The 225,807-nt window shown below is 69.0% G+C and carries 220 protein-coding genes, 10 tRNA genes and 1 other RNA gene (2 of these 231 only partly in view); 83 read left to right on the top strand and 148 right to left on the bottom strand.

The features are described from left to right. A protein-coding gene (locus tag NE358_RS07650) for a DUF349 domain-containing protein (protein ID WP_435302735.1) crosses the window boundary here: on the top strand, positions 1–1,425 show its 3' portion. Its footprint begins 228 nt before the window's first position; 1,425 of the gene's 1,653 nt are visible here — the last part of the coding sequence; the start codon falls outside the window, past its left edge; its stop codon occupies positions 1,423–1,425. A gap of 64 nt (positions 1,426–1,489) precedes the next feature. Then, positions 1,490–2,062 (top strand): hypothetical protein, encoded by a 573-nt coding sequence (locus tag NE358_RS07655; protein ID WP_141376686.1) that lies wholly within the window; start codon positions 1,490–1,492, stop codon positions 2,060–2,062. Here NE358_RS07655 and NE358_RS07660 read toward each other — a convergent pair. The 10 genes from NE358_RS07660 to pdxS form a co-directional block, all read right to left on the bottom strand. Next, positions 2,041–4,290, bottom strand: a complete 2,250-nt coding sequence (locus NE358_RS07660; protein ID WP_103209499.1) for a RelA/SpoT family protein — start codon at positions 4,288–4,290, stop codon at positions 2,041–2,043. The two genes, NE358_RS07655 and NE358_RS07660, sit on opposite strands and share 22 nt — an antisense overlap. A gap of 100 nt (positions 4,291–4,390) precedes the next feature. Next, positions 4,391–5,377: a protein translocase subunit SecF gene (secF, locus tag NE358_RS07665; protein ID WP_116239771.1), complete on the bottom strand. Its 987-nt coding sequence runs from the start codon at positions 5,375–5,377 to the stop codon at positions 4,391–4,393. After that, a complete protein-coding gene (secD, locus tag NE358_RS07670; RefSeq protein ID WP_103209494.1) occupies positions 5,377–7,086 on the bottom strand; it encodes a protein translocase subunit SecD in 1,710 nt (569 codons plus the stop codon). The genes secF and secD overlap by 1 nt, the downstream gene beginning before the upstream one ends. A gap of 48 nt (positions 7,087–7,134) precedes the next feature. After that, positions 7,135–7,578 carry a preprotein translocase subunit YajC gene (locus NE358_RS07675; protein ID WP_103209492.1) on the bottom strand — a complete coding sequence of 148 codons (444 nt, stop codon included), beginning with the start codon at positions 7,576–7,578 and terminating at the stop codon, positions 7,135–7,137. 80 nt (positions 7,579–7,658) lie between these two features. Beyond that, positions 7,659–8,705: a Holliday junction branch migration DNA helicase RuvB gene (gene ruvB / locus NE358_RS07680; protein ID WP_103209489.1), complete on the bottom strand. Its 1,047-nt coding sequence runs from the start codon at positions 8,703–8,705 to the stop codon at positions 7,659–7,661. Beyond that, positions 8,698–9,318 (bottom strand): Holliday junction branch migration protein RuvA, encoded by a 621-nt coding sequence (gene ruvA / locus NE358_RS07685; RefSeq protein ID WP_289942517.1) that lies wholly within the window; start codon positions 9,316–9,318, stop codon positions 8,698–8,700. The genes ruvB and ruvA overlap by 8 nt, the downstream gene beginning before the upstream one ends. A 9-nt stretch (positions 9,319–9,327) precedes the next feature. Beyond that, complete coding sequence (gene ruvC / locus NE358_RS07690) at positions 9,328–9,930, bottom strand: crossover junction endodeoxyribonuclease RuvC (protein ID WP_289942518.1); 603 nt, start codon at positions 9,928–9,930, stop codon at positions 9,328–9,330. 48 nt (positions 9,931–9,978) lie between these two features. Further along, positions 9,979–10,737: a YebC/PmpR family DNA-binding transcriptional regulator gene (locus NE358_RS07695; protein ID WP_103209481.1), complete on the bottom strand. Its 759-nt coding sequence runs from the start codon at positions 10,735–10,737 to the stop codon at positions 9,979–9,981. A 187-nt stretch (positions 10,738–10,924) separates the two neighbouring features. After that, complete coding sequence (gene pdxT / locus NE358_RS07700) at positions 10,925–11,536, bottom strand: pyridoxal 5'-phosphate synthase glutaminase subunit PdxT (protein WP_289942519.1); 612 nt, start codon at positions 11,534–11,536, stop codon at positions 10,925–10,927. Beyond that, positions 11,526–12,410, bottom strand: a complete 885-nt coding sequence (gene pdxS, locus NE358_RS07705; RefSeq protein WP_186316626.1) for a pyridoxal 5'-phosphate synthase lyase subunit PdxS — start codon at positions 12,408–12,410, stop codon at positions 11,526–11,528. The genes pdxT and pdxS overlap by 11 nt, the downstream gene beginning before the upstream one ends. 116 nt (positions 12,411–12,526) lie before the next feature. Between pdxS and NE358_RS07710 the strand changes: the two genes are divergently transcribed. Beyond that, positions 12,527–13,867, top strand: coding sequence for an aminotransferase class I/II-fold pyridoxal phosphate-dependent enzyme (locus tag NE358_RS07710; RefSeq protein WP_116239773.1), 1,341 nt, complete (start codon positions 12,527–12,529; stop codon positions 13,865–13,867). Continuing rightward, complete coding sequence (gene pdxY, locus NE358_RS07715; RefSeq protein WP_103209469.1) at positions 13,864–14,715, top strand: pyridoxal kinase PdxY; 852 nt, start codon at positions 13,864–13,866, stop codon at positions 14,713–14,715. The genes NE358_RS07710 and pdxY overlap by 4 nt, the downstream gene beginning before the upstream one ends. A gap of 24 nt (positions 14,716–14,739) precedes the next feature. Here pdxY and NE358_RS07720 read toward each other — a convergent pair whose 3' ends face one another. From NE358_RS07720 to thrS, 3 genes are read right to left on the bottom strand one after another with little or no spacing between them, the layout of a single operon-like run. Further along, positions 14,740–15,345, bottom strand: coding sequence for a hypothetical protein (locus NE358_RS07720; protein ID WP_116239774.1), 606 nt, complete (start codon positions 15,343–15,345; stop codon positions 14,740–14,742). Between the two features lie 56 nt (positions 15,346–15,401). Next, positions 15,402–16,025 carry an HIT family protein gene (locus tag NE358_RS07725; protein ID WP_499318495.1) on the bottom strand — a complete coding sequence of 208 codons (624 nt, stop codon included), beginning with the start codon at positions 16,023–16,025 and terminating at the stop codon, positions 15,402–15,404. After that, positions 16,022–18,007 carry a threonine--tRNA ligase gene (gene thrS / locus NE358_RS07730; protein WP_289942520.1) on the bottom strand — a complete coding sequence of 662 codons (1,986 nt, stop codon included), beginning with the start codon at positions 18,005–18,007 and terminating at the stop codon, positions 16,022–16,024. The genes NE358_RS07725 and thrS overlap by 4 nt, the downstream gene beginning before the upstream one ends. An 82-nt stretch (positions 18,008–18,089) precedes the next feature. Between thrS and NE358_RS07735 the strand changes: the two genes are divergently transcribed. Next, positions 18,090–19,241, top strand: coding sequence for an SLC13 family permease (locus NE358_RS07735; protein ID WP_103209462.1), 1,152 nt, complete (start codon positions 18,090–18,092; stop codon positions 19,239–19,241). Positions 19,242–19,245: 4 nt separating this feature from the next. Here the strand turns inward: NE358_RS07735 and NE358_RS07740 are convergent, their stop codons facing one another. From NE358_RS07740 to NE358_RS07765, 6 genes are all read right to left on the bottom strand, one after another. Further along, complete coding sequence (locus NE358_RS07740) at positions 19,246–19,638, bottom strand: TIGR03618 family F420-dependent PPOX class oxidoreductase (protein ID WP_103209460.1); 393 nt, start codon at positions 19,636–19,638, stop codon at positions 19,246–19,248. A 40-nt stretch (positions 19,639–19,678) separates the two neighbouring features. Further along, positions 19,679–20,062 carry a DUF7882 family protein gene (locus tag NE358_RS07745; protein ID WP_141376673.1) on the bottom strand — a complete coding sequence of 128 codons (384 nt, stop codon included), beginning with the start codon at positions 20,060–20,062 and terminating at the stop codon, positions 19,679–19,681. Between the two features lie 187 nt (positions 20,063–20,249). Next, on the bottom strand, positions 20,250–22,049 hold the full coding sequence (locus NE358_RS07750; RefSeq protein ID WP_289942521.1) for a PPOX class F420-dependent oxidoreductase: 1,800 nt from the start codon (positions 22,047–22,049) through the stop codon (positions 20,250–20,252). Between the two features lie 504 nt (positions 22,050–22,553). Beyond that, positions 22,554–22,628, bottom strand: a tRNA-Val gene (locus tag NE358_RS07755). Positions 22,629–22,655: 27 nt separating this feature from the next. Then, positions 22,656–22,726 (bottom strand) — tRNA-Cys (locus NE358_RS07760). A gap of 66 nt (positions 22,727–22,792) precedes the next feature. Further along, a tRNA-Gly gene (locus tag NE358_RS07765) sits at positions 22,793–22,865 on the bottom strand. Between the two features lie 152 nt (positions 22,866–23,017). Here NE358_RS07765 and NE358_RS07770 point away from each other — a divergent pair. Next, positions 23,018–23,090 (top strand) — tRNA-Val (locus tag NE358_RS07770). 371 nt (positions 23,091–23,461) lie between these two features. Here the strand turns inward: NE358_RS07770 and NE358_RS07775 are convergent. The 6 genes from NE358_RS07775 to zapE form a co-directional block, all read right to left on the bottom strand. Next, positions 23,462–24,718 (bottom strand): hypothetical protein, encoded by a 1,257-nt coding sequence (locus NE358_RS07775; RefSeq protein WP_116239777.1) that lies wholly within the window; start codon positions 24,716–24,718, stop codon positions 23,462–23,464. Continuing rightward, entirely contained in the window at positions 24,718–25,038 is a 321-nt protein-coding gene (locus NE358_RS07780; RefSeq protein WP_103209447.1) for a type VII secretion target, read from the bottom strand. Before NE358_RS07780 ends, NE358_RS07775 begins: the two co-directional genes overlap by 1 nt. After that, a complete protein-coding gene (locus tag NE358_RS07785) occupies positions 25,028–25,408 on the bottom strand; it encodes a YbaB/EbfC family nucleoid-associated protein (RefSeq protein ID WP_103209445.1) in 381 nt (126 codons plus the stop codon). Before NE358_RS07785 ends, NE358_RS07780 begins: the two co-directional genes overlap by 11 nt. A gap of 127 nt (positions 25,409–25,535) precedes the next feature. Further along, the gene (locus NE358_RS07790; protein ID WP_289942522.1) at positions 25,536–26,060 is read right to left on the bottom strand and encodes a type II toxin-antitoxin system PemK/MazF family toxin; all 525 of its coding nucleotides are present in this window, start codon (positions 26,058–26,060) and stop codon (positions 25,536–25,538) included. 73 nt (positions 26,061–26,133) lie between these two features. Beyond that, positions 26,134–27,408, bottom strand: a complete 1,275-nt coding sequence (locus NE358_RS07795; protein WP_289942523.1) for an ammonium transporter — start codon at positions 27,406–27,408, stop codon at positions 26,134–26,136. A gap of 165 nt (positions 27,409–27,573) precedes the next feature. Then, the gene (zapE, locus tag NE358_RS07800; RefSeq protein ID WP_103209440.1) at positions 27,574–28,611 is read right to left on the bottom strand and encodes a cell division protein ZapE; all 1,038 of its coding nucleotides are present in this window, start codon (positions 28,609–28,611) and stop codon (positions 27,574–27,576) included. Positions 28,612–28,729: 118 nt separating this feature from the next. Between zapE and NE358_RS07805 the strand changes: the two genes are divergently transcribed. Further along, a complete protein-coding gene (locus tag NE358_RS07805) occupies positions 28,730–29,632 on the top strand; it encodes a sulfurtransferase (RefSeq protein ID WP_289942524.1) in 903 nt (300 codons plus the stop codon). 34 nt (positions 29,633–29,666) lie between these two features. Continuing rightward, positions 29,667–30,107: a SufE family protein gene (locus NE358_RS07810; protein WP_103209434.1), complete on the top strand. Its 441-nt coding sequence runs from the start codon at positions 29,667–29,669 to the stop codon at positions 30,105–30,107. Positions 30,108–30,141: 34 nt separating this feature from the next. Here the strand turns inward: NE358_RS07810 and NE358_RS07815 are convergent, their stop codons facing one another. Further along, positions 30,142–31,347 (bottom strand): alpha/beta hydrolase family protein, encoded by a 1,206-nt coding sequence (locus tag NE358_RS07815; protein WP_103209432.1) that lies wholly within the window; start codon positions 31,345–31,347, stop codon positions 30,142–30,144. Positions 31,348–31,372: 25 nt separating this feature from the next. Between NE358_RS07815 and NE358_RS07820 the strand changes: the two genes are divergently transcribed. From NE358_RS07820 to NE358_RS07835, 4 genes are all read left to right on the top strand, one after another. Next, positions 31,373–31,963, top strand: a complete 591-nt coding sequence (locus NE358_RS07820) for a DUF3000 domain-containing protein (protein ID WP_170210645.1) — start codon at positions 31,373–31,375, stop codon at positions 31,961–31,963. Further along, a complete protein-coding gene (locus NE358_RS07825; RefSeq protein ID WP_103209427.1) occupies positions 31,956–33,152 on the top strand; it encodes a ribonuclease D in 1,197 nt (398 codons plus the stop codon). Before NE358_RS07820 ends, NE358_RS07825 begins: the two co-directional genes overlap by 8 nt. Before the next feature lie 80 nt (positions 33,153–33,232). Continuing rightward, positions 33,233–34,432 carry a thiolase family protein gene (locus NE358_RS07830; protein WP_499318501.1) on the top strand — a complete coding sequence of 400 codons (1,200 nt, stop codon included), beginning with the start codon at positions 33,233–33,235 and terminating at the stop codon, positions 34,430–34,432. Beyond that, a complete protein-coding gene (locus NE358_RS07835) occupies positions 34,429–36,567 on the top strand; it encodes a 3-hydroxyacyl-CoA dehydrogenase NAD-binding domain-containing protein (RefSeq protein ID WP_116239781.1) in 2,139 nt (712 codons plus the stop codon). Before NE358_RS07830 ends, NE358_RS07835 begins: the two co-directional genes overlap by 4 nt. Before the next feature lie 68 nt (positions 36,568–36,635). Here the strand turns inward: NE358_RS07835 and NE358_RS07840 are convergent, their stop codons facing one another. The 6 genes from NE358_RS07840 to dut all read right to left on the bottom strand — a co-directional run bounded on the left by NE358_RS07840 (position 36,636) and on the right by dut (position 43,839). Then, complete coding sequence (locus tag NE358_RS07840) at positions 36,636–36,818, bottom strand: hypothetical protein (protein WP_146035568.1); 183 nt, start codon at positions 36,816–36,818, stop codon at positions 36,636–36,638. Positions 36,819–36,899: 81 nt separating this feature from the next. After that, the gene (gene dxs, locus NE358_RS07845) at positions 36,900–38,849 is read right to left on the bottom strand and encodes a 1-deoxy-D-xylulose-5-phosphate synthase (protein WP_289942526.1); all 1,950 of its coding nucleotides are present in this window, start codon (positions 38,847–38,849) and stop codon (positions 36,900–36,902) included. 167 nt (positions 38,850–39,016) lie between these two features. Beyond that, positions 39,017–41,857, bottom strand: coding sequence for an aconitate hydratase AcnA (gene acnA, locus NE358_RS07850; RefSeq protein ID WP_103209975.1), 2,841 nt, complete (start codon positions 41,855–41,857; stop codon positions 39,017–39,019). 133 nt (positions 41,858–41,990) lie between these two features. Continuing rightward, complete coding sequence (locus NE358_RS07855; RefSeq protein WP_289942527.1) at positions 41,991–42,746, bottom strand: DUF3159 domain-containing protein; 756 nt, start codon at positions 42,744–42,746, stop codon at positions 41,991–41,993. Continuing rightward, a complete protein-coding gene (locus tag NE358_RS07860; protein WP_103209413.1) occupies positions 42,743–43,387 on the bottom strand; it encodes a DUF3710 domain-containing protein in 645 nt (214 codons plus the stop codon). The genes NE358_RS07855 and NE358_RS07860 overlap by 4 nt, the downstream gene beginning before the upstream one ends. Next, positions 43,384–43,839 (bottom strand): dUTP diphosphatase, encoded by a 456-nt coding sequence (gene dut / locus NE358_RS07865; RefSeq protein ID WP_174799663.1) that lies wholly within the window; start codon positions 43,837–43,839, stop codon positions 43,384–43,386. Before dut ends, NE358_RS07860 begins: the two co-directional genes overlap by 4 nt. Before the next feature lie 12 nt (positions 43,840–43,851). Between dut and NE358_RS07870 the strand changes: the two genes are divergently transcribed. Beyond that, positions 43,852–44,343, top strand: coding sequence for a DUF3093 domain-containing protein (locus NE358_RS07870; RefSeq protein WP_103209410.1), 492 nt, complete (start codon positions 43,852–43,854; stop codon positions 44,341–44,343). Here NE358_RS07870 and NE358_RS07875 read toward each other — a convergent pair. Then, positions 44,318–44,611, bottom strand: a complete 294-nt coding sequence (locus NE358_RS07875; protein ID WP_055837222.1) for a DUF4193 domain-containing protein — start codon at positions 44,609–44,611, stop codon at positions 44,318–44,320. The two genes, NE358_RS07870 and NE358_RS07875, sit on opposite strands and share 26 nt — an antisense overlap. A 221-nt stretch (positions 44,612–44,832) precedes the next feature. On the opposite strand from NE358_RS07875, the gene sepH reads away from it, so the two are divergent. Further along, positions 44,833–45,861, top strand: a complete 1,029-nt coding sequence (gene sepH, locus NE358_RS07880; protein ID WP_289942528.1) for a septation protein SepH — start codon at positions 44,833–44,835, stop codon at positions 45,859–45,861. A 98-nt stretch (positions 45,862–45,959) separates the two neighbouring features. Here the strand turns inward: sepH and NE358_RS07885 are convergent, their stop codons facing one another. After that, positions 45,960–47,087: an alkaline phosphatase family protein gene (locus NE358_RS07885; RefSeq protein ID WP_289942529.1), complete on the bottom strand. Its 1,128-nt coding sequence runs from the start codon at positions 47,085–47,087 to the stop codon at positions 45,960–45,962. Between the two features lie 71 nt (positions 47,088–47,158). Here NE358_RS07885 and NE358_RS07890 point away from each other — a divergent pair, with 71 nt between their 5' ends. Further along, positions 47,159–49,612 (top strand): DNA gyrase/topoisomerase IV subunit A, encoded by a 2,454-nt coding sequence (locus tag NE358_RS07890; protein ID WP_103209403.1) that lies wholly within the window; start codon positions 47,159–47,161, stop codon positions 49,610–49,612. 156 nt (positions 49,613–49,768) lie between these two features. Here the strand turns inward: NE358_RS07890 and NE358_RS07895 are convergent, their stop codons facing one another. Next, positions 49,769–51,838 carry a DNA gyrase/topoisomerase IV subunit B gene (locus NE358_RS07895; protein ID WP_499318506.1) on the bottom strand — a complete coding sequence of 690 codons (2,070 nt, stop codon included), beginning with the start codon at positions 51,836–51,838 and terminating at the stop codon, positions 49,769–49,771. 165 nt (positions 51,839–52,003) lie between these two features. On the opposite strand from NE358_RS07895, the gene NE358_RS07900 reads away from it, so the two are divergent. Then, positions 52,004–52,225 (top strand): DUF7455 domain-containing protein, encoded by a 222-nt coding sequence (locus tag NE358_RS07900; RefSeq protein WP_103209401.1) that lies wholly within the window; start codon positions 52,004–52,006, stop codon positions 52,223–52,225. 57 nt (positions 52,226–52,282) lie between these two features. On the opposite strand, the gene NE358_RS07905 is transcribed toward NE358_RS07900, so the two are convergent. Continuing rightward, positions 52,283–53,326: an alanine racemase gene (locus tag NE358_RS07905; RefSeq protein WP_289942530.1), complete on the bottom strand. Its 1,044-nt coding sequence runs from the start codon at positions 53,324–53,326 to the stop codon at positions 52,283–52,285. Next, positions 53,323–53,973 (bottom strand): alanine racemase C-terminal domain-containing protein, encoded by a 651-nt coding sequence (locus NE358_RS07910; protein WP_289942531.1) that lies wholly within the window; start codon positions 53,971–53,973, stop codon positions 53,323–53,325. Before NE358_RS07910 ends, NE358_RS07905 begins: the two co-directional genes overlap by 4 nt. A gap of 44 nt (positions 53,974–54,017) precedes the next feature. On the opposite strand from NE358_RS07910, the gene NE358_RS07915 reads away from it, so the two are divergent. Beyond that, on the top strand, positions 54,018–55,040 hold the full coding sequence (locus NE358_RS07915; RefSeq protein ID WP_103209395.1) for a sugar-transfer associated ATP-grasp domain-containing protein: 1,023 nt from the start codon (positions 54,018–54,020) through the stop codon (positions 55,038–55,040). Positions 55,041–55,271: 231 nt separating this feature from the next. On the opposite strand, the gene NE358_RS07920 is transcribed toward NE358_RS07915, so the two are convergent. From NE358_RS07920 to NE358_RS07930, 3 genes are all read right to left on the bottom strand, one after another. After that, a complete protein-coding gene (locus tag NE358_RS07920) occupies positions 55,272–55,970 on the bottom strand; it encodes a coenzyme F420-0:L-glutamate ligase (RefSeq protein ID WP_103209393.1) in 699 nt (232 codons plus the stop codon). Beyond that, the gene (locus NE358_RS07925) at positions 55,967–57,289 is read right to left on the bottom strand and encodes an RNA polymerase sigma factor (RefSeq protein WP_103209391.1); all 1,323 of its coding nucleotides are present in this window, start codon (positions 57,287–57,289) and stop codon (positions 55,967–55,969) included. Before NE358_RS07925 ends, NE358_RS07920 begins: the two co-directional genes overlap by 4 nt. Positions 57,290–57,549: 260 nt before the next feature. Continuing rightward, complete coding sequence (locus tag NE358_RS07930) at positions 57,550–58,476, bottom strand: proteasome assembly chaperone family protein (RefSeq protein WP_103209388.1); 927 nt, start codon at positions 58,474–58,476, stop codon at positions 57,550–57,552. An 84-nt stretch (positions 58,477–58,560) separates the two neighbouring features. Here NE358_RS07930 and NE358_RS07935 point away from each other — a divergent pair, with 84 nt between their 5' ends. Genes NE358_RS07935 through sucB form a run of 3 tightly spaced genes read left to right on the top strand, consistent with a single transcriptional unit; the run spans position 58,561 to position 63,172 of the window. Then, the gene (locus NE358_RS07935) at positions 58,561–60,027 is read left to right on the top strand and encodes a leucyl aminopeptidase (protein ID WP_289942532.1); all 1,467 of its coding nucleotides are present in this window, start codon (positions 58,561–58,563) and stop codon (positions 60,025–60,027) included. Further along, positions 60,024–61,397, top strand: coding sequence for a dihydrolipoyl dehydrogenase (lpdA, locus tag NE358_RS07940; protein ID WP_103209385.1), 1,374 nt, complete (start codon positions 60,024–60,026; stop codon positions 61,395–61,397). Before NE358_RS07935 ends, lpdA begins: the two co-directional genes overlap by 4 nt. Before the next feature lie 53 nt (positions 61,398–61,450). Then, complete coding sequence (gene sucB, locus NE358_RS07945; protein ID WP_289942533.1) at positions 61,451–63,172, top strand: 2-oxoglutarate dehydrogenase, E2 component, dihydrolipoamide succinyltransferase; 1,722 nt, start codon at positions 61,451–61,453, stop codon at positions 63,170–63,172. A 17-nt stretch (positions 63,173–63,189) separates the two neighbouring features. On the opposite strand, the gene NE358_RS07950 is transcribed toward sucB, so the two are convergent. Next, the gene (locus NE358_RS07950) at positions 63,190–64,197 is read right to left on the bottom strand and encodes a hypothetical protein (protein WP_103209380.1); all 1,008 of its coding nucleotides are present in this window, start codon (positions 64,195–64,197) and stop codon (positions 63,190–63,192) included. A gap of 117 nt (positions 64,198–64,314) precedes the next feature. On the opposite strand from NE358_RS07950, the gene NE358_RS07955 reads away from it, so the two are divergent. Next, positions 64,315–65,025 carry a DUF4191 domain-containing protein gene (locus NE358_RS07955; protein ID WP_103209378.1) on the top strand — a complete coding sequence of 237 codons (711 nt, stop codon included), beginning with the start codon at positions 64,315–64,317 and terminating at the stop codon, positions 65,023–65,025. Between the two features lie 56 nt (positions 65,026–65,081). Here NE358_RS07955 and NE358_RS07960 read toward each other — a convergent pair whose 3' ends face one another. Further along, positions 65,082–65,510 carry an RDD family protein gene (locus NE358_RS07960; RefSeq protein WP_258873562.1) on the bottom strand — a complete coding sequence of 143 codons (429 nt, stop codon included), beginning with the start codon at positions 65,508–65,510 and terminating at the stop codon, positions 65,082–65,084. A 133-nt stretch (positions 65,511–65,643) separates the two neighbouring features. Between NE358_RS07960 and glnA (NE358_RS07965) the strand changes: the two genes are divergently transcribed. Then, the gene (gene glnA / locus NE358_RS07965) at positions 65,644–67,068 is read left to right on the top strand and encodes a type I glutamate--ammonia ligase (protein WP_103209374.1); all 1,425 of its coding nucleotides are present in this window, start codon (positions 65,644–65,646) and stop codon (positions 67,066–67,068) included. 95 nt (positions 67,069–67,163) lie between these two features. Here the strand turns inward: glnA (NE358_RS07965) and NE358_RS07970 are convergent, their stop codons facing one another. From NE358_RS07970 to NE358_RS07980, 3 genes are read right to left on the bottom strand one after another with little or no spacing between them, the layout of a single operon-like run. After that, entirely contained in the window at positions 67,164–67,475 is a 312-nt protein-coding gene (locus NE358_RS07970) for a DUF2277 domain-containing protein (protein WP_289942534.1), read from the bottom strand. A gap of 27 nt (positions 67,476–67,502) precedes the next feature. Continuing rightward, entirely contained in the window at positions 67,503–67,838 is a 336-nt protein-coding gene (locus tag NE358_RS07975; protein ID WP_289942535.1) for a hypothetical protein, read from the bottom strand. Next, the gene (locus tag NE358_RS07980; protein ID WP_289942536.1) at positions 67,835–68,677 is read right to left on the bottom strand and encodes a GNAT family N-acetyltransferase; all 843 of its coding nucleotides are present in this window, start codon (positions 68,675–68,677) and stop codon (positions 67,835–67,837) included. The genes NE358_RS07975 and NE358_RS07980 overlap by 4 nt, the downstream gene beginning before the upstream one ends. Before the next feature lie 88 nt (positions 68,678–68,765). Here NE358_RS07980 and NE358_RS07985 point away from each other — a divergent pair, with 88 nt between their 5' ends. Continuing rightward, the gene (locus NE358_RS07985) at positions 68,766–70,466 is read left to right on the top strand and encodes a long-chain-fatty-acid--CoA ligase (protein ID WP_289942537.1); all 1,701 of its coding nucleotides are present in this window, start codon (positions 68,766–68,768) and stop codon (positions 70,464–70,466) included. Between the two features lie 46 nt (positions 70,467–70,512). Here NE358_RS07985 and NE358_RS07990 read toward each other — a convergent pair whose 3' ends face one another. From NE358_RS07990 to NE358_RS08000, 3 genes are read right to left on the bottom strand one after another with little or no spacing between them, the layout of a single operon-like run. After that, on the bottom strand, positions 70,513–73,503 hold the full coding sequence (locus NE358_RS07990) for a bifunctional [glutamine synthetase] adenylyltransferase/[glutamine synthetase]-adenylyl-L-tyrosine phosphorylase (RefSeq protein WP_289942538.1): 2,991 nt from the start codon (positions 73,501–73,503) through the stop codon (positions 70,513–70,515). Positions 73,504–73,513: 10 nt separating this feature from the next. Beyond that, positions 73,514–74,860: a type I glutamate--ammonia ligase gene (glnA, locus tag NE358_RS07995; protein WP_499318514.1), complete on the bottom strand. Its 1,347-nt coding sequence runs from the start codon at positions 74,858–74,860 to the stop codon at positions 73,514–73,516. A gap of 19 nt (positions 74,861–74,879) precedes the next feature. Continuing rightward, positions 74,880–75,083 carry an SPOR domain-containing protein gene (locus NE358_RS08000; protein WP_279367003.1) on the bottom strand — a complete coding sequence of 68 codons (204 nt, stop codon included), beginning with the start codon at positions 75,081–75,083 and terminating at the stop codon, positions 74,880–74,882. Between the two features lie 96 nt (positions 75,084–75,179). Here NE358_RS08000 and ppgK point away from each other — a divergent pair, with 96 nt between their 5' ends. Then, positions 75,180–75,965 (top strand): polyphosphate--glucose phosphotransferase, encoded by a 786-nt coding sequence (ppgK, locus tag NE358_RS08005; RefSeq protein ID WP_289942539.1) that lies wholly within the window; start codon positions 75,180–75,182, stop codon positions 75,963–75,965. Between the two features lie 3 nt (positions 75,966–75,968). Here ppgK and NE358_RS08010 read toward each other — a convergent pair whose 3' ends face one another. Next, the gene (locus tag NE358_RS08010; protein WP_116239797.1) at positions 75,969–76,259 is read right to left on the bottom strand and encodes a hypothetical protein; all 291 of its coding nucleotides are present in this window, start codon (positions 76,257–76,259) and stop codon (positions 75,969–75,971) included. 326 nt (positions 76,260–76,585) lie between these two features. Between NE358_RS08010 and NE358_RS08015 the strand changes: the two genes are divergently transcribed. The 3 genes from NE358_RS08015 (at position 76,586) to NE358_RS08025 (ending at position 78,418) form a co-directional block, all read left to right on the top strand. Further along, positions 76,586–76,840, top strand: coding sequence for a helix-turn-helix domain-containing protein (locus NE358_RS08015; protein ID WP_353853279.1), 255 nt, complete (start codon positions 76,586–76,588; stop codon positions 76,838–76,840). A gap of 544 nt (positions 76,841–77,384) precedes the next feature. After that, positions 77,385–77,744 (top strand): Cd(II)/Pb(II)-sensing metalloregulatory transcriptional regulator CmtR, encoded by a 360-nt coding sequence (gene cmtR, locus NE358_RS08020; protein WP_289942540.1) that lies wholly within the window; start codon positions 77,385–77,387, stop codon positions 77,742–77,744. Next, on the top strand, positions 77,741–78,418 hold the full coding sequence (locus NE358_RS08025) for a cation efflux transmembrane domain-containing protein (RefSeq protein ID WP_289942541.1): 678 nt from the start codon (positions 77,741–77,743) through the stop codon (positions 78,416–78,418). The genes cmtR and NE358_RS08025 overlap by 4 nt, the downstream gene beginning before the upstream one ends. A 62-nt stretch (positions 78,419–78,480) precedes the next feature. Here the strand turns inward: NE358_RS08025 and NE358_RS08030 are convergent, their stop codons facing one another. The 6 genes from NE358_RS08030 to NE358_RS08055 form a co-directional block, all read right to left on the bottom strand. Beyond that, positions 78,481–78,897, bottom strand: coding sequence for a PIN-like domain-containing protein (locus NE358_RS08030; RefSeq protein ID WP_289942542.1), 417 nt, complete (start codon positions 78,895–78,897; stop codon positions 78,481–78,483). Further along, positions 78,894–79,508 carry a DUF433 domain-containing protein gene (locus NE358_RS08035; protein ID WP_289942543.1) on the bottom strand — a complete coding sequence of 205 codons (615 nt, stop codon included), beginning with the start codon at positions 79,506–79,508 and terminating at the stop codon, positions 78,894–78,896. The genes NE358_RS08030 and NE358_RS08035 overlap by 4 nt, the downstream gene beginning before the upstream one ends. Before the next feature lie 651 nt (positions 79,509–80,159). Continuing rightward, entirely contained in the window at positions 80,160–80,345 is a 186-nt protein-coding gene (locus tag NE358_RS08040) for a hypothetical protein (RefSeq protein WP_289942544.1), read from the bottom strand. Positions 80,346–80,591: 246 nt separating this feature from the next. Then, on the bottom strand, positions 80,592–80,909 hold the full coding sequence (locus NE358_RS08045; RefSeq protein ID WP_289942545.1) for an antitoxin VbhA family protein: 318 nt from the start codon (positions 80,907–80,909) through the stop codon (positions 80,592–80,594). 84 nt (positions 80,910–80,993) lie between these two features. Next, positions 80,994–82,094 carry a hypothetical protein gene (locus NE358_RS08050; RefSeq protein WP_289942546.1) on the bottom strand — a complete coding sequence of 367 codons (1,101 nt, stop codon included), beginning with the start codon at positions 82,092–82,094 and terminating at the stop codon, positions 80,994–80,996. 83 nt (positions 82,095–82,177) lie between these two features. Next, positions 82,178–82,582, bottom strand: coding sequence for an arsenate reductase ArsC (locus tag NE358_RS08055; protein WP_289942547.1), 405 nt, complete (start codon positions 82,580–82,582; stop codon positions 82,178–82,180). A 125-nt stretch (positions 82,583–82,707) separates the two neighbouring features. Here NE358_RS08055 and NE358_RS08060 point away from each other — a divergent pair, with 125 nt between their 5' ends. Beyond that, positions 82,708–83,517 (top strand): RNA polymerase sigma factor, encoded by an 810-nt coding sequence (locus NE358_RS08060; RefSeq protein ID WP_289942548.1) that lies wholly within the window; start codon positions 82,708–82,710, stop codon positions 83,515–83,517. 620 nt (positions 83,518–84,137) lie between these two features. Here NE358_RS08060 and NE358_RS08065 read toward each other — a convergent pair. Both NE358_RS08065 and NE358_RS08070 read right to left on the bottom strand, forming a co-directional pair. Further along, a complete protein-coding gene (locus tag NE358_RS08065) occupies positions 84,138–85,523 on the bottom strand; it encodes an FAD-dependent oxidoreductase (RefSeq protein WP_289942549.1) in 1,386 nt (461 codons plus the stop codon). Between the two features lie 11 nt (positions 85,524–85,534). Next, complete coding sequence (locus NE358_RS08070; protein WP_289942551.1) at positions 85,535–86,296, bottom strand: aquaporin; 762 nt, start codon at positions 86,294–86,296, stop codon at positions 85,535–85,537. A 49-nt stretch (positions 86,297–86,345) separates the two neighbouring features. Here NE358_RS08070 and NE358_RS08075 point away from each other — a divergent pair, with 49 nt between their 5' ends. Both NE358_RS08075 and NE358_RS08080 read left to right on the top strand, forming a co-directional pair. After that, positions 86,346–87,020, top strand: a complete 675-nt coding sequence (locus NE358_RS08075) for an arsenate reductase/protein-tyrosine-phosphatase family protein (RefSeq protein ID WP_289942552.1) — start codon at positions 86,346–86,348, stop codon at positions 87,018–87,020. A 20-nt stretch (positions 87,021–87,040) separates the two neighbouring features. Continuing rightward, the gene (locus NE358_RS08080; RefSeq protein WP_289942553.1) at positions 87,041–87,439 is read left to right on the top strand and encodes an arsenate-mycothiol transferase ArsC; all 399 of its coding nucleotides are present in this window, start codon (positions 87,041–87,043) and stop codon (positions 87,437–87,439) included. 55 nt (positions 87,440–87,494) lie between these two features. Here NE358_RS08080 and NE358_RS08085 read toward each other — a convergent pair whose 3' ends face one another. Beyond that, entirely contained in the window at positions 87,495–88,814 is a 1,320-nt protein-coding gene (locus NE358_RS08085; RefSeq protein WP_289942554.1) for an NAD(P)-binding domain-containing protein, read from the bottom strand. Positions 88,815–88,903: 89 nt separating this feature from the next. On the opposite strand from NE358_RS08085, the gene NE358_RS08090 reads away from it, so the two are divergent. The 3 genes from NE358_RS08090 to NE358_RS08100 all read left to right on the top strand — a co-directional run bounded on the left by NE358_RS08090 (position 88,904) and on the right by NE358_RS08100 (position 91,104). Then, a complete protein-coding gene (locus NE358_RS08090) occupies positions 88,904–89,251 on the top strand; it encodes an ArsR/SmtB family transcription factor (protein ID WP_289942555.1) in 348 nt (115 codons plus the stop codon). Further along, on the top strand, positions 89,248–89,754 hold the full coding sequence (locus NE358_RS08095) for a GNAT family N-acetyltransferase (RefSeq protein WP_289942556.1): 507 nt from the start codon (positions 89,248–89,250) through the stop codon (positions 89,752–89,754). Before NE358_RS08090 ends, NE358_RS08095 begins: the two co-directional genes overlap by 4 nt. Before the next feature lie 978 nt (positions 89,755–90,732). Next, positions 90,733–91,104 (top strand): tyrosine-type recombinase/integrase, encoded by a 372-nt coding sequence (locus tag NE358_RS08100; RefSeq protein WP_289942557.1) that lies wholly within the window; start codon positions 90,733–90,735, stop codon positions 91,102–91,104. Positions 91,105–91,119: 15 nt separating this feature from the next. Here the strand turns inward: NE358_RS08100 and rnpB are convergent. From rnpB to NE358_RS08115, 3 genes are all read right to left on the bottom strand, one after another. Further along, positions 91,120–91,487, bottom strand: an RNA gene (gene rnpB / locus NE358_RS08105) — RNase P RNA component class A. A 37-nt stretch (positions 91,488–91,524) separates the two neighbouring features. After that, positions 91,525–93,231, bottom strand: coding sequence for a bifunctional 3'-5' exonuclease/DNA polymerase (locus NE358_RS08110; RefSeq protein ID WP_141376645.1), 1,707 nt, complete (start codon positions 93,229–93,231; stop codon positions 91,525–91,527). A gap of 12 nt (positions 93,232–93,243) precedes the next feature. Further along, entirely contained in the window at positions 93,244–93,972 is a 729-nt protein-coding gene (locus tag NE358_RS08115; RefSeq protein ID WP_289942558.1) for a zinc ribbon domain-containing protein, read from the bottom strand. A gap of 263 nt (positions 93,973–94,235) precedes the next feature. On the opposite strand from NE358_RS08115, the gene NE358_RS08120 reads away from it, so the two are divergent. Beyond that, positions 94,236–94,308 (top strand) — tRNA-Val (locus tag NE358_RS08120). A 3-nt stretch (positions 94,309–94,311) separates the two neighbouring features. Here NE358_RS08120 and NE358_RS08125 read toward each other — a convergent pair. Continuing rightward, positions 94,312–94,950, bottom strand: coding sequence for a DUF1345 domain-containing protein (locus NE358_RS08125; RefSeq protein WP_289942559.1), 639 nt, complete (start codon positions 94,948–94,950; stop codon positions 94,312–94,314). A gap of 307 nt (positions 94,951–95,257) precedes the next feature. Here NE358_RS08125 and aceE point away from each other — a divergent pair, with 307 nt between their 5' ends. From aceE to NE358_RS08155, 6 genes are all read left to right on the top strand, one after another. Beyond that, positions 95,258–97,984, top strand: coding sequence for a pyruvate dehydrogenase (acetyl-transferring), homodimeric type (gene aceE, locus NE358_RS08130; protein ID WP_141377908.1), 2,727 nt, complete (start codon positions 95,258–95,260; stop codon positions 97,982–97,984). Positions 97,985–97,988: 4 nt separating this feature from the next. Beyond that, the gene (locus tag NE358_RS08135) at positions 97,989–99,281 is read left to right on the top strand and encodes a PucR family transcriptional regulator (protein ID WP_103209341.1); all 1,293 of its coding nucleotides are present in this window, start codon (positions 97,989–97,991) and stop codon (positions 99,279–99,281) included. Between the two features lie 82 nt (positions 99,282–99,363). Continuing rightward, entirely contained in the window at positions 99,364–100,284 is a 921-nt protein-coding gene (locus NE358_RS08140) for an ACP S-malonyltransferase (protein WP_289942560.1), read from the top strand. Next, the gene (locus tag NE358_RS08145) at positions 100,281–101,285 is read left to right on the top strand and encodes a beta-ketoacyl-ACP synthase III (RefSeq protein WP_103209335.1); all 1,005 of its coding nucleotides are present in this window, start codon (positions 100,281–100,283) and stop codon (positions 101,283–101,285) included. Before NE358_RS08140 ends, NE358_RS08145 begins: the two co-directional genes overlap by 4 nt. 68 nt (positions 101,286–101,353) lie before the next feature. After that, positions 101,354–101,602 carry an acyl carrier protein gene (locus tag NE358_RS08150; RefSeq protein ID WP_022880558.1) on the top strand — a complete coding sequence of 83 codons (249 nt, stop codon included), beginning with the start codon at positions 101,354–101,356 and terminating at the stop codon, positions 101,600–101,602. A 68-nt stretch (positions 101,603–101,670) separates the two neighbouring features. Further along, positions 101,671–102,909, top strand: a complete 1,239-nt coding sequence (locus tag NE358_RS08155; protein ID WP_056231419.1) for a beta-ketoacyl-[acyl-carrier-protein] synthase family protein — start codon at positions 101,671–101,673, stop codon at positions 102,907–102,909. Positions 102,910–103,063: 154 nt separating this feature from the next. Here the strand turns inward: NE358_RS08155 and NE358_RS08160 are convergent, their stop codons facing one another. The 3 genes from NE358_RS08160 to NE358_RS08170 all read right to left on the bottom strand — a co-directional run bounded on the left by NE358_RS08160 (position 103,064) and on the right by NE358_RS08170 (position 105,206). Continuing rightward, entirely contained in the window at positions 103,064–103,567 is a 504-nt protein-coding gene (locus NE358_RS08160; RefSeq protein ID WP_289942561.1) for a DUF3145 domain-containing protein, read from the bottom strand. A 158-nt stretch (positions 103,568–103,725) separates the two neighbouring features. Next, positions 103,726–104,595, bottom strand: coding sequence for a hemagglutinin (locus tag NE358_RS08165; RefSeq protein ID WP_103209331.1), 870 nt, complete (start codon positions 104,593–104,595; stop codon positions 103,726–103,728). A 77-nt stretch (positions 104,596–104,672) separates the two neighbouring features. After that, a complete protein-coding gene (locus tag NE358_RS08170) occupies positions 104,673–105,206 on the bottom strand; it encodes a hypothetical protein (protein WP_499318527.1) in 534 nt (177 codons plus the stop codon). Positions 105,207–105,351: 145 nt separating this feature from the next. Here NE358_RS08170 and NE358_RS08175 point away from each other — a divergent pair, with 145 nt between their 5' ends. Next, positions 105,352–106,026 (top strand): response regulator transcription factor, encoded by a 675-nt coding sequence (locus tag NE358_RS08175; RefSeq protein WP_116239805.1) that lies wholly within the window; start codon positions 105,352–105,354, stop codon positions 106,024–106,026. Beyond that, a complete protein-coding gene (locus tag NE358_RS08180) occupies positions 106,023–107,450 on the top strand; it encodes a sensor histidine kinase (RefSeq protein WP_289942562.1) in 1,428 nt (475 codons plus the stop codon). Before NE358_RS08175 ends, NE358_RS08180 begins: the two co-directional genes overlap by 4 nt. A 23-nt stretch (positions 107,451–107,473) precedes the next feature. Here the strand turns inward: NE358_RS08180 and NE358_RS08185 are convergent, their stop codons facing one another. Both NE358_RS08185 and NE358_RS08190 read right to left on the bottom strand, forming a co-directional pair. Next, positions 107,474–107,815: a DUF7882 family protein gene (locus tag NE358_RS08185; RefSeq protein WP_174799694.1), complete on the bottom strand. Its 342-nt coding sequence runs from the start codon at positions 107,813–107,815 to the stop codon at positions 107,474–107,476. Between the two features lie 132 nt (positions 107,816–107,947). Further along, positions 107,948–108,565 (bottom strand): TetR/AcrR family transcriptional regulator, encoded by a 618-nt coding sequence (locus NE358_RS08190; protein ID WP_289942563.1) that lies wholly within the window; start codon positions 108,563–108,565, stop codon positions 107,948–107,950. Between the two features lie 110 nt (positions 108,566–108,675). Between NE358_RS08190 and NE358_RS08195 the strand changes: the two genes are divergently transcribed. From NE358_RS08195 to NE358_RS08225, 7 genes are all read left to right on the top strand, one after another. Beyond that, positions 108,676–109,272, top strand: coding sequence for a DUF6230 family protein (locus NE358_RS08195; protein ID WP_103209317.1), 597 nt, complete (start codon positions 108,676–108,678; stop codon positions 109,270–109,272). Positions 109,273–109,283: 11 nt separating this feature from the next. After that, entirely contained in the window at positions 109,284–109,718 is a 435-nt protein-coding gene (locus tag NE358_RS08200) for a DUF6114 domain-containing protein (RefSeq protein WP_289942565.1), read from the top strand. Then, positions 109,715–110,461, top strand: a complete 747-nt coding sequence (locus NE358_RS08205; RefSeq protein ID WP_116239808.1) for a hypothetical protein — start codon at positions 109,715–109,717, stop codon at positions 110,459–110,461. The genes NE358_RS08200 and NE358_RS08205 overlap by 4 nt, the downstream gene beginning before the upstream one ends. A gap of 170 nt (positions 110,462–110,631) precedes the next feature. Continuing rightward, positions 110,632–112,035, top strand: coding sequence for a hemolysin family protein (locus NE358_RS08210; protein WP_116239809.1), 1,404 nt, complete (start codon positions 110,632–110,634; stop codon positions 112,033–112,035). Beyond that, positions 112,032–113,054: a CNNM domain-containing protein gene (locus NE358_RS08215; protein WP_116239810.1), complete on the top strand. Its 1,023-nt coding sequence runs from the start codon at positions 112,032–112,034 to the stop codon at positions 113,052–113,054. Before NE358_RS08210 ends, NE358_RS08215 begins: the two co-directional genes overlap by 4 nt. 146 nt (positions 113,055–113,200) lie before the next feature. Continuing rightward, on the top strand, positions 113,201–114,019 hold the full coding sequence (locus NE358_RS08220; protein ID WP_289942567.1) for an SDR family oxidoreductase: 819 nt from the start codon (positions 113,201–113,203) through the stop codon (positions 114,017–114,019). A 467-nt stretch (positions 114,020–114,486) separates the two neighbouring features. Then, on the top strand, positions 114,487–114,843 hold the full coding sequence (locus NE358_RS08225; RefSeq protein ID WP_146035567.1) for a hypothetical protein: 357 nt from the start codon (positions 114,487–114,489) through the stop codon (positions 114,841–114,843). A gap of 59 nt (positions 114,844–114,902) precedes the next feature. Here the strand turns inward: NE358_RS08225 and NE358_RS08230 are convergent. Continuing rightward, positions 114,903–114,976: transfer RNA gene (locus NE358_RS08230), tRNA-Ile, on the bottom strand. A gap of 135 nt (positions 114,977–115,111) precedes the next feature. Here NE358_RS08230 and NE358_RS08235 point away from each other — a divergent pair. The 6 genes from NE358_RS08235 to NE358_RS08260 all read left to right on the top strand — a co-directional run bounded on the left by NE358_RS08235 (position 115,112) and on the right by NE358_RS08260 (position 119,089). Next, a complete protein-coding gene (locus NE358_RS08235; protein ID WP_103209307.1) occupies positions 115,112–115,402 on the top strand; it encodes a hypothetical protein in 291 nt (96 codons plus the stop codon). Further along, positions 115,399–116,988: a hypothetical protein gene (locus tag NE358_RS08240; RefSeq protein ID WP_289942568.1), complete on the top strand. Its 1,590-nt coding sequence runs from the start codon at positions 115,399–115,401 to the stop codon at positions 116,986–116,988. The genes NE358_RS08235 and NE358_RS08240 overlap by 4 nt, the downstream gene beginning before the upstream one ends. 59 nt (positions 116,989–117,047) lie before the next feature. Beyond that, positions 117,048–117,362 carry a YbaB/EbfC family nucleoid-associated protein gene (locus NE358_RS08245; protein ID WP_353853281.1) on the top strand — a complete coding sequence of 105 codons (315 nt, stop codon included), beginning with the start codon at positions 117,048–117,050 and terminating at the stop codon, positions 117,360–117,362. 286 nt (positions 117,363–117,648) lie between these two features. Beyond that, entirely contained in the window at positions 117,649–118,104 is a 456-nt protein-coding gene (locus NE358_RS08250; RefSeq protein ID WP_289942569.1) for a hypothetical protein, read from the top strand. Between the two features lie 94 nt (positions 118,105–118,198). Continuing rightward, positions 118,199–118,603 carry a hypothetical protein gene (locus tag NE358_RS08255; protein WP_289942570.1) on the top strand — a complete coding sequence of 135 codons (405 nt, stop codon included), beginning with the start codon at positions 118,199–118,201 and terminating at the stop codon, positions 118,601–118,603. 6 nt (positions 118,604–118,609) lie between these two features. Further along, positions 118,610–119,089, top strand: coding sequence for a hypothetical protein (locus NE358_RS08260; protein WP_289942571.1), 480 nt, complete (start codon positions 118,610–118,612; stop codon positions 119,087–119,089). An 83-nt stretch (positions 119,090–119,172) separates the two neighbouring features. On the opposite strand, the gene NE358_RS08265 is transcribed toward NE358_RS08260, so the two are convergent. Further along, the gene (locus tag NE358_RS08265; RefSeq protein WP_174799693.1) at positions 119,173–120,135 is read right to left on the bottom strand and encodes a DMT family transporter; all 963 of its coding nucleotides are present in this window, start codon (positions 120,133–120,135) and stop codon (positions 119,173–119,175) included. Between the two features lie 41 nt (positions 120,136–120,176). On the opposite strand from NE358_RS08265, the gene def reads away from it, so the two are divergent. Then, positions 120,177–120,743, top strand: coding sequence for a peptide deformylase (def, locus tag NE358_RS08270; protein ID WP_103209299.1), 567 nt, complete (start codon positions 120,177–120,179; stop codon positions 120,741–120,743). A gap of 24 nt (positions 120,744–120,767) precedes the next feature. Here def and NE358_RS08275 read toward each other — a convergent pair whose 3' ends face one another. From NE358_RS08275 to NE358_RS08300, 6 genes are all read right to left on the bottom strand, one after another. Next, positions 120,768–122,072, bottom strand: coding sequence for a glutathionylspermidine synthase family protein (locus NE358_RS08275; protein WP_289942572.1), 1,305 nt, complete (start codon positions 122,070–122,072; stop codon positions 120,768–120,770). Continuing rightward, positions 122,072–122,446 (bottom strand): tRNA-dihydrouridine synthase, encoded by a 375-nt coding sequence (locus NE358_RS08280; RefSeq protein ID WP_103209293.1) that lies wholly within the window; start codon positions 122,444–122,446, stop codon positions 122,072–122,074. The genes NE358_RS08275 and NE358_RS08280 overlap by 1 nt, the downstream gene beginning before the upstream one ends. Before the next feature lie 68 nt (positions 122,447–122,514). After that, complete coding sequence (locus NE358_RS08285; RefSeq protein WP_289942573.1) at positions 122,515–123,183, bottom strand: DUF4166 domain-containing protein; 669 nt, start codon at positions 123,181–123,183, stop codon at positions 122,515–122,517. Beyond that, positions 123,180–123,797, bottom strand: coding sequence for an SRPBCC family protein (locus tag NE358_RS08290; protein WP_289942574.1), 618 nt, complete (start codon positions 123,795–123,797; stop codon positions 123,180–123,182). The genes NE358_RS08285 and NE358_RS08290 overlap by 4 nt, the downstream gene beginning before the upstream one ends. A gap of 55 nt (positions 123,798–123,852) precedes the next feature. After that, complete coding sequence (glsA, locus tag NE358_RS08295; protein WP_289942575.1) at positions 123,853–124,785, bottom strand: glutaminase A; 933 nt, start codon at positions 124,783–124,785, stop codon at positions 123,853–123,855. A gap of 43 nt (positions 124,786–124,828) precedes the next feature. Continuing rightward, on the bottom strand, positions 124,829–127,165 hold the full coding sequence (locus NE358_RS08300; RefSeq protein WP_289942576.1) for an acyltransferase: 2,337 nt from the start codon (positions 127,163–127,165) through the stop codon (positions 124,829–124,831). A gap of 263 nt (positions 127,166–127,428) precedes the next feature. Here NE358_RS08300 and NE358_RS08305 point away from each other — a divergent pair, with 263 nt between their 5' ends. Further along, positions 127,429–129,027, top strand: a complete 1,599-nt coding sequence (locus NE358_RS08305; RefSeq protein WP_289942577.1) for a serine/threonine-protein kinase — start codon at positions 127,429–127,431, stop codon at positions 129,025–129,027. 16 nt (positions 129,028–129,043) lie between these two features. On the opposite strand, the gene NE358_RS08310 is transcribed toward NE358_RS08305, so the two are convergent. Further along, on the bottom strand, positions 129,044–129,454 hold the full coding sequence (locus tag NE358_RS08310) for a hypothetical protein (protein ID WP_141377868.1): 411 nt from the start codon (positions 129,452–129,454) through the stop codon (positions 129,044–129,046). Positions 129,455–129,577: 123 nt separating this feature from the next. Between NE358_RS08310 and NE358_RS08315 the strand changes: the two genes are divergently transcribed. Continuing rightward, a complete protein-coding gene (locus NE358_RS08315) occupies positions 129,578–129,727 on the top strand; it encodes a hypothetical protein (protein WP_170210697.1) in 150 nt (49 codons plus the stop codon). Positions 129,728–129,834: 107 nt separating this feature from the next. Here NE358_RS08315 and NE358_RS08320 read toward each other — a convergent pair. From NE358_RS08320 to NE358_RS08370, 11 genes are all read right to left on the bottom strand, one after another. Further along, a tRNA-Asn gene (locus NE358_RS08320) sits at positions 129,835–129,910 on the bottom strand. Positions 129,911–129,972: 62 nt separating this feature from the next. After that, a complete protein-coding gene (locus NE358_RS08325; RefSeq protein WP_116239823.1) occupies positions 129,973–130,746 on the bottom strand; it encodes an ATP-binding cassette domain-containing protein in 774 nt (257 codons plus the stop codon). Positions 130,747–130,801: 55 nt separating this feature from the next. Next, positions 130,802–132,640, bottom strand: coding sequence for a DNA primase (dnaG, locus tag NE358_RS08330; RefSeq protein ID WP_103209276.1), 1,839 nt, complete (start codon positions 132,638–132,640; stop codon positions 130,802–130,804). Then, the gene (locus NE358_RS08335; RefSeq protein WP_103209274.1) at positions 132,640–133,974 is read right to left on the bottom strand and encodes a deoxyguanosinetriphosphate triphosphohydrolase; all 1,335 of its coding nucleotides are present in this window, start codon (positions 133,972–133,974) and stop codon (positions 132,640–132,642) included. Before NE358_RS08335 ends, dnaG begins: the two co-directional genes overlap by 1 nt. After that, positions 133,964–135,130, bottom strand: a complete 1,167-nt coding sequence (gene dusB / locus NE358_RS08340) for a tRNA dihydrouridine synthase DusB (protein ID WP_103209272.1) — start codon at positions 135,128–135,130, stop codon at positions 133,964–133,966. Before dusB ends, NE358_RS08335 begins: the two co-directional genes overlap by 11 nt. A gap of 79 nt (positions 135,131–135,209) precedes the next feature. Continuing rightward, positions 135,210–135,908 carry a DsbA family oxidoreductase gene (locus NE358_RS08345; protein ID WP_499318537.1) on the bottom strand — a complete coding sequence of 233 codons (699 nt, stop codon included), beginning with the start codon at positions 135,906–135,908 and terminating at the stop codon, positions 135,210–135,212. A gap of 41 nt (positions 135,909–135,949) precedes the next feature. Then, positions 135,950–136,786 carry a citryl-CoA lyase gene (locus NE358_RS08350; RefSeq protein ID WP_289942578.1) on the bottom strand — a complete coding sequence of 279 codons (837 nt, stop codon included), beginning with the start codon at positions 136,784–136,786 and terminating at the stop codon, positions 135,950–135,952. Further along, positions 136,783–138,000, bottom strand: coding sequence for a CaiB/BaiF CoA transferase family protein (locus NE358_RS08355; RefSeq protein ID WP_289942579.1), 1,218 nt, complete (start codon positions 137,998–138,000; stop codon positions 136,783–136,785). The genes NE358_RS08350 and NE358_RS08355 overlap by 4 nt, the downstream gene beginning before the upstream one ends. Continuing rightward, positions 137,997–139,508: a tripartite tricarboxylate transporter permease gene (locus NE358_RS08360; RefSeq protein ID WP_289942580.1), complete on the bottom strand. Its 1,512-nt coding sequence runs from the start codon at positions 139,506–139,508 to the stop codon at positions 137,997–137,999. Before NE358_RS08360 ends, NE358_RS08355 begins: the two co-directional genes overlap by 4 nt. Next, the gene (locus NE358_RS08365; RefSeq protein ID WP_289942581.1) at positions 139,508–140,119 is read right to left on the bottom strand and encodes a tripartite tricarboxylate transporter TctB family protein; all 612 of its coding nucleotides are present in this window, start codon (positions 140,117–140,119) and stop codon (positions 139,508–139,510) included. Before NE358_RS08365 ends, NE358_RS08360 begins: the two co-directional genes overlap by 1 nt. After that, positions 140,116–141,102: a Bug family tripartite tricarboxylate transporter substrate binding protein gene (locus NE358_RS08370; protein ID WP_289942582.1), complete on the bottom strand. Its 987-nt coding sequence runs from the start codon at positions 141,100–141,102 to the stop codon at positions 140,116–140,118. The genes NE358_RS08365 and NE358_RS08370 overlap by 4 nt, the downstream gene beginning before the upstream one ends. A gap of 119 nt (positions 141,103–141,221) precedes the next feature. Between NE358_RS08370 and NE358_RS08375 the strand changes: the two genes are divergently transcribed. From NE358_RS08375 to NE358_RS08385, 3 genes are read left to right on the top strand one after another with little or no spacing between them, the layout of a single operon-like run. Next, positions 141,222–142,019 (top strand): IclR family transcriptional regulator, encoded by a 798-nt coding sequence (locus tag NE358_RS08375; RefSeq protein ID WP_218026361.1) that lies wholly within the window; start codon positions 141,222–141,224, stop codon positions 142,017–142,019. Positions 142,020–142,059: 40 nt separating this feature from the next. Beyond that, on the top strand, positions 142,060–142,659 hold the full coding sequence (locus NE358_RS08380) for an RraA family protein (RefSeq protein WP_103209260.1): 600 nt from the start codon (positions 142,060–142,062) through the stop codon (positions 142,657–142,659). Continuing rightward, entirely contained in the window at positions 142,652–143,575 is a 924-nt protein-coding gene (locus NE358_RS08385) for a hydroxyacid dehydrogenase (RefSeq protein ID WP_499318541.1), read from the top strand. Before NE358_RS08380 ends, NE358_RS08385 begins: the two co-directional genes overlap by 8 nt. A 3-nt stretch (positions 143,576–143,578) precedes the next feature. On the opposite strand, the gene NE358_RS08390 is transcribed toward NE358_RS08385, so the two are convergent. The 3 genes from NE358_RS08390 to NE358_RS08400 form a co-directional block, all read right to left on the bottom strand. After that, complete coding sequence (locus tag NE358_RS08390; RefSeq protein ID WP_103209258.1) at positions 143,579–144,382, bottom strand: isoprenyl transferase; 804 nt, start codon at positions 144,380–144,382, stop codon at positions 143,579–143,581. Beyond that, on the bottom strand, positions 144,379–145,107 hold the full coding sequence (gene recO / locus NE358_RS08395) for a DNA repair protein RecO (RefSeq protein ID WP_103209256.1): 729 nt from the start codon (positions 145,105–145,107) through the stop codon (positions 144,379–144,381). Before recO ends, NE358_RS08390 begins: the two co-directional genes overlap by 4 nt. A gap of 62 nt (positions 145,108–145,169) precedes the next feature. Further along, positions 145,170–145,769 carry a hypothetical protein gene (locus NE358_RS08400; RefSeq protein WP_116239828.1) on the bottom strand — a complete coding sequence of 200 codons (600 nt, stop codon included), beginning with the start codon at positions 145,767–145,769 and terminating at the stop codon, positions 145,170–145,172. Positions 145,770–146,157: 388 nt separating this feature from the next. On the opposite strand from NE358_RS08400, the gene NE358_RS08405 reads away from it, so the two are divergent. Then, complete coding sequence (locus NE358_RS08405) at positions 146,158–146,865, top strand: trimeric intracellular cation channel family protein (RefSeq protein ID WP_378713024.1); 708 nt, start codon at positions 146,158–146,160, stop codon at positions 146,863–146,865. Positions 146,866–146,877: 12 nt separating this feature from the next. Here NE358_RS08405 and NE358_RS08410 read toward each other — a convergent pair whose 3' ends face one another. Both NE358_RS08410 and NE358_RS08415 read right to left on the bottom strand, forming a co-directional pair. Continuing rightward, complete coding sequence (locus tag NE358_RS08410; protein ID WP_289942585.1) at positions 146,878–147,660, bottom strand: MOSC domain-containing protein; 783 nt, start codon at positions 147,658–147,660, stop codon at positions 146,878–146,880. 46 nt (positions 147,661–147,706) lie between these two features. Beyond that, on the bottom strand, positions 147,707–148,246 hold the full coding sequence (locus tag NE358_RS08415) for a TetR/AcrR family transcriptional regulator (protein ID WP_103209250.1): 540 nt from the start codon (positions 148,244–148,246) through the stop codon (positions 147,707–147,709). A gap of 68 nt (positions 148,247–148,314) precedes the next feature. Between NE358_RS08415 and NE358_RS08420 the strand changes: the two genes are divergently transcribed. After that, positions 148,315–149,013, top strand: a complete 699-nt coding sequence (locus NE358_RS08420; RefSeq protein ID WP_289942586.1) for an SDR family oxidoreductase — start codon at positions 148,315–148,317, stop codon at positions 149,011–149,013. 21 nt (positions 149,014–149,034) lie between these two features. On the opposite strand, the gene NE358_RS08425 is transcribed toward NE358_RS08420, so the two are convergent. From NE358_RS08425 to lepA, 15 genes are all read right to left on the bottom strand, one after another. After that, entirely contained in the window at positions 149,035–149,823 is a 789-nt protein-coding gene (locus tag NE358_RS08425) for a methyltransferase domain-containing protein (protein WP_289942587.1), read from the bottom strand. 22 nt (positions 149,824–149,845) lie between these two features. Next, a complete protein-coding gene (gene leuA / locus NE358_RS08430; protein WP_141377842.1) occupies positions 149,846–151,606 on the bottom strand; it encodes a 2-isopropylmalate synthase in 1,761 nt (586 codons plus the stop codon). 139 nt (positions 151,607–151,745) lie between these two features. Next, positions 151,746–152,345, bottom strand: coding sequence for a GNAT family N-acetyltransferase (locus NE358_RS08435; protein WP_141377840.1), 600 nt, complete (start codon positions 152,343–152,345; stop codon positions 151,746–151,748). Then, a complete protein-coding gene (locus tag NE358_RS08440) occupies positions 152,342–153,289 on the bottom strand; it encodes a quinone oxidoreductase family protein (RefSeq protein WP_141377838.1) in 948 nt (315 codons plus the stop codon). The genes NE358_RS08435 and NE358_RS08440 overlap by 4 nt, the downstream gene beginning before the upstream one ends. A 69-nt stretch (positions 153,290–153,358) precedes the next feature. After that, positions 153,359–154,252 (bottom strand): GTPase Era, encoded by an 894-nt coding sequence (gene era / locus NE358_RS08445; RefSeq protein ID WP_103209240.1) that lies wholly within the window; start codon positions 154,250–154,252, stop codon positions 153,359–153,361. After that, positions 154,249–155,559 carry a hemolysin family protein gene (locus NE358_RS08450; RefSeq protein ID WP_103209238.1) on the bottom strand — a complete coding sequence of 437 codons (1,311 nt, stop codon included), beginning with the start codon at positions 155,557–155,559 and terminating at the stop codon, positions 154,249–154,251. The genes era and NE358_RS08450 overlap by 4 nt, the downstream gene beginning before the upstream one ends. Further along, complete coding sequence (gene ybeY, locus NE358_RS08455; RefSeq protein ID WP_103209235.1) at positions 155,556–156,023, bottom strand: rRNA maturation RNase YbeY; 468 nt, start codon at positions 156,021–156,023, stop codon at positions 155,556–155,558. Before ybeY ends, NE358_RS08450 begins: the two co-directional genes overlap by 4 nt. Next, on the bottom strand, positions 156,020–157,099 hold the full coding sequence (locus NE358_RS08460) for a PhoH family protein (protein WP_103209232.1): 1,080 nt from the start codon (positions 157,097–157,099) through the stop codon (positions 156,020–156,022). Before NE358_RS08460 ends, ybeY begins: the two co-directional genes overlap by 4 nt. Then, positions 157,092–157,439, bottom strand: coding sequence for an HIT domain-containing protein (locus NE358_RS08465; protein WP_103209230.1), 348 nt, complete (start codon positions 157,437–157,439; stop codon positions 157,092–157,094). Before NE358_RS08465 ends, NE358_RS08460 begins: the two co-directional genes overlap by 8 nt. Positions 157,440–157,596: 157 nt before the next feature. Beyond that, positions 157,597–158,331, bottom strand: a complete 735-nt coding sequence (locus NE358_RS08470) for a 16S rRNA (uracil(1498)-N(3))-methyltransferase (RefSeq protein ID WP_116239836.1) — start codon at positions 158,329–158,331, stop codon at positions 157,597–157,599. Positions 158,332–158,333: 2 nt separating this feature from the next. Beyond that, a complete protein-coding gene (gene dnaJ, locus NE358_RS08475) occupies positions 158,334–159,458 on the bottom strand; it encodes a molecular chaperone DnaJ (RefSeq protein WP_289942589.1) in 1,125 nt (374 codons plus the stop codon). 62 nt (positions 159,459–159,520) lie between these two features. Next, positions 159,521–160,561, bottom strand: a complete 1,041-nt coding sequence (hrcA, locus tag NE358_RS08480) for a heat-inducible transcriptional repressor HrcA (protein ID WP_141377835.1) — start codon at positions 160,559–160,561, stop codon at positions 159,521–159,523. A gap of 84 nt (positions 160,562–160,645) precedes the next feature. After that, positions 160,646–161,863, bottom strand: coding sequence for a radical SAM family heme chaperone HemW (hemW, locus tag NE358_RS08485; protein ID WP_289942590.1), 1,218 nt, complete (start codon positions 161,861–161,863; stop codon positions 160,646–160,648). Then, positions 161,863–162,507 (bottom strand): DUF1990 domain-containing protein, encoded by a 645-nt coding sequence (locus NE358_RS08490; RefSeq protein WP_103209217.1) that lies wholly within the window; start codon positions 162,505–162,507, stop codon positions 161,863–161,865. The genes hemW and NE358_RS08490 overlap by 1 nt, the downstream gene beginning before the upstream one ends. 25 nt (positions 162,508–162,532) lie before the next feature. Next, positions 162,533–164,377, bottom strand: a complete 1,845-nt coding sequence (lepA, locus tag NE358_RS08495) for a translation elongation factor 4 (RefSeq protein WP_103209214.1) — start codon at positions 164,375–164,377, stop codon at positions 162,533–162,535. 212 nt (positions 164,378–164,589) lie between these two features. Between lepA and NE358_RS08500 the strand changes: the two genes are divergently transcribed. Both NE358_RS08500 and rpsT read left to right on the top strand, forming a co-directional pair. After that, complete coding sequence (locus NE358_RS08500) at positions 164,590–165,312, top strand: alpha/beta fold hydrolase (protein ID WP_289942592.1); 723 nt, start codon at positions 164,590–164,592, stop codon at positions 165,310–165,312. 119 nt (positions 165,313–165,431) lie between these two features. Next, positions 165,432–165,692: a 30S ribosomal protein S20 gene (gene rpsT, locus NE358_RS08505; RefSeq protein WP_056231218.1), complete on the top strand. Its 261-nt coding sequence runs from the start codon at positions 165,432–165,434 to the stop codon at positions 165,690–165,692. Positions 165,693–165,782: 90 nt separating this feature from the next. Here the strand turns inward: rpsT and NE358_RS08510 are convergent, their stop codons facing one another. After that, on the bottom strand, positions 165,783–166,232 hold the full coding sequence (locus NE358_RS08510; RefSeq protein WP_116239842.1) for a MarR family winged helix-turn-helix transcriptional regulator: 450 nt from the start codon (positions 166,230–166,232) through the stop codon (positions 165,783–165,785). 61 nt (positions 166,233–166,293) lie between these two features. Between NE358_RS08510 and NE358_RS08515 the strand changes: the two genes are divergently transcribed. Both NE358_RS08515 and NE358_RS08520 read left to right on the top strand, forming a co-directional pair. Further along, positions 166,294–166,821 (top strand): phenolic acid decarboxylase, encoded by a 528-nt coding sequence (locus NE358_RS08515; RefSeq protein ID WP_103209206.1) that lies wholly within the window; start codon positions 166,294–166,296, stop codon positions 166,819–166,821. Next, the gene (locus tag NE358_RS08520; protein WP_141377829.1) at positions 166,821–167,597 is read left to right on the top strand and encodes an alpha/beta fold hydrolase; all 777 of its coding nucleotides are present in this window, start codon (positions 166,821–166,823) and stop codon (positions 167,595–167,597) included. Before NE358_RS08515 ends, NE358_RS08520 begins: the two co-directional genes overlap by 1 nt. 48 nt (positions 167,598–167,645) lie before the next feature. Here NE358_RS08520 and holA read toward each other — a convergent pair whose 3' ends face one another. The 5 genes from holA to NE358_RS08545 all read right to left on the bottom strand — a co-directional run bounded on the left by holA (position 167,646) and on the right by NE358_RS08545 (position 177,139). Further along, entirely contained in the window at positions 167,646–168,683 is a 1,038-nt protein-coding gene (gene holA / locus NE358_RS08525; protein ID WP_141377827.1) for a DNA polymerase III subunit delta, read from the bottom strand. A 9-nt stretch (positions 168,684–168,692) separates the two neighbouring features. Continuing rightward, positions 168,693–171,047, bottom strand: a complete 2,355-nt coding sequence (locus NE358_RS08530; protein ID WP_289942594.1) for a ComEC/Rec2 family competence protein — start codon at positions 171,045–171,047, stop codon at positions 168,693–168,695. Then, a complete protein-coding gene (locus NE358_RS08535; RefSeq protein WP_353853280.1) occupies positions 171,044–171,739 on the bottom strand; it encodes a helix-hairpin-helix domain-containing protein in 696 nt (231 codons plus the stop codon). The genes NE358_RS08530 and NE358_RS08535 overlap by 4 nt, the downstream gene beginning before the upstream one ends. A gap of 1,522 nt (positions 171,740–173,261) precedes the next feature. After that, positions 173,262–175,835: a leucine--tRNA ligase gene (leuS, locus tag NE358_RS08540; RefSeq protein WP_289942595.1), complete on the bottom strand. Its 2,574-nt coding sequence runs from the start codon at positions 175,833–175,835 to the stop codon at positions 173,262–173,264. A 65-nt stretch (positions 175,836–175,900) separates the two neighbouring features. Further along, positions 175,901–177,139: an anthranilate synthase component I family protein gene (locus tag NE358_RS08545; protein WP_289942596.1), complete on the bottom strand. Its 1,239-nt coding sequence runs from the start codon at positions 177,137–177,139 to the stop codon at positions 175,901–175,903. A 42-nt stretch (positions 177,140–177,181) separates the two neighbouring features. On the opposite strand from NE358_RS08545, the gene NE358_RS08550 reads away from it, so the two are divergent. The 5 genes from NE358_RS08550 to NE358_RS08570 all read left to right on the top strand — a co-directional run bounded on the left by NE358_RS08550 (position 177,182) and on the right by NE358_RS08570 (position 180,785). Continuing rightward, on the top strand, positions 177,182–177,862 hold the full coding sequence (locus NE358_RS08550) for a DedA family protein (protein WP_103209189.1): 681 nt from the start codon (positions 177,182–177,184) through the stop codon (positions 177,860–177,862). Between the two features lie 5 nt (positions 177,863–177,867). Continuing rightward, on the top strand, positions 177,868–178,899 hold the full coding sequence (locus tag NE358_RS08555) for an App1 family protein phosphatidate phosphatase (RefSeq protein ID WP_103209186.1): 1,032 nt from the start codon (positions 177,868–177,870) through the stop codon (positions 178,897–178,899). A gap of 154 nt (positions 178,900–179,053) precedes the next feature. Next, positions 179,054–179,764 (top strand): SOS response-associated peptidase, encoded by a 711-nt coding sequence (locus NE358_RS08560; protein WP_103209184.1) that lies wholly within the window; start codon positions 179,054–179,056, stop codon positions 179,762–179,764. After that, a complete protein-coding gene (locus NE358_RS08565; protein ID WP_289942597.1) occupies positions 179,761–180,669 on the top strand; it encodes a 3-methyladenine DNA glycosylase in 909 nt (302 codons plus the stop codon). Before NE358_RS08560 ends, NE358_RS08565 begins: the two co-directional genes overlap by 4 nt. Positions 180,670–180,709: 40 nt before the next feature. Then, a tRNA-Ala gene (locus NE358_RS08570) sits at positions 180,710–180,785 on the top strand. 288 nt (positions 180,786–181,073) lie between these two features. On the opposite strand, the gene NE358_RS08575 is transcribed toward NE358_RS08570, so the two are convergent. Further along, positions 181,074–182,438, bottom strand: coding sequence for an MFS transporter (locus tag NE358_RS08575; RefSeq protein WP_116239851.1), 1,365 nt, complete (start codon positions 182,436–182,438; stop codon positions 181,074–181,076). 179 nt (positions 182,439–182,617) lie between these two features. Between NE358_RS08575 and NE358_RS08580 the strand changes: the two genes are divergently transcribed. From NE358_RS08580 to NE358_RS08590, 3 genes are read left to right on the top strand one after another with little or no spacing between them, the layout of a single operon-like run. Next, positions 182,618–183,274 carry a response regulator transcription factor gene (locus NE358_RS08580; protein ID WP_103209175.1) on the top strand — a complete coding sequence of 219 codons (657 nt, stop codon included), beginning with the start codon at positions 182,618–182,620 and terminating at the stop codon, positions 183,272–183,274. Further along, entirely contained in the window at positions 183,271–184,659 is a 1,389-nt protein-coding gene (locus tag NE358_RS08585) for a sensor histidine kinase (protein WP_289942598.1), read from the top strand. The genes NE358_RS08580 and NE358_RS08585 overlap by 4 nt, the downstream gene beginning before the upstream one ends. Continuing rightward, the gene (locus NE358_RS08590; protein WP_289942599.1) at positions 184,656–185,588 is read left to right on the top strand and encodes a TAXI family TRAP transporter solute-binding subunit; all 933 of its coding nucleotides are present in this window, start codon (positions 184,656–184,658) and stop codon (positions 185,586–185,588) included. Before NE358_RS08585 ends, NE358_RS08590 begins: the two co-directional genes overlap by 4 nt. A gap of 6 nt (positions 185,589–185,594) precedes the next feature. On the opposite strand, the gene NE358_RS08595 is transcribed toward NE358_RS08590, so the two are convergent. The 10 genes from NE358_RS08595 to rplU all read right to left on the bottom strand — a co-directional run bounded on the left by NE358_RS08595 (position 185,595) and on the right by rplU (position 193,572). Continuing rightward, entirely contained in the window at positions 185,595–186,842 is a 1,248-nt protein-coding gene (locus tag NE358_RS08595; protein ID WP_289942600.1) for an LCP family protein, read from the bottom strand. A gap of 89 nt (positions 186,843–186,931) precedes the next feature. Next, on the bottom strand, positions 186,932–187,312 hold the full coding sequence (gene rsfS / locus NE358_RS08600) for a ribosome silencing factor (protein WP_103209164.1): 381 nt from the start codon (positions 187,310–187,312) through the stop codon (positions 186,932–186,934). Further along, complete coding sequence (locus tag NE358_RS08605) at positions 187,309–188,370, bottom strand: hypothetical protein (protein WP_141377813.1); 1,062 nt, start codon at positions 188,368–188,370, stop codon at positions 187,309–187,311. The genes rsfS and NE358_RS08605 overlap by 4 nt, the downstream gene beginning before the upstream one ends. Further along, entirely contained in the window at positions 188,367–188,957 is a 591-nt protein-coding gene (nadD, locus tag NE358_RS08610; protein ID WP_499318556.1) for a nicotinate-nucleotide adenylyltransferase, read from the bottom strand. Before nadD ends, NE358_RS08605 begins: the two co-directional genes overlap by 4 nt. Before the next feature lie 16 nt (positions 188,958–188,973). Then, positions 188,974–189,198 (bottom strand): hypothetical protein, encoded by a 225-nt coding sequence (locus tag NE358_RS08615; RefSeq protein WP_103209158.1) that lies wholly within the window; start codon positions 189,196–189,198, stop codon positions 188,974–188,976. Between the two features lie 50 nt (positions 189,199–189,248). Continuing rightward, complete coding sequence (locus NE358_RS08620) at positions 189,249–190,508, bottom strand: glutamate-5-semialdehyde dehydrogenase (protein WP_289942601.1); 1,260 nt, start codon at positions 190,506–190,508, stop codon at positions 189,249–189,251. Then, the gene (gene proB / locus NE358_RS08625) at positions 190,505–191,350 is read right to left on the bottom strand and encodes a glutamate 5-kinase (RefSeq protein WP_141377810.1); all 846 of its coding nucleotides are present in this window, start codon (positions 191,348–191,350) and stop codon (positions 190,505–190,507) included. The genes NE358_RS08620 and proB overlap by 4 nt, the downstream gene beginning before the upstream one ends. Further along, the gene (obgE, locus tag NE358_RS08630; RefSeq protein ID WP_103209151.1) at positions 191,347–192,891 is read right to left on the bottom strand and encodes a GTPase ObgE; all 1,545 of its coding nucleotides are present in this window, start codon (positions 192,889–192,891) and stop codon (positions 191,347–191,349) included. The genes proB and obgE overlap by 4 nt, the downstream gene beginning before the upstream one ends. A gap of 93 nt (positions 192,892–192,984) precedes the next feature. Then, complete coding sequence (gene rpmA / locus NE358_RS08635) at positions 192,985–193,245, bottom strand: 50S ribosomal protein L27 (RefSeq protein WP_055836932.1); 261 nt, start codon at positions 193,243–193,245, stop codon at positions 192,985–192,987. Between the two features lie 18 nt (positions 193,246–193,263). Next, on the bottom strand, positions 193,264–193,572 hold the full coding sequence (gene rplU, locus NE358_RS08640; protein WP_055836929.1) for a 50S ribosomal protein L21: 309 nt from the start codon (positions 193,570–193,572) through the stop codon (positions 193,264–193,266). Between the two features lie 213 nt (positions 193,573–193,785). Between rplU and NE358_RS08645 the strand changes: the two genes are divergently transcribed. Next, positions 193,786–194,061 (top strand): DUF4031 domain-containing protein, encoded by a 276-nt coding sequence (locus NE358_RS08645; RefSeq protein ID WP_103209149.1) that lies wholly within the window; start codon positions 193,786–193,788, stop codon positions 194,059–194,061. A gap of 71 nt (positions 194,062–194,132) precedes the next feature. Here the strand turns inward: NE358_RS08645 and NE358_RS08650 are convergent, their stop codons facing one another. Beyond that, positions 194,133–196,673: an Rne/Rng family ribonuclease gene (locus NE358_RS08650; protein ID WP_289942602.1), complete on the bottom strand. Its 2,541-nt coding sequence runs from the start codon at positions 196,671–196,673 to the stop codon at positions 194,133–194,135. A gap of 319 nt (positions 196,674–196,992) precedes the next feature. Here NE358_RS08650 and NE358_RS08655 point away from each other — a divergent pair, with 319 nt between their 5' ends. Beyond that, positions 196,993–197,355, top strand: coding sequence for a hypothetical protein (locus NE358_RS08655; RefSeq protein ID WP_147301881.1), 363 nt, complete (start codon positions 196,993–196,995; stop codon positions 197,353–197,355). Between the two features lie 46 nt (positions 197,356–197,401). Then, positions 197,402–197,998 carry a vitamin K epoxide reductase family protein gene (locus NE358_RS08660; RefSeq protein ID WP_103209142.1) on the top strand — a complete coding sequence of 199 codons (597 nt, stop codon included), beginning with the start codon at positions 197,402–197,404 and terminating at the stop codon, positions 197,996–197,998. Between the two features lie 168 nt (positions 197,999–198,166). Here NE358_RS08660 and ndk read toward each other — a convergent pair whose 3' ends face one another. From ndk to NE358_RS08700, 8 genes are all read right to left on the bottom strand, one after another. Then, positions 198,167–198,583, bottom strand: a complete 417-nt coding sequence (gene ndk, locus NE358_RS08665; RefSeq protein WP_013586434.1) for a nucleoside-diphosphate kinase — start codon at positions 198,581–198,583, stop codon at positions 198,167–198,169. Between the two features lie 3 nt (positions 198,584–198,586). Then, positions 198,587–199,000 (bottom strand): DUF4233 domain-containing protein, encoded by a 414-nt coding sequence (locus tag NE358_RS08670; protein ID WP_141377801.1) that lies wholly within the window; start codon positions 198,998–199,000, stop codon positions 198,587–198,589. Further along, a complete protein-coding gene (locus tag NE358_RS08675; RefSeq protein ID WP_499317650.1) occupies positions 198,997–200,349 on the bottom strand; it encodes a bifunctional folylpolyglutamate synthase/dihydrofolate synthase in 1,353 nt (450 codons plus the stop codon). Before NE358_RS08675 ends, NE358_RS08670 begins: the two co-directional genes overlap by 4 nt. Then, entirely contained in the window at positions 200,346–203,783 is a 3,438-nt protein-coding gene (ileS, locus tag NE358_RS08680; RefSeq protein WP_289937570.1) for an isoleucine--tRNA ligase, read from the bottom strand. Before ileS ends, NE358_RS08675 begins: the two co-directional genes overlap by 4 nt. Positions 203,784–204,377: 594 nt before the next feature. After that, on the bottom strand, positions 204,378–205,925 hold the full coding sequence (locus NE358_RS08685) for a dipeptide ABC transporter ATP-binding protein (RefSeq protein ID WP_289937572.1): 1,548 nt from the start codon (positions 205,923–205,925) through the stop codon (positions 204,378–204,380). Further along, positions 205,922–206,755: an ABC transporter permease gene (locus tag NE358_RS08690; protein ID WP_289937574.1), complete on the bottom strand. Its 834-nt coding sequence runs from the start codon at positions 206,753–206,755 to the stop codon at positions 205,922–205,924. Before NE358_RS08690 ends, NE358_RS08685 begins: the two co-directional genes overlap by 4 nt. Continuing rightward, positions 206,752–207,729, bottom strand: a complete 978-nt coding sequence (locus tag NE358_RS08695; RefSeq protein ID WP_103209127.1) for an ABC transporter permease — start codon at positions 207,727–207,729, stop codon at positions 206,752–206,754. The genes NE358_RS08690 and NE358_RS08695 overlap by 4 nt, the downstream gene beginning before the upstream one ends. Before the next feature lie 28 nt (positions 207,730–207,757). Then, positions 207,758–209,371, bottom strand: a complete 1,614-nt coding sequence (locus NE358_RS08700) for an ABC transporter substrate-binding protein (RefSeq protein ID WP_289937578.1) — start codon at positions 209,369–209,371, stop codon at positions 207,758–207,760. A 258-nt stretch (positions 209,372–209,629) separates the two neighbouring features. Here NE358_RS08700 and valS point away from each other — a divergent pair, with 258 nt between their 5' ends. Both valS and NE358_RS08710 read left to right on the top strand, forming a co-directional pair. Further along, entirely contained in the window at positions 209,630–212,197 is a 2,568-nt protein-coding gene (gene valS / locus NE358_RS08705; protein ID WP_289937579.1) for a valine--tRNA ligase, read from the top strand. Then, positions 212,197–212,445: a hypothetical protein gene (locus NE358_RS08710; protein ID WP_103209121.1), complete on the top strand. Its 249-nt coding sequence runs from the start codon at positions 212,197–212,199 to the stop codon at positions 212,443–212,445. The genes valS and NE358_RS08710 overlap by 1 nt, the downstream gene beginning before the upstream one ends. A 220-nt stretch (positions 212,446–212,665) precedes the next feature. Here NE358_RS08710 and NE358_RS08715 read toward each other — a convergent pair whose 3' ends face one another. Next, positions 212,666–212,878 (bottom strand): hypothetical protein, encoded by a 213-nt coding sequence (locus NE358_RS08715; protein WP_116239864.1) that lies wholly within the window; start codon positions 212,876–212,878, stop codon positions 212,666–212,668. Further along, complete coding sequence (locus tag NE358_RS08720) at positions 212,875–213,471, bottom strand: winged helix-turn-helix domain-containing protein (RefSeq protein WP_103209115.1); 597 nt, start codon at positions 213,469–213,471, stop codon at positions 212,875–212,877. The genes NE358_RS08715 and NE358_RS08720 overlap by 4 nt, the downstream gene beginning before the upstream one ends. A gap of 80 nt (positions 213,472–213,551) precedes the next feature. Between NE358_RS08720 and NE358_RS08725 the strand changes: the two genes are divergently transcribed. Further along, entirely contained in the window at positions 213,552–215,603 is a 2,052-nt protein-coding gene (locus NE358_RS08725) for a M3 family metallopeptidase (protein WP_289937587.1), read from the top strand. A gap of 42 nt (positions 215,604–215,645) precedes the next feature. On the opposite strand, the gene NE358_RS08730 is transcribed toward NE358_RS08725, so the two are convergent. From NE358_RS08730 to NE358_RS08780, 11 genes are all read right to left on the bottom strand, one after another. Beyond that, positions 215,646–216,155 (bottom strand): GNAT family N-acetyltransferase, encoded by a 510-nt coding sequence (locus NE358_RS08730; RefSeq protein ID WP_289937589.1) that lies wholly within the window; start codon positions 216,153–216,155, stop codon positions 215,646–215,648. 22 nt (positions 216,156–216,177) lie between these two features. Continuing rightward, positions 216,178–216,669 (bottom strand): hypothetical protein, encoded by a 492-nt coding sequence (locus NE358_RS08735; protein WP_146035563.1) that lies wholly within the window; start codon positions 216,667–216,669, stop codon positions 216,178–216,180. A 74-nt stretch (positions 216,670–216,743) separates the two neighbouring features. Then, positions 216,744–217,034, bottom strand: coding sequence for a WXG100 family type VII secretion target (locus NE358_RS08740; protein ID WP_141377783.1), 291 nt, complete (start codon positions 217,032–217,034; stop codon positions 216,744–216,746). Positions 217,035–217,051: 17 nt separating this feature from the next. Further along, positions 217,052–217,555 (bottom strand): hypothetical protein, encoded by a 504-nt coding sequence (locus NE358_RS08745; protein WP_289937592.1) that lies wholly within the window; start codon positions 217,553–217,555, stop codon positions 217,052–217,054. Next, entirely contained in the window at positions 217,555–218,751 is a 1,197-nt protein-coding gene (locus NE358_RS08750) for a hypothetical protein (protein ID WP_116239869.1), read from the bottom strand. Before NE358_RS08750 ends, NE358_RS08745 begins: the two co-directional genes overlap by 1 nt. 42 nt (positions 218,752–218,793) lie before the next feature. Next, a complete protein-coding gene (gene clpX, locus NE358_RS08755) occupies positions 218,794–220,062 on the bottom strand; it encodes an ATP-dependent Clp protease ATP-binding subunit ClpX (RefSeq protein WP_116239870.1) in 1,269 nt (422 codons plus the stop codon). A 360-nt stretch (positions 220,063–220,422) separates the two neighbouring features. Continuing rightward, complete coding sequence (locus NE358_RS08760) at positions 220,423–221,085, bottom strand: ATP-dependent Clp protease proteolytic subunit (RefSeq protein ID WP_103209095.1); 663 nt, start codon at positions 221,083–221,085, stop codon at positions 220,423–220,425. Positions 221,086–221,108: 23 nt separating this feature from the next. Further along, entirely contained in the window at positions 221,109–221,696 is a 588-nt protein-coding gene (locus NE358_RS08765) for an ATP-dependent Clp protease proteolytic subunit (protein ID WP_174799692.1), read from the bottom strand. A gap of 77 nt (positions 221,697–221,773) precedes the next feature. Then, the gene (locus NE358_RS08770; RefSeq protein WP_116239872.1) at positions 221,774–222,262 is read right to left on the bottom strand and encodes a tetratricopeptide repeat protein; all 489 of its coding nucleotides are present in this window, start codon (positions 222,260–222,262) and stop codon (positions 221,774–221,776) included. Between the two features lie 249 nt (positions 222,263–222,511). Further along, positions 222,512–224,020: a trigger factor gene (tig, locus tag NE358_RS08775; protein ID WP_141377777.1), complete on the bottom strand. Its 1,509-nt coding sequence runs from the start codon at positions 224,018–224,020 to the stop codon at positions 222,512–222,514. A 73-nt stretch (positions 224,021–224,093) separates the two neighbouring features. Beyond that, positions 224,094–224,167, bottom strand: a tRNA-Pro gene (locus NE358_RS08780). A gap of 193 nt (positions 224,168–224,360) precedes the next feature. Between NE358_RS08780 and NE358_RS08785 the strand changes: the two genes are divergently transcribed. Further along, positions 224,361–224,434, top strand: a tRNA-Gly gene (locus NE358_RS08785). Between the two features lie 98 nt (positions 224,435–224,532). Here the strand turns inward: NE358_RS08785 and NE358_RS08790 are convergent. Together NE358_RS08790 and NE358_RS08795 are read right to left on the bottom strand one after the other, a co-directional pair. Then, on the bottom strand, positions 224,533–224,892 hold the full coding sequence (locus tag NE358_RS08790; protein ID WP_289937607.1) for an A1S_2505 family phage non-structural protein: 360 nt from the start codon (positions 224,890–224,892) through the stop codon (positions 224,533–224,535). A gap of 10 nt (positions 224,893–224,902) precedes the next feature. Beyond that, positions 224,903–225,481 (bottom strand): gamma carbonic anhydrase family protein, encoded by a 579-nt coding sequence (locus tag NE358_RS08795; protein ID WP_289937608.1) that lies wholly within the window; start codon positions 225,479–225,481, stop codon positions 224,903–224,905. Positions 225,482–225,630: 149 nt separating this feature from the next. On the opposite strand from NE358_RS08795, the gene NE358_RS08800 reads away from it, so the two are divergent. Then, a protein-coding gene (locus NE358_RS08800) for an alternate-type signal peptide domain-containing protein (protein WP_289937611.1) crosses the window boundary here: on the top strand, positions 225,631–225,807 show its 5' portion. The gene runs 417 nt beyond the window's last position; the window shows 177 of its 594 coding nt (coding positions 1–177); it begins with the start codon at positions 225,631–225,633; the stop codon falls past the right edge of the window.

The following is a 225,807-nucleotide window of genomic DNA, read 5'->3' on the forward strand; positions in this document are numbered from 1 at the left end:
CCGGCGCCCGTCGACGAGGCCGGCGCCGACGAGGCTTCGGACGCTGAGCCCGCGGAAGACCATGCGGCCGCCGAGGTCGAGGCCGCCGCCGACGAGGCGGAGGCGCCCGGCGCCCAGCCCGCCGTCGTGCAGCCCGTCCTCCCGCGGCCCGGCGCGCGCATTCCCGGCCCGCCTCCGGGCAAGACCGCTTCCGCCGCGCCCGCTCAGCCGTGGGGCCGCGTCGACGACGAGGGAACCGTCTCGGTCCGCGAGGGCGACGACTGGCGTGTCGTGGGCCAATACCCCGACGGCACGCCCGCCGAGGCGCTCGCCTACTACCAGAGAAAGTTCTCGGATCTCGCCAGCGAGGTCACGCTGCTGGAGACCCGCCACCGTCGCGGTGGTGCCTCGGCATCCGACCTCCGCTCGACGGCGAAGACGCTCCGCGGCAAGCTCGACGGCGCCGCCGCGGTGGGCGACCTTGCTGCCCTCATCGCTCGCGTGGACGCCCTCACCTCCGAGCTCGCCGAGGCGAGCGAGAGCGAGGCCGTCGCCGCCAAGCAGGCCACCGAAGAAGCTGTGCGCGAACGCACGGCGATCGTCGAAGAGGCCGAGGCCCTCGCCGCCCGTGATCCCCAGACGGTGCAGTGGAAGCAGATGACCGCCGACATGACGGCGCTGTTCGAGCGGTGGCAGGCCCACCAGCAGAACGGTCCCCGACTGTCGAAGTCGACGGCGCAGCAGCTGTGGCGCCGTTTCCGCGACGCCCGCGCCACGGTCGATCGTCACCGCCGCGAATTCTTCTCCTCGCTGGACGAGACCCACAAGTCCGCCCGTGAGGCGAAGACGCGTCTCGTCGAGCGCGCCGAAGCCCTCGCGCCTCGTGGCGAAGACGGCATCGGAGCGTACCGCGACCTTCTCGACGCCTGGAAGGCTTCGGGCCGCGCAGGGCGCAAGGTCGACGACGCACTCTGGGCACGCTTCAAGGCCGCCGGTGACGCGCTCTACGGTGCGCGTATCGAGCGCGAGTCGGCCGACGCTGAGGCCTCGAAAGAGAAGATCGAGCAGAAGCGTGCGCTCCTCGAGAAGGCCGCGCCGATCGTCGACGAGAAGAACCTCGCGACCGCCCGCCAGAAGCTGACCGCGATCCAGCGCGAGTGGGACGAGATCGGCCGCATCTTCCCGCGCGACAAGGAGCGCGTCCTCGACGACGAGCTGCGCAAGATCGAGCAGAGCGTGCGCACGCGCGAGGATGCCGACTGGAAGCGCAACGACCCCGAGCAGAAGGCGCGCGCGAACGACATGACGCGTCAGCTGACCGACGCGATCGACAAGCTCGAGGCCGAGCTCGCCGACGCCGAGTCGCGTGGTGACAAGCGCGCCGCGGCCCAGGCGTCGGAGGCCCTCGAAGCGCGCCGCACCTGGCTGCGCGCCCTCGGCGGCTGATCAGTTCTCCACAGGTGGACGGTTTCGGCCGTCACGGGCGACACTGCCCCGCCACACTGGCGGGATGGTGTCGCCCTTTCTGTTCTTCCCCGGCGAGCGTCTCGCTCTGAGCGAGCTCAGTGCCGCGTGCCTCGACGGGCTCCTCGTGCCGCTCGGTGAGGGGTTCATGCCCGCCGACGCGGTCGAGACGGCGTGGATGCGCGCCCGAAGCCTCGTCCCCCTGCTGGGGGCTCGATGGGCAGGGGTACGGCTCACCGCGGCATGGGTGCACGGGGGGATGCCGACCGAGCCGACGCGGCACCACCTTCAGCGGGTGGCGAAGACACGGACGCGCGCGCACCACGTGACCCGCGCGGTCTTCCACGACGTGCGCCTGCCGCCGGCCGACACGGTGTCGCTCGCCGGCATCCACTTCAGCACGCCGGGGCGAAGCCTTGCCGACCTCGCCCGCTCCCAGGACGAGCAGCAGCGCGCCGTGGCGCTCGCGTGGGCGAGGTCCGACCCGCGTACGCGGAGGGAAGCGCAGGCCTGGCTCGATCGGCATCCGACATTCCCTCACGGCAGGCGTGGGACCGCGCTCCTCGCGAGCGTGACCGCCGACGGCGACCGCGAAGCCTACGACGAGGTGACGCGGTAGACGTCGTAGACGGCGTCGATGCGGCGCACGGCGTTGAGTACGCGGTCGAGGTGCACGGTGTCGCCCATCTCGAACACGAACTTGCTGAGGGCGAGCCGATCGTTCGTGGTCGACACGGTGGCCGAGAGGATGTTGACGTGGTGCTCGCTGAGCACGCGGGTCACATCGCTCAGGAGCCCCGAGCGGTCGAGGGCCTCGACCTGGATCTGCACGAGGAAGACGCTCTTGGTCGTGGGCGCCCACTCCACGTCGATCAGACGGTCGGGTTCTTCTTTCAGCGCCTTCACGTTGGTGCAGTCGCCTCGGTGCACCGAGACGCCGCTCCCGCGCGTCACGAAGCCGACGATCTCGTCGCCCGGCACCGGCGTACAGCACTTCGCGAGCTTGACGAGGATGTCGGGGGCACCGCGCACGAGCACACCCGAATCGCCACCGCGCGGGGCGCGGCTGCGACCGACGGGGATGTCGATGGGCCCGGTGTTCGTCTCTTCGACGTTGACGAGCGCGGTGACCTTCTCGATCACCGATTGGGTGGAGACGTGACCCTCGCCGACGGCGGCGTAGAGGGCGGAGACGTCCTCGTAGTGGAAGAGCCGGGCGACCTCGGTGAACGAGTCCTGGTTCATCAGGCGCTGGAGCGGCAGGTTCTGCCGGCGCATAGCGCGGGCGATCGAATCCTTGCCCTGTTCGATGGCCTCTTCGCGGCGTTCCTTCGTGAACCACCCGCGGATCTTGTTGCGCGCACGAGTGCTCTTGACGAAGCCGAGCCAGTCCTGGCTCGGGCCGGCGTCGGGGTTCTTGGAGGTGAAGACTTCGACGACGTCGCCGCTCTGCAGCGTCGACTCGAGCGGCACCAGGCGACCGTTGACCTTGGCCCCCATTGTGCGGTGGCCGATCTCGGTGTGCACGGCGTAGGCGAAGTCGACCGGGGTGGCGCCCGTCGGAAGTCCGACCACACGACCCTTGGGCGTGAAGACGTAGACCTCTTTCGCGCCGATCTCGAAACGCAGCGAGTCGAGGAACTCCCCCGGGTCGGCGGTCTCGGCCTGCCAGTCCGAGATGTGCGCGATCCACGCCATATCGGCGTCGACGGCCTTGGCGTCGGCCTTGCCGCCCGCCATCCGCTCCTTGTACTTCCAGTGCGCGGCGACGCCGAATTCCGCCTGCTGGTGCATCTCGTGCGTGCGGATCTGGATCTCGACCGTGCGGCCGCCCGGTCCGATGACCGTGGTGTGCAGCGACTGGTAAAGGTTGAACTTCGGCGTGGCGATGTAGTCCTTGAAGCGACCCGGCAGCGGCGTCCACCGCGCGTGTATGGCACCGAGCACGGCATAGCAGTCGCGCACGGTGCCGACGAGGATCCGGATGCCGATGAGGTCGTAGATGTCGTCGAACTCGCGACCCCGCACGACCATCTTCTGATAGACGGAGTACAGCTGCTTGGGTCGGCCCATCACCCGGCCGCGGACGCGCAGCTCACGCAGGTCGGCGTCGACGGCGTCGATGACGTTCTGGACGTACTGCTCGCGCTGAGGCGTACGTTGCTTGACCAGGCTGTCGATCTCGGCGTACAGCTTGGGGTGCATCACCGCGAAGGAGAGGTCTTCGAGCTCGCTCTTGATCGCCTGGATGCCGAGGCGGTGCGCGAGCGGCGCGTAGATCTCGAGCGTCTCGGTCGCCTTCTTCGCGGCCTTGTGCGGGGGCACGAAACCCCAGGTCCGGGCGTTGTGCAGGCGGTCGGCGAGCTTGATGAGCAGGACACGGATGTCTTTCGACATCGCCACGATCATCTTGCGCACGGTTTCGGCCTGCGCGCTGTCGCCGTACTTGACCTTGTCGAGCTTGGTCACGCCGTCGACGAGCATCGCGACCTCGTCGCCGAAGTCGGCGGCGAGCTCGTCGAGGGGGTATCCCGTGTCTTCGACGGTGTCGTGCAGCAGGGCCGCCGCGATGGCCTTCGGCCCCAGCCCGAGCTCGGCGAGGATCTGCGCGACGGCCAGCGGGTGCGTGATGTAGGGCTCGCCGCTCTGACGCTTCTGCCCGTCGTGCGCCTTGTCTGCGACGGCGTAGGCCCGCTCGATGATCGCGAGGTCGCCCTTGGGATGGTGCGTGCGCACCGTGCGCAGCAGCTTGTCGACGTCGTCACGACGGGCCGCGCGCGAGAAGATACGCGGAACGAGACGTCGCAAGGAGGACGGCGGCGGCGCGGAAGAAGTGATCTCTGCCATGTCACACCCCTTCCTTACGGCCAGTCGATCAAGTCTATGCCTCGCGGCAGGGGTCCACGGCGGGGTCCGCCGGCGGAACCCGAGGGGCGGGGCCCCGGCCTCAGGCCGGGACGCCCGCCTTCTCGCGGGCTGCCACGACGCGCGCGTCGCGCTGGGCGATCGGCTTCTCCTTCTCGCGCAGCAGGGCGTACATCGGCACAGCCACGAAGAGCGTCGAGTACGCGGCGACGATCGTGCCGACGAAGATCGACAGCGAGATGTCGCTGAGCGTGCGCGCACCGAGCGGTACACCGATGAAGAGGATCGCGCCGACGGGCAGGATCGCGACGACCGTCGTGTTGATGGACCGGATCAGCGTCTGATTGGCGGCGAGGTTCACCGACTCCGAGAACGTGCGACCGGAGATCTCCCCGTCCTCCCTGGTGTTCTCCCTCACCTTGTCGAAGACGACGGTGGTGTCGTACAGGGCGTAGGAGAGGATCGTCAGGAAGCCGATGACGGCGGCCGGCGAGATCTCGAAGCCGAAGACGGCGTAGACACCGACGGTGATGACGAGCACGTCGACGAGGCCGATGATCGCGGCGACCGACATCTTCCAGGTGCGGAAATAGAGCGCCAGGATCAAGAACGTCAGCGCGAGGAAGATCGACAGTCCCCACAGCGACTGACGAGTGACGTCGTTACCCCAGGTGGGGCCGATGAACGAGTTCGTGATCTCGGAGGCCGGCACGTCGTACGCCGTGGCCAGGGCGGACGAGACCGCCTGCGTCTGATCGTTGTCCAGCTGGTCGGTCTGCACCCGAACGGACTGGTCACTGATCGTGGTGACGCGGGTGGTGGCATCCGGGACGACCGAGGTCACGGCCTGCGTGGCCAGAGCCTGGTCGAAGGTCGACGGATTGGACACCGTGAACTGCGAGCCACCGGTGAACTCGATCGAGAACTGCACGGGCCGGAAGAGCGGCACGAGGGCCGCGCCGATCACCAGGACCGCGGCGATGATGAACCACAGGCGACGACGCTGCACGAAGGGGAAAGATGTCTTTCCCGAATAGAGGTCGTTGCCGAGCTGCGACATGGAGCGCATCAGTCGTCTCCCTCCTTCGTGGAGCGGCTATCGCCGCGGCTGGCGGCCGCCAGTTCGGCCTGCTTGCGTTCGGCGATCGTCTGCCGACGCTGCGCCTCGCCGCGGGACTTCTTCACCCGACCGGCGTCGACCACGGGAGCCCGGAACTGCGCGCGACCGCGGTACACGGCGCCGAGGGCGTTGGGGTCCATCCCTGAGAGGGGGTGACCCGAGCCGAAGAACCGGGTGCGAGCGAGCAACTGCATCACGGGGTGGGTGAACAGGATGAAGATCAGGATGTCGATCGCGGTCGTGAGGCCGAGCGTGAACGCGAAGCCCTTCACCGTGGCATCCGCGAGGATGTACAGCACGACGGCCGCGAGGATGTTGATCGACTTCGAGATGTAGATCGTGCGCTTCGCGCGCGACCAGCCGTCCTCGACCGCTGCGGTGATCGACTTGCCGTCGCGCAGTTCGTCTCGTATTCGTTCGAAGTAGACGATGAACGAGTCAGCCGTGAAGCCGATGGTGACGATCAAGCCGGCCACACCCGCGAGCGAGAGGCGGAAGCCCGCTCGCCACGCGAGGATGCACAGTGCAAGGTAGGTCAGCACCGCCATCACGCCGAGCGAAGCGATGATCACGGTACCGAGCGCTCGATAGACGATGAGCGAGTAGATCGCGACGAGACCCAAGCCGATGAGACCGGCGATGAAACCGACCTGCAACTGCTGCGAACCGAGCGTCGCCGACACGGTGTCGGAGCTCACGACCTGGAAGCTCAGCGGCAGGGCACCGTACTTCAGTTGATCGGCGAGGGCCTTCGACGACTCCTGCGTGAACGATCCCGTGATGCTGGGGCGGCCGTCGACGATGATGCCGTTCATCGACGGTGCCGACAGCACGGAGCCGTCGAGCACGAACGCGAACTGGTTCAGCGGCGGCTGCGCACCGTAGAGACGCTGGCTGATCTCGGCGAATTTCTGCGTGCCCTGGTCATTGAAGACGAGGTTCACGGCCCACTGGCCGGTGTTCTGCTCCTGGCCGTTGGTGGCGTTGGAGATGTCGGTGCCGTCGAGCTCGACGGGGCCGAGGATGTACTTCTGCCCGTCGTTCGTGCCGCATGTGATCATCGGCTGATCCGCGGGCGCCTGGGCGGGGTTGCTCGGCGGGTTCGCGCAGTCGTACGCGAGGAACTGCGCCTGCAGGGCAGGGGTGATGTACGCCGGGTCGCTCGCATTGGTCGGCGAAGCCGTGGGCGTCGACGGCAGGCTCGGGTCGGGCGTCGGGTAGGGCGTCGAGACGCCGTCCTGACCCACGAACGAGGTCGCCGGCGAACCGGTGAACAGCACCGGGCGCAGCTGCAGCTGGGCCGAGCTCTGGATGCGCTGTCGCGTGGCCTCGTCGGCCTGTCCGGGGATCTGCACGACGATGTTGCGTCCACCCTCGGTGGCGACGTCGGCTTCGCCCACGCCCGAGGCATCGACGCGCTGGCGGATGATCGTGACGGCCTGTGCCAGCTGTTCGCTGTCGGGCGCGGCGCCGTCGGTGGTCTGGGCTTGCAGGATGATCTGCGTGCCGCCCTGGAGGTCGAGCGCGAGCTCGGGGGTCCAGGAACTGGCGTTATACACGTACACGCCCAGCGCGTTGATGCCGAAGAGCACGCCGGTGATGGCGAGCAATCCGGTCAAAACGCGCCAGGCGTGACGGACGGGAGTCGAGGGCGCCACGGAGTCGGCTTTCTGTGCGGCGGTGAACGGAAGGGCGGGAGGGGGCGATCAGACCGCGGGGCGGTCCTTGTCGTCGCGCTCGGCGTCGGCGGCGTGCTGGCGGGCGGCGCGCTGGTCGTCGCTGATCGAGGTGATGTCGCCGTCGGCGACACCGGCGACGTACTCGGCCTCGGTCTCCTCGGCTTCGATGTACTCGTCCTCGGTCACCGTGCCCGCGGCAGGGTCGACGATGCGGAGGATGGCCTGGCTGTGCACCTTGATGACGACACCGGGGGCGATCTCGACGTGCGCCGGCTTGTCGAGGTCTTCGCCGTCGTACTCGACAATGGTGCCGTAGAGGCCGCCCTGCAGCAGCACCTCGGCGCCGGGGACCGTCTCGCGGGCCTTCTGCTCGAGCTCGGCCTTCTGCTTCTTCATGCGACGGCGGGAGCTCAGGAACATGAAGACGAGCAGACCCGCGAACAGAATGAGCAGGAGGAAACTGGAGTCCATGGAGGCGGTGCACCTTTCAGATCAGGCGCGCCGTGCGGCACTGCCTAGCGGGGGTCGGGGAATCCCCCGCCGAGTATAGGTCATGAGCCCCGGCTGAACCGGAGCATGCCGTCGGGATGGGGCGCTCCGAGGTGGTCGTACGCCTCGGGAGTCGCCACCCGCCCGCGCGGGGTCCGACCCATGAATCCGATGCGCACGAGGTACGGCTCGACGACCGATTCGATGGTCTCCGGCTCCTCTCCGACGGCCACGGCGAGGGTGCTGAGGCCTACCGGTCCCCCACGGAAGCGGCGCACGAGGGCGTCGAGGACGGCCCGGTCGAGGCGGTCGAGGCCGATGGCATCCACGTCGTAGAGATCGAGAGCGGCGCCGACCGTCCGCACGTCGGCGTGGCCCTCGTCGGTCCCGGTCGACGGACCGTTCACCACGAGATAGTCCCGGACGCGCCGGAGCAGGCGGTTGGCGATACGGGGCGTTCCTCGCGAGCGGCGGGCGATCTCGGAGCGCGCGGTGCCCGGGAGGCCGACATCGAGCATGGATGCCGAGCGCGAGACGACCCGCTCCAGCTCTTCGGGCTCGTAGTACTCGAGGTGGGCGGTGAAGCCGAAGCGGTCGCGCAGCGGGTTCGGCAGCAGGCCCGCGCGTGTTGTGGCGCCCACGAGGGTGAAAGGAGCGAGGTCGAGGGGGATGCTGGTCGCGCCCGCGCCCTTGCCGACCATGATGTCGATGCGGAAGTCCTCCATCGCGAGGTACAACATCTCTTCCGCCGAGCGCGCCATGCGGTGGATCTCGTCGATGAAGAGCACCTCCCCCGGCGTGAGCGACGACAGCAGGGCGGCGAGGTCGCCCGCGTGCTGGATCGCGGGACCGCTCGACAGGCGGAGCGGCCGACCGCTCTCGTGCGCCACGATCATCGCGAGGGTGGTCTTGCCGAGCCCCGGAGGACCCGAGAGCAGGATGTGGTCGGGGGAACGCTGCTGGATCCGCGCTGCGTCCAGCAGCAGCTGCAGCTGGCCGCGCACCTTCTGCTGGCCGACGAACTCTGCGAGCGAGGTGGGCCGCAGGGCGCCCTCGATGGCGAGTTCGACCTCGTCGTCGGGCGTGCCGGCGTCTCGGACGTCAGCCACTCACGCTCTCCTTGCGGGCGGGGCCCAGCAGGGCGAGCGTGAGTCGGAGGAGCGCTTGGACCGAGGCGCGGTCGGCCTCGGAGGCGGTTTCGGCGACGGATGCCACGGCCTCGGCCGCCGTCCGTTCCGTCCAGCCCAGGCCCACGAGTGCCTGCGTCACCTGCACGGGAACCTGGCCGTGCGGCGAGACGGCGGCGGGAGCGGCGGCCGGGGCGACCTGCAGCTTGCCGGCGAGCTGGACGACGATGAGTTTGGCGGTCTTGGGGCCGATGCCCGAGACGCGGCGGAACGGGGCGTCGTCGTCGTCGGCCACGGCTTGGGCGATCTGCGGCACGGTGAGCGACGACAAGACGCCGAGGGCGGACTTCGGGCCGACGCCGGTGACGCTGATCAGCTGGGTGAACACGGTGAGCTCCTCGCGGGCTTCGAAGCCGTAGAGCGACAACGCGTCCTCGCGCACGATGAGGTTCGTGTGCAGGTGGACGTCGTCGCCGACATGCACCGTCCGCGCGAGTTGCGCGGTCACGGCGACGGAGAAGCCCACACCTCCCACCACGATGACCAGCGAGTCGTCGGCGACGTGAGCCGCCGTACCGTGCAGCGAGGAGATCATCCCGACAGCCTACGCGCCCGTTCGTACATGTGTTCGAGCGACACGCGTCGGCGGAGTGCGCTTCTTCTCGGCATCCCTCCAGGCCTTCTGGGCGGGTGTCAGGGCGCCGTCTCCCGAGGAGGCGGCCGCTCCCCCGCGCCAGGCGTGGCACAGCGCAATCGCGAGGGCGTCGGCCGCATCCGCGGGCTGAGGGAGGGTGTCGAGCCGTAGGACCCGGGCGACCATCGTCTGCACCTGCAGTTTGTCGGCGGAGCCGTACCCGGTGATCGCGGCTTTCACCTCGCTGGGGGTGTGGGTCGCGGCGGTCAGGCCGTGCTCGGCTGCCAGCATCAGGGCGATGCCGCTGGCCTGAGCGGTGCCCATCACCGAGTGGAGGTTGTTCTGGGCGAAGACGCGCTCGACGGCGACGACGTCCGGCTGGTGTGCGACGAGCACCTCGCGGATACCGGCGGCGATCGCCGCGAGACGCTTCTCGATCGGGTCCGTCGGCGCGGAGCGGGCGACGCCCACGTGCACGAGCGAGGCCGTGCGGTTCGGCGAGACGTCGACGACGCCGAGGCCGCAACGGGTCAGGCCGGGGTCTATGCCGAGGACGCGGAGGGGACGAGACACGGCCCCCACGCTAAGCGCAGGGGCCGTGTCGAGACGAAGGGCGCGCCCTTACTCGTCGTTCTCGAGTTCGGCCTGAACGTCGGCGCTCATGTCGAAGTTCGTGTAGACGTTCTGCACGTCGTCGCTGTCTTCGAGGGCGTCGATCAGGCGGAACACCTTGCGGGCGGTGTCGGCGTCGACCTCCACCTTGAGCGAGGGGACGAACTCGACGTCGGCGGAGTCGTACTCGATGCCGGCATCCTGCAGCGCGCTGCGCACCGACACGAGGTCGGAGGCCTCGGTGATGACACCGAAGCCTTCGCCGTGCGGCTCGACCTCTTCGGCTCCGGCCTCGAGGACCGCGAGCATGACGTCGTCTTCGGTCGTGCCCTCGGAGGGGACCACGATGACGCCCTTGCGGCTGAAGTTGTAGGCGACGCTGCCCGGGTCGGCGAGCGTGCCGCCGTTACGGCTGAGGGCGGTGCGCACCTCGGCCGCGGCGCGGTTCTTGTTGTCGGTCAGACACTCGATAAGGAAGGCCACACCGTTGGGTCCGTAGCCCTCGTACATGATCGAGGAGTACTCGACGGCCTCGCCGCCGATGCCGGCACCGCGCTTGATGGCGCGGTCGATGTTGTCTTTGGGGACCGAGGTCTTCTTGGCCTTGAGCACGGCGTCGAAGAGGGTGGGGTTGCCCTGGAGGTCGGCTCCACCGAGCTTCGCCGCGACCTCGATGTTCTTGATGAGCTTGGCCCACGACTTGGCGCGACGGGAGTCGATGACCGCCTTCTTGTGCTTGGTCGTGGCCCATTTGGAGTGTCCGGACATGCTGCAACTTTATCCTGGCTTCCACGAGGGCGTTGGCGTGCAGGCGAGCTCGGTCTCTTGCGGCCCCGCCCAGGTCCAGGAACGAGACGAACTCACCCGCTGCGCACCTGGATCACACTCCCGTCCGGCGCACCGCGACCGCGCGTCGCGATCGACGGACGCGAGCAGCTCCACCGCGGGTGCGGAGTCAGTGCGCGCGCATCCCGCGTCGGTTCGACACGTGGTCCAGGAACCGGCGATGGAACCGCGTCTCCCCCGTCGATTCGGGGTGGAACGCGGTACCCAGCAGGGCGCCCTGCTCGATCGCGACGACGCGCCCATCGGGAAGGGATGCCAGGGGCTCGGCATCCGGTCCCCACTCGACGACCGCGGGCGCACGGATGAAGACGGCGTGTACCGGCGGATCACCGAGGGCGGGGACGTCGAGGTCGGTCTCGAACGAGGCGGTCTGGCTGCCGAAGACGTTGCGGGCGACGCGCGCGTCGATGCCCCCGAAGGTCCGCTGGCCGGTGATGGCGCCGTCGATGCGGTCGGCGAGCAGGATGAGTCCCGCGCACGTGCCGTACATCGGCATGCCGTCGGCGATCGCCTCTCGGATCGGGTCGAAGAGATCGAAGGCGCGCGCGAGTTTGTCGATGACGCTCGACTCGCCGCCGGGGAGGACGAGGCCCTCCACGGCGGCGAGCTCCTCGGGTCGGCGCACCGGGTGGGCGTCGACGCCGAGGGCGGTCAGGACCGCGAGGTGCTCCCGCACGTCTCCCTGGAGTGCGAGAACGCCGACGCGGGGATTACCAGCCACGCTCGGCGAGGCGGTGCGGCGCGGGGAGGTCGGCCACGTTGATGCCGACCATCGCCTCGCCGAGTCCGCGCGAGGCCTCTGCCACGACCTTGGGGTCGTCGTGGAATGTGGTGGCCTTCACGATCGCGGCGGCGCGCTGGGCGGGGTTGCCCGACTTGAAGATGCCCGAGCCGACGAACACGCCGTCGGCGCCGAGCTGCATCATCATCGCGGCGTCGGCGGGAGTGGCCACTCCCCCGGCGGTGAACAGCACGACGGGGAGCTCGCCGGTCTCCGCGATCTCGGCGACGAGGTCGTAAGGCGCCTGCAGTTCCTTGGCCGCGACGTAGAGCTCGTCCTTGGTCTTCGCGCGCAGGGCGTTGATCTCGCTGCGGATGGTGCGGATGTGCTTGGTGGCCTCGGACACATCGCCGGTGCCGGCCTCGCCCTTGGAGCGGATCATCGCGGCTCCCTCGGTGATGCGGCGCAGCGCCTCACCGAGGTTGGTCGCGCCGCACACGAACGGCACGGTGAAGTTCCACTTGTCGATGTGGTTGACGTAGTCGGCGGGCGAGAGCACCTCGGACTCGTCGATGTAGTCGACGCCGAGCTCCTGCAGGATCTGCGCTTCGACGAAGTGGCCGATGCGGGCCTTGGCCATGACGGGGATCGAGACCGAGGCGATGATGTCGTCGATCAGGTCGGGATCGCTCATGCGGGCGACTCCGCCCTGGGCGCGGATGTCGGCGGGCACGCGCTCGAGCGCCATGACGGCGACGGCGCCGGCGTCTTCGGCGATGCGGGCCTGCTCGGCGGTGACGACGTCCATGATCACGCCGCCCTTGAGCATCTCGGCGAGACCGCGCTTGACGCGGGAGGTTCCGGTGTCGGTCATGTCCACTCCGTTCGGCGCCCGGGGGCGCGAGTTCCGCGCTTCGGGGCGCGATCATTTGGCTTAGGCCAAAACGTAGCATGGCTCAGGACATAGGCTGATCGAGACCGAGGGGGCCTATGACCATCGATATGACCGGCCGATCGGCATCCGGTATCGCCGCCGACCTGCGCGAACGCATCGAGCGGGGGGAACTCGCACCGGGCACGCTCCTGCCCTCCGTCCGGGCTGTGGCCGCCGACCTCGGCGTCAACCGCAACACGGTCGTCGCGGCCTACCGCCAGCTCGCCCAGGCGGGGCTCGTCGAAGCCCGCGGACGCAGCGGCACGCGCGTGGCCGACCGCACCGCCGTCGCACAGGAGGGCTATGCACCCGACACCGTGCTGCGCGACGTGGGCACCGGCAACCCCGACCCGACGCTGATCCCCGACCCCACGGCCGCCCTGGCGCGCTCGACTCGGCCCGTCCTCTACGGCGAGCCGGTCATCGACCCGGGCCTCGAAGCGTGGGCCCGCGGGTGGATGGCGGACCAGCTCCCCCACGACGACCTACTGATCACCGTCACGAGCGGCGCGAGCGACGCGATCGAGCGTCTGCTCGCCCAGGCCCTGCAGCGTGACGACGCCGTCGCGTTGGAAGACCCCTGCTTCTTGTCGGCTCTGCACACGGTCCGCACGGGCGGGTATCGCGCCGTTCCGGTGGCGGTGGATGCCGAGGGCATGACCGTCGACGGACTGCGCGACGCCCTGGAGGCCGGCGTTCGCGCCGTGATCTGCACGCCCCGCGCGCACAACCCCACGGGGGCGAGCCTCAGCGCCGAGCGTGCCGCAGCCCTGCGCGAGGTGCTCGCGGAGCATCCCTTCGTGCTCGTCATCGAGGACGACCACTTCTCGCTGTTGTCACGTGCGCCCCTGCACTCGGTCATCGGCCCCGCGCAGCGTCGGTGGGCGCGCATCCGCTCGATGTCGAAGTTCCTCGGACCCGACACGTGCCTCGCCGTCACGGCATCCGACCCCGACACCGCCGATGGGCTCGCCGTGCGCCTCACGCCCGGCACGACGTGGGTGAGCCACATCCTGCAGCGCATGACGCTCGCCCTGGTCACCGACGACGCCGTCCGCGCCGACATCGAGGCCGCCGCCGAGCACTACGCCGGGCGCAACGCGGCGTTCGCCGCGGCACTCACCGAACGCGGACTCCCCGTCTCCCCGGGCGACGGACTCAACCTGTGGGTGCCGCTCCCGGTCCCCGCGGCGTCGGCGCGCGAGGAACTCATGCGCCGGGGCTGGCTGGTGAGGGAGGGGGACCCGTTCTTCCTCTCCCCCGACCACGCGGGCGCGTTCCTGCGCCTGACGGTGCACGACCTCGACGACGCCTCGACCACCACCCTCGCCGACGACCTCGCCGCCGCCGCGGGCGCGCTCCGTCCCGGCATCCGAGGTGGGAGGATCGAGGCATGAAGGTTCTCTCGATCCAGTCGGCCGTGGCGTTCGGGCACGTCGGCAACTCCGCCGCCGTCTTCCCCCTCCAGCGCATCGGGGTCGAGGTTCTCCCCGTCTACACGGTCAACTTCTCGAACCACACCGGTTACGGCGCCTGGCGCGGACCTCTCATCTCCCCCGCCGATGTCGCCGACGTGCTCGCCGGCATCGAGGACCGTGGCGTGTTCCCCGAGATCGACGTGGTGCTCTCGGGCTACCAGGGCGGTGAGGGGATCGCCGACGTCATCATCGATGCCGTCGCGCGCGTCAAGAAGGCGAATCCGGATGCCGTCTACGCCTGCGACCCCGTCATGGGCAACGCGAAGTCGGGGTGTTTCGTGGCCCCTGCGATCCCCGAACTTCTCCGCGAGCGCGTCGTACCTGTCGCCGACATCCTCACGCCCAACCAGTTCGAGCTCGGGTTCCTCACCGGCACGCAGCCCGACACCATCGACTCGACCCTCGCCTCGGCCGACATCGTGCGCGAGCGCGGCCCGCGGACGATTCTCGTCACGAGCGTCGAACGCCCCGATCGTGAGCCCGACACCATCGAGATGATGGTCGTCGACGACGCCGGCGCATGGATCGTGCAGACACCGCTGATTCCGATGAAGGCCAATGGGTCGGGAGATGTGACGGCGGCGCTTTTCACCGCCCACTACCGTCGGAGCGGCGACGCGGCCGATGCCCTGGCGCGCACGGCATCCAGCGTCTTCGATCTGCTCTCGAACACCTTTGAGTCGGGCTCGCGCGAACTGCGTCTCGTCGAATCCCAGGAGGCCTACGCGAACCCTCGTCTGCAGTTCTCCGTGCGCCAGGTGCGCTGACGCGGCTCCCTCGTTCGCGACGGGTCAGCCGCCGTACACCTCTTTGTACGCCGCGACCCAGGCGTCACCGTCGGCAGGGCACATGAAGGTCGCGCCGAACACCATGACGCTCGCAATCGGCTTCTCGGCCTGCGTACGCGCGGCACCTTGCAGGTCGCTCGGGATGAGTTGGGCGAACAGCGGCGACGTCGCGACGTGCGTGTTCAGAGTCGTGGCGTCGACCCGATGACGGTTGAGGATAGCCGTTTCGCAGGCATCCCCGGCCAGGGCGAGGGCGAGGTTCTCGTCGGTGGACGTCCACGTCGAGCCCTGCTGCTCGACGTACGCCCGCTGCTCGGCGATGAACTCCTTCTGAGCCGGGGTCACGGCGACCAGGGGTGAACCGTCCATGGGGAGCTGCTGCTCTCGGAAGTACTCCTCACGTTCTGCGAAGACGTCGGATACATCGTCGGGAGCGACCGACGTCGATTCCCCGGGCGCCGGAGTCTGCGCGTCGTCGGGGACCGAGGTCGGCAGTCCCGCGGCGCCGTCGGGCCCGAGCGGGCTCGGCAGCGGGATGCAGGCGGTCGTGGCCAGGAGGACGGCGGCGAGAGTGAGAGAGAGAACCAGAGGGCGAGTCCGAGTGTTCATAGGCTCACGCTACCGAGGGCGCCGCGCACGCGGAGGGGGCTTGTGGATAACCCGGTTCACGCATCCCAGGCGTCGGCGACCGCGCGGCGCACGTCACCGAGCAGCTGCGGCAGCGCCTTCGTCTTCGCGATGATCGGGAAGAAGTTCGCGTCCGACGCCCAGCGGGGCACGATGTGCTGGTGCAGGTGGCCGTCGACGCCGGCTCCGGCGATCGCGCCCTGGTTCATGCCCAGGTTGAAGCCGTCGCAGTTCGACACCGCCCGCAGCACCCGCATGCCGCGCTGTGTGAGCGCGCCGATCTCGGCGACCTCTTCGTCGGTGGCCTGGTCGTATGTCGCGATGTGGCGGTACGGACACACCAGCAGGTGCCCGGAGTTGTACGGGAACAGGTTCAGCAGCACGTACGCGGTCTTTCCTCGCGCGACGATCAGCCCGTCCTCGTCGGACTTCTCGGGAGCTGCGCAGAACGGGCAGTTCTGCTCCATGGGCTCCCGGCCCGCCGAGATGTACGCCATGCGATGCGGCGTCCACAGGCGCTGGAACTCATCGGGCACACCCGGCAGTGTCATCGCGTCGACGAGCTCGGCGTCGGTCGTCACCGATCCGGACCCGTCCGCAGTGGGAGTCGGGCCGGTCACCGGCGACGAGCCCGCCGCGGCGGCATCCGGATCGGTGGTCACGCGAGGTCCTCGGCGGTGTTGACGAGCGTGCGGGCCGAGATCGCCCCGGTGATGCGGGCGACAGCCTCATCGACGGGGATGCCGTTGAGCTGCGTGCCGTCGCGGAAGCGGAACGAGACCGTGCCGCCCGCGCGGTCCTGCTCCCCCGCGATCAGCATGAGCGGCACCTTCTGCGTGGTGTGCGTGCGGATCTTCTTCTGCATGCGGTCGTCGCTGTGGTCGGCCTCGGCGCGGACGCCGCGGGTCTTGAGATCGGTCACGATGCCCTGAAGGTAATCGCCGTACTCCGCCGCGACCGGCACGGCCACGACCTGCACGGGCGCGAGCCACACCGGGAAGGCTCCGGCGTAGTGCTCGAGCAGGATCGCGAAAAAGCGCTCGACCGAGCCGAAGAGAGCGCGGTGGATCATGACGGGGCGGTGCTTCTCACCGTCGGGGCCGGTGTACTCGAGCTCGAAGCGCTCGGGCTGGTTGAAGTCGAGCTGAATGGTCGACATCTGCCACGTGCGGCCGATCGCGTCACGCGCCTGCACCGAGATCTTGGGGCCGTAGAACGCGGCCCCGCCCGGGTCGGGTACGAGGTCGAGTCCGGACGCCTCGGCGACCTCGCGCAGGGTCTCCGTGGCTTCGGTCCACAGCGTGTCGTCGCCGATGAACTTCGGGTTGCCGTCCTCTTTGGTCGACAGCTCGAGGTAGAAGTCGTTGAGACCGTAGTCGCGGAGGGTCTGCAGCACGAAGTCGAGGCTGTGGGTCAGCTCGCCCTTCACCTGATCGGCCGTGACGTAGATGTGCGTGTCGTCCTGGGTCATACCGCGCACGCGCGTGAGGCCCGAGAGGGTTCCGCTCTTCTCGTAGCGGTAGACCGATCCGAACTCGCTCAGACGCAGCGGCAGTTCGCGATAGCTGCGACCACGCGAGCGGAAGATCAGGTTGTGGAACGGGCAGTTCATGGGCTTGAGGTAGTACTCCTGGCCCTCGCGCGAGACGTGCCCGTCGGCGTCGACGACTTCGTCGAGCACCATCGGGGGGTACATGCCGTCGGCATACCACTGCAGGTGACCGCTCGTCATGAAAAGGTCGCCCTTGGTGATGTGAGGGGTGTTCACGACCTCGTAGCCGCTGGCGAGCAAGCGCTCACGCATGTAGCGCTCGATCTCGTAGCGGATGATTCCGCCCTTGGGGTGGAAGACCGCCAGGCCCGGGCCGATCTCGTCGGGGAACGAGAACAGGTCGAGTTCTTTGCCGAGCTTGCGGTGGTCGCGCTTGGCGGCCTCTTCGAGACGGTGCTGGTAGGCGCGCAGCTCGTCTTTCGTGGGCCACGCGGTGCCGTAGATGCGCTGCAGCTGCGGGTTCTTCTCGCTGCCGCGCCAGTAGGCGCCCGCGATGCGGGTGAGGTCCCAGCCGTTGCCGATCACCCGGGTGCCGGGAACATGGGGTCCGCGGCAGAGGTCCTTCCACGCGGTCTCGCCGTCTCGCGTGACGTTGTCGTAGATCGTCAGTTCTCCGGCGCCGACCTCGACGGACGCGCCCTCGGCGGCTTCGGCCGACCCGCCCTTGAGGCCGATCAGCTCGAGCTTGAACGGCTCGTCGGCGAGCTCGGCGCGGGCCTCGTCGTCGGTGACGACGCGACGCACGAACCGCTGGTTCTCGCGGACGATGCGCTCCATCTCCTTCCTGATGACCTTGAGGTCGTCAGGGGTGAAGGGCTCGTCGACCTGGAAGTCGTAGTAGAAACCGTCGGTGACGGGCGGACCGATGCCGAGGTTGGCCTGGGGCTTGACACGCTGCACGGCCTGGGCGAGCACGTGCGCGGTGGAGTGGCGCAGGATCGACAGACCGTCGGCGCTGTCGATCGTGACCGGCTCCACCTGGTCGTCGGCCGTCACGGTCGTGGCCAGGTCTTTCAGCTCCCCGTTGACGCGCAGAGCGACGACCGAACGGTCGGGGAAGAGGGCGAAGCCATCGGCGGGGAAATCAGTCACAGAACATCTCCTGAAGGGGTCGTTTCCAGGCTACCCGGCGGGCGTGGTCTCGACCGCACGCGACGTGCCCCATAGTGGAGCGGTGACTTTGGCCATCATCGGCGGCGTGCTCTGGGTCCTCGGGATCATCGCGCTGCTCACCGGCGTCTTCCCCGCCGACGCCGCTCTCGCCGTCGCCGACCGCGTCTGGCCCATCCTGCTGTTCGTCGTGGCGGTGACGATCGTCGCCGAGCTGGCATCCAAAGCGGGGCTCTTCGACGTCGTGGCCGCCCGCCTGGCCACGCTCGCTCGTGGCCGAACCGCGTTGCTGTGGGTGCTCGTGGTGGCGCTGGCGACGGTGGCGACGGCGTTCCTCTCGCTCGACACGACCGCGGTGCTGCTCACTCCCGTGGTGGTGTCGATGGCCGTGGCTCGTCGGCTCGATCCGCTCCCGTTCGCGTTCGTCACCGTCGTGCTCGCCAACACCGCCTCGCTGGTGCTTCCCGTGTCGAACCTCACCAACCTGCTGGCATCCGAGGCGCTCGGAGGCGGTCACGACCCCGTCGCCTTCCTCACGCTGCTGGGCCCGTCGGCGCTCATCGCCATCGCGGTGTCGGTCATCGTGCTCACGCTCGTGTTCCTGCGGCGCCTGCCCAAGACGTACCCGAATGCGGCCTCCCCCGAGATCTCGGACCGCCTCCTGCTGCGTGTCGCGGCCGTCGTGACCTTCGCCCTGCTGCCCCTGCTGGTCGTCGGACTCGAACCCTGGATGCCGGCCACAGCCGCCGCCGTCGTCCTCGTCGCCGCGTTCGCCTGGCGCGCGCCGCGGGCCCTCGGCATCCGTCTCGTGCCCTGGTCGTTGCTGGTCTTCGCGGGCGGCCTGTTCCTGGCCGTCGGGGCCCTCGAAGCCCTCGGGATCGGACGGATCACCGCGGTGCTCGCCGGTTCCGGTGACGACCTGGTGTCGCTCTGGCAGCTGGCGGGCGTCGGCGCCCTCGCGGCGAACGGCATCAACAACCTGCCCGCCTACCTCGCGCTCGAGTCGGCGGCCGGCTCCCCCGCGCGCCTCGCCGCGCTGCTGATCGGAGTGAATGCGGGGCCGATCGTGACGCCGTGGGCGTCGCTGGCGACCCTGCTGTGGCACGACCGCCTGGTCGCCGCGGGCATCGAGGTGCGGTGGAGCCGGTTCGTCCTGCTCGGTGCGGTGATCGCGCCGTTGATCCTGTTCCTCGGGGTGCTGCCGCTCGTCTGGTGAGCTTTCAGTCCTCGTACGTTCGCGACCAGGCCTTGTGGGGCTCGATGAACCACACAGCCAGTCCCGTGCGCAGGCCGTAGTCTTCGCCGGTGTACAGCCGAGAGATCCGGTCGACGTACGGCAGGGCCGCGTCGCCGTCGATCCGCTCCACGGCCACTCCCCGCACGAACGCCATCGAGTAGTTGTTGTCGGTCGCCGTGACCGAGATGGCGACGCGCGGGTCGCGCTGGAGGTTCCGGTCCTTCAGGGTGTCGACCTCGGTGAACAGCATGAGGCGTTCGCCGTCCACGCCGACCCAGAGCGGGATCGAGTGCGGAGACCCGTCGCGCATCAGTGTCGCGAGGTGCGCGACGGCGTCGGTCTCGAAGTACGGCTTGGTGGTGGTCCAGTCGCTCATACGCGATGCAACCGCCGGGGTGCCGGCATCCATTCCCTCCTCAGTCGCGGGGGGATCGGGGAGCCTGGTCGTTCGGAACCTCGCTGAAGATCATCTCTTCGCCTCGGGTGCTCTCGCGACGAACGAACTCGTCGGGCTCGGTCACGACGTAGAGTCCGCGGCCGGAGTTGGCGTTGTGCGTCAGCGCGTGCAACCACGCCGTGCTGAGCTGCGGGGTTCGGCTGCCGTGGAACTTGAACACCAGGGACACGTGCGGATGGATATAGACCGTCGTGCGTCCCCCGCCGGTGCTGATGTCGTCTTTCCACGTGAACGGGAAACTCTCACCGCGGCGGACCTTGGCCATGATGACGGCCTGCAGATGCGCGAGCAGCCGGTCTTCGAAATCGACCTTGATGTTGCCGTCGTAAATGAACTTGCCCATATCTCGCTCCCGTCACCGCCGCCTGCGGTCCGGCGCCTCTCGGCGAGAAGGGGAACGCGGGGCCCGGGGCGGCAACCGCTGTCTGTCTGCACGCTCTCGTGAAACCCCCTTGCGCGCAAACCTCCTCGCCGAGGACTGCGGTTTCGGGACATCAGTGCGCGCACAGGGGACGAGCGGATGCCGTGGATCAGGCGCTGCGCGCGATGCGGATGATGACGCGGTCACCGGGCTTGCGCTGAATCCGCCGCACGAGTGCCTCGACGCCGAGGATCGCGCGGTACTGAAAGCCGTACTTGCGCTTGAGAGCGGCGTCTGCGCGGGCGTCGTCGGCGGCGGGTCCGGCGATGCGTCCCTCGGCCTCGACCCGGATGGCATCCGGTTCCACTGTGCCCATGCGGCTGCAGGGCTGCAGGGTGACGCGGGAGTCGTTGCGCAGGCGCTTGACCTTGCCCGTCGAGCGCTCGCTCGTGACGACCAGTTCGTCTCCGTCGCGCGCGATCCAGACGGGAACGGACACGAGGGCACCGTTGCGGCGATACGTGCCGAGAGAAACGAACGGCGAGGCGGCGATCTCTCGCCATTGGGTGTCGGGGACGGTCATGCTGTCACCGTAATGCGTGGGGGTGTCCGTGGCGGTGGGTTGCGCATCGGGCCCGCCCCGGTCTCCGTACAGGTCGAGGACATCGGGAACGGATGCCATGTTCCCGATGCGTCCGTGCGCGAAGTCGCCCCAGAGGGCGCGGATGCTCCTTCCGACGGCGGCGAGCTCGTCGGCTCGTGCTCCCTCGTACGGAGGGAGGTGTGCGCCTATCGCCTCGGTACCGAACACGAACGGCACCTCGATCGCGTGGGACGCACGGTAGATGTCGTTCGCGCGCCAGCGGAAGACGTACCGCAGCACCGTCCCCCCGGCGCGGCGGTAGTCGCGGGCGAGGCGGCGGGCCGGGCGAGCGTAGACGATGGCGTTCATGGCCGTATCGAGGGCGGTCGACACGAGCGCGTACAACGTCGGGAAGGAGCGTAGGCCGTCGAGGACCGAGATGACGGGCAGGAAGAGTCGGGTCTCTTCGGCGGTCACGCCGATGAGCAGAGGGATGCCGGCAGCCCGCTCGAGCCACCGCTCGGTGAGCTGGCTCTCGGAGGGGAGCGGGTCGTGACCCGGCTGCGGCGCGAACGGCATGAGAGAGAAGCGTCCGAAGCCGCGAGAGGCCCGCATCGCGTCCGCCTGGAGGCGCGCGAGCTCGCTCACCGGAGTGGTCGGCGTCAGCCCCGCGGATGCCGCGCTCATCGCCGCCGTGAGCGCGGCGCGACCGCCCATGGTGCCCATGGGTGCGCTCTGCACGATGGCGCGCGAGAACAGACCGCGGGCCCGATCGATGGCCATGAGGTGCAGGATCGCGTCCGCTCCGGCGGACTGCCCGAATGCCGTCACACGGGCGGGGTCTCCGCCGAAGCCGGCGATGTTGCGCTGCACCCATTCGAGGGCAGCGAGCTGATCGAGCAGGCCGAGGTTCGCCGGCCGCCCCGCGCCGTCGCCGAGATAACCGAGAACGCCGAGGCGGTACGTGACCGTCACGACGATGACGCGCTGTTCGTGAGCGAGGACGGCGGGGTCGTACACCGGGAGGTCGCCCGCGCCGCTGGTGTACCCGCCCCCGTGGATCCACACCATGACGGGGAGCGGGGCGTCGCGTTCGTGTCGATCCGCCGGCACGGTGACGGAGAGGTGCTGGCAGTCTTCGCGGAGCGGGAGTCCACCCGTCTGATCGCCGAGCGCGTCGATCAGCGGTGTCGGGGCTTGGGGCGACGCCGGCGAGGGCTCGAGCGCCTCGAGGACGTCGTTCGCGGCTCTGTCCTCGAGTGCCTCCGGCCGCCCGAAGCGCTCCGCGCGCGCATAGGGGATGCCGCGCGCCCGCAGCACCGAGCCATCACGGCACCCGCGGATCGGACCTGACGGGGTGGAGAAGAGGGGGGATTCACTGGTCACGGAGGCCTCGCTTCCTGCGCCGTCGGGGACGGTGGCGAACTCCTTCGGCGGCGGCCGAGGGGCGTGTGGTCACGATACTGAGCGTCGGCCATGCGCCCGCTGTGCGTGCTGCGCCTGAAGCGCAGGCTGAGCGCAAGATCAGCGCAAGGACACCGCAAGAATCCATCGGACGTGTCCCCCAAACGGTGGACACGTCGTAGTGTCGTCTTGTCCCCGCCGCCAGGCACTCCGCAGCCCCCCTTTCTGGCGGCGGGGGCGACCACTCTCCCGGACGACTCCCCGCCTGACCGGCCCGGGAAAGCGTCGATCGGCGCAGCGCCTGATCTCCGGGCGCGTGACACCGACGTGTCCCTCAGTGAGCCGTCGCGCGACAGTCGTCCGATCGTTCTCCGCCACGAGGGTCGCCGCGGCATCCCGCCCGGCACGTGGCATTCATTCCGCCGGCCGGGTCGTGGGCTGCATCCGTAAACGACGAAACCCCCGGCGAACCGGGGGCTTCTCAGGTGGTGCGCGATACTGGGATCGAACCAGTGACCTCTTCCGTGTCAGGGAAGCGCGCTACCGCTGCGCCAATCGCGCCTATACAGGCTCTTCTATTGTGAGGCGAGGTGGCGACGGGATTCGAACCCGTGTAAACGGCTTTGCAGGCCGGTGCCTAGCCGCTCGGCCACGCCACCGTGATGTGGTTCGACCCACGTGTCGTGATGCTCCGTCGGTTTCCCAGACGGAGATCCCTCCACTCGAGCGGATGACGAGACTCGAACTCGCGACCCCAACCTTGGCAAGGTTGTGCGCTACCAACTGCGCTACATCCGCATTTCGTTCCCGGGGCTTGCCCCGAGCACTCGTAAGACATTACCCGATCTGAGCGCGCGCGCAAAACCAGGCGCGCCCCGCGCGTGTCTGCCGACACTGGTTCGAAGGACCTCTCGGTATCCGGTACGATCGATGAGTCCCGTTCGGGATGAGGGCGATTGGCGCAGTTGGTAGCGCGCTTCCTTCACACGGAAGAGGTCGTCGGTTCGAGTCCGGCATCGCCCACAGTTTCACCCCCGGTTCGCCGGGGGTTTTCTGTTTCTTCGCCGGTCTGCCTCCGGCGTCGCGTTTATCGCGCCACTTTCAGCAGTGAGTCGCCGGCGTCAGGACCGGACAAGAGCTGGTCGGCACCCCCTCGACCCCAACCCCGCACGACTGAGCTCTTCGATGCGTACGTCGTCGCCGCGGTTGCCCGCCTTCTCCCCACCCCTCCACCCGCAGCGCAACCGCCGGACCCGACACGCCGACTCGCCCCGCGACGATCCGCGCCGGCCCGAGCGGCTGTTCGATGTTCCTGCCGACCGGCGCCCTCCGTGGTAACGCCCCGGCACCCGGCCGTCGTGAGGCCGGACGCCGGGGCGTCGTCGAATCGCGGGTCAATCGTCTTCGATCACCACGCGAAGATCACGACGGCGCTGACCGAGCTTCTGTCGGCTTCCCGCCCCCGCTCCGTGCTGGGTGCCGGCGCCTGCCATCGGAGGGCGCAGACCGCCGGGCCCGGTACCCTGCGCGGACGACAGGGAGGTGGCGGCCATGGCCGCTCCCCCGGTGGTCCCGCCGATGAGCGAGCCAGTGTTTCCGCCGTGCACACCGGCGAAGGTCTTGGCATCGAGCCCGGTCAGCCCACCGAGCGAGCCGCCCGCGCCGGCGGACCCGCCGAGGGAGGCCTGGCCGACGACCGCCCCATCGGGCGTGGGGGCTCCGGAGAGCGCCCCGGAGCCGCTGAGGTGGAAGTCCGCCGAGGCGTGCTCGCCCGAGACGGTGAAGGGGCGGTAGACGACCCCGTCGGCACGCTGACCCTTGACGGTGAGGTCGTGGGCGGCGCTGTTTCCGTAGCGGGTGGCATCTGACGCGTCGACGACGGCCCCCGAATCGATACGGATGGTCTGGGCGCTGCTCTGCAGGGCTGCAGCAGTCGTGGTCGACGTGCGGTCGAAGACACCGCGGAGCTGCTGCACGAGCCCGGTGAGGGCCTTGACCGATCCGAGCACGGCCCGCAGAGGGCGAACGACCTTGTTCACCATCTCGTTGACCTTCATCACGACGCGCGCGATGGCGTATCCCATGCCGAGACCGAACGAGGCGGCGACGACTGCCATGGCCTCGATCGCGGTGGCGACGACCTTGGAGATCGCCGACTTGACGACGCCCTGCATTTTGGTCACCAGGGTGGAGGCGGAGGTGAGTCCGCTCGCCGCGGCCTCGGCCCATTCACCAGACGCGCCGAGGTGCTTCGCCGCGTCCGTGGCGAACCGCATGTACGCGGTGATGCTGCCGCCGGTCATGCCATCGAGGTCGCTCAAGCGGCGGGTGAGGTCGGCGCCTGCTTGGCGCATCGATGACCCGGCAGAGACCCACTGCGATGCGACGGAGGCGACGTTGGAGGCGCTGCCGGCGAGCTGATCGAGCCAGGTGCTGAGGGGCTTGAGGTGCTCCATGACCCACCCGAGACCACACGCGGTCAATGTGCCGATGGGATCGGTGAGCGCGGCGGCCGCATCGCCCAGGGTGTCGAGGAACGCCATTCCTCCGTCGAGCCAGTTGCCGCTCTTGACGGCCTCGGCGAGGGCGCGGCCCGACTCGATGACGCGGCTGCCGGAGAAGGTGGTGCCGGGGGCGACGACGGTACTCATCACACCCCCATCGCAGACTCGAGGGACCGGATGGTCGCGATGGTGTCGCTTTCGAACTGCTCCCATTGATCGGCGGTCTGCCGCAACTCGCCGGCGGTGCGCATGAGCAGTGACTGGTCCTCGCCGAGGAGACCGGTGGCGGCTGCCGACAACGCGAGTCCCGGCGGAACGAGGAATGCGCACAAGAGCCCGAAGGCTTCGGGAAGCAGGTTGCCGCCGCGAAGGACGGAGAGCGCCGATCCGACGTCGCCCACGAGGGAATCGACGAATGCGGCGTGCTGTCGGAGTCGATCGAAGTCGACGGCGATGTCATCGGCCATGAAGAGTCCTCTCGGGTGAGGCGGGTTCGGTGTCGCGTAGTTGCGCGACGATGGGATCGTCGGCGCCGAGGAGCTCGCTCACCGCGCGGAGCGTGCTCTCGCGGGCATCGACCTCGGCTTGACGGATGGTCGAGAGGATCTCGGCGGACAGTCGCTGGGCGCCGCGTGCCAGGGCCGCCTCGCTCAGCCGCAGATCGACGACCCGGCCGCCCGAGTCCACCTGGGCGATGACGTCGCGACCGCGGGAGCGACCGGTGCCGCGCACGGAAGCGACCGTCGCCTCGAAGACCGGCATCTGAGCGGCGCGCATCTCGGCACGACGAACGTCGGCTTCGACCTGAGCGAATGACTCTTCGGGATCCAACGGCACGGCAGAAATTTATCGACCTGGTTGTCGAGAACGAACGGTTCCCGGCAAGAAAACCCGGTAGATGAGAGGAATCTCACGTAGCTCTCACGAAGAGTTCCCCGTTCGGTGCGGCAATGAGCGCAGAGCGTCAGCCGCGCGACCAGCCGTAGCGCGCGGCGAGAGCGGCGGCGATCACGTCGAACCGCGCGCGGTCCAAGGCCGCTGCCTCCCGGCGCATCCCCGCGTCGTGGACGAGATAGAGCTGTTCGACGTCGATCCACGAGGGCCGACGCTGAGGGTCCCACTCCCCCGTCCCCAGCGACACGTACTGGCGGTCGCCGTCGTGCGGCTTACTGGTGAGTCTCACGGCGTAGGAGCGGGTGGCATCCGCTCGACCGAGGATGAGGACCGGCCGGTCCTTGCCCCGCCCGTCACGCTCCTCATACGGAACCCACGTCCAGACGATCTCGCCCCCGTCGGGGGCGTTGTCGCGTTTCGGCGCGTACGACAGGGTGAGGTGCCGCGGCGGATCGATCTCGATGGTCTCGCTCCCGCGAGGACCGGACGGACGCGCGGTCGGCGCGGCGGGAGCGGGATGACGAGCGGGCGGAGCCGTCGGCGTCGACCGGAACATGCCCAGTACGGCGGAAAGCAGACGAGAGGCGGTTCCCATTCCCCCACCCTAGGCACGACGAACGGGGCGCCACCGACGAATCGGTGACGCCCCGTTCGGGGTGAAGCGGGTGTCAGCCGCGAACGTCGGAGAGCACGTAGCCCTCTTCGCCGTGCACGACGGTGTCGATACCGGCGATCTCGTCTTCGTTCTTCACGCGGAAGCCGATGGTCTTCTCGATCGCGAAGCCGATGATGAAGGCGAGCACGAAGGAGTAGACCAGGACGGCGAGGGCGGCGATCGCCTGGACGATCAGCTGGTTGAACGAGCCGCTGTAGATGAGGCCGCTCGTGTTGGCGAAGATGCCCAGGTACAGCGTTCCGAGCAGACCACCGACGAGGTGGATGCCGACCACGTCGAGCGAGTCGTCGAAGCCGAGCTTGAACTTGAGCTCGATGGCGAGGGCGCAGACCGCGCCCGCGAGCAGGCCCAGCACGATGGCCCAGATCGGCGTCAGAGCGGCGCAGGCCGGGGTGATCGCGACGAGACCCGCGACGGCACCGGAGGCGGCGCCGACCGAGGTGGGCTTGCCGTCCTTGATCTTCTCGACGATCAGCCACGACAGGAGGGCTGCGGCGGGAGCGGCGATCGTGTTCACGAAGGCCAGGGCGGCGGTGTTGTCGGCGGCGAGCTCGGAACCGGCGTTGAAGCCGAACCAGCCGAACCACAGCAGGCCCGCACCGAGGAGGACGAACGGCGGGTTGTGAGGGACGTAGGCGCCCTTCTGGAAGCCGACGCGCTTACCGAGGACCAGAGCCAGCGCGAGGGCTGCGGCACCGGCGTTGATGTGCACGGCGGTACCGCCGGCGAAGTCGATCGCGCCGACGCCGAAGACGTCCTGCAGACCGTGGGTGATCCAGCCGCCGTAGCTGAAGGAGCCGTCTTCGGCCAGGCCGAAGTTGAAGACCCAGCTGGCGACAGGGAAGTAGACGACCGTGGCCCAGATGCCGGCGAAGATCATCCACGCGCCGAACTTGGCGCGGTCGGCGATCGCACCCGAGACGAGGGCGACGGTGATGATGGCGAAGGTGGCCTGGAAGGCGACGAAGGCGAGCGGCGGGTACGCGGCGCCCTCGGGGGTGGTGAGCACGTTGGCGAGGCCGAAGTCAGCGCCGTCGATGTGCCACGGGGCGTTTGTGACGCCGGCGTCGGTCGCGGGGAACGCGATCGCGTAGCCGTAGAGCACCCACAGGACGCCCATGAGCCCCATCGCGCCGAAGCTCATCATCATCATGCTGATGACGCTCTTGGCCTTGACGAGACCGCCGTAGAAGAACGCGAGTCCTGGCGTCATCAGCAGCACGAGGGCGGCTGCTATCAGGATGAATGCGGTGTTGCCTTGATCCATCTCGGAGGGAACCTCTCTGCAGGGACGCAGGTAAAGCGTCGGGTCCCCTCAGTGTCCACAGCCCCGGTTCCACGACCGTTCGCCCCGTGTTTCGTGGATGTTACAGCCGGGCCGCTCCGGTAAACATCGCGTTTCCTGCGCCCGCGAACCGGCGATGAACTCGCCTCAGGAGTGCGTGAGTGCGACGAGGCGCGAGACTGCGCGCAGGTATTTCTTGCGGTACCCGCCGCCCAGCATCTCGTCGCTGAACACGGTGTTGAGCGGGACGCCCGTGGCGCGGATCGGGATCTGCGCGTCGTATGCGCGATCGACGAAAGCAACCAGGCGCAGAGCCGCCGACTGGTCGTGCAGCACCTCTACCTCGCGCAGGCCGATCACGTCGACCCCGTCGATGAGGCGGATGAAGCGCGAGGGGTGCACGCGCGCGAGGTGGCCGACGAGGTCGAGGAAGGCGTCGTCGGACGCCACGGACCCGGAGGCCGCGGCATCCATCGCCTCTTGATACCCCTCGTCGGACAGGACCTTCGCTTCTCCGTCGATCGCGCGCTGACGGAAATCGGTGCCGTCGATGCGGATCGTGCGGAAACTGTCGGCCATCGACTGGATCTCGCGCAGGAAGTCCTGGGCCGCGAAGCGCCCCTCGCCCAGCGCGTTCGGCGGGGTGTTCGAGGTGGCGGCGAGCCGGGTTCCGGATGCCACCAGCTCGCCGAGCAGGCGCGTCATGACCATCGTGTCGCCCGGGTCGTCGAGCTCGAACTCGTCGATGCAGAGCAGGTCGGAGCCGCGGAACAACTCGACGGCCTTGGCGTAGCCGAGCACACCGACCAGCGCGGTGTACTCGATGAACGAGCCGAAGTATTTCCGACGAGCCGGCATGGCGTGGTAGATCGCGGCCAGCAGGTGGGTCTTGCCGACGCCGAAGCCGCCGTCGAGGTAGACCCCCGGTTTCGCCGGTGCCACCTTCTCGGCGCGGCGGAAGAAGCCGCCCTTCTTGGCCGGAGCCGCCTGCGCGCCGGCGAAGGCTTGGAGTAGCTCTTTTGCTTCCTGCTGCGAGGGGTAGGCGGCATCGGCGCGGTACGACTCGAAGGTCGCCCCATCGAACTGCGGCGGCGGAACGAGGGCGCTGACCATGTCGGCGCCCGAGACGGCGGGCTCACGCTCGGTGAGGTGGATGAGGCCGGTCGTGGCGGGGGTCGAGGTCATGGCCGTCCTGTGTCCAAGTCTTACGGGGAGGGTGCGTGCTCCATGCCGCGGATCTAGGGTCGATGGTGCGGTGTCCACCCTATGCCGCGCCATCCATCGCCTTGACCGAGGAGTACCCGTGACCGTCGAGTTCGACACCACCTCCCCCAAGTTCGCCGACTACTCCGAGCCCGGCCGGCTGGTGACGGGTGAGTGGCTGGAAGAGCGTCTCGGTCGGGAGGGCCTCGTGGTCGTGGAGTCCGACGAAGACGTCTTGCTCTACGAGACGGGCCACATCCCCGGCTCGGTGAAGGTCGACTGGCACACCGAGCTCAACGACCCCGTCGTGCGCGACTACGTCGACGGCGCGGGCTTCGCCGAATTGCTGAGCCGCAAGGGCATCTCGCGAGACGACACGGTGGTCATCTACGGCGATAAGAACAATTGGTGGGCCGCGTACGCCCTGTGGGTGTTCTCGCTGTTCGGGCATGAGGACGTACGTCTGCTCGACGGAGGCCGCGACAAGTGGATCTCCGAGGGGCGTCCGATCACCACCGATAAGACGGTCGTCGAGCCCACCGACTATCCCGTCGTCGAGCGCGACGATTCCGCGCTTCGCGCCTACAAGGACGATGTGCTCGCGCACCTCGGCAACCCGCTGATCGACGTCCGGTCCCCCGAGGAGTACTCGGGTGAGCGCACCACCGCTCCCGCGTACCCCGAAGAGGGCGCTCTCCGAGCCGGTCACATCCCGAGCGCTCAGAGCGTGCCGTGGGGCAAGGCCGTCGCCGACGACGGTGGTTTCAAGACGCGGGAGGAGCTCGACGCGATCTACCGCGACGGCGCGGGTCTGGCCGACGGTGACAAGATCGTGGCGTACTGCCGCATCGGTGAGCGCTCGAGCCACACGTGGTTCGTGCTCAAGCACCTTCTCGGCTTCGGCGACGTGCGCAACTACGACGGCTCGTGGACCGAGTGGGGCAGCGCGGTGCGCGTGCCCATCGTCGCGGGTTCGGAGCCCGGCGAGATCCCCTCGCACTGAGCCCGGTCGACGCGAGCGTGGGAGGATGACGGTGATGTCCGACAACGCCCTCCCCGCCCGCCTCGCCGAGATCCGCGACGAGTTCCTCGAGCTCGACGAGCCCGATCGCCTGCAGCTGCTGTTGGAGTACTCGCAGGAGCTGCCCGAGGTCCCGACGCAGTACGCCGATCACCCCGAGATGCGCGAGCGTGTCGTCGAGTGCCAGTCGCCGGTGTACATCATCGTCACGGTCGACGAGGCCGACCGGGTTGCCATGCACGCCACGGCCCCCGCCGAAGCGCCGACCACGCGCGGCTTCGCGAGCATTCTGTCGCAGGGTCTCACCGGTCTCACCGCCGATGAGGTGCTCGCGGTACCCGACGACTTCCCGCAGAGCATCGGCCTGACGCGCGCCGTGAGCCCGTTGCGCATCGCGGGCATGACCGGCATGCTCATGCGCGCCAAGCGCCAGGTGCGCGCGAAGCGCGACGCCTGATCCTGCCGTCTCGCCGGGATGCCGGCATCCGGAATCACTCCCGGGAGAGGCCCTGTCGGCGCACCCAGTCCCGGATCGCCGTGGTCCACCGCATCTCGTCGTAGTTCCACAGCTTGGTGTGGCGGGCGACCGTGAAGGTCTCCATCGTGACGAGGTCGGGACGCGCCCTCGCGAGCGCGTGCGAGGCGTCGGAGGGGACGAAGCCGTCGTCGTCGCTGTGCAGGATGAGCACCGGATGCCGGAGCTCGGCGGCCCGTGACACGGCGTCGAGGCGATCGAGAGGGATGGGTTCTCCGCTGCGCAGCGCGGTGGCTCCCCAGGTGGAGGCGAGCGTGCGCTCCGCCAGCGCGATCACGGGGCGCGGCAGGCGCATGGCCCGTCCCTGGAAGGTGAGCACCGTGCGCCAGTCCGCCACCGGGGAATCGAGCACGAGCCCGGCGATGACGTCGGTGTGGGGTGATTCCAGGGCGGCCTGAAGCGACAGCGCTCCGCCCATCGACCAGCCCATCAGCAGCACGTGACGCGCTCCCCGTCGGCGGGCGTAGCCGATCGCCGCGTCGACGTCGCGCCACTCCGTCGCGCCGAGGGCGTACGTCCCCGAGGGGCTGCGGGGAGCATCGCCGTCGTTGCGATACGACACCACCAGGCTCGAGATGCCGAGCGCGTGGAACACCGGAACGGCGCGAAGGGTCTCCGACCTCGTCGTTCCGCGACCGTGCACCTGCACCACCCAGACATCGGAGTCGCGCTCGGCGGGGAACTCCCACGCCGGGCAGGCGCCCACACCGGTGTCGATGTCGAGAGAGCGGAACGGGAGCAACAGGTCGTCGGGTTTGTCGAAGTACCACCCGCTGAAGGCCGCCTCGGGGGCGAGATCGCCGTCAGCGGGAACATGTGTGAGGAGCTTGCGGGTGACGGTCGTCCCGTCTTCGCCGACGATCGAGCCCAGTCGCAGATACTCCACTGATCCGACGGTGAAAAGGCCGTAACGCCCGGGCAGCGTCGTGTTCGGCGTGCGCTCGAGGGAGATGGTCTGTGCGGCCGCGTCGAGACGGACGATGCGCGTGTCGGGGCGGCGTCCGGCCGGCCGGACGACCGTTCGCGCCATGCGGAACGAGACGGCTCCCAGGGCCGTGGCGGAGGCGGCGAGGGCCACACCGAGGGCGGAGAGGGTGACCTGCAAACCGGTGGTCGTGCGCTGCGATGCGCGAGAATCCGCGGCGCGCCTGGGAGCGTTCATCGAGGCCTCACTCTAGTCTGTGGCCGTGAGTGACCAGCGCCCGGCGGAGGCCGACAGCCCCTTCGCGCGAGCCGTGGAAGAGCTGCGCGACACGGCATTCCGCGACGACCTGATCGTTCGTCAGATTCCGTCGCCGTCCGGCCTGGCCCCCTTCTCCCTGGCGCTGGCGGGAGACGTGCGGCCCGAGGAGCACGCCACCGATTCACCCTTCGGCACGGGGCGGTTCATCCTGCTGCATGACCCCGAGGAGCCGGAGCCCTGGGGAGGTGCCTGGCGCATCGTCTGCTTCGCGCAGGCCCCCCTCGAGCCGGAGATCGGCGTCGACCCGCTGCTGGCCGAAGTCGCGTGGTCGTGGCTGATCGACGCTCTGGACTCGCGCGGCGCCCAGCGCCACTCCGAATCGGGCACCGCCACCAAGACCCTCTCGACCGGCTTCGGGGCGCTGGCCTCACAGGGCGAGGGGTCGCAGATCGAACTTCGCGCGTCGTGGTCGCCGCGCGGTCCCTTCCGCCCGCACCTCGAGGCGTGGGCGGAGCTCGTGTGCATGCTCGCCGGCCTCCCCCCGGGGTCGGAGGGCGTCGCTGTTCTTGGAGCCCGGAGGCCCACGCGTGGTTGAGTACATCGTCATCGAGGACGCCGAAGGCTTCCTCGCCGCCTGCGAGACCCTGGCCGCGGGGAGCGGTCCCGCCGCGGTCGACGTCGAGCGCGCTTCGGGCTTCCGCTATTCGCAGCGCGCCTATCTCATCCAGGTCTTCCGCCGAGAAGCCGGGGTCTTCCTCTTCGATCCTTCGACGATCGAGGACTTCTCGCCCCTTCAGAACGCCATCGGCCAGGTCGAGTGGGTGTTCCACGCTGCCAGCCAGGACCTTCCGTCGCTGCGCGAGCGGGGACTCGAGCCTCCGCGCATCTTCGACACCGAGCTGGGCTCGCGTCTGCTGGGTCACGAACGCGTCGGCCTCGGCGCGGTCGTCGAACAGACTCTGGGCATCACTCTGGCCAAGGCCCACTCGGCCGCGGACTGGTCGACGCGCCCGCTGCCGGCATCCTGGCTCGAATACGCCGCCCTCGACGTCGAACACCTCATCGACGTCCGCGACGTGCTCGATGCCGAGCTGGCCGAGCAGGGCAAGACGGAGATCGCGCGTCAGGAGTTCCAGGCGGTGCTCGACCGCGAGCCCAAGCCGCCGCGCGACGACCCGTGGCGTCGACTCAGCGGCCTGCACAGCGTGCGCGGCCGCCGGTCGCTCGCCGTGGCACGGTCGCTGTGGCAGGCGCGCGAGGACTACGCCCGCGAGCAGGACGTGGCCCCGGGTCGACTCGTTCCCGATCGCGCCCTCGTCGCGGCCGTGATCGCGGATCCGGCGAGCAAGCAGGCGCTCGCGGGCGTCAAAGAGTTCAACGGTCGCGCCAGCCGTACCCAGCTGGACCGCTGGTGGAACGCGATCGTCGCCGGTCGGGAGTCGACGGACCTGCCCGCCGACCGTGTTCCCAGCGACACCCTCCCTCCGCCGCGCGCGTGGGCGGACCGCAATCCCGAGGCCGATCGTCGTCTGAAGAAGGCCCGTCCGGCCGTCGAGGCGCGAGCGGAAGAGCTGCGGATGCCGACCGAGAACCTGCTCACGCCCGAGACCCTCCGTCGGCTGGCCTGGGCTCCGCCGTCCGAGGTCACGGCTGATTCGGTCGGGACGGCTCTCGCCGAGCTCGGAGCGCGGCCCTGGCAGATTGACCAGACCTCACAGGTGATCGCCGATAGCTTTGTAGCTTCCCTCAATGCCGACGAGGACGTGTCTGCCACGGATTCGTAGGTTCGGACAACCGATTCTTCCCACCGAATCGGTCTTCCTAGGCTGGGGTCATCCCAAACTTTGGAGGCAGAGTGGCCGAGATGACGGACGTCTTCTTCGTCGACGGAATGCGCACCCCCTTCGGGCGCGCCGGCGAGAAGGGCATGTACTGGAACACCCGCGCTGATGACCTGGTGGTCAAGGCGATCATCGGGTTGATGGAGCGCAACGGCGACGTGCCGAAGGATCGGATCGACGACGTGGCGATCGCCGCGACCTCGCAGACCGGTGACCAGGGGCTGACCCTCGGACGCACCGCGGCGATCCTCGCGGGTCTGCCGATGACCGTGCCCGGCCTCGCGGTCGAGCGCATGTGCGCGGGCGCCATGACGAGCGTCACCACGATGGGCGCCTCGATCGGCGTCAGAATGTACGACCTCGCCCTCGCCGGCGGTGTCGAGCACATGGGTCGTCACCCCATCGGCGGCAACGTCGACCCCAACCCGCGCTTCGTCGCCGAGAAGCTCGTCGACCCGGGCGCGTTGAACATGGGCGTGACGGCCGAGCGCATCCACGACCGGTTCCCGCACCTCACGAAGGAACGGGCCGACCGCTTCGGCGTGGCGAGCCAGCACAAGGTGCAGGCGGCCTACGACGCCGGCAAGATCCAGCCCGACCTCGTGTCGGTCGCGATCAAGGACGCCGACGGTGCCTGGGGGCTGGCGACCGAGGACGAGGGGCGCCGCCCCGAGACCACGCTCGAGGGCCTCGCGACGCTGAAGACACCGTTCCGTCCGCACGGTCGCGTCACCGCCGGCACGTCGTCGCCCCTGACCGACGGTGCAACGATCAGCCTGCTTGCCGGAAGCGATGCCGTGAAGGAGTTCGGCCTTGCGCCGAAGATGCGCATGGTGTCGTTCGCCTTTGCCGGCGTCGAGCCCGAGATCATGGGCATCGGCCCGATCCCCTCGACCGAGAAGGCCCTCAAGAAGGCCGGACTCACGATCGACGACATCGGCCTGTTCGAGCTGAACGAGGCGTTCGCCATCCAGGTGATCTCGCTCCTCGACCACTTCGGCATCGCCGACGACGACCCGCGCGTGAACCCGTGGGGCGGCGCCATCGCCCTGGGCCACCCGCTCGCGGCATCCGGAGTGCGTCTCATGATCCAGCTGGCCGCGCAGTTCGCCGAGCGTCCCGACGTGCGCTATGGCCTCACCGCCATGTGCGTGGGCCTCGGGCAGGGTGGCTCGGTCATCTGGGAGAACCCGTTCTTCGACGGAAAGAAGAAGCGCAAGTGACCGATTACACCTCGATCGACTTCACGCCCCTCGACGCCCTCACCGCCGACGAGGTGGTGACCCACTCCCCCGTCCGCGACGTGCGCCTGCCCTCGGGCAACGTGCTCGCGCTGATCACGCTCGACAACGGGCGCGACCACACGCGGCCGAACACCCTCGGGCCCGCGACGCTCGCCGAGCTCGGGCGCACGCTCGCGACGCTGAAGGAGCGCGCCGCGAAGGGCGAGATCCACGCCGTCGCGATCACCGGCAAGCAGTACATCCTCGCTGCGGGCGCCGACCTGTCCGACGTGGCGAAGCTCCCCTCGAAAGAGGTCGCGCGCCTCATCGCGCAGCGCGGACACCAGGTGATCGGCTCGTTGTCCGACCTGGGTGTGCCCACGTTCGCGTTCGTGAACGGCCTCGCGCTCGGCGGCGGTCTCGAGATCGCGCTGAACTCGACCTACCGCACCGTCGACGCCTCCGCCGCAGCCGTGGCGCTCCCCGAGGTGTTCCTCGGCATCATTCCGGGCTGGGGCGGCGCCTACCTGCTGCCGAACCTCATCGGCATCGAGAACGCGCTCGAGGTGGTCATCTCGAACCCCCTCAAACAGAACCGCATGCTCAAGCCGAAGCAGGCCTTCGACCTCGGGATCATGGATGCCATCTTCCCGGCGGCCTCGTACCTCGAGGACTCGCTCCGCTGGGCGGACGATGTGCTCACCGGTCGGGTCCGCGTCGAGCGCAAGAACGAGCCCGGCAAGCTCGAGCGTCTGACCAAGTGGCCCATCGCGATCAAGATGGCCCGCGGCATGCTCGAGTCGAAGATCGGCACCGTGCCCCGCTCCCCCTACGTCGCTCTCGACCTGCTCGACAAGGCGAAGAGCGGCACGAAGGCCGAGGGGTTCGCCCGCGAGGACGAGGCTCTCGCCGATCTCATCACCGGCGACCAGTTCGCGGCGTCCATGTACGCCTTCGACCTCGTGCAGAAGCGCGCGAAGCGTCCGGTCGGAGCCCCCGACAAGGCCCTCGCGAAGAGAGTCACGAAGGTCGGCGTCATCGGTGCCGGTCTCATGGCCTCGCAGTTCGCGCTGCTGTTCGTGCGGAAGCTGCGCGTGCCCGTGATCATCACCGACCTCGATCAGGGTCGGGTCGACAAGGGCGTGGCATCCATTCGTGAAGAGATCGGCAAGCTGGAGGCGAAGGGTCGTCTGGACGGCGACACCGCCAATCAGTTGCGCGCCCTCGTGCACGGCACCACCGACCGGTCGGAGTTCGCGGACTGCGACTTCGTGATCGAGGCCGTGTTCGAAGAGGTGGGCGTCAAGCAAGAGGTCTTCTCCGCCATCGAGAAGATCGTCGCCGCCGACGCGATCCTTGCCACCAACACCTCGTCGCTCTCGGTCGCCGAGATCGGTTCGGTGCTGCAGAACCCCGAGCGTCTGGTGGGCTTCCACTTCTTCAACCCCGTCGCGGTCATGCCGCTCATCGAGGTCGTGAAGACGGATGCCACCTCCGACGCGGCGCTGTCGACGGCCTTCGTGGTCGCCAAGGGTCTCGGCAAGAACGCCGTGCTCACCGCCGACGCCCCCGGGTTCGTCGTGAACCGTCTGCTGGCCAAGGTCATGGGTGAAGCGGCGCGAGCGGTGTACGAGGGGACACCGATCACGGTGGTAGAGAAGGCGTTCGCGCCGCTCGGTCTTCCGATGGGACCGTTCCAGCTCATCGACCTGGTGGGATGGAAAGTCGCCGCGCACGTGCAAGACACGATGGCGCACGCCTTCCCCGACCGATTCTTCTCGTCGGAGAACTTCCACGAGCTCGCCGCCCTCCCCGAGGTCGTCGAGAAGGACAAGGGCGGTCGTGTGACCGGGTGGACCAAGGCGGCTCAGAAGGTGCTCGTCACGGGAAAGACGCCGGTGGCGCCCGAGACGATCCTCGCGCGCGTGCAGAACGGTCTCGCGCAGGAGATCCACATCATGCTCGACGAGGGCGTCGTGCCCGAGGTGCAAGACATCGACCTGTGCCTCATCCTCGGCGCCGGGTGGCCGTTCATCGACGGTGGCGCCTCGCCCTACCTCGACCGTGAGGGGGCATCCCAGCGGGCGTTCGGTGACACGTTCCATCACCCGCCCATCCGGGGCATCGGAGGCTGAGCCCTCGCGTGACGACAGCGGCGCCGTCCCTTCGGGGCGGCGCCGCCGTCGTGCCCGGAGACACCGGGTCACGAGAACAGGACGGGCGACGAGAACAGGTGGGTGTCGCTCGTTCCGGCCTGTTCCGGATCCATCCCCTGCTCTGGCGACGCGACGACCGGTGCGCCGCGGCAGGCCGGGTTGCCACGGGAACACCGGGCATGCGCCGAGAACAGGTCCCTCGCGCCCGGTTCAGCCTGTTCCTGCGGCATCCCCTGTCCTCGTGACGGGGCGCACACGACGAACGGGTCGGAATCCCCTCATCCCCGCCCGTTCTCGACCATGCCGCCGCGTCAGCGGCGCGACTTCTCCCACTCCTCGATCGTGGGGATCGAGCCGGTCGGGGTCTGGCGCGCCATGGGAACGCGGGTTCCGAGCACCTGCGCAACGACGTCGTGAGCGATCTTCGACGCGGTGAGGCCGGCGTCTTCGAGGATCTGCTCACGGGTGGCATGGTCGATGAACTCGTCGGGGATGCCGAGCTCATCGACGGCCGTGTCGACTCCGGCCTCGCGCAGCACCTGACGCACGCGCGTGCCGACGCCGCCCACGCGGATGCCGTCTTCGATGGTGATCACCAGGCGGTGCTCGCGGGCGAGCTCGATCACCGAGGGCTGCACGGGGATCGCCCAGCGCGGGTCGATCACCGTTGCGCCGATACCCTGCGCCTCGAGACGCTCGGCGACCTCGAGGGCCAGGTGCACCATCGGGCCGATACCGACCAGCAGCACATCCTCGCTCGCTCCGCGGCTCAGGACGTCGACACCGTCGTGCAGGCGCTCGACGGCCTCGACGTCGGCGTTCACCTTGCCCTTGGGGTATCGAACGACCGTGGGGGCGTCCTCGACGGCCGTGGCCTCGCGGAACTCCTCGCGCAAACGTGCGGCGTCGCGCGGAGCGGCGATCCGGATGCCGGGAACGAGCTGCAGCATCGCCAGATCCCAGATGCCGTGATGACTCGGGCCATCGGGACCGGTGACTCCCGCGCGGTCGAGCACGAAGGTCACGCCGGCCTTGTGCAGGGCGACGTCCATCATGACCTGGTCGAACGCGCGATTCATGAACGTCGCGTAGATCGCGACGACAGGATGCAGCCCGCCGAAGGCGAGACCGGCGGCGGATGCCACGGCGTGCTGCTCGGCGATGCCCACGTCGTACACGCGCTCGGGGAAGCGCTCGGCGAACTGCTGGAGACCGGTGGGGCGCAGCATCGCCGCGGTCATGGCGATGATGTCGTCGCGCTCTCCACCGACCTTCGTCAGCTCCTCGGCGAAGACGTCGGTCCACTGCAGACCACTGCCCGCGCCGATGGCCTCGCCCGTGACGGGGTCGATCTTGCCCACGGCGTGGAACTGATCGGCCTCGTCGCTCATCGCGGGGGCGTAGCCGCTGCCCTTGTCGGTGATGGCGTGCACGATGACGGGGGCACCGTACGACTTGGCGAGCTCGAGCGTCTCGATGAGCGATTCGAAGTCATGCCCGTCGATGGGACCCAGGTACTTGATGTCGAGGTTGCTGTAGAGCGCCTCGTTGTTCGTGAAGCGCGACAGGAAGCCGTGGGTGCCGCCGCGCACGCCGCGGTAGACGGCCCGCGCGGCCGGACCCAGGCGACGGAAGAGCGTGTCGGAGCCGCGGTGCAGCGTGCGGTACGCGTCGTTGGTCCGCACGCGATTGAGGTAACGCGCCATCCCGCCGATGGTCGGCGCATACGATCGCCCGTTGTCGTTCACGACGATGACGAGATTGCGCTCGTTGTCGTCGCTGATGTTGTTGAGTGCTTCCCAGGTCATCCCGCCGGTGAGTGCGCCGTCGCCGACCACGGCGATGACGTGGCGGTCGCGGCGACCGGTGCGGCTGAAAGCCCGCGAGACGCCGTCGGCCCAGCTGAGGGAGCTCGAGGCGTGCGACGACTCGACGACATCGTGCTCACTCTCGGCACGCTGCGGGTAGCCCGCCAGGCCTCCGCGGGAACGCAGGGCCGTGAAGTCCTGACGGCCGGTGAGCATCTTGTGCACGTACGACTGGTGTCCGGTATCGAAGATGATCGGGTCGGACGGGGAGTCGAAGACCTTGTGGAGAGCGATCGTCAGCTCGACGACGCCGAGGTTCGGGCCGAGGTGCCCGCCCGTGCGGGAGACCATCTCGATGAGAAATGAGCGGACTTCCGCGGCCAGCTGCCGCAGTTGGTCGGGGGTCAGCCCATCGAGGTCACGGGGACCGTGAATGCCGGGTAGGAGAGCCATCAGACTCCTCTCGTGCGATGCGCGCGGGGTCCGCGCGTACGGGTCAATTCTAGTCTCCGGAAGGTGAACCGGCCCGGCAACGGCTTGCGCAGATCGCGCCAGCGTGGTCTAGGTCGAAAGCGAAGTGCCCCGGAAGCACGGGGCTTCCGGGGCACTTCCGTCGTGGGTCAGACCAGCGAACGCAGCACGTACTGCAGGATTCCGCCGTTGCGGTAGTAGTCGGCCTCACCGGGGGTGTCGATGCGGACCACGGCGTCGAACGACACGGTCTGCTTGCCCTCGGGCGAGAACTCGCTCGGCTCGGCGGTGACCTTCACCGTCTTGGGCGTGACGCCCTCGTTGAGCTGCTCGAGGCCCTCGATCGAGACGATCTCGGTGCCGTCGAGGCCCAGCGACTTCCAGCTCTCGCCGGCCGGGAACTGCAGCGGAACGACGCCCATACCGATGAGGTTCGAACGGTGGATGCGCTCGAAGCTCTCGGTGATGACGGCCTTGACGCCCAGCAGGTTCGTGCCCTTGGCCGCCCAGTCGCGCGAGGAGCCGGAGCCGTACTCCTTGCCGCCGAAGATCACCAGCGGGGTGCCCTGATCCTGGTAGTTCTGGCTCGCGTCGAAGATGTAGGACTGCGGGCCACCCTCCTGGGTGAAGTCACGCGTGTAGCCGCCCTCGACGACCGTGCCGCCGTTGACGGCCGCGGTGAGTTCGTTCTTCAGGCGGATGTTGGCGAAGGTGCCGCGGATCATGACTTCGTGGTTACCACGGCGCGATCCGTAGGAGTTGAAGTCCTTCTGGGCGACTCCGTGCTCCATCAGGTACTGCGCGGCGGGGGTGCCCGCCTTGATGTTGCCGGCCGGGCTGATGTGGTCGGTGGTGACCGAGTCGCCGAGCGTCGCCATCACGCGAGCGCCGGTGATGTCGCGCACCGCGTCGGGCTGCATGGTCATGCCGTCGAAATAGGGAGCCTTGCGCACGTAGGTGGAGTCGGCATCCCATTCGAAGACCGGACCGGTCGGGGTGGGGAGGTTCTTCCAGCGCTCGTCGCCCTCGAACACGGTGGCGTACTGCTGGATGAACTGCTCGCGCGAGATCGACGCGTCGATGATCGTCTGCACCTGGTCGGGGGCGGGCCAGATGTCCTTGAGGAAGACGTCTTCGCCGTTCTGGTCCTTGCCGAGCGCGTCGGTCTCGAAGTCGAAGTTCATCGAACCGGCGAGGGCGTAGGCGACCACCAGCGGCGGCGAGGCCAGGTAGTTCATCTTCACGTCGGGGCTGATGCGTCCCTCGAAGTTGCGGTTTCCCGAGAGGACGGCCGTGACGGCGAGGTCGTTCTCGTTGATCGCCTCGGAGACCTCTTCGATCAGAGGGCCCGAGTTGCCGATGCAGATCGTGCAGCCGTAGCCGACCGTGTAGAAGTCGAGACCCTCGAGCGCCTTGTCGAGGCCGGACTTCTCGTAGTAGTCGGTGACGACCTTCGAGCCCGGGCCGAGCGTGGTCTTGACCCAGGGCTTGCGCTTGAGGCCCTTGTCGACGGCGTTCTTGGCGAGAAGGCCGGCCGCGATCATGACCGAGGGGTTCGAGGTGTTCGTGCACGATGTGATGGCTGCCAGAGTGACCGCGCCATTGTCGAGCAGGTACGACTGGCCCTCCGGCGTGGTGACGCGCACCGGGTTGGAGGCGTTCGCGGGGTGGCCCGACGAGACGAGCACCTCGGTCTCGGTGACGTGCTCGTGCTCTTCCCCGGGGACCGAACCGGGGTCGGACGCCGGGAACGTGCCGTCGACCTCGAGGTCGACGACGGAGTCCGAGGTCGCGCCGCCGGCGTAGTTGAGGATGTCCTTTTCGAACTGCGACTTCGCCTCGGACAGCAGGATGCGGTCCTGCGGACGCTTCGGGCCGGCGATGGAGGGGACGACCGTCGAGAGGTCGAGCTCCATGTACTCGCTGAAGACCAACTCACGGTCGGCGTCGTGCCAGAGCTTCTGCTCCTTGGCGTACGCCTCGACGAGGGCGACCGTCTGCTCGTCGCGACCGGTCAGGCGCAGGTACTCGAGCGTGACGTCGTCGATGGGGAACATCGCGGCGGTCGAGCCGAACTCGGGGCTCATGTTGCCGATGGTGGCGCGGTTGGCGAGCGGAACCGAGGCGACGCCCTCGCCGTAGAACTCGACGAACTTGCCGACGACGCCGTGCTTGCGCAGCATGTCGGTGATCGTCAGAACGACGTCGGTCGCGGTCACGCCCGCGGGGATCTCGCCCGAGAGCTTGAAGCCGACGACGCGCGGGATGAGCATCGACACGGGCTGGCCGAGCATGGCCGCCTCGGCCTCGATGCCGCCGACGCCCCAGCCGAGCACGCCGAGGCCGTTGACCATGGTGGTGTGCGAGTCGGTGCCGACGCAGGTGTCGGGGTACGCACGGAGCACACCGTCGACCGAGCGGTCGTAGATGACCTTCGCCAGGTGCTCGATGTTGACCTGGTGCACGATGCCGGTTCCCGGGGGGACGACCTTGAAATCGTCGAAGGCCGTCTGGCCCCAGCGGAGGAACTGGTACCGCTCGCCGTTGCGCTCGTACTCGATCTCGACGTTGCGCTCGAGAGCGTTCTCGCTGCCGAACAGGTCGGCGATGACCGAGTGGTCGATGACCATCTCGGCGGGCGAGAGCGGGTTGATCTTGTTGGGATCCCCGCCGAGGGCGGTGACGGCCTCGCGCATGGTGGCGAGGTCGACGATGCACGGCACACCGGTGAAGTCCTGCATGACCACGCGGGCCGGAGTGAACTGGATCTCGGTGTCGGGGTCGGCCGTGGGGACCCACGAGCCGAGCGCCTCGATCTGCTCCTTGGTGACGTTGGCGCCGTCCTCGGTGCGCAGAAGGTTCTCGAGCAGCACCTTGAGGCTGAACGGGAGCTTCTCGTGACCGGCGACCGTGTCGATGCGGAAGATCTCGTAGTCGGTGCTGCCGACCGTCAGGGTGCTCTTGGCACCGAAGCTGTCAACCGTGGACACGATCGTCTCCTTCGTCGGCGAATGCGCAGGCGTCAGCCCGCATTTCTCCATCTTCCCCGCGGGGAGAGGCCGATTCCAGGAAGGTGGACCTAACCGCTCGAGGCGACGGATTTATCTTGATGTCAAGATAATATCAGGACTCGCGACGAGGGTGGAGAGCGCGGACGACGAGCCACGTCACCGCCAGCATCGGGGCGAACAGCGGCAGGCCCATGACGATCTTGAGCGTCCCCAACGCCGTCACATCTCCCGCGAAGTACAGCGGCAGCTGCACCGCGAGGCGGGCGGCGAACAGGGCCGCCCACGCGATCGAGAGCCAGGTGTAGGCGCGGCGCTTGCGACGGTCGCCGCGCCAGCGGGTGCCCTCGCCCAGCAGATATCCCGCCGCCAGACCGATCAGCGGCCAGCCGATGAGCGCCGACACGAGAAAAGCCGTTCCGTACGCCCCGTTGGTGAAGAACCCGAGCACGAAGTTGTCCTGCCCGCGTCCCGTCACGAGCGAGAGCACGGCTGCGCCGGCGGTCGCGAGAAGTCCGCCGATCGCCGCGCTGGGGGGCGACTTCGCGATCAGACGCGCGAGCGTGAAGACGACAGCGAGCCCGACCGAGACGCCGAGACTCAACCACAGGTTCCCCTGGCGTGTCTCGGGGTCGATCGTGACCGTGAACAGCACCACGAACGCGAGAGAAGGAAGAACGGATTCCAGGATGCCGCGCACCCCGCCCATCGCCGACCACACTGCCGCGCCGGTCGAGGTGTGCTTCGCCGGGTCGAGGCCCGCGCGGCGTGCGGCGTTTCCGAGAGCCGCGCTCACGCTCTCCGCCGCGGACGGCGGATCGAGGGGGACGCGGTCGTCTTCTCGCGCCGCGCGGGTGGGGTCGTCGCTCATGCCGTTCCGGGGCTCGACGGCATCCGGAGGGGGATGAGATCACGCGGAGGCATCGGGGACGACCCGCGCACCACGACGATCGAGCGGAAAAGATCCTCGACGGCCGCGGCGGCCTCGACGTCGTTCGTCGCCGCTCCCCCGACGACGCCGCGGAGGAACCAGCGGGGCCCGTCGACACCGACGAAACGAGCGAGGCGTTTGCTCGCACCGTCCGCACCGGCGACGGGAACCTCGGCGAGCAGTTCGGGGCCGAGCGGTCCCTCGCGCTCCTCGACACGGCCGCCCTGCTGCTTGACCTGCTGGCGGATCTGGTCGCGCGTCTCTTCCCACAGACCGCTCGAACGCGGAGCGGCGAACGGCTGCACCTGCAGAGTCGAATCGGCGTAGTCGAGGCCGACGGCCACGATGCGCTTGGTCTGCTCTTCGACCTCGAGGCGGAGGTTCAGACCCTCGCGCGGGAGGATCTTGATCGCGCCCAGGTCGATGTAGGGGCGGACGGGGTTGGCTTCGGCCTCGTCGAACGGTCCCGCGGTCTCGCGGTCCGCCGGGGCGCTCTTCGTCGCCTGCGCGGCTTCGGTGCCGGGATCGACGGCCTCGGTATCGGTGTTCTCGGGCGTGGTCTGCGACTCGTCGTCGGTCATCGGGTGCTCCCTTGCAGAGTCTGGTATCCGCTCGATCCGAAGCCGCCTTGACCGCGCACGCTGTCGGGCAACTCGTCCACGGGGACGAAGCGCACGGCGGGGACGGGCATCACGATGAGCTGGGCGATGCGGTCTCCGACCGCGATGTCGTAGGGCTGGTCGAGGTCGGTGTTGAGGAGGGCGACCTTGATCTCGCCGCGGTAGCCGGCGTCGATCGTCCCGGGCGAGTTCACGATCGTGATGCCGTGCTTGGCGGCGAGACCGCTCCGCGGAACGACGAATGCGGCGTACCCCTCGGGAAGCGCGATGCGTACCCCCGTCGAGACGAGAGCGCGGCGTCCGGGCTCGAGGCGAAGCGCCTCCGCGGCGGTCAGGTCGGCTCCGGCGTCGCCGGGGTGGGCGAAGACCGGAGGCTCGGATGCGACAATGAGGACGTCCACCGTTTCGGTCACCCCACGAGGGTAATGCAGAAGAGGGGGTGCGGCATCCGCACCGCAGCCGAGTATCGAGAGCGTCTGAGCCCGTCGCTGTGGGCACTCGTCGCCGCAGCCGTGTGCGGTCCCATGGCGGCGGTCGTCTTCTCGCCGCTGGACACGACTCTGGCCCTGTTCATCGGGCTTCTCGTGTCGGTGGGGATCGTGTCGGGTCTGCTGGCGATCGCGCCCGTCATCGAGATCCGCGACGGAGAGTTGCGCGCGGGACGCGCCCACATCCCGGTCGATCTTCTGGGCGTTCCTGCCGGCGTCGTCGCCGAGGAGGCCCGCACGGCCCGAGGGAGTGGTCTCGACCACCGGGCGTGGCACGTGATCCGGGGTGGGATCGATGGTGTGGTCACGGTTCCCGTGACCGATCCAGACGACCCGACCCCGTCGTGGGTGGTGTCCACCCGCACGCCGGATCGCCTGGTGGCGGCGATCCAGCGTGCTCAGGTCAGGCTGCGCACTCCAGGCAGATGAAGCCGGGGCCGCTCTCTTCCGCGATCTGGGAACGATGCTTCACGAGGAAGCAGTTCATGCAGGTGAACTCGTCTTCCTGAGCGGGAAGCACGACGACATCGAGCTCGATGTCGGAAAGGTCGGCGCCGGGCAGTTCGAAGCCCGAGGGGTTGTCGGCATCCTCGTTGTCGATCGACCCCGACGCCTTGTCGGGCACGCGCTCCTTGAGGGCCTCGATCGACTCGCTGTCGTCCTCGGTCTTGCGCGGTGCGTCGTAATCGGTTGCCATGCGTGCAGGTCTCTACTTCCGGATTTCGTGGTGCTGTGCCCCATCGGGTGCCCGATCGGGCGGCCATAGTTTGCATGACCCGTCCTCGATAAGCAAATGCTCCGGGAGGGGCGAGCGTGTCAGGCCTGACGGGAAACTCGCGGCGCGCCCGCGATATTCCCGTCTGCGGGCGACGCGCGTGACAGCATGAACGCTGACCGCAGATCGGAGGGGTGTTTCGTATGGAACAGCTCAAAGTCATCGGAACCGAAGATGACGTCCTCGTCGTGGCGACGCAGGCGGGCGAACGTTTCGCCCTCGCGCTCGATGAGGTGCTGCGCGCCGAGGCGCGCCGTGCGCGTCGGGACCGCGAGGACGACGACCGTGCCCCGCGCCCGAGCCCCCGAGAGATCCAGGCGCACATCCGCGCAGGCATGTCTGCTCGCGAGGTGGCGGCGCTTCTGAACGCCCGTGTCGAGGACGTCGAGCGTTTCGAGGGTCCCGTCCTCGCCGAGCGCGAACACGTCGTCGCGCAGGCCCTGGCCGTGCCGGTTCTGCTGGGCGGCACCCTCGAGCACGACTCCCCCATCACCTTCGGTGCGGCCGTGCGCGCGAAGCTGACCGAAGCAGGCGCCTCCGCCGAGCGCTGGACGAGCTGGAAAGAGAGTTCGGGCTGGTCCGTCAAGCTCGAGTTCACGGCCAACGGCATCGACCATGACGCGCGCTGGAGCTTCGACCCGCGTCGCAGCGTCCTCTCGCCGCAGAACTCCGATGCCATCCAGCTCTCGCGCCAGGGATCGCTGCCCGAGGGGCTGATCCCCCGCCTGCGCGCCCTCGACAACGTTTCCAAGGACGACTCGCGCTTCGACAGCGGAGCCTTCGGCCCTCGCCGCATCGACATCGACGACGAGCCGGGCGTGGAAGCGACCGGACCCGTCGCCACCGCCGTTCAAACGGCTGCGATCAAGCGCTCGCCGGACGCCCCCGTGACGTCGGCCGAGACCGCGGACCTTCTCGAGGCACTGCGCCGCCGCCGTGGACAACGCGAGCCGCTGCCCGGCGCGTCCGAGGCCGTGGAGCCCGAGCCGCGCCCCTCGAGCCCGCCGGTCGCCCTGTTCGACGCCGTCGAGCCGGGGTACGCCGACGAGGCCGACCAGACGCAGAACGAGTCGGAGCGCCCGCCGGCCGACAACGGCCGGCGCACCAAGGGTCGTCCCTCGATGCCGTCATGGGACGAGATCGTGTTCGGCGCCCGCTCCGACGAGAGTTGACGACGGCTCGTTCGGTCCGCGGAGTCGACCGGGACCGGTCGACCGCCCTCATTCGTCCCGGGAGAACGGATGCCGGCGCGCCGGCCATCGAATCCCCCTCAGGCGAAGGCGCCCAGACGCAGGAGCGGCACCGTGCGCTCCTCGTCCGTGAGTGAGCCGTGCTGGCCCACCATGCGCTGCGGGCGCTTGTCGGCCTCGCGGTCGTCGTAGTAGGCGAAGCGTCCGCGTGCGGCAACGAGCACGTCCCCGATGCGCGGGCGCACCTCGTCGTCGACGGCGCCGAACAGCCCGGCCGCGATTGCTTCGTCGCGCGTGAGCACCCAGGCTCTCGCGGCCTCGGTCTCGCGCCACAGCGCGGCCACGGCATCCGCTCGCCCCTCGTTCGTGTAGAGGTGGAGCATGCGGGGCTCACCGCCGATGAGGGCGACACCGTCGAGCAGCGGGTCGCCCTCGCGCAGCAGCACGTGCTTGTGCGCGGGGACGTCGACCATTCCATGGTCGGCCGTGATGACGATGCCCGTGCGCGGGTCGATGGTCTCGGCGAGGCGTCGGGCGGCGGCATCCACCCGCTCCAGGGCGTCGGTCCATCGGTCGGACTCCCACCCGTCGCGGTGCCCCGCGGTGTCGAGCTCGGGTGCGTAGAGATAGGTGAGGGATCCCGGATGCCGCGCAGCCAGATCGGCGGCGAGGTCCACGCGCTCGTCGAGGTCGTCGGACGAGACGAATTCCGCCCCGCGCAGCGTCGCCTCGGTGAAGCCGGTGCCGGTGTAGCTCGGGCGCGAGACGACGAAGCTGGGCAACCCGGCCTCGGCGCGCGCGGCGAAGTGGGGCGTGCGTCGTTGCCAGGTGAGGGGGTCGAGGCCGTCGGTCTCCCAGCCGTGCAGTTGATTCGATGCCACGTCGGTGTGCGGGATGCGGGTGCGGTAGCCCACGATTCCGTGGCTGCCGGGCTCCGCGCCGGTCAGGAGACTCGTGAGGGCAGCCGCCGTGGTCGAGGGGAAGACGGTACGGGCGACGTCTTTGCGGCCCCCCGCGGTGCCGAGGAACCGCGCGTGTCCGCGTCGGGACGCCAGGTTGTGCGCTCCGAGCCCGTCCACGAGCAGCACGATCGCGCTGCGGGCCGGAGCGAACCATTCCGATTCACCCGTCAACGCGGCGATCGACTGGGTCACCACACCGGTGAGGCTCCGAGAGCGCGGCGGGTCCGCCGGTAGGCTGAAAGTCATCGGGCCCAGTCTTCCACAGGAGTCCCGATCCCCGTCGAGACGCGACGCCCGCCCGACCCGAGGCCGTATCCATGCCCGATTCCCGTTCCTCCTCGCCCGTGACCGAGCGCATCGAAGACGTCGATGTCTCGACCGAGATGCAGGGGTCGTTCCTCGAGTACGCCTACTCGGTCATCTACTCGCGTGCCCTTCCCGACGCCCGAGACGGGCTCAAGCCCGTGCAGCGCCGCATCCTCTACCAGATGGCAGAGATGGGCCTGCGTCCCGACCGCGGGCACGTCAAGAGCGCGCGCGTCGTGGGCGAGGTCATGGGAAAGCTCCACCCTCACGGCGACGCCCCGATCTACGACGCGCTCGTGCGCCTGGCGCAGTACTTCTCGCTGCGCGTTCCCCTGGTCGACGGGCACGGCAACTTCGGTTCGCTCGACGACGGTCCCGCCGCCCCTCGGTACACCGAGGCGCGTCTGGCGGCAGCGGCTCTGGCGCTCACCGAGAACCTCGACGAGGACGTCGTCGACTTCATCCCCAACTACGACGGCCAGTTCCAGCAACCCGAGGTGCTCCCGGCGGCGTTCCCCAACCTCCTCGTCAACGGGGCGACGGGCATCGCGGTCGGTATGGCCACGAACATGGCGCCTCACAACCTCATCGAGGTCGTCGCTGCCGCCATCCACCTCCTGCAGCACCCCGACGCCACGGTCGAAGAGCTCATGGAGTTCGTCCCCGGTCCCGATCTGCCCTCGGGCGGCATCATCGTCGGCCTCGACGGCATCAAGGACGCCTACACGAACGGTCGCGGCACGTTCCGCACGCGGGCGAAGGCGTCGATCGAGTCCCTCGGACCACGGCGCACCGGCATCGTGATCACAGAGCTTCCCTACCTCGTCGGCCCCGAGCGCGTGATCGAGAAGATCAAAGACGCCGTGCAGGCGAAGAAGCTCACCGGCATCGCGGACGTCACCGACCTCACCGACCGCAACAACGGTCTGCGCCTGGTCATCGGTATCAAGACCGGGTTCGATCCCAAGGCCGTGCTCGAGCAGTTGTACCGACTGACCCCGCTCGAAGACTCCTTCGGTATCAACAACGTCGCCCTGGTCGACGGGCAGCCGCAGACGCTCGGTCTGCGCGAGATGCTGCGCGTCTACATCGATCACCGCATCCGCGTCGTCACGCGACGCAGCGAGTACCGTCTCGCGCGCAAGCGCGAACGTCTGCACCTGGTCGAGGGCCTGCTCATCGCGATCCTCGACATCGACGAGGTCATCCAGGTGATCCGCTCGTCCGACGACGGGGAGCAGGCGCGCACGAAGCTCCAGGAGGTCTTCGACCTCTCGCACCCTCAGGCGGAGTACATCCTCGAACTTCGCCTGCGTCGCTTGACCAAGTTCTCGCGCATCGAGCTCGAGGCAGAGCGCGACCAGTTGAACGCCGAGATCGCTCAGCTGGTCGAACTCCTCGGCAGCGAGACGCTGCTGCGCCAGCAGGTGGCGAGAGAACTGGATGCCGCGGCAGAGGCGTACGGCACGCCGCGGCGCACCATGCTGCTCAACGGCGGTCCCGTCCAGCCGCGCTCGGCGAAGGCCGCGGCCGCGGCGGACCTGCAGATCGCGGACGCGCCGTGCCGGGTGTACCTGTCGGCCACGGGCCGCATGGTGCGCGCCGAGCTCGTCGCCGACGCTCCCGCCGGTGGCGTGGTCGCGCCCGCGCGTCGGTCGAAGCACGACGCCATCCGCTCGTCCGTCGACACGACCACCCGCGGCGACATCGCAGCGGTCACGTCGGCCGGACGCCTCGTCCGCTTCTCCCCCGTCGACCTGCCCTCGGTTCCCGCCAACTCCGTGCAGGTCGCTGCCGGTACCAAGGTCGAGCAGTACCTCGCTCTCGGGAAGGGCGAGAAGGTCGTGGCTCTCGTGCCGCTGGTCGACTCCCCCACGATCGCCCTCGGCACCGAGCAGGGGGTCGTCAAGCGCGTCGCAGCGACCGAGCTGGGTACGAAGGACGAGATCGAGATCATCTCGCTCCGCGACGGTGACCGTGTGGTCGGCGCTGCCCCCGCCGGCGACAACGCCGAGCTCGTCTTCGTCGCGAGCGACGCGCAACTGCTGCGTTTCGAGGCCTCATCCGTGCGACCGCAGGGACGATCCGCGGGAGGTATGGCCGGTATCCGTCTTTCCGACGGCGCCCGGGTGATCTCGTTCGCCGTGGTCGGTGCCTCGGCGTTCGACGCCGTCGTGGTCACGGTCGCGGGTTCGTCGGATGCACTCCCGGGCACGGACGCGGGCAGCGCGAAGGTGTCGGCGTTCACCGAGTTCCCCGCGAAGGGCCGAGCCACCGGTGGTGTGCGTGCGCAGCGTCTGCTGCGCGGCGAAGACGCGCTCGTGCTCGCCTGGGTCGGCACGGAGCCGCGCGCGGTCGGCGCCGATGGTTCGGTGCGGGCGCTGCCTGAGTCGGGCGCGAAGCGCGACGCGTCGGGCCAGCCGCTCGAGGCCGTCATCGGTGCTGTCGGCACCGTCGTCCGCTGAACCTGCTGCTCCGTCGGGGGCGGCTCGGGTGCCGTCGTGCGGAGTCCATCGGCGGCGCGCTGGGCCGGGGGCCTCGCGCGCGACGCCGCCGGGGCTCGAGTCCGTACGGCGGTACACGTCGAAGCGGACCCGGGCGGGGCGCCGGCGAAGAGGGCCTCAGACGTCGATGCGCTCGCGTGCGAGACGGTCGCTCGAGTCGATGATGAACTCACGGCGCGGGGCGACGTCGCTGCCCATGAGCAGGTCGAAGACGGATGCCGCGGCCTCCATGTCCGTCACGCGCACCCGGCGCAGCATGCGGCCGGCGCGATCCATGGTGGTGGTCGCCAGCTGGTCGGCATCCATTTCGCCGAGCCCCTTGTACCGCTGAACGGGTTCCTGCCAGCGCTTGTTGCCGCGCTTGAGCTTGGTGAGCAGCGTGTGGAGCTCCTGCTCGCTGTACGTGTAGATGGTCTCGTTCGGCTTCGTGCCCGGGTTCATGACGATCACGCGGTGCAGCGGCGGTACGGCCGCGAAGACCCGGCCCTCTTCTACGAGGGGACGCATGTACCGGAAGAACAGCGTGAGCAGCAACGTGCGAATGTGCGCGCCGTCGACGTCGGCGTCGCTCATCAGGATGATCTTGCCGTAGCGGGCGGCGTCGAGATCGAACGATCGGCCGGAGCCGGCGCCGATGACCTGGATGATCGAGGCGCACTCGGCGTTCGACAGCATGTCGCTGATCGAGGCCTTCTGCGTGTTGAGGATCTTGCCGCGGATGGGCAGGAGCGCCTGGAACTCGCTGTTTCGCGCGAGCTTGGCCGTGCCGAGAGCGGAGTCGCCCTCGACGATGAACAGTTCGGAGTCGTTGACGTCGTTCGATCGGCAGTCGACGAGCTTCGCGGGCAGTGACGACGACTCGAGGGCGTTCTTGCGACGCTGCGTCTCTTTGTGGGTGCGCGCCGAGATGCGCGCCTTCATCTCGGAGACGATCTTCTCGAGCAATTGCGCGGTCTGCGCTTTGTCGTCGCGCTTGGGAGAGGCGAAGCGGGCCGCGAGTTCTTTCTGGACGACGGATGCCACGATCTGCCGCACCGCGGGAGTTCCGAGGATCTCCTTCGTCTGGCCCTCGAACTGCGGCTCGGGCAGGCGCACGGTCATGACCGCGGTGAGACCGGCGAGCAAGTCGTCTTTCTCGATCTTGTCGTTACCGACCTTGAGTTTGCGGGCGTTCTGCTCGACCTGCGAGCGGAGCACCTTCATGAGGCCTTGCTCGAAGCCCTGCTGGTGCGTGCCGCCCTTGGGCGTGGCGATGATGTTGACGAACGAGCGGGTCGTGGTGTCGTACCCCGTGCCCCAGCGCACCGCGATGTCGACCTCGCACGCGCGTTCGACATCGGTCGGGATCATGGATCCGCCGGGCTGCAGCACGGGGACGGTCTCGGTGAAGGTGCCGGTGCCGGTGAGACGCCAGGTGTCGGTGACCGCGGCGTCGGGTGCCAGGAACTCCGCGAACTCCGAGATGCCGCCGTCGAAGCGGTAGCTCGTCTCGACGCGCTCCTCGCCCCGTTCGTCCTGCACGACGATCTCGAGACCGGGGACGAGGAACGCGGTCTGACGCACGCGCTGGACGAGCTCGTCGAGGCCGAAAGCGGCGTCTTTCGTGAAGATCTGGCGGTCGGCCCAGTAGCGGATGCGCGTTCCCGTGACACCGCGCTGAGCTTTGCCGACGACGCGCAGCTCGCTCTTGCGCTCGAACGGCGTGAATGTGGAGTCGGGGGCGTCGCCCGCGAAGATGCCGGGCTCGCCCCGGTGGAAGGACATCGCGTAGGTCTTGCCGCCGCGGTCGACCTCGACGTCGAGACGCTCGGAGAGGGCGTTGACCACCGAGGCGCCGACGCCGTGCAGGCCGCCCGACGCCGCGTACGAGCCGCCGCCGAACTTGCCGCCCGCGTGCAACTTGGTGAAGACGACCTCGACGCCGGTCAGTCCGGTGCGGGGCTCGACATCGACCGGGATGCCGCGAGCACGGTCGCGCACCTCGACACTGCCGTCGTCGTGCAGCACGATGTCGATGCGTGAGCCGTGACCGCCGAGGGCCTCGTCGACGGAGTTGTCGATGATCTCCCACAGGCAGTGCATGAGACCGCGGGAGTCGGTGGACCCGATGTACATGCCCGGGCGCTTGCGCACGGCTTCGAGGCCCTCGAGGACCTGCAGATGATGGGCGGAGTACTCGGAGGTCACGATCTCCCAGCGTAATCGGAGGCGCCGACATCGCCTGCCAGACACACAGCGAGGTCGGGTCACCGTACGCGCACAGCGAAATGTGATCAAGCCGCGGCATAGGGGAAACATCCGCGTGGTTGTATATGGAGACTCGCCCACGACCACCTGAGGAGGGCACCCGACATGACCACCACGACTGCACCCGAAGCGTCAGCCGTCCTCGATCACCGCCTGACGGCGGCCGATCGCTGCGACTCCTGCGGCGCACAGGCGTACATCGCCGCGACGGTCAATGGCAGCGAGCTGCTGTTCTGCGCGCACCACGGCCGCAAGTACGAAGAGAAGCTCCGTAGCGTCGCCACCTCGTGGCACGACGAGACGGCGCGACTCAGCGCCGCCGAATAAGACCATTCCGTCAGAACGGGCCCCGTGCACCTCGTGCGTCGGGGCCCGTTCTGCGTATCAGGCGTGCGCGCTGACGTATACGCGAGGCACGGTGGGCGAGATACGCAGGGCGATCTCTTCGCCGATCGTGTCGATGAGTTCGGCGAGGTCGGTGACTCCGAAGAGCGCACCGGGGCCGAAGAGGGCGATCTCATCGCCGGGTGCGGCGTCGGCCCACGGGGCGAGCACCGTGTCCGTCGGGCCGATGGCCTCCACGCGCCGCGGCCCCTCGGGCGTCAGCACGTCGAAGCGCCCGGCCAGGGTGCTCGGCAGCCCGTGCAGGGCGCCGATGTCGAGGTGCACGCCCGCGAGATCCACCGCCGTCACGGTGGCGGAGAGCCGGCCGATCGGTTCGATCCCCAGCTCGCCCTCGCTCGGCCCGCCGGCGGGACGGATGCCGTATGAGAACGCCCCCACGCGTACGAGATCCTCCCGGAACTCCCCGCGGGCGAAACCGGCGGCACTCGCGGCGAGGTGCGAGAAGCGCGGGTCGAGTCCCGCGGCGCGCGCCGTCTCTCGTGCGGCGAGGAAGACCGCACGAGCGTCGTCGTCGTCGGCATCCGAGGCCTCCGAGATGTGCGACCAGATCCCCTCGAAGGCGGCGTGACCGTCGGCGACCAGCGCGGAGGTCTGCGCCAGGGCGGCCTCCCACCGCTCGGGGCGGATGCCGTTGCGATGCAGGCCGGTGTCGATCTTGAGGTGCACCCGGGCCGGGTGCTCGACGGGGAGCCCCGCGAGGTCGGCGAGCAGCGCTTCGTCGCCGATGCCGAGATCGAGATCGACGGCGACGCCGGCGGCCAGGTCGTCGCGTCCGCCGATGAGCCAGACGAAGATGCGCACGTCGGGCCCGGCGATGCGGCGCACCGCGGCCCCCGTGGCCACGTCGAAGGCGCCGATCCACCGCACGCCTTCCGCGACGGCGCGCCTCACGATCGGTTCCAACCCGTGAGCGTAGGCGTCGTCCTTGACGACGAGCATGGGGGCGGCGGGGGCGACCGCTTCGCGCACGCGGGCGAGGTTGCGGGCGAGAGCGTCGAGGTCGACGCGGTACACGGCGCTCATCCGGTCACTCTCCGATCGGCACGGACGCCCACCACGGCGACGATTTCTGCGGCGCTGAGGCCTGTGGCATCCGCCCACTCCTCCACCGAGGGGTGGCCATCGGCCGGGTCGCCGAAGTAAACGACCTCGGTCCCGCGCGGCACGGTCTGACCCTCGACGTCGACGACGCAGACGTCCATCGCGACGCGCCCGACGATGCGATGCCGCCGACCGCCGATCGAGACCGTCGCCGTGTTGCCCAGCGACCGCACGACTCCCTGGGCATAGCCGCCCGTCACGAGGGCCACGGTGGTGTCGCGGGGCGCGCGGTGGGTGTAGCCGTACGAGACGCCCTCCCCGCGCAGAAGCGGCTTCGTGCCGAGGGCCCGACCGTGCAGCGACATCACGGGCCGTGCGTGGGAGCCCGGCAGACCGAACAGGACCGCGGCGTCGAGGGGTGCGGCATCCATCCCCAGATCCGAGAGCACGGATGCCACCCACTCGGCGCCGTGGCCCCACGCGTCGGCGGCGAAGACGTCGTCGGCACCGGAGCCGGTACCGGCCGCGAGGGCGAGAGGGGCGTTCCGGCGCAGGGCGGACTCGGAGATGCGGGCTACGGGCGACACTCCCCCGGCCGCGGGCAAGCGGGCAGAGAGCGTGGAGGACACCCCTTTAGACTAACGGGGTCCTCCTTCCCCGACCCCGGAGCCACATGCCTCAGCAGGGTTTCTCTCCCGTCACGCGCCTCCGCTACCTCGCCGGACGCGCCCGCCGCATCGATGTCGGATCCGTCGTCGAACGAGCCAAAGAGGCCTCCGCCCAGCACGGCAAGGCCCTGCCGCTCGTCGTCGCCGACATGCTGTACCAGGCGGGTGTGAAGAACGTCGGCTTCCAGGACTACATCGACTACGACTTCGCGATCCTCACCCCCGCCGAGCGCGCCACCTACATGACGCACCCGGTGTCGAACCAGATCTCGCAGAAGTACGACCACCCCGACTACCGCGGCCTGTTCCAGGACAAGGTCGAGTTCGACCGGACGTTCAGCGAGTTCCTGCGCCGCGAGTGGATGGTGGTGGATGCCGGCAACGCCGACGACCTGCGCGCCTTCACCGAGCGCCTCGGCACCATCGTCACGAAGGAGCCGGTCGGACAGGCCGGAACCGGCGTGCACCGCTACCACGCGGCCGACGTCGAGGACTGGGGCTCGTTCCACCGCGGACTGCTCGAGCGCGGGGAGATCCTCGTCGAAGAGGTCATCCGCCAGCACGACGACCTCGCGGCCGTCTGCCCGGGTACCGTGAACACCACGCGCGTCACGGCGTTCTTCGACGGCGAGAAGACGCACATCCTGGCGATGGCCCAGAAGTTCGGCCGGGGGGCGGTCAGCGACCAGATGACCTTCGGCGGTTTCTACACGATGCTCGACGAGAACGGCCACGCCCTCGGCGCCGGCTACGACTCGCACGGGCACGTGCACGAGCTGCATCCCGACTCGGGCGTGCGCATCGCCGACTTCCAGCTGCCGATGATCGACGAGGTCACGGCGTTCGTCGACCAGGTCGCTCGTGTCGTACCGCAGGTGCAGTACGTGGGCTGGGACATCGTCGTGGGCCCCGAGGGCCCTGTGCTCGTCGAGGGCAACTGGGGCGCCGGCGTCTACGAGAACAAACCGAGCGTCACCGGCATCCGCACCGGACACAAGCCGCGGTATCAGGCGGCCATCGGGTTCTGATCCCGGATGCCGAGAGGCCCGTCCCCCGCGGGGGGCGGGCCTCTCGGCATCCGGGGGCGTCGACGGACTCAGCTCCGTGCCTGCGGAGGGTCCTGAGTGTCTCGAAAGTTCGGGGTCGTGGCAGGGGTGCCGGGGGGACTGATGGCCTCAGCCATCGCACGGCGGCGGGAGCCGGCATCCCGATACCGAAAAGGCCCGCCCCGAGAACGGGACGGGCCTTTCACGCGGCTGTCAGCCGTGGCGCACGATGCCCAGCGGCGTGGACTCGTGCCCCTGGCCGAGCGGGTTGTCCTTGAGAATCGCGACGAGGCGCTTCTCGCCGGCCTTGTCCATCGTGGAGCCGAGGATGTTGCCGCCGAGGTCGTTGATGTCGACGACGGCGACCTGCAGGTCGCCGCCGAGCAGCGACTTCAGACGAGCGGCGACCTCGCGGGGGCGCTCCGGGCCGAGGACGACGGCCTGGTTGTACGGCGGGATCGTGCCCTTGGTGGGGCCGTCGATCGCGCGTGCCTTGTCGCCCGCGATGCGGTAGAAATCGCCCTTGCGTCCGAACGCTTTGGTCACGGCCGAGACGGCCGCGGCGAACAGGATGCGGGGCGTTCCGCACTCGCGCAGCGCCATCTCCATCGTCTCGGGCATGCCGAGGCCGATACCGTACGGCGTGCGCGTGACGTACTTCGACAGGAACAGCGCGAGCTTGCGGGGCGCGATCGTGTCGAGCTTGAACGACCGGCCCTGGGTGATCGCGACGATCTTCTCGGTGACGAACAGCAGGTCGCCCGGCTGCACGGCATCCTTCGCGTATTCGAGGATGAACGCGTCGAGGTCGTCGCCCGGCATGACGACCCGCGTGCGGATCGGGATGCGGGCGTACGACGTCCCCTCGACGGTGACGGTGAGCGCCTTGCCGGCGTTGGCCTCGCCGCTCATTCGAGGTAGTCCCGAAGCGACTGCGAACGGCTCGGGTGACGCAGCTTCGCCATGGTCTTGGACTCGATCTGACGGATGCGCTCGCGCGTCACGCCGAAGGTGTCGCCGATCTGGTCGAGCGTCTTGGGCTGACCGTCGCCGAGGCCGAAGCGCATGCGGATCACGCCCGCCTCGCGCTCGCTGAGCGAGTCGAGGAGCGACTCGAGCTGACGCTGCAGCATGGTGAAGCCCACCGCGTCGGCAGGGACGACGGCCTCGGTGTCTTCGATGAGGTCGCCGAACTCGCTGTCGCCGTCTTCACCCAGGGGCGTGTGCAGCGAGATGGGCTCGCGGCCGTACTTCTGGACCTCGATGACCTTCTCGGGGGTCATGTCGAGCTCGCGGCTGAGCTCTTCGGGCGTGGGTTCGCGACCGAGGTCCTGCAGCATCTGGCGCTGGACGCGGGCGAGCTTGTTGATGACCTCGACCATGTGCACCGGGATGCGGATGGTGCGGGCCTGGTCGGCCATGGCGCGCGTGATCGCCTGACGGATCCACCAGGTGGCGTAGGTCGAGAACTTGAAGCCCTTGGTGTAGTCGAACTTCTCGACCGCACGGATCAGGCCCAGGTTGCCCTCCTGGATGAGGTCGAGGAACTGCATGCCGCGACCGGTGTAGCGCTTGGCGAGCGAGACGACCAGGCGAAGGTTGGCGCCGAGCAGGTGGCTCTTGGCGCGCTGACCGTCACGGGCGACCCACTGCAGATCGAGACCCAGTTGGCTCGTCTTCTCGGCCGCGGTCATGTTCGACAGCTTCTCTTCGGCGAACAGACCCGCCTCGATGCGCATGGCGAGTTCGACTTCTTCGGCCGCGTTCAACAGCGGCACCTTGCCGATCTGCTTCAGGTAGTCCTTGACCGGGTCGGCGGTCGCGCCGGTGATCTGGGCGGAGTAGACGGGGACGTCGTCCTCGTCGCTCGACGAGATGACGATCGCGCCGGTGGGGAGGGCCTCGGCGGGCGCCGCCGGGGTCTCGTCCTCGTCGTCGTCGTCGGACTTCTTCGCGTCTGTCTTGGCCGCGTCGTCGGAGTCGTCGCTGTCGTCGGCGTCGTCGATCTCGACATCGCCCACTTCGACGTCTTCCTCGTCTTCTTCGAGGTCGTCGTCTTTCTTGGCCTTCGTCTTCGCCTTGGCGGGGGCCGCCTTGGCCTTGGCGGGGGCCTTCTTCGCGGGGGCCTTCTTGGCGGCCGTCGTCTTCGACGCCGTCACGGTCTCCTCGGAGTTCTCGAGTTCGGTGTCCTTCGCACTCCGGGAGCGGGTCTTGGTTGTCGTGTCTGCCACGTTTCGCCTTTCACCGGGAACGTACGCTGCACGGCCACCGGTCGTTCTCGGACACTAGTAAGACCCTTGTCAAGTCCCGAACCGAGGAGCGGGGGCTCCTGGTCCGGTTGACAACGGGTCAGGTTCTTCATTATCTCACATCCCCGGACCGGGACTTGACGTGGGCCGGGTTTATATGTGTAGACAACGTCCGCGAGGGCGGAGGCATTCCCGGATGCCGAGCCTTCGGCATCCCATCGACCTGGGCGGCGAGGCTGCGGTCAGCCGAGCTTGCCGCGGCGGTCGTCGTCGCCGGGGCGGGTGGCGAGGAAGCGCTCCAGCTCGGCGGCGAGCTCGTCGGCGCTGGGGAGGTCACCCGTGTGGATGATCGGCGTGGCCTGCGTCGAGCCGGCCATATAGGCGTCGTAGCGTTCCTCGAGGTTCTCGAGCATGCGGGTCAACTCGTCACTGCCCTCGACCTGCTCGGTGACCTTGCCGAGGAACTCGCGGTTCTCTTCGCGCAGGACCTCGCCCGCGAACACCAGGCCGGTGGCAACCGTGAGACTGTCGAGCGCCGCGAGGGTCGCCGCGGGATATTCGGTATCGCCGAGATAGTGCGGAACGAGGAGGGCGAAGCCGACGACCTTGGCTCCGGCTTCCGCGAAACGGTACTCGAGCAGGTGGCCCGCCGTGGAGGGAACCTGCGTGTGGGGGCGCCAGACCGAGTGCGCTTCGGCCAGGTCGGGGCGGGTGCCGCTCACGGTCGTTCCGATCGGACGCGTGTGAGGGACCGGCATGGGGATCGCGTGCACCCACGTGACCGACGACACCTGCAGACCCGCCGACAGCTCGAGGACGGTCTCGGCGAAGGCCTCCCACAAGAAGTCGGGCTCATAACCCGCAAGAAGAAGGAACGGTTGTCCGAGTGAGTCGTGCGCGAGCGAGAGCTCGAGGCGCGCTGGCCGGAAGTCGGTGAGGTGATCCTCGACGAACGTGATCGCGGGGCGACGTGCCCGGTAATCCAGCAGCGAATCATTGTCGAAGACGAAGAGGGCGTTGGGCTGCACGTCGTTGCGGAAGTACTCGACCAGGCGGGTCACCGCGCCACCGGCATCCGTGAACCCGGTGAGGGCGATCACGAGCGGCAGGCCCGACGGCACGGGCGGCGCCGCGGGGGCGCGGTCGTACAGCGGGGCAGAGGAACGCATACGTCCACTCTACGAGCGTGCCGGATGCGACGGCGGCGGTGCGTCCCGCTCCTAGCGAACACGCTCGAACCTAGGATGGATGCCATGCCGTTTCCCTCAGTGGCGTACACCCACGCCCCCGCTCTCGAGTCCGACGCCGATGCGATCCTGCTGATCGTCCCTACCGTTTCGGAGGGAGCACCGGATCCGGCGGGCTGGGACGGGCTCACGGCCGCCCTGTCTGCGGTCGGTTTCACGGGTGCCGCCGGATCGTTCCAGCGCGTCCACGTGCCGGGAGTCTCGACCCCCGTCGCCGTGGTCGGTGCGGGCGCCGACCCCGCCGAGGCCCAGCTGCGGGATGCCGCGGGAGCGGGCCTGCGTCAGCTGACGGGCTTCGAGCACGTCGCGGTGCAGTCGCTCGCCCCTTCCGCGTGGCGGCCGCTCGCCGAGGGCGCTGCCCTGGGCGGTTATCGCTTCGCCGACTACAAGAAGAAGGCGTCGAAAATGCGCGCCACCCGCGTGACCGTCGTCGCCGAGGATGCGCCCTCGGACGCCGACACCGCGGCGGTTTCCGCCGTCGCCGGGGCCGTCGCCCTGGTGAAAGACCTGGTCACCACCCCGGCCGAGTGGCTCGGCCCGGCCGACTTCGCTGAGGCGGCGGTCACGGCCGTCGAGGGTCTTCCCGTCGAGGTCGAGGTGCTCGACGAGGGCGCCCTCCGCGAGGGCGGCTACGGCGGCATCCTCGGCGTGGGACAGGGTTCCGACCGCCCGCCGCGCATGGTGCGTCTCGATTACTCTCCCGCTGGTGCCGAGCGTCACGTCGCTCTGGTCGGCAAGGGCATCACGTTCGACACCGGCGGGCTCTCCCTGAAGCCGCCGGCATCGATGGTCGGGATGAAGTACGACATGTGCGGGGCTGCGACGGTGCTCGCGGTTCTGAAGGCCGCTGCCGAGATGCAGCTACCCGTCCACGTCAGCGCGTGGCTCTGCATCGCCGACAACATGCCGTCGGGCCGCGCCACCCGCCCGGGTGACGTGCTGCGCACTCTCGACGGCACCACGGTCGAGGTGTTGAACACCGACGCCGAGGGTCGCCTCGTGCTCGCGGACGGTCTCGCCGCAGCGAGCCGCGAGAACCCCGACCTCATCGTCGACGTCGCGACCCTGACCGGAGCGATCACCGTCGCCCTCGGCAACCGTCACACGGGTGTCATGGGCGACGACGACGCCGTCGCCACCTACCTCGCCGCCTCGGCCCGCACCGCTGAGCTCGCGTGGCAGCTGCCGCTTCCCGACCACATGGTCGACGATCTCGACTCGCCCATCGCCGACCTGCAGAACGCCAAGATCGGTGACCCCGCCGGTGGCTCGCTGTTCGCCGGGCTCTTCCTGCGTCACTTCGTCGGCCGTGTCTCGGCGGACGCCGATGCTCCGCGCATCCCCTGGGTGCACCTCGACATCGCCGGAGTGGGCATGAACAAGTCCGCACCGTTCGGCTACACCGACAAGGGCGTGACGGGAGCAACGGTCCGCTCGCTCGTCGAGATGCTGGCCACGGACGGCGCACGGTGACCGAGTACACCGCCGACGTGGTCGTTCTCGGCGGCGGAAGCGGCGGCTACGCCGCGGCTCTCCGCCTCGCCGAGTTGGGCAAGGACGTGGTGCTCGTCGAGAAGGACAAGCTCGGCGGAACGTGCCTGCACCGCGGCTGCATCCCCACCAAAGCGCTGCTGCATGCCGGGGAGGTGGCTGACGCCGCTCGCGGTGCGTCCGACATCGGGGTACGGGTGACCTTCTCGGGAATCGATCCCGCGCGGGTGCGGTCCTATCGCGAGGGCATCGTCGCGAAGAAGTTCAAGGGTCTCGAAGGTCTGATCTCGGCTCGCGGCATCCGGGTGGTCCGCGGAGCGGGTGCACTCGAGGCCGGACCCGCGGTACGGGTCGGCGACGACGTCTACCGCGGCACCGATGTCATCCTCGCGACCGGTTCGTACAGCCGCAGCCTGCCCGATCTCGAGATCGGTGGACGCGTGCTGACGAGCGAGCAGGCCCTCGACCTCGATGTGATCCCCGAGCGGGTGGTCGTGCTCGGGGGCGGCGTCATCGGCGTCGAGTTCGCGAGCGTGTGGCGTTCATTCGGCGTGGACGTCACGATCGTCGAGGCGCTTCCGCATCTGCTGCCGGCGGAGGACGTGGCATCCAGCAAGGCTCTCGAGCGCGCTTTCCGCAAGCGCGGGATCGCCTTCCAGCTGGGTCGACGCTTCGCCTCCCTCACTCAGACCGCGGACTCCGCGACCGTGACCCTCGACGACGGGTCGGAACTCGTGGCCGACTACGTTCTGGTCGCCGTGGGTCGCGGTCCCGTGACGGCCGGCCTCGGTTACGAAGAAGCCGGTGTCGTGCTGGAGCGCGGCTTCGTCCAGACCGACGAGCGCCTGCGCACCGCGGCCGCCCACGTGTGGGCGGTCGGCGACATCGTGCCCGGCCTGCAGCTCGCGCACCGCGGATTCCAGCAGGGCATCTTCGTCGCGGAAGAGATCGCGGGGCTCTCCCCCGTCCTCGTCCCCGACGTCGACGTCCCCCGCGTCGCCTACTCCCACCCCGAGGTCGCGTCTGTCGGACTGACCGAAGCGCAGGCTGCGGATCGTTACGGATCCGATGCCGTAAAGGCGTACGAGTACAACCTGGCCGGGAACGGCCGCAGCGAGATCATCGGCACCTCGGGGATCGTCAAGATCGTCCGGCGCGTCGACGGGCCCGTCGTCGGTGCCCACCTGGTGGGCGATCGCGTCGGTGAGTTGATCTCGGAAGCTCAGCTCGCGGTGGGCTGGGAGGCCCACCCCGAGGACATCGCGCCGTTCGTCCACGCACACCCCACCCAGAGCGAGGCGCTCGGCGAGGCCTTCCTGGCCCTCGCCGGCAAGCCCCTGCACGCACTCTGACCACAACCGGTCACTAAGCTAGGTACCGCATCCGGTACGAAGGAGACATACCCATGAGCACTTCCGTCGTCCTCCCCGCTCTCGGCGAGAGCGTCACCGAGGGAACGGTCACCCGCTGGCTCAAGCAGGTCGGTGACACCGTCCAGGAGGACGAGGGTCTGCTGGAGATCTCGACCGACAAGGTCGACACCGAGATCCCCTCGCCCGTCTCGGGCGTGATCGAGGAGATCCTGGTCCAGGAAGACGAAACCGTCGAGGTCGGCGCGGTCCTCGCGAAGATCGGTGACGGCTCGGGTGCCGCGTCGTCCGACGACGCCCCCCAGGCCGCCCCGGCCGAGCAGGAGTCCGCGCCCGCGGAAGAGGCGGCTCCCGCCGAGTCCGCTCCGGTCGAGCAGGCCGCTCCCGCCGAGCAATCGGCTCCGGCCGCCGGTGGTGACTCGACCGAGGTGAAGCTTCCCGAGCTCGGTGAGAGCGTTACCGAGGGCACCGTCACCCGCTGGCTGAAGGCCGTGGGCGACGACGTCGCGGTCGACGAGCCCCTCCTCGAGATCTCGACCGACAAGGTCGACACCGAGATCCCGTCGCCGGTCGCCGGCACTCTGCAGGAGATCCTGGTGCAAGAGGACGAGACGGTCAACGTCGGTGCCGCCCTCGCGCGCATCGGCAGCGGTGCGGCCCCGGCTGCGCAGCCGGCGGAGCCCGCCCCGGCTCCCGCCGCTGAGGAGAAGTCCGCCGCTCCCGCCCCCGCTGCCGAGCAGAAGCCGGCCGAGCAGCCGGCCCCCGCCGCGGAAGAGAAGCCCGCCGCTCCCGCCGAGAAGCCGGCCGGGCAGGCCCCCGCCGCATCGTCGAACGACGACGTCACGTACGTGACGCCGCTCGTGCGCCGCCTGGCGCAGCAGCAGGGCGTCGATCTGGTCTCGGTCAAGGGCAGCGGTGTCGGCGGACGTATCCGCAAGGAAGATGTGCTCAAGGCCGCCGAGGCCGCGAAGGCGGCTCCGGCCGCGTCGTCGGCTCCCGCCGCCGCAGCTCCGGCTGCCCCCGCCCCCGTCGAGGTCTCGCCCCTGCGCGGCACCACGCAGAAGATGTCGCGTCTGCGCAAGGTCATCGCCGAGCGCGCCGTCGCATCGATGCAGGCGACCGCTCAGCTGACCACCGTCGTCGAGGTCGACGTGACGAAGCTCGCCGCCCTGCGCGATCGCATGAAGGGCGAGTTCCAGCAGAAGACGGGCGACAAGCTCTCGTTCCTGCCGTTCTTCGCCATCGCGGCCATCGAGGGCCTCAAGGCGTACCCGATCATCAACTCCACGGTCGAGGGCGACGAGATCGTGTACCCGGCTCACGAGAACGTCTCGATCGCGGTCGACACCGAGCGCGGCCTGCTGACGCCGGTGGTCAAGGACGCCGGCGACAAGAACATCGCCCAGCTCGCGCGCGAGATCGCCGACCTCGCTGCCCGCACGCGCGACAACAAGCTGAAGCCCGACGAGCTCGCCGGTGGCACCTTCACGCTGACCAACACCGGTTCGCGTGGCGCGCTGTTCGACACGCCCATCGTGTTCCTGCCCCAGTCGGCGATCCTCGGCCTCGGCGCCGTGGTGAAGAAGCCGGGGATCGTGTCGGTCGACGGTAAGGACGCCATCGCGGTGCGCTCGTACGTGTACCTCGCGCTGTCGTACGACCACCGCATCATCGACGGCGCCGACGCGGCCCGCTTCCTGGGCACCGTCAAGGCCCGTCTCGAGGCGGCGCAGTTCGAGGGCGACCTCGGGATCTGATCCCACCGAGCACCAGCTCATGATGGCTGGTCCGCGACCGTTCTGGCGGCGCGGACCAGCCATCTCTCGTTCTGCCGCACGAGAGTGACGTACTGCGTCGATCCTGCGGCGTCGACGCGTACGACGGTCACTCCCCCGAAGTCGTCGACCACCTCGATCTCCCCCGCGGCGGCATCCGCGAGGAGAGGCTCCCGCGGGAACACCGAATTCTCCTCGTAGGACGACGCGCAGGCCTCGTCGTCGCGGCATCCGGCGATGTCTGTGAAGAGCCTCCGCGCGATCTCTTCGACGTCATCGGAGAGCGGGCGTCTTTCGTCCACCGGCGGCGGGTCCGACAGCCACGGCGTGGAGGAGGTCGGTGCGGGATCCATCAGCACCTGTTCGGATGCGGTCGGCTCCGAGTTGTGCTCGGCCGGAATGAGAGAAAAACCGATGACCGCTATCACTGCGAGGCCCCCTCCGACGGTCGCGAGTCGAAGCATCCGGGACGTGCGCCAGCGCTCCCGGATGTCCTCGAGAGCGATGCGCGACGCCTCGGCCAGATCGGCGTCGACCAACTCGAGCACACGCGCCACCGCACCCTCGCGCTCGGGTGAAGGCGGTGCTGCGTCGACGGACGGGATGAGCGGGCCGAGGACGAGAGGCAGAGGTGCCGCGTGCGAGAAGAGGCGTCTTTCCACGGCATCCCAATCCCGGGGAGGGCGGGTCAGGACGCTCTCTCGTGCTCGACCGAGGATGTCGCGGGTGGGCGGGTCTGCGGCGATCTCGGCGAGGTGCGCGAGGCTCTCCGCCGTCGCGGCGACGCCGTCCGGTCCGGCCGGGTCGTCCACGGCCACGGGGCAGCCGGTCGCCGTCAGCCACCAGGTCGTTCCCTCTCGAGCGGCTGCTGCCTCGCGGCATCCGCGAAGGAGGCCGACGGCCGCGGTCACCGCCTCCCCTGCGGTGAGAGGGACGGTGCTGCGCGCGCGGCGCCGCAGGTATGCGTCGAACGGTTCGGCGAGAACGGATGCCGTTGAGCTGCTCATCCCGCGATGGTGGCGGAACCGCTCCGATCGCGTGTCGAGAAATGTCGAATGCGGGGACCACCCGACGGAACAGTCCGCTGGGGAGGAAGGTCTCGCGGCAAAGATAGAATCATCTTCATGGCCGCTCGCACCACCACGCCCGAGAAGCGTCCGGGCTTCTTCTCGCAGCTGAAAACCCTGTACACCTTCACTCAGAAGGAGTACCGGTGGCTGCCGTTCCTGCTGGCCGGCATCGTACTGCTGGGCATCGCCCTCGGCGTGCTCGTCGGCTTTCTCATCCCGCCGCTGGCGGCGTGGAGTGTCATCCTCTGGGGCGTGACGGGTCTGCTGGCCGGCATCCTGGCCTCGATGATCACCATGACCCGTCTGTCGACGACGGCCATGTACAAGAAGATCGACGGTATGCCCGGGGCGACCGGTCACGTGCTGTCGTCGTCGCTCGGCCGTAACTGGCAGGCCTCTGAGGCCCCGATCGGCGTCAACCCCCGTACGCAGGAGGCCGTGTACCGCGCGATCGGTCGCGGAGGTGTCGTTCTCATCGGTGAGGGCAACCGCAGCCGACTGACGCGTCTGGTCGGCGAGGAGCGTTCCCGCGTGACGCGCGTCGCGGCCGGCGTCCCCGTCACCGTGCTCTACGTCGGTCATGGCGACGACGAGGTGCCGATCGCCAAGCTGGCCTCGACCATCAAGGCGCTGCCCAAGAAGGTCGATCGCTCCACGATGGCCGCCGTCATCAAGCGCGTGTCGTCGGTGTCGCAGGGGCTGTCGTCGCTGCCGATCCCGAAGGGCGTCGACCCGACGAAGATGCGCTCCCCGCGTCCCCGCTGACTCCGCGACAAAGGCCCCCGCTCAGGCGGGGGCCTTTGTCATCGGTGCCGACGGGTTCAGGTGCGGACGAGAACCGTGCCGACCACCTTGTCGTGCAGACCCCGCTGGTCGGCGTCCCAGACCACGGCGGGGATGATGAGCGCGAGCAGCACGGTGCGGACGATCGGGCGCCAGACGCCCACCCAGCCTCCGGATGCCAGCTCCAACCGCATTCCCATGATCCGGTGCCCCGGGCTCCCGCCCAGGAGGGGGATGAAGAGGATCTGCACGGCGAAGAAGATGAGGTTCGTCGCGATCGGATTCGCGAACGGGACGCCCGTCACGGGGTCGGGGGCGGAGAAGAAGGCATATCCGATCAGGCCGGCGCTGGCGACGTCGATCAGCAGGGCCGCGATGCGGCGCCCCGGGCGGGCGATGGAGCCGCGACCCTCGCGGGGAAGGCCGAGCCGCTGGCCCGGATACTCGTTCTCGGCGGGGAGGCTCACGACATCCAGCGTAATCGGCGCCACGTAACATCCCCGAAACATGCGAGATATGACCGGGACACCGGTTCTGGGTAGGGTCGAGGAGGCTGGCCGAGGCCGGCATGATCCCGAATGTTCTACCTCTGGAGTCTTCATGTTCAAAGATTCGTCCGAGGTGCTGAAGTTCATCCAGGACGAGGACGTCAAGTTCCTCGACATCCGTTTCACGGATCTTCCTGGTGTGCAGCAGCACTTCAACATCCCCGCCTCGACCGTCGACGAGGAGTTCTTCACCGTCGGACAGCTGTTCGATGGCTCGTCGATCCGCGGGTTCGCGAACATCCACGAGTCGGACATGCAGCTGATCCCCGACGTGACCACGGCGTACGTCGACCAGTTCCGCGAGGCCAAGACCCTCGTCATGATCTTCGACATCTACAACCCGCGCAACGGTGAGATCTACGGCAAGGACCCGCGCCAGGTCGCCAAGAAGGCCGAGAAGTATCTCGCCTCCACCGGCATCGCCGACACCGCGTTCTTCGCCCCCGAGGCCGAGTTCTACATCTTCGACGACGTGCGTTACGAAGTGAAGCAGAACTCGAGCTTCTACTCGGTCGACTCCGAGGAAGGCGCCTGGAACACCGGTCGCGAAGAAGAGGGCGGAAACCTCGCCAACAAGACCCCGTACAAGGGCGGCTACTTCCCCGTCTCCCCCGTCGACAAGACGGCGGACCTCCGCGACGACATCACGCTCAAGCTGATCGAGGCGGGCTTCGCTCTCGAGCGCTCGCACCACGAGGTCGGCACCGGTGGTCAGCAGGAGATCAACTACCGCTTCGACACGATGCTGCACGCGGCCGACGACATCCTGAAGTTCAAGTACATCGTCAAGAACACCTGCGAGCAGTGGGGCAAGGTCGCGACCTTCATGCCCAAGCCGCTCTTCGGTGACAACGGCTCGGGCATGCACACCCACCAGTCGCTGTGGAACGACGGCAAGCCGCTGTTCTACGACGAGACCGGATACGGCGGGCTCTCCGACATCGCCCGTTGGTACATCGGTGGCCTGCTGGCGCACGCGCCGGCCGTCCTCGCCTTCACCAACCCGACCCTCAACAGCTACCACCGTCTGGTGAAGGGCTTCGAGGCGCCGGTCAACCTGGTGTACTCGGCCGGTAACCGCTCCGCTGCCATCCGCATCCCGATCACGGGCACCAACCCCAAGGCCAAGCGCATCGAGTTCCGCGCGCCCGACGCCTCGGGCAACCCGTACCTCGCGTTCGCGGCTCAGCTCATGGCCGGTATCGACGGCATCAAGAACCGCATCGAGCCGCACGAGCCCGTCGACAAGGACCTCTACGAGCTCCCCGCCGAAGAGGCCAAGAACATCCCGCAGGTTCCGAACTCGCTGCTCGACTCGCTTGAGGCTCTGCGCGCCGACCACGAGTTCCTGCTCGCCGGTGGCGTCTTCACGCAGGAGCTGATCGACACCTGGATCGAGTACAAGATCGAGAACGAGATCCAGCCGATCGCCCAGCGCCCGCACCCCTTCGAGTACGAGCTGTACTTCGGGGTCTGATCGCCCGATCATCCACGTCGACGCCCGTTCCCGCCGTTTCGCGGGGGCGGGCGTCGTCGTTCGCCGGGATATGCCAGGAGTGGCGGCATCCCGTCTCAGTCCGCGCGCGCCGCGCGCTTCTGCTCCTGGAACAGGCGAATCGCCTCGTACCGTTCGGCGGAGCGGGCCTGACGCTTCGCCGCCTCGACCTCGCGAACCTTCGGCGGCGCGCTGGTCACGAGCTCGTCGAGCAGATGCCGGACGGATGCCGCGATCTCGCCCACGGCGCGATCGAAGACGTCCGTATTCGCCCGCGACGGCGACGTCGACCCCACGATCTTGCGTACGAACTGCAGCGCTGCGTCGTGGCACTCGGCATCGGTCGCCGGGGGCGTGAAGTTGTGCAGGGGAACGATGTTGCGGCACATGCCCGACAGGCTAGGCCGATCGACCGCTCACCGCGAGGGGCGTCGCGTGCCCTCGCGCGGGACGTCGTGCCAGGTGCGGGCCAGGCGGACGGCCAGCGCGGCGCCATAGACGAGGCAGAGCGCGGCGAACGGTCCGCCGATCCAGACCATGACCCCGGCCGGGATGTGCCGCCGACCCGAGCCGAGGGCCTCTCCCCATTCGAGGGTGCCGGAGCCGAGCTCGGCGAGGATCGAGAGCACGTACCCGCCGAGCGCCGCTCCGAACACGATGGCGCCGATGACCAGGAGCAGCGCCCGCGTGCGCCCGCGCGCACGCAACTGGCGATCCAGCTCGCGCGTCCAGCGCCTCCCGGCCCGGCTCACGGGGCGGGGATCTCGACGAGGCGGAACCAGCGCCCGGTCGGGGCGAGGCGGGACAGCGCGGGGAGGAAGTGCGGGTCGCTCACGTGTCCGTCGAAATCGACGAGGGTCAGACCCCGGTGCGCGAGGCTCGCCATCGCGCGGCGGATGCATCCCTCGACGAGGTGCTCGCCGCCCGGCTGATCGCGCGTCGTCGTCTCGGCGACGATGAGCGCCGGGTCCGTATCGACGAAAGTGAGAGCCAGAGCCAGGATGCCCCCCGAGTCGTCCACCGCAACGGCGGACGCATCGGCATCGAGGTCGTCCCAGAGCCCCTCGACAAGAGCGTGTTCGAAACCGTCGCGCACCGGGCTCCAGTTCTCGTGCGTCCAGCGGTACATCGCGGCGAAGGCTGTCTCGACGTGGGACCGGGCGACTCCCGCGAGCGGTTGCACGTCGGCGTGGGGACGCAGCTCCCTCCGGAGATCGAGGGCCGCACGTGCGGGCGGCACGATCTGGATCGTGCGGGCACCGAGCGCGTCGGCGAAACGCATGGCTTCGTCGTCGACGTACCCACGGGCCATGAAGGGCAGAGCGCGTGATCGGAGGGTCGACAGATGCCCTACCAGGGCGGTGCCGATGCCACTGCGGCGCCTCTCGGGATCCACGACGACCTCGAGCCAGAAACGGTCCTCGTGCACGCGTGACAACCAGATCGCTCCCGCGGCCACGACCACGTCGCCGTCGAGAGCCGCGGCAGAGCGCGTCTCGTCGTTTCGCCAGCGGTCCCCATCGAGAGAGCGGCCGCCCCACCATGACGGCGAGTCCGCGAGGTCGTCGTCGGTCAGTGGTCGGAAGTGCACTCCCCCATCGAATCAGGTCGTCGGCTTCCCGGCATCCCCCCAGGTCAAGCGCCGCCGGGATGCCCGAGGGGCACGGGAGGATAGGACTATGCCGGAGTCTCCTTACGCGTCTCGTCCGTGGTCGTCCTCCTACGCCGAGGGTGTGCCCCTCGACATCGACGAGCCCTCGCAAACGCTTCCCGACATGCTGGCGGCATCGGTCGCCCAGTTCGGCAAGAAAACCGCGCTCGAGTTCTTCGGGGCGCCCACCACCTACCGTGAGCTCGGGGACCAGGTGTCCCGAGCCGCCGAGGGACTACGGCGCCTCGGTGTGCGGGCAGGTGACCGCGTCGCTCTCGTGCTGCCGAACTCCCCGCAGCACGTGGTCGCGTTCTACGCCGCGCTGCGACTCGGGGCGATCGTCATCGAGCACAACCCGATCTACACCCCGCGTGAGCTCCGCCACCAGTTCGAAGACCACGGAGCGCGGTTCGCGATCGTGTGGGACAAGCTGGCCGACACCGTCGCCGAGTTCCCCGCCGACCTGGCGCTCGAGAAGATCATCAGCGTCGACATCACGGCCGCGCTCCCCCTCGCCAAGCGACTGGCACTGCGTCTGCCCATCGCGAAGGCCAAGGCCGCCCGCGAACAACTCACGAGCACCCCGCGCTCGAAGCGGCCTGTCGCCTGGGAGAAGCTGCTGACGCACGGCAGGCTCTCGCGTAAGCACGCGGGTCCGGTCCTCGACGACATCGCGCTGCTGCAATACACCAGCGGCACGACCGGCACACCCAAGGGGGCCGTCCTGACGCACTCGAACCTCCGCGCGAACGCGATGCAGGGTCGCGCATGGGTGCCGGGTCTGCGCGACGGCGAGGAGACGTTCTACGGCGTACTGCCGCTGTTCCACGCCTACGGGCTCACGCTCTGCCTCACCTTCGCGATGAGTATCGGCGCGAAACTCGTGCTGTTCCCGAAGTACGACCTCGAACTGGTGGCGGCGGCGGCGAAGAAGAGCCCGCCGACATTCCTCCCGGCCGTTCCTCCCATCTACGACCAGCTTGCGCGCTCGGCAGCACGCGGCACCGTCGATCTGAGCACCGTGCGGTTCGCGATCTCGGGCGCGATGAGCCTGCCCGTCGCGACCGTCGATCGCTGGGAGGCCGCGACCGGAGGGTTGCTCGTGGAAGGCTACGGCATGACCGAGTCCTCGCCCGTGGCCCTCGGCAATCCGATCGGACCGTCGCGCCGACCCGGAACGGTGGGCGTGCCGTTCCCCAGCACCGACATCCGCGTCGTGGACCCCGACGACCCCACCGTCGACCGGCCCCAGGGCGAGGCCGGCGAGCTGTTGCTGCGTGGTCCGCAGGTCTTCCAGGGCTACTGGAACCGTCCGTCCGACACAGCGGAGACGCTGCTCGACGACGGCTGGCTGCGGACGGGCGACATCGCCACGGTCTCGCCCGACGGATTCGTCACCATCGTCGACCGACTGAAAGAGATCATCATCACCGGCGGCTTCAACGTCTCGCCGAGCGAGGTCGAAGACGTGCTCACCTCGCACCCCGACATCGCGGGAGCGGCTGTGGTCGCTCTTCCGAAGTCCAGCGGCCAAGAAGACGTCGCCGCGGCGATCGTGCTGCGCGAGGGCGTGCACGTCGAGCCCGACGCCATCCGCGACTTCTGCAAGACGCGTCTCGCGGCCTACAAGGTTCCGCGCCGTGTCGTGGTGGTCGACGATCTCCCCCGTTCGCTCATCGGCAAGGTGCAGCGCCGTGAGGTTCGCGAACGCCTGATGTCCAAAGCATGAGAGGAAGGGATGCCGCTGTCTCGCGGCATCCCTTCGCTTGCGGCCGTCAGCCGTAGAACAGCTTGTCGAAGACGCGGCGGGCGCGTCGGGTCACGCCGAAGTAGTCTTCCTCGACCTGCGTCGCGGAGCGCGGCGCATACTCCAGGATGCGGCCGATGCCGTCGAGTTTGGCGCGGTCGACGGGGAGGACGTTACTCGTCTGCCCCGAGAGCAGCGTGTTCGCGGACCGCAGGCGGCTCGCCAGGTGCCACGCGGCGGCGAGCTTGTCGGCTGCCTCGCCCTCGATGTGGCCCGCATCGACGGCGGCCTCGAGCGCTTCGAGGGTGGACGTCGTGCGCATCGCCGGGGTCGCGCGGGCATGCTGCAGCTGCAGCAATTGCACCAGCCACTCCACGTCGCTGATCGACCCCGGGCCGAGTTTGAGGTGTCGCGCAGGGTCGGCTCCCTGCGGCAGGCGCTCGTTCTCGACGCGCGCCTTGATGCGGCGGATCTCGCGCAGACCGTTCTGGTCGGCCGTGACCGGGTAACGCACCTCGTCGGCCAGTTCGAGGAACGCTCCGATGAGTTTGACGCTGCCGGCCACGCCGCGTGCGCGAAGCAGCGCCTGAGCCTCCCACGACAGCGACCATCGCCGGTAGTACTCGGCGTAGGCGTCGAGTGAGCGGGCGAGAGGTCCGCTGCGCCCCTCGGGACGCAGCTCGGCGTCGAGGTCGAGCGGTAGACGGTGGTCTTCGGAGTGCTCGCGCAGGCCCGCGACGAGCTTGAGAGCGAGTTGACTCGCCCGCTGCGGGTCGATGCCGTTGGCGCGGTAGACGTACATGACATCGGCATCGGAACCGAAACCGAGCTCCCGGCCGCCGAAGCGCCCCATCGCGATGACCGCGAAGTCGAGGTCGTCGTCTTCGGGGGGTACGACGATCCGGCGCACGGCGCGCAGAGTGGCCTGGATCGTGACCTCGGTGATGGTCGTCAGGGCGTCGGAGAGCTCCTCCAAAGACACCGTGCCGAGCACCGCGGCCATCGCGACGCGCAGCATCTCGCGGCGACGCAGGGCACGCACCGAGCGCATCGCGTCGTCGATGTTCTGCCAGCGCGTCTGAATCGCTCGGGCCTCTTCTTCGAGGGCCTTGCCGGAGCGGGGACGCAGCAGGGCATCGTCGTCGAGCCAGGCGACCGACTCGGGGATCCACTCCATGAGCTCGCCGATGTACCGCGAACCGGACAGCACGCGCGTGAGGCTCTCGGCGGCACCCGCTGAGTCGCGCAGCATCCGCAGGAACCACGGGGTGTTGCCGAGCCGCTCGCTGATGCGACGGAAGACGAGCAGTCCGTAGTCGGGATCGACGCCATCGGCGAACCATCGGATCATGATCGGCATGAGATGCCGCTGGATCGTGGCCTTGCGACTCAGCCCGCTGGTCAGCGCCGCGATGTGTCGCAGGGCGCCGGCCGGGTCGCGGAAGCCGATCGCGGCCAACCGGTCGCGCGCTTGCTCGGTCGAGAGCGTCCGTTCCTCCTCGGGAAGGGCGGCGACGGCCGAGAGCAGCGGACGGTAGAACAGGCGCACGTGGATATCGCGCACCTCGCGCTTGATGCCCTCCCACACCGCCTGGACCCCGGATGCCGAGTCCGCGAGCCGGGACGCCCGTGCGAGCACCCTCAGGTCGTCGTCCTTCTCGGGGAGGAGAGCCGTCCTGCGCAGTCCGCGGAGCTGAAGGCGGTGCTCGAGCAGCCGAAGGAGGCGGTAGTCGCGACCGAAGGCCTCGGCCTCGCTCCGACCGATGTACCCCTCGGCGACCAGGGCATCGAGCGCCTCGAGCGTGCCGCGCTGACGGATGCGCTCGTCGGTGAGACCGTGCACGAGCTGGAGGAGCTGCACGGTGAACTCGACATCGCGAATACCGCCGGGGCCGAGCTTGAGCTGCCGGTTGACCTCGGCGGCGGGGATGTGGTCGGTGACGCGCTCGCGCATGCGCTGCACGCCCTCGACGAAGTTCTCACGTGCGGCGCTGTGCCAGACGAGCGGCTGGACCGCCGCGACGTACTCGGCGCCGAGCGTCGCGTCACCCGCGATGGCGCGGGCCTTCAGCAGCGCCTGGAACTCCCAGCTCTTGGCCCACCGGGCGTAGTACTGCTCGTGGGAGGCGAGGCTGCGCACCAGGGCGCCCTGCTTGCCCTCGGGGCGCAGGTTCGGGTCGACCTCCCACAGGGGCGGCTCGATCTCGGGTCCCGAGATGCCGCGCATCGTCTGCACGGCGAGGCGCGTGCCGATGTCGATCGCGCGAGCCTCGGAGACCACCTCTTCGTCGGCGGAACCGCCGACGAAGATCACGTCGACGTCGCTGACGTAGTTCAGCTCGCGCGCACCGGTCTTGCCCATCGCGATGATCGCGAACCGGGTCGCCTCGACCTGGTCACGGGGAAAGGACCCCGGCCCCGGAGAGGAGACCCGCGCGCGAGCCACGCTCAGCGAGGCTTCGAGGGCAGCCCCCGCGAGGTCCGCCAGCGCGGAGGCCACGACGGGGATGGCCCCGGCCGGGTCGTCTTGGCCGAGGTCGTAGGCGGCTATCCGGGCCAGCAGACGGCGGTAGCGAACGCGCAAAGCGACCCAGGCGGCATCCGACGAATCCGCGGCGAAGCCCTCGACATCGCCGACGGATGCCAGAAGCTCGGCGCGCATGGAGGGCTCATCGGGCACCGTGAGCCCCGCCCCCGACAGATGAACGATCTCGTCGGGGTGACGCAGATAGAACTCGGCGAAGCCGTCGGACGCGCCGACCAGATCCCAGAGGGCACGCCACGCGCCCGCGTCCGCGGCGGTCGCGCGAACAGCGTCGCGATCACGGCGGGCGACCTGCAGGATCGACAGGAGCGCGCGGTCGGGATCCGCGACGCGCTGCGCGAGCTGCATGGCATCCGCCCGCTCGACTCCCACCGACTCCTCGAGCTCACTGAGCAGGGTGTCTGCTTCGGCGAGCCGCGAGAAGCCGGTGCGGGCGAGGGCGGTGAGCGCGGTGGAACGGTCGCCCGAGGTCATGGAACGACCGTCAGAGCGCTTCGAGGTTGCTCGCGAGCTCGAACGGCGTCACCTGGGCGCGGTACTGCTGCCACTCGCGACGCTTGTTGAGCAGCACGTACTTGAAGACCGTCTCGCCCAGCGTCTCGGCGACCAGCTCGGACTCCTCGAGGTATTCGAGGGCGTGGTCGAGGCTGGCCGGCAGCGGCGCGTAGCCGAGCGCGCGGCGCTCGGCGTCGCTGAGCGACCAGACGTTGTCCTCGGCCTCGGCCGGGAGCTCGTACTCCTGCTCGATGCCCTTGAGGCCCGCCGCGAGCATGAGCGCGTACGACAGGTAGGGGTTGGCGGCGGAGTCGAGCGCGCGGTACTCCACCCGCGTCGACTGACCCTTGTTGGGCTTGTACAGCGGCACGCGCACGAGAGCGGAGCGGTTGTTGTGGCCCCAGCAGATGAAGCTGGGCGCCTCGTCGCCGCCCCACAGGCGCTTGTACGAGTTGACGAACTGGTTGGTCACGGCCGAGATCTCGTTGGCGTGACGCAGCAGGCCCGCGATGAAGTGACGGCCCACCTTCGACAGCTGGTACTGCGCGCCCTCTTCGTAGAACGCGTTCATGTCGCCCTCGAAGAGAGACAGGTGCGTGTGCATGCCGCTGCCGGGCTGACCGCTGATCGGCTTCGGCATGAAGGTGGCGTACACGCCCTGCTCGATCGCGACCTCTTTCACGACGGTGCGGAAGGTCATGATGTTGTCGGCCGTGGTGAGGGCGTCGGCGTACCGCAGGTCGATCTCGTTCTGGCCGGGGCCGCCCTCGTGGTGGCTGAATTCGACCGAGATGCCGAGGTCTTCGAGCATGCGCACCGAGCGGCGGCGGAAGTCGTGCGCCGTGCCGCCGGGCACGTTGTCGAAGTATCCGGCCGAGTCGACCGGCTGCGGGCGACCGTCGGCACCCAGCTGAGAGGACTTCAGCAGGTAGAACTCGATCTCGGGGTGCGTGTAGAACGTGAACCCGGCGTCGGCCGCCTTGGCGAGCGTGCGCTTGAGCACGTGACGCGGGTCGGCGACGGCCGGCTGCCCGTCGGGCGTCGTGATGTCGCAGAACATGCGCGCGGTGGGGTCGATCTCACCGCGCCACGGCAGGATCTGGAAGGTCGTGGGGTCGGGGTGCGCAAGGAGGTCGGACTCGTACGACCGCGTGAGTCCCTCGATCGCGGAGCCGTCGAAGCCCAGCCCCTCGGTGAAGGCGCCCTCGACCTCGGCCGGGGCGATCGCCACCGACTTGAGCGTGCCGACCACGTCGGTGAACCAGAGGCGGACGAACTTGACGCCCCGCTCCTCGATCGTGCGCAAGACGAAATCGCGCTGCTTGTCCATCGTCATCCCTCGTTTCGGTGGGCGTTCAGCGGGTGGAGCCGGAGCCCCAGTCGTCGCGGGCGTCTTCTTCGGCCCACTGCTTCGAGCGCTCCTTCATGAGCTGCGGCGCGTTGGCCGCCTCTTCGGCGGTGTCGAAGGGGCCGGCGCGATCGACCGCGGGCGACTCGTACCCCTGCTCGACCTGGCCGGTCTCGAGGTTGTACCAGTACTTCTTGTCATCGTCGCTCACGATCGCTCCTCACGTGGATCTCGCGTCTCGGCGCGAACCGCCGGTGCTCCCCCGATCCTACTGATCCCGACCGTGCGGCTGGATAGGGTGAGGGGTATGGCAACGAATGCGTCTCGTGCGGTCGGAGTGGACATCGGCGGAACCGGCATCAAGGCCGGAATCGTCGATCTGGATGCCGGCGAGCTCGTCAGCGACCGGGTGAAGGTCGCGACGCCCGAGGGCGCAGAGCCGGCCGACGTGCTCGCGGCGGTGAAGCAGGTGCTCGAGACGCTCGAGGCTCCCGACGACCTGCCGCTGGGCGTGGCCTTCCCCGCCATCGTGAAGAACGGCCAGACCCTCTCGGCCGCCAACGTGTCGAAGTCGTGGATCGGCTTCGAGGCCGAGAAGTTCTTCGAGCACGGCCTCTCGCGTGACATCCACTTCGCCAACGACGCCGATGTCGCCGGCATCGCCGAGGTGCGCTATGGTGCGGCCAAGGGCGTCGAGGGTCTCGTCATCCTCACCACCCTCGGCACGGGCATCGGCTCCGCCATGATCTACGACGGGGTGCTCGTGCCCAACAGCGAGCTCGGCCACCTGCAGCGCGCCGGCCACAAGAAGGACGCCGAGCACTTCGCCGCGTACTCGGCGCTGGAGCGCGAGGAACTGTCGTGGGAGAAGTGGGCGAAGCGCCTGCAGTGGTACTACGACTACGTCGAGTTCCTCTTCAGCCCCGACCTCATCGTCGTCGGCGGCGGCGTGTCGAAGCACTCCGAGAACTTCTTGCCCCTGCTGAAGCTGCGCGCTCCCATCGTTCCGGCGAAGCACCGCAACAACGCCGGCATCATCGGCGCGGCCTCGCTCGCGGTCCCGGTGCCGGAAGCCCTGCCCGCGGTCAAGTAGCGCTCACGCGGCGTTCTCGATCCGTCGGACGCTGACCGCGTTGCGCCACACGACGGGCGCCCAGTGCCCGCCCGCGCAGGGCACCTCGAGCATGACGACGCGGTCGTTGCCACCCGTCGCCCAGGCGGGCTCGCGGGTCGCGGCGCGGTTCGGCCAGGTCACCCATGCCCACACCGGGCGCTTCTGCGGATACCAGTCGATCGCTCGCGCGCCCCACGTCTCGGGTTGGAGCGTGCAGGGGGCGATGGATGCCAGCACCCGGGCGACCATCTCGTCGCTGACCCCTGTACCCATGCACCGGACCCCTTCCCCGGCCGTGCTCGAGTGTAGAACAGACATCCGACACCAGACATCGGTTCGACGAGCCGATGGTCTCGCGGTCGAACTCGGCCTCGACGGCCCTCCGGCGCGCGTGCCCCTCGCGCGACATCTCTCCGGGCCAGCTCTGCGGCGACGCCGCGATCGTCCGCCGATCGTCCCGGTGTGCGAATGGGCCGGCCTGTACGCCGGGTACTGGTGTGCCAGTAGTTGGCAGCAGTGGGATCTCGTCGGGAGCAGCAGAAGAACCTGATGAGAGGCTGTTTGCTATGTTGTCGGGCGTGGGTGGCTGATGACCGCAGATGGGGGTTCTGCGGACTCTCTGCGGACCGCGCTACCTTGTCGGAGTGATTACGAAGCAGTACACATCGATTGAGGTGGCCGAGATCGCCCGTCAGCACATAGTGACCGTTCGCCTGCGCTTGGAAAACGGAGAGCTTCATGGTTCGCAGCGCCGGCCGGGTGGCCGGTGGTTGATCGCAGAGGGCTGCCTCGATGCTTACCTTCGCGGGGAGCAGTGCGAACACCGCACCGCGCCCCGGCTACGGTCGCGATAGACGATCATGCCGAATATGCGTGTCGTTGCGGTGGTGGTCCGATCCCGGGGCTGGTGGGCGGTCGAGGTTCCCGACGTGCCGGGCCTGTACACGCAGACTCGCAGGCGATCGGAGGTGCCTGCCGCAGTTCGTGAGGCCGGTCTATCGCTTGGAATACGTATCCGATCAGTCCGAGTAATCCCGGGGCCAATCAGCCCACCGTGATTTCCGCTTAATGATCTGACGCACACGCGCTCGGTTCCCGCCCTACTCGCCGCTGTCGGGCTGTAGGGCGCCCGGTAGGGCGGGCGGGACCACCACGGACTCCGCGCTCACCTCGCGAATAGGTGCTGACGGGGGCTTTTTTGAGCGTCGTGCTCGCACGCGGCCCACTGGCCCTACGCGCCCTACATCAGCTGGCAACCGGGGAGGGGGATCTTTGGGCGGTGCGCGGGTGAGGGACGGCCGAGCGCGCGAAAAAATGAAATCGAGCGGCGCGCGGCAGCCGTGCGCCCGCGTCGATCCGTCTCCACAGAAGGGTCAGCACTCGGTGTATAGTCATCGGATGCTGACTATTGCCTCCCGGCTGGACGTGATGAACCGGCTCGGTCGAGCTATGGCTGACCCGACCCGCTCTCGCATCCTCATGACCCTGCTCGATGGGCCGAGCTATCCGGCAGTCCTGTCCCGTGACCTCGGACTCTCGCGCTCGAACGTGTCGAACCATCTTGCGTGCCTGCGCGACTGCGGCATCGTCGTAGCCGAGCCCAGCGGCAGGCAGACCCGTTACGAGATTGCCGACCCGCACCTCGCCGCAGCGCTCACAGCACTGGTCGATGTAACGCTCGCTGTCGACGAGAGCGCGCCATGCATTGATCCGGGCTGCAGCGTGGCCGGCTGCTGCAGTTCGGAGACGGCACGATGACCGCCCCTACGCTGACGATTGAGCGACGCGACGTTCTTCGTCGCCGAATCCGCTTCGTCGTGGCTGTCACGATCGCCTGGAACGTGATCGAGGCGGTAGTAGCTCTCCTCGCCGGCGGCGCGGCATCCTCGGCGGCACTCATCGGTTTCGGCCTCGACTCAATCGTCGAGGTGCTTTCCGCCGCGGCCGTCGCATGGCAGTTCGCCGCGCCCGACCCCGAGAAGCGCGAGAAGGTCGCCCTCCGCGTGATCGCGTTCTCATTCTTCGGCCTAGCCGCCTACGTGAGTGTCGACGCCGTGCTTTCGCTGCTGGGCTTCCGCGAGGCCGAGCACTCACCGGTCGGTATCGCGATCGCCGCGCTGAGCCTGGCCGTCATGCCGTTCCTCAGCTGGTTCGAGCGCCGCACCGGCCGTGAACTCGGTTCAGCATCTGCCGTGGCCGACTCGAAGCAGACCCTGCTCTGCACATACCTCTCGGCGGCGCTGCTTGCCGGCCTGTTGCTGAATAGCCTGCTGGGATGGGCGTGGGCGGACTCGCTCGCCGCGCTCGTCATCGCAGCCCTCGCCGTCCGCGAGGGTGTCGAAGCGTGGAAGGGCGACGCATGCTGCGCCACTCCGCTAGCGAAGCTGACCGGTGAGAGGGCGTCCGCGACGTGCACAGACGGGTGCTGCTGAGCCGCGTTCGCAGGGGCGGGAGGTGGGTCGCGATGATGCCCGATGCGACAACTAGATGCGCTCTACTTGCAGCGGTAACAGCGGTTTGGCGTGATCAGGTGTGATGTAGAACGCGTGAGGCTCCTATCGTGCTGTGCGATTAGGTCTGGCAGGGCGGCAGCCAGCATCCCCAGCGCCTGCGAGTGGAATCGCAACCCCCTGCCTTTGACCTCTACAAGCCCCACCCAGTGGAGCCCTGCCGCACGCAAACCGTCTCGTTCTTCCTCGTAGAAGAGTTGTCGCCGATCCTGCGTCAGAATCGCGGTGAACCCTCTCTGACGAAGCTCCGGAAATAGCGTGACGTCCTGCGTTCCTCGCAAGCTCTTTTCGAGGTATGACTTGTACAGCGCGCTCTTGAAGGGCCTTCGTAAAAGCTCGGCGTAGTCGGCGGGCAGGTTCTCATCGATGAAGAACTTCGGTCGCCCCGCGTTCGCCGTCACATTGCCTCTTCCAGCGAGCGTGCGAACTCAACGGCGTCATGGGCGGCCCGCGCAGAGACTCGCGGGAACATGTCCGGTATGTCTTCCGTCGTGACGTCGTCCCCGTCGACAAGCTGGGCAATGGTGTCGAACGGCACCCGCGTGCCTTCCACGACGGGATAGCCGCCAAGCGTTCGCGGATGGATGCTCAGACTTCGAGCCGGGCGGCGCAGGTCCGCGACTCGCTGTCCGCGGAAGTTCTCGAACTCTTCGAACAACTCCTCGAACGTGTACTCGCTGAGCAAATGCCCCGGCTTATCGATGAGATCGAGCACTGTTCCATCCGGCAACCGCACGAAGATCCCTCGGCCGTCCGTTCCGAAGCTGTACGCGGAAGGATGATCCGCGACAGCCACCATGTCGAGCTTCCCCCACGCCGCGCGCAGTCTCTGAGCAGAGGTCTTCGCACGAATGAACACCATTGCGCGAAGCGCGACGAGGTCGCGGTACGAATACACGGGCGGTCGTGCCGGACTCACTTCCGGCACGAGCAGCCCCTTGGTGCGCCACTTGTTCAGTTGATAGGGGGTGGCGCCCGACAGCTTGGCCGCGAGCGCTGGCGTGTACGTCACTGTCCCACCCCCTCACGCATAGGCCCCATCGTAGGGGTCAGCTCCGACAATGCGTTCGACGTGCCGCAATCAGCTGTAGCCCCGGACCCAAACTGGCCTCATTGGCGGGCTATCATCCCGGTCGTGTCAGACCGATTGATCAGATCCGCTTCAATAACCGCGCTCGTAACCCTGACCGCACTTTTGGCAAGCGGATGCTCCGCCAAGTCAACAATCGATGAGTTCGCGGCCACGTGTGCGGGACGCGTCGCCCATTGGGCTGCGGTTTCCCCAAACGATGTTTCCTGGGTGGATGTTAGCGACGAGAACGCGCTGAGCGGCGCGAACCGTTCGTGGGACATCGCCGGTCAGTACCCCGGCGGCGAATGGAGATGCGGGGCCCCGGCTTCGAGCAGCGAGCCCTCGCAACTGATGATCTACCCGGGCGGCCGAGGTGCATACTTCGACGGCCGCTCGGATCAGCCCCCGCTCGATATCGCTCGCTGAACGCCAGCCGCTGAAACCGCGAGTGCCTCGACCCAAATGGTCGAGGTACTCGGCTGGGGCGCAGGCGGGTCTAGGCCCCGAGAAGAGGGCTCGCTGCCTTCCTTTCCGCTCTGTCAGCGAGGGAGCACCCTGGTGCTGACCGGTGAGGTTGACGCCCTGTGTGGCTCACTTCGCGTCAATCTCCTGCAGGTCCGAAGCCCACAGCGGGATGCGCTCGCCCGCCAGCCAAACGGCCGTGACTCCGGTTTCTGGGTTCACAACGGAGTACCCACCCTCCCCCGCAATGACTCTTTCGTCAGCGGCGTTCGCGTTCGTGTCGAGCCTGGGGTGTTCGACGGTGTCGAGCACCATTCGAGATCCCTCGTCGGTGGTGTCGTCCCCCTGATCGAAACGAATGCCACGGTTCGCGCGGACCATTAAGCGCCCCGCAGAGCCCGGTACACGGAGAAGGCAGCCGTCCGGGCAATTGCGATGTCGCCGCGCTAACAGACCACGACGCCCAGCTGTCCGGTGCCTGCGTACAGCTGATCCAGGGGACGGATGGAGATCTGCAGTCGCTGGCCGATGAGCAGCTGCGAGAAGTTGCCCATGAACAGATCAGTCGCGCAACTCTCGCCGGAGCAAGCTGTGGAACGCGCCGAACGCGCGCTGGCAGGCTGCGCCGACGATGCCGGCGGCGCGTCGAGACGCCTTGGCCGCGCGGTGAGCTGCGGCATCCGAGCGACGGCCGTACTCGTCCGCGTCGATCGCGCCGCGCATGTAGTCCGTCAGGTCCTCGACGTCCTCACGGGTGGGCTCCAAGTCCTCATGCCAGCCAGCGGCGAGCGACCGCATCACGGCGCGACGCTGATTATCGTCGAGCTGAGCGAACAGCTCTGGGTACTGCTGCTCGATCTTCATCGGAGACTCGGCCACGGTGGCTTCCTTCAACCCATCAAGTCTCCCAATGGCGCAGAAGCATCGATTAGCTCTGTGCGTTCTGAACACCGAAGCGGAGACTTAGATAGAGCGCTTCAGCGGCCCATGGTCGATCGTGTCCCACTTCACCGTGTCACGTTCGGATAGTCGTGGTGAGCTCGCTTCGCGTAATTCCGGCGGCAGCGTTAGTTCCGCAGGATCAATCTTCTTTCTAGGTCGCGTGTACCGCCTTCTGGCGAAGTCGTCGTCCCATGTTCCTGGTCCAACATTTGCGTCCACAGCCGCCTTCCCGAAGGCCGCGCCTTGGTGGAAGTCGGACGAACCGGCGAGGAGCCGATAGTCAATCTTCTCGTCAGCCCAGGCAGTGATCAGAGCCACGAATGCGTCTTGGTAGCCGGTCCACATCTCTTCGACCAGCTTGGGGACATCCGTGGTCGTATCTAACTCATCCGGGTAGAGAACTTCCATCTGCAGGTCCAGCGTGGCGCTGTGCATGTGATCAACGACGTGCGGCGTGGTGTCAGCATCCACCAGCCGAGTGCCAGGAGCCAAGCTCCAATCGAACGTGAGCTTGGGAGCGACACGGCGCGCCACACCATCTGGTGTGACAATCATCGCCTGGTGCTCCATCCAGGAGGGCGCGAGGGTCCCTTGCAGCTCGAGACGATGTTTATCTTCGTTGTCCACCCAGCCGAGCACCGCCAACAACTGATTTTCTGGCAGGGTTCCGCTGCTTCTAGCCGACATGAACGGTTGGCTCGCGTAGATCGCTCGCTGTACTCGTTCAGGAAGACCTTTGATGCGGCCAGCTTGCTGCCGCCAAGACTTGGCCGTCAGAGCAATCGGATACTGCAGAGCCTTGGAGGGCACCCCACCTTCCGCCTGAACTACCCGAGTCAGCGAGGTGTTCAGAATGCTGCGTAGGTGATGAGCGATCTCCGCGACTTGAATGCCCCACTGATCAAGTGAGGGCGGTGGGTCGACTGAAACTACCTCGATGTACCAGCCGCATTCCGGGGCGTCCTTGACGACGAGAGCCGTTCGAAGCGGGTCGGGCTTCCGCCATCGGCTGATGTCTTCCATCAGCTCGTTGGAACGCCTGCGCGCGAGTTCGACCCGGGGCTTAGCTTGCTCGGAGAGCCACTGCATGCGATCCGCTACGACGTCCCCGGTTTCCCCCATGGTGGAACGGTACCGGTGACTGTTCGTTGTCGGCAGACCTGACGATGCCGTAGTTCGAAACCGATCGGTTTCGCACCACCCGGTCAGATCAGGCTGTCGATGAGCCGCTGGACGCGGACCTTGATGTCGTCGCGAACCTCGCGGACGACCTCGACGGGTTGGCCTGCGGGATCGGTGAGCTGCCAGTCCTCGTATCGCTTGCCGGGTAAGAGCGGGCAGGCGTCGCCGCAGCCCATCGTGATCACGACGTCGGCTTGACGCGCGGCGTCCGTGGTGAGGATCTGCGGCGTCGCAGCCGAGAGGTCGATTCCCTCTTCGGCCGTGACGGTGACGGCGGCGGGGTTGACGGTGTTGCCGGGCTGGCTGCCGGCGGAGTACACGTCGATGCTGTCGCCGGCGAGGGCGCGGAGGTAGTCTGCGGCCATTTGTGAGCGGCCGGCGTTATGGACGCACACGAAGAGGGCGGCGGGCTTTGTGGTGTCGGGCATGCTGCGATTTGCCACCGGCACTGCTGGTCAAAACTTTCTCGACCTGCCGCGAGGGGAAACGCGCAGTGTCGGACATATGAGGGATTGTGGTGAATATGAGCTGACCCAGGATCGCGAGGATTGCCATGACCGGTACCGATGAGCTCGGAGAGCATTCGTCGTCTGATGGCGATTTTTCCGTCCGGGATTGGGCAGCACAGCGGGCCAAGTTGGTCGACCGAGACCGGATCAGTGCCGAGGAGCGGGTAGACCGTCTCGCGGGTGATCGCGATTTGGCCGCCGCTCTGCGCGCCGAGAAGTTCGCTGGTCGCAACTACGACTTCTTCGCAGCGGAGATTGCGAAGTACGGGTGGGCCGTGATCTGCGGATGGATCTACAAGGGACAGATCCGAGCCGAGGTCGCGCGAAAGGGGTTCGGTGCGCTGGAGCCCGAACCCCGACTGGGCGCAATGGTCGACGACGCCGAAGGACTCGCTGACGAGACGGTCGTGCTAGCGCTGCGGGCGTTCCGAGATAACGTCCTCGTTCCAGAAATGTGGGACCCCGCTAAAGGTGCATCCCTCCGAACGTTCTTCGTCGGTCAATGCCTCAGACAGTTCAGCAACGTCTACAAGCGGTGGCGACGGGAGGAGTTGCGCTCCTACGCGGAGCCACAGGCGCCGCCGGCTACACCCGAATGGGCGGATGAGTTCGAGGATGGGCCGGCGACTCCCCTCGCCCCGGATGCCAGCGAGGCCGCCCAGGTACGGGACGAGCTGCGCCGCGCGTTCGGGAAGATCACCGAGGAGCGCGTCCGCTCCGCTTTCTACCTCAGCGTCACGCACGGCTTCACACATGCGCAGATTGGGGAGAAGCTGGGGATGACCGCGAAGGCGGTCGAATCCGCGATCGCGCGAGCACGTCAGCAAGTACGAGAGAACCTGGAGTCAGCATGAGCGATCAATTTCGGGGCAAGGTCGAACGGTCGTCCTTCGGCACGCAGAGCGCGAAAGCAGCGCGGCGATCCGTCCCCGCCAGCAAAGCGCAGTCCCTCGTCTCCCGATCGGCGGCGAACACCATCTCGTCAAAAACCTTGCGCGGGCGCGAGGGGAAGTAGCCGCGGGCGTACATATACCGAGGTGTCGGGATCACAACAGAAAAGAGCCGCCCCGCGGGAACGGGACGGCTCACAAGCCCTGAGAGTGTCAGGTCTCATCCAAAGCACTGACTGTACCGGAGTTGGCAGCCGCACACGCGCGGCGCTCCGTCTCACGGCACCCGGCACAAACAGTTAGGAGTTCCTGTGGGAACTGTACGTCGCTCTGCATCTACCGGTCGTTTCGTCACCAAGGCCGCCGCGGCCCGCTGGCCCGGAAAGACCACCACCGAACGTGTCGGCTCCGGCACTAACAACTCGACCACGGTGCACCGCTCCGCGTCGACGGGCCGGTTCGTCACCGAATCCACCGCCAACCGCAACCCCGGGGGCACAATCAGCCAGCGCGTCTGATCTGACTCGCAGAGAGGGCCTGCACGTCACGCGTGCAGGCCCTCTCTGCGTGCGAGCTGACGACGTTCAGACGTTGACCGTTGCCGATCGTACTTCCCGCTCCCACGCTTGGGTGGCGACCTGCACGGCGTCCCACGGGGAGCCCAGCGGCGGTGTGTAGGAGAGGTCGAGGTCGCTCATGTCCGCGACGGTCATTCCGTGGTGCAGGGCGGTGGCGTAGGTGTCGACGCGCTTGGAGATTTCTGCGCCGCGGGTGCCGACGAGCTGCGCGCCGAGGAGGCGACCGTCTCGAGTGTCGCCGGTGATACGGATGCTGATGGGGGTCGCGCCAGGGTAGTACCGCTTGTGGTCATCCGCGATCGCGGTGTAACTCTGCGGGGCATAGTCGGCGGCGGTTGCTTCGTGGTCGCGGAGGCCCGTGCGCGCGGCGACGACATCGAAGACCTTGACGACTTGTGTTCCGAGGCTGCCCGCGAAGCGAGCGTTGCCGCCGATCGCGTTTTCACCGGCGATGCGGCCTTGCTTGTGGGAGGTGGTGCCCAGCGGGAGGTAGGTGACGCCGAGGAGGCGGTGGTGGGTGACCACGCCGTCGCCGGCTGCCCACACGTTGGGCAGTCCCGTACGCATCTGCTCGTCCACGACGACAGCGCCGCCGGCCCCTGTCGCTGCGCCGGCCGTGGTGAGGAGGTTCGTATTGGGTCGCACGCCGACGACGACGAGCACGAGGTCGGCGCTGTGGGAGAACGGGTCACTGTCGCGGGTGCCGGCCACGGTGAGGCGCCCGTCGTCACGGGTGACAGCGTGGATGCGGGTTCTGGTGAGGACGTCGACGCCGTGGCGGGTGAGTTCGTCGTGGACGAGGGAGCTCAGTTCGGGGTCGAGGGTGGAGAGCACTTCGGGGCCGCGTTGGAGTTGGGTGACGTGTAGGCCGCGGACGGTGAGAGCTTCGGCCATTTCGAGGCCGACGTAGCCTGCGCCGACGATGATCGCCGTTTCGGGCTGGCGCTCATCGAGGTAGCGCTCGAGCGCGAAGGTGTCACCCATCGAGTGCAGCAGGTGCACCCCGTCGTCGGGGCCGAGTTGGTCGAGTCCGGCGATACCGGCGGTGGAGGGTGATGCTCCGGTGCCGACCATGAGGGCGTCGTAGCTGATCGTGGATTCGGTGCCGGTGGCGTCGCGGACGGTGAGCGCGCGGGCGTTGACGTCGATGCCGGTGGCGAGGGTGTTTAGGCGCAGGTTCATGCCGGTGGCTTCGAGGTCGGCGTGGGTGCGGTGGGCGAGGGATTGCCAGGGCTGCACCTCGCGCGAGAAGTAGTACGGGATGCCGCAGATGGAGAAGTTCGGGTAGGCGTCTGCGACGACGACGGTGACGTCGACGGAGGGGTCGAGTTCGCGGGCGCGGAGGGCGGTGGAGATGCCGGCGTCGCTTCCGCCGATGGCTACAAGGTGCATGGTGGTGCCTTTCAGGACGTGGTGTCGGAGTGTGTGGGGACGACAGCCTCACCGGCGGCGCGGGCGACGGTCGGGTAGAGAACGAGCAGCAGCGCGAGCCCGAGGGCTGCGCCGACGAGTTGAGCAATGATGAACGGGGCTACGGAGGCCGGTGCGATGCCGGCGAAGGTGTCGGTGAACATGCGCGCGGTGGTCACGGCGGGGTTGGCGAACGATGTGGAGCTGGTGAACCAGTACGCCGCCCCGATGTAGGCACCCACCGCGGCCGCGGTCACCGATCCTTTCCCTGTGCGGGCGAGGGCGAAGATCAGCAGCACGAGCCCGGCAGTTGCGACCACTTCCCCGATCAGGTGTCCACCGGTCGCACGGTCGTTGCCGGAGAGCGTGGGGGCGGTGTCGAACATCACCCCCGCCAGGAGGGTGCCGGCGATGCCGCCGAAAACCTGCGCCGCGACGTAGGGAGCAAGATCCCGCAGGGGCAGGCCGGTTCCCGTTCGCCGCCCGAGTAGCCAGTCTGCGAGCGACGCCACGGGGTTGAAGTGCGCCCCCGAAACCGGGCCGAGCATGAGGATCAGCACCGTGAGTCCGAGAGCGGTGGTGAGGCTGTTTTCGAGCAGCTGCACGCCCACGTCGGTGGGTGAGAGGCGTTGCGCGGCGATTCCCGAGCCGACCACAACGGTCACGAGTAGACCCGTTCCCACAAACTCCGCGCCAGCGCGGCGCAGCACGTGAGGTCGGGCGTCGGGAGTGTGGGAGAGGTCGGTGGTGTTCATGTGGGCCCCATCTTGACCCGCGCCAGGTAGTTCAGTCAATATTGAATCAATGAACATCGAACGAACCGGCATGGTGGAGGCGCGCGCCGCCCGGCACGCCGCCCTCGGCGATCCGTCGCGCCTACGGATCGTCGATCTCCTGACACTGGGTGATCTGTCTCCCTCCGAGATTGGGACAGCCCTCGGGATGCCGGCAAATCTCGTTGCCCATCACCTGAACGTGTTGGAGGGGGCAGGCATGGCTTCCCGGTCGAGGTCGGAGGCTGACAGGCGGCGCAGCTACGTCCGCCTCACCGACACGGCTCTCCAGGGCCTCGTCCCGGGACGCGAAGAACGAGCAAGCCGCGTGATGTTCGTATGCACGGCGAACTCGGCTAGGTCGCAGCTGGCGGCGGCGCTGTGGTCAACGCACAGCACCATTCCTGCCGCCTCCGGCGGCACCCATCCCGCCGCTCACATCGCCCCCGGCGCGATCGCCACCGCTGACCGTCACGCGCTCGAACTTCCCCACGAGGCGCCGCGGGCGTTGGAGACGGTGCTGACGTCATCAGATTTCGTTGTCACCGTGTGCGACAACGCTCACGAGGAACTGCACGTGCCCGGGCGTCTGCACTGGTCGATCCCCGATCCGGTGCGAGTGGGCACCGACGCCGCCTTCGACACCGCCTACGACGAGTTGGAGCGCCGGATCACGCAACTCGCTCCCCGACTTATCGCATCCTGACCACCTGAAAGAGAGCACCCGTGACCGATTACTCCCCCGCCGTCTTATTCATCTGCCAGCACAACGCCGGGCGCTCCCAGCTCGGAGCCGCCCTCCTCGAACACCTCGCCGGCGACAGGTTCACCGCCACCTCGGCGGGACTATCGCCGGCCGATGAGGTCAACCCCGCCGTGGCCGCCACCGTCGCGGAACTTGGCATGGACATCACGAACCGGACGCCCCGCGCGGTCACGGACGATGACCTCGAGCAGGCGGACATTGTGGTGTTGATGAAGCCGGGCCTGGCCCTCCCGTCGACCCCGCGGGGCGAGGTCTTGGAGTGGTCCTTCCCCAACCCGGAAGCCTGGGACGCCGACGCCGTGCGCCCCCTGCGCGAAGCCGTCTCCGAAAAAATCCAGACCACGCTCCTCACCCACTGAGCACGGCAGAGGGGGCGGGACGCCACAGCGTCTCGCCCCCTCTTCCCTCAGCTGGTCAGACGGTGGCCGGAGCGCGGCCAATCTGTAGAACTTGCGCCGGCGGGGCGCAGCACGCGCCACCCAGGGACACGCCGGAGGCGTCGAACAAGCCTGCGCCACCGCACACGCCCGTGTCGGGCAACGTCAGTTCGATGCGACGTGCGGCGTCGTGGTCTCCCGCGAGCTCCGCTGTGACGCTGCGCACCTGCTCGTAGCCGGTGAGAGCCAAGAAGGTCGGAGCGCGCCCGTACGACTTCGCGCCGACAAGATAGAAGTCTGGTTCGGGCTGGGCGAGGTCGACAGCGCCGGTCGCGGCGACAGACCCGCAGGAGTGCACGTTCGGGTCGACCTCCGCGGCGATGCGGACCGGCGCTTGCAGCGTCGGGTCCAGCTCGAGCCGCAGTTCCGACAGGAACGACAGGTCGGGCCGGAACCCGGTGAGCACCACGGCTCGGTCCGCGGTGAGCGTGCGGCCGTCCTCGGCGACGAGCACGGGACGATCGCCTTGACGCGCGACGCGCTCGACACGGAACCCGGTCACCAGCGACACGAGGCCAGTGTCAACGGCCTCTTTCGCTTTGATCCCGAGTGCACCGCGGGCAGGGAGTTCGTCGGCGTCCCCGCCTCCGAAGGTGTTGCCGGCTGTTGCTCGCCGCAGCGCCCAGGTCACGGTAGTCGACGGGTCGCGGCGAGCCATGCGGGCCAGGGCCAGCACAGCTGTGATGGCGGAGTGCCCGGAGCCGACGACGACGGTGTGCTTCCCCTCGAACCCTGCGCGATCGCGGAAGTCGGGGATGCGATACGAGAGCAGGCCGGCGGCGGTTTGCTCGCCCAGCGCGGGTAGACCGTCCGCTCCAGCAGGGTTGGGGGTGGACCAGGTGCCGGACGCGTCGACGACAGCCCGCGCCTGGATCCTGTACTGCTCCCCCTCAGTGGGCTCAACGTGCACGGTGAACGGCTGGTCGCCGCGGCCGGCGTCCACCAGCCGGTCACGCCCCAGCCGTGACACCCCTGTCACGCGAGCACCGTATACGACCTTCCCGCCCAGCGCTCCCGCAAGGGGTGCCAGGTACTTCTCCACCCACTGCGCACCGGTCGGATACCCAGTCGTCGGCGCCTTCCATCCGGTGGTTTCGAGCAGGCGTGCGCTTGCGGTGTCTATGAGTTCCGGCCACTCCGAGAACAACCGCACGTGACTCCAGTCGGATATTGCGGCCGCAGGCCCAGGTCCCGCCTCCAGTACGAGAACCGGCACATCTCGTTCGCTCAGGTGCGCCGCGGCAGCCAGGCCCTGAGGGCCAGCACCGATGACGACGACGGGCAATGCATCGACCATCACAAACTCCTCCTCACATCGACGCTTGTCGATGCATTGAGGGTCTTCTATGTATCGACAAATGTCAATATGAGGGGCAGACTTGTCGTATGGATACTCTGCTGTCCCTCCTTTCGAACGACACCGAGGCGTGCTGTGCGCCGGGAGGATCCGCGGCGTTGTCGGCTGAGCAGGCCGAGGCGACCGCACGCACCTTCAAGGCGCTGGGCGATCCCACAAGGGTGCGGCTGCTGTCGCTCATTGCGGCCTCGGACGACGGGGAAGCATGCATCTGTGACCTCACTGAGCCGGTCGGGCTGTCTCAGCCCACCGTGTCGCACCACATGAAGCTCCTAGTCGACGCGGGCCTTGCCACGCGCGAGCAGCGTGGGCGCTGGGCCTACTTCCGCGTCGTCACCGAAGCGCTCGACATCGCCGTTCGAGCCCTCCGACCGTGACCGCCCCCCACATCCGCCCTATGCGGGCGGATGACTGCCCCTTCGTAGAGTCGATCTACCGTGACGGCATCGCCACCGGCAATGCGACCTTTGAAGCCGAGCCGCCGTCCTGGCAAGACTTCGACCGCGGCAAGCTCACGGTCGGGCGCCTAGTCGCCGTCGATCACGCCCACGACGTCGTCGGGTGGGTTGCCGCGGCGCCCGTATCTGCCCGCGAGGTGTACCGCGGGGTTGTCGAGCACTCCGTCTACGTCTCCCCGCTTGCCCGTGGCCGCCGCATCGGCACCGAGCTGGTGGCCGCATTCCTCAGCGAGGTCGACGCCGCAGGCATTTGGACCGTGCAATCGAGCATCTTTCCCGAGAACCCCGCAAGTCTCACCCTCCACGAACAGGCCGGCTTTCGGCGCGTCGGAACACGCGAACGTATCGCCCGCATGACCTACGGCCCCTGGGCGGGGCAATGGCGGGATACCGTCCTCATCGAGCGACGACGCGCGTCGTAACACCTCGCGGCATCGCTTTTCGTGAGACCTCATGCTGGCCGGGGTGGAGTTCTATGCGCAGTCAGCATGAGGTTGAGCGCTGTCCACTCGTACCATCACGCTAGATTGCACTCACATTGCCTGGCTCGCCTCGGCCGGGATAGGGCTGGCGGTGCTGTTGCACGCGTCTGCTCTGCGGTTTCACCCACAGCTCTCCGCTGGATGATGAATTCCACTCGCCGGTTCGAACTCTCACGCTACGGTCAATGAGCCGCTCCAGGCCGGCGAGCTTTCTGCGACGTGCCCGTCGTCGCGTCGACCACATGCGCACCAGCCGCCGAGGACATCGAAGCAGCACTCGTGGGGTGCCTTGTTCACTGCGGACGGATTCGGTGGCCGCACAATGACGCGACGCGGAGCAACGGAACGCATGCCTCCGCCGAGGTCCATGTATGCCTCAGAGACGCTCATGCAGCTTCCCCCGGCCGGATGTCGCATCGCAGGCAGGTTCCGTCGGGGAGGAGTCGATGCTTCCTCGCGGGGCACCGCTCGCCAGGCTGAACTGTGACCATTGTGTGCGCGGGTAGATAAATTGGCGACTGGGAACGCGGGCGATATTCTTTCTCTTCTCTTCGGTTCGTGGCGGGATATCCCGCCACGGTCCCCGCCACGTCGCCCGCTTTGTTCCCCGCCACGTTATGCGGCGGGGTATCCCGCCGTTCAGTCACCATTCGGTAAGCGGGATACCCCGCCAGCTGCCACCGAATCGACCGGCCGGGGTTGATCTGGGCACGCGCGATAAGGTCAGATTGTTCGAGAGCGGCGAGCGCGTTGCGAACATCGCGTCGCGTTGCAGATACGTCATCTGCAAGGCGGTCGGCCGACGGCGACGCGACGAGGTCGGCATTCGCGTACTGGACAAGGGCAACGAGCACGCACTTGATCGCCCATGCGCCAATCTGGCGGGTGCCCTCGACGCGGGTTCGAAGTGCCCACCGAGTGAGGTCGTCACGATCCACTCCGACGTGTCCCCGTCAGTGTGTTTCATCGCCGGCCGCCCGCCCGCTAACCCGTCAGCGCTTCGGGCATCTGTGGCGGCCCGCAGCGAGGGCAGCCGAGTTGACCTCTGCGACCGGTACCGGGATGCACGCGTTACGGCACTACTACGCGAGCCTGCTCATCCGCTACGGGGAGTCGGTCAAGACGGTCCAGGGGCGCCTCGGGCACAAGTCCGCGACCGAGACGCTCGATACGTACGGCCATATGTGGGCGGACTCAGATGACCGAACGCGCGAAGCTGTCGACAGTGTCCTCGGTGCTCATGCGGACTCCTCGCGGACTCAGAACCGTAGGGGGTCTATTTTCTCCTGATCAACGTCGATTATGCGAATGGGCCGACCTGTACGCCGGGTTCTGTCCGGGGGTCGAAACCCCGTGGACGGTCATCTCTCTCGGCGACACGTTGCCGTGCCGCTCCAGCGGCCTACCCGGGGACTCGGCGAGCCGCGTCGTCATCCCCTGTCTGGCCTTGCTCCGGACGAGGTTTACCTCGCGGGTCGTGTCACCACGACCCCGGTGGTCTCTTACACCACCCTTTCACCCTTACCCCGCACCCCGAGGGGTCGAGGCGGTCTGCTCTCTGTGGCACTGTCTCGCGGATTGCTCCGGGTGGGCGTTACCCACCGTCCTGCCCTGTGGAGCCCGGACGTTCCTCGGCACGGGAGAACCCGTGACGCGACCGTCCAGCCGACCCATTCGCGTCGACCAGTCTACCGGCGCACTCTTTCGCTTTCAGCCCTTCTCGGCCGTCTCGCCGATCCGCAGATCGAGCGGGAAGTCGATGGGGAAGGTGCCGAACAACAGCCGCCCCGCCGAGGCCGCCGATTCACGCACGGCATCCGCGACGGCTTCGGCGTGCTCGAGCGGCGTGTGCACCACGATCTCGTCGTGGAGGAAGAACGCCAGGTGCGGAGAGCGTGCGAACACCGGACCCGATGCGGCCGCAGCGCGGGCGGCATCCACTTCGGGGAGCCTGGCGAGACGGGAGCGGAGGTCGGCCAGCCACGCCAGCGCCCACTCGGCCGCCGTGCCCTGCACAACATAATTGCGCGTGAACCTGCCCCGGTCTCGGGCGGAGCGGCGCGCGCGTGTCTCGTCGATTCCGGATGCCGCGGCGTCGCTCGCCCGTGACTGCAGGTCGCGCCACGAGTCGCCGGCCGTGGGAGACGTGCGGCCGAGCCAGGTGTGCACGACCCCGCCCTCCTCCCCCGTGCGCGCGGCGTCGTCGACGAGCTGCATCGCGCGCGGGAAGGTGCGCCGAAGGCGCGGCAGGAGCCGCCCACTCTCTCCCGTGGTGGCGCCGTACATCGCCCCCAGCATTGCGAGCTTCGCCTCGGCGCGGCTGCCGACGGCGCCGCGCTCGACGATGCCGGCGTACAGGTCGCGACCGGACGCCGCTTCGGCCAACGCCGTGTCGCGCGCCATTGCCGCGAGGACCCGGGGCTCGAGCTGGGCGACGTCGGCGGTTACGAGCGTCCACCCCGGGTCGGCGCGGACGGCGGTGCGCAGCGCCCGCGGAATTTGCAGCGCTCCCCCGCCGGATGATGCCCAACGGCCGGTGACGACGCCTGCGGCGACGTAGACGGGGCGGAACCGGTCGGCGCGTACCCATTCGTCGAGCCACGCCCAGCCGTTCGCGGTGTAGAGCCGCATGAGCTTCTTGTACGAGATGAGGGGGTGCACCACCGGGTGATCGTGCTCGGCCAGTTCCCACCGGCTGGTGGACTGCACCAGCAGGCCAGCGCGGTGCAGCGAGCGCAGCAGCCGCGGCTGCGAGTCGAGCGAGGCGGCGGGGTCGCCCAGCGCCGCGCGGACCGTGGTGGCGGCCTGCTCGATGCGGGTGGGCAATCCTCCCCCGCGCCGCGCGCCGAGTTCTTCCTCGAGCAACGCTTCGTGCGCGGCGCGGCTCCAGGGGACGCCGGCGGCGTGCAGCTCTTCGGCGATGAGCGCCCCGGCCGATTCCGCCGCGCAGAGCAACCGCAGCGCCCCCGGATTCGTCGACGATCCGATCGCCGACACCTGTCGGCGGTACTCGGCGAGTGCCGCGTCGGCGCTCTCGGGAATCCCGGATGCCGACTCTCCCAGCTCGAAGAGCGTGTCACCGCCCGCGGGGGCCGAGGTGGCGGCATCCCAGGCCGTGGCGGCGCGCAGACCGTGGTCGTCGCGGACGGCGGCAGCGTCGCGGAGGATGGCGTGGACGAGACGCAGGTCCCACGCGCGAGCCACGCGCACCCCGGCCGTCAGGAGCCGGGAGTACACCGTCGTCGAATCTGCCCACACCCAGCGGACATCGCCACCCGCTTCGCGCAACGAGACCGCGGAGGCCAGTGCCTCAGCGTCGATCTCGACCGTGCGCGACGGCGCACCATCGGCATCCAGCTCGATCAGGGAGGCCCGCCCCGAGGGGGCGCTGCCGACCACGACCGTGTCAGACGGCACGGCCGTCTCGGGTCATCGGGACTCTTCTGTGCGGACCAGGATGGCGCCGCACTCGGGGCAGAACACGACCTCGTCGGTCTGGGCGCGGCGTACCGTGGCCAGGTCGCTCGGCGGAAGGACCATACGGCACGCCTCGCACGCGCCGGCGCGGAGGAGTCCCGCACCGTTTCCGCGGGCGGCGAGACGCTCGTACAGGCCGAGCAGGTCGGTGGGAACGGACGCAGCGACGGCGTTGCGATCGCGGCGCGCACCCTCGAGACGCGTCGTCGCGTCAGACACGGTGGTCTTCGCGTCGGCACTCAGTTGTGCGCCCTGGGCGTTGGTCTCGGCGATCAGAGCCTCTTGCTCGGAGACCGCGGCATCCGCCGTCTCGAGGCGCTCCATGAGCGCGATCTCCATGTCTTCGAGGTCGCTCTTGCGCCGCGTCAGCGAGGCGAGCTCGCTCTCGAAGCCTTGTGCCTGCTTGGGGTTCGACGACGCGGCGAGCCGTTCGGTATCGCGCGCGATACGGGCGTCGACGACGGCCACGTCGGACTCGAGACGCTTCAGCTCGGCGGTGATGTCATCGCGCGCGTTGGCGCGGGTCGACAGCTCTTGCGTGAGCGTTGCCCGCTGCGCGAGGAGCTCGCGCACGCGCTCGGCCTGCGGCGGGTTGGCCGAGACCTTCTCATCTCGACGGATACGGGCGTCGAGGTCGGCGAGGTCGAGCAGTTTGCGCTGGTCGGCGGGATCGGCATTCACGGGTTCCACGCTACCCCGGGGCTCCGACATCGGCGGTACGCGATCGCCGCGCGACCGGGCGGGGTCTGTGGTGCGCGGGGGCCGGAGCTGTCGATGGGCCAGATCACGGGGCCTCGGCGACGAGCCGCGGCCGTGAGAGGGCCAGATCACGCGACCTGGGCGAGGACGCACGACATGCCCTGTCCCCTCGCCCGGTTCACGTGACCTCGTGGCGGCAGTGGCGCGGGCCAGGAGCCGGGCGGACGCTAGACTCGATGCATCCAGGGCCTTTAGCTCAGCTGGTAGAGCGCCACGTTTACACCGTGGATGTCGTCGGTTCGATCCCGGCAGGGCCCACCTCTAGTTCAGGATGTTCACGCTTCGCGAGATCACGAGCGCGAGCAGGATGAAACCCGACACCGCCTGAACCATCATGAACAGCTTCGCTCGCGTGCTGAGCGGCATGACGTCGGTAGGGCTGAACGCCATGGCGTTGGATGCCGAGAAGTAGAGGTAGTCGATGTACCCGGGCGCCCAGTCCTCGGTCTCGGAGGAACGGCGGGCCACCTCGCTCACCGCGTCGCGGTCGGAGTCCTGAGGGAACTGGAAGTCGGCAGGCGGAAGGGCGTCGCGCGGGTCGCGGCGGCGCGCGATGGGCCCTCCGCGGTCCATCTCCCAGTAGACGACGGCATAGCCGATGACATTGATCGCCCACACCTGTGCCGCCCCGAGCAGGGTGCCGGCCCCGCTTCCTTCCCCGCGCAGCAGTTGCTGGATGAGCAGGAAGAACGCGACCTGGTTCGCCACGAGCAGCACTGCGGTGAACGCGAGCGCGAAGCCGCGGCCGACCGCCGACTCGCGCGACAGTCGGGAGGGGTTCGTCACGACCATGGGGATCGCACACAGCACACCCGCGATGACCACGACGTAGCGCAGCACGCCCGACGCCTCGTTCGGAAGCACCGCGTACAGTCCGGTGCCGACGGCCAGGGCGATCAAGACCGGCCAGCGGTGCTCCGGCCGGGTGCGGAAACCCTCGCGTTCGTGCGTGCTCCCGCGCTCAGGCTAGACCTGCGCATGGGCGTTCTCCGCTCGCACGCGGTATCCCCGGTGGTTCTGACGGGGCTGAGCTCGCTTCGACGTCAAACTGTCTGTGCGATGGAGGCGAGCCGTCGCGGGCGGGGCGCATCCGATGTCGCCGCGACTCGCTAGGCTGGACGCTGGTTGATTGTGCGGAGCAGACAAGGGTTGCCGCACTCGTATGGCGATTCTCTGGCATGACCTGCCAGACGACGAAAGGTCTTCCGTGACTGTTCACGACCAGGATCCGTATTCGCAGGGGCCGCAGGACAGCGACCCGGAAGAGACCGGGGAGTGGCAGGAATCCCTGCGACAGCTGGTCCAGGCGAAGGGTCCGGCTCGCGCTCGCGAGATCATGTTGAGCCTTCTGAAGGGCTCCAAGGAACTCCACCTGAATGTGCCGATGGTTCCGACCACCGACTACATCAACACCATCTCGCAGAAGAACGAGCCCGAGTTCCCCGGTGACGAGGAGCTCGAGCGGCGCTACCGCAAGTGGATCCGCTGGAACGCCGCGGTCACCGTGCACCGCGCCCAGCGCCCCGGCATCGGCGTCGGCGGCCACATCTCGACCTACGCATCGTCGGCAGCGCTCTACGAAGTGGGCTTCAACCACTTCTTCCGCGGCCTCGACGACCCGTCGGGCGGCGACCAGATCTTCATCCAGGGCCACGCCTCCCCCGGTGCCTACGCCCGGGCGTACCTCGAGGGTCGTCTGACCGAGGCGCAGCTCGACGGCTTCCGTCAGGAGAAGTCGCAGGCGCCCAACGGCATCCCGTCGTACCCGCACCCGCGCCTCATGCCGGAGTTCTGGCAGTTCCCGACCGTGTCGATGGGCCTCGGCCCGATCAACGCGATCTACCAGGCGATGTCGAACAAGTACCTGTCGAACCGCGGCATCAAAGACGTGGGTGACTCGCACGTCTGGGCGTACCTCGGCGACGGCGAGATGGACGAGGTCGAGAGCCGCGGTCAACTGCAGGTCGCAGCCAACGAGGGCCTCGACAACCTGACCTTCATCGTCAACTGCAACCTGCAGCGCCTCGACGGCCCGGTCCGCGGCAACGGCAAGATTATCCAGGAGCTCGAGAGCTTCTTCCGCGGTGCCGGCTGGAACGTCATCAAGGTCGTCTGGGGCCGCGAGTGGGACGAGCTCCTCGCCCGTGACACCGAGGGCGCGCTGCTCAACCTCATGAACAGCACCCCCGACGGCGACTATCAGACCTACAAGGCCGAGAACGGCGCCTACGTGCGCGAGAACTTCTTCGGTCGCGACCCCCGCGCTCTCGAGCTCGTCAAGGACTACACCGATGAGCAGGTCTGGGGCCTCAAGCGCGGTGGCCACGACTACCGCAAGGTGTTTGCCGCATTCAAGGCGGCCAAGGAGCACAAGGGCCAGCCCACCGTCATCCTGGCGAAGACCATCAAGGGTTACGGCCTCGGCCCGCACTTCGAGGGCCGCAACGCGACCCACCAGATGAAGAAGCTGACGCTCGACGATCTCAAGGCGTTCCGCGACGCGATGGACATCCCCGTCACCGACGCGCAGCTCGACGAGAACCCGTACCAGCCGCCGTACTACAACCCCGGTGAGCAGGACGAGACGATCAAGTACATGCTCGAGCGTCGCCGTTCACTCGGCGGCTTCCTGCCCGAGCGTCGCACCACCCATGTCGGTCTCGAACTGCCGGGGGATGCCGCGTACGCGCTGCCCAAGAAGGGCTCGGGCACGCAGGAGATCGCCACGACCATGGCGTTCGTGCGTCTGCTGAAGGATCTGCTGCGGGTCAAGGACTTCGGTCACCGCATCGTGCCGATCATCCCCGACGAGGCGCGCACGTTCGGTATGGACGCGTACTTCCCGACGGCGAAGATCTACAACCCCAAGGGCCAGCACTACACCTCCGTCGACCGCGAGCTGCTGCTGGCGTACAAGGAGAGCCCGCAGGGCCAGATCGTGCACGTCGGCATCAACGAGGCGGGCGCCCTGGCGGCGTTCACCGCGGCGGGCACGGCGTACTCGACCCACGGCGAGCCGCTCATCCCGGTGTACGTCTTCTACTCGATGTTCGGCTTCCAGCGCACGGGCGACGCCCAGTGGGCGGCGGGCGACCAGATGGCTCGCGGCTTCATCATCGGCGCCACGGCCGGTCGCACCACCCTGACCGGTGAGGGCCTGCAGCACGCTGACGGTCACTCGCAGCTGCTCGCGTCGACCAACCCGGCCACGGTGTCGTACGACCCGGCGTACGGCTACGAGATCTCGCACATCGTGCGCTCGGGTATCGAGCGGATGTACGGCGGGAACCACCCCGATCCCAACGTCATGTACTACATGACGGTCTACAACGAGCCCTACGTGCAGCCCGCCGAGCCCGACGGGGTCGACGTCGACGGCATCGTCCGCGGCATCCACCACATCTCCTCGGGCGAGGGCGACGGCCCCCGTGCCCAGCTGCTCGCCTCGGGCGTCGGTGTGCCGTGGGCTTTCGAGGCCCAGCGTCTGCTGAAGGACGATTGGGGCGTGGTCGCCGACGTGTGGTCGGTCACCTCATGGAGCGAACTGCGCCGCGACGGCCTGGCCGCCGACGAGCACAACTTCCTGCACCCCGAGGAAGAGGCTCGCGTGCCGTACCTCACCGACAAGCTGAAGGAAGCCCAGGGCCCGGTCATCGCGGTCAGCGACTGGATGCACGCGGTCCAGGACCAGATCCGTCAGTGGGTCCCGCAGAACTACTGGACCCTCGGGGCCGACGGCTTCGGTTTCTCGGACACCCGTGCCGCCGCACGTCGCTTCTTCAAGATCGATGGTCCCTCGATGGTCGTCCGCACCCTGCAGGCGCTGGCCGAAGAGGGCAAGGTCGACCGCGCGGTCGTCGGACAGGCGATCGAGAAGTACCGTCTCCACGACGTCAACGCCGGAACGACCGGCAACGCGGGCGGCGAGGCCTGATCACGTGACGAGCACCACCGACGGGTCCGGTTCCGCCTCCACGGGCGGGGCCGGACCCGACCGGTCTGCGGGCTCGGTCGCCGCCGCCGCGCAGGAGAAGGCCGACACCCTCACCTGGCTCCGGCGCATCTCGGGCGACCTCGCCACGGCGACCATCCAGCGCCTCGAAGAGACCCTGCCCTGGTACGCCGAGATGCCCCCCGCGCGGCGATCGGCCGTCGGGCTCGTCGCCCAGGCGGGGATCACCTCGTTCCTGCAGTGGTTCGAGGAGCCGGCATCCACTCCCGCCATCGCGTCCGACATCTTCGCCGCCGCTCCCCGTGAACTGCTGCGGAGCGTCAGCCTCACCCAGACGCTGCAGCTCGTTCGCGTGACCGTCGAGGTCATGGAGGAGCGCGTAGCCGGGCGCAGCGAGAAGGTGCGCGAGGCGATGCTGTCGTACTCGCGCGAGGTCGCTTTCGCCGCGGCAGACGTCTACGCACGTGCCGCCGAGGCGCGGGGGCTCTGGGATGCGCGCCTCGAAGCCCTCGTCGTCGACTCGATCCTCACCGGCGAGGCCGACGACGAACTCCCCAGCCGTATCGCCGCGCTCGGCTGGCACGGCCACGGAGAGGTCGCCGTCCTCGTGGGCACGACTCCCCCACAGCTCGACGTCGATCAGGTGCGACGTACCGCGCGCAAGCTCGGTGTCGACGTGCTGATCGGTGTGCAGGGGTCTCGTCTCGTGCTGGTGGTCGGCCGCGCCGACCTCCCCGCCCGCGCGGGCGAAGAGAACGCCGAGCTGCCGTTCCCCGAGATCGCGAAGCGCCTCGAGCCGGGCTTCGGCGCGGGTCACCTCGTCTTGGGCCCCGCCGTGCCCGCCCTGGTCGACGCCGGTCAGAGTGCCCGCGCGGCCCTCGCCGGGTTCGCCGTGGCCCGTGCGTGGCGCCACGCCCCGCGCCCTGTCGAGGCCGACGATCTGTTGCCCGAGCGCGCCCTCGCCGGCGACGCCGTGGCCAAGCAGACGTTGGTCGACCGGGTCTACCAGCCGTTGCAGGCGCACAGCGCCGATCTCGTCGCGACGCTGTGGAGCTACCTCGACAACGGCCGCTCTCTCGAAGCGACGGCCCGCGAGCTCTACGTGCATCCCAATACGGTTCGTTACCGTCTCAAGCGCGTGTCGGAAGTCATCGGATGGGATGCCACGGGGCCGCGCGAAGCGCTCATCCTGCAGACCGCGCTGATCCTCGGATCGATCGGAACGGACGCCACACGTCGACGAGGTCCGGTGGGTCGTCGGTCGTCGTTCGTGCGCTGATGCACGGCGCGCACAAAGACACGCCGTATTTCTGTGTCGATATCTCCAGAAGCACGTGCCCGATCCTTGACAGGATGGAAGAGTGATCATCGCCGTCTTCCCCGGACAGGGTTCTCAGACCCCCGGGTTTCTCTCGCCGTGGCTCGAGCTCGACGGGGCGCGTGAGCGTCTCGCCGCCTACTCCGAGCAGGCGGGCGTCGACCTCATCGCTGCCGGCACCGAGTGGGACGCCGACCGCATCCGCGATACGAGCGTGGCGCAGCCGCTGATCGTGGCGGCAAGCCTGCTCTCGTGGGGTGCTCTCGGTGACCGCTCCAGCTCGTCGGTCAGCGGTGTCGCGGGGCACTCCGTCGGCGAGATCGCCGCGCTGGCGGCATCCGGTGTGCTCTCCGACGATGACGCGCTGCGTCTGGTCGGACTCCGCGGCCGCGCGATGGCCGAGGCCGCCGCCGCCGTCGAGACCGGCATGAGCGCCGTCGTGGGCGGGGACGAGCAGGCGGTGCTCGAGCGGCTCGACGCTCTGGGCCTCACCCCGGCCAACTACAACGGCGGCGGTCAGATCGTGGCGGCCGGTGAACTCCCGGCACTGGCGGAACTCGCCTCCGAGGCGCCGCGCGGTGCGCGTGTCATCCCGCTGCAGGTCGCGGGAGCGTTCCACGCCCGTTTCATGGAGCCCGCCGTCGCGACCCTCCGTGCCGCCGCCGCCGACGTCGCGGTCTCCGAGCCGAGCACGACGCTGTGGACGAACTCCGACGGCTCCGTCGTCTCCGACGGGCGCCGCGCCCTCGACCTCGTCGTCGCCCAGGTGGCGTCCCCCGTGCGGTGGGACCGCTGCATGGCCTCGTTCGCCGAGCACGGCGTGACCGGCATCATCGAGATGTCCCCCGCCGGCGCCCTCACCGGACTCGCCAAGCGCGCCCTCCGCGGCACCCCGACCGTTGCGGTCAAGACCCCCGACGACCTCGACGCGGCCGTCTCCCTGCTGAAAGAAGACCAGGCATGAGCACTCCCATCCTCCGCCAGCTGCAGGGGCCCGCGCACACCCGCATCTACTCGTACGGAGCCGCCCGCGGCGAGAACTTCGTGCCGAACGACGACCTCGTCGGCCCGATCGACTCGAGCGACGAGTGGATCCGCCAGCGCACCGGGATCGTCACGCGTGTTCGCGCGAACAAAGAGACGGATGCCATCGACCTGGCCACCACGGCCGCGCGCGAAGCGGTCGAGAAGTCGGGCGTGGCGCCCGAAGACATCGACGCCGTGATCGTGGCGACCATCAGCAACCCCAAGCAGACTCCGTCCGCCTCGGCCATCGTGGCCGACCGGATCGGTGCGAACCCCGCCGCCGCCTACGACCTCAACGCCGCGTGCGCGGGCTTCGCCTACGGAGTCGGTCAGGCCGACGCGCTCGTGCGGGCCGGTCTCGCGAAGCACGTCGTCGTGGTCGGCGCCGAGAAGCTCAGCGACGTCGTCGATCCCACCGATCGCAGCATCTCGTTCCTGCTCGGCGACGGCGCGGGCGCCGTGGTCGTGGGCCCGAGCGACACCCCCGGTATCGGCCCCACCATCTGGGGCTCGGACGGCTCGAAGGCGGATGCCGTGGGCATGAACGCCACCCTGACCGACTTCCGCGACGGCGTCGCGGCCTGGCCGACCCTGCGTCAGGAGGGCCCCACGGTCTTCCGCTGGGCCGTCTGGGAGATGGTGAAGGTCGCGCGCCAGGCCATCGAGGCCGCGGGTATCGAGCCCGCCGACCTCGCCGCGTTCGTGCCGCACCAGGCGAACATGCGCATCATCGACGAGTTCGCGAAGCAGCTCGGGCTGCCCGAGACCGTCGTCATCGGTCGCGACATCGAGACCACGGGCAACACGTCCGCGGCATCCATCCCCCTCGCCACCCACCGCCTGCTCGAGGAACACCCCGAGCTCAGCGGCGGCCTCGCGCTGCAGATCGGCTTCGGAGCCGGACTGGTGTTCGGCGCGCAGGTCGTCGTGCTGCCCTGACGCAGCGCCGTCGAACTCTAGACTGATCGGGGCCCGACAGGCCCCGCCCCCAAGAAACAGGAGACATCATGGCATTCACCAACGACGAGGTTCTCGCCGGCCTTGCCGAGCTCATCACCGACGAGACGGGCATTTCGGCCGACGAGGTCGCGCTTGAGAAGTCCTTCACCGACGACCTCGACATCGACTCCATCTCGATGATGACGATCGTGGTCAACGCCGAAGAGAAGTTCGGTGTCACCATTCCCGACGACGAGGTCAAGAACCTCAAGACCGTCGGCGACGCCGTGACTTTCATCACGTCGAACCAGTCCTGACACCTCCCGGTGGGGGCTCCGGCCCCCACCGGTCACGACCTGTCGGCCGCACCAAGGATTTCTCGCTCATGAGCACACCCCGCATCGTCGTCACCGGCATCGGAGCCACTTCGCCCATCGGCGGCACGGCGCCCGAGAGCTGGTCCGCCCTGCTCGCCGGAACCTCCGGCGCCCGTTCCCTCGAGCACGAGTGGGTCGAGCAGTACAACCTGCCCGTCACCTTCGCCGCCGAGGCCCTGGTGCGCCCGGAGACCGTGCTCGAGCGCCCCGTCGCCAAGCGCCTCGACCCTTCGTCTCAGCTCGCGATGGTCGCGGCGAAAGAGGCCTGGGAAGACGCCGGTTCCCCCGACATCGACCCCGACCGTCTCGGCGTCGACTTCGCGACCGGTATCGGTGGCGTCTGGACGCTGCTCGACGCGTGGGACACCCTGCGCGAGAAGGGCCCGCGGCGTGTCATGCCGATGACGGTGCCCATGCTCATGCCCAACGCGGCGGCCGGCAACCTCTCCCTCCATTTCAATGCCCGCGCGTTCGCCCGCACGGTCGCCTCGGCCTGCGCCTCGAGCACCGAGTCGATCGTGAACGCCGTGCAGCACATCCGCGACGGCCTGGCCGACGTGGTGATCGCCGGCGGCACGGAGTCGGCGATCCACCCGATCACGATCGCCTCGTTCGCGTCGATGCAGGCGCTGTCGAAGCGCAACGACTCCCCCGAGACGGCGTCCCGCCCGGCCAGCATCGACCGCGACGGCTTCGTCATGGGCGAGGGCGCCGGCGTCCTCATCCTCGAGACCGAGGAGCACGCCAAGGCTCGCGGGGCGAAGATCTACGCCTCGATCGTGGGCGGCGGCGTGACGGCCGACTCGTACCACATCACGGCGAACGACCCCGAGGGTCATGGCGCCGCGCGCGCCGTGCACATGGCACTCGAGATGGCCGGGGCGTCGGTCGACGACGTCACCCACATCAATGCGCACGCCACCTCGACCCCCGTGGGCGATCCGAACGAGTACAAGGCGCTGCGCGCCGTGTTCGGCGACCGTGTCGACGAGATCCCCGTGTCGGCCACCAAGGCCTCCACCGGTCACCTGCTCGGTGGGACAGGTGCTCTCGAAGCGATCTTCACCGTGCTGGCGCTGCAGAATCGTGTCGCTCCGCCGACGATCAACCTGACCGAACAGGACCCCGAGGTTCCGTTCGCGCTTTCGGGTTCGCCCGTCGAGCTCGGCGCCGGCGATCAGCTTGCGATCAGCAACTCCTTCGGCTTCGGCGGGCACAATGCCGTCGTCGCCATCGCCTCGGTCTGAGCGCGATCTCTGCTCCAACGAAAGCCCCCTGGCATCCCTCCGACTGCGATCGGGGATGCCAGGGGGCTCTCATCTCGTCAGGTGAGGGATACGCGGTCCCGGTGCCGGGTGTGGTCACCGACCTCCGGTAGTGGCGCCTCCCCCGCTGACGGTCTCATCCGACCTTGTGCAGCCACACGATCTGCTGGTCGTCGCCGGCGTGGCGGAAGGGTTCGAGCTCTTCATCCCAGGCGGAGCCCAGGGCGACATCGAGTTCGCGTTGCAGCTCGAAGGGATCGCCCGCGGCGACCTCCATCGCGTAGCGCACGCGGTCCTCGGCGATGACGACGTTGCCGGCGGAGTCGGTCTGGGCGAAGTGGATGCCGAGACCCGGTGTGTGCATCCAGCGGCCACCATCGCTTCGCGGCGTCGGGTCTTCGCTCACCTCGAAACGAAGGTGTTCCCAGCCGCGGATTGCACTCGCCAGCGCCGCGCCGGAGCCGACTGGCCCCTCCCAGTAGAACTCCGCACGACGGCTGCCCGTGAGGACGGGCTGCTCGGTCCAATCGAAGTTGACGGCGCGGCCGAGGGCGCGTCCCACCGCCCACTCGAGGTGGGGGCACAACGCGCGGGGCGCGGAGTGGATCAGGATCACTCCGCGCGAAGACGTGATCGCCATGATTTCTCCTTCGTCAGGTACGTCTTCCCCTACGACCTGTGATGGAGCACGGCGAGTGTTCGGTTGTCCGGCAATTATCGCCCCTGCATAACGAAATCACAACACTGTGATTTCTCCGCACCTCCCGCGTGTCGGGTCGCGCCCTTCGCCGGACTCGATCACCCGAACCACAGCGCCCAGTAGAGCGCGAAATTGCGATTGCCGTACGCCGAACAGGCGTCGCCGGTCCCCCACCGCGCGGCGAGGGCGGCGGCGTTCGGCTGGTACGGCGTGTAGTTGTACAACGCTGCGGTGGCGGCATTGGCGATGGTCACGTCGGACCCACCGCACGAGGGATCGGGAGAGTAGGCGAGGTAGTGCGTACCCGGTTGCCGCATGAAGTCCGACGCACTGTACGACTTCAGGTCGGTCGCCGCCTGGGCCACCTGCGCCCCGAAGCCGGCGGCCCCGGCATCGCATGGAGCGGTGTCGGGGCACCGGGCGCCCATCGCCGCACCGAGCTGCGCGGGCGAGGGCGCACGGGCGGTGCGCCCCGAGATGAGGCTCTGCTCCTTCTGGAGAGTGACCAGCAGAACCTTCGCCGAGATCCCGCACGCCCGCTGCAGACGGTCGATGATCTGGGCGGCAGTGAGCACGCCCCCGTCATACCCCTCGCAGATCGTTCGCCCCGTAGCGTCGGAGACGATCGGCCCCCGGGCCGGGAGCTCGGAACGCAGAAGAGACAGACAGGCGTCGTTTCGGCACTCCCCCACCTGGTCGTCGAGGAACGCCTGGATCTGGTCGGCGGTGAGAGCGTCACCGTCGTAGAACTGGTCGTCGTCGATGAGGTGGCCCGGATCGAACGACGTGAGGTCGATGGCCTCGCGCCGCGCCTCGGTATTCCACGCGGTGGCCAGTGAGACGAGCGGGACAACCGCGAGGACGACCAGGCCGACGAGTACCGCCGCTACCGCAGCGAACGCGAGGCGTCGCCGCCGGATCAGTCGATCCCGAGGTGTGCGACGGCGCCGCGTGCGTGTTCTCGCCACCCGTCGATCGTGCCTCACCGCGCTGACCGCGCGCTGCACGCGAGGGGCGTGGCGCGGCGGTCAGCGCGGAGCGCGGGTCAACTTCCCGGCGTGGCGGGAGGCGTCGGCGCGGTTCCGTCGGCCGGCGGGGTCGGAGCCGTGCCGTCCGTGGGCGGCGCGGGCGGCGTGGGCTTCTGCCCGTCGGCCGGCGGGGTGGGGGCGGTGCCCTCGGCGGGCGGTGCGGGCTTGGAAGCATCGCCCTTCGGAGCGCCCGGGCCGCCGGGGCCGCACTCGGCCGGTCCCTTGCCGCCACCGGGGGCAACGGGAGCCGTGCCGTCGGCAGGAGGCGTGGGAGCCGTTCCGTCGGCGGGGGCGGAGGGGGTCGAGCCCGGGGTGGGGGCCGTACTGCCGGCGCCGGTCGAGCCGCCGTCGGCGCTCGGCGCCGAGGTCGTCGAGGCCGCGAGGGGGCCGGTTCCGCTGCTCTGCGCCGCGAGGGCGGCGGTTCCCCCGGTCAGGCCTGCGGCCACGATCACGGCGCCGGCGATCAGCGCTGGTCCGCGCCACGAGCGGTGGCGGGGTTCGGGAGTCTCCTCCTGACGCGGCAGCGGCAGGGTGGGGTTGTCGTCGTTCATCATTCTCTTCCCGTCCGGTGTCGGTCACCGGCTCTGAGACCAGACTTCGAGCCGGGACTGAAGCGAACCTGAAGTCGGATCCCCCGCCCGCCACGCATACGCAAGCCATAACCCGCATTCAGCCCGCGACCGTATCGTCGCTCGGATGTCCCATGCTGCCCGCGTGCTCGTCCTCGACGACGACGAGACGATCCGCGTCGCCGTCACCACGGCCCTGCGCGCCGATGGTTTCGTCGCAGAGGCGGCCCCGGACGGCACGGATCTCAGTGAGAGACTGGCGTCTTTCCGCCCCGACCTCGTGATCATCGACTGGATGATGCCCGGGCCGAGCGGCATCCGGTTGCTCCCGACCGTGCGAGCCGCGGGCGACACGGCGGTGATCATGCTGACCGCGCGGGATGAGGTGGACGATCGTCTCCGCGGGTTCGCCGAAGGGGCCGACGACTACGTCGTGAAGCCGTTCACCATGGCCGAACTCGTTGCACGGAGTTCAGCGGTGCTGCGGCGACGCGGGCGGCTGCCGCAGACGGTGTCCGTGGCCGATCTCGTGGTGGATCCGGATGCCGCGACCGCACATCGAGGTGGGGTGTCGCTCGAGCTCACGGCCACCGAGTTCCGCCTGCTGCAGCTGCTCGCGGAGAGTCGCGGACGGACCCTCTCCAAGGCGCAGATCCTCACCCAGGTGTGGGGGTACGAGGATTACGACCCGAACCTGGTCGAGGTGCACCTGAGCGCCCTGCGACGCAAGATGGAGCAGCGCGGGCCGCGGCTGATCCACACCGTCCGCGGCATGGGATACCGCCTGAGCGAGGAACGGTGAGCGTGTCGCCGCCGCTGAAGTCGGGGTCGCTGCGCCGGCGCACGATCGTCGCGGTCGTGGTCCTCGTCGCTCTGCTGCTCGTCGTGCTCTCCGTCGTCGTGGACGTGGCACTGGGCGCACGCCTCCGCGGCCAGATCGAGGAGCGCCTTCGCGATCGCGCGGCTGCCGCCGCGTCGCTCGTGGGAACGGTCGACGATGCGGATCTCGCCGAGCGGCTGTCGGATCAGGGGCTCGCCGTCCGTATCGTCGGCGCAAGCGGGGACTCGGTGGTCGCCGGTCCCAGCCCCGAGCAGCTGCGCGACGCTCCCCCGGGTGGACCCGGTGGCCCCGGCGCGGGGCCCGCTGCCCGGTCGACGCCACAGCCGACCGCATCGAGCGATGTGAGCGTCGTCGTCTCCGAGGTCACGGGCGACGACGACCTCGTCACGCTCCGCTCGACGCTCAGCGACGGCTCCACCTTGACGCTGACGGCATCGGCCGCCGGCATCGGTGACACGCTCGCCCAGGTGCGCTGGATCATGGCGCTGTCGTCCATCGGTGTCCTCGTCCTGGCCGCGGGCGCGGTGACTCTCGTCGTGCGCCGAAGCCTGCGGCCCCTCGACCAGGTCTCTCGCGTCGCTCGCGCGATCGGCTCCGGCGAGCGGCAACGGCGTCTTCACCCCACCCGGTCCGACACCGAGATCGGGCGCGTCGCCACCGCCCTCGACGACATGCTCGACGACGTGGTGGGCGCCGAGCAGGCCGCTCGAGACGCCGAGCAGCGCCTTCGTGCGTTCCTCTCGGACGCAGCGCACGAGTTGCGCACGCCGGTCGCCGGCATCCGTGCCGCGGCCGACACGCTGGTACGTGCCGACCTCGACGGACCCGAGCGCGAAATGCTCGCCGCACACGTCGCGCGAGAGGCGGCACGGGCCTCGCGCCTCGTCGACGACCTGTTGACCATGGCCCGCGTCGATCGCGGTCTCGAGCTCTCTCGCGCCGTCCTCGACCTGCGTTCGCTCGTCGAGGCCGAGGTGCACCGGGTCCCGCTCGTTCACCCCTCGCTGCGGGTTCGGGCCCTGCTTCCGGATGCCGCTGTCCCGGTTCACGCCGACCCCGACCGACTCGCGCAGGTGCTTTCGAATCTGGTCGAGAACGCGTCGCGAGCGACCGGGCGAACCGGACATGTCACCCTGGCGGTCTCGACGCGCGGCGAGGACGCGGTGGTGTCCGTCGCCGATGACGGGCCGGGTGTCGCGCCGGCCGATCGCGAGCGCATCTTCGAGCGTCTCGTTCGTCTGGACGCGGCACGGGCGGCATCCGGCGGGGTGGGACTCGGTCTGCCGATCGCGCGCGGAATCGCCCGGGCGCACGGCGGCGACGTACGGTGCGTCGACACCGAGCACGGCGCCCGGTTCGAGGTCACTCTGCCGTTGCAAGGGTGAGGAGCGGGGGCGCCCCTCCGCGCTCAGGCCGAGCGCCCGCCGACCGGCTGCCGAGGCGGTGTCGTGGTCACCGGGGCGATGCCGGCGGCGGTCAGTGTCAGCCCGTCGGCGCCACTCGCATCGTGCATCATCTGATCCACGAGCGCGCGGTCGATCGCCGGCTCCCGTCCACCGTAGAACTGCATGACGAGCGCATTAGAGGCGTGTATCCAGAGGCTGGCCTGTCGCACGCCTTCGTTGACGGGCAGCTGCAGCATGAAGCCCTCGTTGCGTCGTAGCTTGTTCATCACGACGATGCGGAGGTGCGCGAGGATGCGGTCGTCGATGTCGAACGACGCACGGTCACGGTAAATGAGACGTCCCATCACAGGTCCTTTTCCGGCTCGACGAATCGAACCTTGTTTCTGGGGGACCGCGCTGGGCGCAGCAATGGGGGCTCTCCCATTGTGCCACCCATCACCTACAGGGGGCGTTGGGCGAGCGGACGCCCGGCGGGATCACTTCCGAGGCGGCGAGGGGACGGCGTCCCCCGTCACGGAGGCCAGGACGCCGAAGGCCGATCGAGAAAGGAAGGCGACGATCTCCGCCGCGGGCATCTCGGTGCTGAGGGCGAGTTCGACGAGAACCTCCTCGGCGAAGTTCACCCACGAACGAAGCGCCACACGCAGCAGCGGGGAGTCTTCCGCCCCGAGTTCGAGGAATCCGTCCGTGACCCAGCCCGCGGTGACGTCGCGGGCACGGTCGACTTCGTGCCGCACCTCGGGGTCGCCCGAGGCGACGCCTCGGACGAGCGAGTAGAAAGTGCCGCGGTGCTCGCGGACGAAGGCGACGATGCGGGTGAGCGTGTCGTCGAGACGCTCACGCGGGCCGAGGTCGTCACGCGGAACGGATGCCGCGAGGAGCGCTGCGGCAGCCGTGATCACGACCTCCCGGTGCAGGCCCTGGCGGGAGCCGAAGTAGTGGAACAGCAGCCCGCGCGAGACGCCGACTCGTTGCGACAGGACCTCCATCGTGAGGTCGTCGAGGGGCTTTTCGGCGAGGAAGGCGACTCCCGAGGCGACGAGCTGGGCGCGCCGCTGGTCCGGCGTGAGGCGCGTGCGGCGATCGCTCGACATGAGGAAACTCTAACGAAGCGATGCCGGACCAATCTATTGACACACTGTCAATGAGGCGTAGCCTGGGCTCGCTCGTCGCCGTCGCCGGGCTTGCTTAAGCAGGAGGATCGATGAAGTTCCGCAGCCTGACCCGCTCCCGTACCGGCCGGGTGGCCCTCGCCACCGTTCCCGTGGCCGCCGTCGCGAGCCTTCTTCTCACCGGCGTCGCCCAGGGCGCCGTGCCGGTCTCGTTCGCCGTCTCCGGCAGCCAGTTCCAGATCAGCGCGTCGCAGCTCGAAGGCACCGGCTTCTCGCAGTACGCGGGCGTCACGAACGACACCGCGGGCGGCCAGCACAACGTCGCCATCGCGAATATCAAGTCCGCCACCCTCGCCGACCTCTGTCAGTCGGTCGTCAGCGACACTCCCCTGGGCAAGGTGGGCGTCCTCATCACCGCCGGAGGCGGCGGTGCCCCGGCCTCGGCCTCCGACCTCCAGATCGGCATGACCGGGTTGAAGGGCGACTCCTCGTTCGGCAACATCCGCATCGGCGTCGACGCGTCGACGGTCAACACGTCGGCGAAGGGCACCGCGGGTGATTTCGCTCAGGATGCCGACACCATCTCCATCAAGGGTCTGCAGCAGACAGCCTGGAGTACGCAGGCCTCGGTGTTCACCCTCACCGGCATGAAGCTCGAGCTGACCGACGGCTCGAAGACCTGCTTCTGATCGGAGTAGCCATGACCCCCTCCGACATGCCCGCTCGAGCGCGCTTTCACGAGTGGTGCCGCAGCCGTCCCCTGGTGGGCGGACTCCTCGTCGCGCTCGGCGGTGTCGAGATGTTCTTTTCCAGCCAGCTCGACATCGGGCGACTGCACATCCAGCTCGGGATCGAGGGGCTTCAGGCCACGGTGATCCCCGTCGTTCTCGTGCTGCTCGGCATCCTGCTCATCCTCATGCCGGCGCACCGCATCTTCTACGGTGTCATCGCCTTGGCAGTTGCGGTGTACTCGCTGGTCGGTGTCAATCTCGGCGGTTTCCTGCTCGGGATGCTGTTGAGCGCGGTGGGCGGGATCATCGCCGTATCGTGGGCGCCGGCTCGTGCAGAGTCGGATGCCGCTCCTCCGTCGCGTATCGAGGAGGCGGAGAACGCGTCGACGGGGGTCGAGCGATGAAGCGGGTCCGGGCCGCGGCCGCGCTGACCGCGGCGATGCTGGTGCTCGGTGGGGCGACGGGAGCGGGAGCCGCGTGGGCGGACGACGGACTGCGCCCGGCCCGCCTGTGCATTCCGATCCTGTTCCCCTGCAGCGCCCCCACGCCCGCCCCCACATCGACGCCGACTCCCACCCCGACACCGGGGCTCACCCTTCCCGGCCTGCCGGCAGTTCCCGATGCGGGATCCTCGGCACCCGGTGCGCCGTCTACGCCCGCACCCTCGGTACCGCCCGCCGACGAAGGGACGACGCCGCCGGCACAGGCGGCCGTCGCCGATCGGGATGCTCCCGTCTTCACGCAACCGTCGGCACAGCTCGGGGCGCAGTCGCTATCGTTCCGCGGCATCCCGCTCGTCAGCGTCGTCACGGTGCCGCTGGCCGATGGTACGCGCATCACCGCGTTGAAAATGACGGCGGATCAGATCACGATCGAGGGGTTCGCGCTGACGGTTCGGCGCGAGACGGGACCTGCGCTGGTCACGACCGCCGACCGCATGACGCTGTCGGGGCACGTGTCGGTGTACCTGAACTCGCTGTCGGCCACCACCGCGGACGGCAAGACTCTCACTCTCGGGGCCGACACTCCCCCGCCGGCAGACGGCATCGCGCCGGGCCTGGCGCGACTGACTCTGGGGTTGGTGGGAACCACGGCCGACTCGATCGTGTACACGAACACCGACCAGAAGATCACCGAGGCAGGGTGATCGCGCAGTCGGGGTGAATCCCCAGCCTCGCGGGGTTCCCGCTCGATAAAGTCGGTGCGATCACTGATCATCGACCCACGAGAGAGAAAACCCGTGAGCCATCACCGCACCTCCACCGACCAGGAGGGCCGATCTTCGAGCCCCCTCTTCCAGGGAGGGGGTGAGATCTGATGCTGGCTGCGGCCCTGACACTGCTGTTGGGTATCGTCGTGACTCTGGCGATCATCGTCGCCTGCGGCTTCTTCGTCGCACAGGAGTTCGCCTACATGTCCGTCGACCGGTCGCGGATGGCGGCGAAGGCCGAGAAGGGCGACGCGCAGGCCAAGCGCGTGCTGGCGATCACCAAGCGCACCTCCTTCATGCTGTCGGGTGCCCAGCTGGGCATCACCGTCACGGGCCTTCTGATCGGCTACGTGGCCGAACCGCTGATCGGTGAGTCGCTCGGTACGCTCCTCGGCGGGGTCGGCATCGACCCGGCCGTCTCGGTACTCATCGGCACCATCGGCGCCCTGCTCCTGGCCACCGTCGTCACGATGATCTTCGGAGAGCTGTACCCGAAGAACCTGGCCATTGCGAGCCCCGAGCCCCTGGCCCGTGCGCTGGCCGTGCCGACGCGCATCTACCTGCTGCTTTTCGGCTGGCTCATCACCGTGTTCGATGTGGCCGCCAACGCCCTGCTACGCCTGCTGCGCATCGAGCCGCTCGAAGACGTCGACGAGAGCGCCACCGCGCGCGACCTCGAGGCGATCATCGAGGAGTCGCGCGTGAGCGGCGACCTGCCCGACGACCTCTCGATGATCATCGACCGCATCCTCGATTTCCCGCAGCGCGACGTCGAGCATGCGATGGTGCCGCGCTCCCAGGTGGGTTCGGTGAGCCCCGACACCACGGTCGGCGAGGTTCGCGCGCTCATGGCAACCGGTCACACCCGCTACCCCGTGATCGGCGACGAAGACTCTCCCGTCGGCGTCGTCGAACTGATCGATGTCCTCCGCGAGCAGCCCGCGGACGATGCCCCCGTGGCCTCCGTCATGCGCGCCGCCGTCGTGATTCCGACCTCGATGCTTCTGCCCGTCGCCCTCGACCGCATGCGCCGTTCGCGGAACGAGCTCGCCTGCGTCGTCGACGAATACGGCAATTTCGACGGCATCCTGACGATCGAAGACCTGACCGAAGAGGTCATCGGCGAGCTGTCCGACGAGCACGACGTCGAGGTCGCCGAGGTCTCGGCCGACGGAGACCATGCCTGGACGGTCCCCGGCGACCTGCACCTCGACGAGCTCGAGCGCCTGATCGGTCTCGACCTCGCCGTCAGCGACGTCGAGACCGTGGCCGGACTCGTGATCGAGACCCACGGGGATCTTCCGGCCGTCGGGACGATTGTGCGGATCGACCTTCCCGAGCGGGCGTCCGAGACGGTGCAGGGGCTCGACATCGAGCGCTGGCTCGCCGTCGAGGTCGTCGAGGTGGACCGGCACGTCCCCTCTCAACTCACGGTCCACCTGCACGAGGTGGATCGGGATGCCGATGCCGCCGACGAAGCTCCTGCCGTCGATGAGGAGGTGGCCCGATGAACGGCTGGACCGTCGCGCTCATCACCACCGCGCTGATCATCGCGAGCGCGTTCTTCGTCATCGTGGAGTTCGCTCTGCTCGCCGCTCGTCGGCACCGTCTCGAAGAGGAGGCCGCCACCAGCGCCTCGGCGCGTGCCGCCCTTCGCGGGGTCAACGAGCTGACCGTCATGCTGGCGTTCGCGCAGCTCGGCATCACGGCATGTACCTTCCTGCTCGGTGCCATCACCAAGCCCGCGATCGACTACGCGTTGGCGCCGGCCTTCGAGGCCTGGGGCCTGCCCTACGTGCTCGCCGACATCATCGCGTTCATGCTCGCGCTGATCGTCGTGACCTTCCTGCACCTCGTGATCGGCGAGATGGCGCCGAAGTCGTGGGCGATCGCGCATCCCGAGACCGCGGCGAAAGCCACCGGCATCCTCGCCCGCGCTCTCACCTGGCCGCTGCGTCCGTTCCTGCTGTGGATCAACCACATCGCGAACCGCCTCGTGAAGGCCTCGGGCGTCGAGCCGGTCGACAAGGCCGCCGCGGGCGGACAGGACGCCGACACGATCCGCGAGCTCGTGGCGCACTCACGTCAGGCGGGCACGCTCGAGAAGCAGTACTCCGAGCCGATCGCACAGGCGATCGCGCTCGGCACCCTGACCGTGGGTGACATCGTCCGCACCGACCGTTCCCCCACGAGCGTGCCCGCAGATGCCACGGTGGCCGACGTCCAGGCCGTCGCCGCCTCGTCTACGCACTTGCGCATCCTCGTCGGTTCGGGCGCCTCGTCGCGCGTCGCGCACGTGCGCGACGCGCTGACGGTCGACCCGGCTACGCCGGCGCTCGAGATCGCCCGCGATCCGCTGGTTCTCGAGCCCACGGCATCCGCGTACGACGCCCTTGCACGGATGCGCCGCGGTCGTGTGCAGCTGGCGACGGTGGTCGAGGGTGAGAGTCTGCTCGGTGTCGTGACGCTCGACGACCTTCTGCGCGAGATCCTGCCCGGGCCGGGAGAGCTGGCGACCGCCGCTCGTTGACCCTCGTGTCGCGAAGGCCCCGTCCGTTCATCGCGGGCGGGGCTTTCCGATGGTGGCGCGAGCGTGGGGTGTCAACCCGAGGAGTTTCTGATCGCCGCGGCGTACCGTCGCCCGCGTTCACCCCCACATCTCTTCGGAGGACACTCATGAGCAAGACCTGGTTCATCACCGGCGCATCAAAGGGCTTCGGCCGCGAATGGGCCGAGGCAGCCCTCGAACGCGGCGACAACGTCGCGGGCACCGCCCGCAACCTCGACGACGTGAAAGAGCTGGTCGACGGTTACCCCGACACGTTCTTCCCCCTTCAGCTCGACGTGACCGACCGCTCCGCCGACGTCGACGCCGTGAAGAAAGCACACGAGAAGTTCGGTCAGCTCGATGTCGTCGTCAACAACGCCGGCTACGGGCACTTCGGCATGGTCGAGGAGCTGACCGAGGACGAGGTGCGCGCGCAGCTCGAGACCAACTTCTTCGGCGCCCTCTGGGTCACGCAGGCGGCCCTGCCGATCATGCGCGCGCAGGGCTCGGGCCACATCATCCAGGTGTCGAGCATCGGCGGCATCAGCGCGTTCCCGACTGTCGGCGCCTATCACGCGTCCAAGTGGGCGCTCGAGGGGCTGTCGCAGTCTCTTTCGCAGGAGGTTGCCGGCTTCGGCATCCACGTGACCCTCATCGAGCCCGGCGGGTACTCGACCGACTGGTCGGGCCCCTCTGCTCAGCGCAGCGACGAGATCGACGCCTACGCCGACGTGCGAGAGCAGGCGGCCAAGCGCCCCTCTGCTGCCGACCCCGGCAAGCCCGAGGCGACGCGCGCGGCGATCTTGAAGGTGGTGCATGCCGAGAACCCGCCGCTGCGCATCTTCTTCGGCAAAGCGCCGCTCGGAATCGCTGAGCGCGACTACGAGTCGCGGCTGCAGACGTGGCGCGAGTGGCAGCCGGTCTCGGAGGAGGCGCACGGCTCGTAGGACGGACGGCGTCGGTTTCGGAGATCGTTCCGGGGCGCGGACCGTGCACCGGGGGCGTCTTACGACACCCCTTTGCACGGATCGCGCCCCGCTGTCGTCGGCTTTCGACAGGTGCCTGCTGCGGGTTGACGTGTTCGCAGCAATTCGGGCACCGGGCGCAGCGTCGACGGCCCCTCCCGGCGTGGTGACGCTCTCTTTTCGCGGACGCACGACTGTGCTCGCACGGCACCTGTCTGAGCGTTAGGCCTGCGTTGAGATCGGGGTGGGTCACCGGGACGGGCGGTAGGAACGCGGCCCATGACTGCCGGTACGCACCGATCGCACGGGGTACCTTGCGGCCTTACGGCAGTTGCCGTCGGGCTCACCATGGTCACATTCGCCCCGCCACCGCAGTGAGGCTCATGGGCACGTCCGACTTTGGCATTCGTCGCCCGTGCGGTCGTTCCGCACGCCGCTAGGGTCGGGGCATGACGTCGCCCGCCCTGCCCCCGCAGCAGCCGCCTTTCCTACCGCCGCCGTTGCCGGCGGTGACGAACGGAACCGCTATCGCCGCCGTCGTGCTGGGCCCGATCGCGGTGCTCAACGCGGCGTTCGTCCCCCTGCCCTACCTCGGCATCGTCGCGATCTTCACCGCGTTTCCGCTGGCGGTGGCGACGATCATCCTGGGCCACCTCGGACTCCGGACAGCCGGGCGTTACGGGGTGGGTCGGGCTCTGGCCGTTATCGGGTTGATCTGCGGCTACCTCGCCCTCGGGGTGATCCTGTCCACAGCGGCCACGTTCTTCTCGCTGTTCCTGCTCTCCCGGCCGTCGATGGTCGGCTGACCAGGTTCGTCGCCCCGAGAAGGACCCCCGACCAGGTGATCCCGGCCGGGGGTCTCGCGTAGGGCGGGTGGGACTTGAACCCACGATCGTCGGGTTATGAGCCCGCTGCCTTGACCAGCTTGGCCACCGCCCCCAGCGACGTCGAGCCTACCGTCATCCGGTTATCCACAGGTGGTGAGCATTCCTGCGAAGCGGCGAGGGCTTTCGCTATGGTGTTGGCAAAGCTGACACGAGCGGGGGCCCCGTGGCGGGAAGAACGCACATCATCATGGACACCGACGTCCTGGCAGAACAGGCGTCGACGTTAGGACGCGTAAGCGATTCGCTGGATGCCGCGGCGTCCGCCGCCGGAACGCCGCTTCCTGGCTCGGCATTCGGCGTTCTGGCGTCGGGAATCGTCGTCGGAGCTGCGAACGGTCTTGCGAGCAACACCGCGCAGTTGCTGTCGAGCGCAAGAGAGCTCGTTGCGACGATGCAGAAGGGCGTGCAGGTCGCACGCGAGTCGTTCGACGAGGTCGAGGAACAGGCCGTCGCGGTGATGCAGGAGTTCGAGTCGTGAGCGGCGCTGCCGCCGTCGCTGCGCAGCTGCGCAGCGAGTCGTGGGCCGGAGGGGCGTCACGCTCGTCGGGTGGAGGGTGCGACGGCATCCCCGGTTTCGCAGGCTGGCTGATCACCTACGTGCAGCCACTCCCCCAGTGGATGGACGAGCTGCAGGGCGACCCGGGCGCCATATCCCTGCGCTCGTCGGAGTGGCGCACGGTCGAGTCGTCGGTGTCGGAGTTGACGCTCGACCTTGCGTCCGCCGCGCGGGCTCTCGACGACCTCGATGGCCGGACTGTGCGGGCCCTTCGCCAGCGGTACGAAGACGTCTCGAGGGTGTTGACGGACGTGCAGGACTGGGCGGGTGCCGCGTCGTCTGCGCTGGCCCTCGCCTCGACTCTGGTCACCGCCTGCCGCGACGCGATCTGCGGCCTGCTGAACGCCCTGGCGCGTTTGGCGGATTCGTTGACCAGCTTCACCCTGAACCCGTTCGACAAGCTCGACGCCATCCGCGAGTTCGCGGACGCGGCGTGGGACATCATCGTGTTGGCGCGGGACCTGATCGAGCAGCTCCTCACGGCGCTCGGGCAGCTTGCGGGGCTCCTCGCAGAACTCTCGCCCATCGTCGAGCGCGGACTCGAGGTATTGACGGATCTCCTGGCCCGGATGCTCCCCGGGATCGCTAATGCTCTCGGCGGTGGACCGCTCGGCTACATGCTGGCGGGCGGCGTTGCGGACCTCCTCCGAGCCGATCCGCGAGTGAGCGAACTGGACCCGGATCAAGCGGCGAGCTCTTCCGCGTACAAGGAACTTATGGAAAGTGGGCAGATCACATCGCCAGCCGACCTGATCACACGCAATCGCCTCATCGACTCCATAAGCGGTGAGGAACAGACAGCAATCAGCGTGAGTACTGTTCGCCGCCCGGACGGTACGACTTACACGCTAGTCAATCTCCCTTCCACTCTTGACTGGGGTGCGCTGAAAGGCTTCATGGGGAAAGATTTTGCGGATACCTACCGCGATGCACCGCCTCTCAACGATCTCGACAGCAACATCGCTCTGATGTTGATGGACAATCCCGTGTTGCGAACGCAGTACGAGAGAGCTGTGAAGCAAGCGTTGGAAGACGCCGGAGTGGCACCCGGGTCGGATGTCGTGTGGTCCGGTTTCAGCCAAGGCGGGATTATGGCTGGCAACCTCGGCGCGGACAGCGCCATGCCGTATAACACGGTTGGTGTTGTGACCAACGGTGCTCCCATTGACGGGTTCGACATTCCGGACCATATTCCCGTCTTGCAGGTAGAGCACTACGCGGACCCCGTGCCGATGTTGGACGGACGAACCCCCGAAGTGAGACAGCCTCAAATGTACGGTGGTCCGCTCGGCCCCCTTGTGACGGGCGCAGGCGAAGTGCCGCAAAACAAAGACTGGATTCGATTGCCTAACCCGGGCGGCTCTTTAGACCCGAACCAGACCCACAGCGGACGAACGTACGCAGAGGATTTTACGAATTACGTCCGCGACGGCGGTCAGTTCAGGAACGACTGGAGCTTTCTCGACGGGAACGTCGAGGAGGTATATGTGGCAAGGACGGGAGAATGAGAATGATTCCTGACATGGAAGCGCGAGTAGAAGCGGCGCTTGCGCGACTCGATGCGCAGATGGAGGGTGCTCGTTCAGCGAGAGCCGCGCTTGAGGCAGGGATTGAGGACATGAGGAGCGTTCGCGCGTCAGTCAGAAGCGCCAAGGGCGAATGCGAGGTCACCGCGTCTGCGGACGGGTCGATTCTGGGGATCACGTTCGCTCGCGAGATTGGGCTGAGTACCGGCCTCGAATCCCTTCTTGTCCGAACCATCACGCAAGCGCAAGCGGAGGCTCGCGCGGAGGCTGCGGGCAAGGCAGCGTCGGTACTCGGGGAATCGTCGCCGTTCGTCGTGCAACTACGGAGCACTCTCGGAAACGCAGGCGCACGATGACGCCCAGGCTGGACGTCCGTGTCGGAGAGGTGCTCGATCAAGCCGCGAGGTTGGAAGCGCAAGCGACAGCATTGGACGGCACTGTGGCCGATCTCCAGGGAGCGATTGCGTCGCTCCAAGCGACCACAGATGGGGAAGCTTCTGCCGCCGCCATCATCTCGAGTCAGAATGCGTCGGCTGAAGCCACTCGTCGCATCGATCGGTTGCGCCGGAATGCAGACACGCTTCGTAGGCTTGCTGAGGTCTACGACACCTGCGACCTGACAGCCGCGCGGGCACTGGGCTCATGATGTTCCCCGGCAAGCGGAAAGCGGTGTTGGCAGCGGCCGGCCTCATCCTCACTGCGGTGCTCAGCGGTTGCTCCATAGGTGGACCAACGGGGCAGCAACGTGCGGACGAACTTGCAACCCAGCTGGAGAGGTCAGAGCTCGGTGTGAGTAGTGCGGAGGCTACCTATCTGACTTCCTTCTCCGGCGACCTCACCGTGTCAGTGGTTTTAGAACCCGACGTTGTGCAGCCCGGATACACAGTGTCCGCCGAAACTCTCGGCCCGATTCTGGGGATGATTGCGCGGAGTGCCAAGCAGATGAACGTGGGCGGCGTTGGTTTTTACGCCGAGGACGAAGGGGGAATCCACGTCTCCATGGTGCAGGCGGCCGACGAGCTCGGCATCGCTGAGGCTGTCGACGGGAGTTCACTTTCACTCACCGGCGAACGCCTCGAGATTCTTGCGAAACAGTGATGGGTCCTCACCTCTAGTGTTCCGCACGGTTGCCTCAGACATCACAGAACCAGGCCGAACGAGGAAGGCCGGCGCTGCTCTGGTGGCTTTAGCCTTGTTCATCGGCCTCACGGCGTGTGCCGGCGGGCCGAGCGCCGAGGATTCGGCAGATCGTCTCTCAGCGGCTCTGATGTCCGCCGGAGCAGGCATTGACAGGGCAGAGGTGGTCAGAACGCCTTCCTTCGCGGGAGGCCTGACGATCAGCGTGACGGTGTCTTCCGAGGGTCTTGATCCCATCGGCGCCGAGGTGAAGACCGACACCCTGACGAGCATCCTGGAGGTGACGGCGGACAACTCCGCCGACATGAAGGTGACCAGCCTTTACCTTTACGCCGATGACGAAGCAGGCGCCGATGTCTCGTTTCGCGATGCCGCGACCGAGCTGGGGCTTCAAAACTCCCTCAACGACGACTCGCTGACGCTGGTGGCGGAGGATTGGACCTCCTTCTCGAGGAAGTAGCCGTCCATGACGCGCCCACATTCTGTCGCCAGACGCACGGTCTCACGCAACCTCCACCGCATCGCGATATCGGTGCTTGCCGCGTCGATGGTCACCGGTCTCTCGGCGTGCTTCGGCTCTGGCCCGCCCCTCGCGGCGAGGGCTGCAAAAATCGCTGCCCTTGAGTGCAGTGATGTGGAGGTTCCACACGCAGACGTCGCCCCTCCCGCTTCTTTCACCGGCAGCCTGTCCGTCACCGTAACGCTCGACGAGGACGTGCTGCACCACTTCGCCGTCTCTGCCGAGAATCTCGATCGGATTCTCGAGATTGTGGGCCGTGGTGGAAGGGACATGCGCGTAGGTCCAGCAGTCTTTTCCGCTTATGACGGTGAGGGGCGCGAGGTCTACCTCAGCAACGCTGCGGAAGAGCTGGGCCTCGGCGACAATGTCTCCGGCGACTTCATGACTCTCAACGGGTCGCAGCTGGAAAAGCTAGCCGCCCCCTGACCTCGAGCGCCTGAATGCCCCGTCGTCGTCTGCGGCGAGATTCCATCAATGACGGACTGCCCTAGAGCCATCCAGCGAACGGCCTACTTCACCCGAGGCTTCGCCGGCTTCCCATCCGCCGTCACCTGAGGGTGGTGCTTGGTCAACTGGATCACTCCCCACGTCGCGATCGCACCGGCAATCACGAAACCGATGAGCGCCCACGCGGGGGCCGTCGACGCCTCGCCGAGCACCAGAAGGCCGATCAACACAGCAACGATCGGGTCGATCACGGTGAGACCCGCGATGACGAGGTCGGGCGGGCCGACCGAGTATGCCGTCTGCACGAAGTAGGCGCCCACGGCGACGGCGGCGAGCAGCGCGACCAGGCACAGCATCGTCAGCCACTCGAAGTTGCCCGCCTGTGCCCGACTGATGACGACCTTGGCGAGCGTCGCGACGAAACCATAGATCACGCCTGCGGCCATGATGTAGAACAGCGCCTGAGCGCGACGGCGCACCAGCACCCAGAACACACCGAACACGATGACGACGACGGCCAGGATGCCGAGGATGATCCACAGTTCGCGCTCGGTGACCACGTGTTCGGTGGCGAAGAACGCGGCGATCGTGACGAAGATGAAAATGCCGCCGACGCACAGCGCGATCGCGATGAGCGACTGCCGCGTCGGCTTCTGTCCCGAGACGCGGGCGTTCAGCACCGTCGTGATGACGAGGGCGATGGCCCCGAGCGGCTGCACGAGGATCAGCGGGGCGACCGACAGTGCCGAGAGCTGGCAGACGATCGCGAGCCCCAGCATGACCGTGCCCGCGACCCACGAGGGGCGGGTCAGCAGCGAGGTCAATTGTTTGCGCGAGAGGCCACCGGTCGTCTTACCCGAAAGGCGTTCGACTTTCTGAACGCCGCGGTGCTGATACTGCGCACCGAACGACATGAACACCGCGCCGAGAAGGGCCAGCGGAATGCCGAGCAGGATACGTGGGTCGCGGAAGACACCGACGAGTTGGTCGATTCCGTCGCTGAGGGTGGCATCGAGCGGGATCACCCTCCGACGATAGCCCGCCGCCCCCTGGATAGGCTGGTGACGTGGCCGTACTCCCGATTCGCATCATGGGTGATCCCGTGCTGCACGCTCCCGCTGCCCGCGTCGACGAGATCACCGATGAGGTGCGCACGCTTGTCGCCGACATGTTCGAGACGATGGACGCCGCCCCCGGTGTGGGCCTCGCGGCTCCGCAGGTCGGTGTCGGACTCCGCATTTTCACGTACACGTACGAAGACGATGAGGGTCAGCCGTGGCGCGGCGTGGTCATCAATCCCGAGCTGTGGATCCGTCCGATGGAACCGGGCTACCCCGACCCCGACGAAGAGAGCGAGGGGTGCCTGTCGTTCCCCGGCGAGCGCTTTCCGCTGCGCCGGTCCGAGGCGGCGCTGCTCACCGGCACCGATCTCGACGGCCACGCGGTCCGTATCGAGGTCACGGGCTGGCGGGCACGCATCCTGCAGCACGAGTTCGATCACCTCGACGGCATCCTGTACGTGGATCGTCTCGACGAGGAAGACGGCCGGGTCGCGGCGAAGATCGCGAAGAAGCGCAAGTGGGGCAAACCCGGTATCTCGTGGATGCCGGGTGTCGACGACATCGACGCGTGAGCGAGCTCGAGAGGGGCGGCGCGGTCAGCTCTCGATGATGTTCGGGGCGAAGCGGCAGTAGTAGTCGGTGATGGGACCGTCGGACTCGCGGATGCCGACTCCGAACGCCTCGTGGTTGATGACCCACGAACCGAGCACGGGGTGATTGCTCCCATTGCTTCCCGGGAAGTCGGGGAGCTCGTGGTACTCCTGCCAGACGCGCTCCCGTCCGGCGCCCTCTCGCCGGTACTCCTGGCCGTTCGAGATGACGCTGCCGTCACGGCGGTGTACCCGGATACCGTCTCCCTCTCGACCGAAGACGGGTTTGACGACGAAGTCGGTCATGCCGTTCGGCCCGTCGGCGTAGGCGGGCAGCAGGTTGGGGTGGCCGGGGAACAGCCGCCAGAGGGCGACGAGGAGGAGCTTGTTCGAGAGGAACATCTTCCACGCCGGTTCGTACCAGCGGCCGAAGAGTCCTCGCCCCGCAATGAGCAGCGCCCCGAACTCCTGGTCACCGGCGACGCGGTCCTCCCCCGAGACGAGGTCCTCCCAGGGGTAGAGCTTGAAGAGGTTGCGGATGACGGGGTACTGCGTGCCCGGGGTGTCACCCGGCAGCGCCGCGATGCTGCGCGAGGAACCCCACGGCTCCGGCACGCCCACGAACTGTCGCGCGCCGTGGTGCCAGCCGATCTCCTTCATCTCGATGCCGGTGTGCTCCCAACCGGCCTCGCCCGCGAGATCACGCATGTAGGCGACGGTGTCCCAGTCCTCGCCGTAGGTGTCGGCATCCGAGTGCGCGACGAACAGGCGTCCGCCCTCGCCTTCTTCGAGCGAGCGGTGGAGAAGAGTGCGCCAGCGCTCCACCAGGGCCTCGTGCAGGCCGTTCCACTGATCGGTGTCGGCGGGAAGAGCCCCGCTCCTGAGCCGGTCCTGCAGCCAGAACCACTGGGTGACCGAGGCCTCGATCAGACCGGTCGGGGTGTCGCCGTTGTACTCGAGCATCTTCGCGGGTGATCCGTCACCGGCGTAGGCGAGGTCGAAACGGGCGTAGACGTCGGGTTCGTTCTGCTCGAGCGACCACTGGGCGAGCTCGAACGCTTTCGGGCTGAGCCCGAGGTGACCGAGTTCACCGGATGCCATGTACCTGGCGGCCTCGAGACTCATCCGATGCAGTTCTTCGGTTTGCTTCTCGAGCTCCTCGACCTCCGGGAGCGTGAAGACGTACGCAGCGCCGTCGTTCCAGTAGTCGACCGCCGTGCCGTCGTCGCGGATGGAGTGCGAGTAGATGAGTCCGGACTGCTTGATGGTGCGCTCCCAGTCGGGGCGCGGATCGAGCTCGACGCGCCGCATCAGCTGCCGTGGCTTCCGTCGGAGCCCGAACCGCCGAAGCCGCCGCGCGAGACGCTGGCACCGTCGCTCGAGATGCCACGTGCCGCGGTCTTGCCCGACGGGAGGCTGTCGGCACCACCGGTCGCGGGCTGGCCGACAGCGGGTACCGTGCGACTGCTCGAACCCAATGGCAGGTAGTACCAGTGCGCGCTGCCGCCGTGATTGTTGCAGTCGTCGTCGGGGAGGCGCTTCTCGGTGGAGTTGTCGCGGCAGATCTGGGCGTAGTCCTCCGAGACGTTCGTTCCCTGGCCGCACCCGGTGAGGGTGGCGGCGAGCGCGGCGACGACGCCGACGGTGACGGTGCGCGAGGCGCGGCGACGCACGACGGGCTGCATGGGGACTCCTTCGGAAGGACCGGACCGGCGTGGGGGCGCCGTCATTCTCGCATTCGCGAGCGTGTGGATCAGGTGCGTGATTCGTGTCGCCGGGGGAACACGTGCGGCGGGGCGTTGGAGGCCGGCATCCATTCGCAGGTGAAGCTCCCGCGGTACCCGAACAGGAAACCGAGTCGGTCGTTGTCGACGCGCATGTCGACGTGGAAGCGGCCGTCGCCCTCGTCGAAGCGTTCGCGGAGGGTGGCGCGACCGCTGAAAAGCATCGGGAAACGGAATCCGACCGGTCCCTCGTAGAAGCGTTGCTCCCCCGAACGGAGGAGCAGGCCGCCGTCGTCGTCGACCTGCAGGTCGAGGTCGACGGCGAGGTGCTGGTGTGTGCCGAGGTAGTCGATCACCCTGCCCTCGTGGGAGATCATCGTCGCGTCGAACCGGGCCGGTCGGCCGCCGACCTCGTACTCCCGCACGAAGGTGACCGTCTCGCGACCGAAGGGGTCGAGGTAGGGGCTGTTCCAGATGGTGAAGGGAACGTTCGTGCCCACCGTCGGCACGAGGATGTTGCGCAGTTTGCCGAACTGGAGGAACGGGACGGTCCACCAGGGACCGCGGCGGATCTCGCGCATCACGCCGTGGCCGACACACGCCTGACCCTCGTCGAGGCCGACGCCGAAGCGCCGCCGCATCATCGGGTGCAGGCGGTCGAAGTCGGATCCCATCGCCCGCGCGAAGATCGACGTCATCGCGTGCCTCCCGGCGCGGGCAGCGCCGCGAGCGTGTCGGGAGCGTCGTCGAGGGCGCGCCGTCGATGCGGGGGCACCCGCTCGCAGCGCGAGGCACGTGGGCGGTCTCCACGCCAGAACGCGAGTGCGTGCCACAGCGAGTACCGTTCGGGCTCGACGCCGGTCTCGAGCCACAGGCGCAAGCGGTCGAAGCTCCACGCGGTCGCCCAGCCCACGATCGGACGAACGATCACGTCGAGCGGGCCCCACCCGGCCGCGTAGTCGTACCCGGTCGAGAAGCGGATGCCGTCGTCCACCGGCTCGTAGCGCCAGTAGCCGCGCCCATCGCGCAGCGGTGACAGCCGGTCATGCGTCGTGAACCTCAGGGCGGAGGTGCGGGTGCCATCGGGCCGAGACGTCTCGCCGATGCTGATGCCGTCGCCGCGGACGGTGTGCACGGGCGTCCGCCGTTCATAGACGAACCGCGCGGCACCGTCCGGCGTGCTCGTGGTGGGTGTGATCCTCGAGAAGCGGACGTCCCATCGCACGTGCTGGGACGGGTCCTGAGTGGCCGTCCACACCTCGTCGAGCGTCGCGCGGATGGTCGTCGCAACGTAGATCCCCCGTGCCCCCATGGCGCCAGCCTAGGCCGAACGCCCGGTCCCTCCCCATATCGCGGGGCGGGTGTCGTCAGCGCGACGCGAAGGAGTGCAGAGCGAGGTCATCGCTCAAGGCTTCGCTCGCGAGGCGTCCACGCACGCTCGTCCCCTGTTCGTCGAGCGGCGGGCTCACCACCGCGGCGCCGAGACGCCCGGGAGCCGACAGCACGATCGCCCCCGAGACACTGGACTTCGCCGGTACGCCGACGGCGCGCATCCACCGACCGGAGCCGTCGTAGACGCCGCAGGTCGCCATGACCGAGATGACATCCCGCGCGACCCGTTCGGGAACCACTCGTTCCCCCGTGCGCGGGTTCACACCCCCGCACGCCAATGTCGCACCCATGACGGCGAGGGTTTCGGCATCCACGATCGTCGCGCATGACCGCGCGTACACGGCGACCGTGTCGTCGGCCGAGGGCTCGAGGGTGCCCTCTGCGCGCATGAGGTGGGCGAGGGCGTGATTGCGGTCGCCGAGGAGGTGTTCGTTGTGGGCCACGTCCTCGTCGACCTCGAGCTCGCGCCCGGCGAAGGCCGCGAGCCCGCGGGCGATGCGGGCACTGCGCGACTCGGGGTCCGAGCCCTCGACGAGCGAAGCGGTCAGCAGGGCACCGGCATTGACCATGGGATTGGGGGGTCGGCCCGTGCCGCTCTCGAGTTTGATCGCGTCGAACGACTCCCCCGTGGGCTCGATGCCGACTCGATCGAGAGCCGCGCCGTTGGTGTCGAGCAGCGCGAGAGCGAACAGGAACGGCTTGACCGCCGACTGCACGCTGAACGAGACGGTCGCCTGTCGACTCGACCGGATCGAGCCGTCGGGCAGAGCGAGCGCGAGGGCGCAGAGGTCGGGGTCGGCGTCGGCGAGTTGGGGGATGCTGTCGTCGACCTTTCCCCCGCGCTCGGGCAGCAGGTGGGTCCGCGCAGCGTCGAGGTCGTACGAGCGCGGGTCGGGAGGCGAGGTCACTCCCCCAGCCTCGCAGCCACGGGTGGGTTCGGGGCCGCCGGCGTCAGTACAGATCTCTCGCCGCGAGCTCGCCGCGCAGGATCGGCGTCAGTCGTTCCGCGAACGCCGGGGTGATGTGGGTGTCGTCATAGCGCACCGGCGTGTCGCCCGCGAAGGCGGGGCACGCCCCCTGCCAGCAGCTGAAGGGCAGGGAGCTGATCGCAGAGTCACCGGTGGCGGCGGCCTCAACTTCGGTCGCCGTCTCCATCTGCGTCCACACGTCGTCGACTCCCGCGAGGCACGCCGAGGGGCCGGTGAGAGGCGAGACGCACCGCCCGAGATCCGCGCCGTGCGGCGGGGGCGCCAGATACACCGTGCGGCCCGCGGGCGCCCACCCCGTGATCTCGGAGGCGATGGCGGATGCCAGCTCCCCGGCGCCCAGGTCGCGCCCGTCGACCGAGCGGCCCAGGGTGAACGCGTTCGACACGACGAGCAGATCGGCCGGCGCGGCGGCGATCATCGATGCGACATCCACTTTTCGCTGTCCGCACGCGGCCATGACCGACGGGTCGCGGCTCTCGAGGAGCACATCGGTGAAGCGGCATCCGTACATCCCGACCGTCGTGACGCGCCACGCTCCCCCGCTGTCGTCGGCGAGTTTCGCGAACGCCGGCGCATAGGCCATCGCGCTCGAGTCGCCCACGAGGTACAGGTGGCGCGGGGCGTCGGCGGAGCCCCAGGTGCACCTCGCCGCCTCGAGGGCGACACCCGGAGTGAAGCAGTCGCGGGCGCGATTCGCCGACGACGAGGCGCGTTGCACCTCGTCGAGCGAGGGGCGCAGGTCGGGCCACGAGGCGGCGGTCGTCGCGGCGGCGAGGTCGCCCTGCAAGGTGCCGAGGGCGTCTCCGGCCTCGGCTGCGACGTCGACGGCGGCCGGGGCGGCGAGCGGCAGACCGGGGAGCCTCGGGGCGCCGTACGCCAGCATCACCGCGAGCGCCGTCGCTCCGGTGCCGATCGCGAGGCTGGCTCCGGCCATCGCCACGCGTGGCGCGAAACGCGCACGCCAGGCGGCCCAGGCGGGTGCGTCATCGGTCTCGCCGGATGCCGGGGGTGCCGGCATCCGCTGAGCGTCGTGCCGCACCACGGGCGTCGGTGCGACGGGTTTCGTGGGCTCCGGGGGAACGGGGGCCATAGGGCGGGAGCCGGGGTAGTACCGCTGACCGGGGATGTATCCGGCGGGCCGCGAGGCGAGGCTGCTCGCACGGCGCGGAGCGGGTTCCGATACGCGCTCCGGCTCGGCGGGGGCGGGCTCGCGTCGATGCGCGGTGCGGGCTGCCCAGGGCGAGCGATGCAGAGGCTGTTCGATGCCGAGGTAGGTCGCGACCGTCAGGACGAGCATCGCCAAGACGGTGATCCCCGTGGCGGCGGGTCCCGGAGCGAGCAGAACCCCCGCGAACACGATCACGGGCAGGTGCCAGAGGTACAGCGAGTAGGAGAGATCGCCGATCGTCACCGCCAACGGGTTGGTGAGGACGAAGAGGTGGCGGTGACGCGGGTCGCCGCCGATGCCGCCGCCGATCACGAGTGCTGCTCCGAGTACCGGGAGGGCGGCCGCGGGTGCCGGGAAGGGGTCCGCGGGATCGATCAGGAAGACCGCCGCGATGATCACCGCCAGGCCCACCCAGGCGAGGAGCGCGCGGGCAGCCGCCGGAATCCGTACGAGGACGGGGGCGGCGGCCGCGATCATCGCTCCCGTGGCGAGCTCCCCTGCCCGCGTGAGCGTGGAGAAGTACGAAAGACTCGGGTCGACGGGCGTCTGCACGACGGCGACGATGCCGGATGCCACGACGACAGCACCCGCGAACAGGCCCACGGCCACACGTCCACCGCGTGCGCGGCGCACGGCGACCGGCAGCGCGGCGACCGCCAGCAGGACGAGGAACGGCCATGCCACCGAGAACTGTTCCTCGACGGAGAGCGACCAGAAATGCTGAAGCGGCGAGACGTCGGTGGCGGCGAAGTAGTCGCGGCCCTCGAGACCGAAGTGCCAGTTCGAGAGGAGGCCGGCAGCGGAGACGGCGTCGACCAGGGTGCTCTCGGCACGCACGGGCGAGAAGACCAGAAACGCTGCCCCGACGACGACCGCGAGCACGACGAGAGCGGCGGGCAAGAGGCGCTTGACGCGGCGAGCGAAGAAGGCGCCGAGGCGCACCGTCCCCTCTGCCTGGAGATCGGCCAGCAGGATGCCGGTGACGAGGAAGCCCGACAAGACGAAGAACACGTCGACACCCACGAAGCCGCCTCGGGGCCATCCCGTGAGGTGGGTGCTGACGACCGCGATCACGGCGATCGCCCGGAGGCCCTGGAGATCGCGGCGCACGTGAGAGGCGGGGGCGGGCACGTCGGATCCTCTCGGGCCGGCGTCGGCGGCCGGAGAGAGCCTAGTGGAACCGCTCCCACAGCTTCGTTCGCAGGCCTGGGGGCGCAGACGCCCCGGACGGGGAACGAAGCCGACGATCGCGAGGTGAGCGAGCATTATGCGCATCGGCGAGCGGTGTCGCTACCCCGCTCTCCGCCGACCCGCGCGGGCATAGCGTGCAATGCAACGGATGCGTCCCGGCATCCACCCTTCCCGCCGTCAGGCGGTCCCGCTCGAAGGAACCGATGAGTCACGTGCTCGACCACTCGATGCCCCACGCGGGCGACATCCTCGGTGGGCGCTACATCCTGCGCGAGCGTATCGGCGCGGGTGGAATGGGGCGCGTCTTCCGCGCGCGCGACGAGGTTCTCGCACGCGACGTGGCGATCAAGATCTTCTACGCCGACGCGGGCGACGAACCCGAACCCCTCCGCCGCATGTCGGAGGCACGGGCTCTCGCGGCGCTCGATCACCCCTCGCTCGTGACCCTGTACGACGCGCGGCTCACCGGCGACGACCACGTGTACCTCGTGATGGAGCTGGTGAGCGGGCCCTCGCTGCAGCGACGCATCGAAGAAGGCCCCGTCTCGCCTGCCGAGGTCGCCGGCATTCTCGCCGACCTGGCGGGCGCTCTCGCCGTCGTCCATGACGCCGGCATCGTGCACCGCGATGTCAAGCCGTCGAACGTCCTCCTGCGGGAGGTGAGAGGCGGGGTGCGCGCCGTCGAGGCCGTGCTCGCCGACTTCGGGGTCGCCCGGCTGATCGGTGCGACACGCCTGACGACGCCCGGCACCGTCATCGGGACGGCCGCCTATCTCGCACCGGAGCAGGTACGCGGCGAGCCGCCCCGCGCCGCGTCGGACGTGTACGCGCTGGGGCTCCTCGCCATCGAGGCGCTCACGCGCCTGCATCCTTTCGGCGGCGGAACGCTGCAAGAGACGCTGCTCGCCCGCCTGGCTCGTCAGCCGGATATCCCGGGGACGTACGGTGGCGAGTGGCAGTCGCTGCTGACGTCGATGACCGCCTTCGACCCCGATGAGCGACCCTCCGCCGCGAGCGTCATGACGCGGGTGCAGTCGCTGACCCACGAGTCAGCGGGGACCGCCACCGGCGCACCCGCGGCCGCGGTGTCGTGGCAGGTGCCGACGGCCGTGATGAGCGCACCTCCGGTGGCATCGGCAGGGAGCGATGAGCCGCGGGCCGCGGCCACATACAGCACCGCGCCGGTCGCCGCCGCGGCCTCCGTCGGCGTCGGGGCCGGCGGTTCTTTCGTCTCCGCCGCGCGCCCGCGTCGATCGTTCCGACGGTGGTGGGTCTGGGCGGGCGCCGCAGCCGGCGCCGTGCTCATCGTCGGAGGGCATGTGATGGCGTTCTCTCTCGGTGCGGTCCCCGACGCGGTCACGGACCGCGTCTCCACCCCTGCGCCTTCATCGACGCCGGTCCCTCTGGTGGCCGAGAACGATCCCTCCTCGGTCGAGTCGGTGTCGAGCACGGATGCCGAGACCCCACCGCCTTCGCCCGCCCCGGTCGCGCCGCAGCCGGTGCAGCGCGCTCCGGCACAGCCGATCGTTCAGGTGCCGGGTGGCGGATCGACGCAACCCGGTCGCGGCTCCCCCGACTCCAGCGGCTCCCCCGTCGTCGAACCGGCGCCGGACCCCACCCCGCCCGGCGGCGGCTCGGTCGCTCCCCCTCCGAGCACGTCGCCCTCGCCGGAGGCGACGCCCGGCGGCTCCGCGCCCGGCGCGGGCGGCTCGGGCAAGGGGAACGGCAACGGGAATGGGAAGGGCTCGAACAACGGGAAGGGGCGGGGGCCGGAACAGGTCGCCGATTCTCCGACGAGTTAGCGTGCCCGCCGGAGTGTCACACCGTACAGAGCTGTGACGAGAAGACCTCGATGACGCGATCGCTATCGAGGAACCCCGCAACAGCCAAGGCGTCGCGTACATCGGCACGAACGGCCTCGCGGTGTGCGGCACCGTCGAGGCGGCCCGGCGACGGCCAGGTGACGTCGTCGTCGAGCAGGAGGAGTTCTCTCCATTCGGACAGCTGCGCTTCGTCGACCCTCGATGAAGCGAGCGCCTCACGCGCGACGCCCCACGCCTCGCCTGTCGCACCATCGTTCAGCGCGGCCAACCACCACTCGATGCGGCACGTTCCGCCCGTGACGCTGACATCGTCGGCTCGGTCGACGACGTCGGGGCGTACCCATCCGCAACCCGCGAGAAGGCAGATCGACATGCAGGAGGCGACCAGGACGAGTGCGCGACGCATGCCCCGAGTGTAGGCACGCCGCCCGCGCGAGCAGGTGAGCCCACAGGCGAGCGCGTTTCGGCGGGTCGGCGCCTGTGTCAACGGGCGCGACGAACCCCCGATCGCGGTGGTTCGGTTGCCGGCATGAGCGATCCGGATCGACTTCCCATCCCCGACCCCGCCGCCCAGAAGGCCGATCGAGACGACACGTCGATCGATCCCGACATGGAGCAGAGCCCAGCACACCGCGAGGAGCAGCGGCTCGAGCCCGACGCTGACTCCGACCCCGCCTGAAAGGTGTCGTGCGGGGCTTTCTCCCGAGCGGGCCGGCTCACCACGACCTGACGATCTGCGCGGTCTGACGACGACGAAGGCCCGACGCTCGTGCGTCGGGCCTTCCGTGGCTCCCCGGCTTGGACTCGAACCAAGAACCTATCGGTTAACAGCCGATTGCTCTGCCAATTGAGCTACCGAGGATCATGCTCACCTTGCGGCGGGCAACCCCACGATACTAACAGCACGCGGGGGCGGCGGAAAAATCAGCCCGTCGAAATCCGTCTCTCGGGCGTGCCGTCCGGAGTCCACTGCACCGCCTGGTCGCCGTGGCCGAGCCCCACGGCGTGACCGGCGTGCAGCACGAGCACATCGGCATCCAGGTCTCTCGGGGCATCGGCGTCGTTCGTGACGATGAGCGAGGCCATTCCGCGCTCGTCGCGCCGCCGCGTGATCGAACCGCGAGCGGCCGCGCGCACCTCGAGGTCGAGGTTGGCGTACAGGTCGTCGGCGACGAACAGACGCGGCTCCAGAACGAGCGCGCGCGCCAGGGCGACGCGCTGACGCATACCGGCACTCAGCTCGTAGGGGTATTTCGGGGCCGTGCCGAGCGGCAGCTCCATCTCGTCGAGGAGGGTCGCCACGCGCACGGCGAGAGCGCGCGTGTTGACTTTGCGGTCGCGACTGGTGATGGGCTCGGCGATGACGTCCTGCACGGTCAAGCGGGAAGGGAGAGCTGCACCCGCTCCCTGCGGCAGGTAGCCGGTGTGGAAGGTCCACTCGCGACGCGCACGTCCCGGGCGCCGGGCAGAGATGCCGTGCACGCGGGCGTCTCCCCCGACCACCGTCAGCCCGTCGTCGGGGTGGCCGGCCAGCAGCGAGACGAGCGAGGTCTTTCCCGCCCCCGTCGCTCCCTGCACGACCAAGGTGCGTCCGGCGGGGAGCGTGAAGGTGATCCCGTCGATCACGCGCACGCCGCTGCGCGCCAGAGACAGGTCGTCGGCTCGAAGGGCGACGTCGGTGTCGAGGGTCCGGGGCATTCCCTCATCCTCCCCGACGACAACGAGGGATGCCAGCGGCGCGCGGGGCGCCCGCTCAGGAGGCGATGAGGCGCTGGCGGTCGGCGTCGAGCTCGCGCAGCCGGAACCGCAGGCGCTTGCCCTCGTCGGAATCGGCGGGAACGCGCTGAATCCCACGGAGCAACTCGCTCTTCTCGCGCTCGAGCTCGCGCACGAGCAGACCGCGAGCGAGATCGTTCGCCGAGGCGACGGCGCCCTCCTCGGTTCGTGCGGGGAACTCGGCGGTCAGCAGTTCGGCCGCGAGCGAGCGGAAGGGCTCGCGCACGGCTTCGACCGCGGCGACGGCCCATCCGGGCTGCGACAGATCGGTGGATGCCAGGGAGCTGCGGACGGCCTCGAGAGCCGGGTGCGTGAACGGCGTCTGCAGGGCCCGCAGGAAGACTTCGGGCTCGATGCGGTGCCCGTACTGCAGGAACGCCATCATCGCGCCGCGCTCGAGCGCGACGTCGCGGTTGTTGGGCAGCGACGCCATCGTCACCGAGATCGCCACCGGGGCGGGCTCGGAGTCCTTGCGCGTATCGCGCTTCTCGGCGCGATCGGCGCCGCGCGCGGCGCGTTCCACGGCCGACTGCACCTCGGGCATGTCGAGGCCGAGGCGGCGCGCGAGCACACGGACGTACCCCGGACGCAGGGCCGGGTCGCGGATATCGGCGACGATCGGCGCGGCCGCACGCAGGGCACCGGCACGGCCCTCGACACTGGAGAGATCGAAGTCCCTCAGTCGCTGGTCGATGACGAACTCGAACATCGGCGCCTTGTTCTCCATGAGCGCGCGTACCGCACCGTCACCCCGCTGGAGGCGCAGGTCGCACGGATCGAGACCCTCGGGGGCCACGGCGACATACGTCTGCGCCGCGAAACGCTTCTCATCGGCGAAGGCGCGCAGCGCCGCCTTCTGCCCCGCGGCATCGGGGTCGAAGGTGAAGACGACCTCGCCGGCCGAGCTGTCGTCTCCCATCACCCGCCGCAGGACGGTGATGTGGTCGCTGCCGAAAGCGGTGCCGCACGAGGCGATCGCGGTGGTGATGCCGGCGAGGTGACACGCCATGACGTCGGTATATCCCTCGACCACGACGACGCGGTGCGAGCGCGAGATGTCGCGCTTGGCGAGGTCGAGGCCGTACAGCACCTGCGCCTTCTTGTAGATGGGCGTCTCGGGGGTGTTCAGGTACTTCGGGCCCTGGTCGTCGTCGTAGAGTTTGCGCGCGCCGAACCCGATGACCTGCCCGGTGATGTCGCGGATCGGCCATACCAAGCGGCCGCGGAACCGGTCATACACCCCGCGCTGCCCCTGGGACACGAGTCCCGCCTGCAACAGTTCGTCACGCGTGAACTTCTGCGCGAGCAGGTGATCCATGAGATGCGACCAGCCCTTGGGGGCGTAGCCGACGCCGAAGTGCGCGGCCGCGCCGGCGTCGAAGCCGCGGTCTCCGAGAAAGCGTCGGCCCGTGTCTGCTTCGGGCGTCATGAGCTGGGCGCGGAAGTACTCCGCCGCGGCGGCGTTCGCGGCGTACAGCCGCGAGCGGCCGGTCGTCTCGGGCGCGGGCCCGCCGTCTTCGTAGTGGAGCGTGTACCCGACGCGCGCCGCCATGCGCTCGACCGCTTCGGTGAACGAGACATGGTCCATCGCGCGCAGGAACGAATACACGTCGCCCGACTCACCGCAGCCGAAGCAGTGGTAGTACCCGACCTGCGGGCGCACGTGGAAGCTGGGGCTCCGCTCGTCGTGGAAGGGGCAGAGACCCTTCATCGAGCCGACGCCGGCCGACTTCAGCGCGACGCGCTCACCGACGATGTCGGCGATGTTGACCCTCGCCTTGACCTCATCGACGTCGGACTGGCGGATGCGGGGCATCAGGCATCCGCTCCTCGAGCGGCGCGGGCACCGGGCGCCCAGACACCGAGCTCTGCGGCATCCACTTCTCCGACGAGGCGTCCGTGCCACGCGATCGCGAGCTGATCGGTGAGACTGGCGACCTGGTCGACGACCACGCGGCGGCGGGCTGCGTCGTCGGCGGCGGCGGCGAAGTCGGGTGCGTGCAGGGCGTCGAGGGCCCCCGGGTTCTCCCAGAGGGCGGATGCCAAGCGCTTCAGCACGTGGCGCTGCTCGCGGTACAGCACCTTACGACCGTCGATGGAGACGACCGTCGCGCCGATGATGCCCTTGAGCACGGCCATCTCGACCTCGACCTCTGTGGGAACGATGACGTGCGCGCGATAACGGGTCAGCTGATCGGCGGGATGCGCTGCGCGGGTCGCCGCGGTGGCGGCGCGGGCGAAACGCCCGATGAGGTCGGAGGTGAGGTTCTTGAGCCGCGCGAGAGCGGGACGCGTGCCATCGAAGGAGTGGATCCATTCGGGCATCGCCATCAGCCGTTCGAGGCCGGCGGCGAGGTCGTCGCGGACGAAGTCGTAGCCGACCCACCGCTGGATCGCGTCGAGCAAGCCCTCGCGGCCGACCCGCGAGGCCAGTCGTGCGGGGTCGACGTAGCGGTTGACGACCGCGTCCTCGAAATCGTGCACCGAGTACGCGATGTCGTCCGACAGGTCCATGACCTCGGCCTCGATGCAGCGTTGACGCGCGGGGGCTCCCCCGCGCATCCAGTGGAAGACCGGCTCGTCGTCGGGGTAGACGCCGAACTTCAGGCGCCCGCCCGGGTCGGGGACGGGCTCGTCGATGGTCCACGGGTACTTGCAGGTGGCGTCAAGACTCGAGCGGGTGAGGTTGAGGCCGAAGGGCTCGCCGTCGGAGCCGAAGGTCTTCGGCTCGAGGCGCGTGAGGATGCGCAGCGTCTGCGCATTGCCCTCGAACCCCCCGATGTCGGCAGCCCAGTCGTTGAGCGCACGCTCTCCGTTGTGCCCGAAGGGCGGGTGGCCCAGGTCGTGGCTCAGGCACGCGGTGTCGACGACGTCGGGCGACAGCTGCAGCGCCGTCGCGAGCTCGCGGCCCACCTGCGCGACCTCGAGCGAGTGCGTGAGGCGGTTGCGGGCGAAGTCGGCGGGGCTCGCGGGGCTCAGCACCTGGGTCTTCGCGGCGAGACGACGCAGAGCAGCGGAATGCAGCACGCGCGCACGGTCGCGCGCGAAGTCATCGCGCTGAGAGCGATGGTTCTCGATGTGGAAGCGGGCGGCATCGGCGTCGTCGTAGCCGACGGGGCGGGAGACCGCCGGTGAGACCTCAACCGCCACTGTGGTGCAATTCCGCCGCGGCGAGCTCACGGCCGGCGTCGTGGCCGATGTCGCGGGAGTCGAGCCACCCGTCGGGAAGAGCGGGACGCTTCGGCGTTCCCGCGCGTCCACGCTGCCCCTCGGCCGCGGCCCCGGGGTACGGCGCGTCGAGCTCCATCGTGGCGAGCAGCTCGTCGATCTCGTCGAGGGTCGAGGCGGTCGCGAGGGCGGCACGCAACTCACCGCCGACCGGGTAGCCCTTGAAGTACCAGGCGACGTGCTTGCGGATGTCACGGCATCCGCGGCCCTCGTCGTCGAAGAACTCCACGAGCAACTCGGCATGGCGACGGAAGGCGCGGGCCACGAAGCCGAGCGTCGCGTCGACGGGCTCGCCGTGTGCTGCGTCGGGGCCGCCGAGTGCGCGCGCGAGATCGCCGAACAGCCAGGGGCGGCCGAGGCAGCCGCGACCGACGACGACACCGTCGCAGCCGGTCTCGTCCATCATGCGTACCGCGTCGTCGGCCGACCAGATGTCGCCGTTGCCGAGCACCGGGACGCTCGTCACGGTCTCTTTGAGCGTGGAGATCGCGGCCCAGTCGGCATGACCTGAATAGAACTCGGATGCCGTGCGCGCGTGCAGCGCGATCGAGGCGACGCCCGCGCCCTCGGCGATGCGCCCGGCCTCGAGGTAGGTCAGGTGGTCGGCGTCGATGCCCTTGCGCATCTTGATGGTCAGCGGGATGTCGCCCGCGGCTCCCACGGCCCGCTCGACGATCTCACGGAAGAGCGACGTCTTCCAGGGCAGGGCGGCTCCCCCGCCGCGGCGGGTGACCTTGGGGACCGGGCAGCCGAAGTTGAGGTCGATGTGGTCGGCGTGGTCTTCGTCGACGATCATCTTCACCGCCGCCTCGACCGTCGCGGGATCCACACCGTAGAGCTGGATCGACCGCGGGGTCTCGGATTCGTGGTGGCGGATCAGACGCATGGTCGTCTCGTTGCGCTCGACGAGAGCGCGCGTCGTGATCATCTCGCTCACGTAGAGACCGGCCCCGTATTCGCGACACAGACGACGGAACGCCGTGTTCGTGATGCCGGCCATCGGGGCGAGCACGACGGGAGCGTCGAGTTCGATGTTGCCGATGCGGAGAGACCGCGTCGGAGCCATTGCCGTGTTCACTGCACCATTGTCCCAGACGGATAGCGACAGCGGTGCCCGCCCCGGGCGAAGGGGAAACGGGCACGGCTGGGGAGGAGCCTCATGCGTCGGCGGTCTCGGATGCCTCGCGACGCTCGCCCCATACCTGTCGGGCGATCTGCGTGAATGCTTCGACGGGCTGGGCACCGCTGACGCCGTACTTGCCGTCGATGACGAAGAAGGGAACGCCGGTGATACCGAATTGGCGAGCCTGCTCCTGGTCGGCACGGACCGCCGCGCGGAACCGCTGCGAGGTGAGCGCATCGCGGGCGGCGTCGCCGTCGAGGCCGACCGCGACCGCGAGGGCGACGAGATCGTCGTCGCGCCCGACGTGCTTGCCCTCGAGGAAGTATGCCGACATGAGCACCTCGGCCAGCTCGAGCTGCTTGCCGTTCTCTTTCGCGAAGTGCAGCAGTTCGTGCGCCTTGACGGTGTTCGTGTGCTTCAAGATGTCGAAACGGTAGGCGAGCCCCGCGTCGGCGGCGACGCCGGTGACGCGGTCGAGCATCTCGCGAGCCGACTCGGGGGAAATGCCCTTGTGCTGTGAGAGGTAGTCGACCTCTCCCCCATCGAAGTCCTCCGGGGTATCGGGCGAGAGCTCGAACGAGTGGTACTCGATCTCGACGACCGGGGCATCGTCATCCGACGCGGTCGCGGCCAGGCCGTTCTCGAGGTTCCGCTTGCCGATGTAGCACCAGGGGCAGGCGATGTCGCTCCACACGTCGATCTTGATGGCATCCGTCATATCGCGTGCAACCACCGGGCGTATCGATCTATTCCACTGACGGCATCCCTTCTCCGTCAGGGGTCCGTGCGCCCGGCGTCGCGGGGTCGGGCGTCGACGACCTCCGGTCCGGTGTAGTCGGCCAGCAGCGGCGGAGGGAGAGGACCCTTGATCCGTCTGCCCGAGCCGGTCTCCTCCCACGCGTGGGCGAGGATGCCCACCGACCGGGCGAGCACGAAGAGCCCCCGCGCCAGTTCGGGCTCCACCCCGAGCTCCCCGTAGACGATGGCCGAGATGCCGTCGATGTTCATCGGCACGCCCCGGGACGCGAGCGCTCGCTCGACCGCGAGGCCTGCGCGCAGATGGTCGCCGGGGATCGCCCCGGAGGCCACGGCCTGCTCCACGAGTGCCAGGAGAGGATCTCGGCGGGGGTCGACCGGATGGAAGCGGTGGCCGAAGCCCGGCACGAAAGCGCCGCGCGCGCGGTGCTGAGCGAGTTCTTCGCGAGCGAGATCATCCAGGGAACGCCCCTCAGCCCCGTGGGTCTGGACCATCCGATTCAGCATCGCCACGCACTGCTGCCCGGCACCCCCGTGGGTGTCGCCCAGCACGTTGATGCCGTTCGCCATCGCCGAGTTGATGCCCACACCGCACGTCGCGGCCATGCGCGCGCTCGCGATCGAGGGTGCCTGGGGCCCGTGGTCGACGCTCGCCACCAGCGTCGCCTCGAGCAGCCTGCCGCGCTCGGGATCGAGGACCCCTCCGGTGACCATGAGCCAGATCGTCTCGACGAAACCGGTCGTGCCGATCAGATCCTGCACGGGGCGGCCGCGGAACGCGATCTCCCCCGGCTGGATGCGGGTGATGGCTGTGGCCCACCACGCGGTGACGGGGGCGAGTTCGTCGTCGGTCATACAGCGCCTTCCTCGTGCAGGGCGGCGATCTCTTCGGCGTTGTAGCCGAGAGTCGCCAGGATCTCGTCGGTGTGTTCGCCCAGGAGCGGCGGCGGGGTACGCGGTGTCGAGGGCTTCCCGTCGATCCGAATGCCGTTGCCCAGAACACGCAGCGGCGCGTCGCCGCCGCCCGGGAACGGAAGCTCGTGAACGAGGCCACGGTCCAGGATCTGGGGGCTGCGCAGCATCTCATCCACGCGCAGGACGGCGGCCGCGGGGACGCCCGCGGAGCTGAGGACGTCCTCCCATTCGGCGGCCGGACGCGCGGCGAGCGCGCTCTCGAGCTCGGCCGTGAGCGCGGCGCGGTGTCTCTTCCGGCTCTCGCGCTCGCTGAAGCGGTCGTCGGTGACCAGGTCGGGACGACCGACGAGGGTGCAGAGGAGCTCGAACTGCTCCTGCTTGTTCGCGGCGATGTTGAGCATGCCGTCCGCGGTCGTGAACGCCCCGGAGGGAGCAGCCGTGCCGTTGTCGTTGCCGAGGGGACGGGGCTCGTGACCGTCGACCAGCAGGTTCGAGACGACCCATCCCATGGCCGTCACCGCGGTCTCGAGCATCGAGACGTCGATCACGGCTCCCGCACCCGTGCGGGCGCGACCGGCGAGGGCGCTGGAGATCGCGAACGCCGCGGCGAGCCCGCCGATCGTGTCGGCGAGCGGGAACCCCGCGCGCAGCGGGCCGGTCTCGGCGGTTCCTGTCACGCTCATCATTCCCGAGTACCCCTGGATGATCTGGTCGTACGCAGGCTTGGTACGCATCGGGCCGGTCTGTCCGAAACCCGACACCTGACACAGGATGAGACGAGAGTTCAGCGCCCGGAGATGGTCCCACCCGAACCCGAGGCGCTCGAGAACCCCGGGGCGGAAGTTCTCGACGAGCACGTCAGCGGTCGCGACGAGCCGACGCAGTGCTTCCGCGCCGCGCTCCGTCTTGAGATCGAGGGTGATCGAGCGCTTCTGGGCGTTCTGGGCGAGGAAGGAGATGCCCAGCAGCTGCGCGTTGAGTTCGGCCGAGGTGCCCAGGCGACGCGCGAGGTCGCCGCCTTCCGGGGTCTCCACCTTGATCACGTCGGCACCCATCAGAGCCAGCTGGTAGGCCGCGTAGGGTCCGGCGAGAACGTTGGTGAGGTCCAGGACGGTGATCCCTGTCAGGGGTCCCGGGGTCGTGGCATCCGTCATGCGGCGACCCTCTGCTTCCGCGCGGCGCGCACCCGGGTGAAGACGACGCCCACGACCGCAACGGCGAGCACCGCGTACAGCGTGATCGAGATGGGGCTCGACACGAGGATGCCGGCGTCGCCCTCGCTGACGGCCATGGCCCGGCGGTACTCGGTCTCGGCGAGGGGGCCGAGGATGATGGCGATGAGCATCGGGGCGACCGGCAGGCCGTAGCGTCGCATCAGGAAACCGAGCAGACCCACCGCGAGCACGAGCACCAGGTCGAGGATCTTGCCGCTCGTGGCGTAGACGCCGAGCATGGCGAACACCGTGATGCCCGCGTAGAGGTAGTGCTTGGGCACCTTCAGCAGCTTCGCCCAGAGGGGCGCGAACGGCAGGTTGAGGATCAGGAGGACGACCATGCCGACGAAGAAGCTCGCCAGCAGTGCCCACACGAGGTCGGGTGCGCGGTCGAAGAGCAGCGGCCCCGGCTGCAGACCGTACTGGCGGAAGGCCGCGAGCAGGATCGCCGCGGTCGCCGAGGTGGGAAGGCCCAGGGCGAGCAGGGCTCCCATGGCGGTACCCGCCGTCGCGTTGCCCGCTGCCTCGGGGCCGGCGACGCCCTGGATGGCGCCGCGACCGAACATCGGCCGCTTGCGCCGTCCGTCGAGCTTGCGCTCCGTCCCGTAGGACAGGAAGGTCGGGACTTCGGAGCCGCCGACGGGGATGATGCCGAACGGCACGCCGATCGCGGTACCGCGCAGCCACGCGGGCAGCGCCTGCCGCAGCTCGCGGAACGACAGCCAGAGGCGACCGCTCGAGGCCAGGAGCTTCGTGTCGTCGGGCGTGCCGCGGCGACCCGCGACGCTGAAGACCTCGCCGAGGGCGAGGAGCCCGACGGTGATCACGACGATGTCGATCCCGTCGAAGAGTTCCGGCAGACCGAAGGTGAAGCGCGAGGCGCCGGATGCACCGTCGATGCCGACCACGGAGATCGCCAGTCCGATGGCAAGGGCGGCGAGGCCGCGCAGCACCGAATCGGTGACGACGGCCGAGATCGCCACGAAGGCGAAGACGGCCAGGGCGAGGTACTCGGCGGGGCCGAACAGGGTCGCGAGTTCCGCGAGACGCGGTGCGAAGAAGACCACCAGGATCGAGGCGATGATGCCGCCGATGAAGGCGCCGATCGCCGAGGTCGCCAGCGCCTGAGCCGCGCGGCCGTCCTTGGCCATCCGGTGGCCTTCGATGGACCCGGCGATCGCGGTGCTGTTGCCGGGGGTGTTCATCAGGATGCCGGCGATCGAGTCGCCGAAGAGGCCGCCGAAGAGGACCCCGGCGAACATGATGAACGCGCCGATCGGGTCGAGGGAGAAGGTGACGGGGAGGAGCAGCGCGACGGCCATCGCCGAGCCGAGGCCGGGGAGCACGCCCACGGCGGTGCCGAGGACGGCTCCGATGAGCACCCACAGCATATTGATGGGGGTGAGGACGACGGCGAAGCCCTCCCCCAGGTTGACCAGAGCATCCATCAGAAGAGGCCCTCCAGGATTCCAGGCGGCAGGTTGAGTCCGAGACCGCCGGAGAAGGCGATCTGCACGATGGCGGAGATCGCCAGCGAGAGGAAGATGTCGAAGATCGGGCGGCGGCTCCCGAGCGATCGGGCGATACCCCAGAACAGGAACGCGCCGGAGAGGAGCCATCCGAGCGGAGTGAGCGCGGCGATGAAGACGACGACCGTGCCGACAGCCCCCGCCAGGGCCCACAGGTTGCTCCGCGGGCGCACCGCGGGGGCGTCGGGCTCATGCCCTTCGACCGCGGCGATGAGGGCGTCATCGTCGAGTTCGGAGGGGTTCTGAACCGCGGCGTCGTCGGCGACCTCGACCGGCTCGGGGCGGCGGATCACATCGACGGCGAGCAGGATCGCGAGCACGATCACCGCGGCCGCGATGAGGGCCGGGAAAAGCTGCGGCCCGGGAGGGGCGGTGTTGGCGGGCACCGTCATCGTGAGGGTGCCCACGATGAGGGCGAGACCGACCGACAGCATGACGGCGGGGACCACGAGGCCCGTGCGACGTCGCCAGAATCCGTCTGCTGTGCGTGCCCGGTGGGTACGCGGGACGGTGGGGATGACGCCGCTCACAGGCCCAGCTCCTCGATGATCGCGTCGACGCGCGCTTGGTCCTGTGCGATGAAGTCGGCGAAGTCCGCACCGGTCAGCAGCGCGTCGCGCCATCGGTTGCGCTCGAGCACCTCGGCCCACTCGGGCGTGGCCGCCATCTGCTCGACGATGGCGACGAGCTCGTCGCGGTCGGCATCGGTCAAGCCGGGAGGGGCGACGAGGCCGCGCCAGTTGGGGAGGTTCACGTCGACGCCCTGTTCGATGAAGGTGGGGATGTCGATGCCGGGAACGGCTTCCTCGGACGAGACGGCCAAGGCCCGGAGCCGCCCGGCTTCGATCTGGTCGCTGAAGTCGTTGTATCCGCTCACGCCGACGGCGACCGTGTTCGACAGCAGCGCGGTGAGGACCTCGCCCCCACCGGCGTACGAGACGTAGTTGATCTCGCCCGGATCGATGCCCGCGGCTTTCGCCGTCAGACCGGTGAGCAGGTGATCGGTTCCGCCGATGCCGCCGCCACCGATCGCCTGGCCGTGCGGGTTCTCGCGCCAGGCCCGCACGAAGTCGTCGAGGGTCTGGAACGGCGAGTCGGCCGGCACGATGAAGACGATGTAGTCCTCGGCGAGGCGGGCGATCGGCGTCGTGTCGGCCAGCGTCGCCTCGGAGCCGTTGGCGGTGATCGCGCCCTCCATGACGGTGCCGGTCATCATGAGGTTCGTGGGGTCGGCATCGAGCTGCACGAACTGGCCGAGACCGATGGTCCCACCTGCCCCGGGCACATTGACCACCTGCACGTTGTTGACGACCGAGGTCGAGCGCAGCACCTGCTGGGACTCGCGGGAGGCGAGGTCCCACCCGCCGCCGGGGGCCGCGGGGGCCATGATCGTCAGCTTGGTCCGCGGGTCGGCGCCGGCGGTCGAGCCGCTGGCGTTGACCGCGGCCACGCCGACGAGGGCGGCGGTGGCTGCGATCCCGAGCGCGTGCAACATGACGCGTCTGGTTGTCACGTCGTCACTCCTTCGTGATGAGGTTCGGACCCGATGACCATCTAGTGGACTCCGGTGTCCACCTGACGGTACACTCGCTCAACGGGAAGTCGCAACCGCGGCGCCGGGAAGAGATGACCATGTCCACGACCATCGAGAGCCGAAACAGCTCGACCTCCGAGGGCGGTGGCGTCCGAGCCGTCACCCGAGCTTTCGAGGTACTGCAGAGCTTCACCGCGGATCGCCCCGTGCTCTCGGTCGCAGAGATCGTGCGCGAGAGCGGTTTGCCGCGAACGACGGTGCTGCGGCTGATCGACACCCTGGTGAGCGAACGCATGCTCCGCCACGCCGCCGATGGCCGGATCACGGTGGGCGCGCGCCTGATTCGTCTCGCCGCCTTCGCCGAGGCGGCGTGGGCGGTCCCTGAAGAGACCGCCGACCGCATGACACGGCTCGCGCAAGAGACCGGTGAGACGGCGAGCCTCTACGTCCGCAGCGGCCTGCGCCGCGTGGCCGTCGCGCAGTCGCCCAGCCCCTATTCGCTGCGCCACGTGGTCCAGGTCGGTGACGAGATGCCGCTGCTGGCCGGCGCGTCATCCACGCTGCTGGTGGCGGCGAGCGGGCCCGATGCGGCGGAGCACGTCCTCGCCGCGGTCCCGGCCGACCAGCTTCCCCGCGTCGACGCCGACGCCTTCCGTCTCGCGGTTGCTGCAGCCGCCCGCGATCGGCACGCCGTGTCGCACGGAGCCCGCGAACCGGGTAACAGCGGCGTCGCCGTGATCGTGCGAGAGGGCGACGACCGACGTCCCGCCGTGGTGCTCGGACTCGGTGGGCCGACGGCCCGCTTCACCGACGAGCGCGTGGACATCTTCCTCGAGGCGCTCGAGGCCGCGGCATCCGATCTCCGCCACACCGGTCTGCCCCCCGCGCTCGACTGACTTCTTCCCGACCCGCCCCCGACGAGAGGATCGCCCGACGATGAGCACCCCGACCGAGAACACGGAATACCCTCCACCCGGTGCGTACGCGTCCGCGACCGTCAGTGACGCGATGGAGCGCTTCGGGGTGGCGCGGGGCGTCTCGCCCCTGTGGGACGGCGCGGTCGTCTCCGGCCCCGCGGCCACCGTGCTCACACGTCCCGGCGACAACAAGGGTGTGCACGCGGCGTTCGAGGTCATTCGTGCCGGAGAGGTCCTGGTGGTGGACGGCGGGTCAGACGAGAGCAGGGCCCTGATCGGAGAGCTCGTGGCAGAGAAGGCGAAGGCGCTCGGTGTGGCCGGCATGGTGCTCGACGGTGCGGCGCGCGACGCGGGTGAGCTGCGCCAGGTCGGCGTACCGGTGTTCGCTCGCGCGGTGACCCCCGCGGGCCCGTGGAAGACCGGGCCCTTCCGCCTGGGCGGAACCGTCACACTCGGCGGCGTTCCCGTCTCGCCCGGCGACTGGATCGTGGGCGACTCAGACGGCGTCGCCGTCGTTCCCCGCGAGCGAATCGCCGCGGTCCGCGCCGCGGCCGACGAACTCCTGCGCGGCGAGACCGAGCGTCGCGCCGCCAACCGCGCCCTCACGCCCCGTGGCTGAGCGTTCTCCGGTGCGGCCGGTCGTCTGGGTCCCTCGTGAGATCCACGCCGACGCGGTGGCCGACCTCGAGACCTGGGCCGACGTGCGCTGCGGGTGGGGGGTGGGCGCCGCGACCGAAGACGTTGTCGCGCCTGTGGCCGAGGGAGTCCTGCTCCGCACGGCGCGTCTCGACGCCCCGCAGCTGAAGCGGATGCCGCGGCTGCGGATCGTGGCTCGCCACGGCGTGGGGACCGACACCGTCGACACCGCCTACGCGCGAGAGCGCGGCATCCGGGTCACGACCACGCCGGAGGCGAACGTCCTGTCGGTCGCCGAGCACGCGGTGGCGCTGCTGATGGCGGTGCGGCGGGGTATCGGCGCGGCAGCGACCGGAACCGCCTCGCGCGACGATCTGATCGGGGGCGAGCTCAGCGGCTCCACCCTCGGCCTCATCGGTTTCGGCCGCATCGCGCGTCGCGTCGCGCGGATCGGGCAGGGCGGATTCGGCATGCGCGTCCTCGCGCACGACCCCGGCCTGAGCGACGACGAGGTGCGGGCGGGCGGCGCGGAGCCGCTCCCGCTGGACGCACTGCTCTCCGAAGCGGATGCCGTGAGCGTGCACGTTCCGCTGGTGCCCACGACTCGGGGCCTGCTCGGAGCCGAGCAGTTCCGGAGGATGCCGTCGCACGCGATCGTGATCAACACGTCGCGGGGTGGGGTCGTCGACGAGTACGCGCTGGCCGAGGCGCTCGACGCGGGCGATGTGGGAGGCGCGGGACTCGACGTCTCCGAGATCGAGCCGATGCCCGACGACCACCCGCTCCGCGGCCGCGCCAACGTCGTCGTCACGCCGCACATCGGCGGTCAGACGCGCGAGGCGATGCGGCGGGTGGCGATGGAAGCCGCCGCTGCCCTGCGGAGCGAGCTGGCCAGCTGAGTCTCACGCCGTGGGGGCGTCGACCGCCCCGCCGAATCGGCGATCGCGCGACAGATACAACCCGATCGCGTCCCAGAGGTGCGTGCGCCGGAAGTCGGGCCAGAGCGTGTCGAGGAACACCATCTCGGCGTACGCCGATTCCCACAGCAAGAAGTTCGAGGTGCGCTGCTCGCCGCTGGAACGCACGAACAGATCCACGTCGGGCATGTCGGGCTGGTACAGGTTCTTGCGGATGAGCTTCTCGGTCACCGCGGAAGGCTTGAGCCTTCCGGCCGCGATGTCGTCGCCGATGCGGCGCATGGCATCCACGATTTCGACCCGGCCGCCGTAGTTGACGCACATGGTGAGCGTCAGCGTCGAGTTCCCCTCGGTGAGACGCTCCGCGTGCTGCAGCTCCTTGATGACGGAGCCCCAGAGACGCGGCTTGCGGCCCGACCAGCGGATGCGCACACCCCACTCGTTGAGCTGGTCGCGACGACGGTGCAGCACCTCGCGGTTGAAGCCCATGAGAAACCGCACCTCGTCGGGAGACCGTGACCAATTCTCCGTCGAGAACGCGTACACCGACAGGTGTTTCACACCCGCCTGGATGGCGCCGGCGACGACGTCGAGCAGGGCCGCTTCCCCGGCGCGGTGGCCCTCCACACGCGTGAGTCCCTGGCGGTTCGCCCAGCGGCCGTTGCCGTCCATCACGATGGCGACGTGCTCCGGAACCGCGCCCTTCGGATAGGTGGGCGGGTATTCGCCCGTCCAGTCGAGCGGGCGGTACGGTACCGCGTCGCGGTGCGTGAACGGCTTGGGTGTCATCGGTGCGACTCCAGGTGCGAAAGCGAACGGATGCCACGTTCGAGGTGGAACTGCGCGTACGCCGCCACGAGTCCCGATGCGGCCGCGATCGTGCGACCGGGGGCGGCGTCGATGCGCTCCCACTCCCCCGCCATGAGGGCGCGGAGCATATCGACCGTGTCAGGTGCGACGCGGGGCGAGCCCGCCGGCGCGCAGGTCGAGCAGATCACCCCGCCGAGCTGGGGAAGGAAGTAGTCATGGTCGCCGATCGTGCCGCAGCGGGCGCACTCGGTCAGCCCCGGCGCCCAGCCCGAGAGGGCCATGGCGCGGAGCAGGTAGGAATCGAGCACGCTGCGTTCGGAGTGTTCTGCGCGAGCGAGGGCGCGCAGGCCACCGACCAGGAGGAGGTACTGCTGAGGGGTGGCCTCGGCCTCGTTCAACCGGTCGGCGGTCTCGACCATCGCGCTGGCGGTGGTGTACCGGTCGTAATCGGTGACGATGTCGGCCCCGTACGACCCGAGCGACTCGGCCTGCTGCACGATGTCGAGGTTGCGCCCCGTCGCCAACTGCACGTCGGCGACCATGAAGGGTTCGAGCCGAGACCCGAACTTCGACGAGGTACGCCGCACGCCCTTGGCGACCGCACGGATCTTGCCGTTGCGCCGGCTGAGCAAGGTGAGGATGCGGTCCGCCTCCCCGAGCTTGTGGGTACGCAGGACCACGACTTCGTCGCGGTAGGTGGGCACAGTCCATTATCCGCCCGGTTCCCCGGGAAGCGGCCGCGCGCGGCCGTGACGCGCCGCTCGGCTCAGCGGGAGGCGACTGCTCGTCCCTGAAGGGGCCAGGACCCGTCGGGGATCGGCAGGTCGGGACGGCTCTGCTGCAGGAAGTCGATCAACTGCGGATATCCCAGCATGAGACGCGTCGCGCCGAATCGGGTCGAGCTCCCCGTCTTCGCGAGGATGCCGCCGAACCGATCGCCGGGGTTGGGCTCGAGGCTGGTGAGCTCCGCGATCGGCACCTCGTTCGGCCCGCGCACCAGACCGAACGACCACACCGAGTCGGGGGTGACTTCGAGACGCATCCGCTTCATGCCGCGGGCGAGGAGGATGAACAGGATGCCGCCGACGAGCATCGCCGCCCCCGCGATGACCATTCCGATCTCGGGGTCGCGGACGAAGGCGGCTGCCAGCAGGAGCATGACCGCCAGCGGCAGGACGGCGATGCCGACGGTGCGGATGAGCACGCGCTGCCACATCCGCGTCGAGACCACGAAGAGCACGCCCTCCCGCGTCGCTCGCGCGGTCGCGCGCGACGGCGACCGCCTGATGATCGCGGTGACGATCGTCGTGATGACTCCCGCGATGAGCACGGCGACCGCCACGCTCGAATTCGCCCCCCAGTGCATGTGCGTTCCTCTTCCGCGGTTCCCGACCGCCTCGACGTTCCAGGCGTACCAGATCGGCCCCCTCATCGATACAACCGCATCGCCGTCACGCGCGGTGCCGCTGGACGTGCCATCGCGCGCGGTGCTATCGCGAACTGCTCAGCGGTGGCGGTGGCGCTGCCAGCTGGGCTGACCCTATTCGAGCAACCATCGCAGTCGCCGCGGGGCGCCGCGCCGGGGTCGTAGGTAGTCGTCGCGAGCACGGTCGTACAGCTCGGCGGGCAGCGTCACCTCCGGGTCGCTTGTGTCAGCGACGCGAGAAGGGTCGCCGCATCCGAGCGGAGGTACGCGGGGTCCATCCGTCGAGACTATGCCGCGCCTCCCCGCGCACTCGAACGCTTCGCGGAGAATGGATGCCGTGAACGCCTCGGTCTTCGTCATCCCGCTGTGGGCGGATCTCACGGCCGTCGCGCTCGGCGGCGTGCAGGGGGCCCTGTTCGCCTCGGGGTTCCAGGGCCAGCGGCGATTGGATCTGCTCGGCGTGGCGATCATCGGCATCCTGCTCGGGATGGGCGGTGGCCTCATTCGCGATCTGCTGCTCGGGCTCACCCCCGCGACGCTGCAGAGCAACTGGTACCTCATCACCGCGACGCTCGCGTCGATCGTCGGGATGCTGCTGTCGGGGATCTTCCAACGACTCAACCGTGCGATCGTCATGCTCGACGCCGTCGTCATCGGTCTGTTCGGCGCCTTCGGAACGTCCAAGGCTCTGGCGCTCGGCATGCCCGCGGTGCCGGCGGTGTTCGTGGGCGTCCTGGCCGCCGCAGGCGGCAGCGTGCTGAGGGACGTGCTCATGGGCCTGCCGGTCGCGATCATGCACGTCGGCTCGCTCTACGCGGTGGCCGCCGGCGGCGGGTGCGTCGTGCTCGCCACGACCGCGGCGTTCGGCGTCCCCCTCCCGATCGCCGCGGTCATCGGCGTGATCGTGACGACCGTCGTCCGCGTGCTCGCGGTGATCTTCGATCTCTCCCTGCCCGAACAGCGCAAGCTCTACCGCCGCAAGGTCGCGGTCGAGACCACCGGCATCCCGATCATCCGGGCCGACGACGCGGCCTGACCGCCGCGTGAGTCACGCGTCGACGACGACCTCGTCGCCCTCGCGGATCGTGCCGCCGCCGTCGACGGGAAGCAGAAGGATGCCGAGGGTCGGCTCGTCCTGACCGAACTGCGTCGTGAGCACGCGCAGCAGGCGCGCATCGCGCACGCCGGTGTCGGGGTTCGCGGTGATCGCCGCACACCGTTCGATCGGCTTCTGCACCGCGAACTCGACGTCGCCGATGCGCACGCGACCGCTCCAGTCGAGCTCCGCCCACGCGGCGGTGCCCTCGACGACGATGTTCGACCGGAAGCGGCGATCGTCCACGGGGGCGGGGACGGTGGCATCCAGGGCTCCGACCGAGGCAGCGCCGTGCAGCGAGACGAAACCGCGCGGGCGGTCTTGGAAGCGCGCCGTGCGGCCGTCGCCCAGGAGATCGAGGGGCAGGATGCCGTCGGCGTCGAGGAGCTTCGCGTCGCTCGTGGTGCGCAGGTAGGCCGTCACCGCCTCGGAGAGGCGCTGCCGCCCGCTGTCGCTGAGGTCGCCCTCCACGTCGATGTCATCGACCCGGAGGCGGAGCGTCTGCGTCTCATCGTCGAAGGTCAGATCGATCCGTGCGAGCGTGGGGAACGTCATGAGGGCGAGACCGCGGCTCTTGGGGAAGGTCGCGTCAGCGGGCTCGCGGGCGTCGGCGAAGCGGAAGACGAGCGAGCGGTCGCCCTGCACGCGGCCGTCGTCTTGGATGACGAGACTGCCGCGTCTCTCGGGCGTGAGGCCCTTGACGGGATAACGGTAGAGGGCGTCGACGCGGATCACCTGTTCATCCTGGCACCCGACGTCGCGGAACGCGTCCGAGCGGAGCTCAGTCACCGCCCGGAAGCATCTCTCCGAGGATCTGCGCCGCCGTTTCCGCGTCGATGTCGCGAAGAGCGGGGACGTCGAGAAAGTGCCGCGCCATGGTCACGCCCATGATCGATGCGACGAGGATCGCCGCTCGCTGGTGCCGGTCACGATCGCCGCCCGCGGCGAGGGCCGAGGCTCGCTCGTCGAGATAGGCGCTCATCGCATCCGCGGCCTCCGGTGAGCTCAGCATCGAGCGCATCAGCGCGCGGGTGGGGGCGTCGAGCTCATGGAACCGAGCGAGCAGCACCTGCTCCAGATGGACGCCCACCTTGCCGTCCGCCTCGTCGAGCTCGGCGACGGGTCGTACCGCGAGAGCGAACAGAGCGCTCTTCGAGCCGTAGTGCTGCATCACGAGCGACGGGTCGACTCCCGCACGCCCGGCGATCCGGCGGATCGTCGCGCCGGCCGGCCCCCGTTCGGCGAACTCCTCGCGCGCGGCCTCGAGGATGCGTTCGGCTGTCGCGGCGCGCTTCTCGGCTCGCGTCCCTGTGCGTTCCATATCTCCACTCTACAAACGTTGAGTGAAGGCGTACTGTTTCGCTCATCACTTGTTGAGCGGAGGATGCCATGACAGAAGCACACACTCGCCGGGCGTTGATCGTCGGAGCCTCTCGGGGACTCGGCCTCGCCCTCGTCGAGGAGTACGCCCGTCGGGGCGTCGAGGTCGTCGCGACGGTCCGTGATGCCGAGAGCGAGGCGCTTCGCGCCCTGACCGAGCGGTTCCCGGTCGCCGTCGAGCATGTCGACGTCACCGATGCCCTGCAGATCTCGGCATTGGCGCACCGGCTGGCGAGGGATCAGTTCGACCTGCTGTTCGTCGTCGCGGGCATCTCGCTCGCGCCCGTCGACGAACCGGCGTCCGACATCGCCGATGACGCGTTCACGCGGACCATGTTGACGAACGCGCTGGGCGCCATGCGTGTCGTGGAGCGTCTCGCGGCCCTCGTCCCTCAGACGGGCACCGTGGCGGTGATGTCATCCGGCCAGGGCAGCGTCGCGAACAACACCTCCGGCGGTTTCGAGGTCTACCGCGCGTCGAAGGCGGCGCTGAACCAGCTGATGCGCAGCTACGCCGCGCGGCACGCCGCCGAACCGAAGACGCTGCTCCTGCTGGCACCCGGCTGGATCCGCACCGACATGGGCGGCGAGGGTGCGGGTCTCGACATCGCCGAGGCCATTCCCCCGCTCGTCGACACGATAGAGGCTCAGCACGGGACGCCGGGACTGCACTACCTGGACCGCCACGGTGCGACCGTGCCGTGGTGACACGGCCGCACGCGGGTGGATTCACGAGCGCGCGAGCACCTCGCCGTGCGGCAGCAGGATCCAGCCGTCGACATCCGCCGCCCATTCGCGCCACGCGTCGGAGATCCGCTGCAACGTCTCGTCATCGGCGAGTCCGAGCCTCTTCGCGTGGCCCGCGAACGCCGAGGCGAGCACCCGGTCGGCCCACATCCCGCCCCACCAGGTGCGCCTGTCGGGGCTGTCGAACACCCAGACGCTGGCGCTCGCCTCGATGCGCGTGAACCCGGCCTGGCGGGCCCACGCCTTGAGCACCCGGCCGGCGTCAGGCTCCCCCGACACCCCGCGATGCACCCCGTGATAGATCGCGAGCCACTCATCGAGAGCGGGGATTCTGGGATGCCAGATGACCCCGCCGTAATCGACGTCGCGCACCGCGACGAGGCCGTCGGTGCCGGCGACCCGTCGGAACTCGCGCAGCGCCTCTACCGGGCGGGCGAGGTGCTGCAACACCTGATGCGCGTGCACGATGTCGAACGAGCCGTCGGGCACGTCGAGGGCATAGGCGTCGCCGGTGCGGAACTCCACATTGGTGCGGTCGCCCGCGGTGGCGCGGGCGATCGCGACGACGTCGGCGGCGGCATCCACCCCGACGACCTCTCCCGGGAAGACCCGGTCGGCGAGGTCGACGGTGATGGTGCCGGGGCCGGCGCCCACATCGAGGATGCGGACGCCGGCGGACAGCGAAGACACCAGGTAGGCCGCCGAGTCGGCGACGGTGCGCGCGGCGTGGGAACGCAGCACGCTCTCGTGGTGTCCGTGGGCGTAAGCCACGGTCGACTCCCGTTCGCGCGCGTCAGACGCCGGCCAGGGCGCCAGAGCTCTGACGGGAGCGGATCGCGCGGTTCACACCCGAGACGATCGCCTTGAGCGACGCGGTCGAGATGTCGCCGTCGATACCGACGCCCCAGAGGCGCTGATCGTCGACCTGCAGCTCGACGTAGGCGGCCGCCTGCGCGTCGCCGCCCGAGCTGAGAGCGTGCTCGACGTAGTCGTACAGGGTCACCTCGAAGCCCTGCGCGCGCACGATCTCGAGGAACGCCGCGACCGGGCCATTGCCCACTGCGGAGGCCGGGTGGCTCGCGTCGCCGTCGCGCAGCGTGACATCGAGGTGCACGTCGCCCGACATGTCGCTCGACGAGCGGGTGGAGAGCAGCTCGAAACGGCCCCAGCGCTGGTCGTCGGATTCGGACGGCAGGTATTCGTCGGTGAAGATGTCCCAGATCTGCGCGCTCGAGACCTCGCCGCCCTCGGCATCCGTGCGCGTCTGCACGACGCCCGAGAACTCGATCTGGAGCTTGCGCGGCAGGTCGATCGCATGATCGGCCTTCAGCAGGTACGCGACCCCGCCCTTGCCCGACTGCGAGTTGACACGGATGACGGCCTCGTAGGAACGCCCCAGGTCCTTCGGATCGATCGGCAGATAGGGAACCGCCCACTCGATGTCGTCGATGCTCTTGCCCTCGGCGGCCGCGCGGGCCTCCATCGCCTCGAAGCCCTTCTTGATGGCATCCTGATGCGATCCGCTGAACGCGGTGAAGACCAGATCGCCGGCCCAGGGGCTGCGCTCGGGAACGGGCAGCTGGTTGCAGTACTCGACGGTGCGCTTGACCTGGTCGATGTCGCTGAAGTCGATCTGCGGGTCGATGCCCTGCGTCAGCAGGTTGATGCCCAGCGCGACGAGGTCGACGTTGCCGGTGCGCTCACCGTTGCCGAACAGGCATCCCTCGATGCGATCGGCGCCGGCCATGTAGCCCAGCTCGGCGGCGGCGACGGCGGTGCCGCGGTCGTTGTGCGGGTGCAGCGACAGGATGACGTTCTCACGGTGGTTCAGGTGGCGCGACATCCACTCGATCGAGTCGGCGTAGACGTTCGGGGTGGCCATCTCGACCGTGGCGGGCAGGTTCAGGATGACCTTGCGCTCGGGGCTGGGCTCGAAGACCTCGAGCACCTCGTTGCAGATGCGCAGGGCGAACTCCAGCTCGGTGCCGGTGTAGCTCTCGGGCGAATACTCGTAGAAGACCTCGGTCTGCGGGATGGTCTTCTCATACTGCTTGCACAGTCGGGCGCCCTCGAGGGCGATGTCGACGATGCCCTGCTGGTCGGTGCGGAACACGACCTCGCGCTGCAGCACGCTCGTCGAGTTGTACAGGTGGACGATCGCCTGCTTCGCGCCGGCGATCGCTTCGTAGGTGCGGGCGATCAGGTGCTCGCGCGCCTGGGTCAGCACCTGGATAGTGACGTCGTCGGGGATCAGGTTGTCGTCGATCAGCTGGCGCACGAAGTCGAAGTCGGTCTGGCTCGCGCTCGGGAACCCGACCTCGATCTCCTTGTAGCCCATCTTCACGAGCAGGTCGAACATGACGCGCTTACGCTCCGGGCTCATCGGATCGATGAGCGCTTGGTTGCCGTCGCGCAGGTCGACAGCGCACCAGCGCGGGGCGATCTCGATCCGCTTCGACGGCCACGTGCGATCGGGCAGGTCGACCGCGATCTGCTCATGGAAGGGACGGTACTTGTGTACCGGAGCGGACGTGGGCTTCTGGGTGTTCTTCATGATGTGTCGCTTCTTTAGATTCGTTCGGTGGGGGCCGACGACGATCTCCGCGACGAGGAAGGCCCTTAGATCGAGGACTCGTCGCGGCAACTAAGAAGAAGCTGGCCACCGAAGCGCATGGAGTGATCGTAGCAGTCCGTCACGGAGCACTCGGTCCAGGGGCCGTCCACTCGCGGTCGAGGACCGCGTACACGAGCAGATCGCTCCACCGACCCTTGAACCACTCGTTCTCGACGAAATGGGCCTCGCGGCGCATCCCGATCCGCTCGGCGAGGGCCGCGGAGCGCTCGTTGTCGGCGTCGATCTGCGCGACAAGACGCCTGAGGCCGTACACGTCGAACGCCGTGTCGACGAGCGCGCGCACCGCTTCGGTGGCGAGGCCCTTACCGGATGCCGCCGGGCTCATCACCCATCCGATCTCGGCCGACCCCGCCTCGGCGTCGAGGTGGAAGAGGACGAGATCGCCGATGACTGCGCCGTCGTCGGTGCGCTCGATGACGAGCATGACGCCGCCACGCTCCCCCTCGAGGGAGGTGCATCCGATGAGGTGCCCGTTGCGGCGGCGGATGTCGTCGGCCGTCTGCGGTTCGAAGGGGAGGAACCGGCACACCTCCGCGTCTCCGCGGTAGACGGCCATCGCCTCGAGGTCGCTCTCCTCGAACGGACGCAGGCGCACCCGCTCGCGCGTCACCTCGAGTTTCTCGGGCGCGGGAGGAAGGACGAAGGGTGAACCTGTCACGGCAGCAGGGCGACCTTGCCGCCCGGGTGTCCGTCCATGACGAAGCGCACGGCCTCCACCGCCTCGGCGAGCGGGTAGGTGCGGCCGATGGGAACTTCGAGTGCACCGGATGCCGCCAGCTCGAGCACCCGCGCACGCGCGATGTCGCGGAAGCGGGCGCTCTCGGGTCGCGAACCGGCGATCCAGAGCACGCCGTCCTTCTTCGCGCGCTCGGGGTCGACGATCGTGACGATGCGGTCCCGCTCCGCGACGAGGGCGAGGGAGACCTCGAACGCCTCGTCGGTGCCGACGGCGTCCCACGCCGCAGCGATGGGGGCCCCCTCGGCGGCCTCCTCGACCCGCTCGCGCAGACCGTCACCGTAGGCCACCGGGATGCCGCCGTAGCGACGGACGCGGTCGGCCGACTTCTCGGCATCCGGGCCCACCGTTCCGATGACGCGGACGCCGAGCTTGCGCGCCTGCTGCAGGAGGCTCACTCCCACCGCTCCGGAGGCGGCGTGCAGAAGCACCAGGTCACCCTCGCCGACGCGTGTGACCTGGATCATCTCGGCCGCCGTGGTGCCGGCGAGCAGGAGGTTCGCGGCCTCTGCGTGCGAGAGGTTCGCGGGCTTGGCGAAGACATCGCGTGAGGCGATCGTGAGTTCGGTGGCATAGGCCCCCTGCACACGGAACGCGACGACTTCGTCACCGACGTGCAGCTCCCCCGCGCCGCCGAGGGCGTCGGAGCCGACGGCGGTGATCTCGCCCGACAACTCGTAGCCGATCGGCACGGGGAACTCGGCGCCGGGGCGTGCGGTGGCGACGTGCTTGGCATCCGCGGGGTTGATGCCCGCCGCCCGGACGCGGACGGTCACCTCGCCGGATCCGGGCGGCGCGACCTCCACCTCGTCGAAGCTCCACGTGTCGATCGGGCCCGGAGCCGGGGCCGTCCACCTCATCGCCATGGTCACGCCTTTCGTTGCGAATGTTCGCCGCCGAGCGCAGACCCGGCGCGAGAAGTTCGGAGGGACCGGTCAGAAGCCGAGACGGCCGAGTTGCTTCGGATCGCGCTGCCACTCCTTGGCGACGCGAACGTGCAGGGACAGGTAGACGCGGCCGCCGACGAGCGGCTCGATGCCTGCTCGTGCCCGCGCACCGACGTCGGCGAGTCGTGAGCCCTTGCGCCCGATGATGATCGCCTTCTGACTGTCGCGCTCGACGACGATGTTCGCCCACACGTCGGTGAGGTCGCTGTCTTCCCGCGGAGCGACGTCGTCGACCGTCACGGCAATCGAGTGCGGGAGTTCATCGCGAACGCCGTGGAGGGCTGCTTCGCGGATGATCTCGGCGATCCGGTCCTCGAGGGCCTCGTCGGTGACGACATCGTCCTCGTACAGCGCGGGACCGACCGGCATGAGCGCGAGGAGCTCGTCGCTCAGCACGTCGAGCTGGTCGTTCGTGACGGCGGAGAGCGGGATGACCGCTGCCCAGTCCTCGCGAAGCGCGTCGACTTCGATGAGACGTTCGGTGATCTGATCCCGCGTCGCAGCGTCGGTCTTGGTGACGAGGGCCACCTTCTTGGCCCGCGGATAGCCGGAGAGGGACTCGGCGATGCGGCGGTCGCCCGGGCCGACCTTCTCGGTGGCGGGCGCGCAGAAAGCGATCACGTCGACGTCGCCGAGGACCTGCTCGACGAGGTCGTTGAGCCGCTGGCCGAGAAGAGTGCGGGGCCGGTGGATGCCGGGGGTGTCGACGACCACGAGCTGACCGCCGGGGCGGTTGACGATGCCGCGGATCGCGCGACGAGTGGTCTGCGGCTTATCGCTCGTGATGGCGACTTTCTCGCCCACGAGCGCGTTGGTCAACGTGGACTTGCCGACGTTCGGCCGGCCCACGAAGGTCACGAAACCGGATCGGGTGTCGGTCATCTGTCGTTCCTCTCACGCTGCGAGGTCTCTGCCTCGGCGTTCTCGTCGTCTGTCGTCTCGGCCCGCTCCACGATGACCGTCGCGATTCCGCGGTTGCGCCCCCGCGAGGCGCCGCCGGTCATCACGAGGCCGGAGTGCTCCGCAGTCGCGCCGGGTTGCGGGATGCGGCCCAGCGCTTTGCCGAGCAGGCCCCCGATCGAATCCACGTCTTCGTCGTCGAGCTCGAGGCCGAACAGGTCGCCGACCTCGTCGAGACCGAGACGCGCATTGACGCGGTAACGGCCGTCGGGGAGCTCCACGATCTCGGTGGACGGGGCGTCGTACTCGTCGGCGATCTCGCCCACGAGCTCTTCGATCAGGTCTTCCAGGGTCACCAGGCCCGCGACGCCGCCGTACTCGTCGACGACGAGGCAGACGTGCACGGCGTCTTTCTTCATCTGCTGGAGAAGCGTCTCTGCCTTCATCGATTCGGGGACGAAGACGGCCGGACGCGCGATGCGGCGGATCGGTGCATCGCGCCAGCCGGCTTCGTCACGGAAGCCGAACTGGACGAGATCTTTGAGATACAGCACACCGACGATGTCGTCGGCTTCGTCGTCGGCGAGAGGGATGCGAGAGACGCCTTTGTCGAGAAAGAGCGCGAGCGCCTCGCGGGAGGTGGCCGCGGCATCCACGCTCACCATGTCGGTGCGGGGCACCATGACTTCGCGTACGTAGCGATCGGTGAAATCGAAGACCGAGTGAATGAGCTCGCGATCGTCCTCTTCGATGAGCTCGTTCTCGGCCGCCTCGTCGATGATGCTGAGCAGCTGCTCCTCGGACGCGAACGACGTCGAGTGGGCGACACCGGGCGTCACGCGGTTGCCCACTGCGACGAGCCCGTGAGCGAGGGGCCCGAGCAGGACGCGCATTCCGCGGATGACCGGTGCTCCCCCGCGCAAGAGCCCACGAGCGTGCTGGCGGCCGACGGAGCGTGGGCTCGCGCCGACGGCGACGAAGGAGATGCCCGTCATCAGGACGGCCGCGGCGAGCACCGCGAGCAGGATGTTGTCGAAGATGAGCATGAACGCCGCCGCGACGAGCACGGCCGCGGTCGTCTCAGCGAGCACGCGGATGAACGAGACGGCGGTGACGTGGGCGTTGGTGTCGTCGCCGATACGACGCAGGGACCGCGCGTTGCGGCCGCCCGATCCGAGTTCGATCAGGTCGACGCGCGAAGTCACGCCCAGCGCCGCCTCGAACGCCGCCATCAGGCCGCCGAAGGCGACGAGCAGGAAGGCGGTGACGAGGAGCAGGGCCTCGGTCATGCGCGGCGCTGGCGCTCGACGGCCTGGAAGCCGGCGATGAGCTCGCGCTGCAGTCCGAACATCTCACGCTCCTCGTCGGGTTCGGCGTGGTCGAACCCGAGCAGGTGCAGCAGGCCGTGGGTGGTGAGGAGGATCAGTTCGTCTTGCGTGGAGTGCTTCGCAGCGACGGCCTGCGTCTCGGCCACGGCCGGGCAGAGCACGATGTCGCCGAGCAGGCCCGCGGGGGTGGGTGCGTCCTCGGAGCCGGGGCGCAGCTCGTCCATCGGGAAGCTGAGCACATCGGTGGGGCCGGGCTCGTCCATCCACTGCACGTGCAGGGACTCCATGGCGCCTTCGTCGACGAGCACGATGGCGACGTCGGCGTCGGCGCTGACGTGGAGTTCCGTCAGGTTGTATTCCATGAGACGCAGCAGTACCTGCTCGTCGATCTGGTGGTCGGATTCGTTGTTGATCTCGATCGTCATGAGCGGTTTCGTCTCGGGAGGTGATCGCGGGGACCGGCGGCGCTCGAGCCGCGTCGCTCCGCACGGGTGGCGAACTCGGATGCCTCATCCCGCTCGCGACGAGCGGCCAAGCGCTTCTCGTCGTATTCGCTGTACGCGTCGACGATGCGACCCACGAGGCTGTGGCGCACGACGTCGTCGCTCGTGAGGCGGGAGAAATGGATGTCGTCGATGTGGTCGAGCACGCGCGTGACGAGGCGCAGACCCGAGGCGCCCTGGGGCAGGTCGACCTGCGTGATGTCGCCGGTCACGACCATGCGCGTGCCGAAACCGAGGCGCGTGAGGAACATCTTCATCTGCTCGGGCGTGGTGTTCTGCGCCTCGTCCAGCACGACGAAGGAATCGTTCAGCGTGCGACCGCGCATATAGGCCAGGGGGGCGACCTCGATCGTTCCCGTCGCCATGAGCTTCGGGACGATATCGGGGTCCATCATCTCGTTGAGCGCGTCGTAGAGCGGGCGAAGGTACGGGTCGATCTTGTCGGTGAGGGTGCCGGGGAGGAACCCGAGCCGCTCCCCCGCCTCGACGGCCGGGCGCGTGAGGATGATCCGCGTGACTTCTTTGCGCTGCAGAGCTTGAACGGCCTTGGCCATGGCGAGATAGGTCTTGCCGGTACCGGCTGGCCCGATGCCGAAGACGATCGTGTTCTCGTCTATCGCGTCGACGTACTCTTTCTGGCCGGCGGTCTTGGGGCGGATGGTCTTTCCGCGCGACGACAGGATCGCCTCTCCCATGACTTCGGAGGGCCGCGGGCCCCCGTCGGAGAGCATGCGGTTCGAGCTCGACACGTCGGACGGGTCGAGGCCCTGGCCCGAGCGGGTCATGCTGAGCAGTTCGTCGACCAGACCGCGGGCCGCGCGCACGGCACCCGGCGCACCGGTCAGCGTGATCTCGTTGCCGCGCACGTGGACGTCGACACCGGGGTGCTCCTTCTCGACAACACGCAGGAGACGATCCTGCGGGCCGAGAAGCTGCACCATGGCCACGCCGTCGACCTGGATGTGGTCGGAGACGATTTCTTCGGCGGAGTCAGCCACCCAGGCTCTTTTCGTTCAGGCCACCCGCGAGGACGTGGGCGTGCACATGGAAGACGGTCTGACCGGCACCCTCGCCGGTGTTGAAGATGAGGCGGAAGTCGCCATCGGCGTGCTCGGCGGCGACCGAATCGGCGAGCCCGATGAGCTCGGCGAGGAGAGCGGGATCACCCGCGGCGAGCTCGACCACGTTGCGGTACCGCTGCGTCTTGGGGATGACGAGCAGGTGCACGGGCGCCTGAGGCGCGATGTCGCGGATCGCGAAGACGTTCTCGGTCTCGGCGACGATCTCGGCGGGGATCTCGCCCTGCAGGATGCGCGTGAAGATCGACGGTTCGCTCATGGCATCCAGTCTAGTGACGGCCTCCGACACCGGGGCTGGGCCGTTCGTGACGCGCTGACCGGTGCGGCGCCGACGGGGCGCGCCCCCATCGGCGCCGTCCGCCCCGGGTCGCCGAGAGGAGCGGTGCCGATCCACGGGGAGCAAGCTCGGGTGGAGCTCACCAACGACCGTGCGCCGCCGACAGCACCGAGATCGCCGCAGCCCCCGCGGTGGAGGTCCGCAGCACCGTGTCGCCGAGGCGCACGATCCGCGCGCCCGCGCCCTCGAGGGCCGTGAGCTCCTCGGGCGCGATCCCGCCCTCGGGGCCTACGACGAGCACCACGTCGCGACCGTCCGACGCCTCCGCGGCGACCTCGGTGAGACGAGCGGATGCCGACGGCTCCAGCACCAAGATCTGGGCCGCGCCGGCGAGGCGGACGAGGTCGGCCGTTCGCGCGACTCCCTCGACCTCGGGAATCCACGCGCGGTGGGCCTGCTTCGCCGCTTCGCGGACGATCGTGCGCCAGCGGGCCAGACCCTTCTCGGCTTTCGCGTCCCAGCGCGAGACGCTTCGCGACGCCTGCCACGGCACGATCGCGTCGACACCGAGCTCCGTCGCCGCCTGGACGGCGAGCTCGTCGCGGTCGCCCTTTGCGAGGGCCTGCACGAGCACGAAGCGCGGGGAGGGCGCGGGGACCTCGTCGCGTCCGGTGACGCGCACGTCGACCTGTTTCGGGGTCGCCGCGGTCACGATGCCCGACAGCCACACCCCGCGCCCGTCGCCGAGCGTCACCGCCTCGTCGACGCGCACGCGCCGGACGGCCGAGGCGTGGTGTGCCTCGGCACCAGTGAGTTCGACGGTGTCGCCCGGGCGGGCGGAACCGGCGTCGTCGCAGACGAAGTGCAGCGCCACGGTCAGTGCCGGAAGCGGTCGCGGAACTTGCTGAACATTCCCTGCTGGTGCTCGGCCAGACGGGGCTTCGGCGCCTTGGTGCGCTTGGCGAACTCCTCGATGAGGGCGCGCTCCTTGTGGTCGAGGCGCGTCGGGGTCACCACGTGCACGCCGACGCGGAGGTCGCCGCGCTGGCTCCCACGCAACGGCGTGATGCCGCGGCCCTTGATCGTCAGGACGTCGCCCGATTGCACGCCCGGGCGCACTTCGAGGTCGACGCTGCCGTCGAGGGACTGGATCGAGGTGTTCGTACCGAGGATGGCATCCGGCATCGACACCTCGAGGGTTGCGACGAGGTCATCGCCCTCACGGCTGAAGGACTCGTGGGTCTCGACGGTGATCTCGAGGTAGAGGTCGCCGTTGGGACCGCCCGCGGGCCCGACCTCGCCGGAGCCGGGGAGTTGCAGGCGCAGGCCGGACTCGACGCCGGCGGGGATGTCGACCGACACGGTGCGGCGGGCGCGGACGCGTCCCTGACCCTGACAGGTGCCGCAGGGGTACGGGATGGTCGTGCCGTGGCCCTGGCAGACGCTGCAGGGGGCACTGGTGACCACGTTGCCGAGCAGGCTGCGCACGGTGCGCTGCACGTGGCCGGAGCCGTGGCAGATGTCGCAGGTGACCTCGCTGGTACCGGGCTGCGTGCAGGCGCCCTGACACGTCTCGCACAGCACCGCGGTGTCGACCTCGAGGTCGCGATGGGTGCCGAAGACGACGTCGCCGAGGTCGAGCGTGACGCGCACGAGGGCGTCTTGTCCGCGCTCGCGGCGCGAACGCGGTCGAGGTCCGCGGCCGCCTCCACCCTGGCCTCCGCCGCCGAAGAACGTCTCGAAGATGTCGCTGAAACCACCGAAGCCGGCCGCGCCCCCACCACCGAAGGGGCTCTGGTCGCCGCCCGTGTCGTACCGACGGCGCTGCTCGGGGTCGCTCAACACGTCGTAAGCGTGGGTGACGAGCTTGAAGCGCTCGGACGCGTCTTCTCCCGGGTTGACATCGGGGTGGAGCTGACGCGCCAGACGGCGGTACGCCTTCTTGATGTCTTCGGGGCTGGCATCGCGTTCGACGCCCAGGACCTCGTAGTGGTCAGCCACAATCGCCTTCCTGTCCGCTTGCGCGGGGTCGTTCTCGGGTGGGGTGCTCGGAGCGCTCGTCGTCAGCGAGACGCGTCGTCGTCTTCGAGCATCCGGGTCAGATAGTGCGCGACGGCACGAACCGCCGCGAGGTTGGAGGAGTAGTCCATGCGGGTGGGACCGAGCAGGCCCACGCGTGCGCCGCCGGTGGAGCCGTCGTACCGGCTGGCGAGCACCGAGGCCTCGACCAGGCCGAAGGGCTCGTTCTCGCGGCCGATGCTGGCCGACAGGCCCTTCTCGTCGGCGACCATCTCGCTCATGAGACGCAGGAGCGTCACCTGCTCCTCGATGGCCTCGAGCAGCGGGTAGATGCTGCCGCGAAAGTCGGACTCACGCTTGGCGAGCGTCGCTGCACCGGCCAGGACCAGGCGGTCCTGGCGGAACTCCTCGAGCTCTTCCCCGACCACGCGCAGCACCGCATCGGCGATCGCGTCGAGCGCGACCCCGGGGCGCGGTCCGTCAGCCAGAGCCGCTTGCACCCGATGCGAGCTGTCGGCGACGCTTCGCCCGACGAGCACCGCCCCCACTCGGGCGCGCAGCTGGATGATGTCCGCCTCGGTCGGCTCCGTGGGCACGAGAGCGATCCGTTGCGACACCCGGCCGGTATCGGTGACGAGGATGACCAGCAGGCGCGGTCCGCCGAGCGCGACGAGCTCGACGTGGGTCACGTTTGCGCGGGCGAACGAGGGATACTGCACGATCGCAACCTGGCCGGTCAGCTGTGTGAGCGCTCGGACGGTACGCGCCAGCAGGTCGTCGAGGTCGCCCGCCTCGTCGAGGAAAGACGTGATCGCGCTGCGCTGCGCACCCGAGAGCGGGCGGAGTTCCGCGAGGTGATCGACGAAGACGCGGTAGCCCTTGTCGGTCGGGACGCGCCCCGACGACGTGTGCGGCGCAACGATGAGGTCCTCGTCTTCGAGCAGCGCCATGTCGTTGCGGATCGTGGCCGCCGACACTCCGAACGCGTGACGGTCGACGATCGCCTTGCTTCCGACGGGCTCACGTGTATCGACGTAGTCCTGGACGATCGCGCGGAGCACCTGAAGGCCTCGTTCCGACACCATGAGCTGCTCCTCCCGTCTGGCACTCGCATCTGTGGAGTGCCAATTCTACGGGATCGGTCCGACCCGGTGCCGGGGGCTCGCGGATCAGGCCGTCAGAGACCGCACCACGGCATCCGCCAAGAGGCGCCCGCGCAGGGTCAGCACGATGCGTCCCCGCACGGCATCGCGTCCCTCGATCAGACCGTCCGCGATGAGGGATGCCACGGCCTTGCGGCCTTCCCCGAGGATCTCCGACACCGCGAGGCCGTCGCGGATGCGGCTGCGCAGCAGCACCGACTCGAGCCGGCGCGCGGTCTCATCGGGGCGTTCCCGCGCGGCGGCCGGGGACTCGAGCGCGGCCAGGCGCTGAGCGTACGCGGCCGGATGCTTCACGTTCCACCAGCGGAGCCCGCCGACGTGGCTGTGAGCTCCCGGCCCGAAGCCCCACCAGTCGGTGCCGCGCCAGTAGGCGAGGTTGTGGCGAGAGCGGTGCGAAACGCCTCGGGACCAGTTCGACACCTCGTACCAGTCGAAGCCGGCGGCGCCGAGCAGCTCGTCGGCAAGCTCGTACATGTCGGCCTGGAGGTCGTCGGACGGCTCTGCGACCGCACCCGAGCGGATCTGACGCGCGAGCTTCGTGCCGTCTTCGACGATCAGCGCATAGGCCGAGATGTGGTCGGGTTCGAGCGCGATGGCCGCCTCGAGGGAGGCCCGCCAGTCGTCGAGCGACTCCCCCGGCGCGCCGTAGATGAGATCGACCGACACGTCGAGGCCCGCCCGGCGGGCCGCTGCCACGGCGGTGGCGACGTTCAGGGGGTCGTGAGTGCGGTCGAGGACCGCGAGCACGTGCGGTCGCGCCGACTGCATGCCGATCGACAGCCGCGTGACGCCCGCGTCGGCGAGGGTGCGCGCCACGGTGTCGTCGACGGTGTCGGGGTTGGCTTCGACCGAGACCTCGGCACCCTCGGCGATCCCGAACTCGTCCCGCACCGCCTCGAGCATCCGCGCGAGATCACCGGGCGGAAGAAGCGTCGGTGTGCCTCCTCCGAAGAAGACGGTGGATGCCGCGCGGCGGCCGCCCGCGGCATCCATCACTCCCCCCGCCAGGCGCACCTCGGCGGCGAGCGTGTCGGCGAAGTCGTCTTGGCGCGCGCCGCGCAGCTCGCTGGCGGTATAGGTGTTGAAGTCGCAGTAACCGCACCGCACGCGACAGAAGGGGACGTGCAGGTACACGCCGAAATCGGCCGCGGGGTCGATGGCGAGATCGGCGGGCAGGCGTCCATCGACCGGGGCGGGGTCTCCGAGTGGGAGGGGGCCGCCCATCAGGACGCGTACAGCGGAGAGATGGCGCGGAGGTACCGGGCGAACAGCGCCTTGCGGCGGCGGCGTACGCGGCTGCCGAAGAGGCGGTAGGTCGGAGCCGTAGGGCGGTCGAAGGCGCGGACCACGAACCAGACCTCATCGTTGTCTCGCCATTCGACCGAGAACAGCTCCTCGCCGCTGACGATCGAGTGGCCGACCGTGCCGAGGATGAAACCGACGCGGCGGGGCTCCTCGAAGACCGAGATGACGCGGAGTTCGGCGTCGGCGCGGTGCCCGTCGACCTTGCCGTGCAGACGGATGCCGGTGCCGGGACGGACGAAGGGTGTGCCGTCGGCGGCGAAACGCTGCTCGGCCTCGAGGCTGCTGGGCGCGACGGGAGCACCGTCGGCGTCGAAGCCGACGCCGGAGTACCCCTCTCCAGACGCGGGACGGACGTCGCTGATGCTCAACTCACCGGCACGTAGCGGCGCCCACGACAGCAGCAGCTCGCCGGCGGCGGCGAAGCGCTCCTCGCCGCTGCCGATGCGCCACGCGTCCTCTGCCGGTACCGAGTTCTCGGGCGGGTACTGCATCAGATCGTGCGCCTGGGTGGCGCCGACAGCGGCGTAGTCGACCGTGTCATCGGTGAAGTTCTGCCTGCGCATGGTTCACCCCTCTCGGTGTGGTGCGTTACTTCTTGGTCTCGACGTCTCCCGACAGGGCGGCGATGAACGCCTCCTGCGGAACCTCGACGCGGCCCACCATCTTCATGCGCTTCTTGCCCTCTTTCTGCTTTTCGAGGAGCTTGCGCTTTCGGGTGATGTCACCGCCATAGCACTTGGCGAGCACGTCTTTGCGGATCGCGCGGATCGTCTCGCGCGCGATGATGCGCGCGCCGATCGCGGCCTGGATGGGCACCTCGAACTGTTGGCGAGGGATGAGCTTGCGCAGGCGCTCGGCCATGAGCGTGCCATACGCGTACGCCTTCTCGCGGTGCACGATCGAGCTGAACGCGTCGACCTTGTCGCCCTGGAGCAGGATGTCGACCTTGACCAGGTCGGCGGTCTGCTGGCCGGCGGGTTCGTAGTCGAGGCTCGCGTAGCCCTGGGTGCGTGACTTGAGGTGGTCGAAGAAGTCGAAGACGATCTCGCCCAGGGGCATGTGGTACCGCAGCTCGACGCGGTCCTCACTGAGGTACTCCATGCCGAGCAGCGTGCCGCGGCGCGTCTGACAGAGCTCCATGACGGTGCCGACGTAGTCCTTCGGCAGCAGGATGCCGACCTTGACGATCGGCTCCGAGACCGAGGCGACGCGCCCGTCGGGGTACTCGCTGGGGTTGGTGACCGACACGGTCTCGCCGGTGTCGGTGGTGACCTCGTACGTCACCGACGGCGCGGTGGTGATGAGGTCGAGTCCGAACTCTCGCGAGAGACGCTCGGTGATGATCTCGAGGTGCAGGAGGCCGAGGAAGCCGCAGCGGAAGCCGAAGCCCAGGGCGACCGAGGTCTCGGGCTCGTACTGCAGCGAGGCGTCGGAGAGCTTGAGCTTGTCGAGAGCTTCGCGCAGCTCGGCGTAGTCGCTGCCGTCGATCGGGTAGATGCCCGAGAAGACCATGGGCTTCGGATCGGTGTAGCCCGGAAGCGCGTCGGTGGCGGGCTTGCGGTGCGTGGTGATCGTGTCGCCGACCTTCGACTGGCGCACGTCTTTCACACCCGTGATGAGGTAGCCGACCTCGCCGACGCCGAGGCCCTTGGTGGGGACCGGCTCGGGGCTCGAGACGCCGATCTCGAGGGCCTCGTGCGTCGCGCCGGTCGACATCATCTGCAGACGCTCGCGCGGCTGTAGCGACCCGTCGATCATGCGCACGTAGGTGACGACGCCGCGGTAGGCGTCGTAGACCGAGTCGAAGATCATGGCGCGCGCGGGGGCGTCGGCCGTGCCGACCGGGGCGGGGATCTTCTCGACGATCAGGTCGAGCAGCTCTTCGACGCCCATGCCGGTTTTGCCGCTGACGCGCAGCACGTCGGCGGGGTCGCCGCCGATGAGGCCGGCGAGCTCCGCGGCGTACTTGTCGGGGTCGGCCGCCGGAAGGTCGATCTTGTTCAGCACCGGGATGATCGTCAGATCGTTCTCGAGCGCCAGGTACAGGTTGGCGAGCGTCTGGGCCTCGATGCCCTGAGCGGCGTCGACGAGCAGGATCGCGCCCTCGCAGGCGGCGAGAGAACGGCTGACCTCGTAGGTGAAGTCGACGTGCCCGGGTGTGTCGATCATGTTGAGGGCGAAGGTGCCGTCGGTCGTGGACCACGGCATGCGCACGGCCTGCGACTTGATCGTGATGCCGCGCTCGCGCTCGATGTCCATGCGGTCGAGGTACTGCGCCCGCATATCGCGGTCGCTGACCACGCCGGTGATCTGCAGCATGCGGTCGGCCAACGTCGACTTGCCGTGGTCGATGTGAGCGATGATGCAGAAGTTGCGGATCTGCTCCGGCGGAGTGGCAGACGGCTCGAGGGGCTTCAGGGCGCGCGGTGACATGTTCCGTCGATTCTACGGTGGTGCGCCGACATCGCCGTCCCCGGGTGCTCGGGGTTCTGGCATCCGGTGCTCCTGGCGCCCTGCTTCCGGCGCGAGATCACGTGACCTGGCCGAGGCCCCACTGCATGTCGGGTGTCCTCGTCCAGGTCACGTGATCTCGACGCGGCGGGGCCTGGGCGCCCGGCGGTTCTCGTGCTTCTACCCTGGATGCCATGGCGGTCCAGGTCGTGCTCGTGCACGGCATCCGCACGTCCTCGACGATGTGGCGGGCGCAGGTCGCGCGCTTGCGGGACCGCGGCACGCCCGTCGCCGCCGTCGATCTCCCGGGGCACGGGAGGCGCCGGGGCGAGGTGTTCTCGCTCGATGAGGCATTCGCGACCATCGATGGCGCGGTTCGGGATGCCGGGAGGCTCGGGCCCGTGCTGCTGGTGGGGCATTCCATGGGTGGGTTGCTCGGTACCGAGTACGTGGGCGGCGAGGACCGGCCTCCGGTGGCGGGGTTCGTGGCGGCGTCGTGCACCTCGCTCCCCCGCGGAATCGGGCTGTCCGCGTACCGCTTCTTCACGCGGCGTTTCGACAGCCTCCCCGATCGCGGTCTGGGACTCACGAACCGCATGCTCGACCGCACCCTCCCTCCTGAGACACGGCCCGACTTCGGTGCCGGCGGGTACGCCTTCGACGCGCAGGACACGGCCCTGTCGGCTCTCGCTGAGCTCGACGTCGTGGCAGCCCTTCGTCGAATCGACGTGCCCCTGTGGTTCGTGAACGGTCAATGGGATCAGCTCCGGATGAACGAGCGGATGTTCCTCACCGTCGACCCGCACGCGGAGCTCATCGTGGTTCCAGGCACGACGCACCTCGTCACGGCGATGCGCCCGCGCGTTTTCAACGCGCTGCTGGAGGTGGCGCTCACCACGATCGAGGCATCGACCTGATAGACTCGGCTCTTGGCTTGCGTGTGGGGTTTTTCCCGACCTCCACGATCGCCGGTGCAGCGCCCCTCTACCGCTCGCCCGGCACAATCCCATACTCATTCGAACGAAAGACCCTCGACGTGGCGAACATCAAGTCGCAGATCAAGCGCAACAAGACCAACGAGAAGGCGCGCGAGCGCAACAAGGCCGTGAAGAGCGAGCTCCGCACGCACGTGCGTCGCACCAAGGAGGCCGTCGTGGCCGGCGACAAGGAAGCAGCCCTCAAGGCGCTCGCCACCGCGACCAAGAAGCTCGACAAGGCCGTGAGCAAGGGTGTCATCCACCAGAACCAGGCCGCGAACCGCAAGTCGGCCATCGCGAAGTCGGTCGCCGCTCTCTGAGTCGCAGATCTTTTCCAGGCCCGTCCCGTGTTCCACGGGGCGGGCCTTTGCGTTGCGCGCCGGCCGATCGTGCCGCGCTGCCGGGGGCTGTCAACCGCCGACGATGCGGTGCTGCAGTCGCTCGAGGGCGGGCAGGGCCGCGGCAATCGTGGCGACATCCCCCGGGGAGAGGTCCCGAAGAGCTGCGGCGAGGATATGGGCCGCGGACTCGTCGAATGCGCGCAGGCGCGTCTCGGCGAGCGGCGTGAGTCCGACGCTGGTGCGTCGTCCGTCGCCGGCGACCAGGTGCCGCTCGATGAGCCGTGCACCCTGCATCTGCGAGAGCAGGTTGCTGATGGTCGACCGGGCGAGGCCGAGCGTATCGGCGAGATCGGACGGCGCGCTCTCCCCCGTCGCCGCCAGCGAGCGCATGACCTCGATCTGCGCTTCGGGAATGTCCGGGAGGTCGGCGGCCGATCGGGACGCCCGGAGGACGGCACGGCGCAGCGGACCGAGCTGGTGTGCGAGCGAGCCGGCGGTGCGAGTGATGCCATCGTCCATCGTCGAAGTGTAGGCCGGAAATATGTTTGACACAGAACTAGTTTGGTCACAAACTCATTCCATGGAGATCAACACCACCGTCGCCCGCCCCGAACCTCCCCAGGACCTGTCCGGCATCGTCGGACATCGCTTCATCTATACCTACGCCAACGGCTGGCAATACGAGATGTACGTCAAGAACGCCACCACGATCGACTACCGCATCCACAGCGGTCACGTCGGCGGCCGCTGGGTGAAGGATCAGACCGTAGACCTCGTCGCTCTCGCGACGGATGTCTACAAGGTCTCGTGGAACGAGCCGACGGGTACGAGCGTCGTCGTCAATGTGCTCCCCGCGTCGCGCGTGCTGCACGGCACCATCTTCTTCCCCCGCTGGATCGAAGTCGACGGGCATAAGACCGTGCTCTTCCAGAACGACCACCTCGACGACATGCAGCGCTATCGCGACGAGGGTCCCACCTACCCGATCTACGTCGTTCCGGAGTTCGCCCACATCACGCTCTTCGAGCACGTCGGCGAGAACGACGAGACCGTGATCGACACCGCCCCCGGCGACCTGCCCGCCGGCTGGTCGGACCGGACGAACTGATGGCCGCCGACGCGCACCTCACCCCCCTCACCCTCTCCCACGGCGATCGCACCCTGCGCGGGTGGCAGTGGGAGCCCGTCGCCGGCGTTACCGATGCCGCCCCGCGCGTGCTGCTCGTGCACGGATTCAGCGCGGACGCGACCGGCGGGCATCAGCTGTTCGTGCAGGCCGCGCGTCACCTCGTCGAGCGCGGCGCCGTGGTTCGCAGTTACAGCCGGCTCGGTCAGGGCATGAGTGATGGTGTTTTCTCGGAGATCACGATCGGCGACGAGGTCGACCAAGTGGTGGGCATGATCCGTGCCTTCGCCGTCGAGGGGCCCGTCCATGTCGTGGCGCACAGCCTCGGCGCGGTGGAGTCCGCTCTCGCCGCGGCTCGCGTGCCCGAGCTCGTTCGCACGCTGACGCTGTGGTCGCCGGCGGGCGTCGTCGTCGACGACATCACGGTGCACGACGCGATCCAGGGCCAGTCCCTCGCGCCGGCTCGCGAGCAGGGATGGTTCGATTTCGGAGGGATGCCGCTGGGCATGGCGTTCATCGACGAGGTGACCGCGGGCCTCGACGTCTACGGGCCTGTTACGACCTACACCGGTCCTGCCGACGTCGTGCACGGAACGCAGGACACGATCGTGCCGGTGGAGTACGGCGCTCGGTACGCAGAACTGTTGCCGGGGGCGTCGCTCACCGTCGTCGACGGTGCGGACCACGGCTGGTCGTCGACCCCGTGGCGTCGGCGTCTGTTCGAGATTCTCGACGCACGAGTGGGCTTTGCGGACTGACTTCGGGCTCGCCGTCGCGTCACGTGGGGCGCGACGGCGAGCGCTCGGCTAGCCGCCGTAGGGTGCCCGGGTCGCGATGATCGTGATCATGCGCTCGAGAGCGAAGACGGGGTCTCGCGACGCGCCTTTGACCTCGGCGTCGGCGCGTGCGGTGGCGTGGATCGCCATGCCCAGCGTGTTTCCGGTCCACCCGACGAGGTCGCGGCGGGCGCGGTCGACCTGCCAGTCCTTCATGCCGAGGCGCTGGGCGAGCACCGACGACGACTCCCGGGTTCCCGCGACGCGGGCCATCGTGCGCAGCTTCATGGCGACGGCGGCGACGAGCGGCACCGGGTCGGCTCCGGATGCCAGCGCGTGCCGCAGCGCGAGAAGAGCGGGGCCGTACTGGCCGGCGATGGCGGTGTCGGCCACGGTGAAGGCCGAGGTCTCGACGCGCCCCCCGTAGTAGCGCTCGACGGTGCGCTCGTCGATGTCGCCGGGGACGTCGGAGATGAGCTGCTGGCAGGCGGCGGCGAGCTCGGTGAGATCGTCGGCGAACGCCGAGACGAGAGAGCGCAGAGCGACCGGGGCGATGCGCTTGTGCGCAGCCTTGAACTCGCCGACGGCGAAGTCGAAGCGGTCGGAGTCGCGCTTGACGGCGGGGCAGGCGATCTCTATGCCATTGCCCTGACCGGCACGGATGCCGTCGAGCAGCTTCTTGCCGCGAACGCTCGCGCCGGTGTGCCGCAAGACCACCGTGGCGCCGTCCTGGGGGTGGGCGAGGTACGACACCGCCTCGGTGAGGAAGGTGTCGGTGCACTTCTCGACGCCGCTGACGCGGACGAGACGCGGCTCGCCGAACAGGGAGGGCGACGTGACACTGAGCAGGGTGCCGGCGGCGTAGTCGTCGGCACGGATGTCGGTGACCTCGAGGCTGGGGTCTTCGCTCTTCAACATCGATCGGATGCCCGCGATCGCGCGCTCCGCGCAGACCTCTTCGGGGCCTGAGACGAGGACGAGGGGCGCGGGTTGCGGAGAACGCCACGAGACCTGAGGAATGGTCGACTTCGCCTTTGCGGGGGCGGAGCGTCGGGGAGCCGGGGTCACTCTCCCAGCCTACCGATCGGTTCCGACATCGCCGGGCGGCGGCGAGTCGCCGATCCCCGCGTCGGCTCGCTCCCGCCACAGCGTCAACCGTCCGTCTGCATCGAGCCAGACCGCGAGTGCGCCGTCACGATCGGTGCGTGCCGCGGTCGTTCCGAGAGCCGTCAGGAGGCCGAGGAGCTTCGCGGTCGGATGACCGTAGTCGTTGTCGGCGCCGACGCCGATGAGCCCGACCGTGGGGTGCAGAGCGCGGTAGAGCTCGGCATCCTGATCGGCGCTGCCGTGGTGCGAGACCTTCACGACCTGCACGCGGGGGACGTCGATGCGCCGGCGGAGGGTGTATTGCGCCTGCTCACCCAGGTCGCCCAGGAGCACGGTGCGCGGGAAACCCGCTCCGACGACGTCGAGGGCGACCGAGGCGTCGTTGCCGGGTTCGACGTTCGGCAGCGGGCCGAGCGCCTGCCATCGCGTGGTGCCCACGGCTCCCGTCATCCCGATCGTCGCGAGCTGGAGGCGGGCTCCTGCGGCCGCGAACCGGTCGAGGAGCCGCTCGTCGTTCGCCTCGTCGGGCGGCCCGTGGACGAGGAGGTCCACCCGGCCCACGATCGCCGACGATCCGCCCACGTGGTCGAGATCGAAATGCGTGAGGACGACAACGGCCAAGCGCTCCACCCCGAACGTCTGCAGGCAGTGGGTCAGAGCCTCCGGCTCGGGTCCGGTATCGACGAGAGCCACGGCGTGCCCCGATCGCCACAGCGTCGCGTCGCCCTGGCCCACGTCGCACATCGCCACCTGCCACGCGGCAGGAACCGTGAGCGGCCCTGCCACCGTGCGCACGGCCGTCTGCCCGAGCACGAGGCCGAGCACGACGGCGACGGCGGCGGAGGCCAGAGCGGTGATTCTCGGCAGCCTTCGAGGCCGGATGACGGCGAGGCTGATGGCGGCTCCGACCGCAGCCAGCAGCGTCGCCCCGAACAGCCCGTCGGGCCACGGCAGGTTCTGCGCCGCCACCGCCGCGGTCGTGTGCGCGACGGCGGCGATCCAGGCCGCCGGCACCCAGGCGAGTGCGGTCAGTCCGTCTCGTAGCCAGGGCAACGGGGCGATACAGGCCAGGGCCCCCGCGATCGTCGCCGGGGCGGCGGCCGGGTCGGCGACGAGGTTAGCCGCGACGCCCAGCAAGGGGACGTGCGGATCGATCAGCACGATGAGCGGTCCGCAGACGAGCTGGGCCGAGGTGGGCACCGCCAGGGTCAGGGCGAGGGCGCGTGGCATCCATCGTTCCAGGCCGGTGGCCAGCGGCCGGGCGAGCACCAGCAGAGCCCCGGTGGCGGCGGCCGAGAGAGCGAAGCCGAGGGATCGGGAGAGCCACGGGTCGATCACGAGAAGAACCGTCACCGCGAGCGACAGCACCGCCACGCCGATCGCGGGGCGCCCGAGCGCGAGGGCGATCATCGCCACCGTCGCCATGGCGGCGGCGCGGACGACGCTGGGCTCGGGCGTCACGAGAGCCACGAACGCGGTCAGCACCAGCATCGCCCCCACCACCCGTGCGACGCGGGACGCTCCGCAGAGAGCCAGCACGGCGAACGCTGCACCGACGACGATCGCGCAGTTCGCGCCCGAGACCGCGGTGAGGTGCGACAGCGACGAGGCGTTCATGGCGGCCTCGGTGGCGGGGTCGAGGCTGGAGGTGTCGCCCACGGCGAGTCCGGGGACGAGACCCGCCCCCGGCTGTGGGAGGCCCCGTGTCGAGGCCACGAGACCGTCGCGGAGCCCCTCGAAGACGGCCCACACCCCGCCCGGGGCCGAGGCGGTTTCGATCGAGCTCGCCCGCACGACGAGAGCGGCTCGCTCCGCCGGGTCGGAGGGCACGGCCCGTCCGGTCAGCCGGACCTCGCTCCCCATGCTCGCATCGGCCAGCGCCGAACGTCCCTCCGGATCGACGAGAACGCGAGCGGGGATCGTGCCCGTCACGGCGAGCTTTCCCGCGCGAACGCGTGTGGCGACCGCGTCGAACCAGGCCCCGCCGTCGGGTGAACCGTCGATGCGCCCGGTGACGACGACCTCGAGCTCGAGGTGTCGTCCCCCGTCGGTCTCGAGGGCGGCGATCTGCCCCCGGGCCGGACTCACCGACGCCACGGCCCCCGCCGTGGCAGCCGAACAAGCGAGGGCGACGGCCACGACGGCGAGGAGCGCGGTGCGTCGCCACGCGTAGAGTGCGGTGGCCGCGGACGCAGCGACGGTGAGCACCACCGAGAACACGGTGGCATCTGAGACCATCGTCGCCCCGCCCGCGGCGGCCCAGGTCGCTGCGGCGACGGAGACCGCACGAAGAGAACGTCGGCGCGCACCGGGTCGGCCCTTCACACGCGCACCAGGTCGCGAAGTCCGGCGAGCATCTTCTCGCCGATGCCCGGGACCGACAGCAGATCGTCGACGCTCGTGAAACGCCCATTCGTCTTGCGCCACTCCAGGATGCGGTCGGCCATCGCCGGCCCGACGCGCGGGAGCTCGTCGAGTTGTTCGCGTGTGGCGGTGTTGAGGTCGAGAGGTCCGCTGGCGCCGCCGCCCGCACCGGAGGCGGGGGCGACGGTCTCGGCGCCGACAAGGGGAACGACGATCTGCTCGCCGTCGGCCACGGGACGCGCCAGGTTGACCGCGTCGCGCTGCGCATCGTCGGAGAAGCCTCCGGCGCGACCGATCGCATCGGCGACCCGGTCGCCGGCATCCAACCGATATAGCCCCGGCTCACGCACCGCGCCCGCGACGTGGACGTACAGTCCCGTTCCGGCGGGCAGACCCGCGGGCGACGAAGAAGATGACGGCGTCGGTTCGACGATCTGGGCACCCGTCGCGCCCCGCAGCATGCCGATGCCGATGGTGACGGCGAAGGCGAGGAGCACCAGGACGATCACCGCCCCGATTCCGAGGCGGGCTCGAGGGGGCAGGGCGCCCATCGCGGGGCCGGTGGAATCACGCTCTGCGTTGCCTGGACCCTGCTCCGTTTCGCGCGGGGCGCCCGGCGTCGCCGCGTTCGTGGAGAGGGGCCGGTCGGTCACGCCACGACGCTAGACAAACGGTCCTCCTCCGCGTGGAGTGCAAACGCCAGCCGGTGGACAGCCACATGCATTCTTCTGATGTGGAGGACCCGCACGCCCTGCTCGCTCAGGCCTTCTCCTCCTCGGTGGGAGGCGGGGAGTTCTCCGCCTCCGGAGCCATCACCGTTTTCGCGGTCGTCGTCCCGCCCATGCCGTACCCTCGCTACACCGCGTTCGTAGACCAAGGGATCGGCATGCAGCACCGCGACCACTCGCAGCAGATGAAGACCCATGCGCAACGGCGCGATTTGTGGCGTCGGCACCCCCTATGGGTATACGACCCGGACGACTGGAAGCTGATCACGGGGAGCCAGACGGGTGATTTGATCTGTCCGAAGCCGGGATGTCGGGCTGAACTGGTCAAGGTCCAGCGATCGAACGGGACCCGCTTCCTCAGGAACAGGCCGGGAACCGTCGATTGTGGGCACGCGTTCGGAAGGGTTTCTCGCGGCGGCCCTCCGTCCGCCGAGCACACTTGGCTCCAGCAGAGGCTGGCCATGCTCTGCGCCGACCTCGGCTACGCAGCGTTCCCGGAGTACGCCCACGCCGACGTGTGGGTGGACGGACCGCGTCCGCATGCCATCGAAGTGCAACGCTGGACGACCGATTTCGCCGCGCGCACGAGCGCGCGAAGACACGCCGGTGCCGACGTGATCTGGTTACTTCCCGAAAGCGCCACCAGTCCCCAGCTGAAGCGCGCGCTTTTCCGGCAGCCAGCGGCCCGCCTTCGCGTTTTCCAAGCGCCTGGTCGCTCCGTGGAGGCGCGTCCGTGGGAGCCGGGGCACACGGGGCGAGTCCGCCTGTGGGTGGGTGCCACGGTGATGCGCATGGCCGATGATGGACGATCCCTCACGAGCGCGGGAAACTACGACGCACGAGAATTCCTACGGGAAGTCCTGAGCGGTGAGCGGCTATGGTACGGACCCAACGCGGTCGGTTTCGCCTACGGTTCCGGGTGGGCGCGGGTGGAGGATGTCGCGGCCGTGCGTGCCGTACATCGGCGGCCGGCCCGACCGAGAGTGCAAACAGAGCCTGCAGCTGCTGCCACAACGGGGTCCCCACCTTCTCCGCAGCCGAGCGACCGTCATGCGGGGAACGTAAGCGCGACTCCCCCGTCACCCCAGGCTGAGCCCACGGTCACGATCACGGCGACGGAACGCGAGACGGCTCCCTCCGCGGACATACGTCTCACACCGACCGACGAGGACGCAACGCCACCCCTTTCGATCGATGGGGCGGGGCATAGCCGCATGAGTGGAGACAGCTCACAGCCGAAGCGCTGGATCCATCGGCTCCTCTCCTGGCTCTTCCACTGACCCACCTCAAAGCTACTTCGTCGACGCCGGGCTTCTCGATCGCGCCCGCGACGGAACGATCTACTTTCGCCCTCGCTGAATCCCTCGACGCCGCCCCCGAGAACGACGGAGGCCACGGCCCCCCGCACTCCGCAGAGCGCCGGGGACGTGGCATCCGGAGCGAGAACCTACTTCGTCGAGAAGCTGACCACCTTCGGCGGACGCACCACCGCGCGCACGATCTCCTGCTCGCCCAGGGCGCGGACGATGCGCTCGTCGCCGCGGGCGAGGGCCTCGAGCTCGTCGGCGCCGATCTTGGCCGAGACCTCGAGCGTGCCGCGCACCTTGCCGTCGATCTGCACGACGGCGGTGACCGTGTCTTCGACGAGCAGCGTGGGGTCGGCCTGACGCCAGGTCGCGAGTCCCACGAAACCGTCGTAGCCGAGCGTCGCCCACATCTCTTCCGCGGTGTGCGGGGCGAACAGGTCGAGGGTCATCGCGATGACCTCGGCCGCCTCGCGGACGGCGGGGTCGCTCGCGCCCGCCTTTCCGTCGATCGCCTTGCGGGTGGCGTTGACGAGCTCCATCAGGCGGGCGACGACGACGTTGAACTTCGTCTGCTCGATGAGGTTCGCGGCATCCGCCAGCAGGCGATGCGTGACACGGCGGAGCGAGGAGTCGCCCTCGGCCCAGACCACGTCGGTCTCGCTGTCGACGTCGTGAGCGATGCGCAGGGCGCGGGCGAGGAACTTGGCCGCACCCGTCGTCGAGACGTCGTTCCAGTCTTTGTCGTCTTCCACGGGGCCCGCGAAGGCGAGCGCGACGCGCAGGGCGTCGGCGCCGTGGGCGTCGAGCTCCTCCTGGAACAGCACCAGGTTGCCCTTGCTCTTCGACATCTTCGTGCCGTCGAGGATGACCATGCCCTGGTTGATGAGGCTCGAGAACGGCTCGGTGAACTCCACCAGGCCCATGTCGAAGAGGGCCTTGGTGATGAAGCGCGCGTACAGCAGGTGCAGGATCGCGTGCTCGACGCCGCCGATATAGAAGTCGACGGGGCCCCACTTGTTCGCCTCGCGGGCGGAGAACGCCTCGGTCTCGCTGTTCGGCGACAGGAAGCGCAGGTAGTACCACGAGCTGTCGACGAAGGTGTCCATCGTGTCGGGGTCGCGCAGCAGCGTCTGGCCCGTCTCGGGGTCGGTCACCTGCACCCAGTCGGTGGCCGCGCCGAGCGGCGAGGTTCCCTTGGGCTTGAGGTCGAGTCCCTCGACCGAGGGCAGCGTCACCGGCAGCTGGTCGGCGGGAACCGGCGTGATCGAGCCGTCCTCCCCGTGCAGCATCGGGATGGGCGTCCCCCAGTAGCGCTGACGCGAGATCAGCCAGTCGCGCAGGCGGTACGTCTTGGCGGCGCGGCCGACGCCCTTGGCTTCGAGCTCCTCGATCATGCGGGTGATCGCGTGACGCTTCGACAGCCCGTTGAGCGAGCCCGAGTTCATCATGCGACCGTCTCCGGTGAGCGCGATGCCGGTCTTGACCGGATCCAGGTCGTCGATGTCGCCGAGCGGGTCGATCGGCACGCCCTCGTCGTCGAGCTCGATGACCGGGATCGCGCCGGTGATCGGCGCGGTCGTGTCGACGACGACCTTCACGGGCAGGTCGAAGGCACGGGCGAAGTCGAGGTCGCGCTGGTCGTGCGCGGGCACGGCCATGACCGCGCCGTGACCGTAGTCGGCCAAGACGTAGTCGGCGGCCCAGATGGGCAGCTTCTCGCCGTTGACCGGGTTGATCGCGTGGTGACCGAGGAACACCCCGGTCTTGGGGCGGTCGGTCGCCTGACGCTCGATGTCGGTCGCGCGCTGCACCTGAGCCAGGTATGCCTCGAACGTCTCGCGCACCCCCTGATCCGCGGATGCCGCGAGCTCGGTCGCCAGATCGGACTCGGGCGCGACGACGAAGAACGTCGCTCCGTGGAGCGTGTCGGGGCGGGTGGAGAAGACCGTGATCTTGTCGTCGCGGCCCTCGATCTCGAACTCGATGTCGGCGCCGATCGAGCGGCCGATCCAGTTGCGCTGCATCTGGATGACCTTGCTCGGCCAGAAGCCCTCGAGCTGGTTCAGATCGTCGAGCAGGCGGTCGGCGTAGTCGGTGATGCGCAGGAACCACTGCGTCAGCTTCTTCTTGACGACGACGGCGCCGCTGCGCTCGGAGGTGCCGTCGGGCAGCACCTGCTCGTTGGCGAGCACGGTCTGATCCACCGGGTCCCAGTTGACCAGGGCGTCCTTGCGGTAGGCCAGGCCCTTCTCGTACAGCTTCTGGAACAGCCACTGGTTCCATCGGTAGTACTCGGGGTCGCTGGTGTGCAGCACGCGGCTCCAGTCGAACGAGACGCCGTAGTCTTTCAGGCTCGCCTTCTGCTGCGCGATGTTGGCGTAGGTCCACTCGACGGGGTCGGCGCCGCGCTTGATGGCGGCGTTCTCTGCGGGCAGGCCGAACGAGTCCCAGCCGATCGGGTTGAGCACGTTGTAGCCGCGGTGGCGCCAGAAGCGCGCCACGATGTCGCTGTAGAGGTAATTCTCGGCGTGGCCCATGTGCAGGTCGCCCGAGGGGTAGGGGAACATCGCGAGCACGTACTTGCGGGGGCGCGTGTCATCGTCGCCCCCGGCACGGAACGGGTCTTTCTCGGCCCAAGCCTGCTGCCACTTCGCCTGGATGGCGTGGGTGTCGAAGCCCCCCTCGCGGGGGTCTGCTGCGGAGTTCTGAGACACGGGTGAAGCCAATCGTGAAGGTCGGGAGGCCGCGGGGACCAACTCCCAGGCTATCGGACCCGCCGTCACCACCCGGGCGGTACTCGGGCACCGAGAGCGGCGAGGGGCGCTCGCGCTTTGATCCCCACCTCGGCGACCTCAGATGCAGCGACCGAGCGCCACGTGATCCCGCCGCCGGCGCCGACCCAGGCGGCATCCCGCTCCACGACGACGCTCCGGATGACCATCGCGAGGTCTGCCGCCCCGTCGTCGCCGATCCAGCCGAAGGCGCCGGAGTAGATGCCGCGCTCGGCTCCCTCGAGCTCGGCGAGGATCTGCATCGCAGACCTCTTGGGAGCCCCCGTCATGCTTCCGGCCGGGAACGCGGCGTCGAGCAGCTCCGCGATCGTGGTCCCGGGCAGGAGTCGCCCCGACACCTCGCTCACGAGCTGATGCACGGTCGGATACGTCTCCACGTCGAGGAGTCGGTCGACCCCGACCGTCGACGGTTCGCAGACGCGCGACAGGTCATTGCGCATCAGGTCGACGATCATGACGTTCTCGGCCTGCTCCTTGGCATCCGCCCGCAGCTCGTCGGCGAGGGCGCGATCGCGAGCGGGATCGGCGGAACGCGGACGCGTGCCCTTGATGGGGTGGGTGTGCACGCGGCCGTCGTGCACCTCGAGGAAGCGTTCGGGAGAAGCGCTCACCAGCGTCGCGCCACCGATGCGGACGAAACCCGCGTGGTGCGAGGCGGAGGCTTGCCGCAGCCGCCGGAACACCGCGACCGCGTCGTGCTCACCCGGCACCGTGAAGCGGGTGGTGAGGCACAGCTGGTAGGCGTCGCCCTCGCGGATCCGAGCGCGGCACGCCTCGATGAGCTCGGCGTAGCGGTCGGGACTCACGCGAGCGGATGCCGTGCCCCGGTTCGCCGCGGGATCGACGGCCGCGGCCGGCGGCGCGGCGGCGGCCCGTGCGGCGAGGTCGGCGTCGCCGAAGACGTGCACGCGTCGCCGGGTGTGGTCGAACGCGAGGAAGGTGTCAACACGGAGCCAGGAGTCCCGGCCCTCGTAGGAGCGCCAACCGACCCATCCGCCGCGGAACGGACCGGCGTCATCGGCCGCGTCGCCGAACGTTGCGACATCGCTCTGCAGGGCCCGGTCACTCGCGTCAAGGCGTCCGGTGCCCATCCAGCTCCACCCCGATGAGGCGTCGCGGCCGGCGTCGAGCCAGAACGCATCGCCCGCCGCAGCGAAGAGGTGCAGGAACATCGCCTCGGGGTCTTTCCACCGCGCCAGGGTGAACGGGGGAAGCGAGCGGGGCACGCTCCCAGGCTAGAGCGGTGCGGCGGGCCTAGGCTGACGGAGGTGAACGATATTCTCACGTCACTGCTCGACCTGGTCCGCGACGTCGACCCGGTGCTGCGTACCGTGGTCGCGGGCGTGGCCATGATGCTCGAGACCAGCGTGCTCGTGGGCCTCATCGTTCCGGGCGACACCATGGTGATCGTCGCGGGAACCGCCGTCGCCTCGCCGCTCGAGGGTGTCGTGCTGGCCGCGGCCATCGTCGTCGGGGCCCTGATCGGCGAGAGCTTCGGGTTCTGGCTGGGCCGTTATTTCGGTCCGCGCATCCGCGCCTCGCGCCTCGGACAGAAGCTCGGCGAACGCAACTGGGAGCGCGCCGACCGGTACCTGCGTCGGCGCGGCGGACCGGCGATCTTCCTGTCACGATTCCTGCCGGTGCTCCATTCCCTGGTGCCGCTGACGGTCGGCATGAGCGGCTACAGCTACCGTCGCTTCCTCGCGTGGACGACTCCCGCGTGCCTCGTCTGGTCGAGCCTGTACGTCACGGTGGCGGCCTCGGCCGCGGGTACCTACCGCGAGCTCTCCGACCGCATCCACTACGCGGGCTATGTCTTCGTCGGCATCCTCGTGGTCTTCTTCGTGCTGGTCTTCGTCGGCAAGAAAATCATCGAGCGCATGGAACGCCGTCACCTCGCCGATGAGGCCGCCCCCCTCGAACCGGTGGACGGTGACGTGAAAGACTGAGGGAGATGCCTCGCTCTCCTCGCGCCAAAGTGCTCTGGTTCGCCCGACTCGAGCGCCGTTTCCACCGCTGGCGCGAACGTCGAGCGCGCGCCCGCGGCCTGCGTCCGGCCGTCACCGGGTTCCCGGGGTACGGCTCCGAGGAGTGGGTACGCGTTCTCGGCCGCGTGCTGATCGCCCCGCCCATCAAGCGCACCTCCACGGGGGAGTTCGCGAGCCTGCGGGGGTGGCGCAGCTTCGCCGCCGTTCCCGTCGGCTTCGCCCAGGTCGATGTCGTCATCGACGGGGTCACGCACCGCGTCGTCGCGGACCGCGGCGGAGTGATCGACGCGAAGCTCCCCGCGACCCTCTCCCCCGGCTGGCAGACCATCACCATGTCGGTCGAGGGCAGCGAGCCCGCCGAGACACGCGTGTTCATCGTGGGCTCCGGCGTGCGGTTCGGCGTCGTCAGCGACATCGACGACACCGTCATGGTCACGCTGCTCCCGCGCCCGCTGCTCGCCGCCTGGAACTCGTTCGTCGTCGACGAGCACGCGCGCCAGCCCGTGCCGGGCATGGCCGTGATGCTCGAACGCCTCACTCGCGAGCACCCTGGTACGCCGGTGATCTACCTCTCGACCGGCGCATGGAACGTCGCACCGACCCTCACGCGCTTCATGCGCCGACATCTCTTCCCCGCGGGATCGTTCCTGCTCACCGACTGGGGCCCGACGCACGATCGCTGGTTCCGCAGCGGTCGGGAGCACAAGGAACAGAACCTCCGCCGCCTCGCCACGGAATTCCCGCAGGTGAAGTGGCTGCTGGTCGGCGACGACGGGCAGCACGACGACGCGATCTATACCGGGTTCGCCATCGAGCACCCTCAGAACGTCGCCGCGGTGGCGATCCGCAAGCTCCTGCCTGCCGAAGCGGTGCTCGCCGGTGGCCGCACCGTGGTCGACGACCACTCCGCGGCCGAGGTGCCGTGGGTGACCGAGTCCGACGGCGCGGGCCTTCTCGACCGACTCCGCAGCACGGGCGTCATCTCGAACGACGCCTGATCCCGGATGCCGCGGCGCCGGTCGCCGTGCGCCTGTTCGGCGACAAGAGCGCTGGCGGTCGCAACCGGGATCGAGGTGGCGAGTATCGCGAGGCCGTGCTCGGCCGCGGCCCGGCCCGCGGTCCGGTGTCGGAGGGGACGCGTACGGTGGAGGCATGTGCGGTCGATTCGTCGTAGCCAACGTGGCCTCCGAGCTCGTGGGGGTGCTGCGCGTCGACGTCGAGGCCGACGAACTGCCGAAGCCCTCGTACAACATCGCTCCCACCTCGCAGGTGGCGATCGTGCTCGACTCGATCAAGAGCGAGCCACCGGTGCGCCGCCTCGAGGTGGCGCGGTGGGGCCTCATCCCCGGGTGGGCGAAAGACCGCGCAATCGGCGCGCGGGCGTTCAACGCGCGCAGCGAAGACGTCGAAGACAAGCCGATGTTCCGCAACGCGCTCATCAAGCGACGCGCCGTGATCCCGGCATCCGGGTACTACGAGTGGAAGACCACCGACGAGGGCAAGACGCCGCACTACATCCACCCCGCCGACGGGTCGCCCCTTTTCTTCGCGGGGCTCTACGAGTGGTGGAAAGACCCTGCTCTCGCCGACGACGACCCGGCGCGCTGGGTGCTGAGCTGCACGATCCTCACCCGTGACGCGATCGGGCGACTGGGATCCATCCACGACCGCATGCCGTTGTTCATGGACCCCGACTTCGCCGACGCCTGGCTCGACCCCACGACCGAGAACGTCGGAGACATCCTCGATGCGGCCATCGACGCCGCTCCCGACATGGCCGAGACCCTCGACGACCATGTGGTCTCTTCGGCGGTGGGCAACGTCCGCAACGACTCCCCCGAGCTCATCGAGCCGGTCGAGTGACGCAACTCGCGACTCACAACGTCCTGACGCGCGAAGAGTGGACGGCCGCCGTCGAGGCACACGCGGCACGAGCCGACGCGCTCACGGCCGATCACCGCGCTCGTGCGAGCCGGGCGCAGAAGCACCCGGTCGAGGACTTCCTCTTCACGTACTACTCCTACAAGCCCGCGATTCTGCGACGGTGGCACCCGGGGGCGGGCGTCCTGCTCGAGGGGGCCGGAGAGCGCTCCACGTGGCGCTGGTACCGGACCGAGGGCGCCGGAGTACAGGTGGATGCCGAGCGTTTCCGTACCGAGAAGGGGTCGATGTACCGCGGGATCGTCAACCTGCTGCGTGCAACGCTCGACCGACCCGCACGGTTCGGATGCTTCGGGCTGCACGAGTGGGCCATGGCCTATCGCTCCGACGAGGTGCGGCACGCCGTTCCGCTGCGTCTCGGCCGCGACGGTACGGACGCGGTGGTCGACGCCCACGACCTCACGTGCACGCACTTCGACGCTTTCCGGTTCTTCACTCCCGAGGCGGTACCACTCAACCGCACACCGCTCCGACGCGAGGACCAGGCCGCGCGCGAGCAGCCCGGGTGCCTGCACGCCGGAATGGATGTCTACAAGTGGGCCGTGAAGCTCGGACCCTTGGTTCCCGGTCCGCTGCTGCTCGACGCGTTCGAGCTCGCGCGCGACATCCGCGCGCTCGATATGCAGGCCTCGCCGTACGATCTCACCGCGTGGGGCTATGCGCCGGTGCCCATCGAAACGCCCGAGGGGAAGAGCGAGTACGTTGCGCGACAGAGAGCCCTCAGCGCTCGCGCCCAGCGGTTGCGAAGGGTCGTCCTGCTCGCGGTGGCGGCCTCCGACGACACGCCCGGCGGCGCCGATTTCTTGCACTCCCGATCTGTGTTGTAAGCTCATGGAGTTGCCTCAAACGGGGCGGAAAACAGAAAATGGGCCTGTGGCGCAGCTGGTAGCGCACCTGCATGGCATGCAGGGGGTCAGGGGTTCGAGTCCCCTCAGGTCCACCACAAGAGAAAGCCTCCGCTTCGCGGGGGCTTTCGTCGTTCGGTGAGCGCTTCTCGGGCTCCCGCTGCGCACCGGATTCGGATCTTCGCATCGATAGCGGATGCAAGGGGCCGCGGCATCCGATTCTGCTGACGCGATCCGATTCCGGCGCGTTTGGTGAGCGACGCGACGCGACGCGCGAAGGGCTGGACCTCGACCCCGGATGCCGCGACCCGGCGCACGCGCGAACGATCCCCACCCCGCGTGGTGAGGGCGCCTCCCCCGACGGAAGAGGCGCCCTCACCACGGTCTCAGCGGGCCACCACCGTCTCGCGCGACTTCTGCTGCTGCGCCTCGCGCATCACCAGTTCGTCGTCGAGCCAGTTCGGTGCCTTATTGCGCAGGGCGAAGACGTACACGGCGAGAGATGCGGCGATGATGACCGTCACGTAGACGATGAACAGCGGCACCTGCTCGGCCGACTGCGCCCCGGCGTAGAGCAGCGGCGCCGTCCCGCCGAACAGCGAGTTGGCGAGGGCGTAGCCGAGCCCGACGCCCAGGGCGCGCACGTGCGTCGGAAACAGCTGCGCCTTCACGAGCGCGTTGATCGAGGTGTACCCGGTGAGGATCACGAAGCCGCCGAGGAGGATCGCGAAGGCGGCGAACTCGTTGGTCTGCTGCGGAAGCATGGTGATGAGGAACCAGGTGTACAGCACACCGCCGACGCCGAAGAAGACCAGGAGCGACTTGCGTCCGACCTTGTCGGACAGCCAGCCGCCGAGGGGCTGCATGAGCATCAGCGCGGTCAGCGCGATGAGGTTGATGACGGTGCCGGTGACGACGTCTCCCCCCGAGAAGGCGGTCTTGACGATGTTCGGCCCCGTGACCGAGTAGGTGTAGAACGCGACGGTGCCGCCGGCGGTGATGGCGAAGCACAGCAGGAGCGGTCGCCAGTTGTTGACGAGAAGGTCGCGCATCGACCCGGAGTCCTTCGCGCGACCGGCCTTGGTGTCGTCGAGCACGTGCTTCTCGAGCGACTCGTCCATGGTGCGACGCATCCAGAACACCGCCACCGCTGCGACGCCGCCGATGGCGAAGGCGACGCGCCAGCCCCAGGTCGAGATGGCCTCTTCGTCGAGGGTCAGCACCATGATCAGCAGTGTCGTCTGAGCGAGGACGTGTCCGCCGACGAGCGTGACGTAGTGGAACGACGAGAGGAACCCGCGGCGGCCGGGCATGGCCGCCTCGGACATGTACGTGGCACTCGTGCCGTACTCGCCGCCGGTGGCGAAGCCCTGCAGCAGGCGCGCGAACACGAGGATCACGACGGCGCCGACGCCGATCGCCTCGGCGGTGGGCGCGAACGCGATGATCAGCGAACAGAACGCCATGAGCGACACCGACACGGTCAGCGACAGGCGGCGGCCGTATCGGTCGGCGAAGCGGCCGAAGAACCACGAGCCGATCGGCCGCATGAGGAAGGTGACGGCGAAGATCGCCCACACGTAGATGGTGGAGTTCTTGTCATCGGAGCTGAAGAACTGCGACTCGAAGTACACCGCGAAGACGGAGTAGACGTAGACGTCGTACCACTCCACGAGGTTGCCGGCCGAGCCTTTGAGGGTGTTCGAGATCGAACGCCGCAGACTCGTGGGGATCGTTGTCGTCGTCGACATGAGGAATCCGATCGGTCGAGGGACGTTGGTCGTCTCGTCACCGCCGGCAGAGGAGCCTCCGGCGGCGGTGACGAGGCGTATGGGCCATCGTGGTGGCCGACGGCTCGGTCGATCGAGATCCTTACAGTGGCCTTACATTGGGCACCACGGCGACGTGGAGCCTGTGTCTACGATGGAGCATGCACGTACTCGTCGCCGAGGACGACGGCTCGGTCGCCGCGGCCCTCGTCTCGGCCCTGAGCCGCGCCGGCCACACGTGCACCCGCGTCTCGCGGGGCAGCGACGTGCTTCTGCGCCACCGCGAGGTACAGGCGGTGCTGCTCGACCTCGGCCTCGAGGACAGGGACGGGCTCGACGTGCTGCGCGATCTGCGCGACGTGAGCCAGATCCCCGTCATCGTGGTGACCGCACGCGGCGACGAGCGCTCGACGGTCCGTGCCCTTTCTCTCGGTGCCGACGACTACCTCGTCAAGCCCGTGCGCCTCCACGAACTCCTCGCCCGCCTGATCGCCGTCACGCGCCGATACAATCCCCCCGCAGAGCCGACGCGGGTAGAGACATCGGCGCTGTCGATCGACGTCGACGCCCGGCGCGTCAGCATGGCGGGCCGCGATGTCGCCCTCACGCCGAATGAATTCGGCATCCTGCTCTCGCTCGCCCGTCGGGCGGGGACCGTCGTGAGTCGCCGGGTCATCCTCGACGAGGTGTGGGGCGACGCCTACGCCGCGTCGTCGCGCTCGTTCGACGTTCACATGGGGCAGGTGCGGCAGAAGCTGCCCGATCTCACCATCACGACGGTCCGCGGCTTCGGCTACCGCCTCGAGGACGCACCGTGAGACGGCGCGTTCTGCTCCCCCTGCTCGTCTTCGGGCTCATCGCTGTGATCGCGGTGCTCATCCCGATCGCCCAGTCCATCGCCGACTCGCGCACGCAGCAGATCGCCCTGCAGCGCCAGGCGTCTCTCGATCAGGTCGTGCAGCGCGCGAGAACCGCTCTCGTGCAGGGAGGGACGTCGAGCCTGCAGGCGTACGTCGACCGCTTCCACGCCGTATACGGCGAGGCGGTGCTCGTGCTCGATGAGAAGGGAGATGCGGTCGCCTCCGCGGGCGGCCTCTCCCCCGGTCTCGACGTGCGATCCATCGCCGGAGCGGCGTCGCGGGCGATCCCACAGGTGTCGCTGCCCCGCGTCACGCCCTGGGCGCCGGACACCGCGCTGGTCGCCGTACCGGTGATCGCGGCGGGTGACCTGTCAACGGGAGTGGTGGTCCTCGAGGTCGACTTGGCGCGCGCGAAGGCCGACGTCGCGTCGGCCTGGGTGCTGGTGGTCATCGTCGGGCTGCTGCTGCTGGCCGCTCTCATGGGGGCCTCTCTGCTCTGGACGCGGTGGATTCTGCGCCCCGTGCGCGCTCTCGACTCCGCCGTAGCCGCCCTCACGGCCCATCGTGAGGCGGTTCCGCTGCGGCCGACCGGGCCGCCCGAGCTGCGACGCCTCAGCCGCGCCTTCACGACCATGACCGACGAGGTCGAGAACACCCTCGAGCAGCAGCGCGGCTTCGTGGCCGACGCGTCGCACCAGTTGCGTACTCCCCTCGCCGCCATCCGGCTTCGCGTCGATTCGCTGCCCCGGGATCCGGATGCCGCGGACGACCTCGCCGCGGTCGACCACGACCTCGACCGACTCGAGCACACGGTCGAGCGCATGCTGACCCTCGCCAACGCCGAGCACCGCGCCTCGGCCTCGCGACAGGGATACGACGCCGCGCGGGACGAGGGCGCTCAGCGCGAGTGCCGGGTGTCGGCATCCGAACTCGGCGATCTGCACCGGTGGCGACTCGACGAGGCAGGCGTGATGCTCGACGCCTCGGACGACACCGTCGTCGTCGTCCCGTGCGGCCGCGCCGACCTCGAAGAGATGGTGCAGGTGCTGTTCGACAACGCCGCGAACTACGCCGGCCACGGGGCGCGCGTGCGCCTCGCCCTGCGCGAAGACGATCGGGGCGTGTCCCTGCACGTCGACGATTCGGGCGCGCACCTCGCGGACGCGGATCTCGACAGCATGGGAACACGCTTCTGGCGTGCGGGGGCCCACCGGTCATCGCCCGGCACGGGCCTGGGCCTCGCGATCGTCGCCGAGCTGATGCGCACCGCCGGCGGCAGCCTTCGCCTCGAGCGCTCACCCCTCGGCGGGCTCGGGGCCCGGCTCGAGTGGACGCGGCCGTGAGTACGCTGACCCGCCGCGCGTTCCTCTCCGTGGCTGCCGGAATGGGAGCGGCCTCGCTCGTCGCCTGCTCCACGCCCGCGACGACACCGCTGGTGCTGGGGTGCGGTGAGGCGGGCGGAAGCTACCTGGAGTTCGGTCATCTGCTGGCCGCCGCGACGCGATCGTCGAGCGTCGTGACCGTCTCGCCGCTCGCCACCGAGGGCAGCATCGACAACCTCCGCCTCCTGCGGGAACGCGCCGTAGACCTCGGGCTGTCGCTGGTGGATTCGGCAGCAGATGTCGGCAACGACGTCGTCGCGATCGGGCGGGTCTACCAGAACTACCTGCAGTGCATCGTGCGCGCGGACGCGGGGATCTCGCAGCTCGCCGACCTCGCGGGGCGCACGGTCTCGCTGGGCGCCCCGGGATCCGGCGCGGCCGCGACCGCCCGACGCGTCCTCGATGCCTCGGGGGTGATTGCGGCGGGGCCGGGGCGACCGAACACGGTGGAGCGCACGTTCCGCGAAGCCGTGGACGACGTGGCCGCGGCGCGGATCGACGCGTTCTTCTGGTCGGGCGGCGTTCCCACCCCGCAGATCTCGGAGCTGGCGCAGCAGGTGCCGGTCATGGTCATCGACACGACGCCCGCTCTCTCCGTCCTGAGCGCGCGGTACCCCGACGTCTATGCGGCAACGACGATCCCTTCCGGCGTCTACGGCGCGGCGCGGGCGGTACCCACGATCGGCGTCGCCAACCTCCTGCTCGCCCGCGCCGATCTCGCCGACGGTGTGGCCCGTGCGCTCGTCGACGCCCTCATCGATGACGCCCCGGGCCTCGTGCCCCCCGATGCCCTCGGCATCCAGTACCTGACTCCTGCGAGCCTCATCGACACCTCGCCCCTCGCGCTGCACCCCGCGGCCGAGCGTCGGTATCGCGAGCGGTACGGCTGAACGGCCTCAGTTCACGCAGGGTACCGACCCCGCTCGCATCGGTTGCTGCGAGTCGGTGTACACCGACGACGTCGGGCTGGGCGACGCCGACGGGGCGGTCGTCGCGGGGGCGTCGGTCGCCGACGGGGCGGCACTCGTGCCGGCATCCGGGGTGGCGGCGGGCGCCGGGTGAAGCAGGGCGGCGACCTGGGCGGCGATCGCCTTCTGATCGACGATGTTCACGCTCTCGCCGTCGATCGTGCCGAAGCGCTCGACCGGCAGGGTCTGGAACGTGACGTCTCCCCCGGCGAGGCGCTGGGCGGTCGAGGCGAGGCTGAGCAGGTCGAAGCCCTTGTCGACGGCCACGTACTGCTTCGCGGTGTCGAGCAGATCCTGCAGGCGTCCGAAGTCGGTGAACGTCTGGGCATCGCGGAGCTTCAGGGCGAGCGACACCATGAAGGCCTGCTGACGGCGCGTGCGGTCGAGGTCGGTGAGGAAGACGTTCCGGTACTCGGTGTCGCGACGCTGACGCACGAAGGCCATCGCCTGCGACGCGTCGATCTGCTGCGGCCCCGCCGCGAAGTCGGCACCGGAATAGGTGTCGGCCGTCGCGTGGTTCAGACACACCGAGATGGGCTGCACGGCCTGGGCGACCCGGTAGAACGCCGCCATCGTCACCTCCACGAAGTGGTCGATCGGCACGCCACCGAGGAACTGCGACACCGTCTGCAGCTCCTCGGTGCGAGCGGCGTCGCGTGCCTGTTGATACGCGTCGTCTTCCGAGACACCCGCAGCGCGGAGCTCGTCGTCCTTCGCGGCGAAGGCTCGTCCGTAGGCCTCTTTGATCTTGCCCTTCTTCGTTCCGCCGGGGGCTCCCGCATAGTCGACGTAGTCGTCGCGCGGGATCGACACGGCGACCGCCTGGCCGCCGCCGGCCGGGATGTGCACGTACATCAGGACGTTCGTGTTGTAGCCGCCGACGGAGGCGTCCTCGGCATGGATCGCGTCGTAGATCTCCTGCGGGTAGGGCTTGCCGTCCTCATCCACGCGGCTGTCGAGCCCCATGATGAGGATGTTCTGCTCCCCCTCGTCCTGGGCGACCCCCGGAGCGGCGACCGGCATCACGGCATCGGAGTGATGGATGCCGCTGGCCGCCCCCGCGAGATTCACGGCGACGAACGCCACCGTACCGACGACCACCGTGGTGGCGACAGCGGCGACGATGAGCAGAAGCCGGCGACGGTTGCGCCGGACGCGATGCGAGGTCGGTGACACCGCCCCAGCATGCGCCACCGCGGCTATGAATCCGGCGTATGAACGAGAACGCCCCCTGCCAGAGGCAGAGGGCGTCGACGGGGAGAACGTCAGTCGGCGGCGTGTGCCGGCGTGGGCAGCTCGATCGGAACGACCGGGCAGTCCTTCCACAGGCGCTCGAGGCCGTAGTACACGCGCTCTTCCTCGTGGAAGACGTGCACGACCAGGTCGCCGAAGTCGAGAAGGATCCAGCGGGACTCCTGGCGACCCTCGCGACGCACGCGCTTGTGGCCGTGCTCGAGGAGCTTTTCCTCGACCTCGTCAGCGATCGCGGCGACGTTGCGCTCGTTGCGACCGGTGACGAGGAGGAAGATGTCGACGAGCGGGAGGGGCTCGGAGACGTCGAGGGCGACGATGTCATCGCCGCCCTTCGCGTCGGCGGCGAGGGCGGCGATCTGCGCCATCTCGCGACCGTTATCGGTGGCTGTCATCGGAAGACTCCTGTCGTGAAGGCGAGGCCGAGGGTGACGGCCACCGCCAGGAAGAGAGCACCGGTCGTGATGATGAGCCCGATGAGGAGCTTGCTCCCCTTCTCGGGCGCCGGCGGACGAATGATCTCGCCGGGTTGCTTGACCGTGCTGATCGCGGCACTCGCAGCGATCGGGGTGGGTGACGAGGCGGGCGGGAGCTCGCCGTCGAGGAGCACCGCGTCGGCGTCACGGCCGTCGGTGGTGCCGGGTGCGTGGCCGACCGAGCCCAGGCCTTCGGGCAGTTCGAAGGTGCCCGTGATCATGACCTCGCCGGTCGCGGTGACGGGGCCCACCAGCGGAACGCCGGTCGGGGTCTGCGACAGGATCAGCGCGTTCGGGGTCGACACGCCGCCGCTCGCGGCCGCGTTGCGTGAGAGCAACTGGTCGAACGAGTCGGGAAGGGTGACCCCGGGTGTCGCACCGTCGAGCAGGTCGGAACCGAGGGCCGGGTTCACGACCGAGGCACCGGTACCGGAGTCGGCGGCGACCGGAGCCTCCGCGGTGTCGGGGGCGGCGGGACGGAAGATCGCGGGTTGAACGGACTCGTCTTCGACCTGCGCGGCGGGCGCGGCGTTCTGGCGCGGCATCGACGACTCGAGGTCGGAGCTGATCACGGGCACCGCGGCGGTGCGGATCTTCTCCTGCGCGCGCACCTGGCGGCGGGTGAGTCCGGTGACACCGAAGTCGCCGTCGCGAAACGCGCCGTCGAACGACTCGGGGCGGAGCGCGGGAGCGAAGGACTCGTCGCGCGCGGCGACGCGCGCGGGCTCCTCCGAGACGGCGGGTCCGTGGTCGGGCGATGCCTGGTCGTCTGTGGCGTGCTCGACGGTGGGCTCCGCCACAGCGGGCTCGGAAACCCGGTCGACGACCGGCGCTTCGGGAGCTTCGACCGGTGTCTCGGCATCCGGACTCTCGCCCTGGGGCTGCGGAACGATGATGGGCGTCGCGCCGGTCTGGCGGAGCTCGCGCAGCTGACGACGGGTCAGCGCGGGAGTCTCGGGGTTCTCGGGAGTGCTCATGCTGTGCTCCGGTAGAGGTGGTGCTTCGCGATGTACTGCACGACGCCGTCGGGCACGAGGTACCACACGGGGTGGCCTCGGCGCACACGGGCGCGGCAGTCTGTGGACGAGATCGACAGGGCGGGGATCTCCAGCTGGCTCACGTTCTCGGACGGCAGGCCCTCCGTGGTGAGGACGTGACCCGGGCGAGAGACGGCGACGAAGTGCGCGAGGTCCCACAGTTCCTGGTGGTGACGCCAGCCGAGGATCTGCGCAACCGCGTCGGCGCCGGTGATGAAGAAGAACTCCGCACCCGGGCGCTGACGCTGCAGGTCACGCAAAGTATCGATCGTGTACGTGGGCCCCGCGCGATCGATGTCGACGCGGCTCACGGTGAACTGCGGATTGGATGCCGTGGCGATCACCGTCATGAGGTAGCGGTGCTCGCTCTCGGTGACGTCGTCTTTCTGCCACGGGCGACCCGTCGGCACGAAGACGACCTCGTCGAGATCGAACGATTGAGCGACCTCGCTGGCGGCGACCAGGTGACCGTGATGGATGGGATCGAACGTCCCACCCATGACCCCGATGCGAGGGGCGCGCGTCACCGACATACGGTGGGCCTCAGTGGCCGTGCGCCTCGGGGGTGGGCGTCCCGTGCTTCTGGGTGTACGCCGCAGCCTTGTGCGCGTGGCGGTTTGACACGTTGCGGTATGACAGGGTCACGAGGCTCAGGGCGACGAAGGTCAGGAACGCCACGGCGCCGTACCAGAAGGTCTGGGCCTGGACGTTGCCGCCGTGGTGGGCGCCTTCTTCTGCGGCGTGGGCCAGAAGTGCGACGAAAGTCATCAGTGCTCCGATCAGAGGTCTGCGCGAGGCGCGCGTCCCATTTTAGGCGGTCAGGCGCGTACCTGGCCGTCGCCGCGCCCGAGCCACTTGGTGCTCGTCAGCTCGGCGAGGCCCATGGGTCCGCGGGCGTGAAGTTTCTGGGTCGAGATCCCGACCTCGGCGCCGAAGCCGAACTCACCCCCGTCGGTGAAGCGGGTCGAGGCGTTCACCAGCACCACGGCGGAGTCCACCTCGGCGAGGAAGCGGTCGGCCGCTTCGGGGTCGTCGGTGATGATCGACTCGGTGTGGTGCGTCGAGTACCGACGGATGTGCGCCAGCGCGTGATCGAGGTCGTCGACGACGCGGACGGCGAGGTCGAGGGTGCCGTACTCGCGCGACCAGTCGTCATCGGTCGCCGGGACGACCCGCGAGTCGTGCGCGCGCGTCTCGTCGTCGCCGTGAACGGTCACGCCGGCAAGGTCGAGGGATGCCAGCAGCTCCGGCAGCAGCCGGTCGGCCGCCGTGCGGTGCACGAGCACCGTCTCGACGGCGTTGCAGACGCTCGGGCGCTGTGTCTTGGCGTTGAGCACGATGTCGTGGGCCCAGTCAACGCGCGCGGTGGCGTCGAGGTAGATGTGCACCACCCCGGCACCGGTTTCGATGACCGGAACGGTCGACTCGGTCACGACGGTCTCGATGAGCCCGGCGCTCCCGCGCGGGACCAGGACGTCGACCAGCCCGCGGGCGTTCATGAGGGCCTTCGCCCCGTCGCGGCCGAAGTCGTCGACGCTCTGGATCGCCTCGGGGCTCACGCCCTGGCTCGCCAACGCGTCGCGCATGATTTGCACGAGCCGCGCATTGGTGCTCTGCGCCGCCGACCCGCCGCGCAGCACGACCGCATTGCCGGAGCGCAGCGCGAGCGAGGCGATGTCGACGGTGACGTTGGGACGGGCCTCGTAGATCGAACCGACGACGCCGAAGGGCACGGCGACCTTCTCGAGCGAAAGCCCGTTGGGCAGCGTCCGACTGTCGAGCACGCGACCGACAGGGTCGGGGAGCCCGGCGACGTCGCGGACCGCGGCGGCGAGGGCCGACACGCGCTTCTCGTCGAGCCGCAGCCGATCCAACAGCGCCTCGCCGATGGCATCGTGCCGCCCTCTCTCGAGGTCGAGAGCGTTGGCCGCGACGATCTCGGTCGACGATGCCTCGAGGGCGTCGGCGATCGCGTGCAGGAGCACGCTCTTGCGCCCGGAATCGAGCAGTCCGATGTCGCGCGCGGCGTCTTTGACCAGACGCAGGCGCTCGTCGACGGAGGCGGCGATCACGGTCATGCGCTCAGTGTACCGGCGCGGGTCACGGCACCCACGGGGCCGGTCGACAGGGTCACGGGATCGGGGTGAGGGGCGAACCAGGTGCCCACCGACTCCCCCGAGAGAGCGGATGCGACGAGGTCGGCGCTCGTCACGAGCACACCCACCCCAGCGGTGGAGGCGAGCTTGGCCGCGGAGGCCTTGGTCGCCGCTCCCCCCGTGCCGACGCCGTTGACGACACCCGCTCCGAACTCGAACTCCGATAGGTCGTCGCCCCAGGCGACGTCGGTGATCGGACGCGCACCGGGCTCGCTCGGCGGCCGGGTGAAGAGCGTCTCGATGTCGCTGAGCAGGACCAGCGCATCGGCACCGATCAGCTGCGCTACGAGGGCGGCGAGCCGATCGTTGTCACCGAAGCGGATCTCGTGGGTGGCGACGGTGTCGTTCTCGTTGACGATGGGCAGGATGCCGAGACCCAGCAGCCGCTCCATGGCGCGACGCGCATTGGAGCGGTGCGTGGCGTTCTCGAGATCGCCGGCCGTGAGCAACACCTGCCCCGCGAGAAGGCCGAAACGGTCGAGCGAGGTCTGGTAGCGCCACATGAGGACGTTCTGTCCGACCGCGGCGGCGGCCTGCTGGGTTGCGAGGTCGTGAGGACGGCCTTCGAGATCCAACAGGGGGAGGGCGGTCGCGATGGCACCCGAGGACACGAGGACGACCTCGGTGCCGGCGCCGTGAGCGCGAGACAGAGCCTCGACGATGGTGTCGATGCGGTGCGCACCGTCGCCGCTGATGGACGACGACCCGACCTTCACCACGACGCGAGCGGCGCCGGGGATATCGGCGCGCGTCGTCGCGGTCACCGCTCCTCGTCCTCGAGAGAAGCCGAGGAGGACTCGCCGTCGGGCGAGATCCCCACCGCACGCGCCGCGCGTCGCTCGGCCTCGAGCTCGGCGCGGGCGTCGGCTTTGGCATCCATCCGCTCGTGATACTCGGCGCGACGCTCCGACGAGGTGCGGCGGGAGTTCTGCACCAGGCGCGGGTCGGTACCGCGCGGGGCCGTCATCAGCTCGGCGGCCGAGGTGAGGGTGGGCTCCCAGTCGAAGACGATGCCGTCGCCGGGCCCGATGACCACGGTCGCGCCCGCCACGGCACCGGCGCGGAACAAGCCGTCTTCCACGCCGAGGCGCGCGAGGCGGTCGGCGAGGTAGCCCACGGCCTCCTCGTTCTGGAAGTCGGTCTGCTGGACCCACTTGACCGGCTTGTCGCCGAGGATGCGGTACACGGGACCGTACGTGCCGCCCTCGACCTTGATCGTGAAGTCCTTCTCGGCACCGCGGGGGCGGATGACGACCCGCTCGGCGGGCGTCTGGTCGATCGTGGCCAGGCGGTGCTGCTCGACGATCTCTCCCAGCGCGAAGGTGAGCTCGCGCAGGCCCGACCGGCTGACGGTCGAGATCTCGAAGACGCGGAAACCGCGGGCCTCGAGGTCGGGGCGCACGAAGTCGGCGAGCTCGTGCGCCTCGGGGACGTCCACCTTGTTCAGGGCGATGATCTGGGGGCGATCGAGCAGGGGAACCTGCCCCTCGGGCACCGGGTAGGCGGCGAGCTCGGCGAGGATGATGTCGAGGTCGCTCAGCGGGTCACGACCCGGGTCGAGCGTGGCGCAGTCCAGGACGTGCACGAGCGCCGTGCAGCGCTCGACGTGGCGGAGGAACTCCAGCCCCAGCCCCTTGCCTTCGCTCGCGCCCTCGATGAGGCCCGGGACGTCGGCGATGGTGTAGCGCGCGTCGCCCGCCTGCACGACGCCGAGGTTCGGGTGGAGCGTGGTGAACGGGTAGTCGGCGATCTTGGGGCGCGCGGCCGACACCGCCGCGATCAGGCTCGACTTGCCCGCCGACGGGAAGCCCACCAGCGCGACGTCGGCGACGGTCTTGAGCTCGAGGACGACGTCGCCCTCGTACCCGGGCGTGCCCAGCAGGGCGAAACCGGGAGCCTTGCGCTTCGGCGAGGCGAGGGCCGCGTTGCCGAGGCCGCCCAGACCGCCCGGGGCCGCGACGAAACGCATGCCGGGGGTGAGCATGTCGACGAGCACGTTGCCGTCGGTGTCCTTCACGACGGTTCCGAGCGGAACCGGAAGCTCCTGGTCCTCGCCGAGGGCACCCGACCGGTGGTCGCCCATGCCGAATCCGCCGTTGCCCGCAGAGCGGTGCGGCGAGTGGTGGTACGACAGCAGGGTCGTGGTCTGCGGATCGGCGACGAGCACGACGTCGCCACCGCTGCCGCCGTTTCCTCCGTCGGGACCGGCCAGCGGCTTGAACTTCTCACGGCGCACCGAGACGCAGCCGTTGCCGCCCTTTCCCGCACGCAGGTGCAGGGTCACGCGGTCGACGAAGGTGACCATGGCGGGTCCTTCCGGGTGTGGCCGGCGAAGCCGACTCGAAAAAAGAAGAGGGGGTGGGCAGCGCCCACCCCCTCGTGCGCCGAAGCGCGGGAATTACTCCGCTGCTGCGGTGACGATGTTGACGACCTTGCGGCCGCCCTTCGCGCCGAACTGGACCGCACCGGGTGCCAGGGCGAACAGCGTGTCGTCGCCACCGCGGCCGACGTTGGCGCCGGGGTGGAAGTGCGTGCCGCGCTGGCGGACGATGATCTCGCCGGCGAGAACGACCTGGCCGCCGAAGCGCTTCACGCCCAGGCGCTGTGCGTTGGAGTCACGACCGTTACGGGTGGAGCTTGCGCCCTTTTTGTGTGCCATCTCTGCGTCTCCTGGCTCTTACTTGATGCCGGTGATCTTGACGCGCGTGAGGTCCTGACGGTGGCCCTGGCGCTTCTTGTAGCCGGTCTTGTTCTTGAACTTCTGGATCACGATCTTCGGACCGCGCTCCTCGCCGAGCACCTCGGCCGTGACCGAGACCTTCGCGAGCTTGTCGGCGTCGGTCGTGACCGCGTCGCCGTCGACGAACAGGACGGCGGGCAGCTGGATGCTCTCGCCGATCTTCGCCTTCTGGCGGTCGAGCACGACGACCGTGCCGACCTGGACCTTCTCCTGGCGGCCGCCGGCGCGCACAACTGCGTAAACCACTTCACACCTGTTTTCGTTCGGGAGCGCGGAGCTCCGGTTGTCTGATGACGTCGGGAGGGCCTCACGGCCCAAGTCTCGGTGCGATCCGGCGAGCAAACCCGCGGGGTCACGCTCCCCACGGGAGTGGACGCGACGCACCAAGGGTCGAGTTTAGCTCACCTCACGGCATCCGGCAAAAGCATTCGACCCGCGTGTCGATCGTAGGATTCTCGGATGGCGATCCTGATCGACGACCCGCAGTGGCCCGCGCACGGACGGCTGTGGGCTCATCTCGTCAGCGACAGCGATCTCGACGAGCTCCATGCCTTCGCCGCGGCGGCCGGAATTCCCAGACGAGCATTCGACCTGGACCACTACGACGTCCCCGACGAGCGGCACGCCGATCTGGTGCGCGCGGGAGCCGAGCACGTGGGCGGTAAGGAGCTCGTGCGACGGCTGCGCGCCTCGGGACTTCGAATCACGGCGCGAGAACGGCGTCCCACACGGTGAGGGGTCACCGTCGGTCACTGCGAGCAAAGCTCTGCGACCGAAGGTGACCCCTGACGCGAGGAATCGCGGGTTCAGGACTCGGTCGACGGCTGTGCGTTCACCGGGGTGCCCGTCAGGGCCGCGGTGGTCACACGACGACGCGAGCGCCCCTGACCCGGAGCCTTGGGCTCGGGCAGGGCCTCGAGCACCGACTCGAGGAGCGCGTCCTTCTCCGTGCGCGGAGCCTTCGGCTCGCGCTTCTTGCGGGGTCGCTTCTCGCGAGCCGGCGCAGGGGCTTCGGAGACGGCTTCGCTCTTCGACTCGAGGACAGCCTCGACGGATGCCACGACCGCCGCCTCGACGACGGCAGGGTCGTCGAGGTTGGGCTTGACGGTCGATGCCGCGATCTGTGCGAGAGCGGACTTGACGCCCTCGGTGATCACGTGGGTGCCCCCTGCCTGGGCGGCCGCTCCCCCGGCGCTGTTCTGCGCGGAGGCGTTGCCGCCACCGTTGCCGTTGCTGTTCCCGTTCCCGTTCGAGGCGCCGCTGTTTCCACGGCCGCGACGGTTGGTCGAGCCGTTGCTGTTGCCGTTCGACGAGCCCGAGGGACGGTGCTTCGCCACCGGGTCGTGGTGCACGATGACACCGCGACCGGCGCACACCTCGCACGCCTCGCTGAAGGTCTCGAGCAGGCCCAGGCCGAGTTTCTTGCGGGTCATCTGCACGAGACCGAGCGAGGTGACCTCGGCGACCTGGTGCTTCGTGCGATCGCGGCTGAGGCACTCGATGAGACGACGCAACACGAGGTCGCGGTTCGATTCGAGCACCATGTCGATGAAGTCGACGACGATGATGCCGCCGATGTCGCGCAGGCGAAGCTGGCGCACGATCTCTTCGGCAGCCTCGAGGTTGTTCTTCGTCACGGTCTCTTCGAGGTTGCCGCCCGAACCGACGAACTTGCCGGTGTTGACGTCGACGACCGTCATCGCCTCGGTGCGGTCGATCACGAGCGAGCCGCCCGACGGCAGCCAGACCTTTCGGTCGAGTGCCTTCTCGATCTGCTCGGTCACGCGGAACGCGTCGAACGGGTCCTGCTCGCCCTCGTACTTCTCGACCCGCTCGAGCAGGTCGGGGGCGACGCCCTGCAGGTACGACGAGATCGTCTGCAGTGCCTCGTCACCCTGGATGAGCATGCGCGTGAAGTCCTCGTTGAAGACATCGCGCACGATCTTCACCAGCAGGTCGGGCTCGGAGTGCAACAGGGCGGGTGCCTGGATCGTCTTGACCTGGCTCGACACGTGCTCCCACTGGGAGGTGAGGCGCTGTACGTCGAGGGTCAACTGCTCCTCGGTAGCGCCCTCCGCGGCCGTGCGCACGATCACACCGGACGACTCGGGGAGCACCTCTTTGAGGATCTTCTTCAGGCGCGCACGCTCGGTGTCGGGAAGCTTGCGGGAGATGCCGTTCATCGTGCCGTTCGGCACGTACACGAGGTAGCGGCCCGGCAGCGAGATCTGGCTCGTCAGGCGGGCGCCCTTGTGCCCGACGGGGTCTTTCGTGACCTGCACGAGGACGCGGTCCCCCGACTTCAGGGCGAGCTCGATGCGGCGAGGCTGGTTGTTGGTCTCGACGCCGTCCCAGTCGACCTCACCGGAGTACAGCACGGCGTTGCGGCCGCGACCGATGTCGACGAACGCGGCCTCCATGCTGGGGAGCACGTTCTGCACGCGACCGAGGTAGACGTTGCCGATGAGCGAGGCGTCCTGGTTGCGTGCGACGTAGTGCTCGACGAGCACGTTGTCTTCGAGGACGGCGATCTGGATACGACCGGACTTCGAGCGCACGACCATGACGCGGTCGACGGCCTCGCGACGGGCGAGGAATTCGGCCTCGGTGACGACGGGGCGACGACGCCCGGCCTCGCGACCGTCACGGCGACGCTGCTTCTTCGCCTCGAGACGCGTGGAGCCCTTGATGCGCTGCGGCTCGGTGATGACCTCGACCGCGCGCTGACGCACGGGCGGAGTGGTGGGAGCATCGGGGGCATCGTCACGGGTGTCGTTCGCTCCCCCGCGGCGGCGGTTACGACGGCGGGCGTTGGCCGAGACGCGCTCGCTGGGGCTCTCGTCATCGCGGTCGTCGAAGTCATCGCGGATCACGACGGGCGGAAGCGCGGGCGCATAGAAGTGAAGGGCCGTCGAGACGGCGGATACGAAGTTCTCCGGAAGCAGGCCGAGCGACACGGCGGTCGGACGGGCGGGCGTCTCGGGCTCGGCGGGGGTCACGGCCTGAGCGGGAGCGACCTCGGGCTGCTCCGTCTCCCTCTCGGCGGGTGTCGAGTCCTCCGAGGCGGAAGCGGATGCCGGCACCCCGGCCTCAGCGATCGGCGCGACCTCATCCGCAGTCGGAGCGGACTGCTCCGACGCGTCGACCTCAGACCGGTCGTCCGCGGCGGCGGGGATGTCCTCCACGTCGAGCACCGCGGGCGCCTCGGTGTCGTCGGCGGCCGCGTCTTCGGCATCCTGGACCGCAGCCTCTTCTTCGTCGACGACGGGGGCGACGTCGGAGGTGGCGGTGTCGGGAGAGATCGGCGTCTCGTCGGTGGGGTTCTGTTCGTCTGTCACATCGGCCATGTCGGGGTACTCCCTGGCGGACGACACCGCGCGTCGTCCGACGAAATCTCATGCGGCGCCGCACCCGGCGGGGCCGCGAACTCACTCGGTCTGCAGCCGGCCTGCGGCCCGGGCTGCGAAGGGCGGTCATCGCCCGAAGTCTTCTGGGTGATGTTCCTGCGGCGCGGCCGCGGTCACATCGGCCTTCATTATCGCACGAAGTGCCGGGAACGCCCACGACCGGCGCGATTGCCGATACCCATCGACGGAGACATTTCGCGCCGGGCGGGGCCTCGATATGGTCGAAGCTCCGGCGAAGGGGGCCAGCCGGGGAGTGATCATGGCCGCTCATCCCGCTTCGGATCGCACGTTCGCCGACAACACCGTGGGTGTCGTGACGAACGGATCGCCCATCGACTCCTTCGACATCCTGCGCGACGTTCCCGTTCATGCTTTCCCGCACCTTGCGGAGGTTGTGCCGACCCTCGACGGGAACGCGTTCGACGAGACACCGCCCAATGGGAACCGGGTGCTCATGCCCGGGCCTGCGAGTCCGCTTGACACCCACAACGACACGGCGTACGCGAACTCCGTCGCCGTATGGGAGGCGCACTATGCCGCGCGAGGCAGCGGTCCTCCCCCGGGTCTCGACCTCTTCACGGGCGAGGTCGTCGACCACAGCGTCTTCACGACTCACGAGTGAACCCGTTCAAAGCGACCCCATAGCGGCGCGGTGAGAGAATCGCGGCATGAGCGAAACCGTCATTCCCCGCCGTCCGATCGTCGTCGCGATCTGGCTGGTCTTCGCGGGTGTGGTGGGCTGGTGGGCGGCGTTCTCACTCACCATGGAGCGCTTTCATCAGCTGATGAATCCGGGGGCCGCGGCATCCTGTGACTTCAGTGTGCTGGTCCAGTGCTCCACGAACCTCGAGTCCGCGCAGGGCAGCGTGTTCGGCTTCCCCAACCCGATCATCGGGCTGGGCGCGTGGATCGCCCCCATCGTCGTCGGAATGGCACTGCTGGCCGGTGCCCGGTTCGCACGGTGGTTCTGGGCGCTGTTCTGGCTCGGCTTCGTCTTCGCGTTGTGCTTCGTGATCTGGCTCATCGGGCAGAGTCTTTTCGTGCTGGGGACGCTGTGCCCCTGGTGCATGGTGACATGGTCGGTCGTCATCCCCTCGTTTTTCGTCGTGACGTTGCACGTGCTGCGCGAGGGGGTCATCCCCCGCCCCCGCGTGCAAGAGATCGCCGACCGTCTCATGGTCTGGGTGCCGCTCATGACCATCGTGGCTTTCGCGGTCGTCGCGGTGCTGGCGCAGGTGCGCCTGGACGTGCTGTCTCAGCTCTGAGCCGTCGGGTCGCCGCGCAGTCCGGGAAGGTCGCCCGGCCGCCACGACCATCGCGGGTCCCCTCCACGCGGGGGCCGAGGCGCGCGGGGCCGGGCTTCTCAGACAGTCGGCGCACAACGACGAAGGCCGCCACCCCTCACGGGGCGGCGGCCTTCATGGCATCCGGGATCAGGCGAACCAGATGGCGAGCTCGCGCTCGGCGGACTCGACGCTGTCGGATCCGTGGACGAGGTTCTGCTGCACCTTGAGGCCCCAGTCGCGGCCGAAGTCGCCGCGGATCGTGCCGGGGGCGGCGGTGGTGGGATCGGTCGTGCCCGCGAGCGAGCGGAAGCCCTCGATGACGCGGTTGCCGGCGAGGCGGATCGCCACGGAGGGGCCCGACATCATGAACTCGAGCAGCGGCTCGTAGAACGGCTTTCCCTCGTGCTCGGCGTAGTGCTGGGCGAGGGTCTCGCGGTCGGGCTCGACGAGGCGGATGTCGACGAGGGCGTAGCCCTTCGCCTCGATACGGGCCAGGATGGCGCCGGTCAGGCCGCGGGCGACGCCGTCGGGCTTGACCAGGACGAGGGTCTCTTCGGTAGCCATGGGTCATTCTCCGTTCGAGAGGTCGGGGGAAGCGGCGCGTCGTGCGTTCTGCCGATCGAGCGCCGCTCCCTTGATCGTCGCATACGCCCACATGCCACCGAAAATGACGGCGACCACGGCGAGGGCCGGAACGAGGAAGCCTCCGAGCAGCAGCACGACCTGCAGCCCCCACCCGGCGAACAGCGCCCAGCGGTGCCGGAGCGATCCCGATACGGCGACCATCGCGATCGCCATGACGACGCCTCCGACGATCCCCCACCACGGCTCGATACCGAGGGGCAGCACCTTGAGGCCGTAGACCACGAGGCCGCCGAGGAACACGATGATCGACTCGAAGCCGAGGACGACAGCGCCGAGAGACTCCTGGGCGCCGCGTTGACGACGGGGGCGCGGGACGCGAGATTCGCGGGGGCTCATCCCTGCCACCCGGACTTCCAGTCCTCGAGGTCGGCGAGGCGCAGGGCTTCACCGGCGAGCACGACGGACCCGGCGATGACAACGGCTCGGCGGTCCGACTCCGCAGCCCACGACCGAGCCGCGTCCGCGGCGTCTTCGAGCATGGAGTGGACGGTGACCGGCAGCTCGGCCGCCTCGGCGATGTCGGCGATGACGTCGGGATCGGTCGCGCGGTCGCTGGCGGGGGCGGTGGCGAACACACGGGCAACTCCCGGGACGAGCGCCGACACGATGCCGGCGGCATCCTTTCCCTCGAGGATGCCGATCACGGCGCCCCACTCGTCGATGTCGAACGACTCCTCGAGTGCGGCGACGAGGGCGCGCGCGCCGTGCGGGTTGTGCGCGGCGTCGACGAAGACCGTGGGCGACGTGCCGAGGAGCTGCAGGCGACCGGGTGAGGTGGCGTTGCCGAGACCATCGGCGATCACGTCGGCCGCGAGGGGCTGCGTGCCGCCGCCGATGAGCGACTCGACCGCGGCGACCGCGAGGGCGGCGTTGGCGCCCTGATGCGCACCGTAGAGGGGGAGGTAGACCTCGGAGTACGTGCCGGCGACACCGCGGATATCGAGCTGCTGCCCGCCCACCGCCAGGGTCTGGCCCTCCAGGGCAAAACCCTCGCCGGCCACGGCGACCGTGGCCCCCTCCTTCTCGGCGCGAAGGCGGATCACCCGCAGCGCTTCCTCCGGCTGCGCGGCCGACACGACGGCGGCGCCGGGTTTGATGATCCCCGCCTTGACGGTCGCGATCTCGGCGATCGTGGAGCCGAGACGGTCGATGTGGTCGATGTCGATGGGGGCGAACACCGCGACATCGCCGTCGGCGGTGTTGGTGGAGTCCCACTCCCCGCCCATGCCGACCTCGAGCACGAGCACGTCGATCGGGGCATCGGCGCACGCGACGAAGGCGAGCACGGTCAGCAGTTCGAAGAACGTCAGCGGCGCGTCGCCGGCCGCGGCCAGCTCGGCATCCACCATCTCGACGAACGGCTGGATCTCGTCCCACGCGTCGGCGATCGCCGCGTCGGCCACGGGCTCGCCATCGATGAGGATCCGCTCGGTGAAGCGCTCCAGGTGCGGGCTGGTGAACAGGCCCGTACGAAGCCCCATCGCGCGCAGCAGACTCTCGATCATGCGGCTGGTCGACGTCTTGCCGTTCGTGCCCGTCACATGGATGACGCGGTATGTGCGCTGCGGGTCGGCCAGCAGTTCGAGCACGCGGCGCGTGCGCTCGACGCGCGGCTGCACCCACTGCTCGCCCTGTCGTTCGAGCAGCGCCGAGTAGACGGCATCCGCCCTGGTCCGGTCGCTCATGCGGAGGCTCCGATCCGTGCGACGGCCACCGTGACGGCACCGACGTTCGCGTAGGTCTTGGCGGCGATCACCGTCTCGTATTCGGCGGGCGCGAAGTCGCCGCGCTCGATCAGGCGACCCTCGGGACCGGCGAGCACGACGGCCTCGGCGAGGGTCTCGGATGCCACGCCCGCACCGTCGAACGCCTGGGCCACGGCCTGTGCGTCGGCGTCTTCGACGAAGGTGAGCGAGAGGAAGATCCGGTCGCTCACGTCGAAGCCGGCGGCCTTGCGGGTGTCCTGGATGCCGCGGATCATGTCTCGCGCCAGGCCTTCGGCCTCGAGCTCGGAGGTGGTGACGGTGTCGAGCAGCACGAAGCCGCCGCCCGCGAGCACGGCCAGCGCCTCGCCCTCGGGGCGACCCGCGGTCTCGACGACCAGGTCGTACTCGGCGGGATCGAGGGCGATGCCGCCCGCGACGGCCTGTCCGTCGACCTCGCTCCAGTCGCCCTCACGGGCGGCCTTGATCGCCTGCTGCACCTGCTTGCCCAGGCGAGGTCCGGCCGCGCGCGCGTTGACCGAGAGGCGGTGCGTGATGCCGTACTCGGCGGCCGTGCCGTCTTGCAGGGCGACCTGCTCGACGCTCTTCACGTTGAGCTCCTCGCGGAGGATGTCGTCGAACTGCGCCAAGCCCTCGGCATCCGGGGTGACCACCGTCAGACGCGGCAGCGGCAGGCGCACGCGCTTTCCCTCGCGCTTGCGCAGCGCGTTGGCGACGCTCGAGACCTCGCGCACGGTGTCCATCGCGGTGCGGATGTCTTCCGCGGCGGGGAACGCCGAGGCGTCGGGCCAGTCGGTCAGGTGGACGCTCCGTCCGCCCGTGAGGCCCTGCCACACGCGCTCGGTGACCAGCGGCAGCAGCGGGGCGGCGACTCGGGTCAGCGTCTCGAGCACCGTGTACAGCGTGTCGAAGGCCTCGCGGCTCGTCGGGTCGTCGGTCACGCCCACCCAGAAGCGGTCGCGCGAGCGGCGGATGTACCAGTTGGTCAGCACCTCGGCGAAGTCGCGCAGGCGCTCGGCCGCGGTCGTGGAGTCGAGTCCCTCGAGGTCGGCGGCGACGCCCTGCACGAGGTCGCCGGTCAGGGCGAGGATGTAGCGGTCGAGCACGTCGGTCGAGTCGGTGCGCCACTCGGCGGTGTAGCCGTCGGTGCCGGAGGCGTTCGCGTAGGTCGCGAAGAAGTACCACGCGTTCCACAGCGGTAACAGGAACTCGCGCACGCCCCCGCGGATGCCCTCCTCGGTCACGACGAGGTTGCCGCCGCGCAGCACGCTCGACGACATGAGGAACCAGCGCATGGCGTCCGAACCGTCGCGGTCGAACACCTCGCGCACGTCGGGGTAGTTGCGCAGCGACTTCGACATCTTCTGGCCGTCGTTGCCGAGCACGATGCCGTGGCACGACACCCCGGTGTACGCCGGGCGGTCGAACAGCGCGGTCGAGAGCACGTGCATGACGTAGAACCAGCCGCGGGTCTGACCGATGTACTCGACGATGAAGTCGGCCGGGGCGTGCTCGTCGAACCACTCGTGATTCTCGAACGGATAGTGCACCTGCGCGAACGGCATCGAGCCCGAATCGAACCACACGTCGAGCACGTCTTCGATACGTCGCATCGTCGACTGCCCGGTGGGGTCGTCGGGGTTCGGGCGCGTGAGGTCGTCGATGTAGGGGCGGTGCAGGTCGACCTCGCCGTCGGCGTTGACCGGCAGGCGACCGAAGTCGGCCTCCATCTCGGCGAGAGACCCGTACACGTCGACGCGCGGGTGGTTCGGGTCGTCGCTCTTCCAGACCGGGATCGGCGAGCCCCAATAGCGGTTGCGGCTGATCGACCAGTCGCGCGCGCCCTCGAGCCACTTGCCGAACTGGCCCTCCTTGACGTTCTCGGGCACCCACGTGATCTGCTGGTTGTTCGCCAGCAGATCATCCTTGATGTCGGTCACGCGCACGAACCAGCTCGACACGGCCTTGTAGATGAGGGGGTTCCGGCAGCGCCAGCAGTGCGGGTACGAGTGCTCGTACGACGCTTCGCGCAGCAGACGCCCGCTCTGCTTGAGCATCCGGATCAGCGGACGGTTCGCGTCGAGCCACAGTTCGCCCTCGACGTCGGTCACGGCCGACAGGAACCGGCCGCCGTCATCGAGCGAGATGATCGTGGGTAGGCCCGCCGCATCCGCGAGGCGCTTGTCGTCCTCACCGTAGGCCGGCGCCTGGTGCACGATGCCGGTGCCGTCGGACACGGTGACGTAGTCGTCGACGAGGATCTTCCAGGCGTTGCCGGTCCCCCACGTCTCGGCGTCGGCGTAGTAGTCGAACAGGCGGTCGTACGACACGCCCTCGAGCTCGGAGCCCAGGATCGTTCTCTGAACGGCCTCGCGGGCGGCATCCGCGCTGTCGTATCCGAGGTCTTTGGCGTAGTTCGCCAGCAGGTCCTCGGCGAGCAGGTAGCGGTGCGCGACGGCCTCGAACGCCTCGTCGGGAGTGCCGTCGGGCGCGCGGTGCACGTCGGCGGCGCCGCCGGGTCCGCCCTCGATGACCGCGTACCGGATGCCGGGACCCACCGCCAGCGCGAGGTTCGTGGGCAGCGTCCACGGCGTCGTCGTCCAGGCGAGCGCTCGGACGCCGGTGAGGCCCAGCGCTTCGGCCTTCGCCCCGACGAGCGGGAAGGTCACGGTGACCGAGGGGTCCTGTCGCATCTTGTAGACGTCGTCGTCCATGCGCAGCTCGTGCGTCGACAGGGGCGTCTCGTCGCGCCAGCAGTACGGCAGCACGCGGTAGCCCTCGTAGGCGAGGCCCTTGTCGTGGAGCGTCTTGAACGCCCAGAGCACGCTTTCCATGTAGGTCGTGTCGAGCGTCTTGTAGCCGCGGTCGAAGTCGACCCAGCGCGCCTGGCGCGTGACGTAGTCCTGCCACTCGCGCGTGTACTCGAGCACCGACTCGCGGGCCTTCGCGTTGAAGGTGGCCACGCCCATGGCCTCGATCTCGTCCTTCTCGGTGATGCCGAGCTGCTTCATCGCCTCGAGCTCGGCGGGGAGCCCGTGCGTGTCCCACCCGAACACGCGGTCGACTTTCTTGCCGCGCATGGTCTGGAAGCGCGGGAAGACGTCTTTCGCGTACCCCGTGAGCAGATGTCCGTAGTGCGGCAGACCGTTGGCGAAGGGCGGGCCGTCGTAGAACACCCACTCTTGGGCACCCTCACGGTTCGCGATCGAGGCGCGGAACGTGTCGTCGCTCTTCCAGAAAGCGAGCGTGTCGTCTTCGATGGCCGGAAAGCGGGGGCTCGGGACGACGGATGCCGACGACGCAGCGCCCGGGCCGGACATCGGGGTCGTGGCATCCGGTGTCGTGTTCGACGCGTCGGCGGCCGAGCCGAAGGATGAGGGGCGTGGGTAGGTCATGTCACTCCGCGGGTCGAGGTCTCCTCGCCGGGACGACCCTGTCAGGCCGCGGTACCACCCTGCATTGCGCCGTCTTCCGAGGGCGCCGCTCTCACTGCGGCTGTGACGGGCCTGCCCCGCGCGGTTCTACTCCGAGCCTGGACCCGTTTCTTCCGCGAGCTCCCCGGTGATGGCCGGATCGATGCGTGTGCACTCAGTCTACGTCAGCCGCGCGGAGCGCGGTGCGGTCGATGCCTGACCATCGAGTGTCCGAGAAACCCGGACGCGGGGCCGGTGTCGTCCGGGTGTTCTGGACGCTCGCCCCCTGCACGGATCCCGCCGCGTCGAGCGTTCCGAACGTTCTCTTCATCCTGCGCGACCTGAACTGCCCTCGAGTGTCCAAGAAACCCGGACGCGGGGCCGGTGTCGTCCGGGTGTTCTGGACACTCGCCCCCTGCACGGATCCCGCCGCGTCAAATGTTCCGAACGTCCTCTTCATCCTGCGCGACCTGAACTGCCCTCGAGTGTCCAAGAAACCCGGACGTAGGGCCGGTATCGTCCGGGTGTTCTGGACACTCGACCCTCCGTTCGGGCTGCAACCCGGCGAACGCGGACTCAGGCGCCCGGCGGGCGGACACCCGCGGCCGCCAGCAGTTCCCGGGTGAACGGATGCCGCGGCGCGGCGAAGACGCACGACACGGTGCCCGAGTCCACGACGCGCCCATCCTTCATCACGATCACGTCGTCGGCGATCGCGGCCACGATGTCGAGGTCGTGCGTGACGAAGATCATCGCGAGGTCGCGCTCGCTCTGGAGGGCGAGAAGACGATCGAGGATCTTCGCGCGCACCGAGGCGTCGAGCGCCGAGACCGGCTCGTCCAAGACCAGCAGGTCGGGCGACACGGCAAGGGCACGGGCGATGGCGACGCGCTGGCGTTGTCCACCCGACAGCTGCGCGGGCCGACGGCGGGCGAACGCCGGAGACAGCCCGACCTCCTCCAGCAGAGCGGCGACCGCCCGGCGCCGCTCTGCGCGGCGCACCCCGCCCGCGGCGACCGCCTCGGTCAGGGTACGACCGACGCTCCAACGGGGATCGAGAGCGCCCCAGGGGTTCTGCTGTACGAGCTGAACCCGGCGGCGGTCCGATCCGCGAGCCGCATCGGGCGTCCACGGGCGGCCCTCGAACGAGAGGGTGCCCGCGTCGGCCGCGGTCACACCGACCGCGAGACGCGCGAGCGTCGTCTTCCCCGACCCCGACTCCCCCACCACCGCGAGAGTGCGACCGCGGCGGACCTCGAACGACACGTCGTCGACGGCCACTCGTTCACCGAACCGCTTCGTCACGCTCCGAGCGGTGAAGAGCGGTGCGTCGGTGCGGGGGGCTCGACCGAGCGGCTCGTGGGACACCGCCGCGACGAGCTCGCGCGTGACGGGATCGCGAGGGGATGCCAGCACCTCGGCCGTGACGCCGGTCTCGACGACCCGTCCTTCGTGCATCACGACGACGCGGTCGGCCACCCGGGCGACGGCCCCCAGATCGTGGCTGATGAACACCACGGCGACGCCGTCGTCGGCGATTCGGCGCACAAGGTCGAGCACGCGGACCTGCACCGTGGCATCCAGGGCCGTGGTGGGTTCGTCGGTCACGAGGACGGCGGGCTTCGCCGAGAGAGCCGAGGCGATCAGGGCGCGCTGACGCAGCCCGCCGGAGAGCTCGTGCGGGTACTGGCGCGCGCGCTCGTCGGGCTCGGACATCGACACTCGGTCGAGGCTGTCGCGGACGCGGTCCGCGAGGGCGTCTCCGCGCACGGCGGGCTCGTGGATGCGCACCGGCTCGGCGACCTCGGCGCCCACGCGGCGCAGCGGGTCCAGCGAGACGAGAGCGTCCTGCGACACGAGGGCGATGCGCCGCCCGCGCAGGGACCGCCACTGACGCTCGGTCAGCGAACGCGCCGAGGTGCCGTCGATCTCGAGCTCGTCCACCGACCAGGACAGACCCTCGGGAACGAGCCCCAGCAGGGCGCGCGCGCTCATGGACTTGCCCGCGCCCGACTCGCCCACGATCGCGACGCACTCCCCCGGCGCGACATCGAGGTCGAGGCCGCGGACGATCGCACCTTCGGGGCCATCGACGCGCAGACCGCGTAAACGAAGGCCGCTCACGCGCCCCGCTCCTCGGAACGCGCCCGGACGATGCGACCGATGACGCTCACGCTCACAACGGTCGCGGTGATCGCGAGGCCCGGGAACACCGCGACCCACGGGGCCTGCAGCAGGAGGTTGCGGCCCGCCGAGAGCATGAGCCCCCACTCGGCCGTGGGTTCGGTCGGACCGAGGCCCAGGAAGCTGAGACCCGCCGCCGCGAGGATGCTCGTGCCGATACCGATGGTGGCGAGGACGCTCACGGCACCCAACACCCCGGGCAGCACGTGCCGCAGGTGCACGACGAGCGCGGGAACGCCGATGATGCGCGCGGCCTCGACGTGTTCGGTCGCGGCGAGGGAGCGGGTCTGCGCCCGCGCCAGCCGGATGTACACGGGCACGGCGGCGATCGTCACGGCCACGGCGATATTGGTCGGCCCCGGTCCCAGCACGGCGACCACGAGGAGGGCGACGAGGAACTCGGGAAAAGCCGAGAGGACGTCGACGACCCGCATCGCGGCGGCATCGACGCCGCGTGGGGAGACGGCCGAGAGCGATCCCGCGATCACACCGACGAACAGAGCGAGACCGGTCGCGAGAAGGCCGATCCCCACTGATCGACCCGCGCCGAACACGACGCGCGAGTACACGTCACGCCCGCTCTGGTCGGTACCGAACCAATGCGCGGAGCTCGGCGGCTGCAGGGCGGAGCGGACGTCGGTCAGCAGCGGGTCATGTGTCGCGAGAAGGTCCGGGGCGATGGCGGCGAGGGCGATGGCCGCGAGCACGGCGCCCGAGATCGATAAAGCGACGGTGCGCCCGGGCCGGGTGCGCGGAGCGAGCGCGGTCACGCGGGCACCCCCGCCCTCGCGCCCAGTGCCGGCTCGGCGACACGCAACCGCGGATCGATGAGCGGCACGACGAGATCGACCAGGGTGTTGACGACGACGAACACGAGCGCGCTCAGCAGGATGACACCGGTGATCACGGGAAGATCGCGGTCGGTGATCGCCGCGAGCGTCACACGGCCGATGCCGGGCCGCGCGAAGACCGTCTCGACCAGCACGGCGCCGCCGAGAAGCGACCCGACGAGGTATGCGGCGAGTGTGACTCCCCCTGCTCCCGCGTGACGCAGCGTGTGGCGCAGCGTCTCGCGCCGCGGCGTTGCGCCGCGGGCGCGGACCGTCAACAAGAACGGCTCGCGCTCGGCCGCTTCGATGCCGTCCCGCAGCACTTGAGAGAGCAGAGCGGCAACCGGCAGGGCCAGGGTCACCGACGGCAGCACGAGCGACGCGGCATCCCGCCCTCCCGACACCGGGAACCAGCCGAGCTGGAACGAGAAGACGCTCAACAGCACGAGCCCCGTCCAGAACACCGGCGACGACAGGACGACGAGCTCGACGCCCGAGGCCACCGCCCGACCCCGACGCCCACGCACGAGCAGCGCCGTCGCGAGGGCCAGCAGCAGGGCGATCACGAGCGCGAGTCCCGTCAGCTGCAGGGTGGGTCCGAGCTGGCGACCGATCACCTCGGTCACGGGGAGGCGCAGCTGGTACGACTCCCCCAGATCGCCGCGCACGAGACGCCCGAGGAACGCCGCGTACTGCTCGAGCACGGGACGATCCAGGCCGAGATCGCTGCGGATCCCCGCTTTCACGGCGTCGCTCACCTGCGCCTGTGGGCCGAGCATGACGTCGACGGGGTCGCCCGGAATGATCCGGAACGCCACGAACGCGAGCGTCGCCGCGCCCCACAGGACGAGAACGACGGATGCCACGATCCCGCCGAGGCGCCTCAGCAGGGCGCGCGAGCGAGAACGTGGCATCCGACCAGTCTGTCCGAAACGCGGCGGCTCAGCCGACGGAAGCCGTCGCGAAGAGCGGGCGACCGTAGAGGTCGAACGTCAGACCCGACACCTTCGGGGTGACGGCGCTGATCAGCGCGGGACTGTACAGCGGCACGATCGCCGCCTGCTGGGCGTTCCACTGCTGCACCTGTGCGTAGATCGCGTTACGGGCGGCCGGGTCGGTCGTCGAGGCGGCCTGCTCGAGCAGAGCGTCCATGGCCGGGTCGCTCACTTGCGAGGCGTTCTGGAAACCGTCGGTCGCCAGGTGGCTGCGCAGCAGATCGGCGTCGACGCCCGAGAAGCCCCAGTCGGTGACGTCGTAGGTCTTCGGGCCGTACTGCTCGTTGTAGGCGCCGGGCTCCAGCACCTCGCGCTGCAGGTCGAAGCCGACGGCTTTGAGGTCGCTCTGCACGGCGTTGGCCAGTGCCGCACGATCGTCGGGCACCGGGGTCCACGCGATCCAGCGCGCGGTGAGGCGCTGGCCGTTCTTGGTCCGGATGCCGTCGGCATCGCGCCCCGTCCAGCCCGCCTCGTCGAGGAGGGCGTTGGCGGCTGCCTGATCGAACGGCCACGTCTGCGCGAGGCTCGCGTCGTACCCGGGAGTGGTGGCTCCCAGAATGCTCCAGGCGCGGGGGTACTGGCCGTAGAAGATCTCCTGCACGGCGGTGTCGACGTCGATCGCCTTCGAGAACGCCTGGCGCACCTTCTGGTCGGCGAAGACGCCGTACTTCTCGTTGAGGAAGAGCGAGTACGGCAGTCCGGGGTACGCGATGGACTCGACGGTGTCGTCGGACGGGACCTGCGCGACGAGGTTCGGCGGAAGGTTGGTCACGACGTCGGCCTGTCCGCTCGACAGAGCACCGAGACGCACCGAGGCCTCGGGGAGGATGTCGACGCGGAGGGTCTTGAACGCCGGCTTTCCGCCGCCATCGGGGCCCCAGGCGTAGTCGTCGTTGCGGGTGTAGACGATGTCCTGGTCGGGCGTGTATTCGGTGAGCTCGAAGGGACCCGTGCCGACGGTGACGTCGGGGCCGCCGGCCTTGAGCTGGTCGGCCTTCGTCGACAGCACCGCGGGCGAGTAGAAGCCGAGCAGAGCCGTACTGGCCGCCTGCAGGAACGGAGCGTAGGGCTGGGTGAAGCGCACGCGGACGGTGTGCTCGTCGACCACGTCGGTACCCGCATACAGGTCGCCGCCGAGCATGCTCGCCGCCTGCGCCGAGGCCGTGTCGGGGTTGGCGATGCGATCGAAATTCGCCTTGACCGCGGCGGCGTCGAAGACGGTGCCGTCGTGGAAGGTCACGTCGGTGCGCAGGCGGAAGAGGTAGCTCGCGCCGCCGTCCTCGACCTCCCAGGACTCGGCGAGCCACGGCGAGAACGTGCCGTCCGGTTCCTGGAACACCAGCGAATCGAGCACGGCTCGCTGCACCATGGCGGAGACGTCGAGCTGGCTGGTCTGCGGGTCCATGTGACCGGCCGACAGGTTCGCGCCCTCGATCGCCCAGACCACCTCGCCGTCGCCCGAGGCGGCGGGATCGTTCCCCGCGCACGCCGAGAGCGAGAGGGCGGCGACGGCCGCCACAGCGACCGCCGAGAGCACGCGGCGCGAAAGCGAAGAAGGCATGGGGAAACCTCGGAATCTCTGGTGGGAAGGCTTTCAGCTTACCGGGGTTCCTGTACCCGGTGCGGAAAGTCACCGGTCGATCGCGCGCTGACAGCGAGCGGGGGCGGGTCCGCGCCCCGCTTGCGAAGACCTGACGCTCATCCGCATCTGCGAGGGCGCGCCACGACGCGCGCTCCCGCGAGACCCCCGGTATCGTGGATGCCACACCCATCAGGCACGCTCACACAGTGCCGCCCATATCGCTCGAGGAGTACCCCTATGGCCACCATTCCCGACAAGCCCGCCCTGGAAGGCCTCGAGCAGAAGTGGGATGCCGCGTGGAACGAGCGCGGCACGTACGTCTTCGACCGGATCCGCGCCGCCGAGGCGGGTCGACAGGGCGTCTACTCCGTGGACACCCCTCCGCCCACGGCATCCGGGAGCCTCCACATCGGCCACGTGTTCTCGTTCACGCACACCGACGTGAAGGTACGCTTCGAGCGCATGCGCGGAAAGACCGTGTTCTACCCGATGGGCTGGGACGACAACGGCCTGCCGACCGAGCGCCGCGTGCAGAACTACTACGGCGTGCGCTGCGACCCCTCGCTCCCCTACGACGCCGACTTCACCCCGCCGTTCGCGGGCGGCGACAACAAGAGCAGCAAGGCCGCCGATCAGGTGCCCATCAGCCGCCGCAACTTCATCGAGCTGTGCGAGCAGCTCACGATCGAAGACGAGAAGCAGTTCGAAGACCTGTTCCGCGAGCTGGGCCTGAGCGTCGACTGGACGCAGACCTACCGCACGATCTCCGACGACTCGATCCGCACGAGCCAGCTGGCGTTCCTGCGCAACATCGAGCGCGGCGAGGCGTACCAGTCGATGGCGCCGACGCTGTGGGACGTGGACTTCCGTTCCGCGATCGCCCAGGCCGAGCTCGAGGACCGCGACCAGCCCGCGGCCTACCACCGCGTGGGCTTCGCCAAGACCGACGGCTCGGGTGACGTGTTCATCGAGACGACCCGCCCCGAGCTGCTGCCCGCGTGCGTGGCCCTCGTCGCCAACCCCGACGACGAGCGCTACCAGCCGCTGTTCGGCACGACCGTGCGCACCCCGCTGTTCGACGTCGAGGTGCCCGTGCTCGCGCACCCCCTCGCGCAGAAGGACAAGGGCTCGGGCATCGCCATGATCTGCACCTTCGGCGACGTGACCGACATCATCTGGTGGCGCGAGCTCGACCTGCCGAACCGCACGATCATCGGCAAGGACGGCCGCATCGTGGCCGAGGCTCCCGACGTGATCGTGACGGATGCCGCGAAGGCGGCCTACGACGAGCTCGCGGGCAAGACCGTGTTCAGCGCCAAGAAGCGCATCGTCGAGCTGCTGCAGGAGTCCGGCGCCATGGAGGGCGCTCCCAAGCCCTTCACCCATCCCGTGAAGTTCTTCGAGAAGGGCGACCGGCCGCTCGAGATCGTGTCGACGCGCCAGTGGTACATCCGCAACGGCGCACGCGACGCCGAGCTGCGCGAGCGCCTCATCTCGCTCGGTCGCGAGATGGCGTGGCATCCCGACTTCATGCGCGTGCGCTTCGAGAACTGGACCAGCGGCCTCACCGGCGACTGGCTCGTGTCGCGTCAGCGCTTCTTCGGCGTGCCGATCCCGGTCTGGTACGGCCTCGACGACAGCGGTGAGCGCGACTACTCGCGCGTGCTGACGCCCGACCTCGCGTCGCTGCCCGTCGACCCGACGGTGGATGTGCCCCCGGGCTACACCGAGGACCAGCGGGGCGTTCCCGGCGGCTTCGATGCCGAGCGCGACATCCTCGACACGTGGGCGACGTCGTCGCTCACCCCCCAGTTGGCCGGCGGCTGGCAGCGCGACGAGGAGCTGTGGAACCTCGTCGCTCCGTTCGACCTGCGCCCGCAGGGACAGGACATCATCCGCACCTGGCTCTTCTCGACCATGTTGCGCAGCACCCTCGAAGACGACCGGAGCCCCTGGTCGGATGCCGCCATCTCGGGCTTCATCGTCGACCCCGACCGCAAGAAGATGTCGAAGTCGAAGGGCAACGTCGTCACGCCCGCCGACATTCTCAAGCAGCACGGCTCCGACGCCGTGCGCTATTGGTCGGCGTCGAGCCGCCTCGGCACCGACGCGGCGTTCGACCCGCAGAACCCCACCCAGGTGAAGATCGGTCGGCGCCTCGCGATCAAGCTGCTGAACGCGGCGAAGTTCGTGCTGTCGTTCCCCGTGCCCGAGGGTGCCGAGGTGACGCACGCGCTCGACGCGTCGATGCTCGCGACCCTGGATGCCGTGGTGCGCGACGCGACCACCGCGTTCGAGGCCTACGATCATGCGCGGGCGCTCGAGATCACCGAGTCGTTCTTCTGGACCTTCTGCGACGACTATCTCGAGCTGGTCAAGGAGCGCGCGTACGACCAGACCGACGTGGGCCAGGCTTCGGCGGCCCTGGCGCTGCGCACGGCCCTGTCGACGCTGGTGCGCCTCTTCGCGCCCGTGCTGTCGTTCGCGTCCGAAGAGGTGTGGTCGTGGTTCGAAGAGGGCTCGGTGCACACCGCCGCGTGGCCCGAGCCGCTCGGCATCGAGGGTGACCCGGCCGTGCTCACCGCCGTGAGCGCCGCGCTGATCGGCATCCGTCGCGCCAAGACCGAGGCGAAGGCCTCGCAGAAGACCAAGGTCGCCTCGCTCACCGTGTCGGGCCCGCACCTCGAGGCGCTGCGCCTCGCCGAGGGCGACCTGCGCGCCGTGGGCCGGATCGAGACGATCTCGTTCGCCGAGGCCGACACCACCACCGTGACCGACATCGTGTTCGCACCCCAGGAGGCCTGATGCAACTCGGAACCCGTTGGACCGCCCGCGAGCAGCCGCCGAAGGCTGTGCCCGAGGCGCTGCACGCGCAGATCGCCGCCGTCGAGGCCGCGCTCAACCCCGATGGCCTCAGCGCCCCCGCGCCGCGGTGGACGTTGACGTTCCTCGAGGGGCGCCCCGTCGCCGAGCTCGACACCGGGGTCGTCGTGTCCCAGGATGCCGCGGGCGAGGTCGTCGTGCGCTACGACGACGACGCCGAGTTCGCCTGAGTCGAATCGCTCACGACCGCGAAGAGCCCGCCGACGCCCTCACGGGTCGGCGGGCTCGATCCGTGAGGGCCGGGGACGGCATCTCCGCACGGCGAGGGGTCCGGGGCGGAGGAGAATCGGGCTGCGGAGGACGAATCCGCTTGATAAGTCCTCCGCCGGCAGAATCTCCTCCCCGAACGCGCGGGCGAGCCTCCGGTCTCTCGCGCCGAGGTCGCCCGACCTACCGGGGCAGCAGGTACCGTGCGACGTCGTCCGACATCGCGCGGGATGCCGCGAGCCCAGCGCGACGAGCCGGCTCGGTCTCGAGGCGTGCGACACGTCGACTCATGCGGCGCTCCGCGATGGTCGCCATGGCCTGGGCGCCCACGAGGAGGGCGTTCTCGAGGGGCGTCGGCCGGGCGGAGACAGCGATGGTCTGCGTGATGGCGCTCATGCGGAGCCCCTCTCGGTCGGAAGCGGAAAGATGTCGTTGCGGATCGTGACGGGGCGCACGCCTTCGCCGGTCTGATCGCGGTACCGCGCCACGGTCTCGTCGACGAGCGCGTGGATACGCCTGACGAGGTCCTGCGACTGCTCCGCGGTCAACCGGGCGGTCGCGGTCGAGATGATCGCGGCATCCCGCCACTCCTCGGCCTCGGCCCACCCGTGATTCGCGAAGTGCATGAGCTGTTGGTGGCGCAGCGTGAGTGTCTCGGACTGCACGGCCTCCATCACGGCTCGCCCCGCGGGGGTGTTCTGCATCTCGGGATTCGTGAGCGTCACCATTCCGGCGGGGCGCTCCCACCATCGCTCGCGCGCGGTCCCCCGCCCGGCCACCTCGCGGATGAGATCGTGTCGAGCCAGAGCCCGGAGGTGATAGCTCGTCGATCCGGTCGACTCTCCCGTGAGTTCGGCGAGGCTGCTCGCCGTCTGGGGGCCGTACTGGCTGAGGATGTCGTAGAGCCGCACACGCAGGGGATGCGCGAGCGCGCGAAGCGCTCCCGCATCCAGAACCCGCTCGGGGTGGGGTGTCGGCTGATCGGACATGACTACAAAGATACCTTTGCAAACGTCTATCTGCAATGACATCTTTGCATGCGTCGAGAGACGGGCCGTAGGCTGGAGAGATGTCGGATGCCGTGAACAATCCCCTCCTCGCGCCGCCCTCGCTCCCCTACGACCTGCCGCCCTACGGCAGCATCGCCGTCGAGCACTACCTCCCCGCGTTCCACGCCGCCTTCGCGGCGCAACGGGCCGAGGTCGACGGGATCACCGCTCAGACCGCGGAGCCCACCTTCGAGAACACGCTCATCCGCCTGGAGCGCAGCGGCGAACTGCTCGACCGCGTCGCTCGCACGTTCTACACCGTGGCATCCGCTGACGGCACTCCCGAGATCCAGGCCGTTGAAGAGGAGCTCGCTCCCCTGATGTCGGCGCACCGCGACGCGATCCAACTCGATGCCGATCTGTTCGCCCGTATCGCCGCCGTGCACGCGCAGCTCGACGACCTCGACCTCGACGCCGAGAGCCGCTACCTCGTCGAGCGGTACCACCGCGAGATGTCGCTGGCCGGCGCCGGTCTCGACGACGCGCAGAAGCGGACGCTCACCGAGCTCAACCAGCGCTTGTCGGTGCTGACGACCACGTTCGAGAAGAACCTGCTCGCCGACACCAACGAGCTCGCGGTGGTGTTCGACTCCGCCGACGAGCTCGACGGACTGAGCGAGGGCGAGCTCTCGGCGGCGGCGCAGGCGGCCACGAGCCGCGGTCTCGACGGGCGCTATGTCGTAAATCTCACGCTGTACACCGGTCACCCTCTGCTCGCGTCGCTGACGAACCGAGAGAGCCGCCGCCGTCTGCTCGAGGCCTCGCGCTCCCGCGCCACGCGCGGCAACGACAACGACAACCGCGCGGTCCTCCGCGAGATCGTGCGCCTGCGGGCCGAGCGCGCCGCGGTGCTCGGCTATCCCTCGCACGCCGCCGCCGTCCTCGCCGACCAGACGGCGGGGTCTCCGGATGCCGCGCGCGACCTGCTCCGCCGACTCTCCACCCCCGCTGCCGCCAACGCGCGCGCCGAGCAAGAGGCTCTGCAGAGGATCGCCGAGGCTGACGGCATCCGGATCGAAGCCCACGACTGGGCGTTCTACACCGAGAAGGTCCGCGCCGAGCGGTACGACCTCGATCGGGCGGCTCTGCGTCCGTGGTTCGAGGCAGAGCGGGTGCTGCGCGACGGCGTGTTCTTCGCGGCCGAGAAGCTTTACGGCATCCGCATGACCGAACGCCACGACCTGCAGGGCTATCACCCCGACGTTCGCGTCTTCGAGGTGCACAACGCCGACGGCAGCGAGCTCGGCCTGTTCCTGCTCGACCTGTACACGCGCGACAGCAAGCGCGGCGGCGCGTGGATGAACTCGATCGTCACGCAGTCGGCCCTCCGCGGCACGGCCCCCGTCGTGGTCAACAACCTGAACGTGAACAAGCCCGCCCCGGGCACCCCGACACTGCTGACCCTGGATGAGGTCACCACCCTCTTCCACGAGTTCGGGCACGCCCTGCACGGCCTGTTCGCCACCGTGACCTACCCGCACTTCGGCGGAACGGCCGTCTACCGCGACTTCGTCGAGTTCCCCAGCCAGGTGAACGAGATGTGGATCCTGTGGCCCGAGATCCTGACCAACTACGCGCGGCACATCGACACCGACGCACCGCTGCCGGCCGATGTCGTCGAGCGTCTGCACGCCTCCGAGGCGTTCAACCAGGGCTTCGCGACGAGCGAGTATCTCGCGGCCTCGTGGATCGATCAGGCGTGGCACGGACTGTCGGTCGCCGAGGCGTCGGCCGACATCGACGTCGCAGCGTTCGAAGCGGAGGCCCTCGCGGACATCGGACTCGACAACCCCGCCGTCCCCACCCGCTACGCCTCGACGTACTTCGCCCACGTGTTCTCCGGCGGCTACAGCGCCGGGTATTACTCCTACATCTGGAGCGAGGTGCTCGACGCCGACACCGTGGAGTGGTTCCGCGAGAACGGCGGGCTCACTCGCGAGAACGGCGACCGTTTCCGCCAGCGCCTTCTGGGCGTCGGCGGGTCCGGCGATCCCCTGGCCGCATACCGCGACTTCCGGGGCCGGGATGCCGAGATCCGGCCGTTGCTGGAACGTCGCGGACTCGCGGGCTGAGCTCGGTGTGCCCGGCCGCTCTCGGCGTCCGGGCACGCGGGCTCACACCGCGTACTTGAAGCCGACGTGCGAGTCGGCGAAACCGAGTCGCGTGTAGAACCGGTGGGCGTCCACGCGGGCGGCGTCGGAGGTCAGCTGCACGAGGGCCGCGCCGGTCGCGGGTGCGGCGACGTGCATCACCCAGCGCATCACCGCGCTACCGATCCCACCGGAACGCACACTCGAAGACACCCTGACCGCCTCGACGAGCAGCCGGGTGGCCCCCTGACGCGCCATACCGGGGATGACGGTGAGTTGCAGGGTGCCGATCACCTCCCCCGCCGCATCGTCGACGACGATCAGATCGTTCAAGGGCGCCTCGAGGACGCTCCGCAATGCGGTGGCGTACGTTCCTTCGTCCGCAGCGTCGCCGCGATCGCCGCGCGCCGCACTGACGGGGTCATCTGCCAAGAGCGCCATCAACGCGGGCAGGTCGGTCGGCTTCGCCCGGCGGACGGTCACCTCGCCGATGTGCGCGGTCACCGTCGCGGGCAGATCGAGGTTGGAGAGCACGCTCTCCATCCTGCCCTGCGCGTCAGCGCCAGCCGAGCACCTCGCGCACGACGGCTTGCGACGCCGGTGAACCGTCGTTCTTGATGGAGAGCAGCTTCTCGCTGGAGACGAGGGCCCCCGACGCTCCGTACTCGTCCGAAAGGCCCTGAACCGCCTGACGGACGAGAGGCGCCGCGTCATTGCGATCGGCACCGCCGCGCACCGAATAGTGGGGGTAGACGAGCAACTCGGTCCCGTCGGCCGTCCGTCGCGCACAGGCGACGACGACGGTCGGAGTCGCTCCTCTCCAGAACTTGGGGAAGAACTCCAAGCCCGTCCCCTCCGCGAAGAACTCGACGACTCCGCGCTTCCACGACTTCGCCACGTCGCCGAGGCGGACGTCATGGGCGGTCCACTCCGAGCCGCTCTCCCGGATCGCGGTGGCGAAGGCGTCGCCTCCGTCGGAGAATCCCGCCGCGATGAGCGCATCTGTGGCGCGGCGGACAGCCGAGGCGGGCTCGTCACGAACGAGCATCCGCGCCCCACCCCGCGTCAGTCCGTTCCATCTGACGGGACCGACGTGGGCGTCTTCTCCGGATCCGCGCATGATCACAGCGACCACGCCCTCCCCACGGCGTCATCGGCTTCGCGGTAGGCCTGGGCCGCCGTCCGAGCCGCGTCGGCGGCGGCGCGGCCGACATCGGCCAAGCGGTTCATCTCGGAGAGCCAGGCCCCCTGCTTGGCGGCGTACGCGTCAGCCGCGTCGCCCTGCCACCCCCCGAGAAGGGTGTTTCGTGCAGAGGCGAGCGTCGCAGTTTCGGCGGCGGTGCGCTGAACGGCGGCATCGATGGACGAGGCCGTCTCTACGAGCCGATCGGGCTTGATCGAAAAGGACGTCATGCGCGCGGACTCTCCCTTCACATGTCGCGACGCGCGAGTTCGAGCGCGTCACGGATCCTGGCCAGAGCTTCGGTGTAGCGCTCGTGCGATTGGCGGACGGCGGCGTCGAACTCAGCGTCGGGTGAGGGACGATCGTCGCCCTCCGTGACGTCGTCGTCGACTTCGTCCCACGACTCACGCAGTGCGCGGAGATTCTCGGATGACATCTTCCGCAGAGCCTGGGCGGCAGAAGTCTGGTCCTCGCCGCGGAAGACCGCTTCGAGGCTGGTCTCACCGAGGTCGATGCGCGACTGCACGGTGCGCCACTCCGCGCCCATCTCGCCGGCGCGAGCACGGGCGGCACGATGCTCGTCGGCCTTTCGGCGCTCCTCGGCCTCGATCGCGGCGCGCGCGTTCTCTCGCTCGTCGTCTTCGCGGAGAAGCCGTGCGAAGGTCTCCGCCATCGTGCGGAAGTCGCCGACCAGCCGATCGTCGTCGGGGCCGGGAAGGTGATCCATCATCGGGTCGTCGATGCGTGCCATCAGACTCGCGCCGCCGCTCCGCGCGCCAGGCCCTCGTACAGATCGGCCATGCGCATCGCACTGTCGGTCATGGTGCCGATGTTTCCGACCATCCCCGAAACGAGGTCGTAGATCATGTTGATCCACTTGTACGCCCACCGCGCATCTTGAATCAGGTCGTACACCGCGATTCCCGCTTCGACGGCCGCCACGAGCCAGCCCGCCACGGGAACCGCAGCTTCGGCCGCGATCCGCAGGAGCTTCTGCGCGAGACGGTCGAGGATCTTCAGGATCTTGCCGACAGCTTCTTTGCACAACAGGATCAGCACCTTGATCGCCGTCGCCACGGTGCCCGCGGGTCCGGCCACGACGGTGTGGGCCTGCGACATCACGCCGGCCGCTGCGACGAACGCCTCGGAGCCCTTGCCGGTCCACGACGCGAGGGGCGGGAGAAGCCCCATCGCGTTCTGACCGATCGCGCTCATGGCATCGCCCGCGTGCGTCCAAGCGAACTGCGCCTCGCGCATGCGCTCCCAGTCGCCCGAGAAGGGCTTCGTCACCTCTTCGAGGAGCGAGTAGCCGACGAGCTCTTCGAAGAGCCAGTCCACTCCGCCGAAGATCGGACCCGCCTTCCAACGGATGCTCTCGATCTCGGGATCCTCTCCCTGGGGTCGAGGGAGGAAGGAGCGCACGTCCTGCTTCTCGGTGACCGTTCGAGACGCGGACAGTCCGTCTCCCACGCGGTCGGAGATTCCCGATGCCGTCCCGTCGGCCCACTCGACGGCCGAGTAGCCGTCCCAGAAGGCTTGATTGAACAGGTTCCCGTCGGGCTCGCCGTAGCGACTCGACGCCCCGCCCTGCGCAGCGCCGAGAGTCGGCGCGGTGCCCGGCGAAGAGGGCGGCGTGTCGACGCCGAGCGACGCGGCGACCTGAGCGATCGCATCGTGCGCCGTCTGCTCGGCAGCGCGATACGCGGCGACCGTCTCGCCCATCCGCTCGGTGCCGATGCCGAAGGCCTGCGACGACATGTCGGCGACGCGCTTTCCAACGTCGACGATGCCGTCGCTGATCGGCTGGAACAGCTGCAGGATGAGGCCCAGCTCTCCCGCATTCAGGCGGGCGTACGTTTCGAGGTGTTCCCCGATCGCCTGCCCGTGTCCGGCTTGCCTCTCCAGCACCTGCTGCGCAAGCGACAGCTGGTCGGTATCGACATCCATTCGGTCCCCCCGGTCCGTAGGTGAAGGTGTGAGCGAAGCGGGTTACGCGCTCCGTCGCTTCTGTGCCAGCACGATGGTCGGCTGCGCGCGGTCTTCGACGGCCGCGCGCGTGATGACGACCTTAGCGATGTCGTCGGCCGAGGGCACGTCGAACATGATCGGGCCCAGGACGTCTTCGAGGATCGCGCGCAGACCGCGCGCGCCGGTCTTCCGCAAGACGGCGAGGTCGGCGATCGCGCGCAGCGCGTCCTCTTCGAACTCGAGCTGCACACCGTCGAGCTCGAACATGCGCTGGTACTGCTTGACCAGCGCATTTCGCGGTGCCGTGAGGATCTCCATCAACGCGTCCTGGTCGAGGGGCGAGACGGATGCCACGACGGGCAGGCGACCGATGAACTCGGGGATCAGGCCGAACTTGTGAAGATCCTCGGGCAGGGCCTCGCTGAACAGGTCGGGCGCGTCTTCCTTGCGCTGCAGCGGAGCGCCGAAACCGACTCCGTGCTTGCCGACGCGTGCCGAGATGATCTCTTCGAGGCCTGCGAAGGCACCGGCCACGATGAACAGGACGTTCGTCGTGTCGATCTGAATGAACTCCTGGTGCGGGTGCTTGCGGCCGCCCTGCGGCGGAACCGAAGCGACCGTTCCCTCGAGGATCTTCAGCAGCGCCTGCTGCACGCCCTCGCCCGACACGTCGCGCGTGATCGAAGGGTTCTCGGCCTTGCGGGCGATCTTGTCGACCTCGTCGATGTAGATGATGCCGGTCTCGGCACGCTTGACGTCGAAGTCGGCGGCCTGCAAGAGCTTCAGCAGGATGTTCTCGACGTCTTCACCGACGTAGCCGGCCTCGGTGAGGGCGGTGGCATCGGCGACCGCGAAGGGGACGTTGAGGCGCTTAGCGAGGGTCTGAGCGAGGTAGGTCTTGCCGCAACCGGTGGGCCCGAGCAGCAGGATGTTGCTCTTGGCGATGTCGATCTCTTCGGCGCGCTGCTCCGCGGGCTGAAGGGTGCCGTGCGAGCGCACGCGCTTGTAGTGGTTGTAGACGGCGACGGCGAGGGCGCGCTTGGCGGCCTCTTGCCCGACGACGTACTCCTCGAGGAACGAGAAGATCTCGCGCGGCTTCGGCAGGTCGAACTCGGCGACCTCGCCGGCCGACGATTCGGCCATGCGCTCTTCGATGATCTCGTTGCAGAGCTCGACGCACTCGTCGCAGATGTAGACGCCCGGACCGGCGATCAGCTGCTGCACCTGCTTCTGGCTCTTGCCGCAGAAGGAGCACTTGAACAGGTCGGCGCTCTCACCGATACGTGCCATGGCCGGTTCCTCCCGTCACCCGGCCCCCGCCGGTGTGTTACCCGAGCCTAACCCGAGCCCGGGTGATCCAAGGGCATTCGCGCGCGCGGCGGTGTCGTGATCGCCCACGGCGGACTCCCGGCATCCGCTCTCCCACCCTGTCGTCGCGAACGTCGAGCTGCAGCGATGGCCACCCCGCCGCGGCGGCAGGCGGCGCCGAGACGGCATCTCGCTGACGAGTCCGTCGCATGGTGACGCCGGTTCGTCAGCCGGCTGCAATCTCGCGATCCGCGATGCCCGCTGACCACGACGCCCCCCCACGCACGACGACGCCCCGCAGACCGAAACGGGTCTGCGGGGCGTCGTCGCGTCGCGAGCGCGTCAGGCGGTGAGCGCCGCCGGGGTGCGCTTGCGGGTCGTGAGCACCTGGTCGACGATGCCGTACTCCGCCGCTTCGGCGGCCGAGAGGATCTTGTCGCGGTCGATGTCCTTATTGACCTTGGCGACGTCCTGACCGGTGTGGCGCGCCATGGTCTCTTCGAGCCAGGTGCGCATACGGAGGATCTCCTGCGCCTGGATCTCGATGTCGGACGCCTGACCGTGACCGGCCTCGCCCATGGCGGGCTGGTGGATCAGGATGCGGGCGTTCGGCAGGGCGAGGCGCTTGCCGGGAGCACCGGCGGCGAGCAGGACGGATGCCGCGGACGCGGCCTGTCCGAGCACGACCGTCTGGATCTGCGGCGAAACGTACTGCATCGTGTCGTAGATCGCCGTCATGGCCGTGAACGAGCCACCGGGCGAGTTGATGTACATGATGATGTCGCGGTCGGGGTCCTGCGACTCGAGCACGAGCAGCTGGGCCATGACGTCATCGGCCGACGCGTCGTCGACCTGCACGCCGAGGAAGATCACGCGGTCTTCGAAGAGCTTGTTGTAGGGGTCTTGACGCTTGTAGCCGTAGGCCGTGCGCTCCTCGAACTGAGGAAGGACGTAGCGGCTCGACGGCATGTGGGCTGCGGTGCCGCCGAAAGTGGGGATGTTCATGTCGGTGTCCTTTTCCTGTCGCCTCAGACCGCCGCGGTTCCGCCGCCGCCGGTGACGTCGGTGGCGTGTTCGCGCATGTGGTCGACGAAGCCGTACTCCAGGGCCTCTTGGGCGGTGAACCAGCGGTCCCGGTCACCGTCGGCGTTGATCTGCTCGACGCTCTTGCCGGTCTGAGCCGCGGTGATCTCGGCCAGACGACGCTTCATGTCGAGGATGAGCTGCGCCTGCGTCTGGATGTCGCTCGACGTTCCACCGAAGCCTCCGTGCGGCTGGTGCAGCAGCACGCGGGCGTTGGGCGTGATGTACCGCTTGCCCTTGGTGCCGCTGGTGAGCAGGAGCTGACCCATCGAGGCTGCCATGCCGATGCCGACGGTCACGATGTCGTTCGGCACGAACTGCATGGTGTCGTAGATCGCCATACCGGCCGTGATGGAGCCGCCGGGCGAGTTGATGTAGAGGTAGATGTCCTTCTGCGGGTCTTCTGCGGCAAGCAGCAGGATCTTGGCGCAGATCTCGTTGGCGTTGTCGTCACGCACCTCGGAACCGAGCCAGATGATGCGGTCCTTGAGCAGTCTGTCGAAGACGCTCGTTGCCATAAGGGGTTCGGGCATGTGTGCTCCTCTTCCGTGATCTGAAATGAATCTACCGGCGCGTTCCGGGGCGGGATGCCGTGTTCGCCGCGGGCGGATCAGCGCGGTTCCTCGGCGATTTCTCGCGCGTATCCGGTCACGGAACGGGTATAGCGCGGCAGGTGCGGGGCGAGGGCTTGAAGAGCAACGGATGCCGCTCGCTCGGGCATTCCGCTCGACACGAGGGCGAGGGCGTAGAAGGCGGCCGCCGCGTCGTGAAGGTCGCCGTGGGGTTCGCGCTCGTACTCGACTCGGAGCATCTCGAGCGCCTCCTCCGTCTTGCCGAGGTTGCGGATCGTGCTCGCGAGCTGGATCGTCGCCCGGGTGCGGCGCTCGTCGTCGAGCCCGATCTCCAGGGCGCGACGGTAGAGCTGCTCGGCCTCGTCCTCGACGCCGGCGGAGTCACGCGCCCCGGCTCGCTCGAACAGCGCGACGGCGTCTTCCGCGGGCCGCTCGGCAGCCAGCGCGTCAATGCGTTCGATCACGGCCTCGGGGCTGAGCGCCTCGTCGGCCCAGACGGCATCCACTCGACTTTGCCAGTCGTTCATCTCACGTGCTCTCTCTCGGGTTGGGTGTCCACAACACCCGGACATTTCTGAAACGTCTCCGGGTGTTCTGGACACTCACGTGCTCCCGGCTCCGCCACCGATCCGACACCCCATCGACTGTCCAGAGCACCCGGACCGATTCGACGGTGCTCCGGGTGTTCTGGACACTCGACACGCCGCAGCGGCGTGCGCGGCATCCGGGAACGGAAAAGGGGGCGGATGCCACGGCATCCGCCCCCTCGTCTCGACTTACTCGCTGTCTGCGGCCTCGTCGTCGGCCTTCTTCTTCGCGGGCGCGCGCTTCTTGGCCGGAGCCTTCGCGGGCGCCTCGTCGGCGGGAGCCTCGTCAGCGGCGGGCTCCTCCGTCGCCTTCTTCTTGGCGGGCGCGCGCTTCTTGGCCGGAGCCTTGACGGGGGCTTCCTCGGCGGCGGGAGCCTCGGCGGCCTCCTCGTCGTCGTCGCCCTCGACGGGCTCTTCGCCCTCGACGGCGACGAAGCCGGTCAGGTCGACGGGCTTGCCCTCGGTGTCGACCACGGTGACCTTGCCCAGCGCGATGGCCAGGGCCTTGTTGCGGGCGACCTCACCGACGAGCGCGGGCAGCTGGTTGCCCTGCTGCAGGGCGTTGACGAAGTCCTGCGGCGCCATGTTGTACTGCGCAGCCGACTGGATGAGGTACTGGGTCAGCTCGTCCTGCGACACCTGGACGTTGGCGTCTTCGGCGATCTTGTCGAGAACCATCTGCGTGCGGAACTGCTTCTCGCTCGCCTCGGTGACCTCGGCGCGGTGCTCATCGTCTTCGAGGCGGTTCTCGCCCTCGAGGTGCTGGTGCACCTCGTCTTCGATGAGCTGCGGCGGAACGGGGATCTCGACGGCCTCGAGGAGCGCCTCGATGAACTTGTCGCGCGCGGCAGAGCCCTGCGTGAAGACGGACTGCTGCGACACGCGCTCGCTGAGCGACTCGCGGAGCTCGGCGATGGTGTCGAACTCCGACGCCATCTGAGCGAAGTCGTCGTCGGCCTCGGGAAGCTCGCGCTCCTTGACGGCGGTGATGGTGACCGAGACCTCGGCCTCCTCGCCTGCGTGCTCGCCGCCGACCAGCTTCGAGCGGAACGTGGTCTGCTCGTCGGCCGTGAGCGACTCGATGGCCTCGTCGATGCCCTCGAGCAGTTCGCCCGAGCCGATCTCGTACGAGACGCCCTCGGCGCGGTCGATCTCGTTGCCGTCGATGGTGGCGACGAGATCGAGCTCGACGAAGTCACCGGTCTTGGCGGGACGGTCGACCGTGATGAGCGTGCCGAAGCGGGCGCGCAGGCGGTCGAGCTCGGCGTCGATGCCGGCCTCGTCGACCTCGGCGGCGTCGACCGTCACCGTGATCGAGTCGTAGGCGGGCAGGTCAAACTCGGGACGCACGTCGACCTCGACGTCGACGATGAGGTCGCCGGAGAAGTCCTTCAGCTCGGGGAGCTCGACGATCTCGGCGTTGGGGCGGCCGATCACGCGCAGCTCGTTGGCCTCGACGGCCTCGCGGTAGAAGCCGTCCAGGCCCTCGTTGACGGCGTGCTCGATGACGGCGCCGCGGCCCATGCGCTGGTCGATGATCGGCGCGGGCACCTTGCCCTTGCGGAAGCCGGGAATCTGCACGTCGCGGGCGATGTGCTCGTAGGCGTGGGCGATGCTCGGCTTGAGCTCGTCGGGCGAAACCGTGATGTGGAGCTTGACCCGGGTGGGGCTGAGCTTCTCGACGGTGCTGTTGACCATGCGGTTCGTTCTCCTCGTGTGGCCCGCGCGCACGCGGGGGCCGGCTAGGCCTGTGGTCTGTGGGGCCGTGACGTCGGGGCGACAGGATTTGAACCTGCGGCCTCCCGCTCCCAAAGCGGGCGCTCTACCAAGCTGAGCTACGCCCCGGGGCGGCGCGCGGTACGCGCCGACGAAACGACCGCTGAAAGTCTAGTCGATCGGCCTGGCTGCACCGATTTCGCCGCCGCTCTTGCGCGAGAGGGCCGATGGGTGCCGACTCCCCGCGTTCGCGAGGCGCCTCGAGGTGTCGTAGAGTGGGTGTCGTCCGACTTCCCGGTTCCTCCGAAATCCGCGGAAATTCGGGGCTGTAGCTTAGTGGTAAAGCCTCTGTCTTCCAAACAGATGATGCGAGTTCGATTCTCGTCAGCCCCTCCACCTTCTGTTCGAGCCGATCCCATCGCATCGCGCATCACTGCCCGACGGCCTGCACCTCGTCGGCAATGCGCTCGGGTTCGGCCGCTGCCGACGGCGGTTCAGGGGTCGAGCTCCCTCGCGAACGACTCCGGCAGAACCACGTTGTCGCTCGCGCCCGCGAAGAAGCTCGCGACCCGCGCGGGTCGGTACCCGGCGATGCCGCAGCCCACCTCGGTCACGAGGAAGCTCAACTCGGCATGCTCCGCGGCGAAGGCGACGAAGCGCCGCGCCTGCTCCTCGAAGACGTCGAGTCCCGACATCGTGTCGATCCCGTACGACTGCCCCTGCAGGCCTTCGCTCTGACCCCAGATCGCGCCGAAGCGGTCCATCGCGAACCGTGCCGCTCCCCCGCCGTGCGCCCCCGAGGAGTTCGAGCCGAAGACGAAGATCTCGTTCGGGGCGAGCGATGTGATGTGCATGCGCGCGAGGTTACGCGCCGGAACTGTCGCCGTCCGCCGGGGTTGCGGCATCCTGAATCCGCGTCGCCGAGCCGTGGCGTTCGACGTGCGCGAGATACGTCTGCGCGTTACGGAGGATCTTCGCCCGCTCCTCCGGCGTGAGCGCACGCCTCACCTTCGCGGGGACGCCCGCGACCAGCGACCCCTCGGGGATGACGGTGCCCTCGAGCACGACAGCTCCCCCGGCGATCAGGCATCCGGGACCGATGTCGGCGCCCGACAGGACGACGCTGCCCATACCGATCAACGAGCCGTCGCCGATCGTGCAGCCGTGCACAACGGCGTTGTGCCCCACCGAGACGTCGGCACCGATAGTGACCGGGCGCCCGGCGTCGACGTGCACCGACACGTTGTCCTGCAGATTGCTGCGTGCGCCGAGGACGATGCGCGCGCTGTCACCGCGCACGACGGCGTTGTACCAGACGCTGGCCCGTTCGCCGAGAGTGACATCTCCGATGATGCGCGCACCGGATGCCACGAACGCGGTGTCGTGCACGCTCGGGGCGGCTCCACTGAGGGCGAGAACAGAGGCATCGGGCGCGATCGGCATGAGCCCGAGGCTAGCCGCTACCGAGAAGCGCTGGGGCACTACCGAGCGCGGGCAAACACCGTAGCTCCGGCCTGCGGATCAGTAGCGGCGATCACGACCACGACTCGTAGTTTCGGTCCCACTACAGCCGCATCGCCCTTGGAGACCTCATGTCGCAGTCGACCGAACCAGCTGCCCGCATCCGCGCCGACCGCCCGGCCCGGAGACACCGCCGCACCAAGGCGATTCTCGCGATTGCGGCCGGCACCGCCCTGCTTCTCGGCGGGGGCGGAACATACGCGTTCTGGACTACGCAGACCGCGTTGACCGCGGGGACCGTGAGCTCC

Source organism: Sphingomonas sp. G5 (genome assembly GCF_052660795.1).

Excerpts from the sequence above, each read along its gene's own strand:
- NE358_RS08605 (WP_141377813.1), bottom strand. The coding sequence starts at position 188,370 with ATGAGCACTCCCGAGAACCCCGAGACTCCCGCGCTGACCCGTCGTCAG.
- NE358_RS08055 (WP_289942547.1), bottom strand. The coding sequence starts at position 82,582 with ATGCCCGACACCACAAAGCCCGCCGCCCTCTTCGTGTGCGTCCATAAC.
- dxs (WP_289942526.1), bottom strand. The coding sequence starts at position 38,849 with ATGGCTCTCCTACCCGGCATTCACGGTCCCCGTGACCTCGATGGGCTG.
- zapE (WP_103209440.1), bottom strand. The coding sequence starts at position 28,611 with ATGACCTCGACCCCCGCCACGACCGGCCTCATCCACCTCACCGAGCGT.
- leuA (WP_141377842.1), bottom strand. The coding sequence starts at position 151,606 with ATGAAGAACACCCAGAAGCCCACGTCCGCTCCGGTACACAAGTACCGT.
- NE358_RS08375 (WP_218026361.1), top strand. The coding sequence starts at position 141,222 with ATGTCCACGACCATCGAGAGCCGAAACAGCTCGACCTCCGAGGGCGGT.
- NE358_RS07890 (WP_103209403.1), top strand. The coding sequence starts at position 47,159 with ATGCCCGATTCCCGTTCCTCCTCGCCCGTGACCGAGCGCATCGAAGAC.
- NE358_RS08520 (WP_141377829.1), top strand. The coding sequence starts at position 166,821 with ATGGCCGCCGACGCGCACCTCACCCCCCTCACCCTCTCCCACGGCGAT.
- NE358_RS07950 (WP_103209380.1), bottom strand. The coding sequence starts at position 64,197 with ATGAGCAGCTCAACGGCATCCGTTCTCGCCGAACCGTTCGACGCATAC.
- NE358_RS07970 (WP_289942534.1), bottom strand. The coding sequence starts at position 67,475 with ATGTGCCGCAACATCGTTCCCCTGCACAACTTCACGCCCCCGGCGACC.
- NE358_RS08010 (WP_116239797.1), bottom strand. The coding sequence starts at position 76,259 with ATGGGTACAGGGGTCAGCGACGAGATGGTCGCCCGGGTGCTGGCATCC.
- NE358_RS08275 (WP_289942572.1), bottom strand. The coding sequence starts at position 122,072 with ATGCGGCGCGTCGAGCTCGATCCGCGCCCCGACTGGGAGCGCACCATC.
- NE358_RS08315 (WP_170210697.1), top strand. The coding sequence starts at position 129,578 with ATGAGCGATCCGGATCGACTTCCCATCCCCGACCCCGCCGCCCAGAAG.
- NE358_RS08645 (WP_103209149.1), top strand. The coding sequence starts at position 193,786 with ATGGCGATCCTGATCGACGACCCGCAGTGGCCCGCGCACGGACGGCTG.
- glnA (WP_103209374.1), top strand. The coding sequence starts at position 65,644 with ATGTTCAAAGATTCGTCCGAGGTGCTGAAGTTCATCCAGGACGAGGAC.
- NE358_RS07660 (WP_103209499.1), bottom strand. The coding sequence starts at position 4,290 with ATGGCAGAGATCACTTCTTCCGCGCCGCCGCCGTCCTCCTTGCGACGT.
- clpX (WP_116239870.1), bottom strand. The coding sequence starts at position 220,062 with ATGGCACGTATCGGTGAGAGCGCCGACCTGTTCAAGTGCTCCTTCTGC.
- NE358_RS07830 (WP_499318501.1), top strand. The coding sequence starts at position 33,233 with ATGACGGACGTCTTCTTCGTCGACGGAATGCGCACCCCCTTCGGGCGC.
- NE358_RS08450 (WP_103209238.1), bottom strand. The coding sequence starts at position 155,559 with ATGACCGAGGCCCTGCTCCTCGTCACCGCCTTCCTGCTCGTCGCCTTC.
- NE358_RS07920 (WP_103209393.1), bottom strand. The coding sequence starts at position 55,970 with ATGAGCGGCGAGGCCAACGCCGGCAAGGCGCTCACCGTCACCGTCGAG.
- NE358_RS08065 (WP_289942549.1), bottom strand. The coding sequence starts at position 85,523 with ATGCACCTTGTAGCCATCGGCGGAAGCGACGCCGGCATCTCCACCGCC.
- NE358_RS08235 (WP_103209307.1), top strand. The coding sequence starts at position 115,112 with ATGGACACCGACGTCCTGGCAGAACAGGCGTCGACGTTAGGACGCGTA.
- NE358_RS07780 (WP_103209447.1), bottom strand. The coding sequence starts at position 25,038 with ATGGCCGATGACATCGCCGTCGACTTCGATCGACTCCGACAGCACGCC.
- NE358_RS08765 (WP_174799692.1), bottom strand. The coding sequence starts at position 221,696 with ATGCCCGAACCCCTTATGGCAACGAGCGTCTTCGACAGACTGCTCAAG.
- NE358_RS08735 (WP_146035563.1), bottom strand. The coding sequence starts at position 216,669 with ATGCTCGTTCGTGACGAGCCCGCCTCGGCTGTCCGCCGCGCCACAGAT.
- NE358_RS08390 (WP_103209258.1), bottom strand. The coding sequence starts at position 144,382 with ATGACACCCAAGCCGTTCACGCACCGCGACGCGGTACCGTACCGCCCG.
- NE358_RS08660 (WP_103209142.1), top strand. The coding sequence starts at position 197,402 with ATGAGCGAAACCGTCATTCCCCGCCGTCCGATCGTCGTCGCGATCTGG.
- NE358_RS07985 (WP_289942537.1), top strand. The coding sequence starts at position 68,766 with ATGCCGGAGTCTCCTTACGCGTCTCGTCCGTGGTCGTCCTCCTACGCC.
- pdxS (WP_186316626.1), bottom strand. The coding sequence starts at position 12,410 with ATGACCGACACCGGAACCTCCCGCGTCAAGCGCGGTCTCGCCGAGATG.
- NE358_RS07675 (WP_103209492.1), bottom strand. The coding sequence starts at position 7,578 with ATGGACTCCAGTTTCCTCCTGCTCATTCTGTTCGCGGGTCTGCTCGTC.
- tig (WP_141377777.1), bottom strand. The coding sequence starts at position 224,020 with ATGGTCAACAGCACCGTCGAGAAGCTCAGCCCCACCCGGGTCAAGCTC.
- rpmA (WP_055836932.1), bottom strand. The coding sequence starts at position 193,245 with ATGGCACACAAAAAGGGCGCAAGCTCCACCCGTAACGGTCGTGACTCC.
- NE358_RS08210 (WP_116239809.1), top strand. The coding sequence starts at position 110,632 with ATGCTGGCTGCGGCCCTGACACTGCTGTTGGGTATCGTCGTGACTCTG.
- NE358_RS08745 (WP_289937592.1), bottom strand. The coding sequence starts at position 217,555 with ATGGCACGCATCGACGACCCGATGATGGATCACCTTCCCGGCCCCGAC.
- NE358_RS08200 (WP_289942565.1), top strand. The coding sequence starts at position 109,284 with ATGACCCCCTCCGACATGCCCGCTCGAGCGCGCTTTCACGAGTGGTGC.
- lepA (WP_103209214.1), bottom strand. The coding sequence starts at position 164,377 with ATGTCACCGCGCGCCCTGAAGCCCCTCGAGCCGTCTGCCACTCCGCCG.
- NE358_RS08560 (WP_103209184.1), top strand. The coding sequence starts at position 179,054 with ATGTGCGGTCGATTCGTCGTAGCCAACGTGGCCTCCGAGCTCGTGGGG.
- NE358_RS08195 (WP_103209317.1), top strand. The coding sequence starts at position 108,676 with ATGAAGTTCCGCAGCCTGACCCGCTCCCGTACCGGCCGGGTGGCCCTC.
- NE358_RS08215 (WP_116239810.1), top strand. The coding sequence starts at position 112,032 with ATGAACGGCTGGACCGTCGCGCTCATCACCACCGCGCTGATCATCGCG.
- NE358_RS07905 (WP_289942530.1), bottom strand. The coding sequence starts at position 53,326 with ATGAGCGCCGTGTACCGCGTCGACCTCGACGCTCTCGCCCGCAACCTC.
- NE358_RS07955 (WP_103209378.1), top strand. The coding sequence starts at position 64,315 with ATGGCCGCTCGCACCACCACGCCCGAGAAGCGTCCGGGCTTCTTCTCG.
- NE358_RS08360 (WP_289942580.1), bottom strand. The coding sequence starts at position 139,508 with ATGGATGCTCTGGTCAACCTGGGGGAGGGCTTCGCCGTCGTCCTCACC.
- NE358_RS08170 (WP_499318527.1), bottom strand. The coding sequence starts at position 105,206 with ATGAACGACGACAACCCCACCCTGCCGCTGCCGCGTCAGGAGGAGACT.
- NE358_RS08305 (WP_289942577.1), top strand. The coding sequence starts at position 127,429 with ATGAGTCACGTGCTCGACCACTCGATGCCCCACGCGGGCGACATCCTC.
- NE358_RS08750 (WP_116239869.1), bottom strand. The coding sequence starts at position 218,751 with ATGGATGTCGATACCGACCAGCTGTCGCTTGCGCAGCAGGTGCTGGAG.
- NE358_RS08075 (WP_289942552.1), top strand. The coding sequence starts at position 86,346 with ATGAACATCGAACGAACCGGCATGGTGGAGGCGCGCGCCGCCCGGCAC.
- NE358_RS08015 (WP_353853279.1), top strand. The coding sequence starts at position 76,586 with ATGGGGGTTCTGCGGACTCTCTGCGGACCGCGCTACCTTGTCGGAGTG.
- NE358_RS08225 (WP_146035567.1), top strand. The coding sequence starts at position 114,487 with ATGACGTCGCCCGCCCTGCCCCCGCAGCAGCCGCCTTTCCTACCGCCG.
- NE358_RS07990 (WP_289942538.1), bottom strand. The coding sequence starts at position 73,503 with ATGACCTCGGGCGACCGTTCCACCGCGCTCACCGCCCTCGCCCGCACC.
- NE358_RS08070 (WP_289942551.1), bottom strand. The coding sequence starts at position 86,296 with ATGAACACCACCGACCTCTCCCACACTCCCGACGCCCGACCTCACGTG.
- NE358_RS08155 (WP_056231419.1), top strand. The coding sequence starts at position 101,671 with ATGAGCACACCCCGCATCGTCGTCACCGGCATCGGAGCCACTTCGCCC.
- NE358_RS08675 (WP_499317650.1), bottom strand. The coding sequence starts at position 200,349 with ATGAGCGACCGGACCAGGGCGGATGCCGTCTACTCGGCGCTGCTCGAA.
- NE358_RS07655 (WP_141376686.1), top strand. The coding sequence starts at position 1,490 with ATGGTGTCGCCCTTTCTGTTCTTCCCCGGCGAGCGTCTCGCTCTGAGC.
- NE358_RS08310 (WP_141377868.1), bottom strand. The coding sequence starts at position 129,454 with ATGCGTCGCGCACTCGTCCTGGTCGCCTCCTGCATGTCGATCTGCCTT.
- NE358_RS08355 (WP_289942579.1), bottom strand. The coding sequence starts at position 138,000 with ATGACGGATGCCACGACCCCGGGACCCCTGACAGGGATCACCGTCCTG.
- NE358_RS07815 (WP_103209432.1), bottom strand. The coding sequence starts at position 31,347 with ATGAACGCTCCCAGGCGCGCCGCGGATTCTCGCGCATCGCAGCGCACG.
- valS (WP_289937579.1), top strand. The coding sequence starts at position 209,630 with ATGGCCACCATTCCCGACAAGCCCGCCCTGGAAGGCCTCGAGCAGAAG.
- NE358_RS08090 (WP_289942555.1), top strand. The coding sequence starts at position 88,904 with ATGGATACTCTGCTGTCCCTCCTTTCGAACGACACCGAGGCGTGCTGT.
- hemW (WP_289942590.1), bottom strand. The coding sequence starts at position 161,863 with ATGGGCGGCCCCCTCCCACTCGGAGACCCCGCCCCGGTCGATGGACGC.
- glnA (WP_499318514.1), bottom strand. The coding sequence starts at position 74,860 with ATGACGATGGACAAGCAGCGCGATTTCGTCTTGCGCACGATCGAGGAG.
- NE358_RS08515 (WP_103209206.1), top strand. The coding sequence starts at position 166,294 with ATGGAGATCAACACCACCGTCGCCCGCCCCGAACCTCCCCAGGACCTG.
- NE358_RS08145 (WP_103209335.1), top strand. The coding sequence starts at position 100,281 with ATGAGCACTCCCATCCTCCGCCAGCTGCAGGGGCCCGCGCACACCCGC.
- NE358_RS08760 (WP_103209095.1), bottom strand. The coding sequence starts at position 221,085 with ATGAACATCCCCACTTTCGGCGGCACCGCAGCCCACATGCCGTCGAGC.
- NE358_RS08695 (WP_103209127.1), bottom strand. The coding sequence starts at position 207,729 with ATGCCACGTTCTCGCTCGCGCGCCCTGCTGAGGCGCCTCGGCGGGATC.
- NE358_RS07875 (WP_055837222.1), bottom strand. The coding sequence starts at position 44,611 with ATGGCAACCGATTACGACGCACCGCGCAAGACCGAGGACGACAGCGAG.
- NE358_RS07935 (WP_289942532.1), top strand. The coding sequence starts at position 58,561 with ATGCCGTTTCCCTCAGTGGCGTACACCCACGCCCCCGCTCTCGAGTCC.
- NE358_RS08555 (WP_103209186.1), top strand. The coding sequence starts at position 177,868 with ATGCCTCGCTCTCCTCGCGCCAAAGTGCTCTGGTTCGCCCGACTCGAG.
- NE358_RS08220 (WP_289942567.1), top strand. The coding sequence starts at position 113,201 with ATGAGCAAGACCTGGTTCATCACCGGCGCATCAAAGGGCTTCGGCCGC.
- NE358_RS07885 (WP_289942529.1), bottom strand. The coding sequence starts at position 47,087 with ATGACTTTCAGCCTACCGGCGGACCCGCCGCGCTCTCGGAGCCTCACC.
- NE358_RS08575 (WP_116239851.1), bottom strand. The coding sequence starts at position 182,438 with ATGTCGACGACGACAACGATCCCCACGAGTCTGCGGCGTTCGATCTCG.
- NE358_RS07745 (WP_141376673.1), bottom strand. The coding sequence starts at position 20,062 with ATGGGCAAGTTCATTTACGACGGCAACATCAAGGTCGATTTCGAAGAC.
- NE358_RS08380 (WP_103209260.1), top strand. The coding sequence starts at position 142,060 with ATGAGCACCCCGACCGAGAACACGGAATACCCTCCACCCGGTGCGTAC.
- NE358_RS08725 (WP_289937587.1), top strand. The coding sequence starts at position 213,552 with ATGTCGGATGCCGTGAACAATCCCCTCCTCGCGCCGCCCTCGCTCCCC.
- NE358_RS08490 (WP_103209217.1), bottom strand. The coding sequence starts at position 162,507 with ATGCGCAGGCAGAACTTCACCGATGACACGGTCGACTACGCCGCTGTC.
- NE358_RS07915 (WP_103209395.1), top strand. The coding sequence starts at position 54,018 with ATGCCTCAGCAGGGTTTCTCTCCCGTCACGCGCCTCCGCTACCTCGCC.
- NE358_RS08700 (WP_289937578.1), bottom strand. The coding sequence starts at position 209,371 with ATGCCTTCTTCGCTTTCGCGCCGCGTGCTCTCGGCGGTCGCTGTGGCG.
- NE358_RS08770 (WP_116239872.1), bottom strand. The coding sequence starts at position 222,262 with ATGAACGACTGGCAAAGTCGAGTGGATGCCGTCTGGGCCGACGAGGCG.
- NE358_RS08350 (WP_289942578.1), bottom strand. The coding sequence starts at position 136,786 with ATGACCGACGACGAACTCGCCCCCGTCACCGCGTGGTGGGCCACAGCC.
- NE358_RS08060 (WP_289942548.1), top strand. The coding sequence starts at position 82,708 with ATGACCGGTACCGATGAGCTCGGAGAGCATTCGTCGTCTGATGGCGAT.
- sucB (WP_289942533.1), top strand. The coding sequence starts at position 61,451 with ATGAGCACTTCCGTCGTCCTCCCCGCTCTCGGCGAGAGCGTCACCGAG.
- NE358_RS08160 (WP_289942561.1), bottom strand. The coding sequence starts at position 103,567 with ATGGCGATCACGTCTTCGCGCGGAGTGATCCTGATCCACTCCGCGCCC.
- NE358_RS08650 (WP_289942602.1), bottom strand. The coding sequence starts at position 196,673 with ATGGCCGATGTGACAGACGAACAGAACCCCACCGACGAGACGCCGATC.
- NE358_RS07860 (WP_103209413.1), bottom strand. The coding sequence starts at position 43,387 with ATGACCGACGACGAGTCGCAGACCACGCCCGAGAACACCGATACCGAG.
- NE358_RS08720 (WP_103209115.1), bottom strand. The coding sequence starts at position 213,471 with ATGTCCGATCAGCCGACACCCCACCCCGAGCGGGTTCTGGATGCGGGA.
- NE358_RS07855 (WP_289942527.1), bottom strand. The coding sequence starts at position 42,746 with ATGAGCGACGACCCCACCCGCGCGGCGCGAGAAGACGACCGCGTCCCC.
- NE358_RS08510 (WP_116239842.1), bottom strand. The coding sequence starts at position 166,232 with ATGGACGATGGCATCACTCGCACCGCCGGCTCGCTCGCACACCAGCTC.
- cmtR (WP_289942540.1), top strand. The coding sequence starts at position 77,385 with ATGCTGACTATTGCCTCCCGGCTGGACGTGATGAACCGGCTCGGTCGA.
- NE358_RS08025 (WP_289942541.1), top strand. The coding sequence starts at position 77,741 with ATGACCGCCCCTACGCTGACGATTGAGCGACGCGACGTTCTTCGTCGC.
- NE358_RS08280 (WP_103209293.1), bottom strand. The coding sequence starts at position 122,446 with ATGCAGCCCGTCGTGCGTCGCCGCGCCTCGCGCACCGTCACCGTCGGC.
- rsfS (WP_103209164.1), bottom strand. The coding sequence starts at position 187,312 with ATGACAGCCACCGATAACGGTCGCGAGATGGCGCAGATCGCCGCCCTC.
- NE358_RS08405 (WP_378713024.1), top strand. The coding sequence starts at position 146,158 with ATGGATGCCGTGAACGCCTCGGTCTTCGTCATCCCGCTGTGGGCGGAT.
- NE358_RS08790 (WP_289937607.1), bottom strand. The coding sequence starts at position 224,892 with ATGCACATCACATCGCTCGCCCCGAACGAGATCTTCGTCTTCGGCTCG.
- NE358_RS08190 (WP_289942563.1), bottom strand. The coding sequence starts at position 108,565 with ATGTCGAGCGATCGCCGCACGCGCCTCACGCCGGACCAGCGGCGCGCC.
- NE358_RS08400 (WP_116239828.1), bottom strand. The coding sequence starts at position 145,769 with ATGCACTGGGGGGCGAATTCGAGCGTGGCGGTCGCCGTGCTCATCGCG.
- NE358_RS08465 (WP_103209230.1), bottom strand. The coding sequence starts at position 157,439 with ATGAGCGAACCGTCGATCTTCACGCGCATCCTGCAGGGCGAGATCCCC.
- NE358_RS08620 (WP_289942601.1), bottom strand. The coding sequence starts at position 190,508 with ATGACCGTGATCGCCGCCTCCGTCGACGAGCGCCTGCGTCTGGTCAAA.
- NE358_RS08245 (WP_353853281.1), top strand. The coding sequence starts at position 117,048 with ATGGAGGGTGCTCGTTCAGCGAGAGCCGCGCTTGAGGCAGGGATTGAG.
- NE358_RS07695 (WP_103209481.1), bottom strand. The coding sequence starts at position 10,737 with ATGTCCGGACACTCCAAATGGGCCACGACCAAGCACAAGAAGGCGGTC.
- NE358_RS08185 (WP_174799694.1), bottom strand. The coding sequence starts at position 107,815 with ATGGGACGTCTCATTTACCGTGACCGTGCGTCGTTCGACATCGACGAC.
- NE358_RS07790 (WP_289942522.1), bottom strand. The coding sequence starts at position 26,060 with ATGGGAACCGCCTCTCGTCTGCTTTCCGCCGTACTGGGCATGTTCCGG.
- NE358_RS08710 (WP_103209121.1), top strand. The coding sequence starts at position 212,197 with ATGCAACTCGGAACCCGTTGGACCGCCCGCGAGCAGCCGCCGAAGGCT.
- NE358_RS08290 (WP_289942574.1), bottom strand. The coding sequence starts at position 123,797 with ATGGGGGCACGGGGGATCTACGTTGCGACGACCATCCGCGCGACGCTC.
- NE358_RS08440 (WP_141377838.1), bottom strand. The coding sequence starts at position 153,289 with ATGGCGATGAGGTGGACGGCCCCGGCTCCGGGCCCGATCGACACGTGG.
- NE358_RS08205 (WP_116239808.1), top strand. The coding sequence starts at position 109,715 with ATGAAGCGGGTCCGGGCCGCGGCCGCGCTGACCGCGGCGATGCTGGTG.
- ppgK (WP_289942539.1), top strand. The coding sequence starts at position 75,180 with ATGGCAACGAATGCGTCTCGTGCGGTCGGAGTGGACATCGGCGGAACC.
- NE358_RS08740 (WP_141377783.1), bottom strand. The coding sequence starts at position 217,034 with ATGACGTCCTTTTCGATCAAGCCCGATCGGCTCGTAGAGACGGCCTCG.
- obgE (WP_103209151.1), bottom strand. The coding sequence starts at position 192,891 with ATGGTCACCTTCGTCGACCGCGTGACCCTGCACCTGCGTGCGGGAAAG.
- NE358_RS08325 (WP_116239823.1), bottom strand. The coding sequence starts at position 130,746 with ATGCCCCGGACCCTCGACACCGACGTCGCCCTTCGAGCCGACGACCTG.
- hrcA (WP_141377835.1), bottom strand. The coding sequence starts at position 160,561 with ATGGTGTCGGAACGAGGCCTTCAGGTGCTCCGCGCGATCGTCCAGGAC.
- NE358_RS08085 (WP_289942554.1), bottom strand. The coding sequence starts at position 88,814 with ATGGTCGATGCATTGCCCGTCGTCGTCATCGGTGCTGGCCCTCAGGGC.
- NE358_RS08670 (WP_141377801.1), bottom strand. The coding sequence starts at position 199,000 with ATGAGCCCCCGCGAATCTCGCGTCCCGCGCCCCCGTCGTCAACGCGGC.
- NE358_RS08050 (WP_289942546.1), bottom strand. The coding sequence starts at position 82,094 with ATGGGGGAAACCGGGGACGTCGTAGCGGATCGCATGCAGTGGCTCTCC.
- NE358_RS08040 (WP_289942544.1), bottom strand. The coding sequence starts at position 80,345 with ATGGTGCTCGACACCGTCGAACACCCCAGGCTCGACACGAACGCGAAC.
- NE358_RS08615 (WP_103209158.1), bottom strand. The coding sequence starts at position 189,198 with ATGACTTTCGTCGCACTTCTGGCCCACGCCGCAGAAGAAGGCGCCCAC.
- NE358_RS07740 (WP_103209460.1), bottom strand. The coding sequence starts at position 19,638 with ATGAGCGACTGGACCACCACCAAGCCGTACTTCGAGACCGACGCCGTC.
- ybeY (WP_103209235.1), bottom strand. The coding sequence starts at position 156,023 with ATGACGATCGAGATCAACAACGAATCCGACCACCAGATCGACGAGCAG.
- pdxY (WP_103209469.1), top strand. The coding sequence starts at position 13,864 with ATGAAGGTTCTCTCGATCCAGTCGGCCGTGGCGTTCGGGCACGTCGGC.
- NE358_RS08795 (WP_289937608.1), bottom strand. The coding sequence starts at position 225,481 with ATGCCGATCGCGCCCGATGCCTCTGTTCTCGCCCTCAGTGGAGCCGCC.
- NE358_RS07775 (WP_116239777.1), bottom strand. The coding sequence starts at position 24,718 with ATGAGTACCGTCGTCGCCCCCGGCACCACCTTCTCCGGCAGCCGCGTC.
- NE358_RS07720 (WP_116239774.1), bottom strand. The coding sequence starts at position 15,345 with ATGAACACTCGGACTCGCCCTCTGGTTCTCTCTCTCACTCTCGCCGCC.
- NE358_RS07870 (WP_103209410.1), top strand. The coding sequence starts at position 43,852 with ATGCAGAAGAGGGGGTGCGGCATCCGCACCGCAGCCGAGTATCGAGAG.
- NE358_RS08250 (WP_289942569.1), top strand. The coding sequence starts at position 117,649 with ATGATGTTCCCCGGCAAGCGGAAAGCGGTGTTGGCAGCGGCCGGCCTC.
- NE358_RS08580 (WP_103209175.1), top strand. The coding sequence starts at position 182,618 with ATGCACGTACTCGTCGCCGAGGACGACGGCTCGGTCGCCGCGGCCCTC.
- NE358_RS07795 (WP_289942523.1), bottom strand. The coding sequence starts at position 27,408 with ATGGATCAAGGCAACACCGCATTCATCCTGATAGCAGCCGCCCTCGTG.
- sepH (WP_289942528.1), top strand. The coding sequence starts at position 44,833 with ATGGAACAGCTCAAAGTCATCGGAACCGAAGATGACGTCCTCGTCGTG.
- NE358_RS08500 (WP_289942592.1), top strand. The coding sequence starts at position 164,590 with ATGGCGGTCCAGGTCGTGCTCGTGCACGGCATCCGCACGTCCTCGACG.
- ndk (WP_013586434.1), bottom strand. The coding sequence starts at position 198,583 with ATGGCTACCGAAGAGACCCTCGTCCTGGTCAAGCCCGACGGCGTCGCC.
- NE358_RS07900 (WP_103209401.1), top strand. The coding sequence starts at position 52,004 with ATGACCACCACGACTGCACCCGAAGCGTCAGCCGTCCTCGATCACCGC.
- NE358_RS08285 (WP_289942573.1), bottom strand. The coding sequence starts at position 123,183 with ATGACGTCGATCTTCGCGCGGGCGATGGGATCCGACTTCGACCGCCTG.
- ruvA (WP_289942517.1), bottom strand. The coding sequence starts at position 9,318 with ATGATCTCCTCGCTGCACGGTACGGCGGCTCACGTCGCCGACGACTCG.
- NE358_RS08655 (WP_147301881.1), top strand. The coding sequence starts at position 196,993 with ATGGCCGCTCATCCCGCTTCGGATCGCACGTTCGCCGACAACACCGTG.
- secF (WP_116239771.1), bottom strand. The coding sequence starts at position 5,377 with ATGCGCTCCATGTCGCAGCTCGGCAACGACCTCTATTCGGGAAAGACA.
- NE358_RS08150 (WP_022880558.1), top strand. The coding sequence starts at position 101,354 with ATGGCATTCACCAACGACGAGGTTCTCGCCGGCCTTGCCGAGCTCATC.
- era (WP_103209240.1), bottom strand. The coding sequence starts at position 154,252 with ATGACCGACACCCGATCCGGTTTCGTGACCTTCGTGGGCCGGCCGAAC.
- NE358_RS08260 (WP_289942571.1), top strand. The coding sequence starts at position 118,610 with ATGACGCGCCCACATTCTGTCGCCAGACGCACGGTCTCACGCAACCTC.
- NE358_RS07930 (WP_103209388.1), bottom strand. The coding sequence starts at position 58,476 with ATGCGTTCCTCTGCCCCGCTGTACGACCGCGCCCCCGCGGCGCCGCCC.
- NE358_RS08420 (WP_289942586.1), top strand. The coding sequence starts at position 148,315 with ATGACAGAAGCACACACTCGCCGGGCGTTGATCGTCGGAGCCTCTCGG.
- NE358_RS08415 (WP_103209250.1), bottom strand. The coding sequence starts at position 148,246 with ATGGAACGCACAGGGACGCGAGCCGAGAAGCGCGCCGCGACAGCCGAA.
- ileS (WP_289937570.1), bottom strand. The coding sequence starts at position 203,783 with ATGACCTACCCACGCCCCTCATCCTTCGGCTCGGCCGCCGACGCGTCG.
- NE358_RS07710 (WP_116239773.1), top strand. The coding sequence starts at position 12,527 with ATGACCATCGATATGACCGGCCGATCGGCATCCGGTATCGCCGCCGAC.
- dnaG (WP_103209276.1), bottom strand. The coding sequence starts at position 132,640 with ATGCCCCGCATCCGCCAGTCCGACGTCGATGAGGTCAAGGCGAGGGTC.
- NE358_RS08715 (WP_116239864.1), bottom strand. The coding sequence starts at position 212,878 with ATGAGCGCCATCACGCAGACCATCGCTGTCTCCGCCCGGCCGACGCCC.
- NE358_RS08175 (WP_116239805.1), top strand. The coding sequence starts at position 105,352 with ATGTCCCATGCTGCCCGCGTGCTCGTCCTCGACGACGACGAGACGATC.
- NE358_RS07810 (WP_103209434.1), top strand. The coding sequence starts at position 29,667 with ATGTCCGACAACGCCCTCCCCGCCCGCCTCGCCGAGATCCGCGACGAG.
- NE358_RS07840 (WP_146035568.1), bottom strand. The coding sequence starts at position 36,818 with ATGCCGCAGGAACAGGCTGAACCGGGCGCGAGGGACCTGTTCTCGGCG.